General features: G+C 62.5%; 192 protein-coding genes and 3 tRNA genes (2 of these 195 only partly in view). 79 read left to right on the forward strand and 116 right to left on the reverse strand.

The features are described from left to right. The 11 genes from PIN31009_RS14780 to PIN31009_RS14830 all read right to left on the reverse strand — a co-directional run. Positions 1-720: the 5' portion of a FecR family protein gene (locus PIN31009_RS14780; RefSeq protein ID WP_174997179.1), read on the reverse strand. The gene continues 279 nt to the left of window position 1, outside the view; only the first 720 of its 999 coding nucleotides appear in the window; it begins with the start codon at positions 718-720; its stop codon lies beyond the left edge, outside the window. A 180-nt stretch (positions 721-900) separates the two neighbouring features. After that, complete coding sequence (locus PIN31009_RS14785) at positions 901-1,404, reverse strand: RNA polymerase sigma factor (RefSeq protein ID WP_150790724.1); 504 nt, start codon at positions 1,402-1,404, stop codon at positions 901-903. Continuing rightward, positions 1,394-2,110, reverse strand: coding sequence for a secretin and TonB N-terminal domain-containing protein (locus PIN31009_RS14790; RefSeq protein WP_174997181.1), 717 nt, complete (start codon positions 2,108-2,110; stop codon positions 1,394-1,396). The genes PIN31009_RS14785 and PIN31009_RS14790 overlap by 11 nt, the downstream gene beginning before the upstream one ends. A 164-nt stretch (positions 2,111-2,274) precedes the next feature. After that, positions 2,275-2,961, reverse strand: a complete 687-nt coding sequence (locus PIN31009_RS14795; RefSeq protein WP_246185700.1) for an RNA polymerase sigma factor — start codon at positions 2,959-2,961, stop codon at positions 2,275-2,277. Positions 2,962-3,165: 204 nt separating this feature from the next. After that, positions 3,166-3,933 (reverse strand): LamB/YcsF family protein, encoded by a 768-nt coding sequence (locus PIN31009_RS14800; RefSeq protein WP_150790727.1) that lies wholly within the window; start codon positions 3,931-3,933, stop codon positions 3,166-3,168. A gap of 8 nt (positions 3,934-3,941) precedes the next feature. Next, positions 3,942-5,300, reverse strand: a complete 1,359-nt coding sequence (locus tag PIN31009_RS14805; protein ID WP_150790728.1) for an MFS transporter — start codon at positions 5,298-5,300, stop codon at positions 3,942-3,944. Between the two features lie 98 nt (positions 5,301-5,398). After that, positions 5,399-5,812: a biotin/lipoyl-containing protein gene (locus tag PIN31009_RS14810; protein ID WP_150790729.1), complete on the reverse strand. Its 414-nt coding sequence runs from the start codon at positions 5,810-5,812 to the stop codon at positions 5,399-5,401. Continuing rightward, a complete protein-coding gene (gene accC, locus PIN31009_RS14815; protein ID WP_150790730.1) occupies positions 5,809-7,173 on the reverse strand; it encodes an acetyl-CoA carboxylase biotin carboxylase subunit in 1,365 nt (454 codons plus the stop codon). Before accC ends, PIN31009_RS14810 begins: the two co-directional genes overlap by 4 nt. Continuing rightward, positions 7,166-7,624 carry an acetyl-CoA carboxylase biotin carboxyl carrier protein gene (accB, locus tag PIN31009_RS14820; protein ID WP_246185679.1) on the reverse strand — a complete coding sequence of 153 codons (459 nt, stop codon included), beginning with the start codon at positions 7,622-7,624 and terminating at the stop codon, positions 7,166-7,168. Before accB ends, accC begins: the two co-directional genes overlap by 8 nt. Before the next feature lie 49 nt (positions 7,625-7,673). Continuing rightward, on the reverse strand, positions 7,674-8,663 hold the full coding sequence (locus PIN31009_RS14825) for a 5-oxoprolinase subunit C family protein (protein ID WP_150684396.1): 990 nt from the start codon (positions 8,661-8,663) through the stop codon (positions 7,674-7,676). Next, on the reverse strand, positions 8,660-9,559 hold the full coding sequence (locus tag PIN31009_RS14830; protein WP_150790731.1) for a 5-oxoprolinase subunit B family protein: 900 nt from the start codon (positions 9,557-9,559) through the stop codon (positions 8,660-8,662). The genes PIN31009_RS14825 and PIN31009_RS14830 overlap by 4 nt, the downstream gene beginning before the upstream one ends. A gap of 75 nt (positions 9,560-9,634) precedes the next feature. On the opposite strand from PIN31009_RS14830, the gene PIN31009_RS14835 reads away from it, so the two are divergent. From PIN31009_RS14835 to ppc, 4 genes are all read left to right on the forward strand, one after another. Then, positions 9,635-10,564, forward strand: coding sequence for a LysR family transcriptional regulator (locus PIN31009_RS14835; RefSeq protein WP_150790732.1), 930 nt, complete (start codon positions 9,635-9,637; stop codon positions 10,562-10,564). A gap of 97 nt (positions 10,565-10,661) precedes the next feature. Beyond that, complete coding sequence (locus tag PIN31009_RS14840) at positions 10,662-11,825, forward strand: glycerate kinase (RefSeq protein ID WP_150790907.1); 1,164 nt, start codon at positions 10,662-10,664, stop codon at positions 11,823-11,825. A gap of 19 nt (positions 11,826-11,844) precedes the next feature. Next, a complete protein-coding gene (locus tag PIN31009_RS14845) occupies positions 11,845-13,017 on the forward strand; it encodes a sugar diacid recognition domain-containing protein (RefSeq protein ID WP_150790733.1) in 1,173 nt (390 codons plus the stop codon). A gap of 71 nt (positions 13,018-13,088) precedes the next feature. Next, entirely contained in the window at positions 13,089-15,977 is a 2,889-nt protein-coding gene (ppc, locus tag PIN31009_RS14850; protein WP_150790734.1) for a phosphoenolpyruvate carboxylase, read from the forward strand. A 141-nt stretch (positions 15,978-16,118) separates the two neighbouring features. Here ppc and PIN31009_RS14855 read toward each other — a convergent pair whose 3' ends face one another. Genes PIN31009_RS14855 through PIN31009_RS14865 form a run of 3 tightly spaced genes read right to left on the reverse strand, consistent with a single transcriptional unit; the run spans position 16,119 to position 18,984 of the window. Next, on the reverse strand, positions 16,119-17,321 hold the full coding sequence (locus PIN31009_RS14855; RefSeq protein WP_150790735.1) for a pyridoxal phosphate-dependent aminotransferase: 1,203 nt from the start codon (positions 17,319-17,321) through the stop codon (positions 16,119-16,121). A 30-nt stretch (positions 17,322-17,351) separates the two neighbouring features. Next, a complete protein-coding gene (locus PIN31009_RS14860; protein ID WP_150684401.1) occupies positions 17,352-18,311 on the reverse strand; it encodes a D-2-hydroxyacid dehydrogenase in 960 nt (319 codons plus the stop codon). 4 nt (positions 18,312-18,315) lie between these two features. Continuing rightward, positions 18,316-18,984 carry an RraA family protein gene (locus PIN31009_RS14865; RefSeq protein WP_150790736.1) on the reverse strand — a complete coding sequence of 223 codons (669 nt, stop codon included), beginning with the start codon at positions 18,982-18,984 and terminating at the stop codon, positions 18,316-18,318. A gap of 210 nt (positions 18,985-19,194) precedes the next feature. Here PIN31009_RS14865 and PIN31009_RS14870 point away from each other — a divergent pair, with 210 nt between their 5' ends. Continuing rightward, entirely contained in the window at positions 19,195-20,091 is an 897-nt protein-coding gene (locus PIN31009_RS14870) for a LysR family transcriptional regulator (protein WP_174996086.1), read from the forward strand. A gap of 20 nt (positions 20,092-20,111) precedes the next feature. Here the strand turns inward: PIN31009_RS14870 and PIN31009_RS14875 are convergent, their stop codons facing one another. The 7 genes from PIN31009_RS14875 to PIN31009_RS14905 form a co-directional block, all read right to left on the reverse strand. Beyond that, on the reverse strand, positions 20,112-20,786 hold the full coding sequence (locus tag PIN31009_RS14875; RefSeq protein ID WP_150790738.1) for an HAD family hydrolase: 675 nt from the start codon (positions 20,784-20,786) through the stop codon (positions 20,112-20,114). A 70-nt stretch (positions 20,787-20,856) separates the two neighbouring features. After that, positions 20,857-22,182 carry an amidase family protein gene (locus tag PIN31009_RS14880; protein ID WP_150790739.1) on the reverse strand — a complete coding sequence of 442 codons (1,326 nt, stop codon included), beginning with the start codon at positions 22,180-22,182 and terminating at the stop codon, positions 20,857-20,859. 47 nt (positions 22,183-22,229) lie between these two features. Beyond that, a complete protein-coding gene (locus PIN31009_RS14885) occupies positions 22,230-23,630 on the reverse strand; it encodes an amidase (RefSeq protein WP_150790740.1) in 1,401 nt (466 codons plus the stop codon). 108 nt (positions 23,631-23,738) lie between these two features. After that, the gene (locus PIN31009_RS14890) at positions 23,739-24,467 is read right to left on the reverse strand and encodes an amino acid ABC transporter ATP-binding protein (protein ID WP_150790908.1); all 729 of its coding nucleotides are present in this window, start codon (positions 24,465-24,467) and stop codon (positions 23,739-23,741) included. Further along, the gene (locus tag PIN31009_RS14895) at positions 24,445-25,179 is read right to left on the reverse strand and encodes an amino acid ABC transporter permease (RefSeq protein WP_087687138.1); all 735 of its coding nucleotides are present in this window, start codon (positions 25,177-25,179) and stop codon (positions 24,445-24,447) included. The genes PIN31009_RS14890 and PIN31009_RS14895 overlap by 23 nt, the downstream gene beginning before the upstream one ends. 3 nt (positions 25,180-25,182) lie before the next feature. Then, positions 25,183-25,881: an amino acid ABC transporter permease gene (locus tag PIN31009_RS14900; RefSeq protein ID WP_150790741.1), complete on the reverse strand. Its 699-nt coding sequence runs from the start codon at positions 25,879-25,881 to the stop codon at positions 25,183-25,185. 37 nt (positions 25,882-25,918) lie between these two features. Continuing rightward, complete coding sequence (locus tag PIN31009_RS14905; RefSeq protein WP_150790742.1) at positions 25,919-26,746, reverse strand: ABC transporter substrate-binding protein; 828 nt, start codon at positions 26,744-26,746, stop codon at positions 25,919-25,921. A 993-nt stretch (positions 26,747-27,739) separates the two neighbouring features. Here PIN31009_RS14905 and PIN31009_RS14910 point away from each other — a divergent pair. Then, the gene (locus PIN31009_RS14910; protein ID WP_150790743.1) at positions 27,740-28,048 is read left to right on the forward strand and encodes a type II toxin-antitoxin system RelE/ParE family toxin; all 309 of its coding nucleotides are present in this window, start codon (positions 27,740-27,742) and stop codon (positions 28,046-28,048) included. Beyond that, positions 28,045-28,347, forward strand: coding sequence for an addiction module antidote protein (locus PIN31009_RS14915; protein WP_150790744.1), 303 nt, complete (start codon positions 28,045-28,047; stop codon positions 28,345-28,347). The genes PIN31009_RS14910 and PIN31009_RS14915 overlap by 4 nt, the downstream gene beginning before the upstream one ends. Before the next feature lie 228 nt (positions 28,348-28,575). Here PIN31009_RS14915 and PIN31009_RS14920 read toward each other — a convergent pair whose 3' ends face one another. Together PIN31009_RS14920 and dcm are read right to left on the reverse strand one after the other, a co-directional pair. Then, a complete protein-coding gene (locus PIN31009_RS14920; protein WP_150790745.1) occupies positions 28,576-29,073 on the reverse strand; it encodes a very short patch repair endonuclease in 498 nt (165 codons plus the stop codon). A gap of 4 nt (positions 29,074-29,077) precedes the next feature. Beyond that, positions 29,078-30,436: a DNA (cytosine-5-)-methyltransferase gene (gene dcm, locus PIN31009_RS14925; protein ID WP_150790746.1), complete on the reverse strand. Its 1,359-nt coding sequence runs from the start codon at positions 30,434-30,436 to the stop codon at positions 29,078-29,080. 238 nt (positions 30,437-30,674) lie between these two features. On the opposite strand from dcm, the gene PIN31009_RS14930 reads away from it, so the two are divergent. The 3 genes from PIN31009_RS14930 (at position 30,675) to PIN31009_RS14940 (ending at position 33,962) form a co-directional block, all read left to right on the forward strand. After that, positions 30,675-31,772: a hypothetical protein gene (locus tag PIN31009_RS14930; RefSeq protein WP_150790747.1), complete on the forward strand. Its 1,098-nt coding sequence runs from the start codon at positions 30,675-30,677 to the stop codon at positions 31,770-31,772. Positions 31,773-31,796: 24 nt separating this feature from the next. Beyond that, on the forward strand, positions 31,797-33,116 hold the full coding sequence (locus tag PIN31009_RS14935; RefSeq protein WP_150790748.1) for an MvaI/BcnI family restriction endonuclease: 1,320 nt from the start codon (positions 31,797-31,799) through the stop codon (positions 33,114-33,116). Positions 33,117-33,716: 600 nt separating this feature from the next. Then, positions 33,717-33,962, forward strand: coding sequence for a hypothetical protein (locus PIN31009_RS14940; protein ID WP_150790749.1), 246 nt, complete (start codon positions 33,717-33,719; stop codon positions 33,960-33,962). A gap of 111 nt (positions 33,963-34,073) precedes the next feature. Here the strand turns inward: PIN31009_RS14940 and PIN31009_RS14945 are convergent, their stop codons facing one another. After that, a complete protein-coding gene (locus PIN31009_RS14945) occupies positions 34,074-34,367 on the reverse strand; it encodes a hypothetical protein (protein ID WP_150790750.1) in 294 nt (97 codons plus the stop codon). Between the two features lie 98 nt (positions 34,368-34,465). Between PIN31009_RS14945 and PIN31009_RS14950 the strand changes: the two genes are divergently transcribed. From PIN31009_RS14950 to PIN31009_RS15020, 13 genes are all read left to right on the forward strand, one after another. Then, positions 34,466-34,771 carry a cellulose synthase gene (locus PIN31009_RS14950; RefSeq protein WP_425495487.1) on the forward strand — a complete coding sequence of 102 codons (306 nt, stop codon included), beginning with the start codon at positions 34,466-34,468 and terminating at the stop codon, positions 34,769-34,771. An 80-nt stretch (positions 34,772-34,851) separates the two neighbouring features. Further along, complete coding sequence (locus PIN31009_RS14955) at positions 34,852-35,157, forward strand: hypothetical protein (RefSeq protein ID WP_150790751.1); 306 nt, start codon at positions 34,852-34,854, stop codon at positions 35,155-35,157. A 331-nt stretch (positions 35,158-35,488) separates the two neighbouring features. Further along, entirely contained in the window at positions 35,489-35,734 is a 246-nt protein-coding gene (locus PIN31009_RS14965) for a hypothetical protein (RefSeq protein WP_150790753.1), read from the forward strand. A 348-nt stretch (positions 35,735-36,082) separates the two neighbouring features. Continuing rightward, entirely contained in the window at positions 36,083-37,585 is a 1,503-nt protein-coding gene (locus PIN31009_RS14970; protein WP_150790754.1) for a hypothetical protein, read from the forward strand. Between the two features lie 7 nt (positions 37,586-37,592). Next, a complete protein-coding gene (locus PIN31009_RS14975) occupies positions 37,593-37,892 on the forward strand; it encodes a DUF2523 family protein (protein ID WP_246185680.1) in 300 nt (99 codons plus the stop codon). A 5-nt stretch (positions 37,893-37,897) separates the two neighbouring features. Continuing rightward, the gene (locus tag PIN31009_RS14980) at positions 37,898-38,959 is read left to right on the forward strand and encodes a zonular occludens toxin domain-containing protein (RefSeq protein ID WP_150790755.1); all 1,062 of its coding nucleotides are present in this window, start codon (positions 37,898-37,900) and stop codon (positions 38,957-38,959) included. Then, a complete protein-coding gene (locus PIN31009_RS14985) occupies positions 38,956-40,638 on the forward strand; it encodes a type II secretion system protein GspD (RefSeq protein WP_174997183.1) in 1,683 nt (560 codons plus the stop codon). Before PIN31009_RS14980 ends, PIN31009_RS14985 begins: the two co-directional genes overlap by 4 nt. Before the next feature lie 125 nt (positions 40,639-40,763). Next, a complete protein-coding gene (locus tag PIN31009_RS14990; RefSeq protein ID WP_150790756.1) occupies positions 40,764-41,543 on the forward strand; it encodes a rolling circle replication-associated protein in 780 nt (259 codons plus the stop codon). A gap of 916 nt (positions 41,544-42,459) precedes the next feature. Continuing rightward, positions 42,460-43,146 carry a hypothetical protein gene (locus tag PIN31009_RS15000; RefSeq protein ID WP_150790757.1) on the forward strand — a complete coding sequence of 229 codons (687 nt, stop codon included), beginning with the start codon at positions 42,460-42,462 and terminating at the stop codon, positions 43,144-43,146. Positions 43,147-43,402: 256 nt separating this feature from the next. Further along, positions 43,403-44,017 (forward strand): DUF4145 domain-containing protein, encoded by a 615-nt coding sequence (locus PIN31009_RS15005; RefSeq protein ID WP_217426798.1) that lies wholly within the window; start codon positions 43,403-43,405, stop codon positions 44,015-44,017. A gap of 972 nt (positions 44,018-44,989) precedes the next feature. Next, positions 44,990-46,189 (forward strand): AAA family ATPase, encoded by a 1,200-nt coding sequence (locus PIN31009_RS15010; RefSeq protein ID WP_174997185.1) that lies wholly within the window; start codon positions 44,990-44,992, stop codon positions 46,187-46,189. Positions 46,190-46,197: 8 nt separating this feature from the next. Next, a complete protein-coding gene (locus PIN31009_RS15015) occupies positions 46,198-47,190 on the forward strand; it encodes a hypothetical protein (protein WP_150790759.1) in 993 nt (330 codons plus the stop codon). A 3-nt stretch (positions 47,191-47,193) separates the two neighbouring features. Further along, on the forward strand, positions 47,194-49,359 hold the full coding sequence (locus PIN31009_RS15020; RefSeq protein ID WP_150790760.1) for a GmrSD restriction endonuclease domain-containing protein: 2,166 nt from the start codon (positions 47,194-47,196) through the stop codon (positions 49,357-49,359). An 883-nt stretch (positions 49,360-50,242) separates the two neighbouring features. Here the strand turns inward: PIN31009_RS15020 and PIN31009_RS15025 are convergent. Both PIN31009_RS15025 and PIN31009_RS15030 read right to left on the reverse strand, forming a co-directional pair. Beyond that, a complete protein-coding gene (locus tag PIN31009_RS15025; RefSeq protein WP_150790761.1) occupies positions 50,243-51,247 on the reverse strand; it encodes a tyrosine-type recombinase/integrase in 1,005 nt (334 codons plus the stop codon). 189 nt (positions 51,248-51,436) lie between these two features. Then, positions 51,437-51,523 (reverse strand) — tRNA-Leu (locus PIN31009_RS15030). A gap of 270 nt (positions 51,524-51,793) precedes the next feature. On the opposite strand from PIN31009_RS15030, the gene PIN31009_RS15035 reads away from it, so the two are divergent. Next, positions 51,794-52,207: a DUF427 domain-containing protein gene (locus PIN31009_RS15035; RefSeq protein WP_150790762.1), complete on the forward strand. Its 414-nt coding sequence runs from the start codon at positions 51,794-51,796 to the stop codon at positions 52,205-52,207. Between the two features lie 31 nt (positions 52,208-52,238). Beyond that, positions 52,239-53,207, forward strand: coding sequence for a presqualene diphosphate synthase HpnD (hpnD, locus tag PIN31009_RS15040; RefSeq protein WP_174997187.1), 969 nt, complete (start codon positions 52,239-52,241; stop codon positions 53,205-53,207). 39 nt (positions 53,208-53,246) lie between these two features. Here hpnD and PIN31009_RS15045 read toward each other — a convergent pair whose 3' ends face one another. The 3 genes from PIN31009_RS15045 to PIN31009_RS15055 all read right to left on the reverse strand — a co-directional run bounded on the left by PIN31009_RS15045 (position 53,247) and on the right by PIN31009_RS15055 (position 56,571). After that, entirely contained in the window at positions 53,247-54,482 is a 1,236-nt protein-coding gene (locus PIN31009_RS15045; protein ID WP_150790763.1) for a DUF1501 domain-containing protein, read from the reverse strand. Positions 54,483-54,490: 8 nt separating this feature from the next. After that, on the reverse strand, positions 54,491-56,056 hold the full coding sequence (locus PIN31009_RS15050) for a DUF1800 domain-containing protein (protein WP_246185681.1): 1,566 nt from the start codon (positions 56,054-56,056) through the stop codon (positions 54,491-54,493). 200 nt (positions 56,057-56,256) lie between these two features. Beyond that, complete coding sequence (locus tag PIN31009_RS15055) at positions 56,257-56,571, reverse strand: hypothetical protein (RefSeq protein WP_150684416.1); 315 nt, start codon at positions 56,569-56,571, stop codon at positions 56,257-56,259. Positions 56,572-56,740: 169 nt separating this feature from the next. Between PIN31009_RS15055 and ompR the strand changes: the two genes are divergently transcribed. The 4 genes from ompR to PIN31009_RS15075 all read left to right on the forward strand — a co-directional run bounded on the left by ompR (position 56,741) and on the right by PIN31009_RS15075 (position 60,359). Next, entirely contained in the window at positions 56,741-57,466 is a 726-nt protein-coding gene (gene ompR / locus PIN31009_RS15060) for an osmolarity response regulator transcription factor OmpR (RefSeq protein WP_058378278.1), read from the forward strand. Between the two features lie 144 nt (positions 57,467-57,610). After that, positions 57,611-58,954 carry an ATP-binding protein gene (locus tag PIN31009_RS15065; RefSeq protein WP_150790765.1) on the forward strand — a complete coding sequence of 448 codons (1,344 nt, stop codon included), beginning with the start codon at positions 57,611-57,613 and terminating at the stop codon, positions 58,952-58,954. 269 nt (positions 58,955-59,223) lie between these two features. Then, entirely contained in the window at positions 59,224-59,772 is a 549-nt protein-coding gene (locus tag PIN31009_RS15070) for a peroxiredoxin (protein ID WP_058378276.1), read from the forward strand. Positions 59,773-59,831: 59 nt separating this feature from the next. Next, positions 59,832-60,359, forward strand: a complete 528-nt coding sequence (locus PIN31009_RS15075; protein ID WP_150790766.1) for a carboxymuconolactone decarboxylase family protein — start codon at positions 59,832-59,834, stop codon at positions 60,357-60,359. 127 nt (positions 60,360-60,486) lie between these two features. Here PIN31009_RS15075 and ispF read toward each other — a convergent pair whose 3' ends face one another. After that, positions 60,487-61,008 carry a 2-C-methyl-D-erythritol 2,4-cyclodiphosphate synthase gene (gene ispF, locus PIN31009_RS15080; RefSeq protein WP_058378274.1) on the reverse strand — a complete coding sequence of 174 codons (522 nt, stop codon included), beginning with the start codon at positions 61,006-61,008 and terminating at the stop codon, positions 60,487-60,489. A 30-nt stretch (positions 61,009-61,038) separates the two neighbouring features. Beyond that, positions 61,039-61,761, reverse strand: a complete 723-nt coding sequence (gene ispD, locus PIN31009_RS15085; RefSeq protein ID WP_150684418.1) for a 2-C-methyl-D-erythritol 4-phosphate cytidylyltransferase — start codon at positions 61,759-61,761, stop codon at positions 61,039-61,041. Positions 61,762-61,869: 108 nt separating this feature from the next. On the opposite strand from ispD, the gene mfd reads away from it, so the two are divergent. From mfd to PIN31009_RS15120, 7 genes are all read left to right on the forward strand, one after another. Continuing rightward, on the forward strand, positions 61,870-65,334 hold the full coding sequence (gene mfd / locus PIN31009_RS15090; protein ID WP_150790767.1) for a transcription-repair coupling factor: 3,465 nt from the start codon (positions 61,870-61,872) through the stop codon (positions 65,332-65,334). 202 nt (positions 65,335-65,536) lie between these two features. Next, positions 65,537-66,754, forward strand: a complete 1,218-nt coding sequence (argE, locus tag PIN31009_RS15095) for an acetylornithine deacetylase (RefSeq protein ID WP_087725135.1) — start codon at positions 65,537-65,539, stop codon at positions 66,752-66,754. Between the two features lie 261 nt (positions 66,755-67,015). Then, entirely contained in the window at positions 67,016-68,299 is a 1,284-nt protein-coding gene (locus PIN31009_RS15100; RefSeq protein WP_150790768.1) for an MFS transporter, read from the forward strand. A 37-nt stretch (positions 68,300-68,336) separates the two neighbouring features. Continuing rightward, a complete protein-coding gene (locus PIN31009_RS15105; protein ID WP_246185682.1) occupies positions 68,337-69,371 on the forward strand; it encodes a threonine/serine dehydratase family protein in 1,035 nt (344 codons plus the stop codon). A 6-nt stretch (positions 69,372-69,377) separates the two neighbouring features. Further along, positions 69,378-70,430 carry an ornithine cyclodeaminase family protein gene (locus tag PIN31009_RS15110; RefSeq protein WP_150790769.1) on the forward strand — a complete coding sequence of 351 codons (1,053 nt, stop codon included), beginning with the start codon at positions 69,378-69,380 and terminating at the stop codon, positions 70,428-70,430. A gap of 111 nt (positions 70,431-70,541) precedes the next feature. After that, positions 70,542-71,108, forward strand: coding sequence for a cysteine hydrolase family protein (locus tag PIN31009_RS15115; RefSeq protein ID WP_150790770.1), 567 nt, complete (start codon positions 70,542-70,544; stop codon positions 71,106-71,108). 45 nt (positions 71,109-71,153) lie between these two features. Beyond that, positions 71,154-72,188: a GlxA family transcriptional regulator gene (locus PIN31009_RS15120; RefSeq protein ID WP_150790771.1), complete on the forward strand. Its 1,035-nt coding sequence runs from the start codon at positions 71,154-71,156 to the stop codon at positions 72,186-72,188. A 50-nt stretch (positions 72,189-72,238) separates the two neighbouring features. Here the strand turns inward: PIN31009_RS15120 and PIN31009_RS15125 are convergent, their stop codons facing one another. Genes PIN31009_RS15125 through PIN31009_RS15135 form a run of 3 tightly spaced genes read right to left on the reverse strand, consistent with a single transcriptional unit; the run spans position 72,239 to position 90,137 of the window. After that, positions 72,239-78,268 (reverse strand): hypothetical protein, encoded by a 6,030-nt coding sequence (locus PIN31009_RS15125; RefSeq protein ID WP_150790772.1) that lies wholly within the window; start codon positions 78,266-78,268, stop codon positions 72,239-72,241. Positions 78,269-78,270: 2 nt separating this feature from the next. Then, positions 78,271-84,162 (reverse strand): hypothetical protein, encoded by a 5,892-nt coding sequence (locus PIN31009_RS15130; RefSeq protein WP_150790773.1) that lies wholly within the window; start codon positions 84,160-84,162, stop codon positions 78,271-78,273. Beyond that, positions 84,159-90,137, reverse strand: a complete 5,979-nt coding sequence (locus tag PIN31009_RS15135) for a hypothetical protein (RefSeq protein ID WP_150790774.1) — start codon at positions 90,135-90,137, stop codon at positions 84,159-84,161. Before PIN31009_RS15135 ends, PIN31009_RS15130 begins: the two co-directional genes overlap by 4 nt. A gap of 333 nt (positions 90,138-90,470) precedes the next feature. Between PIN31009_RS15135 and serB the strand changes: the two genes are divergently transcribed. Both serB and PIN31009_RS15145 read left to right on the forward strand, forming a co-directional pair. Further along, complete coding sequence (serB, locus tag PIN31009_RS15140; RefSeq protein WP_150790914.1) at positions 90,471-91,367, forward strand: phosphoserine phosphatase SerB; 897 nt, start codon at positions 90,471-90,473, stop codon at positions 91,365-91,367. 117 nt (positions 91,368-91,484) lie between these two features. Continuing rightward, complete coding sequence (locus PIN31009_RS15145; RefSeq protein WP_150790775.1) at positions 91,485-94,781, forward strand: cell envelope integrity TolA family protein; 3,297 nt, start codon at positions 91,485-91,487, stop codon at positions 94,779-94,781. Positions 94,782-94,904: 123 nt separating this feature from the next. Here the strand turns inward: PIN31009_RS15145 and PIN31009_RS15150 are convergent, their stop codons facing one another. The 8 genes from PIN31009_RS15150 to phaC all read right to left on the reverse strand — a co-directional run bounded on the left by PIN31009_RS15150 (position 94,905) and on the right by phaC (position 104,834). Beyond that, the gene (locus tag PIN31009_RS15150; RefSeq protein WP_246185684.1) at positions 94,905-96,131 is read right to left on the reverse strand and encodes a cystathionine beta-lyase; all 1,227 of its coding nucleotides are present in this window, start codon (positions 96,129-96,131) and stop codon (positions 94,905-94,907) included. A gap of 53 nt (positions 96,132-96,184) precedes the next feature. Beyond that, complete coding sequence (bktB, locus tag PIN31009_RS15155; protein WP_150790776.1) at positions 96,185-97,366, reverse strand: beta-ketothiolase BktB; 1,182 nt, start codon at positions 97,364-97,366, stop codon at positions 96,185-96,187. 97 nt (positions 97,367-97,463) lie between these two features. Beyond that, complete coding sequence (locus tag PIN31009_RS15160; RefSeq protein ID WP_150790777.1) at positions 97,464-98,387, reverse strand: sugar kinase; 924 nt, start codon at positions 98,385-98,387, stop codon at positions 97,464-97,466. A gap of 43 nt (positions 98,388-98,430) precedes the next feature. Beyond that, a complete protein-coding gene (gene rimO / locus PIN31009_RS15165; protein ID WP_150790778.1) occupies positions 98,431-99,798 on the reverse strand; it encodes a 30S ribosomal protein S12 methylthiotransferase RimO in 1,368 nt (455 codons plus the stop codon). A 254-nt stretch (positions 99,799-100,052) separates the two neighbouring features. Beyond that, positions 100,053-100,667 carry a polyhydroxyalkanoate synthesis repressor PhaR gene (gene phaR, locus PIN31009_RS15170; RefSeq protein WP_087687111.1) on the reverse strand — a complete coding sequence of 205 codons (615 nt, stop codon included), beginning with the start codon at positions 100,665-100,667 and terminating at the stop codon, positions 100,053-100,055. Positions 100,668-100,830: 163 nt separating this feature from the next. Further along, positions 100,831-101,571, reverse strand: coding sequence for a 3-ketoacyl-ACP reductase (locus PIN31009_RS15175; protein WP_150677603.1), 741 nt, complete (start codon positions 101,569-101,571; stop codon positions 100,831-100,833). Positions 101,572-101,760: 189 nt separating this feature from the next. Then, complete coding sequence (locus tag PIN31009_RS15180) at positions 101,761-102,942, reverse strand: acetyl-CoA C-acetyltransferase (protein WP_150684430.1); 1,182 nt, start codon at positions 102,940-102,942, stop codon at positions 101,761-101,763. Between the two features lie 50 nt (positions 102,943-102,992). Then, complete coding sequence (gene phaC / locus PIN31009_RS15185) at positions 102,993-104,834, reverse strand: class I poly(R)-hydroxyalkanoic acid synthase (RefSeq protein ID WP_425495488.1); 1,842 nt, start codon at positions 104,832-104,834, stop codon at positions 102,993-102,995. A 194-nt stretch (positions 104,835-105,028) separates the two neighbouring features. On the opposite strand from phaC, the gene PIN31009_RS15190 reads away from it, so the two are divergent. Beyond that, the gene (locus tag PIN31009_RS15190) at positions 105,029-105,415 is read left to right on the forward strand and encodes a hypothetical protein (protein WP_150790779.1); all 387 of its coding nucleotides are present in this window, start codon (positions 105,029-105,031) and stop codon (positions 105,413-105,415) included. Here the strand turns inward: PIN31009_RS15190 and pgeF are convergent. Both pgeF and PIN31009_RS15200 read right to left on the reverse strand, forming a co-directional pair. Continuing rightward, positions 105,333-106,178 (reverse strand): peptidoglycan editing factor PgeF, encoded by an 846-nt coding sequence (pgeF, locus tag PIN31009_RS15195; protein WP_150790780.1) that lies wholly within the window; start codon positions 106,176-106,178, stop codon positions 105,333-105,335. The genes PIN31009_RS15190 and pgeF overlap by 83 nt on opposite strands. Continuing rightward, positions 106,159-107,319, reverse strand: coding sequence for an RluA family pseudouridine synthase (locus PIN31009_RS15200; RefSeq protein WP_150790781.1), 1,161 nt, complete (start codon positions 107,317-107,319; stop codon positions 106,159-106,161). Before PIN31009_RS15200 ends, pgeF begins: the two co-directional genes overlap by 20 nt. 21 nt (positions 107,320-107,340) lie before the next feature. On the opposite strand from PIN31009_RS15200, the gene PIN31009_RS15205 reads away from it, so the two are divergent. Continuing rightward, positions 107,341-108,165, forward strand: coding sequence for an outer membrane protein assembly factor BamD (locus tag PIN31009_RS15205; protein ID WP_150684434.1), 825 nt, complete (start codon positions 107,341-107,343; stop codon positions 108,163-108,165). A 146-nt stretch (positions 108,166-108,311) separates the two neighbouring features. Continuing rightward, complete coding sequence (locus PIN31009_RS15210) at positions 108,312-109,040, forward strand: glutamine amidotransferase (RefSeq protein WP_246185685.1); 729 nt, start codon at positions 108,312-108,314, stop codon at positions 109,038-109,040. Between the two features lie 7 nt (positions 109,041-109,047). Here PIN31009_RS15210 and PIN31009_RS15215 read toward each other — a convergent pair whose 3' ends face one another. From PIN31009_RS15215 to PIN31009_RS15225, 3 genes are all read right to left on the reverse strand, one after another. Further along, complete coding sequence (locus tag PIN31009_RS15215) at positions 109,048-111,279, reverse strand: ATP-dependent DNA helicase (protein ID WP_174997215.1); 2,232 nt, start codon at positions 111,277-111,279, stop codon at positions 109,048-109,050. A 136-nt stretch (positions 111,280-111,415) separates the two neighbouring features. After that, a complete protein-coding gene (locus PIN31009_RS15220) occupies positions 111,416-111,619 on the reverse strand; it encodes a YdcH family protein (protein ID WP_058378251.1) in 204 nt (67 codons plus the stop codon). A 74-nt stretch (positions 111,620-111,693) separates the two neighbouring features. Then, on the reverse strand, positions 111,694-112,602 hold the full coding sequence (locus tag PIN31009_RS15225) for a hypothetical protein (RefSeq protein WP_150790783.1): 909 nt from the start codon (positions 112,600-112,602) through the stop codon (positions 111,694-111,696). Between the two features lie 105 nt (positions 112,603-112,707). Here PIN31009_RS15225 and PIN31009_RS15230 point away from each other — a divergent pair, with 105 nt between their 5' ends. Continuing rightward, on the forward strand, positions 112,708-115,068 hold the full coding sequence (locus PIN31009_RS15230; RefSeq protein WP_150790784.1) for a Tex family protein: 2,361 nt from the start codon (positions 112,708-112,710) through the stop codon (positions 115,066-115,068). Between the two features lie 81 nt (positions 115,069-115,149). Here PIN31009_RS15230 and PIN31009_RS15235 read toward each other — a convergent pair whose 3' ends face one another. From PIN31009_RS15235 to PIN31009_RS15310, 16 genes are all read right to left on the reverse strand, one after another. Next, positions 115,150-117,042: a potassium transporter Kup gene (locus PIN31009_RS15235; protein WP_170935863.1), complete on the reverse strand. Its 1,893-nt coding sequence runs from the start codon at positions 117,040-117,042 to the stop codon at positions 115,150-115,152. Positions 117,043-117,411: 369 nt separating this feature from the next. Then, the gene (locus tag PIN31009_RS15240) at positions 117,412-118,041 is read right to left on the reverse strand and encodes a DUF2968 domain-containing protein (RefSeq protein ID WP_174996088.1); all 630 of its coding nucleotides are present in this window, start codon (positions 118,039-118,041) and stop codon (positions 117,412-117,414) included. A gap of 596 nt (positions 118,042-118,637) precedes the next feature. Next, complete coding sequence (locus PIN31009_RS15245; RefSeq protein WP_150684439.1) at positions 118,638-120,035, reverse strand: sigma 54-interacting transcriptional regulator; 1,398 nt, start codon at positions 120,033-120,035, stop codon at positions 118,638-118,640. A gap of 112 nt (positions 120,036-120,147) precedes the next feature. Further along, positions 120,148-122,301, reverse strand: coding sequence for a pilus assembly protein TadG-related protein (locus PIN31009_RS15250; protein ID WP_150790785.1), 2,154 nt, complete (start codon positions 122,299-122,301; stop codon positions 120,148-120,150). A gap of 6 nt (positions 122,302-122,307) precedes the next feature. After that, positions 122,308-122,841, reverse strand: a complete 534-nt coding sequence (locus tag PIN31009_RS15255) for a DUF3613 domain-containing protein (protein ID WP_174997189.1) — start codon at positions 122,839-122,841, stop codon at positions 122,308-122,310. A gap of 166 nt (positions 122,842-123,007) precedes the next feature. Next, a complete protein-coding gene (locus PIN31009_RS15260; protein WP_150790787.1) occupies positions 123,008-124,081 on the reverse strand; it encodes a tetratricopeptide repeat protein in 1,074 nt (357 codons plus the stop codon). A gap of 2 nt (positions 124,082-124,083) precedes the next feature. Then, a complete protein-coding gene (locus PIN31009_RS15265; RefSeq protein ID WP_150684443.1) occupies positions 124,084-125,127 on the reverse strand; it encodes a type II secretion system F family protein in 1,044 nt (347 codons plus the stop codon). 16 nt (positions 125,128-125,143) lie between these two features. Further along, entirely contained in the window at positions 125,144-126,067 is a 924-nt protein-coding gene (locus PIN31009_RS15270) for a type II secretion system F family protein (RefSeq protein ID WP_150684444.1), read from the reverse strand. Next, the gene (locus tag PIN31009_RS15275) at positions 126,064-127,440 is read right to left on the reverse strand and encodes a TadA family conjugal transfer-associated ATPase (RefSeq protein WP_150684445.1); all 1,377 of its coding nucleotides are present in this window, start codon (positions 127,438-127,440) and stop codon (positions 126,064-126,066) included. Before PIN31009_RS15275 ends, PIN31009_RS15270 begins: the two co-directional genes overlap by 4 nt. A gap of 1 nt (position 127,441) precedes the next feature. After that, complete coding sequence (locus PIN31009_RS15280; RefSeq protein ID WP_150790788.1) at positions 127,442-128,773, reverse strand: hypothetical protein; 1,332 nt, start codon at positions 128,771-128,773, stop codon at positions 127,442-127,444. 28 nt (positions 128,774-128,801) lie between these two features. Next, the gene (locus tag PIN31009_RS15285) at positions 128,802-130,196 is read right to left on the reverse strand and encodes a type II and III secretion system protein family protein (RefSeq protein WP_150790789.1); all 1,395 of its coding nucleotides are present in this window, start codon (positions 130,194-130,196) and stop codon (positions 128,802-128,804) included. A gap of 121 nt (positions 130,197-130,317) precedes the next feature. After that, a complete protein-coding gene (gene cpaB, locus PIN31009_RS15290) occupies positions 130,318-131,337 on the reverse strand; it encodes a Flp pilus assembly protein CpaB (protein WP_150790790.1) in 1,020 nt (339 codons plus the stop codon). Between the two features lie 142 nt (positions 131,338-131,479). Further along, positions 131,480-132,010, reverse strand: a complete 531-nt coding sequence (locus PIN31009_RS15295; RefSeq protein WP_150684449.1) for a TadE/TadG family type IV pilus assembly protein — start codon at positions 132,008-132,010, stop codon at positions 131,480-131,482. Between the two features lie 124 nt (positions 132,011-132,134). Beyond that, a complete protein-coding gene (locus PIN31009_RS15300; RefSeq protein WP_150684450.1) occupies positions 132,135-132,614 on the reverse strand; it encodes an A24 family peptidase in 480 nt (159 codons plus the stop codon). A gap of 13 nt (positions 132,615-132,627) precedes the next feature. Further along, the gene (locus tag PIN31009_RS15305) at positions 132,628-132,825 is read right to left on the reverse strand and encodes a Flp family type IVb pilin (protein WP_150684451.1); all 198 of its coding nucleotides are present in this window, start codon (positions 132,823-132,825) and stop codon (positions 132,628-132,630) included. 24 nt (positions 132,826-132,849) lie between these two features. Continuing rightward, entirely contained in the window at positions 132,850-133,035 is a 186-nt protein-coding gene (locus PIN31009_RS15310) for a Flp family type IVb pilin (RefSeq protein ID WP_150684452.1), read from the reverse strand. 1,176 nt (positions 133,036-134,211) lie between these two features. Here PIN31009_RS15310 and PIN31009_RS15315 point away from each other — a divergent pair. From PIN31009_RS15315 to PIN31009_RS15335, 5 genes are all read left to right on the forward strand, one after another. Next, complete coding sequence (locus PIN31009_RS15315; RefSeq protein WP_150684453.1) at positions 134,212-134,523, forward strand: hypothetical protein; 312 nt, start codon at positions 134,212-134,214, stop codon at positions 134,521-134,523. Positions 134,524-134,550: 27 nt separating this feature from the next. After that, positions 134,551-136,203, forward strand: a complete 1,653-nt coding sequence (locus PIN31009_RS15320) for a collagen-like triple helix repeat-containing protein (protein WP_174997191.1) — start codon at positions 134,551-134,553, stop codon at positions 136,201-136,203. A gap of 322 nt (positions 136,204-136,525) precedes the next feature. Further along, positions 136,526-137,782 carry a collagen-like triple helix repeat-containing protein gene (locus PIN31009_RS15325; protein ID WP_246185686.1) on the forward strand — a complete coding sequence of 419 codons (1,257 nt, stop codon included), beginning with the start codon at positions 136,526-136,528 and terminating at the stop codon, positions 137,780-137,782. A gap of 85 nt (positions 137,783-137,867) precedes the next feature. Then, a complete protein-coding gene (locus PIN31009_RS15330; protein WP_150684455.1) occupies positions 137,868-138,599 on the forward strand; it encodes a MarR family winged helix-turn-helix transcriptional regulator in 732 nt (243 codons plus the stop codon). A 74-nt stretch (positions 138,600-138,673) separates the two neighbouring features. Next, positions 138,674-139,993, forward strand: coding sequence for a collagen-like triple helix repeat-containing protein (locus PIN31009_RS15335; RefSeq protein WP_150790792.1), 1,320 nt, complete (start codon positions 138,674-138,676; stop codon positions 139,991-139,993). 294 nt (positions 139,994-140,287) lie between these two features. Here PIN31009_RS15335 and PIN31009_RS15340 read toward each other — a convergent pair whose 3' ends face one another. The 3 genes from PIN31009_RS15340 to PIN31009_RS15350 form a co-directional block, all read right to left on the reverse strand. After that, positions 140,288-140,698 (reverse strand): DUF2147 domain-containing protein, encoded by a 411-nt coding sequence (locus PIN31009_RS15340; protein WP_246185702.1) that lies wholly within the window; start codon positions 140,696-140,698, stop codon positions 140,288-140,290. Positions 140,699-140,973: 275 nt separating this feature from the next. Further along, the gene (locus PIN31009_RS15345) at positions 140,974-141,450 is read right to left on the reverse strand and encodes a DUF2147 domain-containing protein (RefSeq protein ID WP_150790793.1); all 477 of its coding nucleotides are present in this window, start codon (positions 141,448-141,450) and stop codon (positions 140,974-140,976) included. A gap of 180 nt (positions 141,451-141,630) precedes the next feature. Beyond that, complete coding sequence (locus PIN31009_RS15350; protein ID WP_150790794.1) at positions 141,631-142,284, reverse strand: DUF2939 domain-containing protein; 654 nt, start codon at positions 142,282-142,284, stop codon at positions 141,631-141,633. A 293-nt stretch (positions 142,285-142,577) separates the two neighbouring features. Between PIN31009_RS15350 and PIN31009_RS15355 the strand changes: the two genes are divergently transcribed. Continuing rightward, positions 142,578-142,901 (forward strand): hypothetical protein, encoded by a 324-nt coding sequence (locus PIN31009_RS15355; RefSeq protein ID WP_150684460.1) that lies wholly within the window; start codon positions 142,578-142,580, stop codon positions 142,899-142,901. A 26-nt stretch (positions 142,902-142,927) separates the two neighbouring features. On the opposite strand, the gene zapE is transcribed toward PIN31009_RS15355, so the two are convergent. The 4 genes from zapE to PIN31009_RS15375 all read right to left on the reverse strand — a co-directional run bounded on the left by zapE (position 142,928) and on the right by PIN31009_RS15375 (position 149,868). Beyond that, a complete protein-coding gene (gene zapE, locus PIN31009_RS15360) occupies positions 142,928-144,025 on the reverse strand; it encodes a cell division protein ZapE (protein WP_058378226.1) in 1,098 nt (365 codons plus the stop codon). Between the two features lie 108 nt (positions 144,026-144,133). Further along, positions 144,134-145,564 (reverse strand): dihydrolipoyl dehydrogenase, encoded by a 1,431-nt coding sequence (gene lpdA / locus PIN31009_RS15365; protein ID WP_150684462.1) that lies wholly within the window; start codon positions 145,562-145,564, stop codon positions 144,134-144,136. Between the two features lie 93 nt (positions 145,565-145,657). Beyond that, positions 145,658-146,917 carry a 2-oxoglutarate dehydrogenase complex dihydrolipoyllysine-residue succinyltransferase gene (gene odhB / locus PIN31009_RS15370; protein WP_150790795.1) on the reverse strand — a complete coding sequence of 420 codons (1,260 nt, stop codon included), beginning with the start codon at positions 146,915-146,917 and terminating at the stop codon, positions 145,658-145,660. An 89-nt stretch (positions 146,918-147,006) separates the two neighbouring features. After that, on the reverse strand, positions 147,007-149,868 hold the full coding sequence (locus tag PIN31009_RS15375) for a 2-oxoglutarate dehydrogenase E1 component (protein WP_150684463.1): 2,862 nt from the start codon (positions 149,866-149,868) through the stop codon (positions 147,007-147,009). A gap of 585 nt (positions 149,869-150,453) precedes the next feature. Between PIN31009_RS15375 and PIN31009_RS15380 the strand changes: the two genes are divergently transcribed. Next, positions 150,454-152,283 (forward strand): assimilatory sulfite reductase (NADPH) flavoprotein subunit, encoded by a 1,830-nt coding sequence (locus PIN31009_RS15380; RefSeq protein ID WP_150790796.1) that lies wholly within the window; start codon positions 150,454-150,456, stop codon positions 152,281-152,283. Positions 152,284-152,336: 53 nt separating this feature from the next. Further along, entirely contained in the window at positions 152,337-154,061 is a 1,725-nt protein-coding gene (locus PIN31009_RS15385; RefSeq protein ID WP_150684465.1) for an NADPH-dependent assimilatory sulfite reductase hemoprotein subunit, read from the forward strand. Positions 154,062-154,170: 109 nt separating this feature from the next. Here PIN31009_RS15385 and PIN31009_RS15390 read toward each other — a convergent pair whose 3' ends face one another. Both PIN31009_RS15390 and PIN31009_RS28360 read right to left on the reverse strand, forming a co-directional pair. Further along, positions 154,171-154,566: a hypothetical protein gene (locus tag PIN31009_RS15390; RefSeq protein ID WP_150790797.1), complete on the reverse strand. Its 396-nt coding sequence runs from the start codon at positions 154,564-154,566 to the stop codon at positions 154,171-154,173. Between the two features lie 103 nt (positions 154,567-154,669). Next, on the reverse strand, positions 154,670-156,289 hold the full coding sequence (locus PIN31009_RS28360) for a methyl-accepting chemotaxis protein (protein WP_150790798.1): 1,620 nt from the start codon (positions 156,287-156,289) through the stop codon (positions 154,670-154,672). A 292-nt stretch (positions 156,290-156,581) separates the two neighbouring features. Between PIN31009_RS28360 and PIN31009_RS15400 the strand changes: the two genes are divergently transcribed. From PIN31009_RS15400 to PIN31009_RS15420, 5 genes are all read left to right on the forward strand, one after another. Further along, complete coding sequence (locus PIN31009_RS15400) at positions 156,582-156,884, forward strand: hypothetical protein (protein ID WP_150790799.1); 303 nt, start codon at positions 156,582-156,584, stop codon at positions 156,882-156,884. A 219-nt stretch (positions 156,885-157,103) separates the two neighbouring features. Further along, on the forward strand, positions 157,104-157,736 hold the full coding sequence (locus tag PIN31009_RS15405; protein WP_150790800.1) for a LysE family translocator: 633 nt from the start codon (positions 157,104-157,106) through the stop codon (positions 157,734-157,736). A gap of 131 nt (positions 157,737-157,867) precedes the next feature. Next, positions 157,868-160,384 carry a penicillin-binding protein 1A gene (locus PIN31009_RS15410; RefSeq protein ID WP_425495489.1) on the forward strand — a complete coding sequence of 839 codons (2,517 nt, stop codon included), beginning with the start codon at positions 157,868-157,870 and terminating at the stop codon, positions 160,382-160,384. 248 nt (positions 160,385-160,632) lie between these two features. Then, the gene (locus PIN31009_RS15415; protein WP_150790801.1) at positions 160,633-161,382 is read left to right on the forward strand and encodes an AzlC family ABC transporter permease; all 750 of its coding nucleotides are present in this window, start codon (positions 160,633-160,635) and stop codon (positions 161,380-161,382) included. Beyond that, a complete protein-coding gene (locus tag PIN31009_RS15420; protein WP_150790802.1) occupies positions 161,379-161,702 on the forward strand; it encodes an AzlD domain-containing protein in 324 nt (107 codons plus the stop codon). The genes PIN31009_RS15415 and PIN31009_RS15420 overlap by 4 nt, the downstream gene beginning before the upstream one ends. 116 nt (positions 161,703-161,818) lie before the next feature. On the opposite strand, the gene gshA is transcribed toward PIN31009_RS15420, so the two are convergent. Next, positions 161,819-163,471, reverse strand: coding sequence for a glutamate--cysteine ligase (gshA, locus tag PIN31009_RS15425; RefSeq protein ID WP_425495493.1), 1,653 nt, complete (start codon positions 163,469-163,471; stop codon positions 161,819-161,821). 471 nt (positions 163,472-163,942) lie between these two features. On the opposite strand from gshA, the gene PIN31009_RS15430 reads away from it, so the two are divergent. Next, the gene (locus tag PIN31009_RS15430) at positions 163,943-164,716 is read left to right on the forward strand and encodes a sulfite exporter TauE/SafE family protein (protein ID WP_150790803.1); all 774 of its coding nucleotides are present in this window, start codon (positions 163,943-163,945) and stop codon (positions 164,714-164,716) included. A 47-nt stretch (positions 164,717-164,763) separates the two neighbouring features. Here the strand turns inward: PIN31009_RS15430 and PIN31009_RS15435 are convergent, their stop codons facing one another. Beyond that, positions 164,764-166,452 (reverse strand): AMP-binding protein, encoded by a 1,689-nt coding sequence (locus PIN31009_RS15435; protein ID WP_150790804.1) that lies wholly within the window; start codon positions 166,450-166,452, stop codon positions 164,764-164,766. Positions 166,453-166,709: 257 nt separating this feature from the next. Between PIN31009_RS15435 and PIN31009_RS15440 the strand changes: the two genes are divergently transcribed. Continuing rightward, positions 166,710-166,786: transfer RNA gene (locus PIN31009_RS15440), tRNA-Pro, on the forward strand. Positions 166,787-166,837: 51 nt separating this feature from the next. Here PIN31009_RS15440 and PIN31009_RS15445 read toward each other — a convergent pair. The 4 genes from PIN31009_RS15445 to PIN31009_RS15460 all read right to left on the reverse strand — a co-directional run bounded on the left by PIN31009_RS15445 (position 166,838) and on the right by PIN31009_RS15460 (position 169,978). Further along, positions 166,838-167,209, reverse strand: coding sequence for a VOC family protein (locus PIN31009_RS15445; protein WP_150790805.1), 372 nt, complete (start codon positions 167,207-167,209; stop codon positions 166,838-166,840). 15 nt (positions 167,210-167,224) lie between these two features. Continuing rightward, positions 167,225-168,619 (reverse strand): DUF1254 domain-containing protein, encoded by a 1,395-nt coding sequence (locus PIN31009_RS15450; RefSeq protein WP_150790806.1) that lies wholly within the window; start codon positions 168,617-168,619, stop codon positions 167,225-167,227. A 152-nt stretch (positions 168,620-168,771) separates the two neighbouring features. Continuing rightward, positions 168,772-169,524 carry a YoaK family protein gene (locus PIN31009_RS15455; protein ID WP_150684475.1) on the reverse strand — a complete coding sequence of 251 codons (753 nt, stop codon included), beginning with the start codon at positions 169,522-169,524 and terminating at the stop codon, positions 168,772-168,774. A 124-nt stretch (positions 169,525-169,648) separates the two neighbouring features. Then, positions 169,649-169,978 carry a hypothetical protein gene (locus PIN31009_RS15460; RefSeq protein WP_150684476.1) on the reverse strand — a complete coding sequence of 110 codons (330 nt, stop codon included), beginning with the start codon at positions 169,976-169,978 and terminating at the stop codon, positions 169,649-169,651. Between the two features lie 532 nt (positions 169,979-170,510). Here PIN31009_RS15460 and PIN31009_RS15465 point away from each other — a divergent pair. From PIN31009_RS15465 to PIN31009_RS15475, 3 genes are all read left to right on the forward strand, one after another. Further along, positions 170,511-170,699 (forward strand): hypothetical protein, encoded by a 189-nt coding sequence (locus PIN31009_RS15465; protein ID WP_058378210.1) that lies wholly within the window; start codon positions 170,511-170,513, stop codon positions 170,697-170,699. 28 nt (positions 170,700-170,727) lie between these two features. Then, positions 170,728-171,534 carry a class I SAM-dependent methyltransferase gene (locus PIN31009_RS15470; protein WP_150790807.1) on the forward strand — a complete coding sequence of 269 codons (807 nt, stop codon included), beginning with the start codon at positions 170,728-170,730 and terminating at the stop codon, positions 171,532-171,534. Positions 171,535-171,667: 133 nt separating this feature from the next. Then, entirely contained in the window at positions 171,668-171,913 is a 246-nt protein-coding gene (locus PIN31009_RS15475; RefSeq protein WP_058378207.1) for a hypothetical protein, read from the forward strand. A 66-nt stretch (positions 171,914-171,979) separates the two neighbouring features. Here PIN31009_RS15475 and PIN31009_RS15480 read toward each other — a convergent pair whose 3' ends face one another. From PIN31009_RS15480 to PIN31009_RS15490, 3 genes are all read right to left on the reverse strand, one after another. Then, positions 171,980-173,578, reverse strand: a complete 1,599-nt coding sequence (locus PIN31009_RS15480) for an MDR family MFS transporter (RefSeq protein ID WP_150790808.1) — start codon at positions 173,576-173,578, stop codon at positions 171,980-171,982. After that, positions 173,575-174,729 (reverse strand): HlyD family secretion protein, encoded by a 1,155-nt coding sequence (locus PIN31009_RS15485; RefSeq protein WP_150790809.1) that lies wholly within the window; start codon positions 174,727-174,729, stop codon positions 173,575-173,577. The genes PIN31009_RS15480 and PIN31009_RS15485 overlap by 4 nt, the downstream gene beginning before the upstream one ends. A gap of 128 nt (positions 174,730-174,857) precedes the next feature. Then, positions 174,858-176,408: an efflux transporter outer membrane subunit gene (locus PIN31009_RS15490; protein WP_150790810.1), complete on the reverse strand. Its 1,551-nt coding sequence runs from the start codon at positions 176,406-176,408 to the stop codon at positions 174,858-174,860. Positions 176,409-176,502: 94 nt separating this feature from the next. On the opposite strand from PIN31009_RS15490, the gene PIN31009_RS15495 reads away from it, so the two are divergent. Continuing rightward, positions 176,503-177,282, forward strand: a complete 780-nt coding sequence (locus PIN31009_RS15495) for an AraC family transcriptional regulator (RefSeq protein ID WP_150790811.1) — start codon at positions 176,503-176,505, stop codon at positions 177,280-177,282. A 206-nt stretch (positions 177,283-177,488) separates the two neighbouring features. Next, positions 177,489-178,424 (forward strand): LysR family transcriptional regulator, encoded by a 936-nt coding sequence (locus tag PIN31009_RS15500; RefSeq protein WP_174997193.1) that lies wholly within the window; start codon positions 177,489-177,491, stop codon positions 178,422-178,424. A 53-nt stretch (positions 178,425-178,477) separates the two neighbouring features. On the opposite strand, the gene PIN31009_RS15505 is transcribed toward PIN31009_RS15500, so the two are convergent. Then, complete coding sequence (locus PIN31009_RS15505; protein ID WP_150790813.1) at positions 178,478-178,834, reverse strand: hypothetical protein; 357 nt, start codon at positions 178,832-178,834, stop codon at positions 178,478-178,480. Positions 178,835-179,079: 245 nt separating this feature from the next. Here PIN31009_RS15505 and PIN31009_RS15510 point away from each other — a divergent pair, with 245 nt between their 5' ends. Next, on the forward strand, positions 179,080-180,183 hold the full coding sequence (locus PIN31009_RS15510; RefSeq protein WP_150790814.1) for a helix-turn-helix transcriptional regulator: 1,104 nt from the start codon (positions 179,080-179,082) through the stop codon (positions 180,181-180,183). A gap of 66 nt (positions 180,184-180,249) precedes the next feature. Here PIN31009_RS15510 and PIN31009_RS15515 read toward each other — a convergent pair whose 3' ends face one another. Then, entirely contained in the window at positions 180,250-181,782 is a 1,533-nt protein-coding gene (locus PIN31009_RS15515) for a GGDEF domain-containing protein (RefSeq protein ID WP_150790815.1), read from the reverse strand. A gap of 92 nt (positions 181,783-181,874) precedes the next feature. Between PIN31009_RS15515 and PIN31009_RS15520 the strand changes: the two genes are divergently transcribed. Beyond that, positions 181,875-182,270 carry a BLUF domain-containing protein gene (locus tag PIN31009_RS15520; protein ID WP_174997195.1) on the forward strand — a complete coding sequence of 132 codons (396 nt, stop codon included), beginning with the start codon at positions 181,875-181,877 and terminating at the stop codon, positions 182,268-182,270. Between the two features lie 157 nt (positions 182,271-182,427). Here the strand turns inward: PIN31009_RS15520 and PIN31009_RS15525 are convergent, their stop codons facing one another. From PIN31009_RS15525 to PIN31009_RS15555, 7 genes are all read right to left on the reverse strand, one after another. Then, positions 182,428-183,474 carry an ABC transporter substrate-binding protein gene (locus tag PIN31009_RS15525; protein ID WP_150684486.1) on the reverse strand — a complete coding sequence of 349 codons (1,047 nt, stop codon included), beginning with the start codon at positions 183,472-183,474 and terminating at the stop codon, positions 182,428-182,430. Between the two features lie 112 nt (positions 183,475-183,586). After that, complete coding sequence (locus PIN31009_RS15530; protein WP_150790817.1) at positions 183,587-184,732, reverse strand: NAD(P)/FAD-dependent oxidoreductase; 1,146 nt, start codon at positions 184,730-184,732, stop codon at positions 183,587-183,589. Next, positions 184,725-186,200, reverse strand: coding sequence for an FAD/NAD(P)-dependent oxidoreductase (locus tag PIN31009_RS15535; protein ID WP_150790818.1), 1,476 nt, complete (start codon positions 186,198-186,200; stop codon positions 184,725-184,727). Before PIN31009_RS15535 ends, PIN31009_RS15530 begins: the two co-directional genes overlap by 8 nt. After that, positions 186,197-186,601: a (2Fe-2S)-binding protein gene (locus PIN31009_RS15540; protein ID WP_150684489.1), complete on the reverse strand. Its 405-nt coding sequence runs from the start codon at positions 186,599-186,601 to the stop codon at positions 186,197-186,199. Before PIN31009_RS15540 ends, PIN31009_RS15535 begins: the two co-directional genes overlap by 4 nt. 23 nt (positions 186,602-186,624) lie before the next feature. Then, positions 186,625-187,419 (reverse strand): ABC transporter permease, encoded by a 795-nt coding sequence (locus PIN31009_RS15545; protein ID WP_058378193.1) that lies wholly within the window; start codon positions 187,417-187,419, stop codon positions 186,625-186,627. 38 nt (positions 187,420-187,457) lie between these two features. Continuing rightward, positions 187,458-188,363: an ABC transporter permease gene (locus PIN31009_RS15550; RefSeq protein ID WP_150790819.1), complete on the reverse strand. Its 906-nt coding sequence runs from the start codon at positions 188,361-188,363 to the stop codon at positions 187,458-187,460. After that, positions 188,356-189,468 (reverse strand): ABC transporter ATP-binding protein, encoded by a 1,113-nt coding sequence (locus PIN31009_RS15555; RefSeq protein WP_150790820.1) that lies wholly within the window; start codon positions 189,466-189,468, stop codon positions 188,356-188,358. Before PIN31009_RS15555 ends, PIN31009_RS15550 begins: the two co-directional genes overlap by 8 nt. A gap of 298 nt (positions 189,469-189,766) precedes the next feature. Here PIN31009_RS15555 and PIN31009_RS15560 point away from each other — a divergent pair, with 298 nt between their 5' ends. Both PIN31009_RS15560 and PIN31009_RS15565 read left to right on the forward strand, forming a co-directional pair. Beyond that, positions 189,767-190,639 carry an IclR family transcriptional regulator gene (locus PIN31009_RS15560; RefSeq protein ID WP_150684491.1) on the forward strand — a complete coding sequence of 291 codons (873 nt, stop codon included), beginning with the start codon at positions 189,767-189,769 and terminating at the stop codon, positions 190,637-190,639. A gap of 159 nt (positions 190,640-190,798) precedes the next feature. Further along, entirely contained in the window at positions 190,799-191,275 is a 477-nt protein-coding gene (locus PIN31009_RS15565; RefSeq protein WP_150684492.1) for an OsmC family protein, read from the forward strand. Between the two features lie 24 nt (positions 191,276-191,299). Here the strand turns inward: PIN31009_RS15565 and PIN31009_RS15570 are convergent, their stop codons facing one another. From PIN31009_RS15570 to PIN31009_RS15580, 3 genes are all read right to left on the reverse strand, one after another. Continuing rightward, positions 191,300-191,947 (reverse strand): glutathione S-transferase family protein, encoded by a 648-nt coding sequence (locus PIN31009_RS15570; RefSeq protein ID WP_150790821.1) that lies wholly within the window; start codon positions 191,945-191,947, stop codon positions 191,300-191,302. A gap of 110 nt (positions 191,948-192,057) precedes the next feature. After that, a complete protein-coding gene (locus tag PIN31009_RS15575) occupies positions 192,058-192,669 on the reverse strand; it encodes an alpha/beta fold hydrolase (RefSeq protein ID WP_150790822.1) in 612 nt (203 codons plus the stop codon). A gap of 216 nt (positions 192,670-192,885) precedes the next feature. Further along, complete coding sequence (locus PIN31009_RS15580) at positions 192,886-193,848, reverse strand: DUF72 domain-containing protein (RefSeq protein WP_150790823.1); 963 nt, start codon at positions 193,846-193,848, stop codon at positions 192,886-192,888. A 386-nt stretch (positions 193,849-194,234) separates the two neighbouring features. Here PIN31009_RS15580 and PIN31009_RS15585 point away from each other — a divergent pair, with 386 nt between their 5' ends. The 5 genes from PIN31009_RS15585 (at position 194,235) to PIN31009_RS15605 (ending at position 199,935) form a co-directional block, all read left to right on the forward strand. Continuing rightward, positions 194,235-194,801 carry a flavin reductase family protein gene (locus tag PIN31009_RS15585; RefSeq protein ID WP_150685058.1) on the forward strand — a complete coding sequence of 189 codons (567 nt, stop codon included), beginning with the start codon at positions 194,235-194,237 and terminating at the stop codon, positions 194,799-194,801. Then, entirely contained in the window at positions 194,798-196,090 is a 1,293-nt protein-coding gene (locus tag PIN31009_RS15590) for a GGDEF domain-containing protein (RefSeq protein ID WP_217426799.1), read from the forward strand. The genes PIN31009_RS15585 and PIN31009_RS15590 overlap by 4 nt, the downstream gene beginning before the upstream one ends. A 103-nt stretch (positions 196,091-196,193) precedes the next feature. After that, entirely contained in the window at positions 196,194-196,775 is a 582-nt protein-coding gene (locus PIN31009_RS15595) for a TMEM175 family protein (RefSeq protein WP_150790824.1), read from the forward strand. 75 nt (positions 196,776-196,850) lie between these two features. Further along, positions 196,851-197,069 (forward strand): RNA-binding S4 domain-containing protein, encoded by a 219-nt coding sequence (locus tag PIN31009_RS15600; protein WP_058378184.1) that lies wholly within the window; start codon positions 196,851-196,853, stop codon positions 197,067-197,069. A 202-nt stretch (positions 197,070-197,271) separates the two neighbouring features. After that, positions 197,272-199,935 (forward strand): sensor domain-containing protein, encoded by a 2,664-nt coding sequence (locus tag PIN31009_RS15605; protein ID WP_150790825.1) that lies wholly within the window; start codon positions 197,272-197,274, stop codon positions 199,933-199,935. Positions 199,936-199,990: 55 nt separating this feature from the next. Here PIN31009_RS15605 and PIN31009_RS15610 read toward each other — a convergent pair whose 3' ends face one another. Further along, a complete protein-coding gene (locus PIN31009_RS15610) occupies positions 199,991-200,224 on the reverse strand; it encodes a DUF3717 domain-containing protein (protein WP_150684496.1) in 234 nt (77 codons plus the stop codon). 396 nt (positions 200,225-200,620) lie between these two features. Here PIN31009_RS15610 and PIN31009_RS15615 point away from each other — a divergent pair, with 396 nt between their 5' ends. The 4 genes from PIN31009_RS15615 to PIN31009_RS15630 all read left to right on the forward strand — a co-directional run bounded on the left by PIN31009_RS15615 (position 200,621) and on the right by PIN31009_RS15630 (position 202,547). Continuing rightward, positions 200,621-201,022 carry a hypothetical protein gene (locus PIN31009_RS15615; protein ID WP_150790826.1) on the forward strand — a complete coding sequence of 134 codons (402 nt, stop codon included), beginning with the start codon at positions 200,621-200,623 and terminating at the stop codon, positions 201,020-201,022. Positions 201,023-201,112: 90 nt separating this feature from the next. Beyond that, entirely contained in the window at positions 201,113-201,427 is a 315-nt protein-coding gene (locus tag PIN31009_RS15620; RefSeq protein ID WP_150684498.1) for a hypothetical protein, read from the forward strand. Positions 201,428-201,841: 414 nt separating this feature from the next. Then, positions 201,842-202,180: a hypothetical protein gene (locus tag PIN31009_RS15625; protein WP_150684499.1), complete on the forward strand. Its 339-nt coding sequence runs from the start codon at positions 201,842-201,844 to the stop codon at positions 202,178-202,180. Positions 202,181-202,352: 172 nt separating this feature from the next. Then, on the forward strand, positions 202,353-202,547 hold the full coding sequence (locus PIN31009_RS15630; protein WP_039397716.1) for a rubredoxin: 195 nt from the start codon (positions 202,353-202,355) through the stop codon (positions 202,545-202,547). Positions 202,548-202,556: 9 nt separating this feature from the next. On the opposite strand, the gene PIN31009_RS15635 is transcribed toward PIN31009_RS15630, so the two are convergent. The 15 genes from PIN31009_RS15635 to PIN31009_RS15705 form a co-directional block, all read right to left on the reverse strand. Continuing rightward, positions 202,557-202,820 (reverse strand): hypothetical protein, encoded by a 264-nt coding sequence (locus PIN31009_RS15635; protein ID WP_174996093.1) that lies wholly within the window; start codon positions 202,818-202,820, stop codon positions 202,557-202,559. A 164-nt stretch (positions 202,821-202,984) separates the two neighbouring features. Beyond that, positions 202,985-204,568 carry a sensor domain-containing diguanylate cyclase gene (locus PIN31009_RS15640; protein ID WP_150790827.1) on the reverse strand — a complete coding sequence of 528 codons (1,584 nt, stop codon included), beginning with the start codon at positions 204,566-204,568 and terminating at the stop codon, positions 202,985-202,987. Positions 204,569-205,030: 462 nt separating this feature from the next. Continuing rightward, positions 205,031-207,304, reverse strand: a complete 2,274-nt coding sequence (locus PIN31009_RS15645) for a bifunctional diguanylate cyclase/phosphodiesterase (protein ID WP_150790828.1) — start codon at positions 207,302-207,304, stop codon at positions 205,031-205,033. Positions 207,305-207,633: 329 nt separating this feature from the next. Then, positions 207,634-208,029, reverse strand: a complete 396-nt coding sequence (locus tag PIN31009_RS15650; RefSeq protein WP_150790829.1) for a MerR family transcriptional regulator — start codon at positions 208,027-208,029, stop codon at positions 207,634-207,636. 65 nt (positions 208,030-208,094) lie between these two features. Beyond that, positions 208,095-208,487: an integration host factor subunit alpha gene (locus PIN31009_RS15655; protein WP_058378175.1), complete on the reverse strand. Its 393-nt coding sequence runs from the start codon at positions 208,485-208,487 to the stop codon at positions 208,095-208,097. A gap of 61 nt (positions 208,488-208,548) precedes the next feature. Continuing rightward, positions 208,549-210,990, reverse strand: a complete 2,442-nt coding sequence (gene pheT / locus PIN31009_RS15660; protein WP_150790830.1) for a phenylalanine--tRNA ligase subunit beta — start codon at positions 210,988-210,990, stop codon at positions 208,549-208,551. 86 nt (positions 210,991-211,076) lie between these two features. Next, positions 211,077-212,090 carry a phenylalanine--tRNA ligase subunit alpha gene (gene pheS / locus PIN31009_RS15665; RefSeq protein ID WP_058378173.1) on the reverse strand — a complete coding sequence of 338 codons (1,014 nt, stop codon included), beginning with the start codon at positions 212,088-212,090 and terminating at the stop codon, positions 211,077-211,079. 138 nt (positions 212,091-212,228) lie between these two features. Beyond that, a complete protein-coding gene (rplT, locus tag PIN31009_RS15670) occupies positions 212,229-212,588 on the reverse strand; it encodes a 50S ribosomal protein L20 (RefSeq protein WP_058378172.1) in 360 nt (119 codons plus the stop codon). A gap of 25 nt (positions 212,589-212,613) precedes the next feature. After that, positions 212,614-212,811 (reverse strand): 50S ribosomal protein L35, encoded by a 198-nt coding sequence (gene rpmI, locus PIN31009_RS15675; protein WP_058378171.1) that lies wholly within the window; start codon positions 212,809-212,811, stop codon positions 212,614-212,616. A gap of 176 nt (positions 212,812-212,987) precedes the next feature. Next, positions 212,988-213,506 carry a translation initiation factor IF-3 gene (gene infC / locus PIN31009_RS15680; RefSeq protein WP_084656116.1) on the reverse strand — a complete coding sequence of 173 codons (519 nt, stop codon included), beginning with the start codon at positions 213,504-213,506 and terminating at the stop codon, positions 212,988-212,990. 52 nt (positions 213,507-213,558) lie between these two features. Beyond that, the gene (gene thrS, locus PIN31009_RS15685; RefSeq protein ID WP_058378169.1) at positions 213,559-215,466 is read right to left on the reverse strand and encodes a threonine--tRNA ligase; all 1,908 of its coding nucleotides are present in this window, start codon (positions 215,464-215,466) and stop codon (positions 213,559-213,561) included. A 240-nt stretch (positions 215,467-215,706) separates the two neighbouring features. Further along, positions 215,707-215,783 (reverse strand) — tRNA-Val (locus PIN31009_RS15690). Between the two features lie 186 nt (positions 215,784-215,969). Beyond that, a complete protein-coding gene (locus tag PIN31009_RS15695; protein ID WP_281355871.1) occupies positions 215,970-218,291 on the reverse strand; it encodes a RelA/SpoT family protein in 2,322 nt (773 codons plus the stop codon). A 47-nt stretch (positions 218,292-218,338) separates the two neighbouring features. Next, positions 218,339-218,695, reverse strand: coding sequence for a RidA family protein (locus tag PIN31009_RS15700; RefSeq protein WP_150790831.1), 357 nt, complete (start codon positions 218,693-218,695; stop codon positions 218,339-218,341). Between the two features lie 68 nt (positions 218,696-218,763). After that, positions 218,764-219,660 (reverse strand): alpha/beta fold hydrolase, encoded by an 897-nt coding sequence (locus PIN31009_RS15705; protein ID WP_150790832.1) that lies wholly within the window; start codon positions 219,658-219,660, stop codon positions 218,764-218,766. A 191-nt stretch (positions 219,661-219,851) separates the two neighbouring features. On the opposite strand from PIN31009_RS15705, the gene PIN31009_RS15710 reads away from it, so the two are divergent. Next, positions 219,852-220,643, forward strand: a complete 792-nt coding sequence (locus PIN31009_RS15710; protein ID WP_150684506.1) for a 3-hydroxybutyrate dehydrogenase — start codon at positions 219,852-219,854, stop codon at positions 220,641-220,643. Between the two features lie 203 nt (positions 220,644-220,846). Here the strand turns inward: PIN31009_RS15710 and PIN31009_RS15715 are convergent, their stop codons facing one another. Both PIN31009_RS15715 and PIN31009_RS15720 read right to left on the reverse strand, forming a co-directional pair. Beyond that, on the reverse strand, positions 220,847-221,485 hold the full coding sequence (locus PIN31009_RS15715) for a CoA transferase subunit B (protein ID WP_058378165.1): 639 nt from the start codon (positions 221,483-221,485) through the stop codon (positions 220,847-220,849). A gap of 23 nt (positions 221,486-221,508) precedes the next feature. Beyond that, positions 221,509-222,207 (reverse strand): CoA transferase subunit A, encoded by a 699-nt coding sequence (locus PIN31009_RS15720; protein WP_058378164.1) that lies wholly within the window; start codon positions 222,205-222,207, stop codon positions 221,509-221,511. Positions 222,208-222,445: 238 nt separating this feature from the next. On the opposite strand from PIN31009_RS15720, the gene PIN31009_RS15725 reads away from it, so the two are divergent. Next, positions 222,446-222,991: a PAS and helix-turn-helix domain-containing protein gene (locus PIN31009_RS15725; RefSeq protein ID WP_150684508.1), complete on the forward strand. Its 546-nt coding sequence runs from the start codon at positions 222,446-222,448 to the stop codon at positions 222,989-222,991. 49 nt (positions 222,992-223,040) lie between these two features. On the opposite strand, the gene PIN31009_RS15730 is transcribed toward PIN31009_RS15725, so the two are convergent. The 3 genes from PIN31009_RS15730 to PIN31009_RS15740 all read right to left on the reverse strand — a co-directional run bounded on the left by PIN31009_RS15730 (position 223,041) and on the right by PIN31009_RS15740 (position 225,583). Beyond that, complete coding sequence (locus PIN31009_RS15730; protein WP_150684509.1) at positions 223,041-223,454, reverse strand: acyl-CoA thioesterase; 414 nt, start codon at positions 223,452-223,454, stop codon at positions 223,041-223,043. A gap of 94 nt (positions 223,455-223,548) precedes the next feature. Beyond that, entirely contained in the window at positions 223,549-224,610 is a 1,062-nt protein-coding gene (locus PIN31009_RS15735; RefSeq protein ID WP_150684510.1) for a DctP family TRAP transporter solute-binding subunit, read from the reverse strand. Positions 224,611-224,806: 196 nt separating this feature from the next. Further along, positions 224,807-225,583 (reverse strand): SDR family oxidoreductase, encoded by a 777-nt coding sequence (locus tag PIN31009_RS15740; RefSeq protein ID WP_058378161.1) that lies wholly within the window; start codon positions 225,581-225,583, stop codon positions 224,807-224,809. A gap of 178 nt (positions 225,584-225,761) precedes the next feature. Here PIN31009_RS15740 and PIN31009_RS15745 point away from each other — a divergent pair, with 178 nt between their 5' ends. Together PIN31009_RS15745 and PIN31009_RS15750 are read left to right on the forward strand one after the other, a co-directional pair. Continuing rightward, positions 225,762-227,432 carry an electron transfer flavoprotein-ubiquinone oxidoreductase gene (locus PIN31009_RS15745; protein WP_150790833.1) on the forward strand — a complete coding sequence of 557 codons (1,671 nt, stop codon included), beginning with the start codon at positions 225,762-225,764 and terminating at the stop codon, positions 227,430-227,432. A 113-nt stretch (positions 227,433-227,545) separates the two neighbouring features. Beyond that, a complete protein-coding gene (locus PIN31009_RS15750) occupies positions 227,546-227,887 on the forward strand; it encodes an MliC family protein (RefSeq protein ID WP_150790834.1) in 342 nt (113 codons plus the stop codon). A gap of 121 nt (positions 227,888-228,008) precedes the next feature. On the opposite strand, the gene aroC is transcribed toward PIN31009_RS15750, so the two are convergent. Together aroC and PIN31009_RS15760 are read right to left on the reverse strand one after the other, a co-directional pair. Next, positions 228,009-229,112: a chorismate synthase gene (aroC, locus tag PIN31009_RS15755; RefSeq protein WP_150790835.1), complete on the reverse strand. Its 1,104-nt coding sequence runs from the start codon at positions 229,110-229,112 to the stop codon at positions 228,009-228,011. Between the two features lie 64 nt (positions 229,113-229,176). Further along, on the reverse strand, positions 229,177-230,686 hold the 3' portion of the coding sequence (locus PIN31009_RS15760) for an MFS transporter (protein ID WP_150790836.1). Its footprint extends 410 nt past the window's final position; the window shows 1,510 of its 1,920 coding nt (coding positions 411-1,920); the start codon falls outside the window, past its right edge — the gene reads right to left on this strand; it ends in the stop codon at positions 229,177-229,179.

Genomic DNA, 230,686 nt, shown 5'->3' on the forward strand with positions numbered 1-230,686 from the left:
TTCGTATGTCACCTGCTGCTGCGCGGCGAGCGCCACGCGCTGGCTGCCCAGCGACACACCGACATTGCCCGAGACGCAGGTCACGCAGACCTGCGAAGCCAGATGCCGAACTTCGAAATTCGCCCGGGTGCCCGTCACGCGTCCCTTACCGGCTTCGACCACGAACGCTGCCGCGTTGCCGGCGCTCCCGGTGTTATCCACGGCAATCTCGCCATCTAGCAGATCCACGCCTTGGTGCGGGCCCGCGCCGGTCAGCATGGCAATGCTCGTGCGCGTGTTCAGGTCGAGCGTCACCCCCTCGCCCATGGCAATCTGGCGCTGCTCTCCCGTGGCCGTGCGGTAGTCGGCACCGGCCATGGCGGTCATGCTGCCCCAGAAGCCCGCCGGCGCGACGACGGCCGCGCCCACCCCGGCGGCGGACGCCAGCGCTCCGCCCAAAAACCATCGGCGGCTCATGCGCGTCATGCGCGGCGAGTGCGTCGCGGCCGATGCCGCCCGCGCACGCACCATCTCTCCCGCTGGACCAAGGTCGCGCCACAGGCGTCGTGCTTCGGCAAACGCGCTCGCATGCGCGGGACTCGCCTCGCACCAGCGCTGAAGCGCCTGCGCGTCGGCAACGGTCGCCTCACCGGACGTGAGCCGTCGCACCCACGCGTGGGCGTCCTGCTGCAAGGCGCGCGGGGTGGCGGGCCGGGTAGAAGTGTCGGGTGCTGCCTTCATGTGCGATGTGTCTGCCAATCCTCTGCCAGCGGTCTGCCCTCGCTCTGCCGCCTCGGGGGCGACCGAATTACGGCGCGTCATAATGACATGACGGATAAAGCCGCGGAAAACCGCAAAATTTTTCAATATTTTTTTGCGCCGTCGCACGATTGTCATGTTTCCGTGCCGTGGCGCGCGTCGCTACCTGTCCATGTGTTCCAAGAAGAATTCCTGCGCCCGCTTGAGTTCGAGTTCCACGAGCCGAAGCGAGATGCCGAAGCGCTCCGCCACTTCGCGCTGCGCGAGTCCGTCGAGGCGAACCGCGAGCAGAATCTCGCGGCGGCGCGCAGGCATACACTCTAACAAGCGGGCCAGTTCGCCCAACTCGGATTGCGCCTCGGCAATCTGATCCGGCCCGGGTGCCGGACTCACAAGATCGAACATGGTTTCGATCTCACCGGTGCTAAGCCGCCGGTCTTCCGCACGCTGCTTGTCAATCGCCGCGTGGTACGCCATGCGATACAGATAGGCGCCGGGATTTCGCACCGAATCGATGTTCTCGTTGTTCTCCAGACGCAGCCAAGTGTCCTGTAGCGCATCGCCCGCCAGATCGGACGAGCCGAGCTTGCGCGAAAGCAACGTCTTCAATTGTCCGTAGCGCTGAACCAGCAATTCGCGGAGGGTAGCGCGGCTGCTATCGGCCATGCGATCTCCCCGGCCTCGGGACATCCGTCGCCGTGTCGCTGTCACAGCCCCAGTTACGCCCGGAGGCGCGGGGCTGCACCACGAACGTAAAGGGCTGCGCCAGCGCAGGCGGCGCAGGCTCGCCCACGCTCGCCCCCTGAAGTGCGCTCACGACCGCCGCGTCGGTGGCCGGATCGCCGCTGGACCCGAGCAGTGCCACCGGCCCGATCACACCACTCGTGCCGACCCATAGCCGGAAGGCGACGCGGCGCGCGCCCTGCGCCAGAAGCGGCTGCGCACAGAATGCGTCGTGCACGCGAGTTTGTATCAGTCCGAAGTAGCGGCGCGCGGCCGCCGGATCGAATGCGGCATCGCCATCGGTGTCGGGGCTGTTTGTGCGACCGGCGACCAGCGTCACCGACTTCGGTCCCGTGTAGCGGGCCACGAGACCGCTGCCGTCGAGCAATCGGGAGAGTGCTGCGCGTGCGCTCATGTCACCTTGCACCGGCGTGGAGACACGTCCCGCGGTGAGCGAGCTGTCGTAGAGCAGCGAGACGTCGGCGAAGGCGCCGTAGGATTCCAACGCGGATGGCAGCGACTGCGACGGGATGTCGAACCGCAGCAGCGCCTCACCCGATGCGTCGGTATCGACGTCGATACCGGCGACGATGCCGGCAACGGCAGTCGTCGCCCAGACACGGGCAGGGCAAGCGCTAATGCTGATCATCGCGAGACACAGTAGCAATATCGACCGCGGAACGCTTGTCGCTATGGTTCTGAGCATGTCCGCTTCGTTGGGCGCACAACGGGCCCGGGCCGATAGCGGCCGCTATGGGTAGCGTGCGGAATAGAAGTCATCGCGCAGGCTAGCAGTCCGATATGAATTATTTGTTACATCGGCTGGCTATCAACACAGGGCGGTATCGTGGCACGCCGTGCCGGGCGACGCTCGTTGCGAATACCGCCGTGCGCCGTACGTCCCGTGCGCATTGCGCAGTAGTCGAGTGTCTGGCGCAGGAGCGTGTCGACCTTTCGCAGCGAAAGCCCGTAGCGCGCCGCCACCTCCTCGCGCGTGAGGTCGTCGATGCGCAGCTCTACGAGCACACGCCGGTGGTGACCCGACATATCCTCCAGTGCGCGGGCCAGCGCCGCCAACTCGGAACGGGCATCGGCCACGGCTTCCGGCCCGGGACCGCGATCGGGCACGATGTCGAAGAAGTCGTTCTCGTCAGTGACGGAGGTCCACAGCCGCCGCCCGCGCATCTGGTCGACGGCGAGGTTGTAGGCCATGCGGTAAACGTAGGTCTCTGCGCTGCGAATGGCGTCGGGCAGCATGGCGCTGCCCAAACGCACCCAAGCTTCGTGCAGACTGTCGCTCGCGGTATCGGAGCAGCCGAGGCGCCGCGACAGACGGCTGAGCAGCCGGTCGTAGTTCGACGTCAGGCACTCGCGTAGCTGCGCACCGGCGGGATTCTCCCGGCCGGATTCACCGTTGTGGCGATGCTCTGCCGCCACATCCGTGACCGCCCCGACCTCCCCAGCCTCCCCGGGTTGACCTAATTCGTACCCGGTGCTCATTTCCACGGCAGCCGCTCCCGTAGACCGGCTTCTCCCCGCTTGCCTTGCGCGAACATTGTGTGCCCCCGTTACCGATGAACGTTTCGCTCTGCCATTGACTACGGCTTCAATGACAAGACGATTGGCGACGGGGAAAACCGCACACTATTTTGTAACGCGGGGGGACCGGCCGCGGGCGGAGCGCGACCGACCGCCTTTCAGGCCTTAGTGGGTGGCGGCGTACGGCGCAATCTTATAGCCCACACCTTCCAACGCCGTGCGTACCGCGCTGGCCATCCCGATGGCGTTGGGGCTGTCGCCATGAACGCACACGGTGTCAATCGCCACGTTAAGTCGCTTGCCGCTTTCCGCGATGATGCAACCCTCGGTCACCATGGCAAGCACATGCTTTGCCGATTGATCGGGGTCGTGAATCACGGCACCGGGTAATTTCCGCGACTTGAGTTTGAAGTCGTCGGTGTAAGCACGGTCGGCATAAATCTCGGAAATGACACGCAGGTCGCTCTGCATACCGACACGCCACAACGTGGTCGCAGCCATGGTCGACAGGATGAGTTCCGGATTCAGCTTGCGAATGGCGTTGATAAAAATCTCTGCCGCATCTTCATCGTCTGCCACCAGATGCCCCATCGCGCCATGCGCTTTCACGTGAGTCAGGCGATGCCCGGCCGCCTTGGCCATCGCATCGGCAGCGCCGATTTGATAAACAAAATACGCCTCGAGCTCTTTGGCGCTCATGTCCATATGGCGGCGGCCAAAGCCGACCAGATCGGGATAGCCCGGATGCGCGCCAACGGCAACGTTTCGCTCCTTTGCGGCAGCACACAGCGTTGCCATGATCAACGGGTCGCCGGCGTGAAAACCACACGCCATATTGGCCGTAGAGGCAATGGACAGCATCTCCAAGTCATCACCAATGGTGTACGACCCGAAGCCCTCCCCCATATCTGAATTGATGTCGATCGTCTTCATAGTGGACCTTAGTCTTCGAGGTTATCTTGCGCCGTCTCACGCATGGTAAAGAACACAATCAGTGCGCACACTGCGGTTGCCATGACGAAATAGGCGGGCGACGTCTTGTCACCGGTCTGCTGAACCAGCCATGTGGAAATGTAGGGCGTCGATGCGCCCCCCAAGATGGCCCCAAGGTTAAAGCCTACGGATACGCCGGTGTAACGCACATGCGTCGGGAACAACTCCCCATACAACGGATAGCCGACGGCCTGAACCATGGCAAAGGCAAAGAATTCGAGCAAGACGGCCGCAATTGCCAGATTGAAATCCCCTTGCGACGTCATCCACAGCGCCAGCGGTGTGAAAACAACGTAAGCCACATACCCGGCAATCAGCACCGGACGGCGCCCGACCGAATCAGACAGCCGGCCGAAGAATGGCATCAGAAGCGCGGACAAAATGGGGCCTGCCGCCATCAGCCAATACACCATCTGACTGGGGTAATTCATCACCTTGGTCAGGTGAATGTTGAAATACACGAGACCAAGGTAGGCGCAGGCGTTCTGCGCGGTTGCGATGACCACGACGCGGAACAACGACTTCCCGTGGTTCGAGATGACGTCGCTAAGCGGTGCCTTCTCCGGCGCGTGGCTTTTCTGGGCGCTCTTGAATTTCGGCGACTCTTCAAGATGCTGACGTGCCCACACGGTCAGCAGAATCAGCGGGAAGCAAAGCAGGAACGGAATACGCCAGCCCCACTCACGCATGTCGTCGGCGCCGAGAACGAGGCCGACAATACCGGCCACCAACGCTGCGCTGCCGGTACCGATACCGACGCCCGCCGGGTTGAATGAGCCGAACATACCGCGGCGGTTCGCCGGTGCCACTTCGGCAATATAGGTGACGGCACCGCTGACTTCACCGCCCGCGAAGAAGCCTTGGATCACACGGCACACGAGCAGCAGAATCGGTGCCCAGATACCCGCAGTGGCGTAGGTCGGCAGCAGACCAACGCAGGCGCTGGCTGCCCCCATCCCCAAAACGGTTGTCAGCAGCGTTTTTTTGCGGCCGAAGCGGTCACCCAGCCAGCCAAAAAAGACGCCACCCAGCGGTCGAACGAAAAACGCGCTGGCGAAGATGCCAAGCGTTCCCAGCAAGGCATCCAGTCCGTCCGTGGTCGGGAAAAAGTGACCGCTCATCATCACGGCCAGCACGCCATAAAGCGCGAAGTCGAAGTACTCGACCGCCGACCCCATGGACGCGATGATCGATACACGCCAGGGCGACAGCTTCTCGCCGCCGGTAACGGTAACGGTGCCAGCGCCGGCACCGGTGCTTGGCTGCGCCGGCAGTCCTTTTTGCGTTCCTACTGTAGACGTTTCCATTCTTTTCCCTTCATCTCCATATGCCTGCGCGGTCGCTTTTGAAAGCCACCGCCCTCCCCCTTATTGCCTGTCTACTGCCTGCCGCCGGTCATCAGGAATTACAGGGGCCTGTTGACGACGACGGACATCAACACATCGCCAAATCCGGTCAACGCGCCATCCGGTTTTTTGATTTCTGAAATTTGCCCGGCAAACGGTGCTTCAACCGCGCTCAGGACCTCACCGATTTGCAGAAAGCCGATGATTTCCCCGGTCTCGACCTGACGCCCCGCCACCGCCGATGGGTTGCTATCCAAGGGATGCTTGTGCACGAAGCGCCCCGTCGCCTGCGCCGTAAAGCCCGGCATCTGCGCTGCGCCGTCCGGTGTTAGTGCCGGGGCTGCCTCAACGCTCACGACTGGCGCGGCGTCTTTCTTCAGTACGAGACGAATGCTCTGGTCCTTGTAATCGAGTTCACTCTGATTGGAAGTCGAGAACCAGCGCATTAATTCGACGGCGAAATCAACGTTCATTGCTGCCCTCCTCGCTTGGCGCGGCTTCCCAACCACTTCTCAAGGAAGTGAATATTGAAACCGCCGTCGACCACATCCCCCAGCGCCAAGACTTCTTTGTGAAGGCCAATGTTCGTTTCGATGCCGTCAATCACCATCTCATCCAAGGCCAGACGCATACGGGAAATGGCTTGCTCGCGGTCTTTTCCATAAGCAATCAGCTTCGCAACCAGAGAGTCGTAGTTCGGCGGGACTGTGTAGCCGGAGAACAAGTGCGAATCGACGCGAATACCGGGGCCGCCGGGCGGCAGCCACGCTGTCACGGTGCCCGGCGAAGGGATGAAGTTCCATGAGTTCTCGGCGTTGATCCGGCATTCGATGGCATGGCCTGCAAAGACCACATCCTTCTGGTCGATCGACAACGGGAAGCCCATCGCAATCCGGATTTGCTCCGCCACGATATCCACCCCGGTGACCATCTCAGTGACCGGATGCTCGACCTGAACGCGGGTGTTCATCTCGATGAAGAAGAACGCCCCATCTTCGTAGAGAAATTCAAACGTGCCCGCACCGCGATAGCCGATCTGACGGCAGGCCTCGACGCAGCGCTCACCAATGGCGGCAATCGCACGCTCGTGAATCTTCGGTGCAGGCGATTCCTCCAGTACTTTTTGATGGCGTCGCTGCAAAGAACAGTCTCGTGCACCCAGCCAAATCGCGTTGCCGTAGTTATCCGCCAGCACCTGAATTTCGACGTGACGCGGGTGTTGCAGAAAGCGCTCCATGTAGACCGCGGCGTTATTGAACGACCGTTGCGCCTCTTGTTTGGTTAAGGCAACCGACTCGACCAGATCGGCTTCAGTCGTCACGACCCGCATTCCTTTGCCGCCACCGCCCCCCGCCGCCTTGACGATGAGCGGGTATCCCACCTGCGCACCGATGCCGATGATCTCGGCCGCAGCGTCAGGCAACTCGCCCTCAGAACCGGGAACACACGGGACGCCGGCCTTCAACATGGCCTGCTTAGCGCGCACCTTATCGCCCATGCAGCGAATGGCGCTGGACGTCGGACCAATGAACGTCAGTCCGTTTTTCTCAATGCTTTCGGCAAAATCCGCGTTCTCGGCCAGAAAGCCATATCCGGGATGGATTGCCTGCGCGCCGGTGAGCTTGGCTGCCATCAGAATCTCGTTGGGATTCAGATAGCTCGCTTGCGCAGCGGCCGGGCCGATGCAAATCGCCTCGTCAGCCATCGTCACGTGCGGCAACGTCTTGTCGGCCTCTGAAAAGACCGCAACGGTCTTGAGTCCGAGGTGCTTGGCGGCCCGCTGAATGCGCAACGCAATCTCGCCGCGATTCGCGATGAGCACAGTGTCAAACATTGCCGTTCACCTCGATGACGAATAGCGGCGTGCCAACGCTGACGACACCACCGTCTTCTGCAAGAATTTCTTTGACGGTGCCGGCCCAATCGCAGTCGACCTCGTTGAGCATCTTCATCGCCTCGATCAGGCAGAGCTTCTGGCCAACGTCGACCTCGTCGCCGGTCTTGACGAAGGGCGCGTCTCCCGGCGCCGACGCCCGGAAGAAAGTCCCGCTCATCCCGCTCTTTACAGTTCTTGTCGACGCGTCGGTGGCCGCAGGAACGATGGCGGCTGCGGGGGCGGCTGCTGTGGGGGCTGCGACTGTCGCCCCGGCACCCAACGCGTTCTTCTTCAGCCTCAGCGAAAAGTCCGCCGCCTCTATTTCCATTTCGACCAGATGCGTTTTGCTAAAGACCTCAGCAAGCTTCTGAACTTCTTCCAACCGCCGTGACATGCTGGTTTCGGACACGTTATTTCCCTTGATTCAGTCGGGTGCCGCTCAATCGTGGAACGACGCCTCAGACGCGCACCGAGATCAGTTCAATACTGTTCTTCAGTTGATTCATGACCCGGCTTTGCTCCGAGAGCGCCGCCACGGCATCGTCCAACGCCAAGAATTTGAAGCGCAGGCAAACGCCCGCCCGGGCCTGCGCCAAACGCCACAGATCCGACTCGATGACATTGGCGATTTTTGGATATCCACCGCAGGTATTGCCGTCTGCCAACTGGATAATCGGCTGCCCCGATGGCGGCACCTGAACGGTGCCGGGCACAACGCCGTAGGACAGTAGTTCCACCGGCGCTTTCAACTCGAGGCTTTGGCCGCGCAGCCGATAACCCATACGGTTTGATTCCGGCTGAATCGCATACTCAGTGCTGGTGAAAATATCCAGCGCGGATGCCTGAAATAACTCAACCTCGGCCGCCGGCACGCAACGCAACTCAATGACGTTGCTCGACAGACTCGCGAAGTAATCGGTAATCACGCGGGGAGCAACGCCAAAGCCACCGGCACGCTGCGGCTTGCGGCGCGCGCTCACCTGAGCATCGCCGATCGCCAGCTTGTCGCCCCGCTTGAGCCCTCGCCCGTCGACGCCACCGAAGCCAGCGCGGATATCCGTCGACCGTGAGCCCAGCACCTGCGGCGTGTCGATCCCCCCTGCGACAGCCACATAACTTCTGGCGCCGAACTGGGGCGGCTCGATCGTCAGCACTTCGCCGGCGCGGACCCACTGGCTCCAATACGGCGGAAGGCGTTTGTTCCCCACCAACGCTTTGGTGAAAGCCCCCGTTACAGCGACCAGACGATCCTGTTCGAACTTGAGCTTGAAGGGATAGATGGCGACTTCGATGCCCGCGCAGTCCTCTGCGTTACCAACCATCAGATTCGCAATACCCAACGCCAGCGTATCCATCGCGCCACCGACGCTGACGCCGAGTGGCACGGCGGCCTCACGGCCCTTATCGACGACGAGATTCAACGCGCCGTTACTCATGACCTCGATCATGCATTCACCTTTCCAACGTTAAAGCGCACAACGTCGCCGGGCGCGAGCAGACAAGGATGATTCGAATGCGGGTCGAACAACGTCGCCGCGGTATGGCCGAGCGCGTGCCAGCCGCACGGTCCCGCCATTGGGAAGACGGACGCCTGAACGCCGGCGATAACCACGGATCCCTTCGGGAGGCTGACGCGCGGAACGTCGCGGCGCTTCAGGGTCAGCTCAGGCGGAAGCCCGACCATGTAGGCATAGCCGGGCATCGACCCGATGGCCGCGACGATATAGTTGGCTTCGCTATGCAATCGCACCACGTCGGCAACGCTCATTCCCAATTGCTCTGCTACCGGTATCAGGTCGGGTCCCAGCGCGCCGCCGTAATCCACCTGAAACTCGACCGTTTTCCCCTTCACCCCTCTGGGCGAAGCCTGTTCCCAAAGCGCGAGCAACATGTCGCACGCCGCCTTCGGATGCAGTGTCAGCGGATCAAACTTCAACAAGAGGTTGTTCACGCCGAGAATGACTTGACGAACACCGGCGTCGGCATGCGCCTTGCCGCGAAGTGTCGTCGCGAGGTCTAAAAGGCGCTCCTGAATGACGAGGTCGAACGTTCCATTCGACGGGTTCAGCAGTAAGCCACCCGCCCCTGCCATCGAAACCGGCACAGCGCCGTTATCCAGACGACTTGTCCATAACGGTCTCGCCATTGCTCCTGTAGTGCTTTGAGGTAACGTCATAGCTTCCAATTTCGATTCACCGGATGCCTTGGCATCCCTTCTTTCTGCTGGCGATCCGCGAATCATAGGTCGCCGAAAATCACAAAAAAAGCGATATTTAACGATCCGTATATATCTAAAATTCGAATATTTCGTTGACGCTTTTTCGCGTATCTTCGGCACAAACATGCTTCATTCAGACGGTGCGCCAAGCGGCTCTGCGCCCCATTCCCGTAACTTCGAAACGGCAATCAAGGACGACGGATGTTCTCGTTCAAACAGCTTGAAGCGCTTTATTGGATTGGTACGCTTGGCGGCTTCTCACAAGCCGCTCGCAGGTTAAACACCACGCAGTCGGCAATCTCCAAACGCATTCAGGAATTGGAAGAGACCTTCGACACGCCGCTGTTCGACCGGGAGCTTCGACAGGCTCGCCTCAATGAAAAAGGCGAAGAGATGATGATGATTGCGCGGCGTCTGCTGGAGCAGCGAGACGACGCCGTGGAGCAATTCAGCAAGCCCGAAGTCATCGAGCGGCGGCTTCGCATCGGGGTCACCGAGCTCACGGCGATGACGTGGCTTCCGAAATTGGTGCAGTCGATCAACCAGCATTACCCACGTGTGGTGATCGAACCCGAGGTCGACGACAGCACGCACTTGATGGAGAAGCTGCTCAACGACGAGATGGATACCATCATCGTCCCCGATGCGTTCGCCGATCACGGCACGATGGCCATGCCGCTCGCCAGCGTGAAAAACGTCTGGGTTGCCAAACCGGGGCTGGTGACCGATCACAAGCGGCCGCTTCGCATCCACGAGCTGTCGCCGTACACCATCCTGACGCAGGGCAGCAAATCGGGGACAGGGATTATTTACGACCGCTGGATTCGCTCTCACTCCCAGTTCCCGAACCGTTCCATGAGTTGCACGAGCATGGTGGCACTCGTCGGCCTGACCGCCGCCGGCATGGGTATCAGTTACCTGCCTTATCTCCCGTTCAGCTCGCTCATCGATAACGGCGTACTCGAGATTGTTGAAACGACGCCCAAGCTGCCCGACGTCACCTACGTCGCGCTATATCGGGCAGAACGTAAAAGCAGTTTCATTTCCTCGGTATTGCGGCTTGTGCAGGAGTGCTGCGACTTCTCGAATGCCTTCCAAGGGCAGCTCACTACACAGAAAGTCCGCAGCTAACGCGAGAAAGGTGTGCATTTGCCCATAGGCCGGATAGCGGTGCGCGACTATTCTTGCTTTCCATCGAAATCGCATTCTTCAAGTGAAAGCTCAAGCCGTGAAAGTCGTCATTGCACCCGATTCCTTCAAGGAAAGCCTTAGCGCCACCGAAGCCGCCCACGCCATTCGCACCGGTTTCTCGGCAATCTTTCCTCATGCAGAGTTTGTCTTGGTGCCGATCGCGGATGGAGGAGAAGGCACCGTTGCCGCGCTGGTCCGGGCACTGGGCGGCGAATACCGGCTCGAACGCGCGTCCGATCCGCTGGGCCGTCCGGTCGATGCGCAGTACGGTGTCACGCCGGACGGCGTTGCCCTGATCGAAGTTGCGGCAGCCAGCGGCTTGGCGTGCTTGACGCCCGCCGAACGCAATCCGCTGACCGCCTCCAGCCGAGGGACGGGCGAACTGATGCTGGCCGCGCTCGATGCCGGCTTACGCCGCTTTGTCATCGGACTGGGCGGCAGTGCGACCAACGATGCCGGCCAAGGCATTCTCTGTGCGCTGGGCGCCCGTTTCCTCGATGAAAACGGCCATGACATCGCGCCGGGCGGTGCAAGTCTGCGCACCGTCACGCGCGTCGATGTTTCCCGATTGGATAAGCGCCTGCGCGAGTGCGTTATCGAACTGGCATGCGACGTGGACAACCCGCTTTGCGGCGAGACCGGCGCATCGGCCATCTTCGGCCCCCAAAAAGGGGCGACATCTGACCATGTCTCAGTGCTGGACGACGCGCTCAACCACTTTGCCGAGGTGCTCGAACGGGACCTTGGCGTGCCGCCCGGGCTAGCCGCAATCCCCGGTGGCGGCGCCGCCGGCGGCATTGGCGCAACACTGAACGCCGTATTGGGCGCACGTCTGCGGGCCGGGGCCGACATCATCGCTGAGGCCTCTCGTTTGGACGACGCCATCGATGGTGCGTCACTGGTCATTACCGGCGAGGGCCGCGTCGACAGTCAGACCGTTCGTGGCAAAGCCCCCGCCGCCGTAGCACGCATCGCCCGTCAAAAGGGCGTGCCGGTTATCGCGCTGGGCGGCTCAATCGGCGAAATCGGCGAGTCAGGCAGCGACGATGAACTGCTGTACGGCGCCGGCATCCATGCGGTATTCGGCGCGGTGCGCGCGCCCTGCACCATCGAGAACGCATTGCGCCACGCCCATCAAAACCTGCAAGCCAGCGCCCGGAATATCGCGGCGGCAATACGCATTGGCCAGACGTTGACCTGAGCCATAAGCCGAGCCCTTCATGAGACGTCGAATCGATAGCCGACTCGCAGAGCAAATTGTTGCCGAGGCCGCACGTGTGCTGCCGTTCGACGTCAACGTGATGGATGAAACCGGCTCCATTCTTGCGAGCTCCGACTTGAGTCGCATCGGCTCGCTGCACCGCGGGGCGCAAATTGCCCTGAGCAACGGCTGCGATTGGGAAGTCGACTCGGCGATGGCCGCGCGCACACCAAAAGTGAAACCCGGCGTCAATATGCCGCTTCTCGTGAATGGCGAGGTCTGGGGCGCCATTGGGCTGACAGGAGACCCTGACGAGGTTCGCCAGTACGGCAAGCTGATGCAGGTGCTTGCACAGATGATTCTCGAGCGGGAAACGCTAACCGTCGAACTCCGTCGAAACCACCGGCACCGCGAGGATCTGGTGCTTCAACTCATCAACGCTCAACAGACGTTCTCCTCGACGGAACTGGAGAACGCAGCGAATCGGTTCGGCGTCGATCCGACGGCATTCTGGTTTGTCATCGTCTGCGAATTCGCGACGCCGCAAGCGCCGCTGAACGACGTGATCGAAGCCGCAGCCAACGCGCAATCGATATTGAACCAACGCTTACCGCACTGTCTGTCGGCGCGGGTTTCACAGCGAGAGCTCGTCATTCTGGACAGCACAAGTGCCGCGGCAGTCGACCCACGTCATGTTGCGGAACTCGCCAAAGCGAGACTCTCCGCTATTGCAACCCTCCTCGACTCGGCCTGCAAACTGCCATTCAAAGTCGCGATCGGCGTTGGGCTCACAGGCATCTCAGCGTTCAATCATTCGTGGAAGAGCGCACGGGCGACGCTTAAGGCAGGCACGGCACGCGCAACCGATGCACGCGAACGGTGTTTCTCGTTTTACGACCACCGGCTGTTTTCCGCGTTGTCGTCGTGGGCGGACACGTGGCAGGCCAAGGAGCTTCTCAGACCGCTCGAGCAGCTCAAAGCGCGCGACCGAGCGGGCGGCGAACTGCTGGAAACGCTGAAAGTCTGGTATCGCAACGCGCGCCAGAACAACGAAACCGCTGCGGAACTGGGTATCCACAGGAATACGCTCGACAAGCGTCTGCGGCGCATCGAGGAACTGAGCGGCCTGACCCTTTCCGGCACGGAAGACGACATCCTGCTGTACATCGCCTTGCAGCTCGATTGCCTCTAGATCGTCCATCACGGCATCAAAGCGCTGTTGGGGCAGCGCTCTCACCAACCAACCTCCGGGCTTTTACTCTCATGGCAAACTCCACCTCCAGCAAACCTAACGTCCGCGCCTGCGCGCCCGAGGCCGTCGCGTCCGACCCAAAGACCATTCGCTCCAGTGAGAACGACGAACCGCTCAAGGAAGATATTCGGCTTCTGGGCAGGTTGCTGGGCGAGGTCGTCCTCGAACAAGAAGGTCAGCAGGTCTTCGACGTCGTCGAAACCATCCGCCAGACGGCCGTGCGATTCCGTCGGGAGTCGGACCCAATCGCCGGCGACGCGCTCGACAAGCTACTCAAGCAGTTGACCCGCGAGCAGACAAACGCCGTCGTGAGAGCCTTTTCGTATTTCTCTCATCTGGCCAATATCGCCGAGGACCAGCATCACAACCGCCAGCGCCGCGCTCACCTCCTCGAGAATCCCGATGCCCAGCCGGGCAGCGTGGCACACGCGTTGTCGCGCCTCGACGAGGCCGGCGTATCGGGCGCACAAGTCCGGAAATTCTTGCAAGCATCGCTGATTTCCCCCGTGCTGACCGCACACCCCACGGAAGTGCAGCGCAAGAGCATTCTGGATGCCGAGCGCGAAATCGCCCGCTTGGTCGCCGTGCGCGACATGCCGATGACGCCCGGCGAACTTCGCCGCAACACCGAGCGCCTGCGCGCTCGCATTGCAACGCTCTGGCAGACACGTATGCTTCGTTTCACGAAGCTGACGGTCGCGGACGAAATTGAAAATGCGCTTTCGTACTATCGCATTACCTTCCTGAGCGAGCTGCCCGCCCTCTACGACGACGTCGCGGCCGAAATCGAAATGCAGTTTCCGTCCGGCGGCGAAGCGCAGAATCTTGCGACGGACCCCGCTTCGTATTTGCAGATGGGTAGCTGGATTGGTGGGGACCGGGACGGCAATCCGAACGTCAACGCCGGCACCATGCGACATGCGCTGGCGCGTCAGTCGGCCACCCTCTTCGAGTATTACCTCGAGGAAATCCATGCGTTGGGTGCCGAGTTGCCCATTTCCAGCCTGATGGTCGACGCAAGTCCTGACCTGCTGGCGCTGGCGGCGCAATCGCCGGACCGCTCCGAGCACCGCGCCGATGAGCCCTATCGCCGTGCATTGATCGGCATCTACGCGCGATTGGCCGCCACGGCACGCTTGCTCGGTGCCCACGACATTCTTCGTCAGGAAGTCGGTGTGGCGGCGCCGTACGACACCTCGGAAGCCTTCAGCTGCGACCTGAACATTCTGGCGGCGTCGCTGCATGCCAATCACGGCGCCGCACTGGTTAAACCGCGTCTTGCTGCGCTGAAACGCGCATCCGAGATTTTTGGTTTTCACTTGGCGACGCTGGATATGCGCCAGAGCTCGGACGTTCACGAGCGGGTTCTGGGCGAGCTGTTATCCAAGGCCGAGGTCGAGAACGACTATGCCAGTCTGAGCGAAGTCGACAAGATCGATCTGCTGCTCGCGGAATTGGCCAAGCCGCGGCTGTTGTTCTCGCCTTTCGTGGAATACACGGAAGAAACCCATTCGGAGCTGGGCGTCCTGCATGCGGCCCGGGACATTCGCCAGCGCTATGGCAAGCGCGCCATCCGCAACTACATCATCTCGCATACGGAGACGCTGTCGGACCTCTTGGAAGTCCTTCTGCTTCAGAAAGAAACCGGTTTGCTTCACACCGATGGCCATCGGTTGCAGGAACTTGAGCTGATGGTCATTCCACTGTTCGAGACCATTCCGGACCTTCGATGCGCAGCAACGATCATGCGCCAGTGGCTGACGCTTGCGCAGGTGGCGCCGCTCATCGAAAAGCAAGGCAAGCTGCAAGAGGTGATGCTGGGCTACTCCGACTCGAACAAGGACGGTGGCTTCCTGACATCGAATTGGGAACTGTATAAGGCCGAAAACGAACTGGTTGTCTTGTTCAATGAGGTCGGCGTGACGCTTCGCCTCTTCCACGGTCGCGGCGGCACCGTGGGCCGTGGCGGCGGCCCCAGCTATCAGGCCATCCTTGCCCAGCCTTCGGGCACTGTGAACGGTCAGATTCGCGTGACGGAGCAAGGGGAAATCATCGCGTCCAAATTCTCCAACCCGGACATTGGCCGCCGGAATCTGGCGCTGTTGGTATCGGCCACGCTGGAAGCCAGCCTGATGCCGGCACTTCAGGACAGCCCCAAAGCACAAGCCGTCGCACGCTACGAAGCCGTAATGGATGAGCTCTCGCAGCGGGCCTATCGCACCTACCGGGACCTTGTCTACGAAACCCCGGGATTTACCGACTATTTCTTCGCTTCGACCCCGATCGCCGAAATCGCGCAGCTGAATATCGGCTCCCGGCCCGCTTCGCGAAAAGCGTCACGTCGTATCGAAGACCTGCGCGCCATTCCGTGGGGATTCTCGTGGGGGCAGTGCCGCCTGCTACTCCCCGGCTGGTATGGCTTCGGAAGCGCCGTCTCGGCATGGCTCGAGGATTCGACAGACGCCACGGATAAGCAGGCGCGTCTGGAGACGTTGCGCTCGATGAGCAAGGACTGGCCCTTCTTCGGCGCCCTGCTATCCAATATGGACATGGTGTTGGCAAAGACCGACCTCGCCGTCGCATCGCGCTATGCCGGTTTGGTGCCGGAGCAAGAACTCCGCAACGCGATCTTTGCGCGTTTCTCCGACGAACACGAGCGGACCTGCGAAATGCTGGCGGCCATCACGGGCAACGTGGAAAGGCTCGCGGCCAACCCCGCGCTTGCGCGGTCGATCAAGAACCGTTTTGCCTATCTGGACCCGCTGAATCACCTTCAGGTCGAGCTGCTCAAACGCCATCGGACTGCCATAGCTGCGGGAGAAACGTCGGAGGAACGTGTGCAACGCGGCATACACCTCACCATTAACGGGGTCGCTGCTGGCTTGCGTAATAGTGGATAAGCGGATGAGCGGATAAGTCCCGGGGTTGCTCTGCGGGACAAAAAAAGGGCCGCGACATAATCATGTCGCGGCCCTTTTTGCTATTGGTGAGCAGAGGTGCCTAAGCCCGCCCTGCTCACATAACGACGAACTGACAGTGGATTAGCGCAGGCTCGCGCAAAAACGTTGAACGCGGGTGCAAGCATCGCGCAGGCGTTCGGTGTCGTCGGCATACGAAAGCCGGAAGCTCGGTCCCAGACCGAATGCCGTGCCGTGCACCAGCGCCACCCCCTCGGACTGGAGCAACTCGGAGACGAAGTCCTCGTCGTTCTCGATGCGCTTACCGCTTTCGGTGCGCTTGCCAACCAGCCGGGCAAGCGAAGGGAAAACGTAGAACGCACCGTCAGGTGTCGGGCAGTCCAGCCCCTCGGCGTCATTCAGCATCGACACGACCATATTGCGACGCGCCTGAAAGACCTCCCGGCTGTGGTGAATGTAGTCTTGCGGACCATTCAACGCCTCGACGGCCGCCCACTGCGACACCGACGACGCACCGGAGGTGGTCTGCCCCTGAATTTTCTCCATGGCCTTGATGAGCGCAATCGGGCCGGCGGCATAGCCGATCCGCCATCCTGTCATGGCGTAGGCTTTGGACACCCCGTTCATCGTGAGCGTGCGCTCGTATAGCTCGGGGGCGACTTGCGCCGGTGTCGTGTACTTGAAGCCGTCGTAGACCAGATGCTCGTAGATGTCGTCGGTCAGAACCCAAACGTGCGGATGACGCTTCACAACTTCCATGAGCGCCTTCAACTCGTCCTCGGTGTAGGCCGCACCACTCGGGTTGGAAGGCGAGTTGAACAGCAGCCATTTCGTGCGCGGCGTAATGGCCTTCTCCAGATCTTCCGGTCGCAACTTGAAATTGCTTTCGAGAGACGCTGCCACAAACACAGGCGTGCCACCGCACAACGACACCAGTTCCGGGTAGGAGACCCAGTAAGGCGCCGGGATGATGACCTCATCCCCCGGATTGACAGTCGCCATCAGTGCATTGGCAATGACCTGTTTGCCGCCGCTGGAAACGATCGTTTGCGAAACTTTGTAGTCCAGATTGTTTTCACGATTGAACTTGGCAACGATCGCCTCGCGAAGCTCGGTGATACCCAGAACGGCCGTGTACTTGGTTTCGCCGCGGCGAATCGCGTCGTAGGCCGCCTGTTTGATGTTGTCCGGCGTGTCGAAGTCCGGCTGACCCGCGCTCAGGGCAATGACATTTCGGCCCTGCGCTGCCAAATCACGGGCTTTATCGGAAATCGCAATGGTGGCAGAAGGCTTGATACGAGACAGAGAGTCTGAGATGAATGCCATGATGGAAAAGGAATTTCTGGTGAATATTGATTAGCCCTGCCCGACAACGTTCCTCGGCTCGCCCCGGACGAACGCTTCGATGTTGTCGACCAGTTGGTCCGTCAAGCCCTGAACGGCTTCATCGCTCGCCCAGGCAACGTGGGGCGTCAGGATGAAGTTGCTACGGTTTACAAGCGCCATGAACGGATGGTCTTGCGGTGGCGGCTCGGCCATGACGACGTCGAAGCCCGCGCCCGAAATCTGACCGGCATCCAGTGCCGGCCCCACGGCAGCCTCATCGACCAAGCCGCCTCTCGCCGTGTTGATCAACAGCGGACGACGCTTCATCAGCGCGAATTCCGGCGCACCGATCATGTGGCGGGTCTCTGCCGTCAACGGGCAGTGCAAGGTCAGAATGTCGGCTTCCGCCAACGCCTTCTCGAACGGCACATACAGCGAGCCTTGATTCGAAAAGCCCTTGTAGCCAGCGTAGATAACCCGCATCCCCAGCGCGCGGCCCAAGTTCGCCACTGCCTGCCCGAGCACGCCGTCACCGATGACGCCGAGCGTCGAGCCCGCCAGGTCCTTGATGGGGAAATCGAAGAAGCAGAACTGACCTGACGCCTGCCAGCGACCGGCGCGCACAGCATCCTGATACGCACAGATGCTACGCCGCAGAGCAAAAATCAGCGCGAAGGTATGCTCGGGAACCGTATTGACGGCGTAGTTTCGGATGTTGCTGACGACGATGTCGTGCTCCTTACAGGCGGCAACATCCACGTTGTCGTAGCCCGTGGCGGCGATGGCCACCATGCGGAGCTTCTTGGCGCCGGCGACGACTTCCCGGGGCAGCTTCACCTTGTTCAGCACCACGATGTCGGCATCGGCAATACGCGACGCAACTTGCTCCGGCCCGGTCTGATCGTAGGTGATCAGTTCGTGCGGAAACGCCGGAGCTCGGAAGATCGTCTGCGGGGACAGCGTACCGCGGTCCAAAAACACAATCTTCATGCGGTTAGCCCTTGTAGCCCAGACGCGCGAGCGCTGCGTCGATCCAAGTGATGTCGAGCGTACCGTCATCGATTTCTTTAAAGGTCACCTTCTCCAGCGCCGACTTCTTACGCGCCGCCTCCAGAATTTCTTCGGCGGCTTCCACCGGAATACTCAGCAGGCCGTCGGCATCGCCCAGAATCAAATCGCCGGAATTCACCACCATGCCATTCAGAGAAATCGGCACGTTGATTTCGCCCGGGCCGTCTTTATACGGGCCACGGTGAGTGACGCCGGCGGCGTAGACCGGGAAACGCCCGGCTTTGATGGCATCGACATCGCGAATGGCGCCATTGATCACGAAGCCGGCGATACCGCGCTTGATCGCGGTCGTGACCATCAATTCGCCAATCAACGCGTTAGAGAGTTCGCCGCCACCGTCCACCACGATGACGTCGCCCGGCTTGGCGAGATGCAGCGCCTTGTGAATCATCAGGTTGTCACCCGGGCGAACTTTCACGGTGAATGCCGGACCGGCCAGTGCAGTGCCGTCGTGATACGGGCGCAGGCCGGCGCCGCCGGCGCTCATGCGCCACATGCAGTCGCTGATGTTCGCCACGGGAACCGAGCGAAAGCCTTCAACCAAGGACGGGGAAATTTGACGCTTACGCTCCAGAATCTGAAGACCAATCATTTTGTGCTTTCCTAAGATAGATAAACAAACGTGCCAGTTAATGCACTAAGACCGCATGGTCGAACCGGGGAGAACCGCGCCGCGCAGCCTGCTGACTGCGTGATTTCGATGCGGTCTCCTTTTGTGGTTTGTTGTCACTCTAGGACATGCGAAAATGTAGAAAAAGCGAAATTAATCGCTAATTTATGTTCACTGAATTCGATGAATAGAATGACCCTCAAACAGCTGGAGGCCTTCTACTGGGCAGCCACCTGTGAAAGCTTCGCGATTGCAGCCGACAAGCTGCATATTTCTCAATCCTCGCTCTCCAAGCGGCTGGTCGAGCTGGAGACTGGCATCGGGCAAACGTTGTTCAATCGGGATGCACGGCGGGCGTCTCTCACCGCCGATGGGCGGACACTGCTGCCCAAAGCCCGTGCGCTGCTCAGCCACGCGGAAGAGGTTGCGGCGTCTATCGGCGCGTCAGGCACCATTCGTGGCCGTTTTCGACTCGGTGTCGGTGAAATCACGGCCTCCTCGTGGATGCCGAAGTTGGTCTCGACGCTGAAGGAACGGCACCCGCAATTGAAGCTCGAGCCCTATGTGGGATTGGGGCTGGAGCTCGAGGCCAAGTTGCTGAGCGGGAAGCTCGATGCGGCCATCGTTGCCCGGCCATCGACCAGCCCCGCACTGGATTCCGTGCTGCTGGCGAAGGCCGAGTATGTGTGGGTCGCGGGACGAGAAACGATTCGCCCGGGTCAGACCGCAGAAGATATGGTCGCCGACATGCCGGTCATTACCATGTCGCAGCAAGCCGGCTCCACGCTCATTTTCGATGCATGGAGAAAGGAATCCGGCGCGACCGTCTGCGAGATTATCGAGTCGAACAGCATGGCGACGATGGCCGGTCTGGTCTCAGCGGGGATAGGCATCGGATATCTGCCTAGCGGCTGGTTACGCCCGATGCTTCGGCGCGGCACGCTCGTGGTCGTGCCGACAAAAACACCCCTTCAGCCGGTCGATTACCGCTTCTACTGGCGGGGGGACGACTCCCGCGCTGTCACCTCCACCCTCAGAGAAGTCGCATTGGAAGTCGTCGACTACGGCGAATCTCTGCTGATGCTTTGATGCGTTGATTCTTTAGTCGGCTACGCCGCGAGAAACGCGTCCAACGCGCGCTCCAGCTCGGTCAGGTTGTCAACGACAGGGGCAGCGCCGACGAAGGGAAAATCGTGCAGGAGCTCGCTTCTGATGACGATGCACTTCAGACCCGCAGCGCGGGCGGCCGCTAAGCCTCGCGGGGAGTCTTCGACCACGACGCACCTGTCGCTCGTCATTTGCAGCGCGTCCAGCGCCTTCAGATAGCAGTCGGGCGCCGGCTTCGGCTGGCCCGACGTCTCGCGCGTAAATATCGCCTCGAAGTGTTCGAAAAAGGCGGCTTGCCCGTGCGCCAACGCCAGATGGTCACGGAACGATGCCGTAACGATGGCCATGCGCGCCCGCCCTTTCATGCGCGTGAGCAACGGTACGAGGCCGGGCCGCGTGAGGCCATTGGCGGTGGACAGCGCAATGCTGTAGCGGCGGTTACGCTCGACGCGAAGCCTCGCTAACTCAGCCGCCGGATACCCCTTCTCGCTAAGCACATGCCATGCCCCGAGATTGGAAACCAGAAACCAGTCGATATAGCGCTCGCGCGTCAAATCCACACCGTGCTCGGCGAGGACATCGCGATTGGCTTCATAAAACAGACGCTCGGTGTCCGATAAGACACCGTCGTTGTCCCAGAGAATGGCTTTAGATAAAGGCTTTGGGGAAGATGGCATACACGCGTCCGGCGCAACCGAGGGAACCGTTCAGAGAGACCACCCACCGGCCGAATGAAGACGATGGACGCTACATGCCTCGTCCGGGAAGCATGCCCTCGACCGCTTCTGCGATCGTTAGCAGCGCCTCATCATACCCGCGGGGGCCCATCAACGTGACGCCGACGGGCAACCTGTCACGGCGATCGGCGGGCAGCGTGATGGCACAACGATCGAGGACGTTGGCCACCCGTGAATTGCGCATCAGAAGCATGTTGTAGCGGCGGTAACCTTCGTCATTGGCGACCGCGCTGATGAGTGGCGGCAGTATTGGACATGTGGGCATCAGCAGCGCATCCCAATCGCGCGTGCCCCGGTCGGCGCTGTCGACAAGCGCCCCCCGCAGCGAGAGCCTGTCGATCATGTCCGCGGCGGAAAGCACACCGCCCTGCTCGATTCGCGAGAAAGCACGCGGCGAAATCAGCGACCGCCTCAGTGATCCACGAGACCGCAACCACGCGTATATCTCGGCCATCGAGAACCCCCCGCCTTCATACACATCGGGAATCCGGTCAAGCGCAGGCAGCTCGATATCCTGCAAAATCGCGCCGTGCGCCGACAAGACACTCAGCGTCTTGTCGAAGGCAGCGGCTACCGCAGGGTCGAGGTCGGCTAAGACGTAGTTTTTCGGCACGGCAAACCTAAGCCCTTTGACCGGGCGAGGCTGCGCATTTGGCGGGCACATGGACGCGTTCTGCGCGACCGCCTCGTAGACCATTCGACATCGTCTGACGGACTTTGCCATCACGCCTACCGAGTCGAGATATTGCGAGAGCGGGAGAACCCCCTCACGAGAAATCTGCGACGCGGTGGGTTTAAAGCCGACGAGTCCGCAGAGTGCTGCGGGCAGTTGTACCGACCCACCGGTGTCGGTTCCGAGCGCCGCACAGGCCGCGCCGACGGCCACCGACACCGCCGCCCCGCATGAGGACCCGCCGGGCACACGGTCGGGATCGAGCGGATTGGGAAGCCGCTGCGTGCCCTCGATGAGCCCGACCGACGACAAGGCAAGTTCCGACATCGCCGTTTTGCCAACGATGATGGCGCCGGCCGCGCGCAAGCGCCCCACCGCGACCGCATCCGTCGCAGCGGGAGACGCCGTTGCCATCACGGCTGGAGACCCCGCCGCCGTGGGCTCGCCGGCCACGTCCATGTTGTCCTTGATCGTCACGGGTAGTCCGGCCAACGTCGGCGGCCATTCGGTGCCACCCGATGCGCAACGCGCATCCATGGCAGCCGCCTGCGCGATGGTCGCCTCGCGATAGATTTGCGTAAACGCTGCGCCATGCCTCGTCGCAGCATCCAGCGCCGAATCGACGAGCGCACTGAAACGAGCCCGCGTGTTTGTGCCGCTCATTGCATTTTCCCGAATTGCGAACGAAGGTTTTGTGTCATGCCATGACGCTACTGCGAGGCGCCATCACGGCCGCCCAACGGTAGGGACGGATGTCGCAAATGCCAGGCGGTCACGCGTTGATATGCCGCCGCCACTGCGAGTAGTTTTTCTTCTTCGAAGCGTCGCCCGATCAGCTGCGCACCGATTGGCAGACCACTGGACGAAAACCCGACACAGAACGCCAGCGCCGGATGTCCCGAGACGTTGAACGGCACACGCATTTGGTTGGCCGGTCGATTGACAGCATCCTCGTCGTCGAAACGCGCGGCGGTGTGCGCAGAAACGCCGGTGAGCAAGACCTCCGACGTCTCCAGCAGCCGGTCGATCCGGTCAGTGAGATCAAGCTGCTGTCGCTTGGCATCGACGTATTCCTGCGCAGAGATCAACGCGCCGCCCAAGAGCGTATCGCGGCAGCGTTCGCCGTAACGCTCCGGGGATCGGGCAAGAAGCTCACGATGGACCGCATAGGCTTCGACGCGCAGCAGCGTCGAGCCGCACCGCCGGAACGACTCAAGATCGCCGGCATCGACGTCGTCTAGCCGAGCGCCCAGCCGAGCGATCTCATCGGCGGCGGCACCGATGGCGATCTGTGTCTCGTCGTCGGCGACGATGTCCCGGCGATAAAAGTGGGAGAGCAGCCCCACTTTCAGACCGAGCAACGGTTCGCCTTCCGGTGCGCCGTTGACGATGGCCTTGCGTGACGGGTGCTTGAGCGCACCGAGCAAAAGCGCGCAGTCCTCGGCAGTCCGGGTCATCAGCCCCACGTGGTCCAGCGACGGTGCGAGCGGGAATACCCCGCGCCGGCTGAGCAGCTCATACGTTGGCTTGAGACCGATGACGCCGCACATGGCCGCCGGATTTCTGACAGAGCCTGCCGTATCGGAGCCGATCGCGAGTGGCACCTGACACGCGGCCAGCGCGACGCCGCACCCGCTCGATGAGCCTCCGGGTATGCGCTCGATGTCCCACGGATTGCGCGCCGGTGACCATGGCAACGTGTCCGACGGCGAGCCGATGCCGAACTCCTCCAGGCTCAACTTTCCTATCAGGATGGCACCCGCCGCGCGCAGTTGCCGGACCACGTCGGCATCTCGCTTTGCCACGGGATCGCGCAATACGTGCGACTGCGCCGTGGTCCGTTTGCCCTCGACGTCCATCAGATCCTTCACCGCAAACGGCAACCCGTGAAGCGGACCGGTGACTTCACCACGCGCCATGAGCACGTCTGCCTGATGGGCGGCGGCGAGCGCCTCCTCACGATAGATTTCGATAAAGGCGTTCAGCGTGTCGTTTTCTGCGGCGATGGCTTCCAGCAAGGCCGCTACGTATTCAAGCGCGCTCAGTTCCTTTCTGGCGATCCGTTTCTGAGCTTCCGTAGCACTCAGCAAGCGAAGTGGGTTACCCGTCATTTGATGCGATTACTCGATTGAAGAGATGACTGCCAAGCATGATCCGGCGAAAGATCGATTTCAATTGTTTTCCGACGCAGGTCCACCGGCCCTGCGCCGTTACCTCGGCTAACTTGCCCTGATATCGGACAGGAAAGCTTTTGCCCGCGCATGCTGCGGCGCGCGGAAGAACTCCGCGGGGGAGTTTTCTTCGAGGATGACACCGCGATCCATGAACCACACACGGTCGCTCACTTCACGGGCAAAGCCCATTTCGTGCGTCACACAGACCATCGTCATGCCGTCGCGCGCCAGTGAGCGCATGACGCTCAACACCTCCCCCACCATTTCGGGATCGAGTGCGCTGGTCGGCTCGTCGAACAACATGATCGGCGGTTCCATCGCAAGCGCCCGCGCGATGGCCACACGTTGTTGTTGACCACCGGACAATTGATGCGGATAGGCAGTCGCTTTGTTGGCAAGCCCCACGCGAGCGAGCAACGCCATCGCCTGCTCCTTCGCTTGTGCAGCGGGTTTCTTCGCGATCCGGACGGGTGCAAGGCACACGTTTTCGACTACCGAAAGATGCGGAAACAGGTTGAACGACTGAAACACAAAGCCAACGCCGCTGCGGAATTCATTAATACTCAGGTCCTTCGCGTGAATGTCCTGATTGTTGACGTGGATCGTGCCCGACTGGATTTCCTCGAGCCGGTTGACCGTGCGGATCAACGTGGACTTGCCCGAACCCGAGGGACCACAAACGACGACGACTTCTCCTTCCCGGACTTCCGCGCTTACGTCAGCCAGTGCGTGGTACTCGCCATACCACTTGTTAACCTTCGAAAATCGAATCACTTTCAATGCTCCTTTGCACTACCGCCTTCGGCGACCGCTTACGCGTTACATGGCTTTCCAGATAGTTTGCGCACTTCGTGAGCACGAAACAGACAACAAAATAGAGGGTGACGAGGATCGCAAACACCTCGAACGGCTTTGTCAGAAGGGCGTTATTCACCTGATTTGCCTCGAAGGTCAGTTCCTGCACGCTAATCACATAGCCAATCGAGGTTTCCTTGATCAGCGACACCAACTGACTGATGATGCTCGGCACCATGTTGTATAGCGCTTGCGGCAGAATCACCCAGAGGTGGGTTCTCCAGTACCCCAGCCCCAGCGCGCGCGACGCTTCCACCTGCCCTTTCGGCAACGCTTCGATTCCCGCGCGAATCACTTCCGACAAGTAGGCGGACTGATAAACAACCAGCGTACAAATCATTGCCGTGAAGGCAGTCACGCTGTGTCCGACCAGAATGGGAACGAGGAAGTATCCCCAGAAGACGAACATCACCAACGGAACACCACGCACCACATACACCAATACGGTCGATGCGACGTAGAGAGGCCTGATGGGCGACATTCGGCATAGCGCGATCGCGATACTGAGCGGGAAAGACAGCGCAAGTCCCATGACGGAAAGAATCAGGGTGAGCGCGAGTCCGCCAAGCGGCCCATTTGGAAATTGCCCGACGAGAAGCAGCAATCCATATTCGTTCAAAATTTCCGACATGCCTTACCTCGCCTTTATCTGGATGCGGTTGGCGACCATGGCACCCAGCCCCATCAACCCCAACGACACGGCAAGATAGAAGGCCGTTGCCACGGCATAGGCCTCAAACGTCCTGAACGTCTCGTTCTCGATCTGACGCACCACGTAAGTCATCTCCGCCGCGCCAACCGCCATCGCAAGACTCGTGTCTTTAAACATCATCACCGTGTGATTCACGAACGACGGAAGCGCACTTCGGAAAGCGAGTGGGAACGTCACAAAACGCACCGTGGCGAAGAAGCTCAAACCCAGCGATCTGGAGGCCTCGTATTGACCGTGAGGCACCGAGCGCAGGCCACTACGAATGTCCTCCGAAAAGAACGCCGACATGCATAGACCGATGGCGATCGACGCATAGATAACCTCGCCATCGTGCGCATTGACCCACGATTGAACGGCATCGGGCAACAGCGTCGGCACACCGAAGTACCAAAGGAAAATCTGCGCTAGCAGGGGGATGTTCTGATGGTATGAAACGAAAGCCTCAACCGCTTTACGCAGCGGGGTAACTCCCGACGCACGCAACACGGCCAGCACCGTTCCAAGCCCGATGGCAAGCAGCCAACTCGCCACCGTCAACTTGAACGTTGTTAGCACGGCGGAAAGCAAAAGATTAGCGAATGGCCCAGCGAAGACTGCACCGAATTCGAGGTGATGCAACACGTTCTACTCCTTAAGCGGGGAGACGCCACTCGATGGGTCAGTCCTGAATTGGCGCGGCGGTGAAGTCGCGTTTCATCTTGTACGACGATGCGGCGCCAAGCCACTTATCGAAGATCTGCTGCGACTGCCCCGACGACTCCATTGCACCGAGTGCTTGGTTGACCGCGGCGACTAGCGTGGGCTCACCCTTCTTCATCCCCAAGCCCCAGTATTGGCGGGCGATCGGCGGCGACAAGATCGCGATGGTTTTCGCGTTGGGGCCGAGCCGCTCGATAAAGCGGCGCATGATGCTCTCGGACATGACATAGCCATCGACCTTGCGCTGCGTCAGTGCCATGAAAGCCGACGGCGGGTCGTCGTAGCTCACCAGTTGCGCCGTCGGCAGCAATTGCTGAACGGCGGGAATATCACTGGAGCCCTTCACCGTGCTGATGCGTTTCCCCGCCAAATCGTTGACTGTGCGGTATGGCCCGCTGGCCGACGTCGCGATCACTTCGTTGCTGACGAAGTAGATATGCGAAAAATCGACTTGTTGTGCGCGCTGCGGGTTGTAGGTGAGTGACGCCGTCAGAATATCGATGCGTCCTTGCGTGAGCTCGGGAATACGTGCGTCGAGCGACAGCACTTTCAGCTCTGGTTCAACACCGAGTTGTTTTGCCACGCCTTTGCAGAAATCGACGTCGTATCCGACGATTTCCCGCGAATCCGGGTTTTGAAATCCAAACGGGGGGTTGTTGCTGACAATGCCGCACACCAAGGTCCGGCGCTTCTTAATGTCAGCAAGCTGGTCCGCGTGGGCGATGCTCGTTCCGATAAAAGACACGCCCAATACGGCCGCGCCAATGCAAGCAATGAGTCGCTTCATCTGACTATCTCCATGTTTTTTATAGATACGGCAGGCCCTGCGCGTCGAGCGAATACTGCGCAAGCCGATTACCGATGGCGCATTGTTTCACGCAGATGAAATGTCTAAAAACGATATTTTTTTATCTAACAAAATCGCTTTTACGCATGTTTCTGCGCGTGGTGATTTGTTATGAAATTTCTTATCAGGTCAATCTGGAGAGAATGGTTGCTCAGGCCGGACGAGGCGTCGGCATTGGAAAGCGTCGGTAGCGCGGGATGGGGGAGACAATCGGAATTCGCACAAGGCCCCCGCCCGGCCTTACCAGACGGTCTTTTGCGCGAATTTCAGGGGAGAAGTGAGACCTACAAAACCGATGCCAAAACGGGGAGTTGGTGCGAGGAAGGGGAAACGTATTCGCTTTGGAATCAATATGGTTGCGGAGTTTTGGGGAGTAGATGGGGGCGGGTAATAGGCCGCATTTTGCGGAGATTCGAGTCCGGCGGGGGACTCGAACCCCTTGCCCTATTTCCGAGCGAAATCACCCGATCAAACATGCCAGCCCCATCGCGTTTGACCTACCAGCGCTTGCGCCCCGATAGCTCCCCGTGTGTCGAAAGCTAGAACGCGAGGTCATTCGAAAATCTGATCGCGATACCCCGACTCAAGTGGCCTCGTCAGGGAAACTCGTAGCCCCCTCCTCCTCAGACGCACGCGATCGTCATCGCACGCCCCCCCCCCTGTAGTCCGGAAACAGCATCGACTACGAAGCTTACGGCCCGTCGACGCAAAGGAGGTTTTGTACTAGATTCTCGCCTCCGGCAAGACCATCACAAAGCACCGACGGGGCGCAGCGTTCTCGAACCTTAGACAGTCTGTTTTGCTATTGGCAACGGGCCGATCTCGCCGCGGTCGCGGAGGATACACCGGTAGCGACAAGTCCCAACAAAGGGGCAAGACCACTGAAAACGGGGCAACGCTTGACTTTTCGTATCCGATTGGATACATTCATCCATGTACGTTGTCAATCAAACCAAGGAGTTTCGAGCTTGGCTCGGTAAGCTGAAAGACATTACCGCGAGAGCTAAGATCTTGCTGCGTATTAAGCGCGCGGAGGTCGGAAACTTTGGAGACTCCAAGTCGCTCGGAGGTGGCCTCTGGGAAATGCGGGTCGATTATGGGCCCGGATACCGTGTGTATTACGGCAAAGATGGCGAAGTCACCTACCTGCTGGTTTGCGGAGGAAGTAAATCTACCCAGCGCGGGGACATCGAGCGTGCCCGAACGCTTTGGAGCAGATGGAATAAGGAGTCAACGAGATGAGTAAAGCCGACTTCACCCGATTCGATGCTTCCGAATATCTGGATAGCAATGAGATGATCGCTGAATACCTCAACGCAGCACTCGAGGAGAACGACCCGGCAATCTTCCTTTCCGCGATTGCCGATGTTGCAAAGGCGAAAGGTATGACGCAGGTGGCTGCAGCCTCTGGACTTGGGCGCGAGAGTCTATATAAAGCTCTCGCGCCTAATGCTCAGCCCCGGTTCTCCACGATTTTGCGAGTTATGCATGCACTAGGGGTCAGGCTTTCAACGACTCCAGATGGGGCTGCGCACGCCTGAAGCACTCAAGAGCGATTTAGCACGCCCGCCCTCAGGCCGCACCTCTTCGTAGCAGCCAACACTTCAACCCAAGATCCGCAGAATTTCGCAACGCGTCACAAGTTGCAACCTCCGGCACCGGTGGTGTATGCCCGGAGTACTCACCGTCCTGCACCGGCACAACTGCACTCATTAATCGAAGTCACCTTCGTGACGTAGAAGCTCGATGGATGGGGGCCGGCCCCGGTTTCACTCGCCATCGCTCACCGTTCCGGCAAAAGCTGAAGAGTCGGCTTGGCCTTGCAGTTCGAGCGCATCGGAAGTCCGAGCAAGAAGCCATCCGGACAACTCTTCGACAACGTCTACGGGCTTAAGCCGGTTGCGCCCCCTCAATGAGCACTCCCAGACAGTAGCTACTCTCCAGCCATCTTCCATCAAAGCCTTCCGGGATCTGAGATCCCGCTGGATATTGGCACTGATCTTGGCGTTCCAAAACTCAGTTCTTGTGGCCGGCAACTTAAACATTGGGCAGTGATGTCCGTGCCAAAAACACCCGTGCACGAACACCACCGCAGAGTATTTCGGAAGTACAAGATCCGGCGTTCCGGGCAACTTTCGGTTATGAAGCGTAAAGCGAAATCCCCGCGCATGAAGCGCCCGCCGAATTTGAAGTTCCGGCGCTGTATCCCTTTGACGGATCGCTCGCATGTTGCGCGAGCGAATCTCGGAACTGTGTACGTCTGCCACTGCGCTATGCAGCAATCCGGCTGGCCCGTGCTGCGCCTGTCTTTGCCGCAATGATTCTAGATTTCATCAGCTTTGCGACCGCGGCGAACACGGGGACCACCACAGAGTTGCCAAACTGCTTGTATGCCTGCGTGTCGGAAACCGGGATACGGAAGCCGGATTCACCGACTCCGTCATACCCCATGAGACGAGCGCACTCGCGCGGAGTCAGACGGCGCGGGCGGTTTTTGACGTTTGAGGGATGATGAAGGTCCTTCTCGGGATCAAATCCACGGTCAACGAGAATCTCCGACCCGTCTTTGTAATAGCGCGCAGACAATGTGCGCGTGACGTCCTCGCCTGTGACCAACCCGTATCCGAAGCCATTTCCCTTGGCTTTGTGCTTAAGGGAATAGTTAAACAGATACTCCCAGAGCTTAGGTGTCAGGATGTACTTATCCTCGACCTTTTCGTCCAGAATATCTGCCAGCTTCGGTTTGGTCGCAGGGAACGTCTTTTTGATGTCCCGCAGCGAAAATCCTTCATGGACATTCAGATCTTTGCGGAAGCCTACCAATACAATTCGCTCACGGTGCTGAGGTACAAAGTGCTGCCCATCGATGATTTTCGGGTCATCGGCGCCCCCGGAATCCGCGTCCGCAACCCAGTACCCAAGCTCGTCCAAGGTCTCCATGATGACGCTGAAAGTCTTGCCCTTATCATGACTCTTCAGATTCTTGACATTCTCAAGCAAAAACGCTGCGGGACGCTTTGCAGCGATGATACGGGCAACGTCAAAAAACAGCGTCCCTTGAGTCTTGCACTCGAAACCATGCGCACGTCCGAGCGCATTCTTCTTGGAAACTCCCGCGATGGAGAACGGCTGGCACGGGAAACCGGCGAGTAACACATCGTGGTCCGGCACATCCGCATCGATGAGACGGTACGCTTCCTCCTCAGAAACATCCTCCAGCTCACTTCTCGTGACCTTGCGGATGTCATCGTTGAACGTGTGGAATTCAGGGTCCGAGTGATAGTTGGCCTTGTAAGTACGAACTGCCGGAGCGTTCCACTCACTGGTGAAAACACAACGCCCACCGATCGCTTCGAATCCGCGACGAATCCCGCCAATGCCCGCAAAGAGATCGATAAAATCGAACTCATAGTCAGGATGGTTCTTTGGCGGTTCAGGCAGCAAGCTCTCAAGCGCTCGAAACTCAGCGTACGTGAGCGAAGGATCCGCTTTCCCGTTCACCCAGCGATTGATGGTCTCCCGACACCGACTCTTCGGCAGAACGCTGTTCAGATGCGTCGCAATTGACTTCTGATCGTAAATTTCCAGCAGGCGATTGATCAGATCAAGCTCTTCCTTGCGGGCGTCCATGGAGCAAATTCCGGGTGATTGTTTGTGACATCATATCACTCAATTTACCCAGAGAAAACAGGGCATGTGGCCACGATCATCCGGCATGGCAGCCGACCTCGCGTGGAACGTACGTAATTTCCAGAGGGCCCCACTGTACAAGCATCGTTATCCGAATGAAGCGCATTGCGCGGCAATTGCGATATCCTTCAGGTAACAAACAGGTGCCATAGGTTCGGGGATGACAATAAGGGAAACGTTGATCGACTGGATTCATCGGGTAGAACACGACCGGAGAACAGGGAAAATCTCAAAACGCCTCCCGTCCATTATCTCGGAGCTCTTCTTCGAAACTGTTCTTTGCAAGAGCCTCGAATTTCACCTTCCAAGAAATCTCAATTTCGGCTGGAATTTTAATCGAAACCCGAAAGATGGCAGCCGTACTTGGTTTAAATTTTCCGAAAATACAGACCACCCATCCACTTCAGAAAATTTCATCAAGTCAATTAAAACCATTAATATCAACGATGAGTTCTTTGTTGTACAACAAAGAGTTACCATTACAAACAACATTCCATCTATTGGTTGGAAAATTCGCGAAATCTCCATCCTTCCTGAAGGGTACGTTAAACGCTATGCGACGGATCGGGCAAAGGATTTTGAGAAGAAAATTACACAGCGAGTAACAGAAGCCCTTTTAACCTTGAGGGCGATCAACACCTCCCCAGGGAAATCAACGGTCGAGGACTGGCTCCGCACGTTACCCGACAACACGCTAGAAAGACTTCTTGCTACGCGGTGTTTCATGAATTTCGCCGGACTTTTTCTCTCAGACGTAGATGCCTTGGGAGTGGATCCAGACGGAAGATTGGTGTTACTGGAGTTCAAGCGCAAGACCCCGGCGATGGGAACCAGGTACCGCGCCCTACGACAGGCTGGTGAAGACGGTGGCCTTGATCTGTATCTTTCGCGCATCGCCGCACTCGGAAAAGACCGCGAGGCTTTGCAACGCGCATTGAAAGATGCCAATGCATGGTCTGCAATTGAATCCAACCCGGGGTTCGGCTTGGATACATCTCATGTCGGCACATTCGATCTGTGCTCACGGGCCGACATTAAATATCGATATGTTATTTGGAATTCAAGTGGCCAACATCCACGGGAATTATTAGCCCCCGACTGGAAGCCCATAGACGATATCGACCTCCGCACCGCAGACCTCACAGGCGACGCCTTCGATGGCCTCACTTACACTATCGGCGGTGACTCGGGCTCTTACACGAAAAATGTCCGCTACCAACTTGTAATTCCCGTCGACAGGTTCGCCATGCGCAGCATCGGCAGCCGTGAGTTCTGATGGAATATCCCATAGACACAGCCGATGTCCACACACTTTGAATCGCTCGACTCCCTGGTCAACTTCTATTCGTCTTGTGGCGTCCGGAAGGTCTTCATCAAGACCCTCGCACCGAACGACAATTCCAAGAACCAAGTCTATTTTGGCCCGGGATTCGGGGCGCTGACGTTATTTCCGTTGGGAGAGATTTCGGCTCTCAACGAGACGGCATCCCCTATATTCAAGGCACCCATGCCGCTCGACTGGATCAACGATGGTGGCACGTTGTCCGAAAGTCAAAACTCACAAGTCATCCTCTACCCTCAATACCCAGAAACTCGTCTTTCCGGTTTCCTCAAGGGAGTGGATCGCGGTCACCTCGGGTCGATCCGTGAGCTCATGACCAGCAGACTTCCTGGGCGAGTCTTGTTCCTTGGCGTGCACGAGAGCGGGCGAACTATCGCTAGTGTTTTCCACCCCGAAAGCGCAGTTGCTAATGCGTATCGAGCTGCCGAACAGAATCTCGATCAGGCAACACAGATCTTCAGGGAGTTAGTCGTTCCAGCTTTCCTCGGCGTAACAGAGACACCGAAACAGACACTACTGAGGGAACTCTCGCGCATTTCCGGACTTGGCTGGATCGACTCTAAACGCCTGAGCGCAAGTGGCAATGTTCTGCCGTGCACTGCCCCCCAATGCGGCGGCTACACCTTGGAGGCAGAACTTGGCATTACTCCAAACGGACGCTCCGAGCCAGACTTCTTGGGTTGGGAGATCAAGCAACACACTGGGAATGTGCTGACGCTCATGACGCCCGAGCCCACCGGCGGGTTTTATGTTGACGAGGGGGTCGATAGATTCGTGCGAACCTACGGCTATCCTGACAAACTCGGCAGACCCGACCGACTGAACTTTGGTGGCACGCACTTCTGCAACACGCGGCACGCTCTGACGCAACTCACTATGGTGATCGAGGGTTATGACGCCACAGCCAACAAGATTGTCGATCCTTCCGGCGGCATTGCACTTGTGAGCGACACAGGTGACCGCGCGGCCTTCTGGGCGTTTAAAGGCGTCTTGGAGCATTGGAATAGAAAACACCGGAACGCCGCATACATACCAGGTGAGCACCGGACTACCCCTCGAAATCAGTATCGATACGGCAGCACCGTCCTCCTCGGTGAGGGAACTGACCCTCTAAAGTTGATCAGCGCCGTGCATTCGGGCGAGATCTACTACGATCCCGCCATCAAGCTCGAAAATGCGAGCACAGCTCGCCCGTCAATCAAACGGCGGAGTCAGTTCCGGGTTAAGTTGAAAAATCTCACTAGCCTCTACGATCGCCTGACGGAGCACGAGGTGTAGCCTTGGCGCAGTCCAATCCCATCGTCGTGCACTGCTATTAGCCCGGGTGAGAGCTATATGTTGTGGGTGCGGACGACGACCATCGAAACCCTGGGCACGTGTGGCCCACTAGTTGCAAGTCGGCGTCCTTGCCAGGTGTTGCCGTGTTACGAACACCGCGCATCCCGCAATCTTTTTCAAAGGCAGTGAGCGTCTTGGTATGCGGCATCAAACGCAAATCCCCCGCTGACGGCTATCAAACCCAGGAGCTTTCCCTAAGCATTCATGGGGAACTTCCGAATCTCGCGCCAAGCCGTACTATCGAGGCGTCGCCTGCTTGCCATGGCCTTGTCAGACCAATAGTCTGTTAAGTGTCGCGCCCCAAGCGTGATCGGGTTTAGCAGCCCACTGACGAGTTTATGGGCACACGGCCGCAGGTATCGCGGTCTTAGTGTGCGACATCCTTTGTGCATCCACACTACGGGTGGGCTTGGATTGGGACACCTTCGGGTGTGCCGCTGATCCATATTCGTCGCGGTCTGCTAACCCAATTCAATGCCCGCCCACCCCTGCGCTGTGCAGTGGGTGCGGGATTCAATCGGCAAGCACGAGGAAATCCGCATGACGACGCCCCAACACCTCCCCATCCCTTCACGCGACACACTGGATCGTCTTAACGAGCTGTCAGAGCGGCTCGTTGCCCTCTCCATGGTCGGAGCCAATCAGCGGCACACTCCGATCCCCGAGCAATTCAACGAAGCGTATTTCGATCAGATGAGTGACCTTTCGAGCGAGGTCTACAACCTGTGCCATCGACTAGATGAAGATCTAAGTTTTCTAATCCCACAGAACGCCCTAGCGACGTAAGCACCGGTTCTCAATTGGCCCCCCGCACGCCAAATCTGTCCGAGTCATCCATCAAATAGCAGCCGGACTGCCTTCCTCTCGACGGCTCCCCCCCCCACTTCCTCGCAGCAATCACTTCAACCGAAACGCGACGGATGTTCGCAAGGTGTCGCGATCCCGGGCCGCGCGCTCCAGCACCGGCGAGGAATGACCGTGATCCTCATCCGTCATCCCGGTCCCCAACCAAAACGCGTACTGAGGCCAATGCTTGCACAGCGCAAGAAACGCCTCTTCCGTCGCACGTTGCCTCCCCTCATAAATGCTGCGCCAAGTCTGCGCACGCACCCCGCTCAGTTCCTCAAGCGCCTTAAATCTGCGGTGGGTCGGAACGACCGTATCGATGATCTCAATGATTCTTTCGCGCATTGTCGGAAACATCCCAATCCGCATGATTGGGATCGCCAATATGATTCGTACAGGTTGTACGAGTCAGTAGTTTTCTTACGCAGAGACGGAGACTTCACATGATCAGTAAGCAAAAGCTCACCATCGTAAATGTCGTCCGCCGTGAGGGCATTTCGTCCAAAACGGGACGCCCATACGACATGCGGACTGCGCAATGCGTCCTCTGGCAAATGACGAGCGAAGGCGAGAACACCGTTGTAGGCACGGTGACGCTGCCGGAGTCGCTCAAAGACACCGCAAATGGTGAGTACATCGCAGAGTTCGCACTGGCGCAGTCCATGGACGGCACGCTTGTCCCTCGAATTGTATCGCTCCTACCTTTCGCCACTTCCTCCAGGCCGATCACGCCTAAAGCACCTCAATAGCATCGAGAAGCTCACAGGCCCCACCTTAGAAACGGCCATCCGCTCTTCAATCTGCCCCCCGCATTCACTTCAAGGCAGCCATGAACAGACTGGATCAACGCGCTCAGCCCACACCTGGCGCGTGGCACTTCTCCGTCGCACCAGTTCCTCATCCGATGTCAGTCGAGTGCGTTACCGGGAAGGGTGTCGTTCAAATCTGCGAGTTGAAAGGCTCGTTCCAATACGCCATCGCAAACGGTCGTATCCTCGCCACCGCCAAGGATCTACTCGAATCCCTCGAGGTACTTCTCGATCGGTACGGCGGCGAAATCGAATTTGCCGGCGGCGAGTTTCACGTTCTTAGCGCGAAAGCCGTTGTCGATAAGGCCCGAGGAGTTGAGCAGTGACGTCGCCCGACGCCGCGCACAACGTTTTCGTTTGCTGCGCACAGACATCTAGTGACGGCCCGGCATCGGTAGACCAGAAGACTTGCCCCGTTGGTGTTGGCCAACCTTCCACGCTGGAGGCGGCTCGGGCATACGTTCTCCCTTCACCCGTCGCTCAGGTTCCATTTTCAATTGACTACGCCCAAACGGGCGCCTTCTGGACATTGGCATTCACGACCGTTGTCGGACTTTGGTTCGTGAGTACTCATGTGGGCGCACTTCTCGGCTTTGTTCGCCGAGGTTGAGCCAGCGCGTCGGGCGCTTCCCGGCATATCTACCGAGGGAAACAACCATGAACGATGCACTTCAACGACTCCGGTCGATCGGCACACAAGCGAGCATTGGTATCACGCTGGGTGCGGTGTCCTGCTTGGCCAAAGCAGCAGATGAGGGGGGTGGCGCCGACCTGTCCTCATTGACCGCCAACGTCAACATGGGCTCAACGACCACGGCAATCCTAGCCGTCGCGTTGTCGCTGGCTACTGTGTACGCAACGCTACGCGGCGCAAAGATCGTGCTCGCAGTCATCAAGGGGTAATCGCCGCGCGTGGCCGAGTGCCCTATCGCGCGTATCGATCACTCGGCCACAAAAAGCAGCATGCGGCATCACCCACAACCACTCGCTGGAGCACGCCGTGTCGACGCAAGAACTGTGGAATCTGTCTTTCTTCGCGTGGGGAATCGTGTGCGGTTGGGCTGTCGTCCAAGGCCTGAGGGGGTAGCGATGAAACGAACGATAGTGACTCTAGTGCTAATGACTGTATTGGTACACCAACCAGCCATACCGCAAGCGCTCCCGGTGGCGAAATTCGCCATAAATCGTGCCATAGCAGGCGTTCTTACGAGAGTTGCAACATCCCGTGGTTTTGCTGCTAACGATCCGAGAGTGATCGCAACGCTGGAAGCGATCTCATCGGTAAGCACGGAGCTCAACGTCGTCGCAACTGCCGCCGGAATCGGGTTGTCTCTCTTAGGGGCTCCTGTATGGCTGACGATCATCGCGGGACTTGGCCTCGCATCCGCAGATGTGCCATTCATCGTTGCAAAGCTGGGGGATGCTGAAGTCGAAATCGCGCAAACATACCTAGGTGAGGTGGCGCTTACGAGCACTATCCCTCCTGACAAGCCCATCACCCTACCGCGCTACCCTGAGTTTGAGCCCCCCACCGATTGGTTGGGCTTTTTTGAAGAGCCCAGGCGACTCGGAGCGCACATTTATAGAACGCCCGCTTGCTCATACAGCGCTCCTCAGGATGTATGCCGCGAATTTCCACTGCTGCCGCCAGTCTCCACTGGCATTGCCCTCAGGCATCCGGAGTACGCCCTTGAAATCCCGTTCATATCGATTTCCGAGCTTGAAGACCTGCGAACTCGCTGGATATTTGATCCGGGGGATCCAGATCCTCAACTAAAGATCATCTATAAGCTCGATGAAATTGGCGACGCGCGCTATTACGAACGGATGTGGACTAACAAGGCATGGCCTTGCATTAAGAGCGTTCCTTCATCCTGTCCTGCCAAGTATCAATGGGTGACGATGGAGCTAAATCTCGATTTGTTCGACATCACCCTCGACGGGTATCACGGACGCCCGCGAATCACGACGCGAACGGTGTATTCCAATCTGGATGATGTGCAGGTCGGCATGAATAGCAACTTCTCAAAGATGCCGCTCAGCCCCCAGACACTGGCAAACATCGTCGATGAAGTATGGCTGCGAGCGGCAGAGTTGCCCCACTACGTGGGCATGCCATATCGAGAGTCCGAACCCGTTACCGAAGAGGACGTGGAGATATGGGTAAAGGCGAACCCTCAGCAGATGCCGTATATCGGCGATGTGTTCGAACCGGCCAATGATCCGGACGAGGAGAGAGTCACGATTTCCCCACGCATTCGTCCAAGAGAGGACCCCGCGCCACAGACTGATCCTGAAATTAATCCACGCGCCGACCCGGTGGCGACGCCCGTGACGAATCCGAAACCTGCTCTCGATCCCGAAAATAAGACTGATCCTGATCCCAACCAAAACAAGAATCCCCAAGGCGCACAGGACGTCAATGTCATCAACCGTCCAACCGTTGATATCGGCAACCGCGTCAAGGTCGATATCGACGTAGGTGACACCCCGAAAGTGGGCGAGCCGAAACTAGAGAAAACGCCAACCGCGAAGATGATTGTCGAGCCAATTCTGGGCCTGACGTCCGACTTCAAGTCCTGGTCAATGCCTTCACACGGGGCAAGCTGCCCACGTACATCGCTCCACGTTTTCGATCACACCATCGCCATCGACGCGCATTGCGATATTGCCGAGCGCGTCGCGCCACAACTTCGTCAAGCCATGCTCGCTGCGTTCGCTGTCATGGCACTTTTGATAGTGCTTTCCGCTTGAGGTCTCCATGCCACTGTTTGCCATTCTCGCGAGTGTCCTGAATACCCTGCTGGGCTTCATGTTCCGTTCGGCGGTGATCAAGTGGGCGACCTTCTTCGCGCTCTGGTACGTCGTCACTGAGTTCATCGATGTTATCAAATCCGGAAACTTGATTCCGAAGGTGTCCGGGCTCAATGAAGCACTGTCGGGCATCCCTACCGGCGTCTGGTACTGGCTCGATCTATTCGCCGTCTCTCAGGGGGGCCCAATGATCATTAGTGCGATTGCAGCGCGCTTCCTGATCCGACGCCTGCCTCTAATCGGATAATCGCCATGGCTATCAATGCTTACACCGGCTTGATGGGTTCAGGAAAGAGCTATGAAGTCGTCAGCAGCGTCATCGTGCCCGCCGTACTGGCTGGCCGACGTGTGGTGACCAACATCGACGGCATCAACCCAGAAGCCATCTATGCCTACTGCACGGATGTTAAGAAAGCCAATGTAGCGACGCTCGGCCCGGTGATTCCGATCTCGAACACGGATGTCCTCAAGGACGGCTTCTTTCCCGACGAAACGAAGCCCGATGCTGAGTCACTCGTCAAAGCTGGCGACCTTGTGGCGATCGATGAAGCCTGGGAGTTTTGGTCTGTCTCGCATAAGATCAGCCCCGAGCACATGCGATTCTTTCGAATGCATCGCCACTACGTGGATCCGGAAACCGGATTGTCGTGTGACGTCGCGTTGATGATTCAATCGATCACCGATCTGCACCGGCAATTGCGCTCTGTGATCGAGGTCACCTTTGTGACGAAGAAGCTCAAAGAGTTGGGGCTAGGCAATCGGTATCGCGTCGAGATGTTCGGTGGCGGCAGAATCACCAAAGCCGCACGATTTGGGACCACGACAACGACGTACGACAAGGCGATATTTCCGCTCTATCAATCGTATGCGGGCGGAAGCGGAAAAGAGCGTGCCATTGATGCACGCCAGAACATGCTGCGAAACCCAAAGCTATGGATGACAGCCGTTCTCTTCCTTGCGTGCTGGATCGGCGTAGGCATGTTCCTCTGGCGGTTCTTCCATCCCCAATCGCCGGAGAAGCCCGCGGCAAACTCGGTTTCACTGGATCGCGCTCCATCTGCGCTAGTGAACGTCACATCGGAGCTCGCGCCACATCCGCAGATCTTCAGCGAAAAGTGGCGAATTGCAGGACGGTATTCGATCGCCGGGAGGCGATATGTGGCGCTGAGCGACAACTCAGGCCGGCTACGCATTGAACCCTCAACGATGTTCGGTAATACCGGCCTCGCGATCATTGGCGAAATCGATGGTCAACAGGTCAGCCCTTGGTCGGGCCAGAAGCCATCGTCCCGCGCCTTTGGAGCGGCACCGTGAAGCGCATTTGTGCCGGCGCGATTCTGATTGCTACCACTCAGGCGTTTGCGGACCATCCACATATCCTGCCCGCGTCCATCGATTACCGAGGCCCTGCCCTGCACGACGACGGGCCGTCCACGGGTGAAAACATTGAACGACGCCATGCGCTCGGTTGGAACGGAGATGATGTATCAATACCGCAATCGAACCGATCAAAGGCATCCGGAAAATTCGACTTTCAGTTCGTCAACGTCGCGCAGCTCGTTTCCTTGCTCTACGTCGAGGCGCTCAAGTCGCCGTATGTAATCTCTCCGGAAGTGCTGGATGACCAAAGAATGGTGTCGATACGGTTCGACACACGCCGAGGCGACCTACGCAAATTTCTGGAGGTATTTCTCGACTCTCTCGGGCTCAGCATCGAGAAGCGTCGGGGCGTCGACTTTGTATTCAAGCGGCCCCCCATTGGCACCGTCTCGACTCCTCAATCCACCTACGTCTATCGCTCCCAATACAGAGACACGTCCTATCTAGCGAATCTTGTCAGGCCGGTATTCCGAGGACAGTTCACCGTCAATCGTGAAGTATCGACGCCATCGCATGGTCGAGCCAGTGGAGACGTGCCTGACGGATCCGCTGCCACGCTCATTGATCAAAAGGGCGACACGCTTGTATTCCGTGGAACGGCAGCAGAGATTTTGACGCTCCAACAGCTATTGCCCCAGGTCGACACGCCCGTCGGAGAGGTTGCCGTGCGCGCAACGGCCTACGAGGTGACACAAGGTACCGAGCATGGCTCCGCGTTTCAACTTGCACTCGATCTGCTCTCCAAAGGGTTGGGACTATCTGTGCACGTGACAGGCGAGAGGTTAGGCAACGCTATTCATATCAAAGCAGGCGACCTCGACACGGTATTCTCCGCGCTGTCGAAAGACACCCGATTCCAGGTCATCAACAGCCCCAACTTGCGAATCCGATCCGGCGCGCGCGGAAAGCTGACGATTGGACAAAAGGTGCCCATATTGAAATCAGTGTCCTACCCTCGCGGTGGCGGTGAACCTGTGCAGTCGGTGGAGTACCACTCGTCCGGAGTCATCTTCGAGTTGAAGCCGACGGTAAAAGACTGCGTTATCGATCTGCACGTTTCGCAGCAAATCAGCGACTTCGTGAAAACGACGACGGGGGTCAACAAGTCTCCGACGCTTAATACCCGCGAAGTCAGCACGGAGATCAGCTTGCAGGAAAACGAGATCATCCTGATTGGCGGCCTGACAACCAACAAAGAAGCCGACAACGAGACAGGGTTGTCTTTCCTGCCCAAATTCTTCAGCAGCCGGTCAGATACAGCGTCAAATACGGAAATCCTGCTCGTGCTCCAAGTTGAACGCGTCGCGCCGTCTAGCGTCGGGAGTGTCGGCGCCGATATCGGAGCCAAGAGATCCCAGGAGAGCATCTGCGACGTCAGGGCCGTTGACGCGCGGCTCAGCGCGGCCCGCGCGACCGAGCAGCGGGTAGCACCACTAGCGCGGATCGAAGCAGCGCCGCCGGCTTCACAGCCCCTTGCTGGAAGCCGACTTTCCGACCTCGCTCGCGAAGCGGCAGAGATTGAGGAAGAAACGACGCTTCGCGCGACCGCCGCCGCCCGCAGGGGCGAGGACGGCGGGGGCGCGCGAAGCGCGTCCCTATACTTGTATCAGTAACACTTAACGTACAGGGATCCAGCAACAAAAACTCACAGCCTGAGCAAGCCCCCCCGGAATATCGACATTCCCAATCAATCAAGTTGGATTGAGGGCGATAGTGCAAACATCAACCGGGAGTTGCCATGCATGAACCGGGTCTTATGGATTTCTCACCCTTTCGACGTGAATGGGTGGTCAGAGGACGTAACTTTGGCGATGGTCAGGTCGAGGTCACGGCTATCCGCTTTGACCGTTACGTCGGTGCTCAGGGCTTGAGCACGATGCCAAAGGCAAAACGTGGAGAATCGCAGAACACGGAAGACAGTCGGATGTCCGCGGCGAAACGCGCCAAGCAGCAGGTCAGATTACGCTGCAAGGCGATAGGCGCGGATCGGATGATTACGCTGACCTACCGCGAGAACATGCTGGATAAGGATCGGCTGAAGCACGATTTCGACTCGCTTCGCCGTCGCTTGGGAAAGGTGATGGACTTTCGGTATGTGGCCGTAGCTGAGAGGCAGAAGCGCGGCGCGTGGCATCTACACATCGCAGTCCGAGGTCGACAGAATTACAGGATGCTACGCTCGATCTGGTTGACCATCGTTGGCGACGACAACGGCTTTGTCCAGGTACGAAATCCGTTCCGTGAGAAAGGCCTTCGTCACAAGCTCGCCTCCTACCTCAGCAAGTACATCACCAAAGACTTCGCCGAACACTCGCTTAACGAGAAGCGATATTGGACGAGCAAATGCGTTGAGATCCGTGAGCGCCACGCGATCGCACACTTGCTGTCTGACGATCCGACGAATGCCATCGTGACTGCATTCGAAGCAGCACAGCTAGCGGGCGCGCCCCTGGACAGGTGCCAAACATTTTGGAGCCAGGAACTTGGCTGCTTTTGGTTAGCAACTCGGGAGAACTGATATGGAAAACACATCCGATCCAAGGCAACTACCCTTTGACTCAGAAATCGAAATGGTTTGTCTAGTTGAACGCATAGCGCATGCTATAGCTGATCGCATGATTCCTCCCGTTCCGGTCTCAAGCCAACTTTGGAATGGGAGGCTAATTGGGGCCTATTTACAACGCTCACCGGCCGTCGTGCTTGAGCGTATCGTCACCCTTCCCGGCTTCCCTGCTCCCATTCGCCTTCCTTCAACACGGGCGAAACCGAAAGACGAAATTGAATCGCCAAAATTGACCACTGGGCAGCCGCTTTGGAAGGCGACCGAAGTCATCCGGTGGGCCGAGTCTCATCAACACAAGCACGTTGGTCGCCCACGAAAAAGCTAACCTAAATCCGCACGCCATGCCCACCTTTAGGCAGACACGTTTGCTCCGAGCAAGTGGCCCTTACGTTTGCTCTGGCTTCCCCAATGCGCGTGGAACAAACCCGCATCGACAATCCGCTCGACATTGTCCTCGCGCCCAATGTAGCGAGAAACAAAAGGCATCTCACGTTGGCTGCTATCTCGCTATTTCGATCGTTGAATGAACGTGATACATCATCGTCTGTGACGTTTTGGTAAGCGCACGCTCCGGGGGTGGGCGTGGGCCACTGACACGCCATGTTCGCGTCTTTTCCGATTACATTGGTGGCGGGTCGATGTTGACTCCGAATGCGAGTCCAAAAGCTGCTTGTAATCGGCGGTCATTCAGCTTGAGCTCAATTCGATACGAATAGATATTTGCTGCTCTGTCCTCTTTTCGCAACCAGATTTCGGACGAAATGCGCAATAATTTTTGCCCGCCCAAGGTTCGCGCCTTTTTTTTGGGCGCTCTCTAAAATATGCATAGATGGCCCCATGGGGCCGTCTATTAACTATTAGGCAATACAAGATGCAGATCAACCCTTCCGTCCATCGCATTCTCTCGCTTGCCTTGGCAGTCATCAGAGGCTTCTTTTGGCCAGTTGCGATTGCGCTTGCAATCGTGGCGTGGGGTGCGTTCGCACCTTGGCAGCCTTCGAATGACATAAAGGACAAGGTCAAGGCTTTTTTTGCAATCCTGTTCTTCATCATGTTCTTTTTCGGCCAATACAAGCGCGTCGAGAAGCAAACAGATGACAAGGACTCATTTAAAAGCGTGAACGAGAAACTGCTGTCGCTGCAAGAACTCGTACGCAAAATTCGACCTGCTGATCACCCGGAGACTCCCACACCGTCTCAAATTTCTGTTGGCGATGCTAGCTCCCTTCTAGTCGAATCAAGAGCCCTTTTGAAATCTGGGCATACGCTCGCCGCGCTACTTCAAGGTGGCGTAGCTTTCGAACACGCACTAAGGGCTTTTGCACGTCATCTCAAAGGCGACGAGTCTGCAGCACTCCCTCTACACCAACTAATTCGCCACGTGGTTCCACAAGAAATGATGGGCGAACTGCACGCGTTAAGGCAAATTCGAAATCGGTTGACGCACATTTCAGAAGCCGAGCTGTCAGACCTGCCAGATGCGAACAGAGTTTTGGATGGTTACGAGTGGGCTGTGGCGGAACTGGGGAATATGGTGAGGCGTGATGAAGCTGCCTAGAAGGTCGTTTGAAACGGACACGCACAAACAGAGCAACGCACTACCCTTGCATATCGGCAAACTTCAACGTTGGATGTTTTTCGAATCAATGCCTGATGCTGAAGACCCAATGAAGGAGCCCCCTTTCCTGATTGGCCAGAATGGAAATGGTTTGATTCCGTCGAAGAGCCTCTGAAAGGAGCGGTAGTCAAAGTCCAGGAAAATGAAGGCAATGAGGTCGGTGTCCTTCGCATCTCCTTCGGGACGAATTATGCTCATGTGCGAGTCTGTCACACAACAAGACAAAGGAAAAATGATAGCGGAACTGGTTGCCGATAGCCCTCGCTGCGGGGCTGGACTCATCACATTGGATTTAGCTGGCGAAAATTTTCTTCGAATCGAATACGGCTGGCAGACCTGGTATGAAGCGTTCTGCATTTGCCGGAAGTGCCACTACGACAGCATCATTATTTTGGCGCAAACCACAGACGCATCCCAGGTCGACGTTCGTAGGGTCGGTCTTGCGGGCATCCCCCGCTCCCTGAACGACTACTTTCGCGTTCAAGGATACCTAAGTCTTAAGGACGAAAAAGCCGAGCAGCCTCCAGAACACCTTCCGGCAGATATCGAAGCGGCGTTCAAGGAGGGCGGCACCTGCATGGCCGTGAAGTGCTACAACACTGCGGGCGCAATGTTCCGGTTGTGCCTCGACTTTGCAACGAAATCGATGATGCCTGCCGACGATGTCGATGGCCTTACCAAACCAACACGCGGGAGCCTCGGGTTTCGGCTTGCGTGGCTCTTTGACACTGGAAGGTTGCCAGAAGCGTTGCGCGAGCTTGCGGCCCGTGTCAAGGACCTGGCAACGATGGCGCCCACGATGGAACGCTGACGAAGGTGGATGCAGAGGACCTGCACGAATTTGCTTATGAGTTGCTCGAGCGTTTGTATACCGAGCCGAAGCGCCTTGATGCAGCCAAAGAGCGACGGGCGGCACCGCATAACGACATCGGGTAACGTGTATCTACCAGCCTCAGAGTTGCTTATGAGCTTTAAGGAGAAACAGCTTCAAGAGATTTAGGGCTTGGGCCTCACTCATTGCCCCCCAACTCGTTCCTTGCGCCGCGTTCTGAACGGTAAACCAGCCATTCTTCATCAGCCTTATCGAGGCAACACGCTTCACCCTTAGCGCTATAAAACGAATGTGAATCTGCGGGGATATTTATCTTGTTCAGAAACTCAACCAATTCTTGAGTAGTTCAGATCATTCCATTTCTCCAAGTTCAGGCTCCCAAGCGGTACGGGACGGAATTTGGCATCTTGTTCTGCATGCCAAGGCGATCGGCAAGCATTTGAAGCGGCGAGTGAGGTTAGTCGCTCGCTTCGGGTCGCAAGCAGTCCGTCGTGACCGGCGGAACGGCCACAAGCGGTTTCTTAAGCGAAGCGGCGCTGAGCCATTGGAACAACCGTTAAACCGCACAAGCGGTCGGTCAATGACCTCTCCAACGGCCGGATCCTGTCGCCAGTTGGGGGGCAACGGCAAAGCAAGGGACGTCGTCCGGTTCCGCATACACCGAGTTACAACGTCAGCTTTATGAGCGGCGGTGGCATTTGGAGGGCGAGCCGAATGTAGCCGGTCGAATTAGGATCTCCGTACTGAGCGTCATCAAGATGTGACGGACCATCTGCTTACGTCGCGCTTTGTGTTCCGGCGACGGACTTGAAAATGTTGGGCGACAGCCGTGCAGCCTCAACTGACAGCTTTCCACCCCCCTTAACGCTTTTACCAGCCGACGTCATCATCTTTGGCCGATAATTCCGGTTGGTTACAATGACGCACCACCCAGCGCTTCGAGGAGGCCGCTTGCTGACTTCATTTTCGGTAGAAAACTATCGCGCTTTCGCTCGTCCGCAGCAGATCGACGTGCGTCCCATTACCTTGTTCTTTGGCTGGAATAGCGGCGGAAAAAGCGCCCTCATACGCTTTCTGCCTTTGCTGGCGGAATCACTGGAGGCAGATGCGTCGCCCATCTGGTTAGCCGGTACCGTGGGTCGCCGTGCTACATGGCCCGAGCTGGTATGCGGCGCGACGAAAAGACTGTCGCTGAACTTCGGACTGACGTGGAACCTTGAAGGGCGCGAACGGAGTGCCAGTTGGGAAATCGGCGGTGACGCTGAAGGAACGTATCAGCAGATTAACCGTCTGGTAGCTAACGGCTTGTCGGGCGAAAGTACATTCGATGGCATGGAACCGCGTCTGCCACGCCATCCGTTGAATTCGTTGATCCCAGACTTCTCGGTGAATGACGCAGACAAGAACCTGTTACTCGGACTGAAAGCCGACCTAGATGATTTCCGCAAACAGGTTCAGTGGGTAAGTGGAGTGCGGGCAAGGCCCGCGCGTTTTGTCGCATATGGAGGAGGCCAGCCATCGCATTTGAGCCCCGATGGCATTGAATCCGTCGATTATCTTGTGGCTGATAGTCTGGAGCCAGGCGACGACATTCTCATGCAGTCAGTTGCAACCTTCTTCGCATCTCTCGGCCTGAAGCTCCACGTCATAAACGACGCGCCTGGAGTCTGGCACGTTGCATTGAACAGCAATGTAAGTACTTCCCCTCTAGTTAATATCTGTGACACAGGGGAGGGATTCGCGCAGGTTTTGCCAGTACTTGTTGCATTGGCACGGGCCCAGGCTCGGGGCCCTAAGATACTCTGCCTAGAGCAACCTGAGTTGCACTTGCACACGCGCGCACAAAAGGCATTAGCAGAACACATGGTTTCCGCCGTACGAGCTGGTGGAGGAACCAAGCTTCTGCTCGAGACGCACTCCGAGGTTTTGTTGACAAGTATACAGCTTGCTCTGGCCGAGGGACATCTTAAGCCCGAAGACGTCCGCGTGTATTGGGTCGAATCGGAGGCGGACGGGACGAGCGATGTCACACCAGTGGAATTTGACTCGGCCGGTCGGCCGTTGACATCCGCACTTGCGGTCGCATTTCAGGAGGCCGTAGAGATTGGCCATGCGCTATTACGGCTCCAATCCGGCAAAGGGGGTGTCTAGTGAGGGTAATGCTCACCGCAGACGCCGTTGCCGTGATTCTTGCTGACGAAGAAAAATCTTCAAAACTTCATACCCTGTTAGGCCACGCCCGAGACGGTCGACATACGGTCGTAGTCGATCCTGCGAATGCCTTGGACGGCTGGTTGTCGACCATCGATGATGCGTCCCGCAATCAGTATGGTATTGCGTTACAGTTGTGCGCGCGTGAAGCCTCGCTTCAGGGAAGAGATATTGCGACGATAAAAATAGCAGCGGGTCCTGTTGCGACTTGGGACGATCCACTCGCTGAGTTGCCGTTCGATCTCACTCTGGATGTGCTGGCGGAGCCGCTGGGCGTCTTGGTCGAGAATGCAGAGAACGATTTCGCGTTTATTTTGAGTCTAATGTCGCCAAGCCAGCGGGAGAGTTTTCTGCGCAAGATTGACCGACGATGGATTGAACCGTTACACGGCGGCGGAAGCGATGCCATAGCGCGGCTGCGAGCTAGGTCTGACAGGCCGGCTATGAAGCTCCGGACGTATTTCATGTTTGACAGTGACCGTCTGCATCCAGACGAATGCGCCCCGACCTGGGACGGCAGCAGCCCTGACGGCAGGCAGATTGAATGTCAGGCTTTCCGCTGGGAACCTGAGGTCATGAAGCATCTCTCGGGTCGATACTGGCGGCTCCATCGGAGATTCATTGAGTCCTACATGCCGATAGACGAACTGCAAGCAGAGAATTCCAACGCGGCGGAAGCTTGGGGACGCCTGAGCGAGGAGCAGCGATGGTTCTACAATATGAAGGATGGGTTTGCAAAAGATCGAAAGCGGCACGATAGCGCGCGCGCTCGCGACCTGTACGGCGACGTCGCGGACGAAGATCGCGCAGCGCTCGAACAGGGCTTCGGAAGCAAGCTCGCTGGTCGCTTCCAGAAGCACGCCAACCACTGCTTCAACTGGGATCGGGCAGCACTGACGGAAGCCCGGCACCAAATATATCAACTTCTCCGGTTGGCCTAGCAAATGATCGAAAGTCTGACTGCACTTGCATCCGAAAACTCGAACCCCAGCTTGCGGAGTCTCGTAGAGGATGTGCAACGAGGGCATATCCGGGTTCCGCGTTTTCAGCGCCCGTTTATCTGGACGGACGAGCAGCGCCTTGAACTGTTGGCGTCGGTGCGTGACGGGATGCCAATAGGTAGCCTGCTGGTGTGGCGCACGACAAAATTTGAACTTGCGACTTTTCCTACGGTTGGCCCCCATGCGATTCCGGCTTCTGCGCGGGTCGCGACGCTTGGTTGGCAATATCTGCTCGACGGCCATCAGCGAGTCTCTACGCTGCTAGGCCTTTTGTTGCCTGTACCTGAGCACGTCGCTGTTGAGCCGGACGATTCCCAGATTGATTGGGCGATTGAATACGATCTCGAAATTGAAGAATTCGTATTTCGTACCAAACGGTTGCGGGCGCGTCGGCACGCGCCGCTGCTACCCCTCTGGACGTTGTTTGATGGGCGTCTCGTTAATAAGCATATGCGCGCAATGCGCGGGCACCACAAGAACGCGTCGGAGCAAGAGTTAGACCAATGGGAGGCACGGGCAGATCAGTTGTCGTACCAGTTTCAACAGTTTCGGGTTCCTATCGTTGCAATGGTAACCGACGACCTAAACCTCGCGGCGAAAGCGTTCCAGCGCATTAATAGCCTTGGCACTCCGATGTCGGAGGCTCATCTCGTTGCGGCCTTGTCGTGGCGTCCCGACTTCGATTTGCGGGAACGTATCGAAAATATCCGGGAGACTCTGCGGCCGGAGTGGCGGGCAATTGAGGACAACCTGTATCTTCAGATATGCAAGGGTCTTTGTGGTCTGGATCTGACTCGTCCCGGACAGTCGGAGCTCGTGAAAGCGATTGAAACCAACTACGGACTGCTTGACGAAGCCGCTTTGGGACTGCGGGAGGCCATCAACCTGTTGCATGAAGCAGGCGTAACGAGAGCCGAACTTCTGCCATACGGGTACCAACTGACCTTGATTGCAATAGCGTTGGCTCACGCCGGCTTTGTAGATGAGCGAACGCGACAGTCCATCATCGACTGGTTCTGGCGGAGTAGCTGGTCAGAAGCATTCGCGTCATCCAGCTTCCGGCAAGTGCGCGCACAGCAGCAACTGTTACACGCCGCTATCTATGACGAGACCGCTATTTCCGACGAGTGGGAAATGCCTGAGAAGCTCCCTTCGCGATTTGATTTCAGGTCGGCGCGCTCGCGACTTCTGATGATGCGGATGGCCATTCGCATCGAAAAGGAAGGAAAGTGGCTGCTTTCCGAATACGGTCGCTTTGCGATGGTGCGATTTGTGCCCCCTCCATCAGATGCTTCCCCTAAGCTTAAGAGACTATGTCAAGGACCGGGAAACCGGTTTCTCGTCTCTCCGCTTGATCCGGACATTCTCCACCGTGAGCTGGTGCACGGGTCTGGAGTCAACGCGTTCCTCTATGGTCATCTCATCGACGAAGAGATGCTGAAGATGTATCAGAGAGGCGATCTGGAGGGCTTTCTCCAGCGCAGGACAGAAGAGATTGAACTTTGGGACTTCGCTGAATGGAGTTCTCTGGCCGGTTCTCGCGCCCAATTCGAGCAGACTTTGCCGCAATACGTTGACCTACTGCCGCCAACGGAAAAGAGGCTCGCGCGATTCGGCGTACGCATCATAGGGAGCGACGGGCAACCTGTCGTCGGTGCTAGGATTGCATTGATTGATAGCCAAGGGTGGATTCGTAGGAGCAGAACAGATCATCAGGGAAGGTGCTCGATGGATTTTCATCCAGCTCAACCCTATGAGTTTCTGGTCGCTGCCGCTAGCGTTTCGGGATTCCAGTACAGTGGGCTGTTGCCAGAGGAAGGTGGCGACTTGCGACTCGAGCCCCTGCAGCTCGGAGGCTCAATAATTTGCGACGGAAAAGTTAAGATTCCCGGATTAAGTGGCACATTTTCAGGACAGCCTGACGGCAACGTTCTGTTTCGAGTAGAGCTGCATGGGCTCTTGAATATTCGGGAGCCGAGCAACACGTATCTATACTCGCTAAATGAGCCGATCGAACTGGCGGATCCTATAACCGGGCGGTATGTGTCGGTAAAAGTGAAGTACATGACTGGTCAAGTCCTTCTTCTCGATTATCGCTACATTTCCTAGATTACCGCCGCTGCCAAGAAAAAACTGCGCCAGCCGCTGGAGCAGCAGCCCGTCGCACGCGCGTTCGCGTTCAATGCGTAGGTCGTCGGCGCCGCGAGGCAACGTCTGCTGTGCATGGCGTCTGACGTCAGGGGGCCGTCCCCCGTCGCTGGTCGACATTGCGTCTATAAGGGCGCCGGGGACAACTGGTCGTCGCTGTCGACCGTGTCATCGACTAGCTTGGGCATAAATGGCTCTTGGATAGCCCCCAATTCGATACTGCGCTTCGGCAATGTGACGGCACAGCCCCCACCCTAGCGGTCCGCAGAACGCGACGCCAGCAGTATTTGTTAACACCACTAGCACCTTTGTGTATACCGCTGGCATCGATTATGAGCGCTTACAGCAAGTGGCGAAGGTGGTTATGGATTCAGTCATTTCCCCGCTCTGTCCCGATTGATAGAGACTAGGTGTTCGGACGGGCATGGAATGCGCGAACACGTTCTCGATACTGCGGAGACGGACGTCCACGGTTCCTCGGAGAGTATGAGCTCACTAGTACACACCCGCTTGAGCGAACATTGACAGGCTCAGCTCCCAAAGCACGAATGTCAGCGGAGCAACTTGTACTCCCCTGCCAGCGCCGGTACCTGAATACCGGCAGAAGCCGATGGTCCTTCCCGCGAAGCGGGACAGGGACCGGCCGCCGTACTTCGGAAGCGGGCGTGGGATGGTACAAGTCCGAACGGCCGTTCGAGGGCGGAAGCGGGCATTGCGACCCCACACTCCAGAGAAATACACCCCGTTTCCTCATAGGCTAACGGGCACATGTCTCGATCAGTGTTTCGGCAAGAATGAAGTTTCCTTGAAGAAGTCCGTGACTGCTTGGGTTCAGCAATGGCTACTAGTCAAGGCGCCCCGCAATATCCGTTGCAGTCGCGTTGTAGTAGGTCATTAATTCTGAAATGTTTCTGTGACCAGTCATCCTAGCTAGGTCAAGAGGCTGCAACTTCTTAGCCAAACGAGTAATGGCTTCGTGTCGAGTGTCGTGAAACGTCACGTCCGGTATGAGGGCTCGATCCCGTGCTTTCCTAAACAGCGCATCGCGACTGGAAGTCGACAGAGCAAACAACGGTTCGCCTTTCTGAACTTGCGGCAGCATCCTCAACAGCTCTATCGCTCTCGACGACAGCGGCACATTCCGCGCCGTTCCGTTCTTCGTCATCGGAAGTCGTGCGAACTTGCCTTTGTAGTTCACAGTTTGTGAGGTCAGAGTGAGCATTTCGCTCGATCTCATTGCCGTCTCTATCGCAAAGAGAAACGCAACGGCTACGCGCTGCATTGGCTTCTCTACCCGCAATCCTTCTTCATATCCCATGCTCGCAAGCAGCGACTCGATTTCTTCCTGAGAAATCAACCGCTCCCGCCCGGGCGGATCCGGCGGCCGCTTCACTTCGATCATCGGGTCAGTCACCAGCCAGCCCCACTCCTTCCGGGCAACCTGAAACGCGTGCGACATCAGCGACATTTCTCGCGACGTCGAAGACCCAGATACTTCCCGCAACCGAACATCCCGCCAAGCCGCTACATGCGAAGGTCGAAGTTCCACCAACCTGACATCAGCAAACTTCCGCCCGTTGACCACTTTGCTGCCAATCAGCGGCAACCGAAGCTTCTCCCATCGAGCCCCACGTTTCGTCGGACTCACTTTCAACTCGTACTCTCTGAGTACGTCACCGACCGTCAGCGTCTTACTGCCACCACCGCAAGCAATCGACCGCATTTCCGTCTCTCGCTGCGCACACCACGCCTGCGCAGCTGCCTTTGTATCGAACGTTCCACTGTCTCGCTCGCCGTTGACCATCAACTGAGCGCGCCAGCCCTTCACCACCTTCTGAATGGATGCCATTTCGTGGGGAAATCTCGGGTAAAAATTGGGGAGGCCGCCCCGATTTTAGGTGCGAACAGGTGAGATTTAGGGTGACAGGGAGAACAATCGGAATCCGCACAAAGCCCCCGCCTGGCGTTACCAGACGGTCTTTTGCGCGAATTTCAGGGAAGAAGTGAGACCTACAAAACCGATGCCAAAACGGGGAGTTGGTGCGAGGAAGGGGACTCGAACCCCTACACCCTTTCGGGCGTCAGGACCTAAACCTGGTGCGTCTACCAATTTCGCCATCCTCGCAGCCCGTGGGTGTCGGTCACCTCGGTAAGGTGTCGACACCCCGGCATCGGGTCGACGGCATGCGGTCCGGTCGGACATGAAAAGGGGCGACTGGTCGCCGCCCCGCTGCATGCGTCAAAGCAGGCGAGCATTCTACACGAACTGAAAATCGTCGGCAATCGTTCAACGCTCGGGCATCCAATGCCCAAATCCCATCGCTACATGCCCGTGTTGATGCCCGTGAAGCGAGCGCCGATACTGATTTTGCACGGCTTCATAAGGAGCTCCCGAATGACCACACCCTCCAACACTTCAAAGACGGCCCGCGAGCATCTAGCGCCGTCCCCAGAACATCCGATCGTCATCACTCCCGCAACCACTCGCGTCGTCGTGCGCGCCAACGGCCGCACCATTGCCGATACGCGCAACGCCCTCACGCTTTGCGAAGCTTCGTATCCGCCAGTACAGTACATCCCTCGCAACGACGTCGACATGTCCCGCCTGACACCCACCACACATCACACCTATTGCCCCTACAAGGGGGACGCGTCTTACTACTCCATCACCGATTTGGGTAAGGCCGGCGAAAACGTGATCTGGACCTACAACTCGCCATTCGACGCCGTCAAACCCATCGCCACCTATCTCGCGTTCTACGCTGAGCGCGTCGACAGCATCGACACCAGCGAGCGCCTCGTCGACTGATCGCCCCTGTACGACTCGCCTCTGGGTAGCAATGCTAGAATTCGCCCCAATTCATGGCATTGCCCCGGCTGCGCGTCTGCGCGCCGACGTTCGGGCCAATGACCCGACCGATACCCCGAAGCGCATGCAACCCCACGAGACATCCGACGATAACGTCGGCACCCCCGCCGGCCCCACACAGGCCAACGAGTATTGCCGTCAGAAAGCGGGGCCACAAGGCTCGGCGCTCTACTACGCCCTGCTGCAATTGCCGCCGTCCAAACGCGATGCCGCCTACGCCGTGCACGCGTTCTGTCAGGAAATCGCCGACATTCACAGCGCCGTGCACGACCCCGGCGTCGCGCACGCGAAGCTCGACTGGTGGCGTCAGGAACTCACGAATCTCTTTGCAGGCAAGCCGGTGCATCCGGTCACGCGGGCGCTCGGGCCAGTGATCAAGGACGCGGGGCTGTCGCGCACCGCGTTCGATGCCGTGCTGCATGGCGCAGAGATGGATCTGTCGCAGATGCGCTATCTGGATTTCGCCGGTCTGAATCACTACTGCGACGCGGCCGGCGGTGCCCCCGCCGAACTCGCCTCGCATGTGTATGGCTTCGATGACGCGCAGACGCCCGCATACGCTCGCGCGCTCGGCCATGCCATCGCGCTGGCACGGCGCGTCACCGAGGCAGGCGTCGATGCCCGCGCCGGTTATGTCTATTTCCCGATCGATGAATTGCAGCGCTTTGGCGTGACCGCCGCCGATATTCAGAACGGCAAGTATTCGCCGGAATTTCTCGCGCTGATGAAATTTCAGGATGCGCGGGCGCGCAAAGCCCTCCGAGAGGCCATGGCGGCCATCCCCAAGCGCGACCGCCGCAAGCAGAAACCGCTGCTCGCACTCGCCGCCCTGCAACTCGCCCTGCTCGATGAAGTCGCCGCGAGCGACTATCAGGTGCTGCACCAACGCATCGATCTCACGCCGCTGCGCAAGTTCTGGCGCGCTTGGCGGGCACGGTAAGACATTGGCGGCATGTTGCCGCCAGCCGGCAACACCGCGCTACGCCCGCAAAATATCCAACGGACGGAACGGGCCGCCCAGCACCGATTGCGGGTTGAGCCCCCACCACCGCTGCAACACCGTCGCGTAGACATCGCGGAAGTCGACCGCAAACGGCAGATTGCCGTTGCCATCGAGCCGGTCCAGTCGCGGCACGTCGCCATACATGCCGCCACGCACTCGCCCACCCGCCACAAAGTGCGGTGCCACCGTGCCGTGGTCGGTGCCGCTGCTCTGATTCTCGCGCGGGCGCCGGCCAAACTCGGCGTACGTCACGATCATCGTCGACTGCCAGCGATTCAACTCGGTCAGCCCGGCGCGCAATGCCATCATCCCGTCCGCCAACTGACGCAGCAGATTGGCCTGCTGCCCCGGCTGGTTCTGGTGCGTATCGAATCCGTTCAGCGTCAGGCGAAGCACGGCCACGCCGCGCCCGGGTTGTGGCACCCCCGTCGGTGAATCGGCCGCGGCCACCACCTGCAAGGCGGTCTTCACCACGTTGCCGAATGCGCCTTGCGGCATCGGCGTCTTGAGCACGTATTGCCCCTGACGTGGGCGCAAGCCGTCGGCGGCCTTCACGATGTCGTTCTCAACGCGCAGCACATGCGCCAGCGCCGGATTGCTTACCTGCGCCGCATTGGCAGACGCGAGACTGGCGTCGCGCAGAAACTGCGCCGGGTTGGTCAGCGTAACCGCGCGCGCGCCACCGGCCAATGGCCCTAGCTCCGCGCTGCCGACGATCACGCCATCGGCATCGAAACCGGTCGGCACCGCGTGCTCGGCGAACGCCCGCGAGAGCCAGCCGTCGCGCAGATACTCGTCAGAGCGCGACGCGGTGTTCCAGATTTCGATCGAGCGGAAGTGCGACAGATTCGGCTGCGGATACCCCACGCCCTGCACGATCGCCAATTCCTTTGCCTGCCACATCGGCATGAGCGCCCGCAGCGACGGATGCAGCCCGCTACGGTCGTCGAGTTGCACGACCTGATCGCGCTTGATGCCAATAGTCGGGCGCAGCGTCGCATAGGCGGGATCGGCGTAAGGGATCACGGTATTCAAACCGTCATTGCCGCCCTTCAACTCGATCAGGATGAGCAGATTGCCGTAGTTGCTCGCCCCGGCAAGCCCCCCCGGGAACGCACCACCGAGCGATTGCGTGGCGGCGAGCAACGGTGCCGGGGTCAGCCACGCGGCCCCGAGGCCACCGGCGAAGGTCAGAAAATCGCGTCGATGCATGTCACACCTCACTTCAACTGATAAGCCGGGTCCATCAACAACGACTGCAAATACGCTGCGCTATTCTCGCTGGCCGTTTGCGGTGCGGCCGGCGCGAACGGCAGTACCGCCCGCTGCAAGGCGTCGCGCGTGCCCGCCTCGGGAATATCGACCGGCCCCAACGCATAGGGTTGCAGCCAGCGCGCCAGATCGAACCGAACGCCGGCGACCGTGCGCGGCATTGGCATCGGTTGCGGCGGCTGGAACGCCGTGCGCTGCACGCCCGGGCGCGCCGTCACCATCTGCGGCGCCATTGCCGGGCCGCCCGCGTTGGCGTTCTCCGTCGCACGGAACATGCGCTCGACGAATTGCTTGCGCGCCAGCAACGTCGTGCTGTCGATCCACGCGTCGCCGCCGGGCCAGCCCTTCACATTAGGCGGGCGGAACAAGTCCTGCCCGAGTACCCGCATCTGCTGCGCGAGCATCGCCGGATCGTCGTAGCCGATGTCGAACTCGCGCACGGTATCCGTCACGAACTCCGATGGAGATTTGACCAAGGTGCCGCGTGTTCGTGCGTCCCAGAATGCGGGGGTGAGCAGCAGCGCCTTCAACGCCGCGCGAATGTCGTAACCGCTCGAACGGAAGACGTCGGCCACGCGGGTGACTTGTGCGGTGTCGGGGGTCGGCGAGACGAACTCGCGCCACAGCTTGGTGGTGACGAACGTCGCCGTCTCGGGCCGGGCGAGCAGAATGTCGAGCATCTGGTCGCCATCGAAATTCCCGGTCTGGCCGAGCACCGTCTTAGTGTCGGTATCGTGGAAATTCGGCCGCCAGAGGTAAGTCATCGTCGGCCGGTCGATGCTCCAGCCGGTGTAGGCCCTTGCCGCTTCGCGCACGTCCAGTTCGGTGTAGTGCCCTTCGCCCAGCGTGAACAGTTCCATCACTTCGCGCGCGAAGTTCTCGTTCGGGTGTCCCTTACGGCTGCCTGCCCCATCGAGATAGATCAGCATCGCCGGGTCTTTCGACACGCTGTGCAGCAAGGTGCCGAAGTTGCCCAGTGCATTCGCACGCAGCAGTACGTTCTGGCGATAGAGCACGCCCGGCTCGCGCACCTTGTCGTCGCTCGAGACGAAGTGGTTGTGCCAGAACAGGGTCATGCGCTCAGTGAGCGGTGACGGCGTGGTGGCCATCTCCTGCGCCCACCAGCCGGCCAGTTGGTTCGCCATGAGATTGCGGCGCTGGTCGAGTGCGCGCCGCTGCTCGGGGGTCAGGTTCTTGACCGCTTCGCCGTAGAGCGGCGCCTCGTTGACCCACGCAGGCGCCGGTGTCACTGCCGTGCGGCGGGTTTCGGCGAGCAACCGGTCGATCGCCTCGGCACGCGTCAGGCCGACGAACGCGGCAAGCTCGCGCGCGTCGGGGGCGTAACCGGTGCGGGTGAGGAGATAGCGGGCGTCGCTTTCGCTCAACGGGCGTTGCGCCGGATCGGTGGCGGTGGGGGCGTGGGTTGCGCGGTGTGAGGCATGCTGCGTGGCCGTGGCTGGCTTGGCGCCGGCGTTCTGACCGGGTAGTGCTGTCAGCGCGAACACCGCCACCATCGCTGCGGCGAGAGATGACCGGGAAATTGCCGCGCTATCGGGCCGAACGAACCGTTCGGAAGCTATACGTCCCGGCCAGCGGCGGGCGCAAAAAAAGCCAGCGTCGATCGAGGCTGGCTGGATTCGGTTCGGCTTCATGAGGCGCTCGCATCACAGGGGGCAACGTTGGCGAACGGGGCTGGGCTTCGTCTATAAGCGGATCAGTGGCTATACAACTCGCGCACCGCATCCTGAATATGCTGACGAAGCAAGCGCCGGTCTTCCGGGGTCATGTGGCCGTTGGGACGGCGGCCCGCCGGCGGATTCGGCAGATCGTCGGCACGACGCTCGGCATTCGGATCGTTGGCGGGTGAGTTCTTTGGCGCGTTGCGTTGCTGCGGCGAAGCACGCTCGACCTTCGGTGCGGCGTGCGTCTGGGCGCTGAAATGCGGCACGGGACGGGCATACGTCACGCTCAGGTGTCCCCAGAGCATGATCCCCCCGAACAGTAGCGAAAACTCAGCAGCCCATCTCATCTTTTGCGTATGTCCTTCTTGCCACGCGGCAGGTTTTCGCCCTGGCAGGGGTGCAAGTGTACCCACTGCCTATGGTCAGCGCACAAGCCGTAGGGTAAATTATGTAACCCTTTGTAACCCGCTTTGGCGGCCTCCTCAGTTCGCGGCATTTCGAGCTAAGATACGTGGCATGGAAAATAAAAACGCTTCCAAAATTCTGGTTGTCGACGACGATCCGCGCTTGCGCGACTTGCTGCGTCGTTACCTCGGGGAACAGGGCTTCAATGTCTTCGTGGCCGAAAATGCCACGGCCATGAACAAGCTTTGGGTGCGCGAGCGTTTCGATCTGCTCGTGCTGGACCTGATGCTCCCCGGTGAAGACGGTCTCTCTATTTGCCGCCGTCTGCGTGGCGCTAACGACCGCACGCCGATCATCATGTTAACGGCCAAGGGCGAGGATGTCGACCGAATCGTCGGCCTCGAAATGGGTGCGGACGATTATCTGCCGAAACCCTTCAATCCGCGCGAACTCGTCGCCCGCATTCACGCCGTGCTGCGCCGTCAGGCCCCGCCTGAACTTCCCGGTGCGCCCAGTGAAACCATGGAGACGTTCGAGTTCGGTGATTTTGCCCTGAACCTCGCAACGCGCACGCTCACCAAGAACGGTCAGGAAATTGCACTGACCACCGGCGAGTTCTCCGTGCTCAAGGTGTTCGCCCGCCATCCGCGCCAGCCGCTCTCTCGCGAGAAGCTGATGGAGCTGGCACGCGGGCGTGAATACGAAGTCTTCGACCGCAGCCTCGACGTGCAGATCTCGCGTCTGCGCAAGTTGATCGAGCCGGACCCGGGCAGCCCGCGTTTCATCCAGACGGTCTGGGGCCTCGGCTACGTCTTCATCCCGGACGGCGGCGCGTGATCGCTCGGCTTCACGTCTCACGCATCAAAACGACGCCGGTCGCGACCTCTTCGCGCACCGGCGTCGTGTCTTATCCGAGCGGGCCACTAATGGCCGGCCGGGCAACCGTGCACGCACGCATTTCGCATTAGACGGAGCAACCCCATGCATCCGATCCGGATGGTACGCGGGCTGTTCGGCGGTCTGTTCTGGCGTACCTTCTTCCTGATTGCCCTGCTGATCGGCGTGAGTCTGGCCGCCTGGTATCAGAGCTTTCGCGTGATCGAGCGCGAACCGCGCGCCCAACGCGTGGCGCAGCAACTCGTCTCGATCGTCAAACTCACGCGCACCGCCCTGCTCTATTCCGAGCCCGACCTGCGCCGCGCCCTCTTGCAGGATCTCGAGAGCAACGAAGGCATTCGCGTGTACCCGCGCGAACCCGCCGACAAGATCGAGAAGCAGGCCAGCGGCGTGGTGACCGATCTGATCACCCGCGACGTGCAGCGCCGGCTCGGCACCGACACGGTCATCGCGTCGTCGGTGAATGAAATCTCCGCGATGTGGATCAGCTTCAAGATCGATGAAGACGACTACTGGGTCGCCATCGAACAAGACCGCATCGATACCGCCACCGGTTTGCAGTTGTTCAGTTGGGGCACGTTCGCGCTGGCGCTTTCGCTGATCGGGGCGGCCTTCATTACCGCGCTGGTGAACCGACCATTCGCGCGGCTCGCCCATGCGGCCCGCGCCATCGGCGGCGGCCACCGGCCCGACCCATTGCCAGAGCGCGGCATGGGCGAGGCCGCCGAGGCGAACCGCAGCTTCAATCAGATGGTGCAGGAGCTCGAGCGGCTGGAGGCCGACCGGGCCTTGATGCTCGCGGGCATCTCGCACGATCTGCGCACGCCGTTGGCGCGTCTGCGGCTGGAAACCGAGATGAGCCCGTCGGAGGAATCGGTCAAGCGCGACATGATCAGCGACATCGAACAGATGGACGAGATCATCGGCCGCTTCCTCGATTACGCCCGCCCGGCCTCGCGCACCGTGCTGCAAACCATCGATCTCTCGGAGACCGTGCGCGAAACGGTGCACGCCTTCGAGGGCCGCGAAGATCTGAACATCACGGTCGAACTGGGCGAAGAGGCCTTCGTGCTCGCCGAGCGCACCGACCTGAAGCGCCTGCTCAACAACCTGATCGAGAACGCCCGCAAGTACGGACGCGATGCCGAGAGCGACATCGCCAACGTCCACATCACGACGCGTGTCCTTGGCGAGCGCGTCGAGATGCGTGTGCGCGATACCGGCCCGGGCATTCCAGAGGAACAACTCGCGCTGGTGTTCCGGCCGTTCTATCGCGTGGACACCGCCCGCACCAAGGCCGACGGCACGGGCCTCGGCATGGCCATCGTGCAGCGCATTGCGTCGCGCTATAAAGGGCAGGCAACGCTGAGTAACGTGCGCCCCGGCTCCGGCCTTGAAATCATCGTGTCATTTCCGCTTGCTAAATAAGGCGTATCGTGCGGAAATTGGCCCTCGCGAATGGGGTTCCGAATGGGGTTCCGAATCGCTTCATGATGGCCCTCGCCCCGGGCCACTCACAAAATCCTATCGACGGGATTTGATTTAACTATCCCCGCCATAAACACAAACTATTGCTATCGATCGCTCGATAGCGTATAATCCGTTAGTTGCCCGGGATCGCGTGAACCCGGGTAGTTGCAGGTTGCGATGTATTTGAAGACATCCAACGTTAACCGCATCAATTAAGGAGTAAATCGATGAAAACTGTCGGCGACAAACTCGAAGCGTTCTCGGTAGAAGCGGCAAAGCCTGGTTTTAACAACCACGAAGAAAACGGCGTGTCGGCTTTCGAAACCATCACCGAAGCCTCGTTCCCGGGCAAGTGGAAGATCATTTACTTCTACCCGAAGGACTTCACCTTCGTGTGCCCGACCGAAATCGTCGAATTCGGCAAGCTGAACGGCGACTTCGCCGATCGCGACGCTGTGCTGCTCGGCGGTTCGAGCGACAACGAATTCGTGAAGCTGGCATGGCGCCGTGAGCACAAGGACCTGAACAAGCTGAACCACTACTCGTTCGGCGATGTGACCGGTTCGCTGATCGACCAGCTCGGCGTGCGTGACAAGGAAGCTGGCGTGGCCCTGCGTGCAACGTTCATCGTTGACCCGCACAACGTCATCCAGCACGTTTCGGTGAACAACCTGAACGTCGGCCGTAACCCGGAAGAAGTGCTGCGTATTCTGGACGGTCTGCAAACGGACGAACTCTGCCCGTGCAACCGTGCGGTCGGTGGCAACACGCTGTAAGTTTTGCCTCGAAGCCCGCGCGAGCGGGCTTTTTCAGCCCAACGCAATAGGAGAAATTTATGGAATTCCTGAACGCGATTAAGGCGCAGATTCCCGATTACGCCAAGGACATCCGCCTGAACCTCGACGGTACGATCGCTCGTTCCTCGCTGGAAGGCACCGATGCCGTGGGCGTGGCCCTTGCCGCTGCGTTTGCCGCGAAGAGCCAGCCGCTGATCAAGGCCATCCGTGAATCGGGTGTGCTGCCCCCGGAAGAGCTGGAAGGCGCGTTGACCGCTACCGCGCTCATGGGCATGAACAACACGTGGTACCCGTATCTCGAGATGGCGGACAACGCCGAGCTCAAGAACGAAAAGGCCCAACTGCGCATGAACGCCTACGCCACCCGTGGCGGCGTGGATCAGCGACGCTTCGAGATGTACGCGCTGGCCGCGTCCATCGTCGGCAAGTGCCACTTCTGCGTGAAGTCGCACTATCACCTGCTCGCCACCGAACAAGGCATGAGCACCGCGCAACTGCGTGACGTCGGCCGTATCGCCGCTGTCATCAACGCTGCCGCGCAAGTGATCGCTGCCGAAGCGGCATAAAGTCGGAGGTCATCGTCAGGCTTTCGTCAGACGACGCACCAAGCAAAACGGCGCTGCCGGGTTCAACCCCGCAGCGCCGTTTTCATTGGCAGCCGTTCGGGGGCATCGCCCCCTCACATCTCAAGTCTTACGCGCCCATCAGCAACGCGGCCGCCTGTGCCTCGATGCCTTCCTGACGGCCGAGATAGCCGAGCTTCTCGTTGGTCTTGGCCTTCACATTGACCTGACCCACGGTAATCCCCAGCGCATCGGCAATCGACTGCGTCATCGCGGCAATATGCGGTGCCAGCTTCGGCGCCTGTGCGATCACCGTGCAGTCGATGTTGACGATCTCGTAGCCCTGCGCACGCACGCGGCGCATGGCTTCTTGCAGCAGCACGACGCTGTTCGCGCCCTTGAACGTCGGGTCGGTGTCCGGGAAGTGACGGCCAATGTCGCCGAGCGCCGCCGCGCCGAGCACGGCATCGGTGATCGCGTGCAGCAGCACGTCGGCGTCCGAGTGGCCGAGCAGGCCGCGATCGAACGGAATGGTCACACCGCCCATCACCAGCGGGCGCCCCGGGACGAGCGCATGCACGTCGTAACCCTGACCGATGCGAAGTTTGGACAAGGCGGCGAGCGAAATAGAAGAAACAGCTTGTTCAGTCATGAAGGGATCGTCAAATGCAGGAGACCCAGCTTACGCCGGGCGAGCCGCGCCGAGAAAGGCCTCGGCCAGCGCGAAATCTTCGGGATACGTGACCTTGAAGTTACGCAGGCTGCCACGCACGAGCTTGGGGGCATGCCCCATGCGCTCGATGGCGCTGGCCTCATCGGTCACTTCGGCGCCGGCAGCGAGCGCGTCTTCGAGCGCCTGACGCAGCATGCCCAGACGGAACATCTGCGGCGTTTGTGCCTGCCAGAGACCGTCGCGCGATTCGGTCGCAGCCACAGCCGCCAGAGCGCCGGCACCCGCCGGTGCGTCTTCACGCTTGAGCGTATCGGCCACCGGCAGCGCCAGAATGCCGCCGACGGGGTCGTCGCGCAGGGCTTCGACCAGCGTGCGGATCAACGCCGGCGTGATGCCCGGGCGCGCGGCGTCGTGCACCAGCACCCAGTCGCTGTCCTGCGCGCCGAATTCGGTAAGCGCCTGAAGGCCACCGAGCACCGATGCGTGACGCGACGCCCCGCCGCAGCGGCGCACGGCAAAACGCAGGGGGCCGAAGCGGCGGCCATCGAAGTGATTGTCGTCCGGCGCCAGCACCAGCACGGTCTGAGCGAACTCGGAGCAGGCGTCAAACGCGGCGAGCGCATAGTGAAGCATGGCGCGTCCGCCCACGCTCCGGTACTGCTTGGGCACGTCGGCCCCGGCGCGAACACCGGCCCCGGCGCACGGGATGACAGCAAAAAGTCGGTCGCTCACGATAAAACGCAGGTAAGGGTAAAGCGGGGATTTTATAATAGACGCTGATCTTCACGGGGCCCCATCTTCATGCAGCCCCGTGCTTTGCCATTTCTGCAACGCTTTTCTATGTCATCCGCTAACGCCATATCCCGTAATACCGTGCCTGTGCCGCTCGTAAAAGCGGGACAGCGTTACGCCTTCGCCGGTGCCCACGCGTCGTCCGACGCCCTGCTCATCGCCCGCTACTTCGAAGCCAATCGCGAGCGCATGCCGCTGCTCGCGGTCGTTTGCGCGCAGGCGACCGACGCGCTGCGGCTCCAGCAGGAGCTCAAGTGGTACGCACCCGATGCACGCGTGCGCCTGCTGCCCGACTGGGAAACGCTGCCGTACGACACGTTCTCGCCGCATCAGGACCTGATTTCGGAACGGCTGGCCACCCTGCACGATCTCGGCGAAAAACGCTGCGACATCGTGCTGGTGCCCGCCACGACCGCGCTCTACCGCATGGCCCCGGCCAGCTTCATGGCGGCCTACACGTTCTACTTCCGGCAAGGCGAACGGCTGGACGAAGCGAAGCTGAAGTCGCAGTTCACGCTCGCCGGTTACGAGCACGTGTCGCAGGTGATGCGTCCCGGTGAATATTGCGTGCGCGGCGGTCTGATCGATCTGTTCCCGATGGGCTCGCCCCTGCCCTATCGTCTCGATCTGTTCGACGACACGGTCGACAGCATCCGCGCCTTCGACCCGGACACGCAGCGCAGCCTGTATCCGGTCAAGGAAGTGCGCCTGCTCCCGGGGCGCGAATTCCCGTTCGACGAACCCGCCCGCACGGCGTTTCGCGGGCGCTGGCGCGAGGTGTTCGAAGGTGACCCGAGCCGCAGCACGATCTACAAGGACATGGGCAGCGGCGTGCCCTCCGCGGGCATCGAGTACTACCTGCCGCTGTTCTTTGAAGAGACCGCCACGCTCTTCCACTATCTGCCGCCCGACGCCCAACTGGTGTTCGTCGGCGATCTGGAAGGCGCGATCCAGCGCTTCTGGAACGACACGCGTCAGCGCTACAACTTTCTCTCGCACGACCGCGAGCGCCCGGTGCTGCCGCCTGAGCAACTGTTTCTGCTCGATCAGGACTTCTTCACGTTCGCCAAGCCGTTCGCCCGCCTGACGCTGGCGAAGCCCGGTGACGGCAGTTGGGCGATCCCGCTGCCGACGATCTCGGTCAACCGCCGCGCCGACGATCCGCTGGCCGCCCTGCGCGCCTATCTCGCGCGTACGCCCGCACGTGTGCTGCTCTGCGCCGACTCTGCGGGCCGTCGCGAGACGCTGCTGCAACTGCTGCACGACAACGATCTGCGCCCGGTCTCGGTCGAATCGCTCGAAGATTTTCTGACCTCGGATGCACGCTTTGCCATTGGCGTAGCACCGCTCGCGTCAGGCTTTTTGCTGCCGGCGGAAGACCTCGCGTTCATCACCGAGAACGAGCTTTACGAAGGCTTGGCGCGCCGTGTCGGCAAACGCCGTCAGGAACAGGCGACGTCGGTCGACTCGATGGTCCGCGACCTCGCCGAACTCAAAGTCGGCGACCCGGTGGTGCATAGCCAGCACGGCATCGGCCGCTATCAGGGGCTGATCAGCATGGACCTCGGTGAAGGCGAGACCGAGTTCCTGCATCTCGACTATTCCGGCCAAAGCAAGCTCTACGTCCCCGTCTCGCAACTGCACCTGATCTCGCGCTACAGCGGTGCCGACCCAGATACCGCGCCGCTGCACTCGCTGGGTTCTGGCCAATGGGAGAAAGCCAGACGCAAGGCCGCGCAGCAGATTCGCGACACGGCGGCCGAGCTGCTCAATCTGTACGCGCGTCGCGCCGCACGCTCGGGCTATGCATTCGAACTCTCGCCGCGCGACTACGAAAAATTTGCCGACAGCTTCGGCTTCGAAGAGACCCCCGATCAGGCCGCTGCCATCAACGCCGTCATGGCCGACATGACGAGTGGCAAGCCCATGGACCGGCTGGTGTGCGGCGACGTGGGCTTCGGCAAGACTGAAGTGGCGTTGCGCGCGGCCTTCATCGCCGTGCTCGACGGCAAGCAGGTTGCCCTGCTCGCCCCCACGACGCTGCTCGCCGAACAGCATGCCCAGACCTTCTCCGACCGCTTCGCCGACTGGCCGGTGCGCATTGCCGAACTCTCGCGCTTCAAGACCACCAAGGAAGTGAACACGAGCGTGAAGGCCATCAACGAGGGTCAGGTCGACATCGTGATCGGCACGCACAAGCTGCTCTCGAACGATATTCAGTTCCAGCGTCTGGGGCTCGTCATCATCGACGAAGAACACCGCTTCGGTGTCCGTCAGAAGGAAGCCCTCAAGGCGTTGCGCGCCGAAGTCGACGTGCTCACGCTCACCGCCACGCCGATTCCGCGCACGCTGGGCATGGCGCTCGAAGGCCTGCGCGACTTCTCGGTGATCGCTACCGCGCCGCAAAAACGTCTGGCCATCAAGACGTTTGTGCGCCGTGAAGAAGACGGCGTGATTCGCGAAGCCATGCTGCGCGAACTCAAGCGCGGCGGTCAGGTGTACTTCCTGCACAACGAAGTCGAGACCATCGAGAACCGCAAGCTGGAACTGGAGGCACTGGTGCCCGAAGCGCGCATCGTCGTCGCCCACGGGCAGATGCACGAGCGCGATCTCGAGCGCGTGATGCGCGACTTTGTGACCCAGCGCGCCAACGTGCTGCTGTGCACGACGATTATCGAGACCGGCATCGACGTGCCGACCGCGAACACGATCCTGATGCACCGCGCCGACAAGTTCGGTCTTGCGCAGTTGCACCAGTTGCGTGGCCGCGTCGGCCGCTCGCACCATCAGGCCTACGCGTACTTGCTCGTGCACGATCCGAAATCGCTCACCAAACAGGCCCAGCGCCGTCTGGAAGCGATTCAGCAAATGGAAGAACTCGGCGCCGGTTTCTATCTGGCCATGCACGATCTGGAAATTCGCGGCGCGGGTGAAGTGCTCGGCGACAAGCAGTCGGGAGAAATCCACGAGATCGGCTTCCAGCTCTACACCGACATGCTCGCCGACGCCGTGAGCGCCCTCAAGGCCGGCCGCGAGCCGGACCTGAACGCCCCGCTGGCCGTCACCACCGAGATCAACCTGCACGTGCCGGCCATCTTGCCGAGCGACTACTGCGGCGACGTGCAGGAGCGTCTGTCGCTGTACAAGCGCTTGGCCAACGGCACGAACGCAGATGCCATCGACACGATTCAGGAAGAACTGGTCGACCGCTTCGGCAAGCTGCCGCAGCAGGCACAAGCGCTGATCGAGACGCACCGCATGCGCCTGCTCGCCAAGCCGCTGGGCATCACCAAGATCGATGCGAGCGAAGAAGCCATCGCCCTGCAATTCGAGCCCACGCCCGCCGTGGACCCGATGCGCATCATCGAACTGGTGCAGAAGCATCGCCACATCAAGCTGGCCGGTCAGGACAAACTGCGCATCGAAGCGAAGCACCCGCAACTGACCGATCGCGTGCGTGCGATCAAGGAAACCTTGCGCGCCATCAGTTCACCCGGCGCACGCGCGGCCTGAGATGAGCACCACACCCTGCGGCAATGCATCGGAAAACCAAGGGCAAACACGCATGAGCGTGCGTGGCATGCATGGTTTACCCGCGCAAATACCGGTGAATTCCCGCAATGCAAGAATGGTTGTGCAAGCAATCTTTTACCTCTAAATTATTTTTGAGTACCATTTCCCGGTACGTATGACTGGAAGATTCCCGGAGATTCGAATGACAAGCGCTTCCCCCCTGAGCTCTGCGACGCAAGCCGCCAACGACGCCCAACCCGCATCGCTCGACTGGATCAAGAAGCTGGTCAGCATCGACACGACGAGTCGCGAATCGAACCTCGGCCTGATCGAGACGGTGCGCGACAGCCTGAAGGACGCCGGCGTCGAACCGTGGCTGTCGTATGACGCCACCAAACGCAAGGCCAATCTGTTCGTCACGCTGCCCGCTGCCGACGGCAACACGCAAGGCGGCATCGTCCTGTCGGGCCACACCGACGTGGTGCCGGTCGACGGTCAGCCGTGGGACACCGATCCGTTCAAGCCCGAAGTTCGTGACGGCAATTTGTATGGCCGTGGCACCTGCGACATGAAGGGCTTCATCGGCTCGGTCATGACCCAGCTGCCGCAGATGCGCGACGCCAAGCTCAAGACGCCGTTCCACTTCGCGTTCTCTTACGACGAAGAAATCGGCTGCGTGGGTGCACCGGTGATGCTGGCCGAACTGCGCGAGCGCGGTATTCGCCCGGACGGCTGCATCGTCGGCGAGCCGACCAGCATGCGCGTGATCGTGGCGCATAAGGGCATCAACGCCTACCAGTGCTGCGTGCGTGGCCATGCCGCGCACTCGTCGCTCACGCCGAAGGGCTCGAACGCCATCGAATACGCTGCGCGCCTGATCTGCTACATCCGCGATCTGGCCGATCACTTCAAGCAAGTCGGCCCGTTCGACGAGTTGTTCGATGTGCCGTTCACCACGGCACAAACGGGCACGATCTCGGGCGGTATCGCGCTGAACACGATCCCGGCACTGTGCGAATTCGTTTTCGAATACCGCAACCTGCCGGGCGTGGACGCCGAAGGCATCTTCGCGCGCATTCAGCAATACGCGATCGAAGAGCTGGTGCCGAAAATGCAGAAGGAACACCCGAACGCTGGCATCGAGTTCAAGAAGATTGCCGCCGCCCCGGCGCTCGACGCATCGGAGCAGGACGCCATCACGCAACTCGTGCGCGCCCTCACCAAAGACACCGACAAGCGCAAGGTGGCCTATGGCACCGAAGCCGGTCAGTTCCAACTGGCAGGCGTGCCGTCGATCGTGTGCGGCCCGGGCAATATCGAACAGGCCCACAAGCCGAACGAATTCGTTTCGCTCGAACAGATCGCCCAGTGCGAATCGTTCCTGCAAAAGCTGATTCGCAGCAACACCGTCGGCGCCTGAGCCCCTGCCTGAGCCACTTTCGGCAACCGCACCGACTGACGTAATACCGGGCCGCATTCCGCTTCAGGATGCGGCCCGTTGCCATGGCGCTTCGCCCCCGAAGCACTTTGGCGTAAGACCGCAGTACCAGACGCCTGTCGAAAGCATCGCAACGCCAAGACTTTCGCAAGGGCGCACAGGACGTCCAAACGAGCAAGATAACGAGCACTCAACGCATACCGCACGATAGATAACGCACGACAGGATCTGGAGATCTCGCACATGAGCGCAGCAGCCCCCGACGCGACGGCCCCGGCCGCCCGTACTTCCCCGCACGCCTGGCGTGTGATCGTCTCGGCCTCGATCGGCAACGCCCTCGAATGGTTCGACCTCGTGGTGTACGGCTTCTTTGCCGTGACCATTGCCAAGCTGTTCTTCCCGACCGGCAACGACACGGTGTCGCTGCTGATCGCACTCGGCACGTTCGGTGTGTCGTTCTTCATGCGGCCGCTCGGCGCCATCGTGATCGGCGTGTATGCCGACCGCGCAGGCCGCAAGGCTGCCCTCACGCTCTCGATCCTGCTGATGATGGTGGGGACGCTGCTCATCGCGATCATGCCGACGTATTCGTCGATCGGCATTCTCGCGCCCATCGGCATCGTGCTCGCCCGCATGATTCAGGGCTTCTCCGCCGGTGGCGAGTTCGGCAGTGCGACGGCGTTTCTGGCCGAGCACGCGCCGCAACGCCGTGGCTTCTTCTCGAGTTGGCAAGTCGCGAGCCAAGGCCTCACCACGCTGCTCGCCGCCGGTTTCGGTGCATTGCTCACGGGCAACCTGACACCCGAAGCCATGGCCTCGTGGGGCTGGCGCGTGCCGTTCTTCTTCGGTCTGTTGATCGGCCCGGTCGCGTATTACATTCGCCGCCGTCTGGATGAGACGCCCGAATTCCTCGATGCCGAACCGACGCAAAACCCGCTGCGCGACACCTTCACGAGCCAGAAGGAACGCCTGCTGCTGGCCATCGGTGTGGTGGTCATGGCGACCGTTGCCACGTATCTCGTGCTTTACATGCCGACGTATGCCGTCAAGCAACTGGGCATGCCGTCGTCGGCCGCCTTCTCGGCCGTGCTGCTGACGGGCGTCGTGCAACTGATCGTCGCGCCGATCGTCGGCCACTGGTCGGACACGCACGGACGCACCAAGCCGATGCTCGCCGCCGCCGTCGCGCTGCTGGTACTCGTCTATCCGATGTTCCGCTTTCTGGATGCCAACCCGACGTTCGGTTCGCTGATGGTGTTCCAGATCGTGCTGGGCCTGCTGATGACGACGTACTTCGGCGCGCTGCCTGCCCTGCTCACCGAATTGTTCCCGGTGCAGGTGCGCACCACGGGCCTGTCGCTGGGCTATAACATTGCGGCAACCGTGTTCGGCGGCTTCGCACCGTTTATCATCACGTGGCTCATCGGCGCCACTGGCAACAAGCTTGCGCCGAGCTTCTATCTGATTTTTGCGGCCCTGATCAGCATTACCGCCCTGCTGCGCGTGCGCAGCATCGGTCTGCGCTAACGCTATCCACCGCGCTTTTTCTGGAGACAATGTCCAAGTGACTCATCCGAACGCCACCCCGGACCTGCACGCTGAAACCATCGACGGTCAGCCCGCGCCCACCAAAGAAGCGATTGCCGCGCTGCACGAGCAACTCAAGCCGTACGTGCGCCATACGCCGGTCTTCACGCGCCGCGACTTCCCCACGCTGGGCGACACGCAACTGACCTTCAAGTACGAACTGCTGCAAGCCTCGGGCACGTTCAAGGCCCGGGGGGCGTTCTCCAATCTGCTGGCGCTCAGCGACGCGCAGCGTCAGGCCGGTGTGACGTGCGTTTCCGCAGGCAATCACGCGGTGGCCGTGGCCTACGCTGCGCAGGCGATGGGCGTGAGCGCGAAGACGGTGATGCTCAAGACGGCCAGCCCCGCACGTTCGTCGCTGTGCCGTGAGTACGGTGCCGACCTCGTGCTGGCCGAGAACGTGCATGAGGCGTTCGACACGGTCAAGCGCGTGGAGCAGGAGGAAGGCCGCTTCTTCGTGCATCCGTTCAACGGCTATCGCACGGTGCTGGGCACGGCAACGCTCGGCTATGAGTGGGCGCAGCAAGCCCCCGATCTCGACGCCGTCATCGTGCCGATCGGCGGCGGCGGCCTGATCGCGGGTGTGGCCACGGCGTTCAAACTGTTCGCCCCGCACGTGAAGGTCTACGGCGTGGAACCGGCAGGTGCCGATGCCATGGCGCAGAGCTTTGCGACCAACGGTCCGGTCAAGATGGGCCCGATGACGGGCATTGCCGACAGCCTGATGGCGCCGCACACCGAGTTGTACAGCTACACCCTGTGCCGCCGCCATATCGACGAACTGGTGACGGTGACCGACGACCAGATGCGCGCGGGCATGCTCACCTTGTTCCGTCAGTTGAAGCTGGCCGTGGAACCGGCGTGCGCGGCTGCCACCGCCGCCCTGATGGGGCCGCTGCGCGAGAAGCTTGCCGGCAAGCGTGTGGGCGTGCTGTTGTGCGGCACGAACACCGACCCGGCCACGTTCCAGCGCCATATCGACGCCGCGCTCGCGGCAGAAGCCAACGCCTGACCGACGATGACCGCTACCTCGCCCTCGCCTGCCGTTTTGCTGCTCGACGCCGCGCAAGTCGCGGCGCTGATGCCTGTCGCCGACGCGATTCCCGTCATGTCGGAGATGTTCGCCGCGCTGGCGCGTGAGCAAGTTTATTTGCCCCTGCGTCAGATCATCCGGCCGCCGGAAGCGCTCGGCGCGAAAGGCATGCTGGGGATGATGCCGGCGTTTATTGCAGGGAGCGCGGGAAGCGGCGAAGGTGGAGACAACCCGCCGGTCTACGGGGCGAAGGTGGGCACGTTTTTCCCCGGCAACAGCACGCTGGGGAAAGACCCGCATCAAGGCTGCGTCGTGCTGATGAGCGGCGAGACGGGCGAGTTGCTGGCGATCATGAATGCCGCCGAGATCACCGGCATTCGCACCGCCGCCGTCACCGGGCTGGCGACCCGCCTGCTCGCGCGCCATGACGCAACACGTCTCGCGCTGATCGGCGCAGGCCATCAGGCGCACTGGCACCTTGCTGCTTTGGCGGCTGCGCGACCGTTGCAACACGTTCGCGTGGCGAGCCGTTCGCGCGCCAGTGCACAAGCGTTTGTCGACAAGGAACAACCGAACTACGGCTTCACGCTGGAGCCCGCCGACAGCGTCGAAGCCGCCGTGTGCGATGCCGATATCGTCGTGACCGTCACCAACACCACCGAGCCGGTGCTGCACTCGGCATGGCTGGCACCGGGCACGCACGTCAATCTGGTCGGCAGCAGCACGCCGCGCCATCGCGAAGCCGATACCGAGTTGATGGCGCGCGCCCGGCTGTTTGTCGACCGCCGCGAGTCGACCGTCAACGAATCGGGCGACTATCTCGCCGCCGCCGCCGAAGGCCGCATCGGTCCGGAGGATCTGCTGGCCGAACTCGGCGAACTGGTCATCGGCCGTCATCCGGGCCGGGCCAGCGCGGAGGACGTCACCCTGTTCAAATCGCTCGGCATGGGCGCGCAGGACGTGGCGCTGGCCGCCGCACTGTATCGGCGCGCGCAGACCCCGTCGGGTCAAAACATCGGGGTACGCGCCGCCATCTGAGCGCCGCAGGGCTGTCCGAATCCGTCCGATTCCCGTCCGCACAAGGTCTGTCGCCCGCGCGTGAACCTCCGTAATATGGGGCCATCGTCACCCCACCCCACGGAGTTCGTCATGTCGCAAGCTCAAACGTCACAAGCGTCCCGCACCGCCCTGCTCGTCATCGATGCCCAAGAATCGTTCCGCCAGCGTCCGTACTGGCGCGAAGACGATCTGGCCACGTACTTCTCGCGCCAGCAGGCGCTGGTCGACGGTGCCGTCGCGCGTGGCGTGCCGGTCGTGCAGGTCTTCCATATCGACTCGGGCGTGTTCTCGCGCGCCTCGGGCTTCGTGCGCACGCTCGAAGAACTCCGCATCGAGCCGGTCTTTACGGTAGATAAGGTCAAGCACAGCGCGCTGGCAGGCTCCACGCTCGGCCCGTGGCTGGTCGAGCATGGCATCACGCGTCTGATCGTCTCAGGTATCCGCACCGAGCAGTGCTGCGAGACGACCACGCGCGCCGCCTCCGATGCCGGTTATCAAGTCGATTTCGTCACCGAAGCCACGCTCACGTTCCCGATGAAGCACCCGCGCACGGGCCGCGAACTCTCGGTAGCCGACCTGAAAGAACGTACCGAAACGGTGCTCGTCGACCGCTTCGCTCGCATCGTCACGGTTGAGGAAGCGCTCGCGGCGGTGTAACGTCGGGGTCTGTCCGAATTTGTCCGCCGTCTGGGCGCTTACGTGATGCCGCGAATTCAACCTGTCTATCTGTTGGTCATGCCTGACGCGCTGCTGCTGGACATCGCCGCGCCGGCCGAAGCGTTGCGCATGGCCAATTTGCAGCAGGATACGGTTCGCTTCGTGTTGCATTACGTGGGCACCCGGGCGTCGGTCGACACGTCGATCGGCTTGCGGCTCTCGCCATTGACCGTGCTGCCCGATGGCGTCCCCGAGGATGCATGGATTGTCGTGACCGGCACGGTGGAAAAGCCGCTGCCGATCGCGGCGGCCCATGACGACGCGGCGGCATCGGTGGCATCGGTGGCATCGGTGGCATCGGTCATTTCGGACGACGACGCCGAATCGCTGGCCGTCGCGTGGCTGCGGCGTACGGTGCGCCCTACGCATCGACTAGCCTGCATCTGCACTGGCGCGTTGCTCGCCGCGCGGGCGGGGTTGCTCGACGGACGCTTCTGCACCACGCATCACGGCAGCTGCGATGCCCTGCGCGCGCTCGCCCCGGGCGCACGCGTGGCCGACAACCGGCTCTACGTGCAGGACGGCAACGTCTGGAGCAGCGCGGGCGTGACCACCGGCCTCGACCTGATGCTCACGCTCATTGCCGAGGTCACCAGTCCGTTGTGTGCTGCCGCGGTGGCCCGCCAGATGGTCGTCTACTCGCGCCGCGCCGGCGCCGACCCGCAGCTCTCGCCGTGGCTCGAAGGCCGCAATCACTTGCACCCCGCCTTGCATCGCATGCAAGACGCCATCGCGGCCGATCCCGCGCGCGACTGGACACTCGCCGCCATGGCAGAGATCGCCAGCACCAGCGAACGGCAGGTCACACGGCTCTTTCGCGAACACTCCGGCACCGCCCCGATCGACTACCTGCATCGCTTGCGCATTGCGCTGGTGCGCGAGATGCTCGGCAATAGCCAACTCGATCTTGAACGCATCGCCGAACGCGCGGGTTTCGCCTCGGCGCGCCATATGCGCCGCGTTTGGCACAAGTTCGAAGCGGTACCGCCGAGCCATGCACGCCGCCCCATGAACCACTAACCACTAGCCACTAACCACTAACCACTAAGCGCGGCTGACGCCCGCCGGTGTCATCGGAAGTTCTGCCGCGGGTGCCAACCCGGCTGCGGAAAATTCGGCCACGCCGGTGCGTGCAACAGCAACGCATTCTCCTGATAGTCGAACGGCAACACGCCCTGTGCATCGGCAAACGTCGGCGCGGCGTTCAGGGCGTCTTCAATGGTGTGGAAATCGACGTATTTGACGTGTCGGTTACCCGCCCGCGCAACATAGGCAGCCTGCCACTGCGCTTCGCTGGCGATGTACCCAAAGTACGGGGGATGCAGCGTATCGGGCAACGCGTGACTCGCGAAAATATCGACGACGACCCGGCAAGGCGTCTCACTTCGGCGGAACGGCTTCTCGGCATCGCCGACCAGCGCATAGGACCAATCGGGTTTGAATTGATTGGCGTGCGACCACGTCAGCACGACACGGCACCGAATGTTCGTCACGTTGAACCGTTGCATTGCCGCATGAATCGCCGCCAGCAGATTGGCGTCGGCGCCATCCGAGCGCCGCTCGATGGCCGTGAGCACCAGCGGCACCGCGACGATCTCCTGCTCCAGCAGCGTCCCGTCGACCGTCCCGTTGCTGGCAGGCGGGCAGCGGGGTTCGACATGAATTCCCGGTGTGAGCCCTTCTGCGCACATCGAGACAGGCGTCCCGTCCTTCAACACCACGCCGTCGCCGGTAAAGGCGAGCAACGTATTGTTTGCCAACAGATCGATGCGCTCCAGACGGGGCGGCAGGCGTCCATCTTCGAAGCGTCTCGTCCATCCCGCCACGACGCCCTGCCCCAGACTGAACATTTCGTACCACACCTGCACGTCGTAGTCGTTCCCCAGCGGGCTGGTCAGAAAGAGGCGATAGCCCGGCGGCACGGCGGCGAACGATGGCGCGTCATTGATGCGGATGAGTCCGCGCCCGGAGGTTCCGGACGTATAGCCATCCGCGCTGATCGGCATCGAATCCCAGATGGTGTCGATGACCGCCGCAAACCGGTCGGTCGCCTGCATATGGAAACTGGCGTTGAGCAGCGACCTGCCGAACGTGCTGCTGCCCACGCCCCACTCGACGAGGCCAGCCATCTCGCCACGTGCCACCCCCTTGGTGTAAGGCGTCAGATGCGCATCGACAAAGTTGATCGCCTGCATCACCGCCTCTTCCGGTGCCTTGCCGGCCAGTGGGTACGTGCCGTTCGCGGCCGCCGCTTCACGTGCCATCAGTCCGATGGAATGCGCCAGCGAGAGATCGGGTCCCGTCCATCGGGTATGGATCAATGCCGCGTCGGTGATTTCGCGGGGCGGTGCAAACGGCGTATCGGAAGTCCTCGGCCGCAGGAGCGCACGCACCGCACGGGTCAGCTTTTTCGCATCGTCCGGCGGCAACACGCTGGCGGCATAGGCCACCAGAAACAGCAGGTCGTGCGAGCGGTCGTCCTGCATGCAGATGTCGATCGCGCTGGCCCGGCAATGCAGGTCCCAGAAGATTCGACTGTGCAAGTCGTTCACCATGTCGCCATGCCCGCCCCGACGGGTCACGAAGGTCACGGCGGCCAGCGGATCGGGGCTCGCGTCGCTGGGCACGCCGGGCAGCGCTCTATCCTCGTTCAGCAAGCCCCGGTAGACCCACAGCCGGTGTTCGCTGAGATGGGGCCTGACGAACGCTTGCAAGGCTTGTCGTCCCTTGATCGTGAGGTTGCCGGTCCAACCTAGCGCGTCTCCGGTGATCAGCGACAGCAGCAGGTAGTTGCGCACACCGTCCGACACCCGCGCTTCATCCAAGCGGTCGACACCGCTCAATGCGACCACGCCGTACAACGTGGCGTCGTACAAGCGCGCCGTGCGCAGGGGCTCGACCCCTTGTAGCCGCCGCAACGCCAGCCCCTGATTCGCCGCGTCGAGAAACGGCAGGTGCCAGAGCAGCAGCCCCGTCTCGACACGGGCGAGCACGTCGGACAACGCTGCCTTGAATTCGGACACGTTCCAGCGCTGGAAAATCTGACTGCGAAACCCGGACACTTGATAGGCTGCAATCTGATCGATCGTGCGCAACCGCATGCCTAACCGATTGGCTCGCCACAGCGCCACGATATCGGACCACGACACCTTTTCTTCAAGCGTTTGCGATGCCGGCAGCAGTCTCGCCAGTGGGCTCAGCGGCGAACCCGGCAGCGGATTCAGGGGGGGATTCGGCAGTATCGTCTCGGGCGCTTCCGATGGCGCGGGCCGCACCGCCACGCGCCCCGCGTCGGGGTCGAATATCGGGATGGCGGGCACGCGCTGCCGAATCGTTTCGTCGATGAACATCGAGAACATGGCGCCGGAGACCTCCACGCTGCCGTTACCGTGAAACGTCAGAATGTCGGCATGCTTGCCGGCGAAATCGATGACCGCAAAATCCGTCGGCAACGTCACGATGGCGGGATCGGTGCCGCTGCCCACCACCTCGCCGTCACCACAAGTCATGCCGGCGAAGAACATCGTGCCGAACTCGTCGGCCAATGCGATGGCGTATCCCGGCGGCAAGCGCAACAGTTCATCACGCGTCGTAACCGGGGCGCGTCGCAGCCCGAGAAAGCCGTTGACGTTGCGGTTTCTGATGGCCACCGTCCTGCGGATATTGCTATCGCTCGTCCCACCATAGGCCGCGCGCACATGATCGATGACATCCCACGGGCGTTGCGGCGTTTCCATCGGCGATGCGTTATCAGGCAAACGCAGGTCGGCGAGACCGACAAGGCTTTGCACCATGGCGCGGCGTTCGTCGTGATTCGGGGACGGCATGGCGTCCATGGCCGCATGACTGCTGCGCAGCAAATGGCCCGACGCCGCCAGCGTGTAGCCGAACGCCGCCCTGAAGATCCGCCATTCGGCCGCGCCGATGGGCAAGAGATGCACAAACATCATCAGCGTGCCCAGCTTCATGTCGTGCTGCGCTTTGCGCAGGCCGGCCAGATCGGTGTCCTTGGCCTCCGCCGAAACCAGCATCAGGTTGGCGAAACTGGTCGCCACGCCGGCACCGAATGCGGCCGGCGACACCCAGACCGACAGCGGAAATGCGCCAAACAGCAGCGGAAAAAACACCCCAGAACCTTGCAGCATCGCGTGCTGTATGGCGAGCCGGTCGCGGCGATCGCGCCATGACTTGGTGGCAATACGTACGTCCATGTTCTCGCGCACGGTGCGGACTTCCGCCTTCCACAACTCGTCCCGGATCGCGTTGCTCGACTGGAACTCGAAGTCGGGTTGATACATCTCCCGCCGTGTCTCGGTATTGGCGAACCATAGGCCGACCGGCCCGCCGTCGCCCGGCCCCCAGCCGATGCCTGACCCCGGGCCTGTCTTCCTGCCGATGCGGAACTGAAGATCGCTGATGTGTACGGGGTTGTCGAGCTTGACGAGATCGCGCGCCGACAAGTGACCCGTCATGAACTCTCGGAAGAGCGCGCTTCGCTCGACCGTTCGATCCCACCAGAGCCAAGTGCCGCTCTTGAGCGAGACCAGCAATGCGTTTTCACCGTTGGTATGGCGCGCCGCCAGCAAGCCGGGCATGACCCTTTTGTGGAACGTCAACAGGCGCAACGTGTTGCCTCGCTCGCTTTCGGCAGCGGCCTGCTTCACGATGTCGGCAGCCCATGCGGGGCTGCCTTCGGACAATCTCGCCTGCAAGATCATGGCAAACGTGCGGGCATTGACGTAATGCCCAAACGCCGCGACCGCCTCCGGCGCACGTTCCAGTTGCGCCAGATGAGCGATGTCGGCGTCGTACAAGGCCTGCCGGAAGTCGTCGTTGTTGACCGCGTTCAACAAGCGGGTCACCTCGGGATTACCGTCGCTGACCGCTACCGACCGGACCTCCTTCGTCGCCCCCAGCTTCAGTAACTCTTTCTGGTAGTGATGCCCCAGTGCAACGTCTCGCAACCGGTACTTCTCGACGGTCGTCAACGTCATGGACGGCACGCCATGCGCGTTCCCCATGACGAGAAACGGGATCGAGCGATACGTCACGTTGACCCATTCGTCGAGCATCGCCGAAACGTTCGACGGCACGAGGCCCGCGCTGCGCTGCGTCAGCACGTCCTTGATCAACCATGCGGTGTGCGAGTCCGCCGCATCCCGGTAGGTGTGCGCGGCGTCGTCCCATGCCATCCAGTCGCCCAGTGTCAGCAACTTGCTCAGACTCAGGCCGTCTCGCAGATCGCGGACAGCCGGCGGTGGCAGCGGTGCCTCTGCGCGCCGGGCATCGCTGATGGGGGAACCCGAGGGCGATTCTGCGGGTGAATCCGCGGGCGAATCTGCTGATGAATCCACCCGCTGCGGATCGTCGCTCAGCCATGACGCGGCCCAGTGGTAGGCATATCGGGCCGCTGCGGCCACGCTCACCGCGCCAAGCGCAAGCCCGCCCACCTGCACCGTGCGCGACTTCAGTCCCACGCGCAATGCGCGGGTCATGGTCCAAGTGGCGATGGCACTTCCGGTGTTCAGTAGCGGATCCGTGGGATCGGTAGGATCGGTGGGATCGGCGGCATGGCTCGCCGCGCGCGCATCGTCCGGCTCGAATGGCGGTGCGGCATACACACCACCCGCGATCGCGGGTGATAAGGATTCAGGTGTGACACGCGCGGGCGGCGCGATGCGGATCGATGGCCACGATACGGCGGCGTGCCGTGGCCGCAACGTATCGTTCGCGAGCGGCAGTGGTTCGACACGTTCGACAGGTCCGAGAGGCCCGGCAAGTTCGACGCGGGCAGAGGGTCCGGCACTTTCCGCTCGCCCGGCCTGAGCGGATTGGCCGGATTGGCTGGTTCGGCTGTCAGGTCCCGGCAAGTACCGGATCGCAGCGGCCCGTTGCCACGCCGCACGATCCCACGCGTACAGCTCGTCTTGCCACGCCTCGGCGCGCCAGGACTGACGTGCCGACGCCACCTCATCGCCCCACGGACTCAACAGCCCGTGCTGGCTCGCCAGATCCAGCAACGTCTCCAGCGCCTGCTTGCCGCACGTGAGGTTTGGCGTGCGCCGCGTGTTCTCGCGCTCCGCCCGCTCGAAGTCGCGCACCGGCAATCGACGCACCACGTCGCCGGGGGTTTGTCCTGCCGTGCGCGTCGCCAGCCTGCGACGGATCGCCGACGTCAGATGAAAGAAGTCGAGCCGCGCGTCGGCCCCTTCGAGCCGCGCCATCAGCGCCTTGAGATCGGCGCATCCGAGTTCCGGCAAGCTGAGCGCCAGCGCAGCTTCGTATTTCGCACGTTCCGCCGGATCGGCATGGCTCGAGAGCGTCGAAACCGCCCTTCGTAACGCCCCCCCCAATACACCGATTTGCAGAGCCCCGGCGGTGATCGCACCGGCCAGCGGCAAACTCGTTCCGAGTGCGTACGCGGCGGTGCCTGCCACAGCCCACAGCGTGCCGCGTGCAAACAGCGCGCCCGCCGCGGCCGGCTCACTCACGTGCCCGCCGTCGGCGGGGCCGCCCATCAGGTCTTGCCACAACGCCTGCGCTACGTCGGGGGCTTCGCACACGATGTCCGGCAACGACGCGACCATCGCCTCGACGTCGTCATCGACAACATCGGCAATCTCGGCAAGCGTGCGCCGTGACGCCGAGGCGATCAACACATGACACAGGCCACCGTACGGCTGGCGTTCATCGGACCACTCGACGTCCCCCGCTCGCCAGAGGCCGAACCGGGCGCCGTCGCGGCAAATTTGCCAGTGCCGATCGGCGCCAGTCGTCTCTCGCCCACGCGGGACGCTCACGTCCAGACGTTCAATCGGTGCCCCACAGGCATCGACGATGTCCAACACGCCGCCCGCGCCGAGACGGCCGCACTGGGCAATCAACCGTGGCGCCAGCACTGCCCCTACCGCCCCCCATCGCTCGGGTTGCGCAAGCAGCCGGTACACGGTCTGCGCGCGCCAATCCATGTTGGCGACCTGCGTCGGCGTGGCGGCTTGTCTCTGTGCCTGCCAGCCGAGGCGCAGACGCGTCGCGGCATCGCAAGGCACCTGCGCGCCGCACAGTTGCCACGGGTTCCGCCCGCCCGATTCGATTCGCATCGTTATTGCCCCCGGCTCGGATGCCAGCCCGGCGGCGGATAGCGCCGCCAATCGGGCATGTGCAGGAGAATGGCGCCATGCCGGTAGTCGTATGGCCCCACGCCCGGCAAGGTGTCGTATTCATGCGCGGCGTCGAGCGCCTCGGCCGCATTGTTGAAGTCGATGTATTTGAGGCAGCGCTCCCCTGCACGGGCGCGATACACGTCCCGCCACTCTGATTCGCTTACCACGTACCCGACCGAGGGTTCGCCCTGCCCCAGCGTTCTTGCCGCGAACAAATCCACCACCACCCGGCAGGGTGCGCAGTCCGGCCGCAACTTGCCGTTGGCCTTCGCCTCGGCAATGACGATGAAGGACTTGTCGGGCTTGCACTGCCACGGCGCAGACCATGACAGCAGGACGCGCACCTGCGCATTGCGCACGTCATAGGCGCCAAGTTGCAGCCGGATCTGCTCGAGCAGGTCGGGATCGCCACCGTCGGCGTGCCGCTGAAATGCGCGATTGACGATCGGGAAATGAGCCAGTTCCTGAAGCAGTTGCCTGCCATCGAGCCCCCCTTCGCTCACCCACGCACAACGCGGCTCGGAAAAGACCCCCGGCACGTCGCCCTCTGTCCACAAACCGGCCGGCCCGCCGCCCACCCATGCAATGCCGTCGCGCGTGAAGCGGATCAATTCGTTCTCCCCCGCGAGATCGAGACGCTGCAACCGGAGCGCGGGCGCGGACTCATTGGCAGTACGATCCCACGCGGCCACCGTCCCGTTGCCCAGCGTGATCATCTCGTACAGGAGTTCAGGCCCCGTGTGGTACGCGCTCGATTCGCCGACGAACAGGCGATAACCCGGTGCAATGGCGCAAAGCGTCGCTTTGTCGGTGATCTTGGCAAATGCCCGCACCGAACCTGACGTTCGCCGCTCAGGCATGCCCCGGCGAATCTGTCCCAGCGTCGCGGAGATCGCGGCCGCGAATCGGCCGTTTCTTGCCGCGCGGCCGGCGACCGACATCGCGTACCCGAAGGCGTCGTCGTCGATACCGGATTCGACCAGTGCCCCGATGTCGCCGTGCGCCAGATGCCACGCGTAGTGCGGCAGTTGTTCTTCGGTAAACCGCCGCGCAAACGCCGCCGTCTGTGCCAGTGTCCTGCTGCCGGGAAGGCGGCGGAAGGCGTCGGCCGCGAAGCCTTCGATTCTCTGCCCGAGGAAGTGGGCAAACGGCAGATCGGGGCCGTTGTGGCCCCCGCGCACCTCGCGATCGAACGCGTAGATGTAGGGCGGCCGCTCGCCGCGTCGCGCCCCCGGCCCCCGCAGCATTTGCACCACATCGAGCAACGCGTCCCGGTCGGCCGGCGCCAGTACGATGGCTGCGTAAGCCACGAGATACAGCATGTCGTCCGCACTGTCGTCGCGCGCACATCCGCGGCGAACACCGGCCCGGCAGCGCAAATCGGATACCAGCCGGTCGCGCAGGTCCTGCGAGAGTCCGCTGTGCCGGTCGGCGCTGACCGGAAAGTTGATCTGCACGTCGTCATCCGTCACGTCACGGCCCTCGTCGACGTGCAGCAAATGCGAAAAACCAAAGCGGTCGTACTCACTCAAATGATGCGACACGAAATCCTGCAACTCGGGTTTCCCAACCGGGCGCCGGTCCCCCCGCCACGTCAGCACCTCACCCGTCGTGAGCGAGAGCAGCAGGTGCTCGCTCTCGCTGGTCAGTGCCACCACGCCATACAGCGGCGCCTCGCCGAGGCAAGCAGTTCGCGCGCTGTCGTTGCCCTGCACGTGCCGGCGGGCCATGTTCTGCTGCCCCCTCGATAACTGCGGCATATGCCAGAGCAGCAAGCCAGTTTCGACGCGCGCCAGCACCGCCGCCATTGCGATGGCAAACGCCGGCGTAAGCCACGCCTTGGTCACGGCATCGCTTTGCACCCACAATTGCTCGAGCGTGATCGAAGCCGGGGCATTGAAGATGACGGCCGGCACCCGCCGCGGCGCCGTCGTGGTGCTCGTAGTGTTGGGGGCATCGGTAGCGTTCGGGGCGCGGGTGGCACCGGTGGTGGTAGGGGTGGCGTTGGCGGTATCGATGACCGCGGTCGTGACAGTGGCCCCGCGATCGCCCCGCCACCGCGTGACGATCTCCGACCACTGGCGCACCGGGTCGGCAAACATGCGCTCCCATGGCCGTCTTTCCGGCGTAGTGGTCTCGCCAGTGCCGATAGCCGCCGGGGTCGAGCCATCGCCCGGCGCCACTTCGGTCGTCGCGTCGGACGGTGGCCGGCTGCCGGGTGAACCGGCCTGCAGTGATGTGTCGGTGGTCGATACCGGCGCCCGCCGGAGAACGGTCGTGTCGGGCATGGGAAGCGCCGGCACCAGTTCCCGGATCGACTCGTCGACGAAAATCTTCAGCGTCTCGCCGTCCGACTCCACCTGACCGTTGCGACCGAAGGTCAGAATGCCCGCATGCATCGCATCGTCGGCAAAGTCGAGCAGTGCGAATTCGGTGGGCAACAACGCGTTGTTGTCGTTGATGCTCTTCCCGACGATCTTGCCCCCGCCCAAGGTCACGCCCGCCAGAAACATCGTCTCGTCCCTGCCCACGAACGCGATCGGAAAACCCGGCGGCAATCGCAACAGCTCGCTGTAGGTCGTCACCTGAATCAACCGGCTGCCTAAAAATCCCCATGGCAAGCCGTCCATGACTGCGACCGCCCGCTGACTCGTCAGGTAGTCGATGCCGCCGCTCGCGGAGCGCAGCCGGGCAATCGTGTCCCACGGCAGCTCCGACACCCGGGATGGCCTGCCCCCGGGCACCGACGCTTCGCGCACGAACCGCTGGACACGTTCGTCCAGCAGCGAAAGCGGCCGCTTGCCGTCATTGGGCGGCGCATTCACGATGGCTTCGCCGCGCTTGATGATGTCGCGTGCCGCTGTGCCCGAGTACGAGAACGCCGCGCCGACGACGCGCGACACACGCGTATCGCTCGGGATGAAATTCATGACCAGCATCATCCCGCCGAATTTCAGATCGCTGTGGGCCTTGCGTAACTCACGCAGGTCGGCGTTTTCCGTGCTTTGCGCAATCGACATGAGCGACGCCACCCCCGAGCCGAGCGAGCCACCGAGCACAATCGGTGTGATCAGCGGCACGCCCGGAAAAGCACCGAACAGCAGCGGAAAGAATGCCCCCGAGGCCTGCAACATGGCCTGCTTCACCTGCTCCCAGTCGCGCTGTTCGCGCGCCGTCTTCGTGACGATCTTGACATCGAGGTTGTCGCGAAAGCACCGCATTTCTGCGGCCCACAGTTGCTCCTGTATCGCATCACCCGGGAGAAACTTGAAATCGGCGTCGAAATAGTTCAGCGACAACATGAACGAGCGCAGCCCGGGGTTCAGCGCAAGCGCGAGCGTTTTCGCCTCGTCGTCGGTCGATGCCGCAGCCCCGGGGCTCGTCCGGCATTGTTCTGCCTGCATGGGCGGCGGGCCGATGCGGAAATACAGATCGTCGATGCGCATGGGGTTTTCGAGACGCTCGCGCTCGATGATCGACAAATGGCTGCGCATGAAGTCCCGAAACGACGCGCTCGTCTCGATGCTGGCATCCCACCAGAACCAAGTCCCGTGTTTCACCGAAATCAATAACGCAGACGCGCCGTTGTCGTGCACCGCGGCCATCAAACCTGCCACCACGCACCGCTGAAACGTCACCAGTTGCAGGGTCTGCGTCGTATCGACCTCGGCCCCCCATTGCCTTGCGACGGGCCCGCTCCGGTCGTCGGTGATGGCCGCTTTCGCCTGCATGACCACATGAAACGCGCGCGCATTGACGTACTGCGAGAACGCTGCAATGGCGGCCGGGGAACCGCTCAGACGATTGAGATGCTCGTTGTCTTCGTCATACAGCGCCTGCCGGAAGGCATCGCTGTCGACGGCACGCAGCACCTCCGCAACGTCAGCATCATCGCCGGACACACTCACCGAGGTGACGCGGCGGCTGCCGCCGATTTTCAGAAACTCCTCCCGAAAATGCTGACCGAGCGCAACGTCGCGCAGCGAAAACGTCTTGTAGGTGTGCATGGCCCCGTACCCCACCCCATAGCCCACCCCGCCGACGGGAAACGAGTTCTCGACAAGGCTCACGGTGAGCGGCGCGTCCAGCAGCGCCGGGAGGTTTGCCGGTGCGCTCCCATTGCCCAGCCGGGCGAGCGCATTGCCCAACAGCAAGGCGGCATACGCTCGGGCTCTGGCGTCGTAGCCGGCATCTTCGTCGGCCCACGCCAGCCACTCGTAGAGGGTGAGTATCTGACCCAGCGTCAGCCTGTCTTGCAGGCCGTGCGAAGGTTCGGCGCGCCCGCGGCGATAGGCGTCGACCGAAAACCCGTTATCGATCGGAACATCACTGTCCAGCCACGACCGGATCTGTTCGCACGCGTATCGGGTGCCGACCAGCACCGTCGCGACGCTCAACCCGACAACGCCCGCCTTTACCGCGAGAAAGCGCGGGCCGCGCCTTAGCACGGCCCCCATGACCGCCGACGTGGTGGCGATCGTGGTATCGAGGAGTGGATCGCTGACGCCGGACGGCGATTCGGCATCGGCGTGTGTGTGGGCCGTGACGCCGAATGCCGGCACGGCGCGCGTCGCGTTACCGGTGACATGATCGATGCCCACACGCAACCGGTCCGACGCCTGCCGGTCCCACGCATCGAGTTGCGCGCGCCAAAGGGCGACTCGCTTGTCATAGGGCTCAGTCGATACTTCCTGCGCACCGCCCCACGGACACAACAAACCGATTTCATGCGCCAACGCCAGCACGGTTCTCAGTACCGGCTCACTACCGATGCGCTCGGGCGCATGCTGCCGCCGGTCATTCTCCCGTGCCGCCCGCTCGAGATCGCGCACGGGCAATCGAGCGATCACACCGGCGACCGTCTCGCCATCGCTGCGCGCGGCCAGCCGGCGACGGATCGTACTGGTCAGGTGGAAGAAGTCGAGCCGCGCGTCGGCGCCCTCGAGCCGCAGCATCAACGCCCGGATGTCGGTGCACCCCAACGCCGGCAACGTGAGGGCGAGCGCCGCCTCGAATCTGGCCCGCTCGGCCGGGTCGGCCTGACGGCGCGACAGTCGTGCAATGGCCTCGCCCGATACGGCGACTTCCAGCGCGCCGGCGCAAGTGGCGGCCAGTAGCGGCGCACCCGCCGCGCCAAGGGTGTACGCGGCCACGCCTCCCGCCGCCCATAGCGCCCCGCGCCGCACCATCCCGCCGATGCCTATCGGATCGCTCGGGTCGCCGCGACGGTCGTCCACGGTATCGGTGCCCATCATGTCGTGCCACATCAGCACGGCCATGTCCGGCGCGTCGCAAACGATCATCGGCAGCAACTCGATCATCGGCCGGACGTCGTCGTGCCTGACGTCGGCCACCCGGCCACCGCATGCCGATGCCATCAACGCATGACACAGAGCGCCGCCGGGCAAGCCGTCATCGCCCCAGTCGACACCGGCGGCATGCCATACGCCAAAGCGCGCCCCGTCGCGGCAGATCAGCAGATGCAGCCCACGGACGGCCACGGCGGCGCGCGGCGTGGCGATGTCCAGACGCTCAACCATGGCCCCCGATACGTCGACGATTTCGAGCACCCCGGCAACGCGCAACCGGCCGCTCCCGGCCAGCAGCCTCGGCGCAAGTTCAGCGGCGAGCACACCCCAGCGCGCCGGCTGCGCGAGTAACCAGTAGACGACCTGCGCGCGCCACGCCATGTTGTGCACGATGGGCGGTGCCGGCATTTGCGCGCGCGAGGCCCAGCACTGGCGCTGCCGTGTCGCGGCATCGGCGGGGGTGTCTGCGCCATGCAGTTGCCAGTGGGTGCTGCGTCCTGCCTCGACGATGACAGGACTCATCGCCGGTCCGGGTGCCAGCCCGGTGGCGGGTAGCGACGCCAGTCGGGCACGTTCAGGAGCACGCCGCCGTGCCGGTGGTCGTAAGGCCCCACGCCCGGCAAGGTGTCGTATTCGCTGGCCGCTTCGAGCGCCTCGGTGGCATTGTTGAAGTCGATGTATTTGATGCAGCGATCTCCCGCGTGCTGGGCGTACACCGCTTGCCAATCCGCCTCGCTGCTCACATAGCCGACGCGGGACACCCCCTGCCTGCGCCCCAGCACGCGTGACGCAAACAGATCGACCACGACGAGACAAGGCGAGCAACTCGGCTGAAGCTTGCCGTGCGCCTTCGCCTCGGCAATCACCACGAACGACTTATCGGGCCGGCATTGCCATGGCGCCGACCACGACACGAGCAGGCGAAACTGAACATTGCGCACGTCGTAGACGCCCAGTTGCAGTCTGATCTGTTCGAGCATCACCGGATCACCGGCATCCATGGGTTGTTGAAGCGCCCGGTTGACGATCGGAAAGCTCACCAGTTCTTTCAGCAGCGACTGCCCGTCGACCGCGCCGTGGCTCACCGGCGAGCAATGGGGCTCGACAAAGATACCCGGCGTACCTCCCTCGGCCCACAGACCGACCGCCCCGCCGCTGAGCCATGTCAGCCCCTCGCGGGTGAACCTGATCAGATCGTTCTCGCCCGCAAGATCGATGCGTTGCAACCGGCGAGGCGGCCCTCCGGTCGTGGGACTTCGATCCCATGCGGCCGCCGTCCCGTTGCCCAGGCTGATCATCTCGTACAACATCCCCGGCGGTTCGGCCAGTAATGCCGCTTCGCCGAGGAACAATCGATAGCCGGGAGGAATCGCGCGGAGCGTGCCGCTGTCGGCGATCTTCAGGAACGCCCCGCCGGGACCGTGCGAACGGCTCTCTGGCATGCCCTTCAGAATCTGTCCCAACGTGGCCGATATGGCCGCCGCGTATCGTCCGTTTCTCGCCGGACGGCTGGCTTCCGAGAGTGCGTAGCCGAAGGCATCGTCGCCGACCCCCGATTCGACGAGCGCCCCCACATCACCGTAGCCCACATGCCACGCGTAGCGCGCCAGTTGTTCTTCCGTAAAAATGCGGGCGAACGCGACGGTCTGTGCCAGCGTTTTGCTGCCGGGCACGCGCCTGAACGCATCGGCAGCAAAGCCCTCGATCGTCTGCCCGAGAAAGTGTGCAAAAGGCAGATCCAGCCCGTTGTCGCGGCTTGGCGCAAATTGGTCGAAGCTGTAGATGTGCGGCGGGTGCCGCCGTCGACGACCGGCCGCCCCATGCACTGCCTGCACCGCGCCTAGTAACGCGTCCCGGTCGCCCGGCGGTAGTGCTCTGGCAGCATATGCCACCAGATACTGCGTATCGTCGTCCATGCTTTCGTATCGTGCGCATCCCCCGCGGACGCCGGCCCGGCAACGCAAATTCGACGTCAGCCTGTCGCCAATATCGCGCGCGACGGCGGCGTGCTTGTCGAGCCGCGTGGCGAACGTGAGGTGCGGTGAATCCTCTCCCACGGTGCGCCCCTCCCGAATGTCCAGCGCATGCGAATAGCCGAAAAGGTTGAACTCGCTGAGGTGCCGCGCGATGAAGTCCTGCAATGCGGGCTTGCCAACGACCGCGCGATCGCCATGCCATAACAACACCTCGCCCGTCGTGAGCGACAGCAGCAGGTGGTCGTTGTCGTTGCTGAGCGCGACAACGCCATGCAACGGCGCGTCGTCGAGCTGCGCCGTCATGAGGCTGCCGTTGCCCTGCAAGTGCCGCCGCACCATGCGCTGATGCGCCACAGGCAATTGGCCCAAGCGCCAGAGCAGCACCCCCGTTTCGATGCTGGCCAGCACCCCCGCCATGGCGTCGGCAAAGTCCGGTGTCTGCCACTGTTTGGCAAAGGCTTCGCTCAGTGCCGACACGGCTTTACGCGCGATGGTCGCGGGCGGGTTGTAGGTGATGCCCAGCACTGGGGGCACCGGGGGCATCGGCGCGAGTACTGCGCCGGCGGTGTTGGCGGTGCGGGAGCTGTTGGCAGCCCCCGGCGCACGAGGCCCATCGGCAACCGGCGTGCCGGCACGCCAGCGGGCAACGACGTCTGTCCACAAGCGTACGGGGTCGGGAAACGGGCCATCCGAGGCTTCTCCCGAATTTCCGGAAGGTCCCGAATGTCCGGATGGGCGCGTGGCGTTCCCCGCTGCCCCCGTTCGATTGCCAGCGTCGTCCGGCGCGAGCGTCGGCCGGATGCCTGAGGGCCGGGGCCGGCCTGAAGGCCGCGACGGCCGCATGGGCCGTGGCGCGCGCGTCGTCGAGCGTGGCGCGAGCAGCGGAATCGTCATGTCCGGCATCGACAGCGGAGGCACCAGTTCCCGAATCGATTCATCGACGAAAATCCGAATCGTCTCGCCGTCGGAGTTGACACGCCCATTGCTGCCGAAGGTCAGCACGTCGGCGTGCATTGCCTTGTTGGCAAAGTCGAGCAGTGCGAACTCGGTAGGCAGCAACGCGTTGTTGTCATCGGCGCTTTTGCCCATGACCCTGCCCTCCCCCAGCGTCACGCCTGCGAGAAACATCTTGCCCTCACGGTCTGCGAAGGCGATCGGGTATCCCGGCGGCAATCGCAACAGTTCGCTGAATGTCTTCACCGGCAACAGACGGCTGCCCAGAAACCCCCAAGGCAATCCATCCATCACGGCCACGGCGCGCTGGCTCGACTGATAGTCGATCACACCGCGCTCGGAGCGCAGCCGGGTAATGGTGTCCCACGGCGACTCCAGCGCATGCGGCTTCAGTGCGCCCGGCATCGAAGCTTCGCGCACCAGCCGTTCGGCACCTTCGACCAGCAGCCGGCGCCGGCGCTGTCCGCCCGCAGGCGGCGCGTTCACGATGGCCTCGCCGCGCGTGATGATTTCGCGTGCTGCGGTGCCCGTGTAGGAAAACGCCGCCTTCACGGCGCGCGATACCTGCGTATCGACCGGCATGAAATTCGTGATCATCATCAGGCCGCCGAACTGCAACTCGCTGTGTGCCTTGCGCAAGTCCCGAATGTCCGCCTTCTCCGTGCTTTGTGCGATCGACAACATCGACGCGACGCCCGCACCGACCGAGGTACCGAAGACAATCGGCGCGACCAGCGGCGAGCCCGGGAATGCACCGAACAGCAACGGGAAAAACGCACTCGATGCCTGAAACATGGCCTGCTTCACTTGCTCCCAGTCGCGCTCGTCACGGGCCTGCCCGGTCACGATCTTGACGTCGAGGTTATCCCGGAAGGCCCGAATTTCCGCCTGCCACAGCTGTTCGTGAATCGCATCGCTCGGGAGGAATTTGAAATCGGGATCGAAGTAGGTCAACGACAGCAGGAACGTGCGCACGCCGGGGCTGAGCGCAAGCGCCTGCGCCTGTGCCTCGTCGGGTTGCGGCTGCGGCTCGGCCACGCTGACACGGCACAATTCCGGCACCTCCGGGGGCGGGCCGATCCGGAAATACAGATCGTCGATACGCAGCGGGTTTTCGAGTCGTTCCCGCTCGATGACCGACAGATGGCTGCGCATGAAATCGCGAAACGCGTCGGTTGTCTCGACGCTGGCATCCCACCAGAGCGAGGTGCCGTGCTTGAGCGAAATCAACAACGCAGAGGCGCCGTTGCTGTGCACTGCCGCCAGCAGCCCCGCCACGACACACTTCTGGAACGTCACCAGTTGCAGTGTCTGCATCGTCTCGAGCTCGGCCGCCGACTGTGTGGCGATCGGCTCGCTTTGATTGTGAGATGCCGTCGACATCGCCTGCATGACCGTGTGGAAGGCCCGTGCGTTGATGTACTGCGAGAAGGCACCGATGGCGGCCGGGGAGCGGCTCAGATCGTTGATGTGCGCGATGTCCTGATCGTATAGCGCCTGCCGGAAGGCATCAGTGTCGACTTCACGTAACACGCTGGCGACGTCGGTGGCATTACCGATCGCGTTCACCGAATTGACGCGGCGGCCACCGGCGATCTTCAAAAACTCTTCGCGGAAGTGCTGACCGAGCGCGATGTCCTGAAGCGTAAAGGTCTTGTAGGTCAGGAGGGTTCCGTGAGGCACGCCGTAACCCGCCCCGCCCACCGGAAACGGAATCTCCCGATAGCGCACGACGACCGGCGCCGACAGCAACGTCGAGAGGTTCGCAGGTACGCTGCCGTTGGCATGCCGGGCCAGCACGTTGCCGAACAATTCCGCGGTGTAGGCCGCCGTCATGTCCGCTTGGTCGGCCTCGCTCGCTTTCCACAGCAGCCATTGGCTGAGCGCCAGCAGCTGATCGAGATTCAGACTGTCCTGCAAGCCGCGCGACGCCTCGGCGCGCCCATGCCGGTAGGCTTCGTCAGGCGGCAGATCGTCGATGGGAACATCGCTTTCACGCTGTAGCCACGCCCGGGTGCCTTCGTACGCGTATCGGCCGACGGCAAGGGCGGTCGTCCCCCCGAGCGCCACGCCAGCCCACCGCACTGCGCGCGATTGCGCCCCCTGCCGCAACGCCGCGCCGATCCCGGACGACGTGATGGCGACCGCCGCATCGAGCAGTGGATCGGTGGCGTCGCTGGGGGTGTCGCCGAGGGTGTCGCTGGGGGTGTCGCTGGTACCGCAGCCGTTCGGCAAGTCGACCGCCTCGTGCACACTCGCCATCACACCGAATGCCGGTGCGTGTGCGGTCGCGTTGCACGCCACGTGCACGACGGCGGCGCGCCGTTGCGTCGACGCTTGCCGGTCCCAGACGTCGAGCTGGTGGTTCCAGTGCGCGACGCGTCTGGCATAGGGCTCGGTGGAAACTTCCTGCGCGTTTGACCATGCGCGCAGAAGCCCGCTCTCGTGTGCCAGCTCCAGCAGCGTTCGCAATAGCTGCTCACCGCCCGGGCGGCTGACCGGCGCGCACGCTCTCGCGCGCCACGCATTCTCCCGTGCAGCCCGTTCGATATCGCGCACAGAAAATCGGGCGATCACGTCGCCTGCCGTCTGGCCGGGCATGCGGGCCGCCAGTCTGCGGCGCAGCGCGCCGGTCAGATGGAAGAAATCCACGTCCGCGCCGGCGCCTTCGAGCCGCGCCATCAGCCCCTTGATGTCGGCGCGATCCAGCGGCGGCAAGGCGAGCGCCAGTGCCGCTTCGTATTTCGCCCGCTCCGCAGGGTCGGCGCCGGTGCATGACAGGCGTACTACGGCCTCGGTCAATGCGATGGCCTCCAGCGCGCCCGCCGATATCGCGGAAACTGCCGATATCGCCGTCAGCCCCGGCGCACCGCCAGCCCCCAACGCGTAGGCCGCCACGCCGCCTGCCGCCCAAAACAAGCCGCGCTGGAGCATCGCGCCGGCCGGCATCGGCACGCTGTCGCAACGCGCCAGCGTGGGCTCGCTGCCCATGAGTTCCTGCCACAAGGCGACGGCCGTGTCGGGGGCATCGCAAACGATCGCGGGCAGCGACTCGATCATCGGCCTGACGTCGTCGTCGGTCACGCCGGCGACATCGCCCCCGGTCACCGTGGCCACCAGCGCATGACACAGGCCGCCGTAACGCTTGCCGGCGTCGGGCCAATCGACGACACCGTTGCGCCAGACACCGAAGCGATCGCCGTCGCGGCAGAGTTGCAAGCCTGCCCCGGCTTCGACGACGGCCCCCTGAGGCGACACGGCGAGCTCGATTCGTTCGACGCTCGCGCCCGATGTGTCCAACATCTCCAAGATGCCGGCGATACCGGTCCGGCCGCTGCCGGCGAGCAGCCGAGGCGCCAGTACGGCGCCCAGCACGCCCCAGCATTCCGGCTGTGCCAGTAGCCAGAACACCGTCTGTGCACGCCAATCCATGCTGCGCACGGACGGTGGCAACGGCAGGCGCGCCTGCGCTTGCCAAAGGTGGCGCAGGCGCGCTGCCGCATCGGCCGCGACCTCGGCCCCCTGCAATTGCCACGCAGGACAGCCACGCGTCGTATCTATCCGCATATGAGCTCCTAACAAATGGGTCAGGCAGGCCCCTCCCAAGCGTGCCCACATCACGCCATCGGTGTCCGCAATTCGATAATTCGAGGCCAATCTTCTGGCGGGTGCCGGCTTGGGCGCTGTCACGTTTCGCTCATCGCCGCAGCCCGGCGTCTGCCGGAACGTGGTTTGCGGCAAAGCCCCAAGTGCCCTTTGCACGCACCGTTGGCGCCGGAGTCCGCCCCGCCCAGCGGCAACCCGGTAGAATGTCGGTCGCGCCTGCGGTGTCCGCGCCGGAAACCGGCCGCGACATGACACACGCCAGTGGCTGCACCTTTGCCGAACTTTTCCTTCAAGATGGCCAACGATCTCGTCATTCTGGGTGCCACCCCGCCCCAAGCCGCCCACGCGGGCAACCCGTCCGACACCGTGAACCTTTCGGCCCTGACCGACGGCATCCGGGCGCTCGTGCCCGGCGCCACCACGACGTTCGCACCGGGCGTGGCACGCGTGGCCGATGTCACCGATACCCCGGCGCTGCGCTCCGCCATGGCGGCTTTCGCGCAGGCGCATGGTGTCGACGCCGTGCTGGTCGATAGCGCGCGCCGCCTGTCGGATTTCAAGCTGGTGGCGATGGACATGGACTCGACGTTGATCACGATCGAGTGCATCGACGAGATCGCCGATTACTGCGGCCTGAAGGCCGAAGTCTCGGCGATCACCGAAGCCGCCATGCGCGGCGAGATCAAGGACTTCAACGAAAGCCTCACGCGCCGCGTCGCCCTGCTCAAAGGTCTGGATGCCGGCGCGCTGGAAAAGGTCTACGAGGAACGCCTGCAACTGTCACCGGGTGCCGAAAACATGCTGCACGGCGTGCAAGCGCTTGGCATCAAGACGCTGCTCGTCTCGGGCGGCTTCACGTTCTTCACCGATCGGCTGAAAGCCCGGCTGAATCTCGACGTCACCCGCGCCAACACGCTGGAGATCGTCGACGGCAAGCTGACCGGCCGCGTGATCGGTGAGATCGTCAACGCCGAGGTGAAGGCGCGTACGGTCGCCGAAGTCGCCGCACAGTTCGGTGCGACGCCCGCGCAAGCCATCGTCATGGGCGACGGGTCGAACGATTTGCAGATGATGGCCATCGCCGGGCTGTCGGTCGCGTTCCGCGCCAAACCGGTCGTGCGCGAGCGCGCCTCGGTCGCGTTCAATCACGTGGGGCTCGACGCTCTGCTGTCGCTGTTTCGCCGGGACTGACGCCGGGCGCCGGGCGCATTCCCACACTCGGGATCGCTGAGCGAATCATGAAAGTTTCAGTGCGGACAACTTGCCACGCTTGCTCGATATTCATTCGATGCGAGCTTGTGCAAGTCCATGAATCCTTCGTCCATTGTCCGTGCGGCGACGCCACCGGCACGCCCGGTGGCGCTCGCGACACCGGGCGCCAGTCCTGAGGCATCGCACGCAAGCACTCGCGGCCGCGTGCAATTGCGTGCGGCGGGCCCGGCAGTCACCACTTCGTTCTGTGCACCGGCAAGGCCGCCCGAGTCACGGGATTCGTGGCCTCAACTTCGCGCAAGCACCTCGCGCGCAGCACTCAAGGACTTTCTCCCCGCCGAGGCAGCGCACGTGCCGGGCGATGTGTCGACCCTGTCGACTTGGTCGACCGTGTTGGGCAGTGCGGTGGGTCGCGTGTCTCAGGTCACCGTGACACCCGGCACCGTCTTCGCGGCAGAGGCGTCGGGCATCCCGCCGCCCCCGCAAGGCCTTTTTGTCCACGACGGCAAATACGCAACAGTCGTCGGCAAGCAGGCCAAAAAACGCTACTTGGGTAACGAAGACACCCAGCATCTGGCGCTTCCCGCCAAGCCGGTCTATCGCCAGTCGATCATGGGCACGCCCACGAGCCCGTTACCGGCGCGCCGCGCGTCCACCGATGTCGATACCTTCGCCGCGCAGTACACATCACCGCTCGACTTTGAAGTCACGCAGGTCGAGCTCGATCACATTGTCGATGGTGTGCCGTTCAAGAAGACCGTGAACGGCTTTCGCATCGGTGGCATCTCGCCCCACGTTGTCGTCGAAGCGGCCCCGGGCAAGTTCTACGTCGCGGGCACGATGCGCGCGAGCGATCTCCCGCGAGATCTGCGACGTCTGGACCCGACGGTGCCGATGGACAAGCACTGCATCGATCTGTACACCGAATACAAAGGCCGGTTGAACGTACTGCCGGCTTTGCTAACGCCTAAGACCACCTTCGACAACCTCTCGCAGCACGTCTCGCAACACCCTTCGCCGAAGGCCCGGGACGAGGCTATTGCCTTCAAGATACTCACCTCCGAACCGGCGCAGAATCGTTACGTCGAAATATGCAAGCGCAGCATCGACAGCCGTGAGCGATTCGATAGTGCACGGCACGCCGGCGACGCGCTCACCTATCAGACGATCCTCGGCCCGGACCACGTTTTCACGGTCGACGGTCAATGGAACATCGCCGATGCCGCGGGCATCACCGATCTCAAGACGCACTTGCAGGGGGGCAACATCGCGTTCGCCTCACTCGGCAGCGAGGATGGCCGCGTCGTGTACTTCTCGACATCCGGTGGCAAGCGCTTCGATGCGCTGACACTGCACATTCACGACGCGATGGGCGATGCCGACAAGATAACGATCGGCGAGACCACCTATGTCGACGCGAGACGACGTGTGATGCGAACGCTGCTAAGCGAATCCGGCATGCCGCCCGTCGGTCTGGTCGACTTGCCGGTGCTTGGCGACGACAGGGACAGCGGCCCCTCCCGCCTGAAGGATTCCGAACAGACGATCGCCGCGGCTATCGTGCACGACATGCGCAACTGCGCCATCGTCACCAGCATTCACGTCAATAGCCTGCTCGACACGTGCGACTCGTGTGCGAGTGCGCTCTCGATGCTTCAGACATTGACGGGCCACTCGGTCGATTTCGTCTATCACCGCGATTACGGTGCGTCCGCGGAAAACAGCGCGCACAAGACCGTGCGAACGTTGCAAACGCTTCTCGCCACGGCGAGTGCGCTGCGAGCCGATAGCATGGTGAACGACACCACCGCGAAATGCATGACGGCGCGGCGATTGCTGACGCCCGAACTCTTGCAGGAGTTGGCCATCGGTCTGCGTTTTGCCAACGGCGACAAGGCCGATCAGCTCGCGTTTCGTGTGAACGTCGACTACTTGCGGCTGCTCGCCGGACTGGTCGCCGACGACACGCTGCCCGCGCGTGCCGTCCTCAAGGCGCTATCGAGCGAAGCCGGACTCGTCTACGTCTCGCTGCTCGGCCATCGTGCGCCTTCCCTCGAAACGCTGGCGCATGCATGGGCGGATTTGCTGCATGAGATAGTGGACAAACGCGTCACCCGCGAGGATGTCTTACGCTTGCTGCTCGGCAGAAGCGACCCGTGCCAAACCTGTTTCCTGATCGAGCTTCTGAACGCACCGCGCGAGCCCGGCGATTGCCGGCGCGCGCTGCTGACCCGCTTGCGGGCCGAGCATCTGATACCGTCATTTCGTGATCTGCTCGCCTCTCAGGGACGACTTAGGGCCGCGATCATTGTCTTCCGGCTGCGCTCCCGCTGGCAGCAGGTGCCGGAAATGGCGCTCGAACATCACGACGTGCCAACAGTCATCGACGGCATTCGGCGCGTGATTTCTGAAAAGGTTCTGCTCCGGCTGGAAGCGGATCGCCTGAAAACGCGCCTGCGCGAGATCATGCCGACGATCACGATCCGCGAACAACAAGCCATGCGCGAAATGGTCGACGGTGTCGTGCAGCGCGCGTGGCAGAAGGCACTGCCCGGCGAGCACCCTCCCTCGGAAATTGCCCGTCAGGTACTCGACGACATCGGCCCTGCCTACGGTCGCGACCTCGCCCTATCGCGCAAGAAAGCGCGCGACGCGGTGATCCGCGAAGAAGTGTCGGCCTATGTCAAATTTCTTCGGTCGAACCCCGATGCCGAGGCAGAGGCGGTGAAAGCGGCGTTCCAGACACATGTCGCCAACGCAAAGGCCGCCCATGGTCAGATGATCTCGCCGGCGGCGGATCACCCGTTGCCCACGGCCGACGCCGCAGATCAGGCCGGGCTACGGGTCGCGCCCGAGGTCCTGAGCGTGACGACAACGCGTGAGGCTAGCGAAAAACGTGAGGCCGCGGCGTCTGAAGCGGTGCAAGTTGCCACGACATCGAAGGCCGTAGCGGCCTCGGTTACCCAACGCACGACGCAGAAGATAAAGGAAACGGCCAAGAAAAAGACGTTCCTGTCGCGCCAGACGGGAGGCTATGCGGCATTCGTTGCGGCCAACGAAGCATCAAAAACGAAAGCGGCGAAACAAGCGACGGACGACGCCGAAGCCAAAACCCAAAGAGAGGCCGACGCGCAGAGCAATGCCGCGACGTGGCGTATTGCGCATCGACTGCGGACCTTGCAAGGCACCACGTGGTCCCAGCTTCAAGATCGGAAGGACGCACTTAGCAGCAAGTACACAACAGAAGAACTTGTCGAGCGGCACGCGAATCTGAACAAACCGTCAACGTCTGCGAGCGCGCGCGCCACCGAAGCGGCGAGTCGTATTCCGAGTGCGCAGTGGCAAGCGCCCGACGGGTCGATCCGGACGAGCAACAAGGAACACAAAAGCTAAGTTCGGTCGAAAGTCGAGGGCCGGACACGTGTGGTGCCCGGCCATCGACACGTCATGTGTGGGATTCGCCGTCTGCTGTCGGTACATCGGCACGCGGCCCATCCACACTGGACGCTGAGGGGCTTACCCGACCAGATGCGCGCTCAGACTGGTTTCGATATCGGCTTGCAGATCGCGCACGTCTTCCAGACCGATGTAGAAGCGCACGAGCGCGCCCTTGTGCGGCCACGGCATGGCCGTGCGCATTGAGGGCACGCGATACGGCACCACCAGACTGTGGGCACCGCCCCAGCTGAAACCGATCTTGAAGAGGCGCAGCGCTTCGATGAAGGCATCGATTTGCGCCTGCGAATAGCGCTCGTCGAACACTACCGAAAACAGGCCGCCCGCGCCAGTGAAGTCGCGACGGAAATTCTGATAGCCCGGGCAATCTTCGAAGGCCGGATGCAGCACGGCGACGATTTCAGGGCGAGTCTTGAGCCATGTGGCCAGCGTCATCGCGGCACGGTCATGGGCTTCGAAGCGCAGTTGCATGTTCGGCAGGCTGCGCAGCAAGAGACTGCAATCGTCCACCGACACGCCCACGCCCATCCGCATACGTGCCTGTTTCAGGCGATGGTGCACGTCGTCATCGATGGTCACGACGGAGCCCATCAGCACGTCGCTGCCGCCCGATTGGTACTTGGTGAGCGCCTGTACGGAGATGTCCACACCGTGATCGAACGGGCGGAAGGCGATGCCTGCCGAGTAGGTATTGTCGATGGCCGTGAGCACACCGCGCTCGCGTGCCACGCGGGCAATCGCCGGGATGTCCGGCACTTCCATCGTCACCGAGCCCGGCGCTTCCAGCCAGATCAGTTTGGTGTTCGGCTGGATCAGCGCGCCGATGCCGTCGCCGATCAGCGGGTCGTAATAGCGCACGGTGATGCCGAACGATGCTTGCAGCCAGTCGCCGTGCTCACGGTTCGGGCTGTAGGCGTTGTCGGGAATCAGCACGTCGTCGCCCGACTGGATCAGGCCGAAATAGACGTTGGAGATAGCACCTAGCCCAGACGGGAACAGCAGGCAGTGCTTTCCACCTTCGAGCGCCGCCAGACGCCGCATCAGTTCCATCGAAGTGGGCGTGGCATGCAGGCCGTAGCGCCACTGGCTGTCGTTCTTCCAGTCCAGCGAACGCATGGCAGCCAGATCGGGGAAGATCACCGTCGAGGCGCGCGCCACGGGCACGGGCATCGCGGCAAAACCGGCAGGCAACTGGGTGTCGGCGTGGAGGATATTGGTTTGCCAGTGCCAGCCGTTGGCGTCCGGCTTGTCGAGCGCCCCAGAGGGCTTGCGGTTGTCTTGCGTCATCACAGCTCCGGAATCACACGGGCCGGCAACAACGCCGGCCCCCGGGGTGTAACTTACACGCGCTCGAACACGGCGGCAATGCCCTGCCCGCCGCCAATGCACATCGTCACGAGCGCATAGCGGCCGCCGATGCGCTGCAATTCATGCAAAGCCTTCACGGTAATCAGCGCACCGGTGGCGCCGATCGGGTGGCCCAGCGAAATGCCCGAACCGTTCGGGTTGACCTTGGCCGGATCGAAACCGAGGTCGCGCGTGACGGCGCACGCTTGCGCGGCGAACGCCTCGTTGGCTTCGACCACATCGATGTCGCTCACCTTCAGGCCCGCACGCTCCAGTGCCTTGCGCGAGGCCGGCACCGGGCCGATGCCCATGTAGTTCGGATCGACACCGGCATGCGCGTAGCTGACGAGACGCGCAAGCGGCTTGGCGCCACGGCGTTCCGCTTCGGCACGTTCCATCAGGATGAGGGCAGCAGCAGCGTCGTTCAGGCCCGAGGCGTTGCCTGCGGTGACCGTGCCGTCTTTCTGGAACACGGGGCGCAGCTTGGCCATGTCTTCCATGGTGACGTCGGCACGCACGTGCTCATCGGTCGTGAAGGCCACGTCGCCCTTCTTCGACTTGATGATGATCGGCACGATCTGGTCGTTGAAGTAGCCGGCGGCCATGGCGCGTGCCGCGCGTTGGTGAGACTCCACGGCGAGACGGTCCTGATCTTCGCGCGTGATGTCCCACTTCTTCGCGATGTTCTCGGCCGTCACCCCCATGTGGATGTTGGCAAACGGATCGTGCAGCGCGCCGAGCATCATGTCGACCAGACGCGATTCGCCCATGCGCGTGCCCCAGCGCGCACCCGGCATCACGTACGGGGCGCGGCTCATGCTCTCGGCACCGCCGGCCATCGCAATGTCGGTATCGCCCAGCAGGATCGACTGCGCAGCGGAAACCACGGCTTGCAGACCCGAGCCGCACAAGCGGTTCACGGTCATGGCCGGGGCGTGCTGGCTCACGCCGGCCTCGATCGAGGCCACGCGCGCCAGATACATGTCTTTGGGTTCGGAATGGATGACGTTGCCGAAGACGACTTGACCGACGTCTTCACCGCCAACACCCGCGCGCGCCATGGCTTCGCGGGCAACGATCGCGCCGAGCTGCGTCGGCGCGAAATCCTTCAGGCTGCCACCAAAATCACCGATGGCCGTACGTACACCACTGACGATCACGACGTCTCGTTGCATGTCTCTTCTCCGTGTGGATATAAGTTTGCAAACGAGTATACCGCCGCCCGGGTTACCGCGATGGGGGGCTCAGTGGAGGGAAACGTCAGTTGTTTTGTCAGGCGCCCATCAAGGCCAGCACTTGCTCGGTACGCGGCACCGGGGCGACTGCACCGTAGCCGGTCGTCGAGAGCGCCGCGCAGATGTTGGCGTAACGGGCAGCCGTGAACGGATCGTCGCCCAGCGCCAGACGCGCCACGAACGCACCGCCGAAGCAATCGCCTGCGCCGGTGGCGTCGAGCGCCTGCACCGGGTATGGCGCGACGATGCGGCGCTCGGTCGGCGTCGCGACGTAACAACCTTCGCGGCCCAGCTTGAGCGCCACGACCTTCACACCGTGGGAGAGAAGTTCGTCGAGAATCGCATCGCGGTCTTCCAGACCGGTGACGGCGGTGACGTCGTCCCAGCTCGGCAGGCACACGTCGGTCAGGCTGAACGCTTCACGCATGGTCGCGCGGGCACGGGCCAGTGGCCACAGTTTGAGGCGCAGATTGGTGTCGAACGACACCTGACCGCCGGCCGCACGAATCTTCGACATGGCGTCGAAGGCCGCGTCGCAGGCGTTCACGCTAATGGCCAGACTGATGCCCGACAGATGCAGAAACTGGGCGCTGGCCAGTGCGTCGCGCGGCAGGTCCTGCGCGTGATACCGGCTGGCGGCCGAACCGGCACGCAGATAGTCGAAATGGTGGCCGTTCTCGTCGTGCGACACGAAGTACACGCCCGTGGGGGCCTGCGTGTCGACGCGCACGGTCGTCGTATCGACGCCCTCGTCGCGCCACAGGTCGAGCAGCATGCGGCCGAACAGGTCGTCGCCAACCGCGCTCACGAAACCCGTGCTCACGCCCTGACGGCGCGCGGCGATGGCGAAGTTGGACGTGTCGCCACCGAAGCCCTGAAGGTACTGACGGGCGTCGCCGGGCGACTGATTGAATTCGACCATGGCTTCACCCATGGCCAGCACTTGCGGCGTTTGTGACATTTGCTGAGTTTTCGATTGGGCTTGTGTCATCGATTCCATCCCCTCAGACCACTTCGCCCCACAGGTCGTGGCCGTCGGCGCCGGTGACCGTCACGTTGACGAACTCGCCCACCTTCAGGCGCTTGGCGGCCTTGGTGGTCGGTTCGATGTACACGAGGCCGTCGATTTCCGGGGCGTCGGCGGCCGAGCGGGCAACGCCGCCGTCCTGATTGATCTCGTCGACGATCACCTGAATCGTCTTGCCGACCTTGCGCAGCTGGCGCTCGGCCGAAATTTCTTCGGCCACTTCCATGAAGCGCGCGCGGCGCTCTTCACGGACTTCGTCGGGCAGTGCGCCCGGCAGTTCGTTGGCCTTGGCGCCTTCGACCGGCGAATACGCGAAGCAACCCACGCGGTCGAGTTCGGCTTCTTTCAGGAAGTCCAGCAGGTATTCGAATTCGGCTTCGGTCTCGCCCGGGAAACCGGCGATGAACGTGCTGCGGATCGTCAAATCCGGGCATGCCTTGCGCCACGCCTGAATGCGCTCCAGATTCTTCTCGCCCGACGCCGGACGCTTCATGCGCTTGAGCACATCCGGATGCGCGTGCTGCAACGGCACGTCGAGATACGGCAGGATGTGGCCCTCAGCCATCAGCGGAATGATTTCGTCCACGTGCGGATACGGATACACGTAGTGCAGACGCACCCACGCGCCGTACTGCTTGGCCAACTCGCCCAGCGCCGTGACCAGTTCGGTCATGCGCGTGCGCAGCGGGCGGCCGTTCCAGAAGCCGGTGCGATATTTCACGTCGACGCCATACGCGCTGGTGTCCTGCGAAATCACGAGCAGTTCTTTGACGCCGGCCTTGAACAGGTTCTCGGCTTCGAGCATGACTTCGGCCACCGGGCGCGAGTCGAGATCGCCGCGCATCGACGGGATGATGCAGAACGTGCAGCGGTGATTGCAGCCTTCGGAAATCTTCAGATACGCGTAGTGGCGCGGCGTGAGCTTGATGCCGGCGGCCGGCACGAGATCGCTGAACGGATCGTGCGGCTTGGGCAGGTGCGTGTGCACCGCCGTCATGACTTCGCCCAGCGCATGCGGGCCGGTCACGGCGAGCACCTTCGGGTGGACGGTGGTCACGATGTCTTGCCCGGCGGCGTCCTTCTTGGCGCCCAAACAACCGGTCACGATGACTTTGCCGTTCTCGGCCAGCGCTTCGCCGATGGCATCCAGACTTTCCTGAACGGCGGCGTCGATGAAGCCGCAGGTGTTGACCACCACGAGATCGGCACCGTCGTAGGTGCCGGAAATCGCATAGCCTTCAGCGCGCAGTTGGGTCAGGATTTGCTCGGAGTCAACCAGAGCCTTGGGGCAGCCGAGCGAAACGAAGCCGACTTTGGGAGTGCCGGCGGGCAATGGGCGGGACATGGGGCGAAATCCTGATCTAGTAATGACGGTGTAACGACCGGACAGCGAGCCACTGGGGCCCTGACGAGGCGATTTCGCCGCCGTCAACGCCCTGCCCGCCTGCCGATACTCGCGCCACGGGCACAACCCGCGGCGAAGAACCGCGCATTTTACCTTGTTCGCCCGTTGTGCGTTCCAACTATCGTTGCGGTGTGCGCCCCGAGCCACACCGCAACGTCATACCGGCGCGAAACACTCGCGCCCGTATCCCTGCGTCAGGGTTTCTTGTTGGGATCTTTGCCCGGCGTACCCGGCGTACCCGGCATGCCCGGCATTCCCGGTCCGCCCGGCCCACCCGGGAACGGGAAGGTGCTGAACATGTTCTTGGCCTGACTCTGCATCTGCTCCTGCATCTGCACGAACAGGTTCTTCGACTGCTCGATGTAGTTGGTCATCATGCCCTGCATCATCGGCGCCTGCATGTTCATGAACTGCGCCCAGACATCCGGGTTGAAGGCCGCGCCTTCGTAGATGCCCTTCGACTGATCGGACAGCTTGTTCTGAATCTCGATGAAGGTCTGGATGTTCTTCTCGAGGTACGTGCCCATCATCCCTTGCAGCGCATGGCCGTAGAAGCGGATGATCTGGGACAGCATGGCGCTCGAGAACATCGGCACGCCGCCGGTCTCTTCTTCCAGAATGATTTGCAGCAGAATGCTGCGGGTCAGGTCCTCGCCCGTCTTGGCGTCAACGACCTTAAACTCCTCGGTCTCGAGCACCAACTGCTTCACATCGGCAAGGGTGATGTACGTACTGGTCTGCGTATCGTACAAACGCCGGTTCGGATACTTTTTGATCAGGCGCTCGTCAGTCTTCTTGCTCGCGGTCATGCGGTGGGTTTCCTGCTTTTATGAAGGACTTCCCCGACCGACGGTCGGGGTTAGTCACATATTATCGATTTTAGGGCGTTTGCTGCTATGCGGCAAAGCCCTAACCCGCGGCGGAAAAGGTGCATACCGTTGGCCCGCACCCGCGCTTCCGCCCTGCCACCGCTCAGCCCATGTGCAAGCCGCCGTTGAGCGAGAAGTCCGCTCCGGTCGAAAAGCCCGATTCTTCCGATGCGAGCCACGCCACGATGGAACCGATTTCGCTCGGCTCGCCCAGACGCTTGACCGGAATCGTCGCCACGATCTTGTCTAGCACGTCCTGACGGATCGAGCGCACCATGTCCGTGCCGATATAGCCCGGCGACACCGTGTTGACGGTCACACCCTTGGTCGCGACTTCCTGCGCCAGCGCCATCGTGAAGCCGTGGATACCGGCCTTGGCCGTCGAGTAGTTCGTCTGACCGAACTGACCCTTCTGACCGTTGACCGACGAGATGTTGATGATGCGGCCCCAGCCACGCTCGCACATGCCCTCGATCACCTGCTTGGTGACGTTGAACAAGCTCGTGAGGTTGGTCGCGATCACCGCATCCCAGTCCTCGTGCGTCATCTTACGGAACACGACGTCGCGCGTGATACCGGCGTTGTTCACCAGCACCTCGATCTCGCCCACTTCCGCCTTCACCTTATCGAAAGCAGCCTTGGTCGAATCCCAATCACCGACGTTACCTTCGGAAGCGACAAAATCGAAACCCAGCGCCTTTTGATCCTCCAGCCACTTCACGCGGCGCGGCGAATTCGGGCCGCAGCCCGCCACGACCTTGAAGCCGTCTTTGTACAGCCGCTGGCAAATGGACGTACCGATACCGCCCATCCCGCCTGTCACGTATGCAATGCGTTGAGTCATGGAACGCTTCCCCCTAAATAACGGCAAACCTGCCGCCTGTTGCGACTGCCAATTGACCGACGCGCAGGCCGCGCGTTCCCACGCGAACCTTCCGTCTCCTGACTGCCTCCGGCAACAAGCCCGCGCGCGTTGCACGCACGGGCGTCACCGGTTTGATTCGTTGTGGGTTACTGCACGCAACGAGTGCGCTCAAACACGTTCTACTGCCAGCGCAACGCCCATGCCGCCGCCGATGCACAGCGAGGCCAGACCGCGACGTGCGTCGCGACGCGCCATTTCATGCAACAGCGTGACGAGAATACGGCAGCCCGACGCGCCGATCGGGTGACCGATGGCAATCGCGCCACCGTTCACGTTGATCTTGGACGTATCCCAGCCCATCTGCTTGTTCACCGCCAAGGCCTGCGCGGCAAACGCTTCATTGATTTCCATCAGGTCAAGGTCTTTCACGTCCCAGCCCGCACGCGCCAGACAGCGCTGCGATGCCGGCACCGGGCCGATACCCATCACCGACGGATCGACACCCGCGTTTGCGTACGCGACGATGCGAGCGAGCGGCTTGAGACCGAGTTGCTCGGCGCGCTTAGCAGACATCACCACGACCGCGGCGGCGCCGTCGTTCAGGCCCGAGGCGTTGGCGGCGGTGACCGTGCCGTCTTTCGAGAAGGCGGGCTTGAGACCGGCCAGCGATTCGGCCGTCACGCCATGGCGCACGAATTCATCGGTGTTGAACAGGAGCGGATCGCCCTTGCGTTGCGGAATCGAGACCGGCACGATTTCAGCGTCGAAACGGCCAGCCTTCTGTGCGGCTTCCGCCTTGTTCTGCGAAGCGGCGGCAAACGCATCCTGCATTTCGCGCGTGATGCCGTATTCCTTCGCAACGTTCTCGGCCGTGATACCCATGTGGTACTGGTTGTACACATCCCACAGGCCGTCGACGATCATGGTGTCGACCAGCTTGGCATCGCCCATGCGGAAACCATCGCGCGAACCCGGCAGCACGTGCGGCGCTGCGCTCATGTTCTCCTGACCGCCGGCGACCACGATGTCGGCATCGCCCGCAGCGATAGCGTTGGCTGCCAGCATCACGGCCTTCAGACCCGAACCGCACACCTTGTTGATCGTCATGGCCGGCACCATCGTCGGCAGACCTGCCTTGATGGCTGCCTGACGCGCGACGTTCTGCCCCGAACCGGCCGTGAGCACCTGACCCAGAATCACTTCGCTCACATCTTCGCCCTTGAGCTTGGCGCGCTTGAGGACCTCGTCGATCACGATTGCGCCCAGATCCGGCGCAGCCACCTTGGCGAGCGAGCCGCCAAACTTACCGACTGCGGTGCGCGCAGCCGACACAATCACGATATCCGTCATGTCTCTTTCCTCGTTTTCAAAATAAGTCGAACCAAAGGGCTAGGGCCTGCTCAGGCTTTCGCCTTGACGTAGCGGCCGGGCGCCGGCTCGATGGGGGCATAAGCAACATTACCATACGACTTTGGCGCTTTGACGCGTTTTCCGGCGTAGCCGGCGAGCCAGTCGCTCCAGTCCGTCCACCAGCTTCCCGGGTGCTCCGTGGCACCTGCGAGCCAGTCGGCGGACTCGACGCCCACGTCGTCATTGCGCCAATAACTGCGCTTCTTCTTAACCGGCGGATTGACCACCCCGGCGATGTGGCCCGACGCGCCGAGCACAAAGCGGCGCTCGCCGCCAAGCAACGGCAGCGAACGGAATGCCGAGGTCCACGGCACGATGTGATCTTCCCGGGATCCGAACACATAGGCCGGGGCATCGATCGTTCCCAGATCGACCGGCACGCCGCAGGTCTGCACGACACCGGGCTGCTTCAGTTCGTTCTGCAAATAAAGATGGCGCAGATACCAGCAGAACATCGGGCCCGGCAAATTGGTGCCGTCGCCGTTCCAGTAAAGCAGATCGAACGGCTGCGGCGCGTTGCCCTTCAGATAGCTGTCGACCACGTAATTCCAGACCAGATCGTTCGGACGCAGGAACGAGAACGTATTGGCCAGCTCCACCCCGCGCATCAGACCCGGCGGCTGGCCGAGCGCCCCGCCGATCGTCTGCTCGCGGAATTGCACGTGCGGCTCGTCGACGAACACGTCGAGCACGCCAGTATCGGAAAAATCCAATAGCGTGGTCAGCAACGTCACACTCGCGACCGGCGACTTGCGGCCGTTTTGGCCCTTGGCGGCGAACACGGCAAGCGCGGCGGCCAGCAACGTGCCGCCGACGCAGAAGCCCAGCGCGTTGATCTGCGGCTGTCCGGCGATCTCACGCACGACGTCGATAGCCGCGATCGGGCCTTCGCCGACGTAGTCGTCCCACGTCTTGTGTGCGAGCGATGCGTCGGGGTTGCGCCACGACACCACGAACACCGTGTGCCCCTGCTCCACGGCGTAGCGCACGAGCGAGTTTTCGGGTTGCAGGTCGAGGATGTAGTACTTGTTGATGCAAGGCGGCACCACCAGCAGCGGCCGTTGATGCACGGTCGGCGTGAGCGGCTTGTACTGGATGAGCTGAATGAGGTCGTTCTCGAACACGACCGCCCCTTCCGTGGTGGCAACGTTGCGCCCCACTTCGAATGCGGCCTCGTCGGTCTGCGACACCTTGCCCTTGCCCATATCGACGAGCAGGTGCTGCATCCCGGCGAGCAGGCTGTCGCCGTGCGTCTGCACGAGGCGCTGCTGCGCGTCGGGGTTGGTCGCGATGAAGTTGGCGGGCGAGCTCGCGGCCACCCACTGTTCGACGGCAAAACGAATGCGCTCGCGCGTCTTCGCGTCTGCGTCGACCAGCTCGGCCATGCGCATCAGAAAACGGCCGTTGAGCAGATAGAGTGCGGCGGGCAGCGCGTAGAACGGGTTACGCCAGCCTTCGCCGGCAAAACGACGGTCGCCCAGCGGCGGCGCGTTATCGAGCCCCGGCTGATTGAAACTGGCCACGAGTTCGGAGAATTCACGCCCGTATTCCGTCTGAAGGGCATTCAGACGCGCGGGGTCGACATGCAAGGCAGACGGCTGCGGCAATTTGCCGGCGCTGCCGAACATTTCGAAGAGATGGCTGAAGGGATTCGCAGCACCATGAGCACTCGCGGTGGTCGGGCCCGCAACGCCCGGCAATGCGCCGAACATTTGTTGGGCGGCACTGAACCACTGCGACATGTCCTGAGCGGAGAGCGAAGCGGAGGGAAACTGCTGAGCAAACGAGGCGGCAAACGAGGCCGGATCGAAGTTGGCACTGGCGCGATTCATGATAGCCTGAGCGTCACGTCCGTTGCGTTCACGGGCCAGTGCCCGAAACGCGGCGGCGTGCTACGCCTCGCGAGCGTTGCGCCCCGCCTGAAATGCATTCTTGCGTGCGAGCGCAGGCGTGTCAATGCTTGCGGCGTACGTCCGGTGGGAATTGTCCTGCCGCCCCGCCAATTTTTGAATGCGCGTTTGTCCCGATGCTGATCGTCGCTCTCGGCTGGCTCTATGTTCTGGCGATGGTCGCCATCACCGCCCCGTCGGTCTGGCTCGGCCTGTTTATCTTCATTGGCGGCGGGGTCGCGCCCGTACTGCTCTTGCTCTATATCGCCGGGGGCCGCATCCGGCGGGCCAGACGACTTCACCTTGAACGGCAATCCGAACTGCGGCCTGATGACGCAGCGACTGGCGAGGCCAATGCCGGCGTGACGCACGTCATCGACCGTGACACGAATCCCACAGTCAGCCGCGCCGTCACACCCGCGTCATCAAGCGCACACCCTGTTACACCACCCGCCACACCAGTGCCGCCATCCGGCCTGTCGTCCGATCGCGGCGATACGAGTAAAACCGCGCCGAATCGCTGACCGTACACCACTGACCGCCCGACACGCTCGTCACGCCCTCACGCGCTAACCGCAAGCGCGCCAGTGCGCAAAGATCCGCGAGCGACTTTCCCACCGCAGGGTCGCCATGGGCGACAAAAGCCGCAAGCGTCGCGTCGCGCTCGGCAGGCGTTGCCGCGTCAAGGAATGCCTCGCGCACTTCCGGCCCGACCTCGAAGGTCTGCGGTCCGATGCACGGCCCGAGCCATGCGATGACCTCGGCGCGCGTGCCCGTTTGCGGCAAACGCGCCCGCAATGCCTGCACGGTCTGCTCGATCACACCGGCACAAAGCCCGCGCCAGCCAGCATGTGCGGCTGCCACGGCCTGCCCCTGCGCATCGCACAGCAAGACAGGCATGCAATCGGCCACCATCACCGTGCTCGCCAGCCCGATCGCATTCGTCGCGCTTGCATCGGCCTGCAACGGATCGCCGGCGCGAACGGCATCGAGTGCGTCCTGCGCATCGACCACACGCGGACCGTGCACTTGCGCCACCCACGCGGAAGGCACGCCCGTGCGCGAGGCCAGCAACGCGCGATTCGTGGTGACCGCCGCGGGATCGTCGTCCGCCTTGAAGCCGAGATTGAAAGTGGCTTGCGGCCCTTCGCTCACCCCGCCCGCACGCGTCGTGAACACGGCACGCACATTTGACGGCGCGGGCCAGTCGGGCACGATCCAGTCATCGGGAAAAGTGTCCTGCTCAAGTTCTCGCGCATGGCCAAGGTTATGCAGGGAAGAAGTCATCGAGCGAATCGGGGAGGGTTGAGAAGTCGAATTCGAGGCCGAGCGCGGCCATGAGTTCACGCATGTCGTCCGGCAACGGTGCCTGCCAATGCATCGCGTTGCCGTCGACCGGATGAATCAGCCCCAGCCGCCATGCATGCAGCGCCTGACGCGAGAAATCGCCCGGCAGTGCCGGACGGCGATGGCGCGGCTTATATAGCGGATCGCCAAGCAGCGAATGCCCGAGGTGCGCCAGATGCACGCGAATCTGGTGGGTCCGGCCGGTATCGAGTGAGCACAGCACCAACGAGACCGGCGAGCTCTCCCACTCGGCGCTCGCCACCGTCACCACCCGCGTGCGGGCCGGCTTGCCGCCATGCCCGTGCACTACCGCCATGCGGGTGCGCTCGCGCGGGTCGCGTCCGATCGGGGCATCGACGACGGTGCGCAGCGGGGGACGGCCCCACACGAGCGCCGCGTAGTGACGCTTGACGGTTCGCGCCTGCAATTGCCGCACCAGATCGGTTTGCGCAATCAAAGTCCGCGCCACGACCATCAGGCCGGACGTGTCTTTATCCAGACGATGCACGATCCCGGCGCGCGGCAGATCGGCCGCCGCTTGTCCGTATCGATGAAGCAAGCCGTTGAGCAAGGTGCCCGACCAGTTACCCGCCGCCGGATGCACGACGAGCCCTGCCGGTTTGTTGAATACGGCGAGTGCCGCGTCTTCGTGAACGACATCGAGCGGCACCGGTTCCGGTGTAAACGCCTGTTGCTCAGGCAACGCTGCCGGCGTAATCGTCACCGCCTCGCCGCCCGCGACTTTCTGGCGGACCTTGGCCGTCACGCCGTCGAGCATCACGCGGCCGTCTTCGACCCACGCCTGTAAACGGCTGCGGGAATACTCGGGAAAACATTGCGCGAGCGCCTTGTCGAGGCGTTCGCCGGCGAGGGCATCGGGGAGTGTGGCGACGAGCGGTGCGGCATCGTTAGCCCCTGCCAGCGTGGCAGAGGTAGAATCGCTGTCGGAATTGGGGGTGCCACCGTGGGCACCTGGGAAAGCTGCGGGAAGCGAATCGAGGTCGTCGTCAGACGAGTCCTCCGCATTTTCCGTGGCAAATGAGGCGGTTACGCTATAATCCGGCACTATTGAACGGGTCATCGAGAAGTGAAGCCAACGAGCATGCAAGCCCTGAAACTTGTCAAACATCTTACGCTGGCCGTTATTCTGGTCGGCGGCGTGGCCGCCTGCGGCATTCTGCCGGAGAAAGTCGACGAAACGGCCAGCTGGTCGACGAACAAATTATACTCGGAAGCCAAGGACGCCTTCGACGGTGGCGATTACTCCAAAGCCGCCAAGTATTATGAGTTGCTCGAAGGGCGCGACCCGTTCGGCCCGCATGCACAACAAGCGCAGATCAACACGGCCTACGCTTATTACAAAGACAATGAGCAGGCGCAGGCGCTTACCGCCATCGACCGCTTCATCCGTCTGCATCCGGACAGCCCGTCGATCGATTACGCCTATTACCTCAAGGGCCTGATCAACTTCAACGACGATCTGGGTCTGTTCGGCCGCTTCTCGGGTCAGGATCTGAGCGAGCGCGATCCGAAGGCACTCCGTTCGGCGTACGACAGCTTCAAGTATCTGGTCGAGCACTATCCGAACAGCAAGTACGCGAACGACGCCGCCCTGCGCATGCGCTACGCCGTCAACGCAATGGCCGCCCACGAAGTGCACGCCGCCGAGTACTACTATCGTCGTGGTGCCTATCTGGCCGCTGTGAATCGTGCCCAGAGCGCTCTGCAAGACTTCGACAAGGCACCGGCGCTCGAAGACGCGCTGGGCATCATGATCAAGTCGTACGACAAACTCGGCATGACCGAGCTGCGTGACGACACCCGTCGCGTGATGGAAAAGACGTATCCGAACAGCGGCTACCTGACGGTGGGTCATCGTATCGACGATGGCACCGGCAAGAAGTCGTGGTGGCAACTCTGGCGTTAATGCAACATTAAAGCGCCATTGATTCGGCACTGATCGCGTATCAGACCGAACTTGCCAGCATCATCGAAAAGCCCTCGCCTGCGAGGGCTTTTTGTTTTCCGCTTACATTGTGACTTTCGCTCGCCACTGCCTGAGGAGTCTGTCTCGTGAGTTCGCCCGCTTCTGCCGCCCTGCCCGCTAAGACCTTGCTCGCGCTGCGTCACGTGCATTTCGAAGATCTCGGCACGCTCGCGCCGTACTTCAAACAACGTGGCTATGCCATCGAGTATGTGGATGCGCCCATTTTCGATTTGCGCACCCTCGATGCGCTGTCGCCCGATCTGATGGTCGTGCTCGGCGGCCCGATCGGCGCCTTCGACGAGGCCATCTATCCGTTCGTCGCCGATGAACTCGCGTTGGTGAAAGCGCGTCTCGATGCAAACGCCCCCATTCTCGGTATTTGTCTGGGCGCGCAATTGATGGCGCGTGCACTGGGCGCGAAGGTGGCGCCGCTAGACGTTAAGGAGATCGGCTACGCACCCGTCGCACTGACCGCCGCCGGGCAAGCGTCGCCGTTGGCCGCATTGGGTGATGTGCCGGTGCTGCACTGGCATGGCGATCAGTTCGACATTCCGCCCGGTGCCGCGCATCTGGCGCGAACGCCCGTCGGGGAGCATCAGGCGTTCTCGCTCGGCAAGCATGCGCTCGGCCTGCAATTTCATCTGGAAGCCGATGCTGCGGGTATCGAGTCGTGGCTCGTGGGGCATGCCTGCGAATTGGGGGCCGCCGGCGTGAACCCGGTGACGCTGCGTGCGGATGCGCACGCCTATCAGGCACGCCTTGCCGAGGTCGCGCCGGCCGTCGTGGGGCGTTGGCTCGACGCGCTGGCAACCTGAGGGCCGCTCAGGCCTCTGCGTCCGCCGCCATCTCGTCGAAGAAGCCACGCACGATCGGCAGTTCGCGCGTGCGCTTGAACGGCGGCAGGCTTTGCCAGATGCGCCGGCCATAAGGCTTGTCGACCAGACGCGGATCACAAATCATCAGCACACCGCGATCACGCTCGGAGCGGATCAGGCGCCCCGCCCCCTGCTTGAGCGTGATAACCGCCTGCGGCAACTGGTGCACGGCAAACGGGCTCAAGCCCTTCTTGGTCAGTGCATCGAGCCGGGCGGCCAGTACCGGATCGTCAGGCGGCGCGAACGGCAGCTTGTCGATGATGACGAGCGAAAGCGCTTCACCGCGCACGTCAACGCCTTCCCAGAAACTCTGGCTGCCGATGAGGACCGCATTCCCGAGCGCGCGAAAACGGTCCAGCAACTCGGTACGGCTCGCCTCCCCCTGCACGAGCAGCGGATACGGCCAGCCGCGCCGGTCGAATTCCTCACGCAGGCGCTCCGCCGAGCGATTGACCGCGCGCAGCGTCGTACACAGCACGAACGCCCGGCCACCGCTCACCTCCAGCACCGGCAATGCGGCGTCCAGCACGGCGTCAGTGAAGCCCGGTGCAGACGGCTGCGGCAAGCCGCGCGGCACATACAGCAGACTCTGATTCGGATAGTCGAACGGACTCGCCAGCGTCAGCGACTTGCCCGCATCGAGCCCGAGCTGCGCAGCGTAGTGATTGAAGTTGCCCTTCACCGAGAGCGTCGCCGACGTGAAGATCCATGCGCGCGGCGCGCCCGCCCGTTGCTTCGCAAAAATCGGGGCAATCGACAGCGGCGTCTGATGCAACTGCACCGCCTGCGAGAAAACTTCAATCCAGCGCACCGTCTCGGGCGGCGTATAGGTTTTCTGCTTGCTGCCCTCGCCGTTCTGCGCGTCCGCCGACGCTTCGGCTTCGGCCGCAGCGCGCGCCGCTTCTGCCTCACGCGCGATAGCGGCTTTCGCCGCCTTCTCGCGTTTGCCATCGGTCACACGCGGCGCATCCGGGTCGAGCAGCGGCAAGGGTTCCTCGCCCGGCGTGGGCGGCGCCGCGCCCGTCTGCCAGCGCTCAAGCTGCTGATGCAACTCGAGCGAGCGACGCAGACAAGCACCGAGGGCTTCGGCACGTTCCGCCTGATGTTGCAGCGTCTCGATCAGGTCCTGCAACGCGACGTCCACGCCATCGAGCGCGCCGAACAATTCATGATCCTCGGCGAGCTGCGCCACCGACATGCGCGTGTTATCCGGCCCGAACGTCAAACGCACATCACGCGCCGCTCGTTCGAGATTCGCACCCAACTTCACCCAGTCGGCCGCATCACGTGCATGAATCAGCCCCTCGGCCACGCAATCGCGCGCGAGTTCGAGAATCTGACCGGTGGACACCGTTTCGCCGAAGAACAGCGTCGCCGTCTCGGGCAACTGATGCGCTTCGTCGAAGATCACGGTATTCGCGCTGGGCAGCAACTCGGCCATGCCCGTATCGCGCAACATCACATCGGCAAAGAACAGATGGTGATTGACCACCACGAGGTCGGCCTGCTGCGCCTCTTTGCGGGCCAGCATCACGAAGCAGTCTTTGTAGCGCGGACACTCCTGCCCAAGGCAGTTATCGCGGGTCGATGTCACCTGCGCCCAGATGGGTGCGTTTTCAGGCACGGAAGCCAATTCGGCCTTGTCGCCACTTTTCGTGATCTGCGCGAACGTCACGATCTCGCGCAATTGCGCAGCCTCGTGGCGCGACGCAAAACGCGCTTCCTGCTGTGCGCGTTCGAGGTAGTAGTGGCAGAGGTAATTCGAGCGGCCCTTGAGCATGGCGACGCTCACCGGCACGGCAAGGGCGCGGCGTACCGTCGGAATATCGCGCGCGAAAATCTGGTCCTGCAAGTGCTTGGTGCCGGTCGAAATGATCGTCTTGCCGCCCCAGAGCATCGCAGGCACGAGGTACGCGTACGTTTTGCCCGTGCCCGTACCGGCTTCGGCAATCAGCGAGTCGTGCGTGTCCATCGCCGACGCCACTGCGCGGGCCATTTCGGTCTGCGGCTCACGCGAGCGATAGCCGTCGATGGCGCGCGCCAGCATCCCGCCGTCGCCAAAAATCTCCTCCAGCTCGCGCTCGCGCCGGGGCGCAAGCGGTTTGAGTCCATGGAAGGTGGGCGTATCGGCGGAAGTGGCGTCGTCGGGGGAATCGCTGGCAGTGGCGGCAGAATCGATCAAAACGGCAAATAAAACTCAAAGGCGCCGCGAATCGATAACTGACGATTCGCGGCGCCGGCAATGAAAAAAGTGTCGCGCAGACGGGTTTGATTCACGTCACGCGGAGAAGGCGCGATGGCTGGTCCAGCCAGCCTCAGGCCGGCAGATCCGGCGTCTGCTGCACTTGCAGCAGGGTAATGGTGTCCTTGATTTTCAGACGGCGCTTCTTCAGGCGCGTGACTTGCAGTTCGTCGTACGTCGGCTCCGTCAGCAACTTGTCGATCAGGAAGTCGAGATCGCGGTGTTCGATCTGCAACTCGATGATGCGGCGTCCAATGGAGTGAAGATCGTGCTGCATCGTGGCAACTCTCCTGCAACTCTCAAGTGATCCCGGCGCCGGTCACCTTGACCGGCCCGGTGGCCCGGACTTGCTTACTGTCCGGGCAGCGCCTTTTGCGCCGGCGTGCTCCCCGACTGCGACTGATTTTTGCGCTCGTCGGACTTCTTCTGGCGCTCGATGGCTTCCGCCTGCTTCTCGCCGTACTTCCGCACGTTTTCGGCACGCTCGGCAGCCTTCTGATCCGCCGTCGCCTTGGCTTCGTCGAGCTTCTTCTGCTGCTCGGCCTGCTTGGCATTGTACTGCTCGGAATTGGCCGCGCGTTGCGGTGCCTGCCCAGTGCGCTCGGTCACACGCTGCTGATATTCGGCCTGCTTGGCCTGATAGTCCGACACATTCTGCGCACGCTCGGCGGCCCGTTGCGGTGCTTCGGCGGCGGTCTGGGCGCGTTTGGCTTCCAGTCGCTCGTCGCGGTCTGCCGCGCGCGCCTTGCGCTCGGCATCTTCCAGCACCAGCCGCTGGCTGCGCACGGCCTTGAGGGCTTCGCGCTGCTGATCACGCGCCTTCTCGACGCAGTAGTTCACGAAGAATTTCGACGCGCATTCGTACTTCGCTTCCTGGAAGCGATAGTCGATCCACGCGCGCTGGCGGTCGAGCACGGCGCGCCGGCCCGCGAAGTCGTCGTCAGCCGGATGCATATCAAGCTTGTCGTCGTACGCGACCGGCTTGTCGTCCTCGGCGGCCGCCGCGGCAGACGCAGTGCTGGCCGCCGACGGCGTGCGATCGGCCGTGGCGTCGAACGGCACATGGGGCACGCGAATCTGATCGGTCGTGCGGCCCGCGGCTTCGACAGCCGAGAGTCCCTGCGCGAACGACGCGGAAGGCAAACCAACAATGGCTGCGATGGATGCGAGCGCGGCGGCCGCCACGGCCGTCATCGCGCCAAAGCCAGCGAATGACGTACCAGCGCGACGGCGCGAAAACAATTTTGCGAAGGAAATCATGAGGTTGGGCAGAGTGATGCCAAATTTTAGCATTGCCTGCCCGGACGCGCCCGCGGTTTATGGCAAAATGCCCCGCTCCTGGCACTTGGGTAATTCGCAACACTCATGACGCAAAACGTAGCCCTTCAGATCGTTCAACGCATCGCCGCCGAACTCAGCGTGCAGCCACGCCAGGTCGCCGCCGCCGTGCAATTGCTGGACGAAGGCGCCACCGTGCCCTTCATCGCGCGCTACCGCAAGGAAGTGACCGACAACCTCGACGACACGCAACTGCGCACGCTCGAAGAGCGCCTGCTGTACTTGCGCGAGCTCGAAGACCGCCGCGCGGCGATTCTCACGAGCATCGAGGAACAAGGCAAGCTCACCGACGAGCTGCGCACGGCCATCGTGGCCGCCGAGACGAAACAGACGCTCGAAGACCTGTATCTCCCGTACAAGCAAAAGCGCCGCACCCGCGCGCAGATCGCCCGCGAAGCCGGCCTCGAGCCGCTCGCCCACGCGCTGCTCGCCGACCCGACGCTCGACCCGCAAACCGAAGCCGCCAAATTTGTCGACGCCGAAAAGGGCGTGGCCGATGTGAAGGCTGCCCTCGACGGCGCGCGCGACATTCTTTCCGAACAGTTTGGCGAAACGGCCGAGCTGCTCGGCAAGCTGCGCGACTACCTGTGGAATCAGGGCGTGGTGTCGTCGAAGGTAATCGAAGGCAAGGAAAACGAGGAAGGCGAGAAATTCCGCGATTACTACGACTACGCCGAGCCGATCGCTTCGGTGCCGTCGCACCGCGCCCTCGCCCTCTTCCGCGGCCGTAATCTCGGCGTCCTGATGGTCAAGCTCGGTCTTGGCGAAGAACTCGACGTGCAGGTGCCGCACCCGTGCGAAGGCGTTATCGCCGGCCATTTCGGCATTCGCAATCAGAGCCGTGCCGCCGACAAGTGGCTGGGCGATGTGTGCCGCTGGTGCTGGCGCGTGAAGGTGCAGCCGCATCTGGAATCCGAATTGCTCACGCAAATGCGCGAGAGCGCCGAAAGCGAAGCCATTCGCGTGTTCGCGCGTAACCTCAAGGCGCTGCTGCTCGCCGCACCGGCCGGCCCGAAGAGCGTGATCGGTCTGGACCCGGGTCTGCGTACCGGCGTGAAGGTGGCCGTTGTGGACCGCACGGGCAAGCTGCTCGGCACGGACACGATTTATCCGCACGAGCCGCGTCGCGACTGGGACGGCTCGCTCGCCCGTCTGGCCAAGGTGGTTGCCGCGACCGGCGCCGAACTGGTCAGCATCGGCAACGGCACGGCCTCGCGGGAAACCGACAAGCTCGCCCTCGAACTGATCAAGCGTCACCCGGAACTGAAGTTGCAGAAGATCGTGGTGTCGGAAGCCGGCGCCTCGGTCTATTCGGCTTCGGAATTCGCGGCCAAGGAATTCCCGGAACTCGACGTTTCGCTGCGTGGCGCGGTGTCGATTGCCCGCCGTCTGCAAGATCCGCTGGCCGAGCTGGTGAAGATCGAGCCGAAGGCGATTGGCGTCGGTCAGTATCAACACGACGTGAATCAGCGCGAACTGGCCCGCATGCTGGACGCCGTGGTCGAAGATTGCGTGAACTTCGTCGGTGTCGACGTGAACACGGCCTCGGCCCCGCTGCTCGCCCGCGTGTCGGGGCTGAACAGCACGCTCGCGAAGAACATCGTGGACTTCCGCGACAGCAATGGTCCGTTCGCCAGCCGCGAGGCGCTCAAGAAGGTGCCACGTCTGGGCGACAAGACGTTCGAACAGGCGGCCGGCTTCCTGCGCGTGAATGGCGGCGACAACCCGCTGGACCGCTCGTCGGTGCACCCGGAAGCCTACCCGGTGGTCGAGCGCATTCTGGCGAAGATCAAGAAGAGCATCGGCGACGTGATGGGCAACGGTTCGGTGGTGCGCAGCGTCTCCGCGACCGAGTTCGTCGACGAGCGCTTCGGTCTGCCGACGGTGAAGGACATCCTGACCGAACTGGAAAAGCCGGGCCGCGATCCGCGTCCTGAGTTCAAGACGGCGACGTTCCAGGAAGGCGTGGAAAAGATCACCGATCTGAAGCCGGGCATGCAGCTCGAAGGCGTGGTCACGAACGTGGCGGCATTCGGCGCGTTCATCGACATCGGTGTGCATCAGGACGGTCTGGTGCACGTCTCGGCCATGTCGACCAAGTTCATCAAAGACCCGCACGAAGTCGTGAAGGCCGGCGATATCGTGAAGGTGAAGGTGCTTGAGGTCGACCCGCGACGCCAGCGCATCTCGCTGACGATGCGCCTGAACGACGACCTGCCGGTGGCCGGCGAGAACGATCGTCCGGGCGCGGGTGGTGGCGGCGGTGGCGGCCATCGCGGCGGTGGTAATGGCGGCAATGGCGGCAACCGCAGCGGCGGTGGCGGGCGTCAGCGTGAACCGGAAACGGTGAACGCGATGGCAGCCGCTTTCGCCAAGCTCAAGCGCTAAGTCAGGCCAGCATAAGAAAAAGCCCGCGATCTTCGGATTCGCGGGCTTTTTTCATGACACTCAGATCGCGTCTTTGATCGATCAAATCTCGATCTTCGTCCCCAACTCGACCACACGGTTGGCCGGAATGCTGAAGAAGTCGGTCGGCTTGGCCGCGTTCTGATGCATCCATGCGAACAGACGTTCGCGCCAGATCGACATCCCCGGCAGCTTGGTCGGCACCACGGTTTCGCGGGCGAGGAAGAACGACGTATCCATCAGCTCGAAATGCATGTCCGTCTTCTCTTCGAGCAGATGCAGCACTTCCTTCACGTCCGGCGTTTCGTTGAAGCCGAAGGTCGACACCACGCTATACAAGCCGCCCGTGTGGTCCTTCACTTCCATACGCTTGTCGTCTTCGACGTAAGGCACATCGACCGTGCGGAACGTCAGGAAGATGGTGCGCTCGTGCAAGATACGGTTGTGCTTGAGGTTGTGCAGCAAGCTCACCGGCACCAGCGTGTTGCCGCCCGTCAGATAGATCGCCGTGCCCGCCACGCGATGCGGCGGATGGGCCAGCAACCCTTGCAGAAACGGCCCCAGCGGAATACCGTCGGCAGCCGTGCGCTCACGCAGCAACTGGCGTCCCTTGTGCCACGTCATCAGCATGAAGAACAGGAACGCGCCGAGCGCCAGCGGCAGCCAGCCGCCCTCCTCGACCTTGATCAGGTTCGCGCCAAAGAACGCGAAGTCGACCACGAGGAAGCCGGTAATGATCAGCGCCACGAGGAACTTGTTCCAGTTCCAGACCTTGACCATCACCACGCACGCCAGAATCGTCGTAATCACCATCGTCGTCGTGACGGCAATACCGTACGCCGCAGCAAGATTGCTCGACGACTTGAACGCCAGCACGATCCAGATGATCACCAACAGCAGCGACCAGTTGATCACCGGCATGTAGATCTGGCCGATTTCGCGATCGGACGTGTGCAGAATCTTCATGCGCGGCACGTAGCCCAGTTGAATCGCCTGACTGGTCAACGAGAACGCGCCCGAGATCACGGCCTGCGATGCGATCACGGTCGCCGCCGTGGCGACCACCACCAGCGGCAGCAGCGCCCAGTCCGGTGCCATCAGGAAGAACGGGTTCTCGATCGCCTTCGGGTTGCTCAGCAGCAGCGCGCCTTGGCCGAAGTAATTCAGTACCAGCGCCGGGAACACCAGCGCCGTCCATGCGAAGCGAATGGGACGGATACCGAAGTGCCCCATGTCGGCATACAGCGCCTCGGCACCGGTCAGCACCAGAAACACCGAGCCCAGCACGATGTAGGCCTGAAGTGCGTGAGTATGAATGAAATGGATGCCGTAGTACGGGTTGATCGCCTTGATGATCTCGGGCGCCGCGAACATGTTGTACACGCCCAGCACGCCGAGAATCACGAACCACACGACCATCACCGGGCCGAACAGGCGGCCCACTTTGGCCGTGCCCGACTTCTGCATCGAAAACAGAATAATCAGGATGACGATGGTGATCGGCAGCACGAACCGCGTCAGCGATGGCGCCGCGATTTCGAGCCCCTCGACCGCCGACATCACGGAGATGGCTGGTGTGATCACCGCATCCCCGTAGAACATGCACGCCCCGAACATCCCCAGCATCATGAGCACCGACGCCCACTTGCTGCCCGCGCGCACGCTGCGAAGGCTCAGCGCCATGAGCGCGAGCACGCCGCCCTCGCCCCGGTTGTCGGCGCGCATCACGAACAGCACGTACTTCAGGGAGACGACGATGACCAGCGCCCAGAACAGCAGCGAGATGATGCCGAACACGGCTTGCTGGTTAAACGGAATGCCGTGCTGCGGATCGAAACATTCCTTGAGCGCATAGAGCGGGCTGGTGCCGATATCGCCGAAGACGACGCCAATGGCTGCGACCATCAGCGCAGGCATGGGCTGAGGGCGATGCCCCTGTCGTATGGTTTGCGTCATAAGGTTTGGGTAATCGCTTTATTGCGCTGCACAAAATGGGCGCTATTCTAACTGGCTGCCGAGTCCCTAGCTAGTCGGGACGGCCCCCGAGTGCCGGACGCCACACACGACACGTTTGCTTAGGATAATTGCAGCCGCGCCCCGTGACCAGCGCGCCGCCACGTGGTTTTCCCGGGCCTTCACGCCACCCCGACCCCACCGGGGTAACGCGCTTTTCACGGCAATTCGAGTTGCAAATGCGAGACATGCGCGATTCGCCGGTCGACAGTCCCGACAATTGCGTGTAGCGAAAGGGGCATCCCTCTCGATTCCCCATGAAAAAAGCCGCCCGAAGGCGGCTTTCTCATAACCTCACGGCATGCAATCGACTTAGTGGCGCTTGGTCGTCTTGCGGTTGCCGGTGCTCTTGACCGAGCGGACCAGATCGGAGTCGGCGCTGTTCTGCTCGGCTTCCAGCGAACGGATCTGACCCTGAAGGTCCGTCAGGCGAATACGCGCTGCGGAGCGTTCGGTTTCGAGTGCCGAAGCCTGCTCACGCACGGCCTGCTGGTTCTGCGCCAGCGCTTGTTCCTGCTGACGCTGGATTGCCAGATCGCTCTGCACCGCGTTCAGGCGGGCTTCGCTCTCGGCCAACTGACGCTCCATCAGCGACTTCTGCGCTTCGAGCTTGATGCGGCGAATCTCCACATCGGCCAGCACCTGCGTCTGACGGACGAAGTCACCGTACAGGGCTTCGGCCTTCTTCTCGTTGTTCAGCTTGACCACACGCCAGAACTGCCCTTCATGGAACAGTGCGACGTAATACCCCATGGTCTGCGGATAGAACAACAGGCTGGCGCCGTAGCGGCCGTTGTACGTCGTGCGAAGTTCGGTCACTTCCTTGTTCTGGATGCGATCGCGCAGTTCCTGAATCGTGCCCGAGGCCGAAGCCGGGGCCGAGACACCTTGCGCTGGCACTGCCGGTGCGGCGAATTGACCGGGCGTCGTCGAACCGGTCACATCCTTGACCGCATCCGCGGCCCCCGCTGACGTCCCCCAGGCTGCCAGGCATGCCACCCCCACGCCCAACCAAAACCGCCCCCGGCAATCACTGATTTTCATCTGATCTGTTTTCCTGTTATCGACCGGATCGTTTAACGACCCTTATGCGTCGCCTTCATTCGCCCCCCCGGACTCCGCCCCGAGGATCTGAGACCTGCGTATTTTAGCCACGACAGTGTAACGGACATCATGTCCCGCCGCCGTCCTGCCTCTCTCGCCGATACGCTGGTTTGCCCTCGTCCGGATATCTCTGTGTCCCCGGCAGGTGCCCGCGCTGCCGGCAGATAATAACCGCACGCTCACAATAGCCGCCAATTCTATCCATTGCGCGGCGCTCTTCCAAGCGCGGAATGCAATATTGAGGCGGTAGGATTTCAACTGTTGACACCACGCAACCCTGCAGCCAAAGGTTTTCCCTCAAACCGAAGTTGTGTGTCAGACAAATCCCTGCATTGAAGGGTTTTAAAAGGCTATGGCCTACGCAATGCGCGGAAGTGTGCCCGAGACGCTTTTGCGAAGATGACCTGCGCAGTGCACGACACGCAGGCATCGCGTCAGCTTTCGTACTCGCTGGCCAGTTCCGAATCGTTGCCCAGAATCTGGTACTTGCGCATTTTTTCCCACAAGACCTTGCGGCTGATGCCCAGCGCATTGGCCGTGTCCTGCCGGCGCCAGCCGTTGGCATCGAGCGCGGCGACGATGCGGGTACGCTCGGTGGCGTCCCAGCGCGCCCGGTCGGTGAGGGCCCCCGCGCGGGCCGGGTCGTCCGGGCGCACGATCACGCCGGTCGCCAGCGCCTCGAAGATCGCCCGGATGCGGCGTTCGTCCCACGTCCCCAACTGCCGGTAGATGATGCCCACCCGCTCGGCGATGTTGCGCATTTCGCGCACGTTGCCGGGAAACACACCGCCTTCGACCAGTTCGCGCAACCAAGGCGGCACCTTGCCGCCGATGTCCGGATCGGACGCGACCTTGCCGAGATACGTGCTGAACACTGCCAGCTTGTCGATCGGCCCGCGCTCTTCAAGACTGGGAATGTGCAACTCGATCACCGCCAGCCGATAGAACAGGTCGGCACGGAACAGTTCGTCGCGCACCATCGACTTCAGGTTCTTGTTGGTGGCCGCCACCAGCCGGAAATCCAGCTTCACGGGCTGCACCGAGCCCAGACGCGTGACCGCGCTGTCTTCCAGCACGCGCAGCAGTTTCACCTGTTGATAAAGCGGCAGGTCGCCGATTTCATCAAGGAACAGCGTGCCGTCGTTGGCTTGCTCGAAATAGCCCTTGTGCGAATACAGCGCCCCTGTGAACGCGCCCTTGGCGTGCCCGAAGAAATGCGATTCGAACAGGCCGTCGGGAATCGCGCCGCAGTTCACGGCGACGAACGGCCCCTGTCCGTAGTGGGTCTGTTTGTCGTGCAGCAGACGGGCGATGCGCTCCTTGCCGACACCGGTTTCGCCGTGAATCATCACGTTGGAATCGCAATCGGCGAACGCGTCGACTTCGGCCAGCAGGTTGAGCATGGCACTCGATTGCGCCACGAGCGGATCGGCCGGCGCCGGCGCGCGGTCGGCCTCGGCAATCGCGCCCGACAGTTTGAAGATGAGCGTGCGCAGTTCGGCGCCGGAAAAGTCGAGCGTGAGGATGTTGCTGTATTCGGGCGGATACGTGCGCGGATCGTTCTCGCGCGGCGCGGTCGCGACCCAGATCACCGGCATGCCGTGACCGAGTTGCCACTCGTGCGCGTTGGTGGCCGCCCCTTCGATCACCGAGACACTCACCACCGCGATTGACGCCCGCGTCTTGGTGCGCTCGCGCGACAGGTCGGCACCGTCGGCGCGAATCACTTCCATGTCGAAACTGGCGAGGCAATGCGCCACCCGGTCGGCAATGTCGGACTTGCCTTCCCACACATACACGTCGAGGTCTTCACGTACTGGCTTGCTTTTCATGCTTTTCCGCTGGTCGCCGGACGCCCCCGGGCGTCCGTCATGGTGAAGTTTTGTCGTCGGGTTATCGCGTTATCGGGTTATCGCGTTATCGGGTGATGTCTTATGAACTCCGCTAATACACCAGTTGCACCAGCCCGTTCTGGCAGTTGATGCTGTCCACCGTCACCGTCGTCATGCCGAGCGTGATACCGAGCGCGTTGAGCAGCGTGTTGAGCAACGTGCTGATCGGCGTGAGAAGCGGGTTGAGCAGCGTGTAGAGAATGCTGCCGAGCACGGGGGAGATGTTACTGGTGCTGAGTCCGCTCTTCACGTTGTCGATCCGGCACTGATTCGCCCCGCTGCCCGACAGATTGCAAAGCAGATCGGAGAGACCGCCCAGCAGCCCGTTCACGATGCCGCCGAGGGTGTTCACCAACCCGGTGACAAGCCCCCCAACGCCGCCCAGCACTTGCGGCAGATTCAGCGTCAGCACACCACCCAGCGTTGTGCCCAGCGCATTCACCGTGGATTGAAGGCCGTTTGCGGCGTTGCTCAGGAACCCGTTGACCGTCGAAATCGTCGACCCGACCGCCGCACTCGGCACGTTGCCCACCAGCCCGCCGGCGACCGTATCCGACGAAGACGAGCCCGACGCGCTCACATCCAGCGACAACCCTGTCAGCAGTGCCGACACGATCTGGCTGAGATTCACGCTCGAGCCGATCGGCCCGACCTTCTGCGGGAACGGTCCGCTGAACGTAATCGGCGCGGGCGAATTCGTCACCAGCGACAGATTCACGTTGCCCGAAACGCTGATCAGGTTGAGCAACTTGGCGATGGTCACGCGGTTGGTCATCAGCGTGGTGCAACTGGCCGGATTGGTCTTCACGTTCACACCGCTGGCCGCCGCACCGACGCAAACATTGACCAGCCCCGAGTTCACCTGAATCGTCGTCGACGGCGTCGCGCCGCACTGCACCGACGTGACCGTCCCGGTCGACTGCGCGACTTCGATCACCAAGGGCAGATTCAGCGTCGTACCCAGCGAGTTGAGCAACGCGCCCGCGACCGAGCCCAATGACCCGGAAGCGGCTGCCGTGTTGATCGTGAGGAACAACCGCACCTGTGCCGTCGTGGCCTTGGCCCCTACGCCGCCGACACCTACCTGCGGCGGCGAGATGACGTTCGCGCTGGCCGTCACGGCATTGCCGAGAATACTGAGCCCATTGATCGCAATCGCGTTATTCCCGTTCGCACCGACGATAGCCGCCGTAATCAGATCGGCGACGCCGATGTTGGCAGTGAGTGCGTTGGCGGCCGTCACACCGGCGGCATCGATATTCGCGATGATGCCGGGGCTCGTCGCGGTACCCAGCAACTGAATCGGCAGACTCAATACCGGGCTGTTGCCGAACACATTGATCAGGTTACCCAGTGCGGTCACCGACGCCGACAACGCACCGTTCTGCGTCGCGAGTGCGGTGTTCGTTGCACTGAGCAGGGCCCCCAGCGTCAGGTTCTTCACCGCCGCCACGCCGGAGAGCGACGCCACCGTCACGTCGCCTGTCACCGGCACACCCAGCGCCTGCAACAGCCCTTGCGGCGTGATGTTCACCCCGACGAGCTGCTGTGCCGCGCCGACATAAAGCGTTGGCGAAATCCCGATCGATTGCAGCAACGGCGCGAGCACCGAATTATTGGCATTCAGTGCCAGCAGGCCCGAGTCGACGGTGAACGTCACTACGGCCGGCGCCTTGCGGGCGATCGCCGTCGCCGTGATGTTGCGCGTGCCCGTGAGTTGGAAGAACGAGACCACCGGCAGGGTGAGCGTCACCTGCACGGCATTACCGCTGGCCGCGCCGCCCGAGCCGACCGGCGCAAACGTGCCGGGCGTCGTGGCGCTCGCGGTCGGATTCGTCCAGATGCCGCACGCCGTCGCCACCGTCGTATTGGCCGCGTCTGCGCCCAGATTCGCCGTCACGTTCGCGCGGGCCACCGTGTCGTACGAGGTGGCGTTGGCGCAGCCCGGCAGCGTCTGCGCCCCTGCGAGCGCCGCCATGTCGGCGGTGCGTTGCAGGTCGCGCCGCTTCATGAAGGCATAGCCCGCGTCGATGGCCAACGCGAGAATCAGCACCACGATGACGAAGGAAAACGCCACGATCGGCACCGAGCCACGCTGACGCCCGCCCGGCCGGCGCAGATTGCCCAGCCATGTTGCAGGGTTGCCACGAGGCGCGGCGGATGCCGCGGGGCGAGCCGTTTTGCGCGTGCGCGCACGGGGTGTCATGAGGAATTACTGGCTCGCGCCAGCCCCTCCACCGGAAACCGCCCCGCCACCGCCACCGCCCCCTCCGCCCGCGCTATCGCTTTGCACCATCGTCGGGTAGAACGCGGGAATGGCGTAGTTGAAGCTGTCGAGATAACGCCTATAAGCCCGCGACGCCGTGGCACCGAGCATCGGCAAGCCGCGCCCTGCCGCCAGATTGCTCGCCTGCAACGTGAGCAACGCTTCGGTCTCGTCGCCCAGCATGCCGTCTGCGGCGTGCTCGCCCACGCGTAACGGTGTCGTGCGGCGCACGGAGTTCGGTGGCACACGGCTGACCTGCGCAGCCTGCGCCGGTTGGGCTGCGGGTGCCGTCTGCGTGGCTTGCCCGACCGTCGCATCCGGCGATGGAATTTGCTGGACCGTAGCGGTATTCGCGGGTGCAGCGGTGGCCTGCGCCACCGTGCGCGCATCGGCACCGCCCATCTGTCCGGTCAGGGGGGCCGTTTGCGCGCCAGCCCAGTTTGCGTACAGCGCGAGTGCGATACCCGCAAGGCATGGCACGCCGAGACCGCGCCGGCCCGGCACGTCCCGATCTGCCGCCCGGGGCTGCGGGGAGAGTCTCTCCCTTCGTTGCATTTGGCCTGCCATCATCACGTCTCCCTGAAGTTGCGTGACTACTTATGCGTGACTGGTGCTGTGGGCGTCGTTGTGAATGCGATGCCTGCGCTTATTGTGAGTTGGACGAATTGGCAAACCGGTCGAGCATCGACGTCGGCATGTCGCTGCGCGCCACATCGCTTGCCCGCGCGAGCTTGGCATCGGCCGCGTTTGCCGCCGTACGATTCGGCGCAGCGTCGACCGTCGCCGCCACGGCGCGCGCGCCGGGCTCTGGCAGACGCACGACCACGTTGCTGGCCTTGGCAGACGGCGCCGCGACCGGCGGTGTCGGCTGCGCAGAGGCCGCCGTCACCGCAACCGTCGCTACCGTCGCTACCGCCGCCACTGGCGGCACCGGCGGCACAATCGCCGCAGCCGCCTGCGCCGCCGCCCGGGCGGCCGCAGCATCTGCGGCAGCGCGCGCCGCCTGCGTGTGCGTGCGGATATCGGTTGCCAGTTTGTCGATGGCTTCGCGCGTGGCGGGTGGCATCTTGGCCTGCGTCATCATCTGGTCGGCGCGCGCGCGCTCGCCCGTCACCAGCAGATACACGGCCAGATTGCTCAGCACCTTGCGACTGTCGGGCTTCAGCTCCGCGGCCTGCGCGAGCGGCACCCGTGCACCGGCTGCATCGCCGTTGCATAGCTGCGCAAAGCCAAGATCGCTCAGATAGAACGGCTCCGTCGGCGCACGGCTCACGGCCTCGCGCAGCGCCTGCGTCGCGCCCGCATAGTCCTTGCGCTGCGCGGCCACCAGACCGAGCCCGTGCCACGCCGCAGCGGCGACCGGGCTGGCGAGCAGCGTCCGATAGGTTGCCTCGGCAGCGTCCGGCTGACCGGTTTCGCGCAACGCATCGGCGCGCAGAATGTCGACGTCGGGCGAGTTGCCGTACTGAATCCGGAACTGATCGATGTGCGCCAGCGAGGCGAAATAGGCGCCCCGCTCCTGCATCTCGCGAATCATCGACAGGTACAACTCTTTCGTATCGGGTGCGGCCGTCTTGGCCTTCGCCTCATCGTCCTGCTGTGCACGCATGAGCGCGGCGGCCGACGGCGCACCATAGCCGCCGCCCTTCGACGCGCACCCGGCAAGCATCACCACGCACAGCGCCCCGAGGCACACCTGCGTCATTTGGGATCGTGTCATGGCTACAAGCCCTCCAGAGTTTTCGCCAGCGACAGAATCGCTGGGCCTGCGACCACCAGCATCAGGGCGGGCAGCAACGTGAGCATCATCGCCAGCGTCATCTTGACCGTGAGCTTGCCGATTCGCTCTTTCATCGTCTGCCGCCGTTGCTCACGCAACCGGTCGCTGAACTGCTGCAACGGCTCCTGCACCGCGCCGCCATGTTGTTCCACCTGCGCAATCAGGCGCACCAGCGCGCGCAGGTCGTCGTTGTCGTACACCTCACGCAACCGCACCATCGACGCTTCACGTCCCCGCCCGGAGGCGTACTGACGATTGGCGTTCTCGAATTCCTTAGAGAGGATGGGCAGCACTTCGCGAAAATCCGACACCACCACGTACAAGCTCTGATCCATCGACAGCCCCACGCCTTGCAGCAGGCGCAGCAAGTCGATGAGCAACGGCAGTTCTTCCACGATCTCGCGACGCCGCTGCGCAGCCTGACGCTGCACGTAGAACTTCGGCAGCAGCAGGCCCACGCCAACAGCACCGAGCAGGCGCAGGATCGTGCTCAAGCCGCCACCGCCGGGGAACCAGATCCACACGAAGAGCAGCAGCACCACCGCCAGCGCCACGCGCGAAAACAGGAACAGCGATTTCGCCCGCACGCTGTCCCAGCCGCATTGCGCGAGCAGCAGACGATCTTCGGCGGCGATCAGGTACTGCCCGAAGCGCGTCTCCGACCACTGCTTACCGAGCGCCGCCGCGCGGTCGAACAACGAACGCCAGCCTTTCGCGCCAGTGCTGGTGCCTTCGTCCTCGTCACCCGGCGCACCCGGCGAAAGCGAGCTGCCGATCGGCGCCGTCGCTGCGCGCATGGCCGCCAGCGTCTGCTGCTGGCGATTTGCGAGCATCTGGTCGATCACGCGCCCGCTGCGGTCCTGACGCATGCCGCGCAGCAGGATCGCCGACGCTGCCAGCAACAGGCCGGCCGCGACCAGCAGCAGGCCGAACATCAGCCAAGTGTGCGAGTCGGAAGCCAGCGACGTGAAGGACGAAAAGTTCATCAGGGGCGCCTCTCGCTCAGATGGACTTAGCCAGCCGGTACAGGATGAAGCCGCCCGCGACTTCCAGTCCGAGACCGACCGCGAGAATCTTCTGACCCGACGTTTGCTGGAACATAGGTTCGAAGAACGCCGGGTTGAACAGCATCAGGAACGCGCTCACCACAATCGGCAATGCGGCCAGCACCCACGCCGACATCCGCGTCTCGGACGACAGCGCGTGCAGCTCCGCCTGCGCCTGTTCGCGATCGCGCATGAAGCCCGACATGCGCGACAGAATCTGATCGGCGCGCCCGCCGAAACGCGTCGACAGATCGACCACCGACGCAAACAGATAGATCTCTTCCACGCGGTACACGCGGGCAATCTGCTTGAGTGCGACATCGAGATCGACGCCGGCCTGCACCTGCCGCACAGCACTGTCGAGCAATTCGCGCAACGGCATGTCGGCATTGCCGGATGCTGTCTGGAATGCCGCCGGCAAACTGTTGCCGACCGTCAGCATGCGCACCATGCCATCGAGAAACACCGGCAACTGACGCACGATCTCGGCGTGCCGGCGAACCCCCTTGAACCAGTAGCGCAACACGACGCCGAGCAGGTAGAGAATCAGCACGATCAGCGCCGAGAACGGCCCGTGCCACACCCAGAAAATCAATGCGAGCCCGAGCCCACCGCCCACCAATGTGGCGTAGAACCCCGGCGTGGGATACACGCCTGCGCGCTCGAAGAAGAACTCCCACGGCAGCGCTTTGCGGCGTGCCACGCGGGCAATGGCGCCTTCAGCCGCAGCGAATTGCGGCGCGTTGTGGGCCAGTTGGCGCTCGAGAAACGCGCTCGTCGCCTGCTCGCGGGCGCGTTGATAAGTGCGTCGCCAAAGCTCCAGCCCGCCGGCCACCAACAGCAGCGCGATGCAGGCGAGCCACAGCACGAGGGGGTTCATCGACGCCGCCCGAAGAAGCCGCCGCCACCGGAATCGGGGGGCGTATTGCCCGGCTGCTGCGCGGCAGCGGCAGCGGCATTCGCGTTGCGCGTCTGGTCCTTGTAGCGCTGCAATTTGGGCGAGTGCGGTTGAATGCCCAACGACACCCAACGGTCTTTTTCTTCACCGTCAGGCCCGACGAAGCTTTCGTGACGGTAAAGCTCCTGCGTCGAAATCACGGTGTCCGAGACGCCCGTGACTTCGGTAATCGACAGAATGCGCCGGCGTCCGCTGGAGAGCCGGCCAATCTGCACGATGAAGTCGAGTGCGCTCGTAATCTGCCGGCGCAGGCTGCTTTCGCTGCCTTGGAAACCCGCGAAGCCCGCCAGCATTTCGAGACGATAAAGACATTCGCGCGGTGAGTTGGCGTGAATCGTCGCCATCGAGCCTTCGTGGCCCGTGTTCATCGCCTGCATCATTTCCAGCACTTCCGAGCCGCGCACTTCGCCCACGATGATGCGGTCGGGGCGCATCCGCAAGCTGTTGCGGATCAAGTCGCGGATGGTCACTTCACCCGAGCCGTCGAAGCCGCCTTGACGCGACTCCAGACGCACCACGTGGGGGTGGTTGAGCGAGAGTTCTGCCGTGTCTTCCACCGTCACCACGCGCTCGGTGGCGGGGATGAAGCTGGCCAGCGCATTGAGCAGCGAGGTCTTGCCCGAGCTGGTCCCGCCCGACACGAGAATGTTGCAGCGTGAGCGCACGGCCGCTTCGAGCAAGCCGTAGATCTCTTCGTTGAAGCTGCCGAGCGCGAGCAGGTCGGACGGCTTGAGCGGGTCTTTGCGGAACTTCCGGATCGACACCACCGGCCCGTCGACGGCCAGCGGCTCGATCACCACGTTCAGGCGGCCGCCGTCGGGCAAGCGCGCATCGACCATCGGATTCGATTCGTCGAGCCGGCGGCCGATCGGCGCCAGAATCCGCCGCACGATCCGCAGCAAGTGCGCGTTATCGGAGAAGCGCAGCGCCTCGCGCGCCAGCACCCCCTTGCGCGACACGTACACGTCGTTGTAGCCGTTGATCAGAATGTCTTCGACCTCGGCGTCGCCCAGCAGGTCTTCGATCGGCCCGAAACCGGCCAGCTCTTTCGTGAGCGCGTCGGAGATCTGACGCAACTCGGCCTCGTTGATCGGAATGCGGCGAAGCCGGACGAAGCCGTCCATCTCCAGGTCGACAAACTGCTGGATGGCACCCCGGCTCCAGCGGCCGAATTCGGCACCGAGTTCCTCGATCCGCGCGAGCAGATGCTCGTGCGCTGCGGTCTTGATGTCCTGAAATTGCTGCGAGTTGGCAAAAGCGCGCCTGTCGTCCGCAAATTCGATCGAGTCGGTCATATCAGTGCTTTCCAATGAAGCGGCCAAGCCAGCCCGAGGCCTGACGATGTGCCGCAGCACCTGCATGCTGCGCGGCAAGCAGTCGTTCGGCGAGCGGTTGCAACGCCCGCACGTACGGATCGCTGCGTGCCGTATCGAGAATCAACTTGCCTTGATTGGTTGCCGAGAGCATCGCCAGCGGCCGGTCGGGCAGCGTGGCGAGCAGCGGCACGTCGAAGCGTTTGGCGATCTGGTCGGCCGCCATGCCGTAACGCGGGTCGTAGCGATTGAGCACCAGATGCAGATGACTGCGCTCCACGCTCTTCTCTTCGAGATCGCGCAGCAGAGAAGCCAGCGAGACGATCGCGCCCACGCTCTGATCGACCACGAGCCACACCTCGTCGGCCGCGCGCACCAGACTCGACACGAACGACGGATTCGAGAACCCGCCCAAATCGGCCACGATCAGGTCGAAGAACGAGCGCAGGCGGTCGGTGAGCGCCAGCGCGTCGGCGGCGGCCACACTGCGCATGTCGCCCAGATCGAGCGGCAGCGGCAGCACTGCGAGCCCGCTCGACGCGTGCGAGACGGCGGTGTGTACCAGCGTCTCGTCGAAGCGTCGCAGGTTCTGCACAGCCTCAGCGAAGCTGAACTGGCTTTGCGTATTCAGATACAGCAGGCCATCGCCCGACGGCAGCCCGAGATCGAGCAGCGCAACGTGGCCGAGCAGCGACGCGTCGAACTTATCGTCTTTGCCCGCCGGTGCTTTCACCGGTTTGTTCGAAGGTGTGCCGACGGCAAGTTCCTGCGAGAGTTGCGACAGGTGCGCGGCCAGCGTGCTACAGCCCACTCCGATGCGCGCGCCGAGCAGCACCACGAAACGGCCGTGGCGGGTCGGTGCCGAGGCGCTTGGCGGCGGCGTCTGATCGATCACGCGGCGAATGACGTCGAGCGCCTCTTCGTGCGTGGAGTGCATGTCGATAAAGTCGTGCACGCCCGCGCGAATGGCGGCCTTCATGCCGTCGGCGCGCACCATCGAGCCCACCGCCACGAGCGGCAGCTTGGGTGCGACGCGCTTGAGCATCTGCGCGAGTTCGGCGGCCTGAGCGATGCCGCCGTCGGCTGGCTCATCGGCGTGGCCGGTCGGTTCGCCCGAAAAATCGAGCAACACAACCTGCGGATCGAGATCGCCGATGCGCTGCTGCAACTGCGCAGGGCGTCCCGCTTCCTGTAGCAAGACGCCCTCTTCGCGCAGCGCTGCCGAGAGCCACTGACCGTGGCCGGCATGCGCGCTGCAAAAGAGGAAGCGATGCAACTCAGTCATGGTGTCCAGTATTCGCGTCGGTGCGTTCATGTTTGCACTCCTTACTGCTCTGCCAGCGTTATTTCGAGAACCCCGGCAGTTCGCTGTCACTTGCCACGCCCATCAGGTAAGCGCCCCACACCTGACCGGGACGCTGCTCGCGCGTGTCGCCCGGTAACGGCATGGCCACGCCGGCGGCGACCGGCTTGACCAGATGCGGCGTTACGATGATGACCAACTCTTTTTCTGCACTCGAGTACTTCAAATCCCGGAAAAATGCGCCGATGAGCGGCAGGTCGCCGAGCAACGGAATTTTGTCGACCGAAGCGGTCGTCGTACGTGAAATCAGCCCGCCGATGACGAAGCTCTCGCCGTCACCCAACTCGACCGTGGTGTCGGCGCGCCGGGTAGTAATCGCCGGAATCTGCACCGAGTCGGTCACGATGGCGTTGGTGTAATCGATGTCCGAGGCTTCCGGCGCCACCTTCAAAGCAATGCGGTTGGGCGAAAGAATCGTCGGCGTCACCGTCAACCCCACGCCGAACGGCTTGTACGTCACCGTGGTGGTGCCGAGGCCGCCCGATTGCGGCACCGGAATCTCGCCGCCCGCAAGGAAACTCGCGCTCTGCCCCGACAGTGCCACCAGCGTGGGCGCCGCCAGAATGCGGCCCAGCCCGTTGGTCTGCACGAGATCGATGGCCGCCGAGAGCGTGAAGGCACCGCGCGTGATCGACCCGAAGAACGAGCCGAAGCTGGACACCTGACCGCTGCCGGTCCCGCCCGAGCCGCCGAATGCCGACGCCAGTTGCGAGACCACGCCGAAACTGCCCGACCCGGTTTTCTTCGACGCCGAGAAACTCGCGCCAATCTGATTCAGGATGTTGCGGTTGATTTCGACGATTTTCACGTCGACCTGCACCACCCCCGTCTCGCCGACCGTCGAACGATCGACCACCACACCGCCCTTGCCCGTCGCGTCGACCGCCGCCGATTGCAGGCCGCTGTGCTCGATCATCGTGTTCGCGTGGCCCTGAATCAGCGCAGCATTGCCACGCGCATCCACGCTCGCCGTGCCGGTGTCGCCCAGCGCGCTTTGCAGATCACCCGTCACATGCACTTGCCAGCGCACGGCGTCACCACCGCGCGGCCATGCCGACACTTGTGTCGTGCCCGCCTTCTTGCCGACCACGAGCACCGAACCGCGACGCCCGCCGGTACCGCGCAGCACTACGACGTCGGCAACGGCCGGGTCGGCCACGGCCACCCGTTCAAGCGTGCCGGGCAGCGGCAGCTCGCGCTGCTCGTGCACACCCAGCGTCAGCGAACGCATGCTGGCGCTCTGAGAGGGGTCAGCCGCTTCGGCCAGACGCACCGACACTGTGGCTGCGCACGCGACCAGCGCGGCAAAGCACAACAGCGTCCCCGTGACACGTCTGACGTCTCGTCTGGCAGTGCGAACCTGGCTTCTGATCATGGCGTGGCTATATCGGTCACTGTTTCGATTGAACTTGAAAGCCTTGGGTCAAGCGTTCCTGTACGTGGTTTTCTCTGTGTCTGAGTCTGTTTCTCTAAGTGGTCTTCCGATGCCCGGTGGTTCAGAATGACGCCGTCGAACGCTCGGCACCGCGCACGACCTCGATCGTGGCGCCACCGCCCTGCCCGCCACCCGCCGGTCGCGGTGCCGCGGCCGCCTTGACGGGAGCGCCGGCCAGCCCGGTGGTCGCGATACCGGCATAGGCCTGATTCTCCGGGGTATCGAGCGAAGCCTTGTCGTCGCCCTTCAGGCCGGCCTTGCCCGCCAGCACCGGCGGCGGCGACGGGAACAGCGACGTATCGGGTCTGGCGTCGTCGGCCGGGTTGCGCAGCGCGAGCGTGATCTTCCCTTGCTGCGTGCCGAGCACCACACGGTTGACGTCGGCCACCGGCACGGCCACTACGGCGGCAGTCGCCGGCATCGGCGGCTGCACGTTCACATTAGGCGGCGGAGGCGGCGGCGCGGTAGTGGCGGCCGCTTGGACCGTGGAAGCGACGCCCGGCGTGACGGGCGGTGGCGTCACGTCGTCGAGCGACGCATTGCCGTAACTCAACACACGCACCCGCGAGGCGAGCAGGCGTGCCTGCGTGTCGTCGGCCAGCCCCACGGCCGGACCCGGGGCCTGATTGGTCTTCATCGTGAAGAACACGTCGACGTAGTCGCCCGGACGGATGCGGTTGGCCACGCCCACGGCTTCGGTGACCGGCAGCGCGACGGCGCGCTCGCCCGGCGCCAGTTGCATGGCAAGACCACGCGCGAGGGTGTTTTGGGTCACCGGCACCCCGGCGGCGAGGGCCACCAGCGGCACGCGGCCCACGACGTCGGCGGGGTTGGTAAAACCGCCCGGCGTCTGGGCGTCGAATTGCACGAGCTTAACGGCGTCGGCAGCAATCACCTGCCCGGGCGCCAAAGCCTTGGCCGCCACCACGGCCGGGTAGCGCTGCGTGAGCGTCTGCGTCACCGGCGAGGGCGTTGCCGTCGGCGCCGGCGCGCTGGTCGTTCCCAATCGCAGCGCAAAGAGTGCCAGCAGCACCCCGATAACAACCAGCAGCGTCGCGAGAATCTTGGTGGCTTTGTTCATGGCTTGGGGCCTTGCGGCCGTTCAGTCACAAATTTCGGGCGCCGGGTAACGTGTAACGTAACGTGTAACCGGCGGCATGACATCGACTGCCAACGCAACTGCCAACTCAATGTTCGACTCAATGACCCACTCAACTGCCTGCTCAACTGCCACCGAGCGTCGACGTGTCGAGCGTTACCGCGGTGGTGCCGTTGATGGTCGACGGCACCAGACTCCCCAACCCGGGCCAGTTGACGGTCATCGTCTGGTTCAGGCTGAGGTTGACGTGAACGATGCACTGCGACGCGCTGCTCGATGCCCCGGACGCCGGGCACGGATAGGTGGTGTCGGGCACAAAAGTCGTCGACACCGCGCTCGAGGCAGGCCACGCGAGCGTATTGCCGATCGCCTGTGTGGCGAAACTCTGGCGCTGTGCCAGCGTGCCGGCGCGCAGCATGGCACGCCCCCCTTCGGCAGCCGCCTGCGTGAGCATTTGTCGGGCAAGAATGGTGATCGAGAATGCGACGGCGACGTAGAACGCGGGCAACAGGATCATCAGAATGAGCATGAATTCAAGAGCGGCAACCCCACGCGAACGCGCCGGTCGCAACCCTGATCCTGCCTGTGTCCTGTACCGCTTCATGACGACACTCCCCGTCGCGCACGGCGCTTGAGGCCGTGTTTGGCGACGCATTGGTCCCACTCATTCGCGCGGCGTCGCCCGCGCCTCCCATTATTGCGGTGCCGCTTTCTGCGGCACTCGACACGCTCTTCTAAACCGCTTCTCAACTGCTTCTCAAACGCTACTCACGCTGCCGCTATCGCACCACCAGTGCCGCCACCGCCAGATACGCCCCGTAGGGCAACCCGATGCGTCCGGCCCGCCACCGCTCGATCTGCTGCCACGTCGCCGTGGCCTTCGTCCGCTCCCGCCAGCGCGTCAACCACGCAAGACGCCCAGCCAGCAAGACCAGCGCATGCACCCCCGCTGCGACGCTTGCCAGACACCACACCGGCAGCAACACCGGGTAGCCGGCAATCAGGCCAATCAGCGCGAACAACTTGACGTCGCCCGCCCCCATCACGCCTCGCCACCAAAAAGGTAGCAGTACGATTAATCCCAGTAACGCGCCCAGCCCGTGAACCCACAACACACGGGGTTCGCCGTGCCACGCCTGCCACCCGATCCAGCCCAGCGCAAGCGCCCCAACCCACAACAACCACATGTTAGGAATGCGGCGTGCAATCAGATCGGTGACCACGATCGGCACGCAGAGCAACCACAACAAGGTGAGCACGGTGGCCCTCGTGTCAGTGCGAAATCACCGAGATGGCGGCTGACGACATCGTGCTGAATATCGATGAGATCGCGCTGCCCAGCTGGGTGTAGACGGTAGTCCCAATGATCAGTGCCACGATGGCGGCGAGAATGCCGTACTCCAGCGCCGTAACACCCTGCTGACGCCGCAGTCCCCGCCGCCCGTAACGCTTACGCCGCGCGATTCGCATAGTCCGCACCCCGCGCAAGCGCCGTCAGGCACCCGCAGACGTCACGACCGACTGAACCTTCGAGAAGACCGATGTGAAGACACCCTGCAATGCCGGGGAGACGCTGACGCCAATAATCACGGCGACAACAGCAGCCAGAATGCCGTACTCCAGCGCGGTCACACCACGCTCGTCGCGCGCAAACAGTCGAATACGATTGCCGAGTTTCATCTCACCCTCCCTCACTATTAAGGCGCTTTGCGCCCGTTGGCATACATGGCAAGTCACTCTCAGGCTTCGCCTGAATGACGAGAACTCGCCATATCGCTTATCAGTTCTGGACTTCGGCCTCGGGTTCGTTGCGCTGCAAGGCTTACGAACCTCTTTTACTTTGTACGCCATTATTTCCCGCCATGCTGTAACAACCTTCGGGATCGCGTACTATTTTTTTTCGATGCTAATTTAAACTAAAACGCAAAAACTAGAGCCTTCCTACCAATCACCCCGGAGAATGTAAGAAAACGTTACACGGGTTGATCAAACAATACTCCAAAACTAAGCAATGCAACACGCGCGAGGGAAAACCATGATTCGCCGCGTGTGAGCGAAACAACGCATCGAATGCAGCGGACATTTAAATAACTATTCATCCATCGCGCATTCAGCGTCCATTCAGCGTCCATTCACCGTCCATTCAACGTGTTTAGCGGCCGCCACGGCCGCCGGGTCCGCGTCTGAATTCGTCAATCGCTTCGCAACCCTTGCCAATCGCGGCACCGTGAGGAATCTCACACGCCGGCGACCGTGTGCGCAACCGGTGAATCTTTCGAAATCTTTCGCCATCCGTGGTATTTCCACATCGTCTGTATTAGCCCGGCGGATGCCGATCGTATTCCTTCTCATTTACTTCTTACGCGCTCCCTTTTCCGCAGGGGCAATCATCTTTGCCGCAGCGCATTCGGCACGCCTTCTCCGGCAGCAGTTGTAACGCGATTTCCAAAAATTACGCGACAACGGCGACGCCGTCGATCCTCCCTTTCGTGAATCTCTCGCAATCGCCGGCACCGATGCCGGCATTCGGGTTTTGACGCACGTATTTACCCGCCCCCACGGGAATCACGTTACGTAACGTTCCCCGTAACGCCCCCCGTAACGGGAACGGCAATTCGCTGGAATTACCGCCGTTTTCACCTTTTCCCGATCTCGTTAACCCTGACTTTTGATCAGGCGTGCCAGCGGTCGATCTCTCGATCCAAAAGATTCTTGTTTTGCGAAACGCAAATAAATACAGGCTTTCAGGGCAATCGCCGGGAAATCTAGAGCGATTACTCAACCCCGGATTTAGAGGTTGGCACACCTCTTGCGGATATCCCTGCATCGCAACGCTAAAGATCACCGGGGGACACCATGATCATTGGCATTACCAAACAAACGACGCTCGGCACCGCAGGCATCAACGCCTCGCAGCAGCGCGTCAGGGCCATGCAGCGCAGCGCTGCCGCCCAAGACGATCGTAGAGGCGCAAGCCCAGGGAGGAGCGGTGAGGACGGCGGTGGCGTACACGCCACCGCCACACCGTTCGGCACGGCAGGCACTCAACGTACGAATCAGGCCCTGGCGATGACGGGCCCCACCAGCGCAGCCGTCGAGGCGCTCCTGTTCGCACTCATCGCACAACGCATGAACACCCGACTGGCAGCGCAAGACGCGCTCGCCTGATCACATAAACGACCAGAGGACACCATCATGAACAGCATCCAACGCAACCTTATCGCTTCGGCCTGCCTTCTCGCCATCGTCACCATGACCGGCTGCGCCAGCTCCGGCTCGGGCGGCACCAGCGGCTCACTCGGCGGCGGCACCAGCGCCGGCTCGAGCGGCGGTGACGGCAGCGGCGGCGGATCGGGTACCGGCACGGGCACCGACGGCGGCAGCAGCAGTGGCGGTAGCAGCAGCGGCGGCAGCAGCAGCGGTGGTAGCAGCAGCGGTGGTAGCAGCAGTGGCGGTAGCAGCAGCGGCGGTAGCAGCAGCGGCGGTAGCAGCAGCGGTGGTAGCAGCAGCGGCGGCAGCAGCAGCGGTGGCGCTTCCACCAACCCGATCGGCACGGTCGCCGGCACCGCCAGCACCGGCGTCGTCACGCAAGTGGGCAAGACGGTCAGCGACCTCGGCACCACACTTGCCGGCACGCAACTGCCGCTGGTCAGCTCGCAAACGCAAAGCGGCCTCTCAGGTGCCGTCGTCTCCACCGGCAATGCCGTGCAAACGCTGGGCAACGGCCTGACGAACGGTCTGGGCAAGCTGGGTTCGGTCTCCGACCCGCTCAACCCGACGCTCGCCAGCGTGGGGGGTGTGGTCTCGAACCTGGGCACCGCCGGCACGCAACTGGGTAGCGCCGTCGCCGGTCTCGGTCAAACGGGCCCGCTGGCCAACACGCCGATCAACGGTGTCACGACGCTGCTCGGCGGTGTCGTCACGGCTGTCGGCAACGGCGGCGTCGCCATCGGCAACACCCTGACGAGCACGATCACCAGCGCCCCGGTGCAACAACTCACTACGGGCCTGTCGTCGGCCATCACGCCGATCACGAACGTCGTCACCAACACCACGCAAACGGTCGGCAACGTCACGGGCCTCGGTACGCCGGTGGCTGGCCTGCTGGCCCAAGTCGGCGGCGGTCTGGCCGGTGTCGGCACCAAGGTGGCATCGCAACTCAACAACCCGATCGCCACGGACGTCGGCGGTCTGGTGGCCGGCGTGGGCAACACGGTGGCCAGCCTCGGCGGCCTCGTGCATGGCACGCCCACCAGCACCAACCCGCTCGCCCCGCTCACGTCGGCCCTCGGCGGTCTCGGTGGCCTTGGCGGCACGGGCACGGGCAGCGGCCCGCTCGCACCGGTCACGAATCTGCTCACCGGCTTGACCGGCTCGCTCGGCGGCGCCGCTGGCGGGACGTCGGGCAACAACCCGCTGGCCCCGGTCACGAACCTGCTCTCCGGTCTGACGGGTGGCCTCGGCGGTGCCGCTGGCGGCACGTCGGGCAGCAACCCGCTCGCCCCGGTGACCAATCTGGTTGCCGGCCTGACGGGTGGCCTCGGCGGTGTGACGGGTGGCACGTCCGGTAGCAACCCGCTGGCCCCGGTGACCAACCTCGTGGCCGGCCTGACGGGCGCACTGGGCGGTTCGGTCTCGGCAGGTGCCGGCGGCTCGGCTGGCTCGGGCGGTGCTTCGGCAGGTGCCGGCGGCTCGGCCTCCACTGGCGCACTGGCGCCGGTCACCAACCTCCTTGGCGCAGTGACGGGTGCCGCAGGCGGTGCCACGGGTTCGGCAGGCGCCAACGGCGGTCTGCTGGCCCCGGTGACCGGCTTGCTCGGCGGCCTGCTCGGCGGCGGCAAGAAGTAAGTCGCCCGGCCTAACCACCTAACCATCGTCCGGCAGACGCGAGAACAGGAGTCACGACCATGACCCGAGCGATTCCCCCACCCGCCTGTGATCGCCGCGATCCGGCCCTCCTCCCGATGTCCGCACATCGGGTCGAGAAGGTCCGGGTCCGGTCCACCCCGAGCGCCGCCCGCCCTCGCCGCCTCACCAGACTTCAGCGGCTACAGAGCGACCGGCCCAGGTTTCTGAAATGGAAGTAACCCGGCAATCGAAGACATAACCACAGACGACTCCGCGCGGCACGCCGCCGGGACACAGTAAAACGATCAGGGAGATGAACATCATGTCGAACGCACTGCAACGTACCCTTCTGGCCTCTGCCGCTATCGGCATGATCGCTCTCACCGGCTGCTCCAGCGGCGGCGGCGGAAGCGGCGCCACGGCCACCGGCACCACGGGCACCCCGAATGCCGTCGGCACCACCGCAACCGGCGCAGGCGGCGTCGTCAGCTCCGCCGGCAACGTCGTGAGCGCACTGGGCAATCAGGTCGCCAGCACCAATCTGCCGCTGGTCTCGCCGCAAGCCACGCAAGGCATGGGTAACGCCCTCGTGCAGACCGGCAACGCCGTCACCGATCTCGGCAACGGCGTGAGCAACGGTCTCGGCCAGATCGGCGCATCGAAAGACCCCGTCGGCACCACGCTCGCCAGCACCGGCAACGTCGTGACCGATCTGGGTAACGCAGGCGTCTCGCTGGGTAGCGGCGTCGCAGGCATCGGCAAGAGCGGCCCGCTCGCCGGTACGCCGGTCGACACGCTGACCGGTGCGCTCGGCAACGTCGTGGCCACGGTCGGTCAGGGCGGCATTGCCGGCGGCGCGATCCTCAAGCAGGCCTTCTCCGGCGGCCCGCTCGTGACGGCGACCACCGCCCTCTCGTCGGCCATCACCCCGATCACCAATGTGGTCTCGGACACCACCCGCACCGTGGGTAACACCACGGGCTTGGGCGGACCGGTGCAGAACCTGCTCACCACGTTGGGCAACACCGTCGGCACCGTCGGTACGACGCTGCGCGGCACCTCTTCGAATCAGGTTGTTTATGCCCTCGGCGGCACGGTCCTTGCCACCGGCAACACCGTGGCAGGCCTCGGCAGCTTCGTGAACGGCCAGACCTCCACCGGCTCGTCGAACCCGTTCGGCTCGCTGCTCGGCAATCTGGGCAACACGGCGGCAGGTGGCGGCACGGGGACGGCGAGCAACCCGCTCGGCTCGATCACGGGCCTGCTGGGCGGCCTCGGTGGATCGAGCGGCGGCAGCAGCCCGCTGGCCCCGGTGACCAACTTGCTCTCGGGCTTGTCGGGTGCTGCAGGCGGCTCGGGTGGCAGCAACCCGCTCGCCCCGGTGACCAGCCTGCTCGTGGTGGTATCGGGTGGCGGCTCGGGCGGCAGCAGCAGCCCGCTCGCTCCGGTGACGAATCTGCTCTCCGGCGTGACCGGCGCAGCAGGCGGCAGCACGGGTTCGGGCGCAGCAGGCGGCCTCGGCGGTCTGCTGGCACCGGTCACCAGCTTGCTCGGCAGTCTCGGAACGGTGGCGAAGTAACCCGCGGCGCGTTCTAGCGAAATACCCATCGCGCAACGGTCAACAACTGACTGGTTGATGCGCACTTGATCGATAAGGAGATGCCATGGCCCGCTTCATTCCCGACACCGGCCTTTTGATGCGCGGCCATGGCGAATCTGCCACGCAAATGACCGAACCGGCAGCCATTCGCGACACCGGCAACGGCGCATTTTCGAACCACTTGCACAACACCTCCGGCACCGACCACGGTGCCGCTTACGGGGCAGCGTCTTCCGCCTCTCAGCTCAACGGAGCGCACAGCACCATGAGCGATCGACACACGAACCGCAACGATCTGGTCTCTGGCATCGTCCGCTCGCTCGGACGCCGGCTCGCCGTGTACACCGCGCTCTACCACGCCGCCCTCGCCGAACAACTCGGCCTGAACGTCACCGATCTGAACGCGCTCGATCTGATTCTCGAACTCGAATCGATTACTGCCGGGCAACTCGCCGAACTCATGGGCGTGAGCTCCGGCGGCATCACTACCGTCATCGACCGGCTGGAGCGTGCAGGTTTCGTCGAGCGCGAGAAGAACCCGCACGATCGCCGCATGGTGATGATTCACCCCATCGAAGAACGCTGCGCGCAAATCGAACAGTTTCTGTCGTCGGTGTCGCGCGAACTCACCGCCGTGAGTGCTGCATACGACCAGAACGAACTGGCCGCCATTCACGACTTTCTGGTGCAGAGCATTCGCACGCTCAAGAGCGAGACCTTCCGTCTGCGCTTCGAAGCGGATCAGGACATCGCCGGACTGGTTTCGACCGGCCGGCCGGCCCCGGCGCGCTCGTGAACGCGCGCGGCGCATCTGCCGCCGGGTCGGCCCTCGGGTTGGCCACCGGGTTTGCCACATCATGGAGACACGTCATGTCGAAGCACTTGCGTCCTACCCTGCTCGCCGCGCTGGTGGCAGGTGTCGTGGGAGTTACGGGTTGCTCGAGTTCGGGCAGCGGCAGCGGTGCGACGGGCAACACGCCCACCAACCCGACGAATCCCACCAATCCGACGAACCCGACAAACCCCACCAACCCGACCACGCCCACCAGCAGCAATGGCGTTGTCAGTTCAGTGGGCTCGGTGGTGAGCGCGGTCGGTAATCAGGTGTCCGGCACGACGATTCCGGGCGTCTCGCCGCAAGTCAATCAAGGCCTTGGCGGCGCGCTCACGCAAACCGGCAACGCCGTCACCGACTTGGGGACGGGTGTCGGCAACGGTCTCGGACAACTCGGTAAATCCGGCACCGACCCCGTCGGCACCACGCTCGCCAGCACCGGCAACGTCGTGACCGATCTGGGCAATGCCGGTGTCTCTCTCGGCAGCGGCATCGCCGGCATCGGCAAGAGCGGTCCGCTGGCCGGCACGCCTGTCGACACGCTGACGGGTGTGCTTGGGAATGTGGTCTCGACCGTCGGTCAGGGTGGCGTGAAAGGTGGCGCGGCGCTCACGCAGGTGCTGACGAGTGCACCGGTCGTGCAGGCCACGACAGCACTCTCGTCGGCCGTCACGCCGATCACGAATACCGTGGTGAACACCACGCAAACGGTAGGCAACACCACCGGGTTGGGCGCGCCGCTTTCCGGCCTGCTCGGCACCGTGGGTGGCGCCTTGAATTCCGCCGGCGCACAGGTCAAGGGCGCTGCGCCGAATGCGGTGGTCGCAAGTCTCGCGAACCCGCTCATGGCACTCGGCAACACCGTGACCAGTGCGGGGGGCTTGTTGACCGGCAGTACCAGCGGCACGAGCGCCAATGCGCTCGGCACGGTACTCGCCAACGTCGGCAATACGACCGTCACACCGACGTCGGCCAGCGGCACGAATCCGCTGGGTGCATTAACCGGCTTGTTGGGTGGTCTCGGTGGTCTGGGTGGAGCGACGGGTTCGTCGGGCGGGACAGGCAGCAATCCGCTTGGGGCCGTTACCGGTTTGTTGGGTGGACTCTCGGGTGCCACCGGATCGGGGTCATCGGCCAGCAATCCGCTCGGTGCTGTCACGGGCTTGTTAGGCGGTGTGACCAACACGGCGGGCGGCTCCGGCAGTGCCAGTAATCCGCTTGCGCCGGTGACCACATTGCTGAGCTCGGTGACTGCACCGCTCACGTCGATTGCAGGCAACACGTCGGGCGGCTCTGGCGGCGCAGGCGGTTTGCTCGCGCCAGTGACGGGCCTGCTGGGCGGGCTAGGGAAATAAGCAACGAATCGAATGCAGGGCCGGTAGTTTGCAGTTCGCAGTTCGCGAGAGGGAGCAGTGCTGGGGGTGGAAGGTGGCGTCGTACAGATAGCCTGAAGACGGTGTCTTGAAATAGGTGTCTGAAGGGCGAGGGAGGGTGACAAGCCCGGACAGTGTGGCGACACTGCCCGGGCTTTGTCGCGTGTATCGTGAGTGTGGTGCGTGTCGTGAGTGTTACGTCTGCGACCGGCGCATCAAACAAAAAAACACCCGCCGTAGCGGGTGTTTTTGTTTCGTGTCTGGTACGCGGGTGACTTACTGTTCGCGAATCCACGTTTGCGTGCGGCCCAGCAGCGAGACGCCGATGTAGCCACGCACCTCCAGCTTCTTGCCGCCGTCGATCAGCGTCATCTTGCAGCGATATTCCTTGCCGTTTTCCGGGTCGAGAATCTTGCCGCCGTCGAAGCCGTCGCCGTCGCGGCGAATGCCGTTGATGATCTGAAGGCCAAGCATCTTCTGTCCCTTGCGGGCGTCGGTGCAAGCCGTGCAAATGCGCTCGGGATCGTCGCTCTCGCCAAGGCCCTTGGTAATCGTGCCGATATATTCACCGTCTTTTTCGGTGATCGTCACGAGCGCCTTCGGCTTGCCGGTGTTGTCGTCGATCGTCTTCCACACACCGGCCGGTGTCATCGCGTCGGCGGCCATCGCCAACGTCGCACCGCCCATCAGTGCCACGGCCACCAGTGCACGTGCACCCAGACGTCGCCACGACGTCGCATTGGAAATCTGCATCATGATTGTCTTCCTCCCAGATACGGAATTGATTCTCGTAGGACTCACTCGCCGGCAAGTCTCGTGCTGCCGCGCGCGTCAGCCGTTTTGAAGATTACGCCAAAGGCGTGGCGCCGTGCTGAGGAAGTCCTCTAGCGCAGCGCCGCTTCAACGCATCGATTCCGGTGGTGTTCTGCTATGTCCTGCGATCTCCGGGAGGAGACCCGCCACTACTCTTCGCGCACCCACGTCTGGGTTCGCCCCAGCAAGGTCACACCGAGATAGCCGCGCACTTCGAGCTTCTTACCGCCGTCGACCACCCGCACCTTGCAGCCATATTCGCTGCCGCTGTCCGGATCGAGTATTTTGCCGCCGGTGTATTCGTCGCCCTCTTTGTGCAGGCCACGAATGATCTCGAGCCCTTGGAGCTTCTTTCCTTTGCGCCAGTCGGTGCACGCGGTGCACACGCGCTCGAGGGCATCGTGACGGCCAAGGCTTCGCGTGAGCGCACCGACGTATTCCCCGTTCTTCTCGGTGATGGTGATGAGCGCCTTGGGCTCGCCCGACTTGTCGTCGATGATTCGCCACACGCCGGCAGGCGTCGTCTCATCGGCAAATGCGGCTTGCGCCGCGCCGCCCATCAGTGACATGGCCAGCAGCGCAGAGGCGCCCAGCCGCCGCCATGGCATCGTATTCAAAATCTGCATCAGACTTACCTTCGTCCCGTTGAAGGGATGTTCCTTGTGCTATCCCCGACTCGTGCGCCAGACGGAATTCCGTTGGCCGAAACCGGGCATTGTCACCGCATTTTGCGTCGTTTTTATTTCCGGTGCTTACCAGGATGGCGAGGATGGCGCCATCGGCGTGATCCGACGGCGCGGGAACGATTACAGCGGGGGCACGGCAATGGCCGTCAGTCGCCATTGCACAAGGTTTCGTCGGGTGAGTGTGAACGTCACCACACGCTCGGGACGGTCGCTGCGCGAGACGTGCACGAGGAAGTGGTTGAAGTCCTGAAACTCGGTGCGCGTGAGCGTGCGTGCGCTCTCGTTGGCCGGTGCCGCGCCGGATGGTGCGGAATTACCGCTGCTGTCCGATGGCGTGGCAGGCGTAGCCGGGGCCTGTGGCGCGGCAGGAGCCGAGGGTCCGCCCTCGTTCACGCCGCTCGGTGGCGTGACATCCCGCGGCGCAGGGGCACCCGGGGCGGGCGGCAGGCCGGTGCTGTCGCCACGCAGCATGGCGGCCACCGCCTCTGGCGTAAGCAGCGCTTCAACCACACGGTCCGACACCCAGCCGCCGAACGCCAGCGCCAGCGCGCCCAAGGCATTGCCGCGCTGTTTGTCCATTTGGCGCGAGAGTTCGTCATGCAGGCTCGATTTCAGGCTCTCACGCACGGCCGGATAGTCGACATACGTCGACAACGTATCGGCGTCACGCGCATTTGCCGCGTCGCGTGCGCGCCACAACGTGTAATACGGCGTGCCGAACAGCAAGCCCAGCACAACTACCAACGCCACCAGGGCGATCCACAACTTACGCATTGGGCAGACTCCGACGGAAACTCCGAAACTCCGAAGATAAACACCGCATGGTACGTATCACACGACGTCAAACGCGTACCGACTTACATTGCTTTACAAATCTTTACAGCAAGTGGGACCCAGCCCTCTTACTCTCGAAGCGTAGCCGCACGATCCGTACACGCGCGAGCGTCGGTTTCCCCATTCGGGACGCTGATAGCGCATGCGCCGCCACTGGCCAAACGATTGGCCGGCTGGCAGACCGAATTTCAGGCTGAACGGCGCGGCAACTTAACCGACAAGGAGGTGGCAGCATGCGTCACACCCGACTTGTCCCGATACTCTGTTTCGTCATGCTGACCGGCGCCTCGATGGGTGCGATGGCACAGACAACGTCGCATGGCCGGTTCTTCGCCGGCTGGTTCGCGCAGGGAAGCGAGCGCCCGGACGGGCGCGGCAATGGCAACAACGGCGGTAACAACGGCGCGCGCGGTGGCCCTAATGGCCCGTCACGCCCGCCGCAAGAGGTGCGCCCGCAAGGTGACTTGCGGGGCGATATCTATAACCACATTCGCGAGCAACGTCAGGCCCCGCCGCCCCCGCCGCCGCGTGAACGCAACAACAATCGCGGCCGCTGATCAGCGCAGCATCAGGTCAACGGACATCAGGTCAGCGACGTATCCACCACGCGGCGCGGTGTTTCGAGATATTCCAGCGACTGCATCTCGACCAGACGCGACACCGTGCGCGTGAATTCGTTGGCGAGCGTGCCCTCGGTGTACAGCTGCTCGGGCGGCACCGCCGCCGACATCAGCAGCTTCACCTTGTGGTCGTAGAACACGTCCACCAGCCACGTGAAGCGACGCGCTTCCGACGCCATACGCGGCGTCATCTGCGGCACATCCGACAGCACCACGGTATGGAAACGGTTCGCTAGTTCGAGGTAATCGTTCTGTGAGCGCGGGCCGCCGCAAAGCGTGTGGAAGTCGAACCACACCACGCCGCCTGCGCGACGCAGCGCTTTCAACTCCCGTTGTTCGATATGCAGCAGCGGGCTTTCGTCCGGCACCCCGGCAATCTCGGCAAACGCGGCGCGCAGCGCGCGGTTGGCTTCATTACCCAGCGGGTAGTGATACACCTGCACCTGCGCCAGCGTGCGGCGGCGATAGTCGATACCGGCATCGACGTTGAGCACGTCGAGCTTCTCTTCGAGCAGCTTGATGGCAGGCAGCACGCGATCGCGGTGCAGGCCGTCCGGGTACAACGTGTCGGGACGATAGTTCGACGTCATCACGAACTGCACGCCGTTCTTGAACAGCTCCGAGAGCAGGCGGTGCAGAATCATCGCGTCGGCCACGTCGGACACGTGGAATTCGTCGAAGCAGATCAGGCGATACCGCTTGGCGATGCGCTTGGCCAACTCGTCCAGCGGATCAGGCAGGCCCTTGAGCGCCTGCAACTGGTGGTGCACTTCGCGCATGAACTCGTGGAAGTGCAGGCGCGTCTTGCGCTGCAACGGCACCACCGAGTAGAAGCTGTCCATCAGGAAGCTCTTGCCGCGCCCTACCCCGCCCCACAGGTACACGCCCTTGGGCAGATCGGGGTGCACGAGCCACTTCTTGAGCGTGTTCGAGCGCTTGGCCTTGTAGGCCGCCCATTCGTCGTAGCACTGTTGCAGTCGATCGACGGCACGCTCCTGCGCTTCGTCGGGCTGGTAGCCGCGCGCGGCCAGTTCTTGTAGGTAGTATTCGCGAACGTTCATGCGGACAGCGCGCCGGAAGACGGGCAAAAAGAGCAACGTGGATCAGGAGTCGGGAAAAAACAAAGGCGAGTTGCCTCGCCTTTGTTCGTACTTCTCAGTGCAACCCGCTTACTTGTTCAGCGCGCGCTTCTCGACATCGAGGGCGGCTTCGCGCATCACTTCGGACAGCGACGGGTGCGGATGGCAGATACGGCCGATGTCTTCCGACGCCGCCTTGAACTCCATCGCCACCACGGCTTCGGCAATCAGGTCCGAAGCGTTCAGACCGATCACGTGCACGCCGAGGATTTCGTCGGTCTTGGCATCGGCCAGCACCTTCACGAAACCATCCGACGAGCCCATGCCCAGTGCACGGCCGTTGGCCGCGAACGGGAACTGACCCGGCTTGAACTCACGGCCTTCGGCCTTCAGTTGCTGCTCGGTCTTACCGACCCATGCGATTTCCGGCGAGGTGTAGATCACCCACGGAATGCAGTTGTAGTCGATGTGCGGCTTCTGACCGGCGATGACTTCGGCGACCAGCACGCCTTCGTCTTCGGCCTTGTGGGCCAGCATCGGGCCACGCACCACGTCACCGATCGCGTACACGTTCGGCAGCTTGGTGGCGCAGTGGTCGTCCACCGGGATGAAGCCGCGCTCGTCGGTCGCCAGACCGATGTTGCCCAGACCCAGATCGTCGGTGTTCGGCACGCGGCCGACCGACACGATCAGACGGTCGACGACGAGCGTCTTGGCGTTGCCCGCGTTGTCCGTGTACTCGACCGTGACGTTGTCCTTACCGGTCTTGACTTCGCCGACCTTCACGCCGACGTTGATGTCCAGACCCTGCTTCTTGAACTGCTTGGCGGCTTCCTTGGCGACGCCGGCGTCGGCGGCAGCCAGGAACTCCGGCATGGCTTCGAGCACGGTGACTTCGGCACCCAGACGGCGCCACACCGAACCCAGTTCCAGACCGATCACGCCAGCGCCGATCACGCCCAGCTTCTTCGGCACGGTGTCGAACGAGAGCGCACCTTCGTTATCCGAGATGAGCTTGTTGTCGACCGGCATGCCCGGCAGGTGGCGGGCCTTCGAACCCGTGGCGATGATGATGTTCTTGGCGTTGACCGATTCGTTCTCGGCGCCCGTCACATCGATCTGATAGCCAGCGTCGTTCTTGGCGATGATCTTGCCGTGACCCTTGAGCCACGTGATCTTGTTCTTCTTGAACAGATACTCGATACCGCCCGTCATCTTGTCGACGATGCCTTGCTTGCGCGTGAGCATCTTGGCGATGTCGATCTTCACGTCCGACGTCGTAATGCCGTGGTCGGCGAGGTGGTGACCGACCTTTTCGAACTCTTCCGACGACGCGAGCAGCGCCTTCGACGGAATGCAGCCCACGTTCAGGCACGTACCGCCCAGCACCATCTTGCCGGCCGGGTTGGTCCACTTCTCGACGCAAGCGACCGAGAAACCGAGTTGGGCAGCGCGGATCGCGGCGATATAACCGCCGGGGCCGGCGCCGATAACGACGACATCAAATTCTTTGTTTGCCATTTTGAGACTCAGTGAGGTTGACGGCAGGGGGAGGCGCGGTGCGCCGGCCGCGCGAACACGGCCGGGCAGACACCGCGCAGTGCGCGCTAACGCTTACAGGTCGAGCAGCAGGCGCGCCGGATCTTCCAGCGCTTCCTTCATGGCGACGAGGCTCAGCACGGCTTCGCGGCCGTCGATGATGCGGTGGTCGTAGCTCATGGCCAGATAGTTCATCGGACGGATGACGATCTCGCCGTTCACCACAACAGCGCGTTCCTTCGTGGCGTGCACGCCAAGAATGGCCGACTGGGGCGGGTTGATAATCGGGGTCGACAGCATCGAGCCGAACACACCGCCGTTCGAGATCGAGAACGTACCGCCGGTCATTTCTTCGATCGACAGCTTGCCGTCGGCAGCCTTCTTGCCGTACTCGGCGATCTTCTTCTCGATGTCGGCCAGGCTCATCTGGTCGGCATTGCGCAGAATCGGCACCACCAGACCACGCGGCGAGCCGACAGCGATACCGATGTCGAAGTAGCCGTGGTAGACGATGTCGTTACCGTCGATCGAGGCGTTCACGGCCGGGTACTTCTTGAGCGCGTGCACAGCAGCCTTGACGAAGAACGACATGAAACCCAGCTTCACGCCGTGTTCCTTCTCGAACTTGTCCTTGTACTTGTTGCGCAGGTCCATCACCGGCTTCATGTCCACTTCGTTGAACGTGGTCAGAATGGCGTTGGTCTGTTGCGATTGCAGCAGGCGCTCGGCGATACGGGCGCGCAGACGCGACATCGGCACGCGCTGTTCCGGACGGCCTTCCAGCGACGTGTCGCGGCCAACGGCAGCAGCCACCGACGGCAGCGAGGCGCGTTGCGCCGGTGCCGGGATCGAAGCAGCAGCGGTCGGCTTGGCGGCGCCAGCGGCCAGGGCGTCGCCCTTGGTCACGCGGCCGTCGCGGCCCGAGCCGGCAACGTCGGTTGCCGACAGGTTCTTCTCGGCCAGCACCTTGGCAGCGGCCGGGCTGGCGATGCCACCCGAAGCACCACCCGTGGCAGCAGCGGCTGCGGGGGCAGCGGCCGGTGCAGCGGCTTCCGCCGGCTTGGCGGCGACCGGCGCAGCAGCGCCTGCCTTGGCTTCGGTGTCGATCTTGGCGATGATTTGTTCCGACGTTACCGTGTCGCCAGCGCTGGCCGTCACTTCGACGAGCACGCCTGCGGCCGGGGCCGGCACTTCGAGCACGACCTTGTCGGTCTCGACTTCGATCACGGTTTCATCTTGGGCGATGGCTTCGCCGACTTTTTTCTTCCAGTCGAGCAGGGTGCCTTCGGAAACCGACTCGGAAAACTGGGGGACTTTGACTTCAACAATGGCCATTTCTGGATCCTGGATTCGATAAACGTTCAATTCGGAAATACGGCAGCGGCCGTCCCTGGGGGAGGACGACCGCTGTAAGACCTAACCGGTTACTGCACCACGGTCGCGCCCTTCAGGCGACCGAAAGCCGTATCGAGCAGCTGCTTGAGCTGTTCGTAATGCTTGGCGTAGTAGCCCACCGCAGGCGAGGCCGAGGCCGGACGACCGGCGTAAGCCAGCTTCTGACCGGCGCTCATGCTCTCTGCCAGATGGTGTTCGATGTAGAACCACGGACCCTGATTTTGCGGCTCGTCCTGGGCCCACACCACTTCGGCGAGGTTTTCGTACTTCTTCAGCTCGTTCTCGAACGCCTTGTGCGGGAACGGGTAGAGCTGTTCCACGCGGACGATCGCGACGTCGGTCGACTTGTCTTCGCGACGGCGGGCAATCAGGTCGTAGTACAGGCGGCCCGAGCAGGCAACCACGCGCTTGACCTTCTTGGCGTCGATCGAAGCATCGGTCTCGCCGATGACCGTCTGGAAACCGCCCTTGGCGAGTTCCGACAGGTCGCTCACGGCTTCCTTGTGACGCAGCAGCGACTTCGGCGTGAACACGATCAGCGGCTTGCGCAGCTGGCGGATCATCTGACGGCGCAGCAGGTGGAAGATCTGTGCCGGCGTGGTCGGCTGAACCACTTGCATGTTCGTATCGGCGCACAGTTGCAGGTAGCGTTCGATACGGGCCGACGAGTGCTCCGGACCCTGACCTTCATAGCCGTGCGGCAGCAGCATCGTCAGGCCCGACACGCGGCCCCACTTCACTTCACCGCTCGAGATGAACTGGTCGATCACGACTTGGGCGCCGTTGGCGAAGTCGCCGAACTGGCCTTCCCACAGCACCATCGTGTTCGGCTCAGCCGTCGAGTAACCGTATTCGAAGCCCAGCACGGCTTCTTCGGACAGCACCGAGTCGATCACCGTGAAGTTGGCCTGACCTTCGGCCACGTGTTGCAGCGGCACGTACGTACCGTCGTTCCAACGCTCGCGGTTTTGATCGTGCAGCACCGAGTGGCGGTGCGTGAACGTGCCACGGCCCGAATCCTGACCGGTCAGGCGCACTGCGAAGCCCGACGAGACCAGCGATGCGAAGGCCAGGTGTTCGCCCATACCCCAGTCGAGCGGCTGCTCGCCCAGACCCATCTTGCGACGGTCGTTGATGACCTTCTCGACGAGCGGGTGAACCTTGAAGTTCGCCGGGATCGTGGTGATGCGCTCAGCCAGACGCTTGAGTTCGGCCAGCGGCACGGCCGTGTCGGCCTTGTCGGTCCACTGCTTGTTCAGGAACGGCACCCAGTCCACCGAGTACTTGCTCTTGTAGTTCGAGAGCACCGGATCGATGGTGTGATGACCGTCGTCCATGGCCTTGCGGTAGGCCTTGACGAAGCCGTCGCCTTCTTCGGCGGTGATCACGCCTTGCGTGACCAGCTTCTCGACGTACAGTGCGCGCGTGCCCGGGTGCTGGGCAATCTTCTTGTACATCAGCGGCTGCGTGACCGCCGGGGTGTCTTGCTCGTTGTGACCCAGCTTGCGGTAGCAAACGATGTCGACCACGGCGTCCTTCTTGAATTCCTGACGGAATTCGAGGGCCAGTTGCATGGCCAGCACGACCGCTTCCGGATCGTCGCCGTTCACGTGCAGCACCGGCGCTTCGATCATCTTGACCACGTCCGAGCAGTACGTCGTCGAACGGGCGTCACGCGGGTCCGACGTGGTGAAGCCGATCTGGTTGTTGATGACGATGTGCACCGTGCCGTGCGTGCCGTAACCGCGCGTTTGTGCGAGGTTCAGCGTTTCCATCACGACGCCCTGACCTGCGAAGGCCGCGTCGCCGTGCACTTGCACCGGCAGCACGCTGGCGGCATCGGCTTCGCCACGGCGGTCCATACGGGCCTTGGCCGAACCTTCGACCACCGGGTTCACGATTTCCAGGTGCGACGGGTTGAACGCCAGCGACAGGTGGACCGGGCCACCGCTCGTCGAGACGTCGCTCGAGAAGCCCTTGTGGTACTTCACGTCACCGGCCGGCAGGTCGTCGACGTGCTTGCCTTCGAATTCGGCGAACAGGTCCGACGGCATCTTGCCGAGGGTGTTGACCAGCACGTTCAGACGGCCGCGGTGGGCCATGCCGATCACGATTTCTTGCACGCCCTTGGCACCGGCGTGGTGAACCAGTTCGTCCATCGCCACGATGAACGATTCGCCGCCTTCGAGCGAGAAGCGCTTCTGGCCGACGAACTTGGTATGCAGGAAGCGCTCGAGGCCTTCAGCGGCCGTCAGGCGTTCCAGAATGTGCTTTTTCTTTTCAGCGGTGAAGTTGGGCGTTGCACGCGCCTTCTCCAGACGCTCTTGCCACCAGCGCTTCTGCACCGGGTCGCTGATGTACATGTACTCGGCGCCGATCGAGCCGCAGTACGTGTCGCGCAGCGACTTCAGGAGGTCACGCAGGCTGGCTTGCTCGAAACCGAAGTACGTGTTCTCAGCGGAGTACACGCCATCCATGTCGGCTTCGGTCAGGTCGTAGAAGGCCGGTTCCAGTTCCGGAATGGCCGGGCGTTCCTGACGCTTGAGCGGATCCAGGTTGGCCCAGCGGGCACCCAGGAAGCGGTAAGCGGCAACGAGCGACTGCACGTGAACCTGCTTGCGGGCCACGGCCATGTCGGACGCACCGGTACGCGGCAGGAAGGCGTTGGCCTTCGCGCGTTGGGCGAACGACTCCACGATCGGGGCGTGAGCCACGTCGTTGGCGTTGGAACCATCAACAGCGGGAACGTTTTGCAGCGCGTCGAAATACTGGCGCCAGTTGTCCGGCACAGAAGCCGGATTATCAAGATACGACTCGTACAACTCTTCAACGTAGGGGGCATTGCCGCCGAAGAGATACGAGTTCGCTTGGAATTGTTCCATCAAACTCATTTTGCGCTCACCTTTTCTACGAGTAGCTCGAGAAATAGCGGGTTACGAAACCTTCCGCGACACGGCCTGACCGGATAGCGGATTGCGTGAATCAAGTGGTGCTTGGAAGGACCTGATCAATCACGGCGAGGAGCATAGCACGTTTTCCCCGCACCCACCGGGCCGGAAAGCCGTCACACGGGGCTGACCGGCGTTACCGTCCGTTACGCACCGTTACGCGCCGGGACGGCCTTCACAGCCCCGCAAACGGGCGTTTGACACGTTGACGCCCCAAAACCGGCTGCCGCTATCCTGCCGCTAACCTGCCGCTATTCGACCCCGATTTTGCGGCACCGCCCCCTGAATGCGCCGTCAACACGCCGTCATCACGCATCGTGCGGTAACGCCAGACGTCATCGGCAAGCGGTTTCCGCTTTATGCTTATATGGAAATTGGATATATAGGAATTAAATTTTATTATTTTAATTTCTAATCAGTGACCGATATCGTGTCGACTATCCCCTTGCCGGTCCATCTGGGGGTGGCTTGACGGGTCAGACCCGCCCGGGCTTCCGCGCTGGTCCGGCCCCTGGAGCCAACAAAGACATGCAAGAGACGACGCCTCTCACTGCCCAGCAGGCCCAGTTGCTCAGCCAACTGGTCCAAGGCCTTTCTACCGAACAGCTCGCGTGGGTGCGCGGCTTTCTCGCCGGTATCAATCACTCGGTCAAGCAGGCAGGCACGCAAGCCCCGGCCGCGACGGCCAGCGCCGCCGCCCCGCAGTTGACCATTCTGTATGGTTCGCAGACGGGCCACGCGCAGGAAGTCGCCGAACATGCGAAGGCACGTGCCGTCGCCGCCGGCTTCAAGGTCGACCTGTTCGCGATGGGTGACTATAAAGCGTCGCGCCTGAAGAACGACAAGCTGCTGCTCGTGGCAGTCTCCACGCAGGGCGAGGGCGAACCGCCCGACGATGCCCGTGATTTCTATGAATTCCTGCACGGCGAGAAAGCCCCGAAGCTTCAGGGCACGCGCTTTGCCGTGCTGGGCCTCGGCGATTCGAGCTATGAGAAGTTCTGCCAGGCCGGCAAGGACTTCGATACGCGCCTCGCCGCGCTGGGCGCCGAGCGTCTGGTGAACCGTGTCGACAGCGACGTCGACTACGACGCCCCCGCCGAGCGCTGGATCGAAGAAGCCGTTGAAGCCCTCAAGCGCGTGGCCGCACCGGCCACGGCAGGCGCCGGCAACGCGACCGGTGACGGGTTCAGCCTCGCAGCCCTCGCCAGCGGCGTAGCCCCGGCCGCCGCCGCGAGCCAATACAGCCGCAAGCATCCGTTCGAAGCGACCGTCCTCGAGAACATCAAACTCTCGGGCCGTGGCTCCTCGAAGGAAGTGCATCACGTCGAGCTCTCGCTCGAAAGCTCGGGCCTCACGTACGAGCCGGGCGACGCGCTGGGTGTGGTCGTGAAGAACGACGACACGCTGGTCGACGACCTGATCGATACGCTCGCCCTCGATCCGCAGGCCACCACGACCACACAAGACAGCACCCTGACCCTGCGCGACGCATTCCTGCGCGCCTACGACATCACCACCCTCTCGCGCGCCTTCCTCGAGAAGTACGCCGCGCTGGCCGAGTCGACCGAACTCAAGGCGCTGCTCGCCGTGGGTAACGAAGCTGCCCTGCGCGATTATCTGTATGGCCGCGACGTGCTCGACGTCGTACGCCAGTTCCCGGCCCGCAAGGTAAAGGCCGCCGAATTCGTCGGCACGCTGCGCACGCTTCAGCCGCGCCTGTACTCGATCGCATCGAGCCTCGCCGCGAACCCGGAAGCCGTGCACATCACCGTGGGCGCCGTGCGCTACGACAGCCATGGCCGCGCGCGTCGCGGTGTGGCATCGACGTATCTGGCCGACATCGCCCGCGAAGGCGAAACGGTGCCGGTCTATATTGAAGCGAACCGCAACTTCAAGTTGCCGGGCGACACCAACGCCCCGGTCATCATGATCGGCCCGGGCACCGGCATCGCCCCGTTCCGCGCCTTCGTCGAAGAGCGTCAGGCACTGGACGCGCCGGGCAAGAACTGGTTGTTCTTCGGCGATCGCAACTTCCGCACCGACTTCCTGTATCAGCGCGAATGGCAGCGCTACGTGAAAGACGGCGCGCTCAACAAGATCGATCTGGCGTTCTCGCGCGACACCGAAGACAAGGTCTACGTGCAGCACCGCATGCGCGAGCAAGGCAAGGAACTGTACGCATGGCTGCAAGAAGGCGCGCACCTCTACGTGTGCGGCGACGCCGACCAGATGGCACGTGACGTGAATACCGCACTCGTGGACATCGTGGCCGAGCACGGCGGTCTGGCCGCCGACGCCGCCGCCGAGTACGTGAAGACGCTGCAACGCGAGAAGCGCTATCAGCGCGACGTGTACTGAGCGAAGAACGATTCAGCCTGAACCGATAACAGCAGTCGATAACAGCAGCCCACATGACGCAAACAACGCAAGCCAACGCCGCGCCCGCGGCAGCGCGCTCCGAGGTCGAGAAGATCAAGGACGTCAGCAACTACCTGCGCGGCACCATTGCCGAAGGCCTCGCCGACCCGCTCACGGGCGCGATCTTCGAGCGTGACGCCCAGTTGCTCAAGTTCCACGGCTCGTACATGCAGGACGATCGCGACCTGCGCGCCGAACGTCAGAAGCAGAAACTCGAACCGGCCTACCAGTTCATGATCCGGCTGCGCATGCCGGGCGGCGTGTGCACGCCCGAGCAATGGCTCAAGCTCGACGATCTGGCGCAGAAATACGGCGGCAACACCATTCGTCTGACCACGCGCCAGACCGTGCAGTATCACAACGTGCTCAAGCACCAGTTGCGCCCGCTCATTCGCGGCATGGACGAAGTGGCCATGACCAGCATCGCCGCCTGCGGCGACGTGAACCGCAACACGCTGGTGTCGAACAACCCGCATCTGTCGCCGGCCCACGCGGCCGCGCTCGACTGGTGCCTGAAGATCGACCAGCACCTGCTGCCGCAAACCACCGCGTACCGTGAAATCTGGCTGGGCGACAAGCGTCTGGGTGCGGGCAAGGAAGATCACGAGCCGATCTACGGCAAGCACTATCTGCCGCGCAAGTTCAAGATCGCCATCGCGATTCCGCCGAACAACGACGTCGATATCTACGCCAACGATCTGGGCTTCATCGCGATCGTGAACGCCGACGGCCAGCTCGAAGGCTTCAACGTAACGGTCGGCGGCGGCATGGGCATGACGCACGGCGACGCCGCGACGTATCCGCGCGCAGGCACCGTTATCGGCTACACGCCGGCGGACCGCATCGTCGACGTGGCCGAGAAGGTGCTGCTCGTGCAGCGCGACTTCGGCGACCGCACGAACCGCAAGCATGCACGCCTGAAGTACACCATTGACGACCGTGGCGTGGAGTGGTTCAAGGAAGAACTCAATCGCTATCTGGGCTGGAATCTCGAGCCGGTGCGCGCATTCAAGTTCACCACCAACGGCGATCAGTACGGCTGGCTCAAGGGCGCCGACGATCTCTGGCACCTGACGCTGTTCATCCAGAATGGCCGCGTGAAAGACTGGGACGACTACCGCCTGATGACCGGCCTGCGCGAAGTCGCCAAGGTGCACGACGGCGACATCCGCATCACCGGCAATCAGAACCTGATCATCGGCCGCGTGAGCGAAGCGAACAAGCCGCAGATCGAAGCGCTGGTGAAGGAGTACGGGCTGCTCGACGGCAAGCATCAAGGGGCCCTGCGCCTGAACTCGATGGCCTGCGTGGGCTTTCCCACCTGCGGTCTGGCGCTGGCAGAAAGCGAACGCGCGCTGCCCGAGTTGGTGACGCGTCTGGAAAAGGTCTTGGACGACACCGGTCTTGCCGGTGAGCCGATCACCATTCGCACGACCGGCTGCCCGAATGGCTGCGCACGCCCGTATCTGGCGGAAATCGGTCTGGTCGGCAAGTCGACGGGCAAGTACAACTTGTATCTGGGTGCCGGCTTCCACGGCCAGCGTCTGAACAAGCTCTACAAGGAGTCGGTCAACGACGACCAGATCGTGGCGGAGCTCACTCCCCTCTTCCAGCAATATGCCAAGACGCGCGAAGCCGGCGAGAAGTTCGGTGACTTCCTCGTGCGACAAGGCATCGTGAAGGAAGTGGTCGAAGCCCGTGAGGACTTCCACGGCTGATCGGCACGGCGTGAGCAGAAAACAAAAACGCGACGGTTGCCCGTCGCGTTTTTGTTGATGGCTTACCGTACGAGTGCGGCACCGAAGTCCCGCATCGCCACCTCATACGTCAGTCGTTACTGCCCGCGTACGGCACCATGCAGCGCCTGACGGTGGCCTGAAAATCAGGCGACAGCTTGCTGCCCGGCGTCTCGTAGTACTGCACACGGGCGCCGAAGCCACCCTGCATGATGTCCACGTACGGGTTGTAGGTGGCTTTACCTTCGGCATCCGGTCCGCGATAGACGCGCACGCGGTCAGCGCCTTGACGGGCATAGCCGGTCGAATCGACGTTCGGCGACAGTTCGCTCCAGCCGTGATAGATGCAGTTGAGCACCATGAAGCGGTCGGCTTCGGTCCCCTGGTCGAGCAGTCGCCCCGTTGCCGGATCGGGCCGGCTCATCTGGTTGATCGGACCGCAACCTGCCAGGATCGCTACTGCCGCCAACAGCGCCATTCGCTTCATACCTCGACACCCTCAACTGAACAAAAGATGCCGAATGTTACCCGGTTCGGCGCGCCGCCGCCATGAACGCGCCCAAAGCGGCCGCTGGCGACGGCTGCCAATGTCATGCCGCCAACGTCAACGGCGGCGTCGCCACGGCATGCAGCGCGGCACGCCGTTGGCCGCCAGCGTGACTTTCATCGCCTAACCGGAAACGGGCCATCTCGGCACGCAAGGCACTCGTCTGGTCTTCGAGCGAGGCCGCCGCAGCGGCGGCCTGCTCGACCAGCGCTGCGTTCTGTTGCGTGACCGTATCCATTTGCGTGACGGCCTGATTCACCTGTTCGATGCCGCCGCTCTGCTCGTCGGACGCGGCGGAGATTTCGCCCATGATGTCGGTTACGCGCTGCACCGCTTGCACGATGTCGTTCATCGTGCGGCCAGCTTCGGCCACCAGCGACGATCCGTCAGACACCTTTTGCGCCGAGGCCTCGATCAACGCCTTGATCTCGCGCGCAGCCGTGGCGCTGCGTTGCGCGAGCGTGCGCACTTCCCCGGCCACCACCGCGAAGCCCCGTCCCTGCTCGCCCGCACGCGCCGCTTCCACCGCCGCATTGAGCGCCAGAATATTCGTCTGGAAAGCGATGCCGTCGATCACGCTGATGATCTCCACCACCTGCGACGAGCTGCTGGAAATACCGTGCATCGTATCGACCACGCGCGCGACCACCTGTCCGCCGCGCGAGGCAATGTCCGACGCGTTGACGGCAAGCTGGCTCGCCTGACGTGCGTTGTCGGCATTCTGCTTAACGGTCGCGGTCAATTCTTCCATCGACGAGGCGGTTTCTTCGAGCGATGCCGCCTGCTGCTCCGTGCGGGCCGACAGATCCGTGTTGCCTGCCGCAATCTCAGCTGTCGCCGTGGCCATCGCATCGCAACTGCGGCGCACCCCGCGAATCGTGCCTGCCAGCCGCGACTGCATGGCGTCGACGCCGCGCATGAGCAGCGACATCTCGTCCTTGCCGCGCACTTCGATCTGGTTATCGAGTTGACCGGCAGAGATCGCTTCGAAATGCGTAAGCGCATCGTGCAGCGGCCGCATGATCGCGCCGCGCAACGAGAAATAGCAGGCAATCGAGAGCAGCACGCCCAGCACCGTGGCCGCCACGCTCACCCAGCGGAATATGGCGAGCTCCGCCATCGAGGCCTCATAGGTCTCGCGACCGAGCTTCATCTTGTAGGCGGCCAGCGCGTCGCTCACCGTCGTCAGTGCCGCATAGTTCTTCGGCAGCGAATTCATGGTGATGTCGTCCATGGCCGCGCGATCGCCGGCGTTGATGGCAGCGATCATCGGGTTCATGCCCTTCTCGAAGAACGTCGCACGGCGCGCGGCAACCTCGTCGGCCATGCGTTGCTCCTCAGCGCCACGGGGCAGTGCCAGATAGGCGGCCCACGCCGCGTCGGCGTCCTTGAGCATGCCCTGCGCGCGGCTGACGACCTTAGGGACGTCGGGAGAATCGGGGTGAAGCACCACCCGGTCGAGGATGGCGCGCGTGCGGGCCAATGTGGCGTTGTCCTTACCCAGTGCCACCGTCGCCGCAAGATGACTGGCATACGTCTCACGCAGTGCATCGCCCGTGCGCGTCATACCGGCGATACCCAACGCGCCCATCAGAATCAACAATGCCGCCAACAACGCCATGGTCAAACCCAGGCGCGCCTTAATCGAAAAGCTCCGCAACATGCTGTCGTCTCCGTCTCTATCATGGGTGGCTCACCCCCTGTCCGGCCTCTGACGGGCCGGTCATACTTGTGACATCGGCGCGGCGCGCGCCAGACTTGAGCATCCTGCGGGTTTACGTGCCCACCCGCCAAGCCTTTGACACACGCTCGTCTTGACGCAAATCAAGCGAGCGATGCACGCCTCACCGCCGCGCAGCCGTCTTGTGCAGCAAAACCAGAGATGTACTCGACGGACTGGGGAGCCGGTCCGATGATATGTCATATTTTATATATCTAAACAACTTATTCGAATTATGATCGAAGGTCTCGAGAAGCTATTGGCCGCAGGCAAAGACAATGCGTTACTGCGATTCGGGCTGGGAAAAGCCTATCTGGACGCCCAGAACTTCGCGGTGGCGGCCGACCACCTCACCCATTGCGTAGCGTTCGATCCGGCGTACACCGCCGCGTGGAAGTTGCTGGGCAAGGCGCGGCAGGGGGCCGCCGACATCGACGGCGCCCGCGATGCGTGGACACGCGGCATTGCAGCGGCCCAATCGCACGGCGACCGTCAGGCGGAGAAGGAAATGACGATTTTTCTGAAACGGCTGGGCTGACCCCGCTGAAATGGCGGGGAAGCCCGCCGGATAAGGGCTCGAGACCTCCAATGGCACCGAACCGGCGTGCACGCCATTGACGTGGTATCTTGCAGCTTACGTTTTTTGACCCGCTGGTATACCCGAGATCGTGGTGACGGCTGTAATGATTGCGATGACTGCAATCGCCGCCGCTGCGCCGGGTCATCCATCAGTTTCCACTCGACTGCCCCGCCCAACATGCCTTCAATTGCAACCTGGCTGGCCTTCGCGCTTGTCGCCATCGGCATGGCCCTCACCCCCGGGCCGAACATGATGTATCTGATCTCGCGCTCCCTGTGTCAGGGGCCTGCGGCCGGATTGGTCTCGCTGGGCGGCGTCGCGCTCGGCTTTGTGGTCTACATGATCAGCGCCGCCTTCGGCATTACCGCCCTGCTCTTCGCGGTGCCGTTCGCGTACGACGTGCTGCGCTTCGGCGGTGCGGTCTATCTGCTCTGGCTCGCGTGGCAGGCACTCAAACCGGGCGGCCGTTCGCCGTTCGAAGTGCGCTCGCTGCCGCGCGACAGCAATCGCCGTCTGTTCCTGATGGGCCTGTTCACGAGCGTGCTCAACCCCAAGATCGCCATGCTGTATCTGGCGCTGCTGCCGCAGTTCGTACACCCGGAACATGGCAGCGTGCTCACGCAGTCGCTGGTGCTGGGGACCACGCAGATCGTATGCAGCGTGCTGGTGAATGCCAGCGTGGCGCTGTCGGCGGGTGCCATCGCGACGTTCTTCGCACAACGCCCGGCGTGGCTGCGCATTCAGCGCTGGCTGATGGGCGGTGTGCTGGGTGCGCTGGCCCTGCGCATGGCTACCGAGGCACGCCGTTGAGTTTTTGGAGGTGGCCCGCCCCGGCGTGGCATACTTCTGCGATTTTCCGATTTGCCAAATTCGCCGCGCGGCGGGGATCCACGCAGCGCTAGGCCGGCCGGCCTGTTCCCATCCTGCAATTTTCGTTGGGTATGTCCTTGAAGCATTATTTGCCGCCTCGTGCGCCGTCTGATCCGGTGCCCAGTACTACCGCTACCTCCACCCCCGCCCCCACATCCGGCACCCGCCGCGGCAGGCTCGCCCTGCGCGCCACCGGCCGCCAGCGCGGTTTCGGCACCCTCGGCGTCATCATTACCGCGTTTGCCGGGCTGGCCGTCATCGGCGCCCTGATCGTCGGCTACGCGCTGATCGTCATGCGCCCGAACCTCCCGCCGCTCGACGTCATCACCGACTACCGGCCCAAGGTGCCGCTGCGCGTGTACACGTCGGATAACGTGCTGATCGGCGAGTTTGGCGAAGAGCGCCGCAGTCTGGTCACCATCGACCAGATTCCCGATGTGATGAAAAAGGCCGTGCTCGCCATCGAGGACTACCGCTTCTACGATCACGGCGGCGTTGACTTCATCGGCATTTTGCGAGCGGGCGTCTCCGACGTTATTCACCGCGGCGCAGCGCAGGGCGCCAGTACGATCACGATGCAGGTGGCCCGCAACTTCTTCCTCTCGCGCGAGAAGACGGCCACGCGCAAGATCTACGAAATGCTGCTCGCCTACAAGATCGAGTCGGCCCTCTCCAAAGACCAGATTCTCGAGCTGTACATGAACCAGATCTATCTGGGTCAGCGTGCTTACGGCTTCGCGAGCGCCGCGCGTATCTACTTCGGCAAAGATCTGAAGGACATTTCGCTGGGTGAAGCGGCCATGCTGGCCGGGCTGCCCAAGGCACCGTCGGCGTACAACCCGATCGTCAATCCGAAGCGCGCCAAGATTCGTCAGGAATACATCCTCAAGCGCATGCTCGATCTGGGCTACATCACGCGCAATCAGTATGAAGATGCCCTGCACGAGCCAATCCGTACGCGCACGGCCGGCAACGAGTACAACGTGCACGCCGAGTACGTGGCCGAAATGGTGCGTCAGGCGGTGTACGACCAGTACAAGGACGAGACGTACACGCGCGGCCTGACGGTCATCACGACCCTCGATTCGAAGAAGCAGCAGGCGGCGTATGAAGCGGTGCGCATGGGCGTGCTCGATTACGAGCGGCGCCACTCGTATCGTGGCCCGGAGGGCTTTGTCGAACTGCCCGCCCCGATGCCCGACCGTCAGCAGTCGATCGAAGATGCCCTGCTCGAACACCCTGACAACGGCGATCTGGTGGCCGCTGTCGTGGTGGCCGTCAGCACGTCGCAGATCACGGCGATTCCGCTCTCGGGCGATGCCGTGACCATCAGCGGCGACGGTATCGGCTTTGCTTCTCCGGCCCTGTCGGCGAAGGCTGCCGAGAAAGTGCGTATTCGTCCGGGCTCGATCATTCGCATCATGAAGGACGCGCGCGGCAAGTGGCGCGTGACTCAATTGCCCGAGGTGCAGGGCTCGCTCGTGTCGCTCTCGCCTGACGACGGCGCGATTCGTGCGCTGGTCGGCGGTTTCGACTTCAATCAGAGCAAGTTCAATCGTGCGACGCAGGCATGGCGTCAGCCGGGCTCGACGTTCAAGCCGGTGGTGTACTCGGCCGCCATCGAGAAGGGCGTGAGCCCCGCGACGATGGTCATGGACGGCCCGCTCAACCTGCCGCCCGCGCAGACCGGCGGACAGGCGTGGGACCCGCACGACGACGACGCCTTCAGCGGCCCGATGACGGTGCGCGAAGGGTTGCAACGCTCGAAGAATCTGGTGGCCATCCGCTTGCTGCAATTCGCAGGCACGCAGTTCACGCAGGACTTCGCGACCCGCTTCGGCTTCGACGCCGACAAGGTGCCGCCGTATCTGCCGATGGCCCTCGGTGCCGGTCAGACGACGCCGTTGCAATTGGCCGGTGCGTACGCTGTCTTCGCGAATGGCGGTTACCGCGTCGCGCCGTACTTGATCAGTGAAATTCGCGATGCGCGCGGCAATGTGCTGAACAAGGCCACGCCGGTCATCGCGGGCGTCAATGCCGCGCGTGCGATCTCGGCCCCCAACGCGTTCATCATGAACAGCCTGCTGCAAAGCGTGGCGCAGCGCGGCACCGGCTCGGGCACAAACGTGCTCAAGCGCAACGATCTGGCGGGCAAGACCGGGACGACCAACGACGCGCTCGATGGCTGGTTTGCCGGCTATCAGCACTCGCTGGTGGCGGTGGCGTGGCTCGGCTTCGACCAGCCCAAGACGCTGGGCAGCCGCGAGTTCGGTGCACAACTGGCGTTGCCGGTGTGGACGAAGTACATGGGCGTCGCCCTCAACGGCGTGCCGCAGCAGCAGATGGCCATGCCCGAAGGCGTGAGCGTGGTGAACGGCGAGCTTTACGAGTCCGACAAGATGCCGGGCAACGGCTTCGTGGCGAGCATCGGGATCGACGACAACAGCGGCGGTTTCTCGCTGCCGTTCTTCGGCAACAACGCGAACGCACCGGTCGCACCGCCGCCGGCTGCCGGTCAGCCGCCGTCGCCGGGTGGCGTGGATGCGAGCGAAAAAGCCCGTATTCTCGACATGTTCAAACATCCCTGATGATTGACCGGGCTTGACCGGTCAAAGCCGCCGCAGGCTTTGGCTGGAATGCAGGACTGAAACGGCCGCCTTCATGGCGGCCGTTTGCTTTTGATGCCGGACGCACACGCTGCCGGGTCACGGCCATACGCCGCCCTTCAGGACCGACTCAGGGCTTACCCGCCGTTCGCAAGAACGTACAAGTCAGCACCGGGGCGGCGCGATATGCTCACAGCCATTCGCAACCGCTTTTTGAGGTCAGCATCGTCATGTCCGTCCCGTCTCGCGCGGCCAGCTTTACCGCAGGCATCCGCGACACCTTCCCGATGATCGTCGGCGCCGCGCCGTTCGGGCTGATCTTCGGGGCGTTGGTCGCCACCACGCCAATGGCCACGTGGCACGGCCAGCTCATGTCGCTGACCGTATTTGCCGGCTCCAGCCAATTCATCGCCGCCGGACTATTCGCCACGGGCGTGGGTTACGCCGTGCTCTGGGCAACGACGTTCATCGTCAATCTGCGGCACATGCTGTACGCGGCCAACCTGCTGCCGCACGTGCGCCACCTGAATCTGCGCTGGCGCTGCCTGCTCGGCTTCACGTTGACGGATGAGACATTTGCCGTGACGAGCAGCCATTTCCACAAGCATCCCGACGACCCGATGGGGCATTGGTACTTCCTCGGCTCCGGCTTGTCGATGTATGTGAACTGGCAGTTCTGGACGCTCGTGGGCTTGATCTTCGGGGCGGCTTTCCCGCGCTTGCAAACGCTCGGGCTCGATTTCGCGATGGTGGCAACGTTCATCGCGATCATCGTGCCGCAGATGGCGCGCATGCCATGGGCCGTGGCCACGGTGGTGGCGGGCGCCGCCGCGTATCTCTGTCAGGGGCTGCCCTACAAGCTGGGACTGCTTGTGGCGGTAACGGCCGGCATCGTGGCCGGCATGGTGACGCTGCATGCCCGCCGGCGCGGCGACACACTGACGCGCAAATCTACGCCGGGCCCGGGAGGTGCGCAATGAACTACGTCCTCGCGATTCTCGGCATGGCCGTGGTGACCTTCGCGGTGAAGGCCGGCATCTTCGTGCTCGGCGACCGGGTGCGCTTCCCCGAATGGCTGCGCGAGGCGCTGTCGTTCGTCCCCGTGACCGTACTCACGGCGATCATCGTGCCCATGACGCTCGCGCCGCATGGGCACGGACTCGAGCTGACGTGGCGCAATCCGCAACTGGTCGCCGCGCTCGCCGCGATTACGGTATGCGCCGCAACGCGGCATCAGTTGCTCACCATCGGCCTCGGGTTGGCCGTGTTCTTCGGCTGGCAGTTCGGTGTGTTGGGTTGATGCCGCGCGGCCGGCGATCGACTCACCGGCTTAGCCATTAGAAAAAAGCGCCCTTGCGAGGCGCTTTTTTCATTTGAACGACGTGCGGCGGTCGCTCAGTGCCGAGGGTGACAACGTCAGACCGACACCGTCCCGAGCGTGCCTGCGCGATACGCTGCGACGAAGGCGTCGAAGTCGCCGACTTGCGTGCGCTCCAACTCGGCTTGCGTCTCCAGCGACTTGTGGGCCAGCGTTTCGAAGTGCTCGACGATCTTGTCATCGAGCGGCATGGCGCGAAGCGTCTGCGCATGCAGCTTGCTCTGCGCCAGCGAGAACGCCTGAAACGCGCCACCCTCGACGCCGCGCAGCGGTTCGAGCGCCGCCATCACGCGGGCCGACGGCGTGAGCGTCACGTCCTGCACCTTGGCGCGTTGCACGGCCATCGTGTGGGCGTAATGCGCACCGCCACGCTGGGCGTCGAACGCGGCCGCCGTGCGGTCGATACGATCGAGCAGTTGCTCGGCCCAGTCGAACAGCGTGATGGCTTCACCGGCGCGATGCAGCACGAGGCCGGGCTTACGGCCTTCCTTGACCACGTGCGCGAAGTTGTCGCGGTTCTCCATGTTCTCGGCGTTCGAGCACGACGGGCTGTCTTCGAACGCGCAGAACAGCATGAAGGCGTCGATGAAGCGTGCCGTATCCACGTCGATACCGACCGGCTGGAACGGGTCGATGTCGACGCAACGCACTTCCACATACTGCACACCACGACGCGCGAGTGCTTGCACCGGGCGCTCGCCGCTGTACGTCACGCGCTTCGGGCGAATCGTGGCGTAGAACTCGTTTTCGATTTGCAGCAGGTTGGTCGAGAGCTGAATCCACTCGCCATTACGCTTCGTGCCCAGCGCCTCGTACGGCGGATGCGGCTGGCTGACGGCTTGCGTGAGCGCGTCGATATAGCTCGGCAGGCAGTCGTAGCAAGGCGAGACTTCCGATTGCGCGCTGTTCTGATAGCCCAGATCGCTCATGCGCAGGCTGGTCGCGTACGGCAGACCGAGCGTGCCGGCGTCGAACGAATCGAGCCCGTGTTCGCGTCCGCGCAGGAACTCGGCATGCAGCACCGGCGATGCACCGAACAGATACATCAGCAGCCAGCTATAGCGGCGGAAGTTGCGAATCAGCGCGACATAACGCGCGGACTGATAGTCGCGAGCGGACGCCGTCGCGTCGGTGACACCCTCTTGTTCGCGCAGCAATTCCCAGACGGGTTCCGCGAGCGAGAAGTTGTAGTGAATGCCGGCGATGCATTGCATCGGCTTGCCGTAGCGCAGCGCCAGACCGCGACGGTACACGTGCTTGAGCAGGCCGATATGCGACGTGCCGTAATCGGCGATCGGAATGATCTCTTCCGGGGGCAAAGCGGGCGGCATCGAGTCGCTCCAGAGCAGTTCGGTGCCGAGCTTGCGGTAGGCGAACTGATGGATTTCGTCGAGGCGGGCGATGACTTCGGCGGCGTCGTGCTGGGGCGGCGTGATGAACTCGAGCAGCGATTCCGAATAGTCGGTCGTGATCTCTTCGTTGGTCAGGGCCGAGCCCAAGGCACGCGGATGCGGCGTGAGCGCGAGGGCGCCGTTGTCTTCGACGCGCAGCGTTTCGCGTTCGATGCCGGACAAGCCCTGTCCGAGCAGCGCGCGATGGGCGGGCTGCATGATGAGTGCGAGGCGCCGGTCGAGCACGTCACCGGCGGTCGACGCGTCGCGTCGTTCGTTCTGGCAATTCTTGTTTTCCAACTTCCATCCCTCTGGTGAGGCGCGATGCTGTACGGCATGGCTGTCGCCGCCGGTGCCTGCCACGGCAAAGCCATGATCTGTCGAGGGCACGGTGGCGTACGGTGGTCTACGGGGTGCCGATGGCCTGACGCGGCGCTCGCCGGGGCATGGCTCCGGGGGGCACTTCAGGCGCGGCACGGCGCGAATTTGGCCTGAGCATAACTGAAAACGCCAAAGCGCGTCGGACGCCGCCGAAAACGCCATTATCACGCGCCAACGCCTGCCGATCGCGAGGGCGTTGACCGTAAGCTGGTCGCGTGAGAGCGCTTCCCGGGCGGCCCGGCGGGCGCCAGCGCGACGGCCTTTTCAACGACTTTTCCCGACGACCGGTCAGGGCCGGTCAGCGTGAAATGAGAGCCTCAGTGTCAGCCTGAGTCCCCCTGCGCGAATGCCACATTGGCGATGGGGTCATGCGCACCGATACTGGGCAGCATGATGAATACACAACACCTTACCGACCTCATCCCCCTGCTCTCGCTGGGGCTCGTTACCTTTTTGCTCGCCGGCTTTGTCAAAGGCGTGATCGGGCTCGGTTTGCCGACGGTTGCCGTCGGGCTGCTCGGGCTGGCAATGCCGACGGCCGAAGCTGCCGCCCTGCTGATCGTGCCTTCGTTGGTCACCAACGTCTGGCAGTTGCTCGCCGGCCCGCGTTTCATAGCGCTGGCGAAACGGCTGTGGCCGATGCTGGTGGGTATCTGCATCGGCACGTGGGCCGGTGGCGGGTGGCTGGCAGACGGCGGAAATACGCCCGGCATTGCACTGGGCGTGGCGTTGCTGGCTTACGCGGCGCTGGGGCTCGCGGCGGTGCGTATGCGTATTCCGCAGACATGGACGAGCGGGCGCGTGAGCGCGTTGGGCGGCGGGATTGGCGTGATCACGGGGCTGGTCACGGCAGCCACCGGGGTGTTCGTGATTCCGGCGGTGCCTTTCCTGCAAGCACTCGAACTCGACAAGGACGATCTGGTGCAGGCGCTGGGTTTGTCGTTCACCGTGTCGACGGTGGCGCTCGCCGCCGGGCTGGCGCGCGACGGCATCTTTCATGGGCATGCCATCGGCGTGTCGCTGCTGGCGCTGGCACCGGCGCTCGGCGGGATGTTCTTCGGCCAATGGGTGCGTGGCCGGGTAAGCGCACCAGTGTTCCGCCGGTGCTTCTTTGTCGGTCTCGCGATGCTGGGTGCCGAGCTTGTGATTCAGCACATGCGCTGAAGCCGGTAGGCAAGTCGCAGGCGGCGTGGGGCGAGCGCCCCACCGCATCACTTCAAGTCGGCGAAATCGACATCCCAGAATTCAAGTTCGCGCCGGGCGTCGAGACTTCGCCCCTCTTCCGTACGGCGCAGTTCGACGCGTCGAATCTTGCCCGAAATGGTCTTCGGCAATTCACAGAACTCCAGACGGCGAATGCGCTTGTACGGTGCCAGATGATCGCGGCAGAAGCGGAGGATATCGAGTGCAAGCTTATCGTCCGCGACGAAACCGGTGCGAAGCGACACGAACGCCTTGGGTACGGCGAGCCGCACGGGGTCGGGGCTGGGCACGACACCCGCCTCTGCCACGGCCGGGTGCTTGATCAGTTCGCTTTCGAGCTCGAATGGGCTGATTCGATAATCCGAGGCTTTGAACACATCGTCGGCGCGCCCGACGTAGGTGTAGTAACCGTGGTCGTCGCGCATGGCGACGTCGCCCGTGCGGTAGTAGCCATCGCGCATGACGTCGGCGGTTTTCTCCGGATCGTCTTCGTAGCCTTGCATGAGTCCGGTCGGGCGCTGCGAGATGACGAGTGCGATCTCCCCTTCGTCGGCCGGCACGCCATCGTGGTCGAGCAAGACGACACGATAGCCGGGCATCGGCCGCCCCATCGCCCCGGCCTTGACGGGTTGTCCCGGCGAGTTGCCGATCTGGCAGCACGTTTCGGTTTGTCCGTAGCCGTCGCGAATCGTGATGTTCCACGCCCGTTTGACCTGATCGATCACTTCGGGATTGAGCGGCTCGCCTGCGCCGATCAGTTCGCGGAATTTCACCGGGTGCCGGGCAAGGTCTTCCTGAATCATCATCCGCCACACGGTGGGCGGCGCGCAGAGGGTTGTGACGCCACAGCGCGCGGCGGTCTCGAGTGCGGCGCGCGCGTCGAAGCGTGAGAAGTTGTAGATAAAGATCGTCGCGCCCGCGTTCCAAGGGGCGAAGAAGCAGCTCCACGCGTGCTTGGCCCAGCCGGGTGAGCTGATGTTCCAGTGCACGTCGCCCGGTTGCAGGCCGAGCCAGTACATGGTGGCGAGGTGCCCGACCGGATAACTTTGATGCGTGTGCAGCACGAGCTTCGGACGCGACGTAGTGCCCGACGTGAAGTACAGCAGCAGCGGATCGGTGGCGAGCGTGGTGCCCTCGGGCGTGAACGTATCGGGTTCGTCGTAGGCGGGCGCGAGAGAAGTCCAGCCATCGGGCGGATGTTCGCCGACGGCAATGCGTTGGTAGTTGCCGGGCAGGTTGTCGAACTTGGGCGCGTCGCGTGTGGTGGTGACGACATGGCGCACGCGGCCGCGTTCGATGCGATCGACGAGATCGCCGGCGGCGAGCAACGTGGTGGCGGGAATCATGACGGCGCCGAGTTTCATGCAGGCGAGCATGAGGTCCCAGAGTTCGACCTGATTAGGCAGCATCAACAGCACGCAGTCGCCACGCGCGACGCCTTGGGCGCGCAGGAAGTTAGCGACCTGATTTGAACGGGCGGACATCTGAGCGAAAGAGAGGCGCGTTTCGCTGCCGTCTTCTTCGACGACCCAGAGGGCGGGTTGGGCGTTGTTCTGTGCTTGCGGATCGAAGAAGTCGAGGGCCCAGTTGAAGCGGGTAAGCACGGGCCAGCGGAAGTCACGGTACGCCACGTCGTAGTGGGCGCGCTGCGCGAGCAAGAGGTCACGTGCGGCGTCGAATCCCTGGATATGCGGCATCGCTTGTCTCCAAGCCTCGATAGGCAGGATTCCATTATGAGGAGGCCCCCTGAATGCGACATTCGGGATAACCATCATGGGGTTCAGGTGTGCGCTGGCGACGGATGCGAGAGCGATGCAGGAGGAGGACGCCTCGGGCGTGTGATGTAGGAGGAAGAAAAAATATGCGGAGAATGCGCACAGACGCTTTCATTCCTGCAAAAAGCTCTGCTATAATCGCCTGCTTTCGAGCGATACATTTAACGATGTGTCTCTCACGGGGCGTAGCGCAGCCTGGTAGCGTACCTGCATGGGGTGCAGGTGGTCGGAGGTTCAAATCCTCTCGCCCCGACCAGAATAGAAAAACCCGCACAGTCTTTGGCTGTGCGGTTTTTTTCGTTTCAAATCAGTCAAGCTGCGCGAGCTGGAACACATTGCCTTCCGGGTCTTCGCCGTCGCACATCAATAAGGGAAAGCCGTCAAATCGCTTGAGCTCGCGCATGCGCACGCCATCGTGGATCAGGCGCTCACGCAACTCGGGCAGTCCTGAGGGCACGGTGAACACCAATTTGGCGTTCGACTGAGTTCCCGTCGGCAACTGGCCCCGAAATGGCTCGCCAACCAGATGCAGCGCAAGTTCGACAGCGCCGGCACGAAGGACAACCCACTCGCCCACGATTTCCTCGACCACAGGAAGATCGAAGTGCTTTTGATAGAACGCGCTAAGCAAGCTGACGTTGCGAACGTAAAGAATCACCCTCGACATGTGCAATGACATGTTGGCACCTCAGTATTAATTGACCTTCACAAGATCCGGTAGCACCCACGTCTTGTCGAAGAGCGGCTGCGTGGGTCCGTATAAACGGAACAGCAACTCAAACTTCTCTCCGCGCTTCGTTGGCACCCAGTTCTTCTCATGGCCCGATGGCGCTTCCGGACCAAAGTAAATCGTCACCGAACCGTCGGGCCCCTTCTCCATGTCGGGGACTTGCGATGAACGGCTCGCGCCCGGCACGTCTTTGATAAGCGCATGCGTGGCGCGGCTATATGCCGTCACCGACCAATACTGGCGCACCGGCGCGTCGCGTGGCACCGTCAGCCGATATTGCTGCCCGCCATCGAGGGCCGCCCCGTCCTTGTCTTGCCACGACAGCAGATAAAACTGCCCCGCGCCCAAACGCTTGATACCCACATACCCCATCGAATAGACAATCGCGCGCGCATCGACTGGATAGATGTCGGGCTCCGTGTACCCCTTCGACGCATCCTGAACCAACGCCGATGCCGCGGGAACCACCCAACGCGTGTTAGGAAAATACGGTTCGTAGGCCCGCTCCGACTGATAGGCAATCCAATCGTGCGCGTTGCGCGCGCCCTCGTTGAGCGTGGCAACTCTCCTGTCGTCAGGAGCGAACGGTTTTCCTTTCTCAATGCCAATGGATCGGAGCAAATCGATCATGACCTTGTCCCGTTCGAGCCAAGGTTCGTTCTGGACGATACGATCTAACGACTGGAAGTAGCGAATGTCGTAAGGGATCGTCGAATCGAAGAGCGCATTGTTGGCGTCGACGAACCGCGTCGGCGGCGGCTTCGCGGCATTCGCCAGTGCATACAGCTTGACCCGCTTGCCATAAGCGACAGCTTCGGCAACGTCGGCATCGCTGTGGCTGCGCAACGTGGAGCGGATCAATGCATAGCCGCTGTACGTCGGGGAACGCAGCACGATGTAGCCCTTCGGAATCTGACCGCGATAGTTCGGCGGAAGTATCAAGTACTTGCCACCGGCCCCCTTGTCCGCCCCTGAAGGACCAGCATCCTCGAGCGGCATCTGCCACACATCGTCAATGTTGCCGGTGATCGAGCCATTCGGACCCGCCGGCGGAATCTCGAGCACCATCGGCCCTTGCTTCGTATTGAAGAACGGCATCAGGTAGATCGCATCCGGATTGGGCGTGAGCGTCTGGTTGCGCCAGTCCACCGGACGCGACCAATAGACGATCTGGTTCTCCCCGGCACCTGCCTTGATGGCGGCTTGCCGCATCAGATCGGTATTGACGGCCGGCATCGCCCAGATGACCGCTTGCTCAGCGCGGCTGACCTCGGTTCGATTCAGCGCTGGCGATGTTTCGGCGCTGGCCAACATCGCTTGGGAGGACAGCAACAGTGCAACGAGAATCGCATTCTTCATTCATGCTCTCCTGGTGTCGGAACATCGCGGTGCGTTCAAGCGACGGCGAATCCGTTGTGCTCCGCCGCAGTCAATCCGTGACTTCTGTTTGCCATGCCAAAACAGCAGACCTGACCATACTCGATTAAAGCGTCGGTGTCCTGTTGAATTCATCACCGCATCGGTCGATGCGAAATATCATCCAGCAACGGCACGATCGCCAGCATGATAAGAATCAGTGCCAGCGGCACCGTCGACACGAAGCCAAGATGTTTAAAACCGAGGGCACCCGCGACGCCGCCGAGAAAGAACATGCCGAGCAGCGATGCCAGCAGGCGAAGCTTGCCTTGATCGGCCGCGACCCGTTGCGGTTCTGCCATCAGACCCGGTCGATTCCAGTACAGCATTTTTCCCAGCTCGATGCCGATGTCGGTCACTAAACCGGTGACATGCGTCGTCCGAATTTCTGCCTTCGATATCTTCGTGATGATCGCGTTCTGAAGCCCCATTACGTAGCACAACAGTGCGACCGTCGCGGATGCAAACAGCCATCGATGATGTTCGAGACTCGCCCCCAGCAGGCCGAAACCAATGAGTAGCGCCGCCTCCAGCAACAAAGGCGCGGCATAGGCGCTGTGGGTCTGATGACGGCGTCCCCAGTTGATGAGAATGGAGGAAGTGGCTGCACCGAAGAGAAACGCGAGAAGTGCGCTGACGCCGGTGAGCACGTACACCAACTGTCCCAGCACCAGATCATCTGAGAGCGATGCCACGATGCCGGACATGTGCGATGTGTACTGCCCGACCGCGAGAAAGCCGCCCGCGTTCGCGGCACCGGCAACGAACGCCAGCGAGCACCCCAGCCGTCGATTGGCCGCCTCTGTGCGCACGGGTTGGGTGAATCCTCGCAGGTAATTGATCGGCATGACGCAACTCACTCACGGCAAAGGCGCACAGGAACAGGCATGAAAGCCGATTCTAACGCGTGGCGTTGCGGCGCCGTTCAAGACATGTTCGTCGACCTCACTACCGTCACTTCCGCCACTGCCCTCACTCTCGGGTCATGGCGCAAACGGCGCAGCCACCGTCTTTGTTGCACCAGCGATCGGTCAGCGTCTGTTCATCCGGCGACAGCGACATTTCGTGTGTGCTGCCGACACTGCTGCTCACCCGTGCGCTCCCAGATGCGAGCGTCCCGGTCAGCGATGCCGAATACGAGTACGCCGGGCTGTGCTCGCTCAGCGTGCCGGAGACTGTCCCGCCATTCGCGCTCAACGTCACGGTCACGTCACGCGGCGGACCGCCGCCGCCCCACCATCCCGGCGCGCCCGGACACGCCGATGCGTGCCATCGCCCGCCCACACCCAGCGCGCGCTTCACTTCGTTATCCGATGGTTTTGCAACGTTGCCGCCAACTTGCCGGCAAACCTTGCAGCTCACATCGGAAACATTCTTTCGCGTTATCGGCTGGGTTCCGAAGACGCGATCGTCGCCTTGATTTCCCTGACTGAGAATCGTGAAGTAGGGTGTCCCGTCGACGTAGTAATCGACCTTGGCACACATCGGGCTGGTCGACGTGATCTTGATATCCGCCCCATAACTCCCCTTTGTGGATTCCGTCGGAACCACCACGATCGAGGCAGCACATGCCCCGACGATCTGCTGGCAATCGCAGTTGTTCCCCTGTGCAGACACCCCTATCGAGACGCCCGCTAACAACGCTCCGAGTATGCTTCGCATCGCTGCCCCCTTCCGTTTTCATGCGATTGTATGAGCCGCCGACCACGTGGGCATCCTCCATCTGACGGAGTCGCAACGAGACGTGTCCGGCTGCGCGCCGTCGCAGCTGCCACGGGCTTATTCAACCGCTATGGCACAATCGCGGCTCTTGTCACAACATCGGAGTCACAACATGGCCCTCTACGAACTGCCGGAAGCCCGGCAAATTGCACGTACCTTCGTCCAGGAGCTCATCAAGGCTCAAGGCATTCCCCTGACAGGATCGAAGGGCGTCACCGACCCGGCAGCTTCTGGTGAGCGCGATGCAGCGTACCTGCACAGCCTTCTCGAAAACCTGACCAAGAAACTCGCCGGCGGCTGAAACACACCCCACCCGCGCAATACCGCTGATGTCCACGACACCCACTCCCACGCCCCCGCTCGACTTTCTCTCGCACAATCGCGCCGCATGGGACAAACAAGCGACTGAGGTGCGTGAGTGGTCACGTCCCGTGAGCCCGGAAACGGTGGCGTCGGCCAAACTTGGCAACTGGAACGTGCATCTCACGCCGCGTCCGTTGCCAAAGGATTGGCTGGGTGATGTTGCCGGGAAACGCATCCTCTGTCTCGCCTCCGCAGGCGGGCAACAAGCCCCCGTGCTTGCCGCAGCCGGCGCGCTCGTCACCGTCTTCGACATCTCGGACGCGCAGCTTGAACAGGATCGCAAAGTCGCTGAGCGCGACGGCCTCACGCTAAACACCTGCCAAGGCGACATGCGAGATTTAAGCGCGTTCGATAACGCATCGTTCGACATCGTCTTTCACCCGATCTCGAATCTTTATGTGCCCGATGTGCGCCCGGTCTGGCGCGAATGCCATCGCGTATTAAAAGCCGGTGGCACATTGCTCTCAAGTTTCTACAACCCGGTCGTGTTCATCGGCGACCGTGATCCCGACTTTGCGAAACAAGGCCTGATCCGTCCGCAATACAAACTGCCCTACGCCGATCTGAATGATCTGCCGCCCGACCAGCTTCAAAAGAAGCGCGACGCCGGTGAAGCGTTGGTCTTCGGTCATTCACTCGGCGACTTGATCGGCGGACAACTCGACGCCGGCTTCGTTATCGAAGGTTTTTACGAAGACGAGCAGCCCAACCCGCGCTTCGTTGTCGATCGCTTTTTGCCCACGTTTCTCGCAACGCGCGCGCGCAAGCAATGACGCGATCCCGGTCAACGCGGATGTGACGTCATCGATCACTCTCAAAAAACACTGTACATTTAAACATTACTGTTTTTTTGTACAGTATCTTGTGCTACATTCCCTTCACCAATGTTCCTTGGGGAGTTGCATCGTGAGTGATCCGAAATCCGTCAAATTCATCGTCGTGCCCTATCGCAAGAACAAGGACGGCGCCCTGCAACCCGGCGAGCTTCGCCAAGCCAGTACCGAATTCGGTGCCGTGCGTATCGCGCAAGCCATGGCCTCGGGTTTTGCCGGCATCGCCGCCTACGAAGTACTGGTCGATGACGAGTCCGGCACGATGGATTCGCCGCGAGTTCTGTTTCAGGAGGGTGCGATTCCGGCACTTGCCGAATAAGCTGACCGAGCAAACTAAGCAAACTTTCGTTTCTCCAGTCAGTGGCGCACCGCCACCGGCCCATGACTATTTAGCCGTCGCGGCGGCTTGCGGTTTTTTAGTCTTGAGCAGAAACGCTGCCCCGGTACACGCGATCATTGCGATGCCGGCAAGTAGAAACGTGTCGCTATACGCCATGAAAAGCGCCTCGCGCATCACGCGCTGTTGCATCAGCGACAGCGCTGCTTCGCGCACATTGCCGGGCGCACCGTGGCCGTGCGCCAGCCATCCGCTCAGCACCTGCATGCGCTCGCGAAACGCCTCCGCATAGAGCGTGACCGACTCGCCAATGCGCATCGCGTGCAGTTTCTGACGCTCCACGACAATCTGACTCGCCACCGCAATACCGATCGCCCCACCGACGTTGCGCACCATGTTGAAGACGCCCGATGCCGAGCCGACCTGCGCCCGCTCGATGCCGGCCACCGCCATCACCGACAACGCAATCACCACCAACGACTGTCCGATCCCTCGCACGATCAGCGACGGCACAATGACGTTGGTGCCCGCGTTGGCGTCGAGGTGGATGTTCATCAGGCAACCCGCCGCCACCAGCGCAAAGCCCAGAATGATGGTCGGTCGGGCACCGATCCGTCGCATGAGCGGTGGCGTCAGAAACGACATCACAAACTGCACGACGCCATACGGAATCATCGTCAGACCGATATCGCGTGCGCTGAAACCATGCAATTCGGCAAAGTAGTTCGGCACCAGAAACACCACCCCAAACACCACCGCACCGAACAAGAACTGCATCAGACTGGCCACACCGAAGTTGTATCGTCCCAGCAACCGCAGATTGATGAACGGCGTCTTGCGATGCCACTGCGTCCACACGAACACGCCCAACCCCACGACCGCAACGATCGCCAGTTGCGTGATTTCGTGCGACGCAAACCAGTCCTTGCGACCGCCCTCCTCCAGCACGATCTGTAACGCACTCAAACCGACAGCCATCGCTCCGATGCCGAACCAGTCGGCTCGTTTGAGCTGATCGAGATGCACGGGCGCTGGCTTGATCGCCCAACCGATGGCGGCAAGCAACGCCAGGCCCGGTGGTATCTGCAAATAGAAAATCCAGCGCCATGAGTACATGTCGGTGAGCCACCCGCCCAACGACGGCCCCGCCGCCTGCGCCACATTGTTGGCAACGGCGAAAAGCGCCATACCCAACGGATGTCGCGACACCGGCAACTCGGACACGATCAACTGAAACGACATCGGAATCAGCACCCCGCCGAAGGCGCCCTGTAACGCCCGCGCCGCGATCATCGTATTGATATCGGGCGCAAGCGAACACGCCAGCGAGAAGACCAGAAAGCCGCTGGTGCCAACCACCAGCACGCGCCTTGCCGAGAACACCGACACCAGCCATCCAGTCAGCGGAATCACGATGATTTCCGCCACGAGATATGCTGTGGTGATCCACGAGCCCTCTTCAAAACTGGCACCGAGCGAGCCACGAATATCCGGTAACGAGGCGTTCGTCACATGCACGTTCATGCCCGCCATGAAGCAACCGAACACGCCCCCCAGCACCGCAACCCAAGCCCGCAGCGACACATGCTCGGAAGATTTTTCCGATGCGTCATCACCCGCGCCCGGCGTGGACGATGCCGTACTCATTGCGCCGCCCCATTGTCCGACTGCTGATCAGGACGCAAGTCAGAACGTGTATCGACGCGAGCGATCACTGACATCCCGGGGCGAAGTGCGGGCACGCCTCGCCCGCCGTTCTGCGTTCGATCCAATCGAATCTTCACGGGAATACGCTGCACGATCTTGGTGAAGTTACCCGTCGCGTTGTCGGGCGGCAGTAACGCGAATTCCGCCCCCGAGCCCGGCGCGAAGCCAGTCACGCGGCCATGCAGCGCGTGCTCGGGAAATGCGTCGATATCGATATCGACGGGCTGCCCCGGCTGCATGCGCGTGATCTGCGTTTCCTTGAAGTTGGCGACCACATACACGTCATCGAGTGGCACCAGCGCGAGCAACGGCGTGCCGGTCTCGACGTATTGCCCTGCCCGTACCGTGCGCTGACCGACGGTGCCGTCGCGGCTTGCGCGCACCGTCGTGTGCACAAGATCGTTCTCCGCCAACACGAGCGCTGCCTGTGCTGCGGTGAGCTGCGCCTGCGCTTGTGCAATTGCCGCCTTGCTTTGCTCGCGACGCCGTGCAAGCACGGTCTGCTGCGCCACTTGTGTATCACCGGCCGCCCGCGTCCGCGCCAGTGCCGCCTGCGCCTTGCTCGCTTCGGCAGCGGCTTGTTCCCAGCGCTGCTGGCTGGCGGCCCCATCGCCAAGCAGATCGCGATAGCGTGCGGCATCGGCAGTCTGTCGCCGCGCTTCGGCGCTCGCGCCTGCGACTTCCGCCTGTGCCTGTGCGATGACACTGCGTTGGCGCATCAACTCTGCATCGAGCGTCGCCGCCGCATCGGTCTGCGCCTGCACGTCGGCCGTCGCCGCCTGCACTGCCGCCTGCGCCCGCGTCACGCGTGCGCGGTAGTCGCGATCGTCAAGCTGCACCAGCACATCGCCGTGCTTCACGCGCTGGTTATCGTCCACCACAACCCGACTGACGTAACCGGCCACGCGCGGACTGACGGTGACGGTATCGGCGCGCACGTAGGCATCGTCGGTCGACTGGAAGAAGCGGCCGGTCAGCCACCAATGTGCGCCACCTGCGATGGCGGCAACGCTCAGGGCCGCACCGGCGGCAAGCATCCACGTCTTCCGGCGCACACGCAGTGGCTGACCGGGCAAGGCTACAGAACTCATGACAAGACTCTCGAAGAAAGGTCGGGCAAAGAAAGGGAAGCCGTGCACGTCGCGTCGGTGGCATCGGTTTCAGGGCGAGCGCAGTCAGTCAGGCGGCGTCGCCTTTTCAGGGGGAGATCCGGGCAGCGTCAGCGCGCTGCCGTTTTGTGAGGAACCGGCTGGGGTAGCGCCTCTGCATCGGGCTGCCATCCGCCACCCAAGGCGCGGAAAACGGCCACCTGATCGTCGGCAACGCGCAGCGTGCTTTGCGCCAGCGCCGCATCGGCAACGGCGAGCGAGCGTTGCGCGTCAAGCAGTTCGAGGAAGTCGATGGCACCCGCCCGATAACTGCGCTCGGCCAGCATCAACGCCTGTGCGTGTTGCGCGCGGGATGCCCGCAACGCATCACGGCGAGCCCATTGCGCGCCGTAGTGCGTAAGCGCTTGCTCGGTTTCCTTGAGTGCGACAAGCACGCGCGCGTCGAATGCCGCAAGCGAGGCGATGTCATCTGCCCGAGCGGCGGCCAGACGCGCGCGGCTGGCCGTCATGTTCGGGATCTGCCAGCGGATGAGCGGGCCTACGCCCCAGCTCACGCTATAACGATTGCCCAGCGACGCGAGACTGCCCGATGTCGACAACCACTCCACGCCGCCACCCAGCGAAATACCCGGATAGAGGTCTGCTGTTGCCACCCCGACACGCGCGGTCGCCGCCGCGAGCCGTCGCTCCATCGCGCGCAGATCGGGCCGCCGCTGCAACAAGCTCGCACCGTCGCCCACGGGAAATGGCTGTGCAAGCGCAGGCACTCGCTGACACTGCTCGGCTGGCGCGGGCAGCGTCGCCGGGGGCCGCCCGGTGAGCACGGCAAGCTCATAGAGCGCGGCACGCCGGTTACCCTCAAGCACCGGCAAGCTCGCGCGGGTGTCGTCGACAAACGCCTGAGCGCGAATGACTTCGAGCGTCGAGACCAACCCACGCACCTGCTGTGTGCGTGTCAGGTCGGCAATATGCGTGGCGATATCGAGCGTGCGCTGCGCCACGTCGCGCTGCTGCGCAAAGCCGCAGGCCTGCGCGTAAGCCGCCACCGTCTGCGCCGCAACCACCACTTGCATCGCCTGCGCGTCGGCAAGCGAGGCGTCCGCTTCCGCCTCGGCAGCATCGATCGCATGCCCCACGCGGCCCCAGAGATCGACTTCCCAAGACAACGCAAACGACGGTGCCCAGGCCCATCGGGTGTTGGCCTGCGTGCCACGACTGGCGGCGACGGTCTGATCGGCGGCCGGTTTGCCGTACTGCACGCCAAACGATGCGTCGGTCTGTGGCAGCCGCATGGCGCCGGTTTCGTCAAAGACTGCCCGCGCCTGCTGCACGCGCGCTGCTGCGACCGCGAGATCGCGGTTCTGCGTGAGCGCGTCGCGCACAAGTGCGTCGAGTACCGGGTCTTGATACAGGCGCCACCAGTGCGTTGGCACGTCGCCGGTCGTGACCGGGGCTGGCGGGGCTGGCGGGGCTGGAAGGAGTTGGGAGGCTTGCGATAGCGAAGCAAATGCCCCCTGCGTCCCGATCGTCGGCACGGGGGCGTGATAATTCGGTCCTACGCTACATCCGGCAAGACCGGTGAGCGCAATAGCCAGTGATGAAACAAGTGATGACAAACGAGGCACAACAGCCCCGGAGACAGCAGAAGCGACGAGAACCATGGCAGGCAGCAGCGAGCAGACAAATCAGGAGATCCGATGGTATGGTGAACACCGCGCGGCAATCGCGCGAAGACTGCACATTCATCGTCGCAAAATGGACATCCTGATTGACATTCACACGGGCAGCGCCCCGCCCCCCGTCGCCATCGTGGCGACCGATCCGCCCTCCCGCGCAGCCTATCCCATGCACTCGCATCGCCACGGCCAACTGATTCACGCCATCGCCGGCGTGATGATCGTGCGCACGAACGAAGGCAGTTGGGTCGTGCCGACGGGACGCGCCGTCTGGGTGCCCGGTGACACTGAACACGCCATCGAAATGGCCGGTGAAGTGCAGATGCGCACCGTGTTCGTTGCCCCCGGCGTGCGCACCGCGTTGCCGGCCAAATGCCGCGTGATTACCGTCACCCCGCTGCTGCGAGAGTTGATTCTCGCCGCCGGGACACTGACGCCCGCGGCAGTGACGTCCGACGTGCACTGCCGCGACGGACGCGTCGTGGCCCTCATGCTCGACGAGATTGAACAGGCGCCCGCACTTTCGCTGCATGTGCCAATGCCACAACACCCCGCGCTTGCTGCGTTATGCATGGCGCTGATTCACGATCCGTCGCAACCGGTCACGCTGGCCGGCTGGGCACAGACTGCGCATATGAACGAGCGCACCCTCGCGCGCACCTTCAAGCGCGAGACGGGTATGACCCACGGTGCTTGGTGCCGCCATGCGCGGCTGCTGCTCAGTCTGCCGAGGCTGGCCACCGGCACGCCGATCCTGACGCTGGCGCTCGAACACGGCTACGACAGCCCTAGCGCTTTCGCTGCCATGTTTCGCAAAACCCTCGGCGTGCCGCCCAGTGAATACTTCCGCGAACGTTGACGGTAGCGGGTGACAGCGCTGATCGCCGTTGCGGCAGTTGTAGCGATGGCAGAAGCTGGCGGCGTCGAAGTCGTTGAAGTTGTCCGGATCGCGACGACGACAGGCCGCATTGCGAGCGCACTCAGCGGTGCCGCGTCGATAGAGTGATGTTGATCCGATATCCTCTTCACCGACGCTGGCCGGCACTGCCGGCAGGCCTTTATCCGATGGATCTTCTTCACTGCATGCGGACGTTCGTCATTCTGGCGGACGCCGGAAGTTTTTCGCGCACCGCGCAACGCCTCGATCAAACCCCGTCGCAAGTCACGCGCGCCATTTCCGCCCTCGAAGCGCATCTGGGCATCCGGCTCCTGCATCGCACGACGCGCTCGATGGCACTCACGGAAGCCGGCCAGCGTTATCTGTCGCGAACGCGGGCCGTGCTCGACGCGGTCGAACTCAGCGAGCGCGAAGCGCAAGGGGCAGCGCACCACCCAAGGGGGCGCCTGCGCGTGCATTGCAGCGCGAGCATCGCCAACTGCTTTTTGATTCCGCTGGCCGAGCCGTTTCAACGGGCCTACCCCGACGTACGCGTCGACCTGACCATCGCACCGCGGCTGCCGGATCTGGTACGAGACCAGTACGACGTCGCGCTCGTGGTGAGCGCTGCGTTACCGCCCTCGGATCTGGTCGGTATCGATCTCGGCCCGATTCGCAGCGTGTTCTGCGCCTCGCCCGAGTATGTGGCGACGTACGGTCTGCCGCGCTCGCCGCAGGATCTGGTGACCCATCGGTGTCTGCAATTGGTCGCGCCATCGTACGACGACCGGCTCTGGCGATTTTCCGGTGAGGATGACGATCCCCTCGCCATCGACCCGGTGCTCACGGTGGATACCGCCGCGTCGCTGGTGATCGCAGCGCGCGAAGGCGTGGGTATCGCACTGCTGCCCTCGTTCGTCGTGGCCGACGATTTACGCGAGGGCCGTCTTGTGCCGCTGCTACCGCAATGCGCGTCGGCCAGCGTCAATCTGTACCTGCTCTACGCCTCGCGCCAGCATCTCGACGCGAAGATCCGCGTTTGGGTCGACTTTATGCGCGACCCGATACGCCGGCAGCTGCACGCGTCGGCCGGGCATAGCAGTAACGGTGCGCCCAACGGCTAATGCTTACGGCTTGCTGGCTTGCGGCTCGCTGCATTACTCAGAATTACTCAGGATTACTCAGGCCGCGACGGACGGGCAATCGCATCGAACGTGCGGGTCTGACGCGGATGCTGCAAGTCGCGCGTATCCAGCGCCCGCTGCGTTGCGGCGACGTCCTGAGCGCTCGGGCCCGGCTGCGCGCCGTTGCGCTCGCTTGCAACACGGTTGATGGCTTCACTGGCCGATTGCGCGTCGGCAACAGGTGCCGAGGCACGGAGCCCGGTCGACGGATGCAGCGCGGGCGCCGCCTGATTTACCTGACGAATGCTGCCGAGATCACCCGTCCCCAGATATGACTGGGCACTGGCGTTGCCGCCGAACAATGCAACCGCCAGACACAGGCAGACAGCGATAAGGTTGGTGCGGATCATATTGGCCCCCGTTTGGCTTGATGGATGACCTGAGGTCATCTGTTGTGGGTCTTTCGACATGACTGAATTGTCTCAGCCGAAAAGCCATTTGTCGCCCGCACAAATCACAGTTGCATGGCGATTGAATCTCCGTTGCATCACCGTTCACCCCGCCTCCGAGGGGTATCCCCAACCCTGTCATTTTCGGTAGTTTCTTCTGCTACACTGCGCAAAAAATGGGTCTCAGGCCCACGGGATAGCAGGTGATGACGGGGGATCCCATGTCGGACGACATCAGTTTTCGGCGAGCGTCGGACGCCGTTCAGGCAGTCGGTGCCGGACAGGCAGACTGGCTCGACGTTGTACAGACCGCGCGCGATTTTCTCGGGGCGGAAGCGGCCACGTTTCTGTGCCACGACAAACAAAGCCGCTCGGTACGGTTCATCGAGCATGCGGGGCATGAAGACAGCCTGATTCAGGAATACGCGCAGCATTACTACCAGTACGACGACTCGACCCGCCGCTTCTGGGACGCCCCGGCCGGCACTTGGTACGACTCGTCCATCGCGCTCAAGCACGAATCGCCGAACGACCGCGTGTTCTGGAACGAATTCATGCGCCCGTACCAGCTTCAGCAACTGGTCGGCGTCGTCATTTGCAACGACAGCGACGTGCTCACCGCCCTGAGCATCCAGCGCATGCATGTGGTCGAACCGAACTTCGCCCACGCCGCCCGCATCGCCGAATACGAACGCCTGCTCGCCGCTGCGTTCGCCGCGCGGCGCGCCGCCACCCGCATGAGCCTCGACGCGCTTGGCCAGATGCTCGACCCCACACGCGAAGGTTTCCTCATTGCGTCGCCCGATGGCTGGACGCTCGATGCCGCCGCAGGTCTCGACGTGCTGCTCGGCAGCCCCGATTGTCAACTCGTGCTCAAACAACGGCGCCTCACGCACCGTCAGTCCGACTGGCAGGCACGGCTGTCGGCGACGCTCGCCGAAGTGAGTACTTCCGGGGTGGCCGCCTCGCTGGTGGTCCCCGACTCATGGGGCCATGCGTTCCGGCTGACGTTGCGCCCGCTCGGCAACAACATGAATCACGGCCTGCGCTCGGCAGTGGGTATTCGCGTGGAGCGGCGCAGCATCTTCAATGTGCCGACCGAAGCCGCGCTGCGCGAACATTTCGCCCTCACACGGGCCGAGGCACGCCTGTTTCATCACCTCGTGGCGGGTCTTACGATCGGCGAATGCAGCGATGTGCTGCAACTGGGCACGAGTACGCTGCGCACCCAGTTGTCGGCCATTCTGCGTAAAACCGGGTGCCATCGTCAGGGGGAATTGCTGCGTCTCGCCGCCATGCTCAGTCCGTGATCCCAGCCTGAGCACCGACTAAGCGTGGCTTAGTTGCGGCTCAGTTGCCGTTCGATAGCGGCGTGATCAGGCCTTAAGTATCGTGCTGCGCGTGCAGTTGCGACCCGCTTGCTTCGCCAAATAGAGCTGCTCGTCGGCCGCGCGCAGAATGGCCTCGCCACTCTCGCTTTCGGCGGCCAGTCCGGTGGCCGCGCCCACACTCACAGTCACCGTGCCCATTGCGCTGCCCGTATGCGCAATTTGCAATCGCTCAATGGCGTGCCGGATCTGCTCGGCCATCTTCGCGGCCCCCGCCGCCGGCGTGTCGGGCATGACCACGGCAAATTCTTCACCACCGAAGCGCGCGGCCATATCGGCGTCGCGGCGCATGTGCCCGGCGATGTTGTGCGCCACCGCACGCAAGACGTCATCCCCCACGGCGTGGCCGTATTCGTCGTTGAAGTGCTTGAAATAGTCGACATCGATGAACAGCACCGAGAGCGACGTGCCCGAGCGCTGCGCCCGCCGCCACTCCAGCGCGAGCTTGCTGTCGAGCGCACGGCGATTGCTCAGCCCCGTGAGACCGTCGGTCACCGACAGACTCGCGAGCCGTGTCATGGCCGTGGCGCGCATGCGAATCGCGGCGACCAACAGCCACGACCCGGCAATCAGGGTGGCCGCGCAGGCCAGTGCGATCGAGCCGAAGGTCGCCACGCTCCAGCGCCATTCGCGCATCGTGCCCGTGGTCAACGGCGTAATCACCACATATAACGATGCCCCGGGCACGCGCACCGACCGGTAGTCGCGGGCGCGCGCGCCTGCGGGAAACGACAAGGCCGTGAGCAGATCACCATCGCGTGTGGCATTGCCGGGCAACCTCACGACAGTCCCGGGCCGTACGTCGCCACACGGCGCACACGCCAGCACGGTGCCCTTGTCTTCCACGATCTGAATGGTCTTGATGTCGATCGACTCGACCTCCGTCACCAGATTCTGGAAGTGGTCGAGACGCAGGGCAATGACCGCCACCCCCGCAAACGAATGGTCCGGTGCATTCACACGGCGCGTGAGCGCAACCGACAGCAGGCCGCCGTGCACGCGTGACGCATACGGCTGCGAGATGTACAGGCCAAGCGAGGGGTTGCCCAGATGCGAGCGGAAGTAGTCGCGATCGGAGACGTCGATCAACGTGTCGGAATCGGGGTGCAGCGGTGCCGCGATCTTGCCCGTCTTGTCGACCACGTAAGCGTCGTCGAGAAAATCGCGGCTCAGCATCTGGCCGAAACGCACCCGGTCGCGCACCCGGTCGGTAAAGAGTGGCGTGGCGGGGTTTTCCGCATCGCGCACCATGTCTTTGAGCAAGGTGTCGTAGACGGCGATGTTGCCGCCCAGACTGGTCGCGACCACGGTCGCCGCGCTCTGGGCGCGGTCCAGCGTGGACTCGATCCGCCCCTCGCGATTGTTCTCGAGCGAGGCGGCCACGCCGATCAGGATCGCCAGCGCGATGACGGTGCCGACGATGCCGATCATGACCGGCCGACGGTCGAACTTGTCGACCACCCGCCGCAGGCGTTTGCCTGCCCATATCTGAAGACGGTGAGGGCCTGAAGGTGTCGACATGCCCGTCCTTTCCTCGCGAGAAGATGAGGTATTCTAATGCGCGTCACCCCGATCCATCATCGTATTTCATTGCCGCCTTCCGGACCCCTCCCATGACCGAGTGTTACGCGTACCTGAGCCGTGCCCTGCCCGACCTGGATCCGCTCATGCTCTCGAAGATCATCGTCCATTCACGCGGCTTCAATGCGACCTACGGCATCACGGGCGTACTGCTCTACGACGGCGTCACGTTCTATCAATACATCGAAGGTCCGAGCGAGCCGCTTGCCGACGCACGCCAGCGCATCGAGGCCTCACAGCATCACGACGACATTCAGGTGCTGCTCGACGGCACCCCCCATACGCCCGGCGCTTTCCCGACATGGAGTCTGGGCTATCTGATGCTCGACACCCCGGCGCAGGCCCTGCGTGCCTTCGTCATGCCCGCCGATCATGCCGCTCTGGTGGCCGCGTTTGCCAGTCTCGCCGAAAAATCGGACGCGATGTAATCCTATCCGGCGCAAGCCAATAACAAAACGCCGGGCAGCCCCCCAGAGGTGCCCGGCGTTTGTCGTTACATCAGAGGCGTTTGTCAGCCGCTGGATCAGGCAGCCATATTGTCATGCCGTCCCGATCCGAAGCTGCGCCCGGTCGTAGCGTTTAGTCTTAGCGCTCGATCTGACGGTTCCAGCGCTGGTCCCACTGGGCACGGCGTTGGTTGATCGCATCCCAGTCCACGGTCTTGATGTCTTTGACCAGATCGTCGATCTTGCCCAGACGCTTTTGCATCGATGCCGGCACGGTGGCCTGCGGATTGGTCGGGATGTAAGCCCCCGCCGCTGCGGCCAGCGTTTGACCGCGTGCCGACAGCAGGTACTGGGCAAGCTTCTGCGCCTGCGCATTGTCCGGGCTGTTCTTCACCACGCACAGGTCGACCAGCAACTGCACTGCACCTTCCTTCGGCGCCACGTAAGCCACCGGGATGTTCTTGTCCTGAAGGTCGCTGACGGCCGTCGGCGTGAGCGGGAAGATGGCAGCCTCGCCCGTCTGGATCATTTCCGAGAGCTTGGCCGAATTCGGGATGTACTCGACCACGTTCGGGCCGACGGTCGTCGCCCACTTGGTGAAGCCCGGCTCGACGTTGGTCTCGCTGCCGCCCCAGATACGGTTGAGCGCGAGGAAACCATGCAGACCGAACGTGCTGCTCGAGGCCGACTGGAACACCACCTTGCCCTTGAACTTCGGATCGGCAAAGTCGGTCCACGAGGTCGGTGCCGCCCAGCCCTTTTCCTTGAAGATCTTGGTGTTGTAGCCGATGCCGGTCATGCCCAGTTGCACGCCTGCGCCCATGTCGTCTTTCACGCGTGCGAACGGGTACAGCTCTTTGAGCACGGGCGAGTCGTCGAGCTTCTGGCACACGCCCATGCTGATGGCACGCGCCATCACGCCGTCGTCGAGAAACACGACGTGCATCTGCGGGCTGTTACGGTTGGCGAGCAGCTTGGCCAGCACGTCCGACGACGTACCCGGCACCACCACTACCTTCACGTTGTTGGCCTTCTCGAACTCGGGAAAGACCTGGCTCGTGTAAGCCTTTTCCATCGGGCCGCCGTTCATGCCGATGTAGAGCGTTTTGGTCTGCGACCAGGCTGCGCTGCTCGTGCCCAGTGCCAGCGCCGCAGCGCACATGACGACCTTCTTGGATAGCTTCATCGTGGTTCTCCTTGCGTTTCGAGAGGTAAGGAACGTGTGAGTGACGTTTTTTGACGTTGAGTGATTGCGTAACTTATGAAATAGCGAGTGACTGCGTGATGCTTCAGGCGCCTCAGGCAAGCGCGGCATTCGACGCCACCTGAGTGAAACGGTCAATACCGAAAGCATCGATTGGCGTGACGGTCTCGCCTTGCGTCACGAGATCGGCCAGCACTTCGCCGACGCCTGGTGCCAGCAGGAAGCCGCCGCCCGAGAAGCCGAACGCGTGCAGCAGGCGCGGCGTGGTGCGGCTCGCGCCGATGATCGGATTGTTGTCGGGCGTCTCGCCCTCCACCCCGCTCCATGTACGAATGAGCAACGCGTTGCGCAGGGCGGGCACCAGTGCACAGGCTTCGCGCATTACCGCGCGCGTGGTGTCGGCGGAAGGCTGGGCGTACTCGCCGTTGCCGGTGCCGCGTCCGCCGCCGATCACGCAATTGCCGCGCTCGACCTGACGCGCGTACACACCGCCGCCATACACGCCGAGGTTGTGGCCGATGCATTTCGGCAGCGGCTCGGTGACCCACATGTTTGGATAGATGGGGTGCATCGGCACCCGCTCGCCAAATGTGCCGGCGATGTGATTCGCCCACGCGCCCGACGTGTTGAGTAGCCAGTCGGCGCTCACACGCAACGTGTCCCCCTCGGCCGGTTGCGCCGTCAACTGGAAGCGCACGCCGTCGTGAGCAATGGCGGTAATCGGCGTGCGTTCGCGCACGTCGGCACCGAGTGCGCGTGCTGCGCGCGCGAAGGCGGGCGACACGAGACGCGGGTTGGCATGGCCATCGCTCAGGCAAAGCGAGCCGCCGACCGCGCCCTCCCCCAGCCACGGAAAGCGTTGCCGGAACGCCGCGCCACGAAACACTTCCGTTTCCAGACCGTGCGTGCGAGCCATCGCCGACCACGCATCGAGTGGTTCGAGATCGGCCTCGCGACGGGCCAGCCGAAGGTGACCCGAACGCACGAACTCGCCATCGATACCGACCAGTTCGGGCAAGCGGTCCCACAGACGGCGAGCGCGCATGGCCAGCGGCAATTGTTCTTCCGGGCGGCCCTGACAGCGCACGCCGCCGTAGTTCACACCGCTCGCTTGCGCGCCGCAGTAACGTCGCTCGAACAGCGCCACGCGCAGGCCGCGTTCGGCCAGTGCACGGGCCGCCGAGGCGCCGACGAGGCCACCACCAGCCACCACGACGTCGTAATGCAAGGGCTCACTCATCGCGCGCCTCCTCGGGAATGGCGGCGACGTTTTCGTCAAAAAGCATCGGGGCAATCGGAATCGGTTTGATGGGGGCTTGGGCACGCAGGCGTCCGACCTGCGAGAGCGTTTGACCCGTTGCTTCGGCCAACAGATGGCAGGCCGCTTCGCCGCACATGCGGCCCTGACAACGGCCCATGCCCACGCGGGTCAACGCCTTCAGCCGGTTGATCTCGGTCACGCCGTCGTGGCGCACGCACTCGCGCAGCGTGCGCGCGTCGATCTCTTCGCAGCGGCACACCAGCATGTCGTCGGGCCATTGCGCCGACGGGTCGGCGGGCAACGCAAACGCCTGCTCGATGCCGACGCGAAAACGCCGGATGCTCGCGAGGCGTCGCTCAAGCGTGAGCGCGTCCGGTGCGTCGGGGAGCGACGGTGCAGCGATGCCAAGGTCTTCGAGCATTGCGAGCGCCACACGGCGGCCGGCCATCTCCGCGGCATCGGCACCGGCGATACCCGCGCCATCGCCCGCGAGATACACGCCCGCTTGCGAACTACGGCCTGCCGCATCACGCGCCGGCAGCCAGCACTGATTCAGATCGTCGAAGACAAAGCGGCAGCCCGCGAGGTCGGCCAGTTGCGTCTCGGGACGCAGCCCGAAACCCAGACCGAGTGCGGTGCACCCCAGTGTGTGCTCACGTCCGTCGCGCTGCCAGCGAACCGCGCGCACCCCAGCGGTTCCATCGATACCGTTCAGCGTCACGCCATGTTCGATGCGAACGCCATGTGCGCGCAGCCAGCCGACGTAGTAAAGGCCCTTCGCCAACGTGCCCGGCTGGTTGAGCAGACGCGGCGTCGCTTTCACCTGCGCGGCGAATTCGCTGGTGTCGAGTACGGCAACGACGTTAGCGCCCGCTTTCACGTATTGATACGCCACGAGGTACAGCAACGGCCCGGTGCCCGCAAAGACCACGCGCTCGCCGATGGCGCAGCCTTGGGCTTTGAGCGCCACTTGCGCGCCGCCCAGCGTGTACACGCCCGGCAGCGTCCAGCCGGGGACCGGCAAGACGCGATCGGTTGCGCCGCTGGCGATCAGCAGATGCGTGAACGGCACCGCGATCTCGCGGCCCGCATGCATCGTGTGAAGCCGTTGCCCGTGGCTCGCGCCGTCCACTGCATTCAGCGCGTTCGCTGATGGGTCCGCCGGATCGCACGCCCAGACCAGCGTGTCGGGGCGATAGTCGATTTGCGGCAGCAGTGCCGCCATGGTGGTGTGGACGGCATCCGCTTTCGCCGCCTCGAAACCGTAGAGCGTCCGCTTACTTCGGGCAAAGCCTGCGTCGACCGGTGGCTGACGGTAGATCTGGCCGCCCCAGCGGGCATTTTCATCGAGCACGATCGGGCGAATGCCCGCTGCGACGAGTGTCTGCGCCGCGCGAATGCCTGCCGGGCCGGCGCCGACGATCACCACCTCGGGGCGGGCGCTCATGCCTGACCTCCGGGCGCGGCATTGCCGGCATCACCGGCATTCGTCACGATCCGCATGCCCGGACGCACAAGCGTCGAGCACGCGCGCAGACGCGTCAGCGGTTGTTGCACAGCGTGACCACGCGCGGTATCGGTCACGCCGGCAGCTTCCGCTGAATCGGACTCGCAACGCACCCAGCAGTCCTGACAGGCACCGATCAGGCAGAAGCCTGCACGCGGCGCACCGCTGAATTCGCTGATGCGCACGTGGCGTTGATGCATGAGGATGGCCGTGAGCACCGTGTCGCCGGTGAGGGCTTGCACGGGGGCGCCATCGAGATAAAACGTGACTGGCGCGCGCGAGGTCTCGGCCAGACGCGCCAGTTGCGGGGAATGTTGCAGATCTTGCATGAGGCGGGACATGAGAAGTCTCTGTGAGCGCTCGCTCAGTGCTGACCGATCAGAATGCGGTTCAGGCCGTAGACGCGGTCGAGCAACAACATCGCGCCCAGCGTGATGACGATCACCAGTGCCGACACCGACGCCATCATCGGGTCGATCGATTCGGTCGCGTACATGTACATGCGCACGGGCAGCGTGATGGTCTGCGGCGACGTGATGAACACCGACATCGTCAGTTCATCGAAGCTGTTGATGAACGCGAGCAGCCAGCCGCCCGTGATACCCGGCAGGATCATCGGCATGGTGACGCGGCGAAACGTCGTCCACGACCCGGCGCCCAGCGACGCGGCCGCATGTTCCACGCTGCGATCGAGCCCGCTGATCGATGCGAGCACGAGCCGCATGATGAACGGCGTGATCACGATCATGTGGGCAAACGTCAACGCGGCGAACGACCCTGTCACACCGAGCATCGCGAAAAAGCGCAGCAGGGCGATGCCGAGCACCAGTCCGGGAATGACCAGCGGCGAGAGCAGCAGACCGTTGAGGAAATTGCGCCCCGGAAACCGTGCCCGGCCGATAGCCAGCGCCGCCGGCAGCGAGATCAGCAGCGACAGCGTGGCCGACAGGAACGCGAGCTTCAGGCTCGTGAAGAACGAGGCAATGAAATCCGGATAGTCGAGAATCGCGCGGAACCAGCGCAGCGAGAAGCCGTGCGTGGGCAGCGAGAGCGTTTCTTCCGGCGTGAAGGCAACCAGCGTCACGATGATCAGCGGCGCGAGCACGAAGAGAATGACGAGCGTGTGGAACGCGAGCGCCAGAGGACTGTTTTTACGCATGGTGGTGGCAGTAGAGTTCGGTTCTGCGGGCGCCGCGCTCAACCCATGCTGCGCGCGTAACGGCGCTCGAGCACGCGGTAGTAGGTCAGCATCACGATCAGGTTTGCCACGAGCAGCAGCACGGCGATGGTGGCGCCCAGCGGCCAGTTGAGCGAACTGAGAAACTGGTCGTACACGGCCGTTGCCGCCACTTTCAGGCGTCGTCCACCCAACAGGCTCGGAATCGCAAACGCGCTGGCCGACAAGCCGAACACTATCAGGCTGCCCGACAGAATGCCCGGCACCAGTTGCGGCAGCACGATGCGGCGCAGCGTCGTGGCGGGCGAGGCCATCAGCGACAGCGCCGCGTTCTCCGTTTGCGGATCGAGGCGTTGCAGCGACGTCCATACCGGAATCACCATGAACGGCAGCATCACGTGCACCAGCGCCACGACGATGGCGAAGTTCGTGTACTCCATCTTGTACGGGCCCATGCCGACGAACGCGAACGCCTGATTGATCAGGCCGCCCGAGCTGAGCAGCATGCTCCAGCCGAATGCGCGCACCACGATCGAGACCAGCAGCGGCGAGAGAATCACCAGCAGGAAGATCGAGCGCCACGGGTCGCCCATGCGCGAAAGCACATAGGCTTCGAACGTGCCCACGACGGCACAGACCGCCGTGACCGTCAGCGAGATGCCGAACGTGCGCAGAAAGATCGTGTGGAAGTACGAGTCGAACAGGACTTCGGCGTAGTTATCGAACTGGAACGCCGCAATCGGGCCGCTGGCCGGATCGAACTGATAGAACGTGAGCGCAAGCGTCATCAACAACGGAATGAGCACCAAGGCCGTGAACAACAGCATGGCCGGGGCACTCATCACCCACATCGGCAGATAGGCATGCCACGGCGCGCGCGCCTTGGGTGCCGGTGCCGCCCGCGTCACTTGCAGTGTCTCAGCCATGAGCCCGGTCTCCCGCTGCCGGTGCGATGAAGCGCACCGCTTCCGCATGCCAGTCGAGGCCGACCGATGCACCTTCCGTCAGCGGCTCGCCGCCTTCGTTCTGACAACACACCAGCACTTCGCCCAGCGCGCTGTCGACGCGGTACAGCCACTGGCTGCCAAGGAAGAAACGGCTCGTCACCGTCGCCGAGACGCGGCCCGCATTTGGGGCGCACAGGCGCACTTTTTCCGGACGCAGGCACAACGTAATGGCGTCGCCCACGGCGACACTGCGCTCACGTGGCGAGAGGTCGGCGAGCGGTGCGCGCTGCATGATCTTGCCAGTGAGTTCGCCGTCGAGTTCCACATGCAAATGGTCACCGTCGCGTGCCGACACACGGCCCGCCAGCATATTGGCCTTGCCGATGAACTGCGAGACGAACTGGTTTTCCGGGCGCTCGTAGGCGCGGTACGGCGTGTCGACCTGCGTGATGCGGCCCGCTTCCATCACGACCACACGGTCGCTGATCGAGAGCGCTTCCGACTGATCGTGCGTGACCATGATCGTGGTCGTGCCGATCTTGCGCTGGATCGAGCGGAGTTCGAACTGCATGTCCTCGCGCAGCTTGGCGTCGAGGTTCGACATCGGCTCGTCGAGCAGCAGCACCGGCGGTGCAATGACCACGGCGCGGGCAATCGCCACGCGCTGACGCTGGCCGCCCGACAACTCGCGCGGAAAACGATGACCCAGCGCGTCGAGGCGCACGAGGGCGAGCGCTTCGCGAATCCGATCCTGACGTTCGGTCTTGTCGATGCCGCGCATCTCCAGACCGAAGCCGACGTTGTCCGCCACCGTCATGTGCGGGAACAGCGCGTAGCTCTGGAACACGATGCCCAGACCGCGCTTGTTGGGGCGCATGTTCGTGATGTCGCGTCCGTCGAGCGTAATGCGCCCGGTCGTGGCTTCCACAAAGCCCGCGATCATCTGGAGCGTGGTCGTCTTGCCACAGCCCGAGGGGCCGAGCAGCGAGACGAACTCACCCTTCTCCACCGAGAGATTGACGTTCGAGACGGCATTCAATTCGCCGAACGTTTTGGAGACATCCGTCAGAGTCAGAAAAGACATGGTCACTACCTTCGGGCGCGTAAGCACCGCAGTTGATGCAATTGCATCGAACAGTAGCGAGCCAAATTCCTTGCTGCAAGATAACGATTCCATGAAACGAGATAAATTTTATGATTATTTCGTTTGACGGAATATATCGACGAATACGCCGGGCATTCGTTTCGCGTCAGCGACTCGGGATAATCCCTAAGTTATGATGATTATTCACTGTTTTCACGGTCTCCGGCCCATCTCGCCTGTTTTCAAGCCGCAGTCGATTGCGATAGTATTTCGTTTGACGGAATAATTCGAGACCCTAATGCGCACTTCCGATTCACCCCGCGAGGCCAATGCGCCCGCAGCGCCCGACGCCGCTGGCGCGGGGATTCTGCAACGCACCTTCGCCGTCATCCGCGCACTCGGCGTTGCCAAGCCCGAAGGCGAGCGCGTCACGCATATCGCCAAGGCGGTCGGGCTCAGTCAGGCCACCGTCCACCGCATCTTGCATGCCTTGATTGCCGAGCAAGTCGTCGAGCAGGACGAGACCTCCAAGCTGTACCGGCTGAGTGTCGACTTCTTTGCCATGGCGGCGCAGGCCGGCAACCCGAGCGGCATGCGCACGCTCTGCCGCCCGTCGCTGCTGCGCCTGTGTGCCAGCCTTGGCGACACCATCTTTCTGCTGGTGCGCAGCAGCTTCGACGCGGTGTGTCTCGACATGTGCGAGGGCCCGTTCCCGATCCGGTCGTTCACCGGCGACATTGGCGGACGGGTGGCGCTGGGCGTCGGTCAGGGCAGTCTCGCGATCCTCGCCTTCCTGCCGGAAGCCGAGCGTGAAGAGATCATTCGGTTCAACGTGCCGCGCCTGCGGGGCTACGGCGTGCTTGACGAAGTGTATCTGCGCACCGAGATCGAGCGCGTGCGGCAACTGGGCTATGCGGGCAGCAATAGTGGCGTGCTCGAAGGCATGGCCGGTGTGGCCGTGCCGATCTTCGACCGCACCGGACATGCCGTGGCCGCGTTGAGTATCGGCACACTGGCGGCGCGTCTCTCACAAGACCGTTTGCCGATGGTGGTGGAACTGCTGCGGCGTCAGGCCGAACTGATCGGCCCGCAGACCAATCCGTTCGACGTCGCTATGCGCCGCCCCATGCATGGCCTCACCCGTGCGTTGACGACAGAGCCGATTGCCTGAGCGGCATGGTGTGATGCGGCGGGAGAAGCACAAGAATTTGATAGCCGAAAATGGCTAGCGGTGATCGCGCGCGCCTGCAAGAATGGCGCGTTGCACGTCGCCCCTCCCATTTTGGGCTCGCGACCTTCCGACTTCTTGACCTTCGCAAAGAGACACGTCATGGCATCAGGAGAACACCAGTACCGGGTTCGCATCGAGTGGATCGGTAATCAGGGCACCGGCACCTCGGGGTATCGCGAGTACGGTCGCAATCATGTGATCGAGGCCGACGGCAAGCCCGAGATTCCGGGCTCTGCCGATCCGGCCTTCCGGGGCGACGCCACGCGCTGGAACCCCGAAGAATTGCTGGTGGCCTCCGCGAGCGCCTGCCACAAACTCTGGTACTTGCACCTGTGTTCCGACGCGGGTATCCGTGTCGAGCAATATCGTGACGATGCCCTCGGCACGATGATCGATACGCCGCAAGAGGGTCGCTTCACGCGCATCCTGCTGCGCCCGCACGTGACCTTACGCGCGGGCAGCGATGCCAAGCTTGCGGCCGAGTTGCACCACGAAGCCCACGCCAAGTGCTACGTCGCCAATTCCGTCAATTTCCCCATCGATTGCGAGCCGCACATCGACGTGCTGCCCGACTGACGAAAGCTCACGCAGCGAGTGGCGTCACGCGCCACTCGCCGCAAGACTCTTGGCCAGTTCGGCGTCCTGCGCATGTCCGCGCTTGACCGAATCACGCGCGCGAAAGTGTTCCACGTACGCTGCGATGGCGGGCGTGGCCGGCACCATCTTGAACTGCGTGAGAAAGTGCAACGCGTTGCCCCACAGCGCATCGGCGGCGGTGAACGACTCGCCCAGCCACCAAGGGCCCGGGTTCTGTGTCAGGTGCCGCTCGATCGTCCACATCACTTCGTCGTAATCGCCATAGGGCGAGCGAGAGTGCTCCATTACCGGACGCGCCAGCGCCTTGTCGGTCACCGCAGGTTCGACACACGAACCGTAGAACACCATCCAACGCAGGTACGCGCCACGGCGGGGGTCTCCCGGCGGCGGCGACAGACCTTTTTCCGGATACAACTCCGCGACGTACATGTACACCGCCGCCTGTTCCGTGACCACGGCATCGCCGTGGCGAATGGCCGGCACCTTGCCCATCGGGTTGATATCGAGAAAATCGGCGCTGCGCTGTTCGCCGGTGGCGAAGCGCAGCAGATGCAGGTCGTAATCTGCCTGCAATTCGTCGAGCAGCACCAGCACGCCGGTCGAGCGCGTGTTGGGTGCGTGAAAAAACGTGATTCGCCGGTCGGTCGTCATGTTCGTCTGCCTCCAGAGGTGAACACAGGTGCGGCTATCAAAACATGTTACTGCGTCAAAAACCGTCAGCACGACAATCGCGCCCTCCCCTTCGACACGACCGGCCCGAATCAGACCCGTGCGAGATGTGCGTCGACGAGTGGCACCACTTCAGCCGCATGGGCATTGGCGAGATCGTGCGCGCCGCCGTCCACCACGTGAAGGCGCGCGTTTGGCAGCAGCGTGTGCAAACGCTCACCGACGGCAACCGGGCTGAGGGGATCGGCGTTGCCCCAGAGGAGCAGCGTGGGTTGTGTGATTCGCGAGATATCGGGCGAGAGATCGGCGTGGTAGGTCAGAAACCAATCGGGCAATGTGGGGTTCGCGTCGGCAAATCCGTCGCGCCAGTCCTTGGCGCCGAGGTCGTGCATGTCGACGCCGCCTGAGGTCACCGACAGCACGAGGTGCGTGACCATTTCCGGACGTGCGAGGGCGGCACGAATGGCGAGTATGCCGCCCATCGACTGGGCGATGATGGCCGTGGGTTGGTCGAGATGCGCGATGACAGTTTGGGTCAACGCATCGATGTCGTTCACGGCGGGGTCGGCCGGGGTGGCGCCGAAGCCGGGATAGCCGAGGAGGACACGGGTTGCCGGATGCGGGAGTTGATCGGCCACGGGATGCCAGAAGGCGGTGTTGCCCGAGGCACCGGGCAGAAAGAGCAATTGCGAAGGCGTTGGCACGCGCGAATCTCCGAGGGGGTAGAGAGAGAAACGAAGCACAGGTAAGTCCCGAAGAAACCGATGGTTTCGCGAGAAGTACTGGGGAGGAAGAGAGGATAGACCGAAGCCCCTTTCCGAGGCGAGTTGAACTTGTCTGAGCAGCGGAAAGGGGCTTCGGTCTGTCCTGGAGGAGGGAGAATGAAGCGGGGGGGTACGGCGGGAGAAAATCAGAAGCGCTCAGAAAAGCAAAGCCGCGTCATCCGGCGGGAGTTGCGTCGCATCGGTGGTTGGCAGGATGGCACTATCGCCAAGCAGATTCATGAGCGCAAGCGCGTTACGTTGCCCCTGATCTTCGTAGTTGTTATTGAACACCACATACACGCGGGCGACTTCCTTGGCGATGATGCGAATCGGGTCGATGAGCGCGGCGAGTTCTGCTTCGCGATAGTCGTAATTGAAGCGATCGGAGGCGGCCGTGCTGTCGCGCACGTTCCAAGTTTCGTGATTGCGTCCGTGCAGTCGCAGGACGGCGGCGCGTGACGAGGTGGTTGCCCAAACCGTCGGAATGCTGTTCGTGAAGCCTTGCGGTTCGTCGACGACGGTGTTGACCCAGCCCAGTTCGCGCAGCCATGCGAGCGTGGCGTCGCGATGGGCGTCGTCGAACCAGTGGTGGTGTCGAAACTCCGCAGCCACGCCGTAGCCTGCCATGCGCCCGGCACACATTTCGATGTGCGCGCGACTCGCTTTGTCGCCGGTGAGCCAAGGGGGAAACTGGAAGTGAACCAACCCGAGTTTGCCCGCCAGTGCGAGCGGTGCCAGCGCTTCGAGATAGCGCCGCCAGATCTCCTCTTGCACAGACGCGGGCACGTCCTTGTAATAGACATTCGCACGCGGACCCGCTGGCAGTTCTGCCTGCAAATCCTTGGGGAAGGCGACGCGTGGCGTCTGGTGCCCCGTGAGCAGGCGGAATGCCTTGATGTTGAAAACGAACGGCGGCGGCGTGCGTTCCGCCCAGAGTTGCGCATTGGATCCCGACGGCATCGCGTAATAGCTGCTGTCGACTTCGACCATCGGAAAGCGGCTCGCGTAATAGCGCAGACGCGCTTCGGCCGACGCATGTCCCGGTGGATAAAACCGCTTGCAGGCGATGAGCGACTTATCCGTCCACGATGCCGTGCCCACGTATACGTTGCCGCTCATACGCCCTCCTTCCCTTTCGGGAATTTTGGAAACTCGCCTCACGCCTCACGCCTCACCATCGCAATGCCGCAATGCTGCAATGACGCAATGCCGACCGGGTGTCGCGTTTTGCATCGGTGCAGCGGGCGCTATCGCCCCGTCTCGTGGGGACCGGACTGGGACGATGCCATTGCATACTAGCTTCACATCTGATCCGGCACGAGCTCCCCGCATCGTGCCGTTTGCCGGCCCGCAGCTCACCCTGCGGGCCGTTTTTTCAGATTGCTGGGCATGGCGCCGTCTGACACCCGCTATACCCGCTATTGCATGCGTCGTCGCCGCGCGAGCCGCGCTATCATGACCCGCTCTACCGAAGCCAAGCTTGTCGAGTGCCCGCCATGACCGAAATGACCGAACGCCTGCCCGTCGAATTGCCTAAAGCCTACCGGCTGCTCAACCACGGCCCGACCGTGCTCGTCGGCAGTGCCCATGCGGGGCGTCGCAACGTCATGGCGGCGGCGTGGAACATGCCGCTCGACTTCTCGCCGCCCAAAGTCGCCGTCGTCATCGATCGCAATACCCTGACCCGCGAACTGGTCGAAGCCTCGGGCGAGTTTTCGTTAAACGTGCCGGCGCGCATCATCGCCCGCGAGACCCTCGCCGTCGGCAGCGCCTCCGGGCGCGACACCGATAAATTCGCCGATGGCACCGGCGTTCACGCGTTTGAAGGCAGTCACATTCAGGCACCGCTCATTGGCGGCTGCGTCGCCTGGCTCGAGTGCCGCGTCATCCCCGAGCCGCACAATCAGGATCGCTACGATCTGTTTCTCGGCGAGGTCGTTGCGGCCTGGGCCGATCCGCGCGCGTTTCGCGATGGGCACTGGCAGTTTGCGCCCGGCGCGTCGCGCAGTATTCACTATATCGCCGGCGGCAACTTCTTCGAGACCGGTGAAGCCTTCGAAGTCAAATCATGACCCACAGCGCTCCGACACCGGTGCACGGCGATAACACACGTGCCGCCCATGAACTCTGGCACGGCGAGTTGCTGTCGCCCGCCAATTTGCCAAGCGACGACATGCGCGGCAGAATGGGCGCCACACCCTTCGCGCAGTCGCCGTCGTCAATGCTGCCCGTGACGGAGCTGCTGTCATCCACTCGCTACGCAATGCCTGCCCGTCGCGACATGACTACACCCGGAGCGCATTCACCGCAGCCGCAACCGCTAACGCAAGATTCTCTGCATAGCCTGCTGCCCACGTCATACGCCGCCAACCGCGGCGCGACCGTCGACGAGGCGGCACGTCTGGCCGCCCTGCGCCGCTACGACATTCTCGATTCTTCGCCGGAACCCGCGTTCGATCGCATCGTGCGAATCGCCTCGTACGTGCTCGGCACGCCGATCTCGCTCGTGTCGCTCATCGACGAGACGCGCCAGTGGTTCAAGGCCAAACAAGGCATCGACGCCACCCAGACGCCCCGCTCCATGGCGTTCTGCGCGCACGCCATCCTGAGCGACGACGTGCTCGTGGTGCCCGATGCCCACGCCGACCGGCGCTTCGCCGATAACCCGCTCGTCACCGGCGACCCGCACATTCGCTTCTACGCCGGCGCGCCGTTGCGCACGCCCGAAGGACACCGGCTCGGCACCCTCTGCGTGATCGATCGCCGCCCGCGCACACTCGACGCCGAAATGCGCGGCCTGCTCGCTGATCTGTCGGCGCTCGTGGTCGACGAACTCGAACTGCGCCGCGTCAATCAAGTACTCGGCGACATGGCCATGCGCGACGGCCTGACCGGTGCGCTCAACCGGCGCGCCTTTCTCATGCAGGCCGAACAAGCGTTTGCCAACGCCCGCGCCCAGCGCCGCCGGCTCGCCGTGCTGATGATCGACATCGATCACTTCAAGGCCATCAACGACACTTGGGGACACGCCATCGGCGACCGCGTCATCGTCGAGCTGACGCTGGTGGCGCGCGCCACCCTGCGCAAAGGCACCGTCATGGGACGGCTCGGCGGGGAAGAATTTGCCGTGCTGCTGCCCGAAGCCGACGCGCATCGCGCCATGCAGGCCGCCGACCGGTTACTCTCCGCCATCAGCAACACCAGCGTGCCGGGCGCGACCGGGCCCGTGCGCTTTACCGCGAGTATCGGGGTGGGGAGTCTTAGCCCCGACGACGCCGATTTTGGCGCGGTGCTGCAACGGGCCGACCGCGCGATGTACGCCGCCAAACAGGCCGGCCGCAATCGCGTCGCCATCGTCTGATGCCGGCGGCGCGTGGCGAGCCGCCGCGCCAGCCGCGTCGGCCGCGCCGCCGCAAATTATTGCTTCCTACCTTCCCAATTTCGCTGGAATACGAACCGACACCATGGGCAAAAGCCGACTGGAAGCCTTCAGCGATGGCGTGATCGCCATCATCATCACGATCATGGTGCTCGAGATGAAAGCGCCGCACGGCACCGATCTCGACGAGTTGCTGCCCGTCCTGCCGACTTTTCTGACGTACATCATGAGTTATATCTACGTCGGCATTTACTGGAACAACCACCATCACCTGTTTCATGTGGTGCAGCGCGTCTCCGGCGGCGTGCTGTGGGCCAACCTGCATTTGCTGTTCTGGCTGTCGCTGATTCCGTTCGTCACCCACTGGCTGGGCGAGAACCACCTTACCGCGTGGCCGACGGCGCTCTACGGCGCGGTGCTCTTCATGGCCGCCGTGGCTTATTACATTCTCACGCGCGCCCTGCTGGCCGTGCACGGGGAAGGCGCCAACCTCAAGCTGGCCGCCGCCATTGGCCGGGACGCCAAGGGCAAGCTCTCCGTGCTCGGCTATGCGCTGGCCATCGGCCTCGCGTTCGTGGTACCGGCCGTCTCGCTCGGCCTGTACGCGCTGGTCGCCATCGTCTGGCTCATTCCGGACCGCCGCATCGAGCATGTGATCGAGAGCTGACAAGCTGACTAGCGGACGACCCGAAACTTCCGACAGTCGACGCGCATCGGGTTTTTACGTAGTATCCGGTCCATCATGCAAAACGTTACTTTTGAACTCACTGGCGAATTCATCGCCCTGAACGACCTGCTCAAAGTCGCCGGCGTGGCCGACTCCGGAGGCGCCGGCAAGGCGCTCGTCGCGAGTGGCCTCGTGCGCGTCGATGGCAAGCCCGAATCCCGCAAGACGTGCAAAATCCGCGCCGGGCAGATCGTTTCGCTCGACGGCGTCCGGATCAAGGTGGTCGGCGCCTGAACGGTTGCCGCCTGCCCCCTGAGCCCACGTCCAGCCCAAGCCGCCTCGCACCCAGCCCCCAGCGCGCACGCAAACCGTGCGCTCTCCCGGTTTCTCCCATGTCGGCCTGCCCGCGCAGGTCGCTATACTTGAAAGCGTTTTTGGTGTGCCAGCCCCTGTAACACCCGACAATGTCCGCAGGTCGTCTGAGGAGGCCCTTGCGATGGCCGTGCCCGGTTCACCGTCGTCCACCGCCGGCGCAACACCGACGCCCGGGCGCGATGCGCTGCTCGCAGCGCTCGACCGCTCGCTCGGCATGCTCACCCTCACCCCCGAGGGCAAGATCGTCGACGTCAACGACAAGTTGCTCGGCGTGGTCGGCTACACCCGCGACGAACTGATCGGCCAGCCGCACGCCACGCTGTGCGATGCGGGCGACCCCACCTGCGGCGCCGCGCTGGAGCGTGTGGTCAGCACCGGCCGGGCCCACACCGATCAAGTGCGCCGCCGCCGTCGCGATGGCGGCACCGTCTGGTTCGAAGCCACCTACAACCCCGTGTTCGATCGGGACGGCAAACTCGCCTTCGTGATCAAGCTCGCCGCCGACGTGACCGATCGCGTCGAACGCGAAGCCCAAGACAACGCCCGCCTCCACCTGCTCTCGCTTGGCGTGGACGAGACCGATAACGCCGTACTCATCACCGATGCGCAAGGCGTGGTCTGCTATGTGAATGCGGGCTTCACCCGCATGCTCGGCTACCGTGCCGACGAGGTGGTCGGCAAATCGGGGCATAGCCCGTTCGGCGACGCCCCGGTGGACGAATTCGCCAGCGGTGCGGCCGCCGTCGACGTGCAGCAGGCCCTGACGGGCTGCCTCGTATCGGCCCGCGACGGGCGTAGTTGCCATTGCGAAGTGCTCGTGCGCACGGCGCAAGGCCAGCCGCTCTGGGCGTCGATCGTCACCAACCCGATTCTCGACGCGAACGGCAAGCTCGTGAACGCCGTGGCGCTGTTCACGGACATCACCCAGTCGAAGATTCAGGAAGTGTTGCAGCACAAGGCGCTGGCCGCGATGGTGCGTGACGCGCCACTCGCAGAAGTGCTCATGCTGATTTGCCGCGAGCTGGAGCAGATTGCGCCGGAAGTCATGGCCTCGGTCGTGCGCGTGGACGCCGAAGGCCGGTTGCGGCCGCAAGCTGGCCCGAGCCTGCCCGCGCAGTATCACCAGTTCATCGACGGCATTGCCATCGGCCCGAATGTGGGCACTTGCGGCACGGCCGCCTTTCAGGCGCGGCGCGTCATCGTGACCGACATCGCCCACGACCCGCGCTGGGCCGATTTCCGCGACATGGCGGCGACCTACGGGCTGGCCGCCTCATGGGCCATGCCGATCATCGCCAACGACGGCCGGGTGCTCGGCGTGCTCGCGTTCTATTACCGTACGCCGCGCGGCCCCGATGCCTTGCACGAGCGGCTGGTCGACGTGTGCGTGCATCTGTGCAAACTGGCGTTCGAGCGCGACGAATCGCGCACACGCATTCGTCAGTTGGCGTTCTCCGACAGCCTCACCGGCCTGCCGAATCGCAGCATGCTCGGCGTGCTGGCCGCGCAGGCCATCGCCAGCGCGCACGAGCTGAACACGCGCATGGCGGTGATTTTCCTCGATCTGGATCGCTTCAAGCAGGTCAACGATTCGCTCGGCCATCAGGCCGGCGACGTGCTGCTGCGCACGATTGCGCAGCGCCTGCGCCGGTCGCTGCGCGGTGCGGACATCGTCGCCCGCCTCTCGGGTGACGAGTTCGTGGCCGTGCTCACCGAGTGCGACCCCGAACGGCTCGACGCCGCCATCGAACGCATGCGCAACGCGCTCACCGCGCCCTGTCAGGTCGATGGCGTGACGCTCACCCCGTCGGGCAGCTTCGGTATCAGCCTGTATCCGAATCACGGGCAGGAGTTCGACATCCTGCTCCAGCGCGCGGATATGGCGATGTATCAGGCGAAGATGGCGAGCCCGGGCAGCGTGCGGTTCTATCACGAGGACATGAACATCCATGCGCAGGAGCGCCTTGAGCTGGAAACGGCGATGCGCGATGCGCTGCGGCGCGACACCCTGCGGCTGCATTACCAGCCACAGATCAATCTGCTCGACGAGTCGGTATGCGGCGTGGAAGCGCTCACCCGGTGGGTGCATCCGCAGTACGGCGACGTCTCGCCGACGCGCTTTATCGCGCTGGCCGAGGAATGCGGATTGATTGGCGAGCTGGGCGCGTGGACGCTACGCGAGTCGTGCCGGCAACTGGCGGACTGGCGCCGGCGCGGGGTGGCGATCGGCAACATGTCGGTCAACCTGTCGCCGACCAACTTCCACGATCACGACCTGCCGCGCATGATCGCCGATACGCTCGCCGCCAATGGCCTGCCGCCGACGTGTCTGGCCATCGAAATCACCGAGAACGTGCTGATGGATCACAATCCGAGCACGCGCCGCATCATCGAAGAGGTGCACGCCATGGGCGTGCGGCTGTCGATGGACGATTTCGGCACCGGCTATTCGAGTCTCGGCTATCTGCGCCGCCTGCCGGTCTCGGAACTCAAGCTCGACCGCAGCTTCGTGCACGACGTGACGCGCGACGAAACGGTGCGGGCGCTCACCAATGCCATCATCAGCATCGGCCGTAGTCTGCATCTGACGGTTGTCGCGGAGGGCGTTGAAGACGAAGCCCAGCGCGATCTGCTGATCGCACAGGGCTATCGGGTAGCGCAGGGTTTCTTGTTCTCCCCCGCACTCAGCGCGGAGGACCTCGAGCAGTGGCTGGAACGCTGGGATGCCCGGCGTCGCTCGACCACGGTCACCTCAACCACCGTGACGACCATCGTGCGGCCCTGAGGGCGTTGCGGCAGGCAATCGAAATCAGGGGCTGAAGGCTGCCGGCTTGGGTGAATCAGGGAGCGAGCCCCAATTCCATCTGATGCAGGGCGGTCTCGATTGCCTGACTCTGACGCTCGTTGAGCGAATCGGCCGCAATGCTGGTGTCGTGGCGGTAAATCATCTCTCCGTAGATATCGGCCAGCACACGCGCCGACGGACACAGCGCCCAATGGCTGTCGGCCGCCTGACGGCGGGTCCAGTAGTTGATCGCCTGCTCGATTTCGGCGATGGAATAGTTGGATTTCATCGGAGTTTCGGTCTCGCCGTTGAATGGAATACTGTGATTATATACAGTAATCGCAAGATCAGAGAATCGCCTGAATCGCCTTTTGCAGAGTCCGATTCTCAGGCCCACGTTTCGGAACTGCAACACTTGATGTGCGTTCCGGCGCCGGCGCCTTCTGCCCGGCACTAAAAACTCTATAAAAATCATTGGACTACCACTTCCGGCACGATATTGGCTTATGCCAGACGTGAAGTGCCGGTATTGCATCGTCCGGCACCGCCGATGTTCGTCGATCCAACGCTCGTCCCGACGGAGCCCGCCATGCCGCCGAGCCCTGCCAGACCCCGCCAGACCCGCGCAAGCTGCGGCGCGGTGAATGCTTTTGGGGTCCTTTGCACCCTATGCGCCCTGTGCGTCTTGACTGCCCTGAATGCGCCGCGCGCCCATGCGCAGAGCATCCCGCCGGTCACTGGCGCGCCGGCCGACCCGTTTCACCAACCCTGCGTCGAGATACGCGTGACGCCCAACGGCGGCGGCGCGGCATTGCCGTCAGGTCCGCCACGGGGGCAACGCAAGGCGATCGATCCGTTCAAGCCACGCCAGTCCTTCCAGCCATTCAAGCGCTACGTCGATCTCGATGACCGCTGCGCTAACCTGCCAGAGTTCGCGCCAACACGCGATACCGACACGACCGGCGTTTGGTACGTCAGCATGCCGGTCCACGCGGTCCACGAGGTGCATAAAGCGCACGAACCTCACACCGCGCGTGTTACGGCCACGGCGTCACCCGGCGCTGCCTTGCACACTGTCGTCTCCTGAGCGTCGACCGCCGACGTTTGCTATGCTGCGGCTTTCGCGCGCGAGGCTGATCCGACGCCCGCGCGAGTCCCCGCATTCTCCGGAGCCTCGATGCCCAACGAAACGCCAGATACGCCCCGTCAGACGCAACGCGCACCTGCGGCCACCACTGCGGCCGTCAAGCCGCCGCCGCCCGGCGCCACGCCGCTGGCTTGGATCGGCCTGCTGGCCGCCGCCGCATGGGTGCTGAAGAACCCCAACCCGACGTGGGGCGTCGGCGTGCTGTGCCTGTGCGCGGGCCTGATCTCGTCATTCGGCGCACGCCGCAAGGGCCGCGCCCCATGGCCGGCGTTCTTCACCGGTCTCCTGCCCGTCGGCGTGGCGCTGTTTTTCGCGCTGCTCATGCTGCGTCCGCTCTTCCGTTGATCGACCGACCCCGGGTAAACATGTCGTCGCGAGCCGGCGAATATCGAAAAGTTACCCACAGCTTCTGTGGATAACCCACTGGATAACCCGGCACCACCCACTGAAAAGGCCCGCCGTTCCACGCTGTCAAGAGGATTGCCCGTTTCGGCGTCAGCCTTGAGCAAATTTTTTGCGCTTGACGATTTGCCCCGCATCTGGGCGTCGCTGTCATGGCTTTGACATGCGCTAAACGTGTGTCATACAGGCGTTAGTCTGCCGCGAAAAACCTCGCACCCGCCCCTGTTTTACCCATCATGGGAGGGTTCGCAGCGCCCGCGAATCGGCCTATGATGGAGACAAGCCGCCGCACTTCGCGCTACCTTTGCGGCACGATGGCGGCATGGCTCTTCAGTGACTTCCGGGAGAACGTCTGGTATGACCCAATCCGACAAGCCGTCTGCTGCACCGTCGTCCGCTGCACCATCGTCCCCCTCCCCGGCTACGGCCAATACCGACACGATCAGCGAGGCCGAACGCGTCCATCTGGACGAATTGCTCGCGCACCACTCGGTGACCGAAACGGTCGACCGTGCCTCCGTCATCGATCTCATCAAGGAATTGCGTTCGCCCGACGTGAAAACGCCCGAAGACCGGCAACGGATCGTCGAGCGAAGCCGGTTGTGGCGGGAAGTGTCGAATCGGGACACCGCCATGTCGCTGCTGAATTCGTTGGCGCAAATGGCCCCGATTCTGCTCAATTCGATCCACTGGTAAATTCCAACCGGACCGGCAACGCTACCGACAACGCCCGCCGCATCCCTGCGCGCGGGCGTTTTTGCATTTGATCTGGATTAACTTTCCCACCGGCTGACTTAGGGTGGACAGGAATTCGGCGGGCGCCTGTTTTACAATGCGGGTCGCGTCAGTTCCCTGTTACCTAAACGTCATGACCACCACGCTGGATACCCCGACCGAATTCAAGAGCTGGATCTGCCTGATCTGCGGCTGGATTTACAACGAAGCCGAGGGCGCGCCCGACGACGGCCTCGCCCCCGGCACGCGCTGGGCCGACGTGCCCGCCGACTGGCGCTGCCCGGAGTGCGACGTCTCGAAGGAAGACTTCGCCCTCTCGGAGTTCTGAGCGCTCAGCTTAGTGGTGCCAGCCCCAGCCGCCACGGCCGCCCCAGCCTCGGCCACGCCAGCCGCGGTAGTAACCGCCGCCGTAGTAGCCGCCCACGCCGAGGGTCACCACCGGCGCAGGCGCGACGGCGTATCCCGGCGCGTAGCCGTAATAGTTGTAGTAGTCGGAACCGTAGGCCGTGCCGTACGCCGGGCCGCCATAAGGCACAGCGACGCACCCCGCCATAAGCGTCGCGATTGCCGCGCCGCCAGCCAGCATGAGTAAGCGTTTCACGATGATGTCTCCCGCATGAGCCACTCGGGTCGCGCCGCCGAAATGCGGCGCAACTCTTACTCGTTAGACATGCGGGTTCCCGCAAGATGCACGAGGCGTGCACCCTCTTTGGTTACCAAACGTGACATTGGTAACGGCGCCGGAATACTGAGCTACTCAGCGACTCAGAACACCCAGCAGCGATCGCGTCCGGCGCGCTTAGCGCGATAGAGCGCCATGTCGGCGCGCTCGACCATGTTCATCGGCGAATCGTCATCCTGCCACTCCGTGATACCGAAACTCGCCGAGAAGCGCAGCGGCGGTTCGCTGCCTTCGAGCGACTCGCGCTTGCAACGCTCCCGGATACGATCGGCCACACGCAGCGCATCGCGCTCGCTCGCCCCCGGCAGCAGAATCGCAAACTCCTCGCCGCCGATACGCCCGATCAGATCGTCGCCGCGCAGCGTCGACGAACAGACCAGCACAAAGCGGCACAGCACCTGATCGCCGATGGCGTGCCCGTAGGTATCGTTGATCGACTTGAAGTGATCGAGATCGGCCACGATCAGGCTCATCGGCTCATTCTTGCGCTGCGCCGCCTCCAGCAACTGATCGAAACGGTGGAAGAAATAACGGCGCGTGAGACTGCCGGTCAGTTCGTCGTAGCTCGCCTCGAAGGCCAACTGATTATTCGCGGCCCGCAATTCCTCGTTCGACTGACGCGTCTGCCGGTGCAATGTGCGCTCACGCCAATAAATACGGCCAGCCATCATCAGGATGATCACGCCGCCCAGATACAGCAGAAAGCACAACGCGAAATCCTTCGCGTGCTGGCGGGTCAGACTCTCCCACGCACCGACGTTTTCCACCGCGTAGACGGTCAGGTCGTTGCTCGAACTCGCGCGCGTGGTAATGACGAACGGCTTATGAAACTCGTCGAATTCCGACATCTGGTCCAGCAGTTCCTGCGGTACCCACGCGTTGGCACGGCCCGGGGCGCGCTTGAACGGAAAGATGGGCATGCGCGAGAAATCGTTGCGCTGGTAAAGCGCCTGCCGCTCGGGCTCGGACAACCCGCCGAGTTTGCCATCGAGCATGAAGCGATTTTCGAAGCGCGGATCGTTGGCCATGATGACCACGCCGTTGCCGTCGGTGATGAAGGATTCGCCGTTGGCGACCCAGTGACGCAGGCGCGCAAGCCCGATCTTGGTCATCACCACACCGATGAGGATGCCTTCGCGATACACCGGCGCACTGAAATAGAGGCCGGGCGCCTGATGCTCCCAACCTGCCGCATAGCTTTCGAAACGTGCGCCCAGAATGGCGTTCGTGAAGTACGGCATGCCCGCCGCCGTTTGCCCGACGGGCGACGGTGAATCGCGAAAATTGCTCGCTGCCACGCAGACGCCCCGCGTGTCGATGACCCACACGCGGTCGACGCCGAAATAGCCTTGCGCCGATTGCAGAAAGTCGTTGGCACGCGCCACGACTTCCGGTGCGCTCGTCGGCCCGTTGGCGGGACTCAGCACGTCGCGCAGCAGATCGACTTCAGCCAGTGTCGACGGAATCGCCCGCACCATGGACAGATCCGTGTTGATGGCGTGAATCATGCCGTCGGCCACACGATCGGCCACCGTTTGCTCGGCCGCCACGCTCTGCGCGAGCTTGTCGCCAACCAACGAGGTAGCGGTCCGGTCCGCCGCGACCCAGCAGGCGACCAGCACGCCAACCGCAACGCAGGCGGCATAAAGCCAATGCCGTATCCTCATCCGAAAATCAAACGCTCGTTCTAATATTTATCACTTGTTACGTTGGCAAAGCGGTTCGCCTTAATTGATCGCGCTTCTGTCTTTTCCCCGGACAGAAGTTCTGGTCGCGACCGGCATCCGTTGTGCCGGCAAATACCTGCCAATTCTGGTCTGCGCGTCTAACTCTTTTCCCCGTTCCCGATCCTCGGCTTGTCGCGCCCCGTGCCTCCGGATCCTTGCTGCAAACTATTCTCCACCCCGACAATTGCAGGCTGTTGACAGTCTGCCGTGATGATTCTTGTGGCCTGATTACGGTGGTCTTCTTGCGTCCTGCTTGCGCTCTCTTTATCTGGCGAAGTCCCGCTAATTCTATAGCACTCCGACGGTCTACCAGAACCAAAGACTACCAAAACACCGACTTATTACGAATCCCTATTTAATCTATTAACTAGAAAGCTTCGGCCTTTATCATTTGCGCTTCCTTTATCCGCAAATGCCGAAACGCGCAATTACCGATTCCATCTGTTCGATTTCCACCGGCCGGGAAAACCAGTAGCCCTGAGCCGCCAGCGGGACAAAGTGGCGCAACCATGCCAGTTGCCGTTCGTTCTCCACCCCTTCGACGATCAACTCGATACCCAGCGAGCGCGCGATGTTCACGATGTTCGAAATCATCAGGCACGAGCGCGACGAGTCGGGAATCGATTCGACAAAGGAGCGGTCGACCTTGAGGGTGTCGACAGCAAAGCGTGTCAGATAGGATAACGACGAATACCCGGTGCCGAAGTCGTCAAGCGCAATACGCACGCCGGTACGCTTGAGCTGGTTGATCTTCGACTCGACCAGCGCCGGGTTCTTGACCATCACCGACTCGGTAATCTCCAGCTCCAGACGGTTGGGCCCGATGGCGTATTCGCGCACGTAACGCTCGACCAACTCGCAGATATCGCCGCGCCAGAACTGCACCGACGAAACATTGACCGCAAGGCGCAACGACGCCATCGGCGTGTCGCGCCACGCGGCCAGTTGCCGGCAGGCCTGCGCCAGCGCAAATTCACCGATGGCGACAATCTGCCCCGTCGTCTCCGCCAGCGGGATGAACTCGCCTGCGGCAATCACCCCGCGCTCGGGGTGACGCCACCGAATCAACGCCTCCATGCCGCAAATGCAATCCGACTCGAGCGCGACGATCGGCTGATACGCGAGGAAGAACTCACCGTTGGCGAGCGCTTGCTCCATCTGACGCTCCCACACCACTAACTGGTGCGCCTGATACGTCATCTGCTGTGAGTACACCCTCACGACGCTCTTGCCGGCCTCTTTCGCTGAATACATGGCGAGGTCGGCCTTCTTGATCAGGTCGGCCTCGGTTTCTTCCGGCTTGGACCAGAAGGTCACACCGATACTCGCGTGCAACGCAAACGACGTGCTATCGGCCACCATCGGTGCCTTCAAGGCCGCGAGCAGCAACTCGGCGAGCGGTTCCGCGTGGGTCACCGCGTCGTCGCCCCGCAGCACCACCATGAACTCGTCGCCGGCGAAGCGCGCGAGCAACGCTTCAGGCGGCACGCGCGCGATGAAGCGCTCTGCCACCTGCCGGATGATCTCGTCACCCTGCGCGTGTCCGAGCGTGTCGTTCACGCTCTTAAAGTTATCCAGATCGATATGCAGCAGGGCCACTTTGCCGACGTTGCCAGCGTCGGACAGGTCGTTTCGCAACGACTCCATCAAGGCATAGCGATTGGGCAAACCGGTCAGCGCGTCGTAGGAGATCAAGCGTGTGAGTTGCTGATCGCGGCCGATCAGGCGTTGCATCAGGTAGGCAATAAGCGCGAAAAACACCACCAACGCCACCGAGACAAACGTCGCCATCGTGAGATAGACGCGCTCCACGTGACGATACTCGGCCAGTTCCTCGTCCATCGACAAACCGACCTGCACGGCCAGCGGATAGTCGCCGAGGTGGCGGTAAGCCACCACACGTTCGACGCCGTCGATCGGATCGCGCTGTACACCCGAGTTACGTTGCGCGGCCGGAAATGGTGGCAACTCACCCGTCCCGGTCACCGCCACCCCTGCGCCGGTGCTGCGCGCGAGCAGCGTGCCGTCGTCGGCGATCACGGCGATTTGACCGTACTGTCCGAGCACGGCGTTAGTGTAGAAGTCTGCGGTGAAGTAACTTGGCTCTTGCGAAACGACGACGACCCCGGCGAAGCTGCCATCGGGATTATTCAGACGACGCGTGAATTGCAGCACCCACTTGCGTGACAAGCGGCCAAATACGGGGTGACTGATGAAGAGGTTCTCGCTCGCATTGTCGAGATGCACGCGAAAGTGCTCGCGGTCGGCAATGCTCACGCCGTTGCTGCGACCGGGGATGGTGGCCGCCGTGATGTTGCCTTGGGCATCGGCCAGACTCACGAGCACCATGTGACGGTCGGCAACGATCCCCGCGTCCAGCGTTCCGTTCAGACTGAACTCGCTGCGATGATGTTCGAACTCGTACTTGACGAAACGGGTGATCTGATCGACCTGACGGATCGCACGCAGAGTTTGCTGTTCCAGCGCGTTGGCGACGGTCGACGCCGATGCCGCCGCGTCGCGCAGAATGGCCTTGTGTTCGATGGAGATGCGCCACAGCACCGCTGTCCAAACGAGGACAAGGATCAGGAAACCGAAAATCAGAATCGCGACGATAGAACGATAGGACGTCGTCCAGCGCCCGCGCCTCGCTCCCGTCGTGCTCGGTTCCACCATAGGTCGAGATCCTTTCAGCCATCGCGCCCCCGCCCGATGGTCGATGTTGGCCCGGAATGTTCAGAGGATCCAACGAGCGGTGACTGATATCGCCGCCATGTTTTCCGGCAAGTGTAAGACAATCGGCCCGGCCCTGAAAGCCGTTCCACGTCACTCAATCGGGGGATGTTTATCGCGCACCCGGACACTTGCCATGTCGATTTTGCCACCGGCGCGCGCAACCCCGCCGTAACGGCGTCTCTTATCTCGGATTACGGAGTTTTCGGCGTTTGCCGCATCGGGAGAATCCCGGAGACAGACACGCTGCGGCGAACGCGCAGACGTGGAATTCAGGTCTTGAGCAGATCGATGACCGCTTCGAGCTTGCGGCGCAGATCGTCGACGTCGAGGCCGTTCTCGGCGTCGTCCGTCCCCGCTTCGGAGGCAGCGCGTGCCGCAGCCGCGACCGCATTGCGGGCACCACGCGGCGTATCGGCCTCAAGCCGGTTGCGGGCACCGTTGATGGTGAAACCCTGCTCATAGAGCAGTTCCCGGATACGCCGGATCAGCAGGACTTCATGATGTTGGTAGTACCGTCGATTGCCGCGGCGTTTGACCGGGCGCAGTTGCGTGAACTCCTGCTCCCAGTAGCGCAGCACGTGCGGCTTGACGCCACACAACTCGCTCACTTCACCGATGGTGAAGTAACGCTTGGCGGGAATCGGCGGCAAGGCAACGTGATCCATCGCGGCGTCAGCGTGTTTGAACGACAGTTAGGATACGGCCGCCACAGAAAGCGGCGGCCGGGGACTTACTTGCTCAGTACGCCAGACTCCACCATCGACTTGAGCTTCTGACTGGCGTGGAAGGTCACGACACGACGGGCAGCGATCGGAATCGCTTCGCCCGTCTTCGGGTTGCGGCCCGGACGTTGCGGCTTGTCGCGCAACTGGAAGTTGCCGAAGCCGGAGAGCTTGACGCTGTCACCCGATTCGAGCGCATCGCGGATCGATTCGAAAAACGCTTCGACCATATCCTTGGCCTCGCGCTTGTTCAGACCCACGTGCTCGAACAACAACTCGGCCAGTTCGGCCTTGGTCAGCGTCGGCGCTTCGGTGCCGACTTCGTTCACTTCGCTACGACCCAGCGCGATTCGCTGCGCCGCGAGCATGGCTTCAAATTCACCAGGATTCATTTCGTTCATACGTCCCACGCGATGGCGATGACAGTGCGATAAACCACTCGCAACCAGACTCTACAATGCTTTACGCGCGCAAACGTGCGCCGAACGCGTCTCCAACCCGTTGTACCAACGCAGCGACGGCGCGCTCGACGGTCTCGTCCTGGAGGGTACCCGAGGGGTCTTGCAGAGTAACACGAAACGCCAGGCTTTTGTCTTGCGCGCCAAGCGATCCCGACGCTGCGCCGGCCTTCGGACGGAACTCGTCGAACAGGCGCACAGCCTGCACCACGCTGCACGCCGGGTCGTCCTGACGTGCCGCCAGCATCGCGTCGATCAGCGGCTGCACCGCCTGCGACTGCGACACCACGAGTGCGAGATCTCGCGTGACCGGCGGGAACTTCGAGATCTCCTCGTAGCTCGCCACATCGCGCGCGAACAGGGCGTCCGCTTCGATCTCGAACAGCACCGGTGCGTGCGGCAGGTCGTACTTCTGCTGCCAACGCGGATGCAATTCACCCACAAAGCCGACGCGTTTGCCGTCCACTTCGATGGCGGCGCTACGTCCCGGATGCAACGCCGGATGCTCGGCCTTCACGAAGCGTGCCGTGCGCGGTGCAAGCAGCGCTTCGAGGTCGCCCTTCACGTCGAAGAAGTCGACCTGACGTGATGCGGCGCCCCATTGTTCGTCGAACACCGGACCGTACGCGAGTGCTGCCACGGTCACCGGCTGGCGATAGCCGCCCACCGTCAGTTCGCCCGACGCCACCGTGTTGTCGCGGTGGTACGTGCGGCCGATTTCGAACACGCGAACGCGCGAGGCCTTGCGGTTCAGGTTGTAGCGCGTGGTGGCGATCAGGCTGCCGATGAGCGTGGAACGCATCACGGCGAGGTGGCTCGCGATCGGGTTGAGCAGCTTGATCGGGTTGTCGTTGCCGGCAAAGTCGGCTTCCCACTCCACGTCGACGAAGCTGAAGCCCACCGTCTCGTGATAGTCGCGTGCCGCAATGGCGTGACGCACCGCGTGTTGCGAGCGGCGGCCTTCCTGCGTCGGACGCATGGCGCTTGCCGCGACCGGCGGGTTGGCCGGAATGCGGTCGAAGCCGTAGATGCGTGCGATTTCTTCGATCAGGTCTTCTTCGATTTCGATGTCGAAGCGATACGACGGCGGCGTGACTTCAAAGAGGCCGTCCTTCAGTGCGAACGGCAGACCGAGGCGCGTGAAGATGTCACCCATCTCCTGCTCGCTCACGGGCACGCCCAGAATCTTGACGGCACGGGCCACACGCATCGTCACCGGCTTACGCTCGGGCAGACGGGCGACCTGATCTTCCAACGGGCCAGCCTGACCACCGCAAATCTCGAGCACGAGTTGCGTGGCGCGTTCCAGCGCACGCACGTTGCCGGCGAAGTCGACGCCACGCTCGAAACGGTGCGACGCGTCGCTCGTGAAGTTGTACTTGCGGGCGCGGCCCTGAATGGCTTGCGGGAAGAAGAAGGCACCTTCAAGGAAGATGTTCTGCGTTTCCAGACCGGCCTTGGTCGAGTCGCCACCCATGATGCCGGCCAGCCCGATCGGGCCGCTGGCGTCAGTAATGGCGAGCACGCTCTCGTCGAGCGTGACGGTTTGTTCGTTGAGCAGCTTGAGCGTTTCACCCGCGCGGCCGAAGCGCACGTCGATGCCGCCTTGCAGACGGTTCAGGTCGTACACGTGCAGCGGCTGGCCCAGTTCGAGCATCACGTAGTTGGTGATATCGACCAGTGCCGAGATGCTGCGCTGACCGGCGCGCTCGAGGCGCTCGACCATCCAGCGCGGCGACGGTGCAGCAGCGTTCACGTTGCGGATGATACGGCCGCCGAAACGACCGCAGCCTTCCGGCGAACTGATCTTCACGGGGAACGTGTCGGTGATCGTCGACGGCTGCGCGCCTTGGCCCGGCAGATCCTTCAGCGGGGCCCCGGTGATCGCGGCCACTTCGCGCGCGACGCCGAGCAACGACAGGCAGTCCGCCTTGTTCGGGGTGAGCTTCACGACGAAGACGGTGTCGTCCAGATCGAGATACTCGCGGATGTTCATGCCCACCGGCGCATCTTCCGGCAGGATCATCAGACCGCCATGGTCTTCCGAGAGCTTGAGCTCACGGGCAGAACACAGCATGCCGAAGCTTTGCACGCCGCGCAGCTTGCCGATCTTGATCTGGAACGGGGCCGCGCCGGGTTCTGCCGGCGGCAGTGCCGCACCAACCGTGGCGCACGGCACTTTGATGCCCGGGGCAACGTTGGGCGCGCCGCACACGATGGTGAGCGTCTCGCCGGTGCCGGCATCCACCTGACACACATTCAGGCGGTCGGCATCCGGGTGACGGGCCACTTCGAGCACCTTGGCCACCACGACGCCGGTAAACGGCGGCGCGACAGGGTCGGCTTCCTCGACTTCGAGCCCGGACATCGTCAGGGCGTGCGCCAACGCGTCGGTCGACAGATCTGGGTCGACCAGGGTACGCAGCCACGATTCAGAGAATTGCATGGATCAGTTCGCTCGCAGTTAAGTCTTCACATCCGAGAGCCCGGCGGCAGCGGCTTGGCGCGCCAGCACAGGGCCGTCGACATCAATTACATGAATTGGCGCAGGAAGCGCAGGTCGTTCTCGTAGAACAGACGCAGGTCCTGCACGCCATAGCGCAGCATCGTCAGACGCTCGAGGCCCGAGCCAAATGCGAAACCGATGTAGCGCTCCGGGTCGAGCCCCATGTTGCGCACCACGCTCGGATGCACTTGCCCCGAACCCGAAATCTCCAGCCACTTGCCGGCGTTCTTGCCGGTTTCGAACTGCATGTCGATCTCGGCAGACGGTTCCGTGAACGGGAAGTACGACGGGCGGAAGCGCACCTGAATGTCGTCGCGCTCGAAGAATTTGCGCAGAAAATCGGTGTACACGCCCTTCAGATCGGCAAAGCTGATGTCTTCGGCAATCCACAGGCCTTCGACCTGATGGAACATCGGCGAGTGCGTGGCATCGGAGTCGACGCGATAGGTACGCCCCGGGGCGATGACCTTGATCGGTGGCTTGTTCATGCGCGCGTAACGCACCTGCATCGGGCTGGTGTGCGTGCGCAGCAGCAACGGCTTGCCGGCGTCGTCGTTACCTTCGACATAGAAGGTGTCCTGCATCGAACGGGCCGGGTGGTTCTCCGGGCTGTTCAGGGCAGTGAAGTTGAACCAGTCGGTTTCGATCTCGGGGCCGTCGGCCACGTCGAACCCGATGGAACGGAAAATCTGTTCAACGCGCTCCCAGGTATTGAGCACGGGGTGCAGGCTACCGGCACCCAGACCACGCCCGGGCAGCGTCACGTCGATGGCCTCGGCGGACAAGCGCGCATCGAGCAGCGCATCGGCCATGGCCTGACGGCGCGCCTGCAAGGCGCCTTCGATCTGTTGCTTGGCCGCGTTGATCCGTGCGCCTTCGCTCTTGCGGGCTTCGGGATCGAGCTTGCCGAGGCCTTTGAGCAACTCGGTCAATTGGCCGGTCTTGCCAAGAAAGCGGGCTTTCTCGTTTTCCAGCGCGGCGGCGTCGGGAGCGGCGGCGAACGCACGCTGCGCTTCGCTGACGATAAGTTCCAGATCCATATGCTACAGGCTCAAGTTAGGCGGACGAATGGCCGCATGTACATGCAAAAAAGCAGTCGAAAAACAAAAGGGGGCTCCGATGAGAGCCCCCTCCTGGCGAATGGCGCGCGGTAAAACGCGCTATACGCTAACTACAGCTTAGGCTGCGACGGCGGCTTTCACCTGGGCGACAACCGCGGCAAATGCCGGCTTGTCGTTGATGGCCATGTCGGACAGCACCTTACGGTCGAGTTCGATCGAGGCCTTCTTCAGACCAGCGATAAACACGCTGTAGGTCATACCGTGCTGACGCACACCTGCATTGATACGCGCAATCCACAAGGCGCGGAACACGCGCTTCTTGTTACGGCGATCGCGATAGGCGTATTGCCCAGCGCGCATGACCGCTTGCTTAGCGATGCGGAAGACGTTATTGCGGCGGCCGCGGAAACCCTTGGCTGCTGCGATGACTTTCTTATGGCGGGCCCGTGCAGTGACCCCACGTTTGACTCGAGGCATATTTCTCTCCTATCTAAGTCGGGGTTTAAGCGAAGGGCAGCATTGCGCGTACGGAGTTCATATCGGAATCATGAACGCCGACGGCACCGCGCAGGTGACGCTTATTCTTGGTGGACTTCTTCGTCAAAATGTGACGCTTGAAAGCCTGACCACGCTTAACGGTACCGCCCGGACGCACGCGAAAGCGCTTCTTGGCACCGCTCTTGGTTTTCATCTTAGGCATGAAAAACTCCGAGGTTTTTAACATGATCACAGGTGTGACGCCAAAATCGCGCCCCTTGTAGAACCCGGGATCACTTGTGTTCAGGGCCTGACTGCACCCTGTATCGCTACTGCGGCCCTCTCGGGTCGCAGTGCAATTCTTTACTGCCCGGCAGTGTCAATCGACACCGCCACGGCTTATTTCTTCTTCGGCGCGATGACCATGATCATCTGACGGCCTTCCATCTTCGGCATCTGTTCCGGCTGACCGAACTCTTCGAGGTCGGACTTCAGACGTTCCAGCATACGAGCGCCGATTTCCTGGTGAGCCATCTCACGGCCGCGGAAACGCAGCGTGATCTTGGTCTTATCGCCGTCTTCGAGGAACCGCTTCAGATTGCGCAACTTGACGTTGTAGTCGCCGTCGTCAGTGCCAGGCCGGAATTTGACTTCCTTGATCTGGACAATCTTCTGCTTCAGCTTGTTCTCGTGCGCCTTCTTCTGTTCCGAATACTTGAACTTGCCGTAGTCCATCAGACGGCACACCGGCGGCTGCGCCGTCGGTGCGATTTCCACCAGATCGACATCAGCCTCTTCGGACAGACGGAAAGCTTCGGCCAGTTTCATGATGCCGAGAGCCTCGCCATCAACGCCAGTTAGACGCACTTCAGGCGCGGTGATTTCGCCATTAATGCGATGCGACTTATCGGTAGCGATGTTGCTATTCCTCGAAAAAAGTCAAAAATTTAGCCGCGCTGTCCGACAGGCGTTATTGGAACGATGCGCATTCTTGCGCAAGACGTTCGATGAGCGCGTCAACGGGCATCACACCCAGATCCACGCCGCCACGGGCACGCACGGCTACCGTATTCGCCTCTTGCTCTTTGTCCCCCACTACCACGAGATAGGGAACTTTCTGCAACGAGTGCTCGCGTATTTTATAGCTAATTTTCTCGTTGCGCAAATCGGCCCGGGCCCTAAGCCCTTGTTCTTGCAACTTTTTCGTCACTTCGAGTGCGTAATCGGCCGTTTTTTCGGACACATTCATCACGATCAGCTGCTCCGGCGCCAGCCAGGCGGGCATTGCACCAGCATGGTGCTCGATCAAAATACCGATGAAACGCTCTAACGAACCCAAAATGGCACGGTGAAGCATAACCGGGCGTTTGCGGCTGTTGTCTTCCGCCACGTACTCGGCATCCAGACGCTCCGGCATCGAGAAATCGACCTGCATCGTGCCGCACTGCCACTGACGGCCGAGCGCATCCTTGAGCGTGTACTCGATCTTCGGACCGTAGAACGCGCCATCGCCCTCGGCGATCACGAATTCGCAGCCCGAACGGCGCAGCGATTCCATCAGCGCGAATTCGGCCTTGTCCCAGTTTTCGTCGGAACCGACACGATGCTCAGGGCGCGTTGCGACCTTGTAGATCATGTCCGAGAAGCCAAAATCCTTGTACACGGCGTGCAGCAAGGCCGTGTAGTTCACGCACTCGTCGAGAATCTGGTCTTCCGTACAGAAGATGTGACCGTCGTCCTGCGTGAAGCCGCGCACGCGCATCAGGCCGTGCAAGCCGCCCGACGGCTCGTTGCGGTGGCACTGACCGAATTCACCGTAGCGCAGCGGCAGATCGCGATAGCTGTGCAGCGACGAGTTGAAAATCAGCACATGGCCCGGACAGTTCATCGGCTTGAGCGCGTAAGAGCGGTTCTCCGATTCCGTCGTGAACATGTTGTCTTTGTAGTTCTGCCAGTGGCCCGACTTCTCCCACAGTGAACGGTCGAGAATCTGCGGACCCTTCACTTCCTGGTAACCGTTGTTACGGTAGACGCGGCGCATGTACTGCTCGATCTGCTGCCAGAGCGTCCAGCCCTTCGGGTGCCAGAAGACGAGGCCCGGCGCCTCTTCCTGCATGTGGTAGAGGTCCAGCGCCTTGCCGAGCTTGCGGTGATCGCGCTTTTCGGCCTCTTCGAGCATGTGCAGGTACGCTTCCTGATCTTCCTTCTTCGTCCAGGCCGTACCGTAGATGCGCTGCAACTGCTCGTTCTTCGCGTCGCCGCGCCAGTAGGCGCCGGCCACCTTCATCAGCTTGAAGACTTTGAGCTTGCCCGTGGACGGCACGTGCGGGCCGCGGCAAAGATCGACGAACTTGCCTTCGCGGTACAGACCGATTTCGTCCGTCGCGGGGATCGATTCGATGATCTCGGCCTTGTACTTCTCGCCCATCGACAGGAACAGACGCACGGCGTCGTCACGCGAGAGCACTTCGCGCGTGACCGGCTCGTCCTTCTTGGCGAGCTCGTGCATCTTCTTCTCGATGGCTTCGAGGTCTTCCGGCGTGAACGGGCGGTGGAAGGCGAAGTCGTAGTAGAAGCCGTTCTCGATGACCGGGCCGATCGTGACCTGCGCCTCGGGGAACAACTCCTTGACGGCGTATGCCAGCAAGTGAGCCGTCGAGTGACGAATGACGTCGAGACCGTCGGCGTCCTTGTCCGTGACGATTGCCAGATTTACGTCGCGATCGATCAGATAGGACGTATCGACGAGCTTACCGTCGACGCGACCGGCGAGAGCCGCCTTGGCCAGACCCGTGCCGATCGAGCCGGCGACCTGGGCCACCGTCAGCGGGGCTTCGTACTGGCGTTGCGAACCGTCAGGCAAACGTACCGAAATCATGTCGCACTCCCATGCGCTAAAACGTCACGCGCGGCCCACGCCACGCGGCAAAACCACGAAAAAAAACGGCCTCGACTGTCGTCGAGGCCGTCTCTTCATTCCTTGCATCCAGACGAAAAACACCCTCGACTAACGTCGTACCTTCACCACTGTGAAAGTTCGGGCCGTTTTCAACATGAGTGTTTTCTTCCAGCGTCTGTGTCTGCGGGGTCTCGCGGACTGTAATGCTTCAAAATTCGTTGGTAGGCTCGATTGGACTCGAACCAACGACCCCCACCATGTCAAGGTGGTGCTCTAACCAGCTGAGCTACGAGCCTATTGCAAGAGAACGAGATTCTAGCAAGATTTCCGCACATCGCCAAGCGATTATTGTGCCTGATCACCAAAAACCGCGTCGGGCGGGGCTTTCCGGCAGCTTCCTTGCGCAGAAACCGCGCCACCGTTCAGCCCTCCCCGCCCGGTTTTGTCCCGCTTTTGCCGTGCGTGCGTCTGGCGTTGCCCGCCTATCGGCGCCGGGACGACACGACGCCCGTCACCCCGGTGAGTTGCGCCAGCGCCCGCTGCAACTGGCCGCCATCGCGCACTTCGACGGTGAATTGCATGAACGCCTGCGCCCCCTTCGACTGGGTGCTCACGCCCGTGACATTGAGCTTCTCGCGAGAAAACACTTCCGAGATGTCGCGCAGCAGCCCTTGACGGTCGGTCGCCTCGATCTGAATATCGACCGGATATGCCGCTACGCCACGGCCCTCAAGCACGTCGCCCGACCAAGCAGTCTGAATCACGCGCTCCGGCGCACGCGCCTTCATCGCCTGAAAACTCGTGCAGTCCTGCCGGTGGATCGATACGCCCTTGCCGCGTGTGACGAACCCCACGATCGGATCGGGCGGCGCCGGACGGCAGCATTTGGCCAGTTGCGTGAGCAAGGCGCCCACACCGACCACCAGCACGCCGCTCTTCGCGCCCTGCGCAACGCTCGTATCCAGACTCTTCTTGGCAACGAGCGTATCTTCATCACGCGGATCCGGCCCGGGCAGGTTGCCCGACAGCGCCTGCTCGACGTGACGCAGACTGAACTCGTCTTTCGCCACCGACGCGTACAGGTCGTCCGGCGTCTTGAAGCCCAGCCGCGCCGCCAGTTCTTCCAGATTGACCGACGTCTTGCCTTCGCGCTGCAAGGTCTTGTCGATCAGCGCTCGTCCGTGCGAAATCGTCTCTTCGAGATCGATCGTGTTGAACCACTGGCGCACCTTCTGCCGCGCCCGATGGCTCTGCAAATACCCCAACTGCGGATTGAGCCAGTCGCGCGACGGCCCACCCTGCTTGACCGTCACGATCTCGACCGTCTGGCCGTTTTGCAGTCCGGTGTTGAGCGGCACCATCGCGCCGTCGACCCGCGCGCCACGGCAGCGATGCCCCAGCTCCGAATGCAGGTGATACGCGAAGTCGATCGGTGTGGCGCCCTGCGGCAACGAAATCACGCGCGCCTGCGGCGTCAGCACATAAATGTGGTCGTCGATGGTCGCGCGCTTGAGCTGCTCCCACGGCTGCGCAGCCCCTTCGGCGCCCACCGTGTCTGCAACATCGTCTTTCCACGCCAGCAACTGCCGCAGCCACGCAATCTTCTCGTCGTAAGCGTCGCCCGCCGAAAACGCGCCGCCATACCCGCGCTGCCCCGCTTCCTTGTAACGCCAGTGCGCGGCGATGCCGTACTCGGCAAAGTGGTGCATCTCGTGCGTGCGGATCTGCACCTCGAACGCCCGGCCGTCGTCGCCGATGACCACGGTATGCAGCGACTTGTAGCCATTGGGCTTGGGCCGCGAGATGTAATCGTCGAACTCTTTCGGAATGGGCTGCCACAGGTTATGGACAATGCCCAGCACCGTGTAGCAATCCTTGATGTCGTCCACGATCACACGAAACGCGCGCACGTCGTAAAGCTCAGCGAAGTCGACGGCTTTGCCGCGCATCTTCTTCCAGATACTGAAGATGTGCTTCGGCCGGCCGGACACTTCGGCCTTGACACCAGCGCGTGCCAGTTCGTCCTGCAACCGCTCGATCGCCCCTTCGATGAAGGTCTGCCGCTCGACACGCTTCTCTTCGAGCAACTTGGCGATCTGCTTGTACGTCACCGGCTCGAGAAAGCGGAACGCCAGGTCTTCCAGCTCCCACTTCAGTTGCCAGATCCCGAGACGGTTTGCCAGCGGCGCGTAGATTTCGAGGACTTCGTGGGGCATGTCCTCCGGCGGCGCCTTCTTCTGCGCGGCATACCAGCGCAGCGATTGCAACCGCGACGCCAGCCGGATCATCACGACGCGAATGTCCTGCGCGAACGCGAGCAGCATCTTACGCAAGGCTTCCACCTGCGACTTGCGTTCATCGGAGGCATCGCGGTCGCGTCCGTCCGACGGCATGGCGTGTGCCGCCAGCGAGCCTGCGCCCGAGAGACGCTGCAACTTACGGACGTCGATGACCAGCGCGCAGACTTCGGCACCGAACTTCTGCGTCAGCGTCGTTTGGGTATCGGAGAGAAATTCGCCCGCGCAGAAAAGCGCTGCGGCCTGATGTGTCGCCTCGTCCACGCGCAACGTGTCGAGAATGGCGAGCATGCCGCGCGCATGCGCCATGACCGGCTCGCCGGACGAGAGGACGTTCTCGCCGCACAGCACGCCGGCAAACGCGAGGGCGTCGTCGAGCGTCGCGGGCAATGCAGCAGGCAATGACGCGGGCGGCGATGCGTCGCCCACGCCCGCCGTGGCACTCGTCGGATTCTTGGAATTCGTCGAGTTCGTGGCAGCGGGCGTCGGCGCTTGATGTTGGGTCATGTCGTTACGCGGGGCAGCGAGTGCCCCTCAGGGTACGGATCGTGCACTCAGCTTTCGCGCTGCGCGGCCACGACCACAATTTCAACGAGCATTGCGGGGTCGGCCAAGGCCGCCTCGACCGTCGCGCGCGGCGGCGCATTGCCGGCCGGCACCCAGTCGTCCCACACCTGATTCATTTCACCGAAGTGCTTCATGTCGGAGATAAAAATCTGACACGAGAGAATCAGGGTCTTGTCGCTGTTAGCCTCGGCGAGCAGGCGATCAATGTGGGCGAGTACCTGACGCGTCTGACCCGCCATGTCCTGCGTGCGGTCGTCGGGCGTCTGACCAGCCAGATAGACGGTGCCGTTATGCACAGCCATATCCGACCAGCGCTTTTCGACGTAGAAACGTTGTACTGCCATGATGTAAGACTCCTCGTGTTCTTCTAAGACTTCGGACCCACCACCGTCTGGCGCGCATCGGCGCCAATTCAGTCGGCGTATCCGTCAAAAAACCGGCGTGCGATCTGAATCTGATCGTCATGCACGAAAGTGGGCGCGTGACCCACGCCGGGAATTTCTACGGCACGCGCATGTTGTGCGTGTGCCAGCATTTGTTCAAGCGTTGTACGCGAGAGCAGATCGGACTGCTCGCCGCGCACGATCAACGTGCGGCCCGGGAACGCCGCGAGCGACGCCCAGAGCATCGCCTCACCAGCGGCAATCGCCTCAGCCGGGATCGCCGAAAACGCGGCACCGATCGCCGGGTCGTAGCGAAGCACGTAGCCGTCGCCGTCCGCCTTGAGCAATGGCTCGCTCAGCGCGCGCCACTCCTCTCGCGTGTGCGGCCCAAACGACGACGAGATCGACCAGAGATAATCGACCGCTTCGTCGATCGACGCGAATCGTTTCGGGATACCGACGTACTGACCGATGCGCACCAGCGACGATGCATCGATATGCGGGCCCACATCGTTGAGCACCATATTGCGAATGGGCGAGTCGGGCAAACCCGCCAGCCCCATCCCGATCAGTCCGCCCATCGACGTGCCGAACCAGTCGACCGTCGCAACGCCAAGACGCGCAATCAGCGTGACCATGTCGGAGGCGTACTGCGGCACGACGTAGCCTGCCGCGTTGCGCAACCAGTCTGATTGACCGCGCCCGACGACGTCGGGACATACGACACGATAGTCGTCGGCAAACGCACGCGCCATCGCGTCAAAATCGCGGCCGCAACGCGTCAGTCCATGCACGCACACCAACACGCGCGGGTTCTCGGGGTCGCCCCACTCGGCATACGCCATGCGGTGCAGACCGGAAGGGCTCAGACACTGAACGCTCGACAGACGTGGCACGTGGTTCGCGTGGTTCGCGTGGTTCGACATGGCAGACTCGTCGGATCGATGTGGATCGGTAGGGATCGTATAGATCGGTATTCAGCCCGAATTCTACCGCGCTTGCAGCGAACCGTAAGCTAGAATGGGTCGACTCATGGGCCGCACACAGGCCGCATATGGCTTCAGTCGCGGCGGCTCGCGGCAACTTTCACACGCAATATGCCAACGGAGACGACGTAATGCTGAAAGGAAAGATCGCCCTCGTGACCGGCTCGACCAGCGGTATTGGACTGGGGATGGCACAGGCGCTCGCGGCACAAGGGGCCACGCTGATCGCGAACGGATTCGGTGATGCCGACGCTGCCCGCAAGGCCATTGCCGAGGCCGCCGCCAAGGCCGGCCACGGTGATGTGAAAGTCGGTTACCACGGTGCCGACATGAGCCGCGCCAGCGAGATCGAAGCGATGATGCAATACGCCGAAGCCGAATTCGGCGGCGTCGACATTCTCGTGAACAATGCAGGCATTCAGCACGTGGCCGAAGTTCAGGATTTTCCGACGGACAAATGGGACGCGATCATCGCGATCAATCTGACGTCGGCCTTCCACACCACGCGCCTCGCGCTGCCGAAGATGCGTGCGCGCAACTGGGGCCGCATCATTAACATCGCCTCGGTGCACGGTCTGGTCGGCTCGGCCGGTAAGTCGGCCTACGTTGCCGCCAAGCACGGCATCGTCGGCCTGACGAAAGTCACGGCACTCGAAAACGCGCAAAGCGGCGTGACGGCCAACGCGATTTGCCCGGGGTTCGTGCTCACACCCCTCGTGCAGAAGCAGATCGACGATCGCGCGGCGCGCGAACACCTGTCGAGCGACGACGCCAAACGCTCGCTGTTGGGCGAGAAGCAACCGTCGGGCGAATTCGTCACGCCCGATCAGCTCGGCGCGCTCGCCGTGTTTCTTTGCAGCGATGCCGGTGCGCAAGTGCGCGGTGTCGCGTGGAATATGGATGGCGGCTGGGTCGCGCAGTAATCGCGATCTGAGCGGCGCCGGGCAGCGCCGGGCAGCGCCGGGCACTTTCGAGCAGCACCGGCAGCGGTGCGACAAAACAAAACGGGCGGGGATATCCCCGCCCGTTTTGCCTTCCATCGACAACCGGGTTCAACGGCCCGGCTGCCCTCAGCGCATTAACTTTTCAGTAACGTTTCAGCAACGTTTCAGTAACGCTTCAGCCCTCAGACAGCGCTCGTATCGAGCGGTGCGCCGGTCTTCTGCGAAATTTCTTCCTTCGTCACGCCCGTTGCCAGCTCGACGACCTTGAGGCCGTCCGGCGTCACGTCGATCACACCGAGATCGGTGATGATGCGATTGACCACGCCCACGCCTGTGAGCGGCAGATCGCACGCCTTCAGAATCTTGTGCGCATCGCCCTTGGCCACGTGCTCCATGAGCACGATCACGCGGCCGACACCGGCCACGAGATCCATCGCGCCGCCCATGCCCTTGATCATCTTGCCCGGGATCATCCAGTTCGCCAGATCGCCCTTCTCGCTGACCTGCATCGCCCCGAGGATCGCCAGATTGATGTGACCGCCGCGAATCATTGCAAACGAGTCGGCCGACGAGAAGATCGACGAACCCGCAAGCGTCGTCACCGTCTGCTTGCCGGCGTTGATCATGTCGGCGTCGACTTCGTCTTCGGTCGGGAACGGGCCGATGCCCAGCAGGCCGTTTTCCGATTGCAGCCAGACTTCCATGCCGTCCGGCACATGGTTGGCCACCAACGTCGGCAAGCCGATGCCGAGGTTTACGTAAAAGCCGTCTTCAAGCTCACGCGCAGCGCGCGCCGCCATTTCATCACGATTCCATGCCATGGTTATCTCCTTGATCTCGGCGCTTACTTGGCACGTACCGTGCGCTGTTCGATGCGTTTTTCCGGCGTCTTGTTCAGCACGATGCGCTGAACGAAGATGCCTGCCAGGTGCACGTCATCCGGATCGATGGCGCCGGTCTCGACCAGCTCTTCGACTTCCACAATCGTGACTTTTCCGGCCATGGCGGCCATCGGGTTGAAGTTGCGCGCCGTGCGATGGAACACGAGGTTACCGGCGCGGTCGGCCTTAGCGGCCTTGATGAGCGCGACGTCGGCGCGCAGCGAGCGCTCCATGACGTAGGTTTCGCCGTCGAATTCGCGCGTTTCCTTGCCTTCGGCGACGACCGTGCCCACACCGGTCTTGGTGAAGAATGCCGGGATACCGGCACCGCCGGCACGCAGCTTTTCGGCGAGCGTGCCTTGCGGCGTGAATTCAAGTTCGAGTTCGCCGGCCAGATACTGGCGCTCGAACTCCTTGTTCTCACCGACGTACGACGAGATCATTTTCTTGATCTGACGCGTCTCGAGCAGCAGGCCGAGGCCGAAACCGTCGACGCCCGCGTTGTTGCTGATACAGGTGAGCCCCTTCGTACCCGAGTCGCGCAGCGCAGCGATCAGGGCCTCCGGAATGCCACACAGGCCGAAGCCGCCGACGGCGAGCGTTTGCCCGTCTGCGACGACACCGGCGAGCGCCTCCTTGGCGCTGGCGAATACCTTGTTCATCGTTTGTCCCTTTCCCTCGGTTGAGAATTGAAATTATGCCGCGCGCTTGCGCGTTGCGTGGCTCGCGCTGCCCGAACCCACCTTGCGGCCACGCGTCTCATGCAATCATAGAGCTTACGGTGCCGTGCAAATGGGGCACAATACGTGAAATTACATATCTTCCCGCGTGCCGGGCCGCTGCACACGGCGCGCCGGCGCACGGACCGCCCCGATCAGCCCCCTGCTCCGCCCAGCCCCCATGCCGACGTTCGACTACCAGACAGCCTTTCATATTGCCCCGGTGGGTCTGGTCATCTCGCGCCAGCGGATCATCGAAGACTGCAATCGCCAGCTTGGCAAAATCTTCGGTTATGCGCACGAAGCGCTGATCGGCCAGTCGTTTCAGGTGCTGTACCCCTCCCCGAAAGAGTTCGAACGCATTGGCGAGCGCATTCCGCCGATCATGAGTTCGCAGGGCGTATATTCCGACGAGCGCATCATGCGCCGGGGGAACGGCGAACTGTTCTGGTGCCACGTGACGGGGCGCTCGCTCGATGTGAACGATCCCCATGCGGCCGGCCTCTGGACCTTCGAGGACATGTCGGCCACGCGCCGCGTCGCCGTCGCCCTCACCGCACGCGAGCGAGAAATTGCCGCACAGCTGGTGCAAGGCAAGACCAGCAAGCAGATCGGCAAGATTCTCGAAATCAGCCCGCGCACGGTCGATATCTACCGCGCGCGCCTGATGCAGAAATACGGCGCGGGCACCGCCACCGAACTGGTTCAACGGCTGCTCGGTGATTGAGCTGCTGAGCGACTGAACCTCCCAGCCACGCCCGCGCCCCTGCGCGGGCTTACGCCACCAATGCGCGAATCGATGCCGGCAGCGGCACCGACTTCTCTTCCAGATAGTTCACCCACACGATCTTTGCGCCGCCTTCAGCCGCGATCACGTCGGGCGCATCGGCGCGGCGAAGTTCGAAGCGGGTGTCCACGCTCGTGCGTCCCGGCTCGCCGATGAACATCCGGCAATCGATGTCGCCCGGGTAACGCAGTTGCTTCAGGAACGTCATGTGCGCATTGATGATGACCGGGCCCTCGCCCGCCGAGCGCTCTTCCGCGGCGATGTCGAGCGTCTCCAGCCAACTGATCCGCACCTGCTCCATATAGCGGAAATAGACGGTGTTGTTGACGTGACCGAACGCATCCATATCGCCCCAGCGAATCGGCATGCTCATGCGAAAGACTTCCTTGTATTGCGACGACACTGCGAATTCTCCATGGTGAAAAGACAACGCCCCGCCGACGGTCGGCAGGGCGTCATGGAGACAAAGTGTAGCGCGTTGGCCCAGTGGCCGTGCACTAGCGGCGTAGGGGTTCTGCTCGGTTGGTCGCAACCTCGTCGCCTTTCACCGCAGCTTCGGCCCGCTCCACCAGATCGCGCCCGACGAGCACCTTCCACTTCGTGTAGACGGGGCGCGTCGCGTCGATGAACCGCTGGCGTTGGTCGGGCGTGAGCCGTGTCACCTTCACGCCGCGCGTCTCCAGGTCTTCCCACATCGCGCGCCCGGAGCTGAGCAGGTCTTCCCGCGCGAGGGTGATTTCGAAGCGAGCGGCTTCCATGGCGGCGTCGCGTACGATGTCGCGGTCCTGCGCCGACCAGCTATCCCACACCTGCCGGTTGACCACGAAGACAATTGGGTCGGCCACGTAATCCCACACCGTGACGTAACGCTGTCCGACCGTGTCGAGGCGGACATTGTTATAGATCGTCATCGGATTTTCCTGCCCGTCGATCTTGCGCGAGCGCAGCGCACGAATTGCGTCATTCCACGTCATCTGAGTGGGATACGCCCCGAGCGCCGTGAAAATATCGTTGAACAGCAACGAGCCGACCACGCGAAAACGCAAGCCGCGCATGTCGTCGGGCGAGCGAATCGGGCGGCGCGAATTGGTCAGTTGCCGGAAGCCGTTTTCGCCCCACGCCAGCGGCACGACGCCCTGCTCCTCGACGCGGCGGAACAGTTCGCGGCCCACGTCGCCATGCGTGAGGGCATCGAGCGAGCGATATCCCTTGAGCAGGAACGGCAGCGAAAACACATTGAATTCGGGAATGGCCGACGACCAGTTGATCGTCGACCCGACGGCCATGTCGATCACGCCCTGCCGCAGCGCCGAGAATTCACGCGTCTGGTCGCCACCGACCAGCGCCGCCCCGGGGTGCAGTTTGATATTGATGCGCCCGTGCGTGCGCTCCCGGACCATATCGGCCCAGAGTTGCGTGCCTTTGCCCCAAGGCGTGCCCGCATCGGGCACGATCGACAGCGTGTATTCGGGCTTGTAGGTTTGAGCGGCAACGGGCAATGCCGTTGCGGCGAGGGCAAGCGCGACTCCGATGAGCCCCCGCCAGCCTGGATTACGCATGGTGTCCTCGAGACGATTCGGGTTCCGACGTCTGGCGCACCCTGAAGCGCGACGTCCTTCACAACCCCGTGTGCATCGACGAATTATGCGCCCGCCCCCCGCACACTGACTGCTTCGGACAATCCCCGATTGCCGCATTGCAGCGAGCCTGCGCAATCGGGGACCCACCTTGCAGCATGCGGCCAATTCACGTCATTCAGCCCACGGCCAGACCATCGTCGATGGTCATGATCGAGCCGTTGATGAAACGAGAATCGTCCGATGCCAGCAGCAGAATCAGCCCGTCGAGATCGCTCGGCTCGCCGACGCGCTGGCGCGGCAACATCTGAATGAGCTTGCGCCCGGCTTCGGTCTGCCAGTGGTCGTGATTGATTTCGGTGTCGATATAACCCGGGCACAGCGCGTTCACATTGATATTGAAACGGCCCCATTCGAGTGCCATCGCACGCGTCATGTGGATGACGGCGGCCTTGCTCACGCAATACACACCGAGCATCGGGATCGCGCGCTGCCCGGCGACCGACGCCACATTAATGATCCGATGCTGGCGCTGCGGGTCGCCCTTGGCGCGTCGAAGCATCCGTTTCGCCACTTCCTGCGCCACGAAGAACGCGCCGCGCGTGTTGGTGTCGAGCACGTAGTCGTATTCCTGCGGCGTGACGTCGACCAGCTTCTGCTGTGTGGAAACCCCGGAATTGTTGATGAGAATGTCGATGGCGCCCGCTTCGGTCTCGGCATGCGCCACGCCCGCGCGGATGCTGTCGTAATCGGTCACATCGAGCGGTACCACGTGGGCCGCCCCGCCCAGCGCCTCGATTTCAGCGCGCAACTCCTTGAGCCGTTCCACCCGGCGGCTGGCCAGCACGACCTTTGCCCCGGCCTGCGCGAGCACCTTGGCAAACTGCATGCCGAGCCCGCTCGACGCGCCAGTGACCAAGGCCACCTTCCCTTCCAGATTCAGCGAACGCCCCATCCTGATCTCCCTCGCGCCCGGACGCGCATTGAATAACGACAGTGCCGCATAGCCCGCCGCTAGAGCTTCTTACCTAGCAAACCGAACGATCGTGCTATTAATATGCGGTTGCGAGGTGTTCCCCATTCCCGGAAAATGGCCGCACCCACGAATTCTAACGTTTATAACAGGAGCATCAATGGATCCCAAGCTGCTCGAGCAGTACGGCCCGAGGGAATCGATGGAGTATGACGTCGTCATTGTTGGCGGCGGTCCGGCCGGTCTGTCCACGGCCATCCGTCTGAAGCAGCGCGCACAGGAAGCCGGCAAGGAAATTTCCGTTTGTGTGTTGGAAAAAGGCTCGGAAATCGGCGCTCACATCCTGTCCGGTGCCGTCATGGATCCGCAGGCGCTCACCGAACTCATCCCCGACTGGAAGGAACGCGGCGCGCCGCTCGACACCCCCGTCAGCGAAGACCGTTTCCTGTTTCTGACGGAAACGGGCGCGACCTCCACGCCGTCGTGGCTGCTGCCGGCCTGCTTCCAGAACCATGGCAACTACGTCATCAGCCTCGGCAATGTCGTGCGCTGGCTGGGCCAGCAGGCCGAAGCGCTGGGCGTCGAAATTTTCCCGGGCTTTGCCGCCGCCGAAGTGCTCTACGACGAGAACGGCGCCGTGATGGGCGTTGCCACCGGCAACATGGGCGTGGGCAAGGACGGCGAGCCGACCGAGAACTTCCAGCTCGGCATGGAATTGCACGCCAAGTACACGATCTTCTCGGAAGGCGCGCGCGGCAGCCTCGGCCGCCAGTTGATGCGCAAGTTCAATCTGGACGACGGCCGCGATCCGCAGGCCTATGGTCTGGGTATTAAAGAACTGTGGGAAATCGATCCGGCTAAGCACAAGGAAGGTCTGGTCGTGCACACGGCCGGCTGGCCGCTCAATTCGCACACCTACGGCGGCTCGTTCCTGTACCACCTGCCGAACAATCAGGTCGCCGTCGGCTTTATCGTCGGTCTCGATTACAGCAACCCGTATCTGTCGCCGTTCGAAGAATTCCAGCGCTACAAGACGCACCCGTCGATTCGCCACTTCCTCGAAGGCGGCAAGCGCGTGTCGTATGGCGCGCGCGCGATCACGGCCGGCGGCCTGCTCTCGCTGCCCAAGCTCGTCTTCAAGGGCGGTGCACTGGTCGGCTGCGAAGCCGGCTTCCTGAACGCCAGCCGCATCAAGGGCAGCCACGCCGCCATCAAGACCGGCATGATGGCCGCCGATGCGGCCTTCGACGCACTCACGGCTGAGCGTCAGCGCGATGAGCTGAGCGCCTATCCGGTGGCGTTCGAACAATCGTGGCTGTTCGAGGAGCTGAACAAGGCGCGCAACTTCAAGCAGTGGTTCAAGAAGGGCCTGACGGTCGCGACGCTGATGACCGGCATCGAGCAGAAACTGCTGGGCGGCAAGATGCCGTGGACGATCCATCGCAAGAAGGCCGACCACGAATGTCTGCTGCCGGCCGCGCAGTGCCAGCCGATCGTCTATCCGAAGCCGGACGGCAAGCTCACGTTCGATCGCCTGTCGTCGGTGTTCATCTCCAACACCAATCACGAAGAGAACCAGCCGGCTCACCTCACGCTCAAGGATCCGAGCGTGCCGGTCGGCATCAACCTCTCGGAATACGCCGGACCGGAGCAGCGTTATTGCCCGGCCGGGGTGTATGAGTTCGTGAAGAACGACGACGATTCGGAACGTCTGCAAATCAACGCGCAGAACTGCGTGCATTGCAAGACGTGCGACATCAAGGACCCGACGCAGAACATCGTGTGGGTCACGCCGGAAGGTGGCGGCGGGCCGAACTATCCGAACATGTAATTCCCGACAGCCGCCGGTTCGCCCGGCGGTTTGTCATTTCGCGGGGCACTTCGCGAACGCTCGCTGAATGTCGCGGACCCTCGCTCGATTCACGCCAAAGGCAAGGAGGCTTCATGCCACGAACTTCCCCAACTTCGCTGTTTTCCCGTCGTTCGGTTGCGATCTCAGGCGCCGCGCTTGCGGGTGCATTGTTGATTGCCAGCCCGGCGGTGCAGGCAAAGACCGTGAGCTATCTCTGCGAGAACGGCCACGTCGCTGTCGTGGTCTACGACGATCACAATCTCGGCGGTGACGTCACGCTGTACTGGTCAGGCAAACGCGAAGTGCTCAAACCTGCGCGCGCCGCGAGCGGTGAGAAGCATGTCGGGCGAACACTGATCTGGTGGAGCAAGGGGCCGGAAGGCACGCTCTACACGGCGAAGGGCGAGCAGCCGATCACGCAGTGCAAGGAATAGGCCGGTAACGGTCGGTAGCGGTCGGTAGAAATGAAAAACGCCAGACAGATTTGTCTGGCGTTTTTTTATGCAGCCTGCAAGCTTTGCGAACGGTCAGCGCCGCCGCAAACGTGCCGCAAATTTACTCCGGTGCGTGCGAAGCAATCACCGGCGTGCCGACATGAACGTCGCCACATTGCGCACGATGACGCAGTGCGTGGTCGATCAGCACCAAGGCCAGCAGCGCTTCTGCAATCGGCGTGGCGCGAATGCCAACGCAAGGGTCGTGGCGTCCGAACGTTTCGACCGTCGCCGCATCGCCGGCCTTGTCGATCGAACGACGCGGTGTGCGAATGCTCGAGGTCGGCTTGATGGCGATAGAAACGTCGACATCCTGTCCGGTGGAGATACCGCCCAGAATCCCGCCGGCGTTGTTGCCGACGAAGCCTTCCGGCGTCAGTTCGTCGCCGTGCTCCGAGCCCTTCTGCGTCACGCTGCGGAAACCCGCACCGATCTCGACGCCCTTCACGGCGTTGAGGCCCATCATCGCGTGTGCGATGTCGGCATCGAGGCGATCGAACAGCGGCTCGCCCAAGCCCACCGGCACCCCCGTCGCGACCACTCGCAGCTTCGCGCCAACGGAGTCCCCTGCTTTACGCAGGTCGTCCATATACGCTTCGAGTTGCGGCACGACCTCGGCATTCGCGGCGAAGAACGGGTTTTGCGACACTTGCGACCAATCGGTCTGCGGCACTTCAATGTCGCCGAGTTGCGTCATGCAGCCGTGAATTTGCACACCATAGCGCTCGGTCAGCCACTTCTTGGCGACGGCGCCCGCCGCCACCACCGGTGCCGTCAGACGCGCTGACGACCGGCCGCCGCCGCGATAATCGCGCACGCCATATTTCTGCCAGTAGGTGTAGTCGGCGTGGCCGGGACGGAAGGTCTCGACGATGTTGCCGTAGTCCTTGCTGCGTTGATCCGTATTACGGATGAGCAAGGCAATGGGGGTGCCCGTCGTCACGCCCTCGAAGACGCCGGAGAGAATCTCGACGGCATCGGGTTCGTTGCGCTGTGTGACGTGGCGCGACGTGCCGGGGCGGCGGCGATCCAGTTCGACCTGAATGTCGGCTTCCGTGAGCGCCATTCCCGGCGGGCAGCCGTCGATGACGCAGCCGATGGCCGGGCCATGCGATTCGCCGAAAGTGGTGACGGTAAACAGGGTTCCAAGCGTATTGCCAGACATACGGGGATCAGGTTCGGGTGAGACGGGAAGGCCCTATTATGCCAGCGATCCCGCCCCGCCGCGCTCAGACTGGCCAAGGGCCTCGCAATTCAAGGACACGCTCGCGCAGTACCTCAGGGGTCGCCTGCACGGCCGTCACCGGTTCGCCGATCACCAGTTCCAGCCGGTTGAGGATGCCGCGCTTGAACGGACGCGTCATTGCCGCGCCGCCATGCTTCGAGAAGAAGCTGCCCCACAGCCCGCGAAGCGCCATGGGCACGACCGGCACCGGCGAACGATCGAGAATACGCCGCACCCCTTGCCGGAACGCCTGCAACTCGCCGGACGCGGTGAGTTTGCCCTCCGGGAAAATACAGACCACTTCCCCCGCATCGAGCGCCTGCGCAATAGCTTCGTAAGCGCGCGTCAGACCTTGCGCATCTTCGTGCGCAGGCGCAATCGGAATCGCCTTGACCGTCCGGAAGAACCACGACAGCACCGGGATGCGGAAAATCCGGTGATCCATCACGAAGCGCACCGGCCGCCGAATGGAAGCCCCGATCACCACGGCATCAGCGAAGCTCACGTGATTGCACACCAGCACGCACGGCCCCTCGTCGGGAATACGCTCGGCGCCTTTGACGTCGATGCGATACACCGTGTGCAGCAGCAGCCACATCACAAACCGGATCAGAAACTCCGGCAACAGTGCGTAGAGATACACGGCCACCAACGCGTTAAGAATCCCGGTCACGAGATACAACTGGTCGATGGTGAACCCGGCGCGCGTCAGCGCCATGGCCATCAGCGACGACACGACCATGAACAGTGCATTGAGGATGTTGTTGGCGGCGATGATCCGTGCACGGTGCGACGGCGCGCTACGGCTCTGAATCAAGGCGTAGAGCGGCACGCTGTAGAAGCCGCCGAACATCGCGAGCAGGAACAGATCGGCCAGAATGCGCCAGTGACCCGGCTGGGCGAGAAACTGTCCGACGGTCTGCAAGGTCGCGCCCGGCACACCGCCGCGACTCGCAAAGTACAGATCCACGGCGAAGACGGTCATGCCGATCGAGCCGAACGGCACAAGCCCGATTTCCACCTTGCCGCCCGACAAGCGCTCGCACAACATCGAGCCGACCCCGATACCCACCGAGAACATCGCGAGCAACAGCGTCACGACATTCGGGTTGGCCCCCAGCACGTCGCGCGAGAAATTGAAGAACGACGCGAGAAACGTCGCCCCCAGAAACCACAGCCACGAAATGCCCAGCAGGCTCAGGAACACCGCACGATCGCTGCGGGCGATGCGCAGGTTGCGCCACGTTTCCGTGATCGGATTCCAGTTGATGCGCAGATCCGGCTGCGCCGCCGGCGTCGACGGCACCCAAGTGGAAACGAGCCGCCCGAGCAGCGCCAGCGTGACGCACACGCCACCGAGCCACGGCAACGCCGACGCCCCGACACCGGCAATCTCACCGCCGATGATCGTGCCGATCAAGATCGCCACGAACGTGCCCATCTCGACCAGCCCGTTGCCCCCCACCAGTTCGTGGTTACCGAGATGCTGCGGCAGATAGGCGTACTTCACCGGC

This window comes from Pandoraea iniqua (assembly GCF_902459685.1).
Classification (GTDB): Bacteria; Pseudomonadota; Gammaproteobacteria; order Burkholderiales; family Burkholderiaceae; genus Pandoraea; species Pandoraea iniqua.

Bases quoted from the DNA above. Each gene is read 5' to 3' on its own strand.
- PIN31009_RS15070 (WP_058378276.1), top strand. From the start codon at position 59,224: ATGAAAACTGTCGGCGACAAACTCGAAGCGTTCTCGGTAGAAGCGGCA.
- PIN31009_RS15515 (WP_150790815.1), bottom strand. From the start codon at position 181,782: ATGTCGACACCTTCAGGCCCTCACCGTCTTCAGATATGGGCAGGCAAA.
- PIN31009_RS15355 (WP_150684460.1), top strand. From the start codon at position 142,578: ATGCGTCACACCCGACTTGTCCCGATACTCTGTTTCGTCATGCTGACC.
- zapE (WP_058378226.1), bottom strand. From the start codon at position 144,025: ATGAACGTTCGCGAATACTACCTACAAGAACTGGCCGCGCGCGGCTAC.
- PIN31009_RS14825 (WP_150684396.1), bottom strand. From the start codon at position 8,663: ATGATCGAGGTCATGAGTAACGGCGCGTTGAATCTCGTCGTCGATAAG.
- phaC (WP_425495488.1), bottom strand. From the start codon at position 104,834: ATGAATCGCGCCAGTGCCAACTTCGATCCGGCCTCGTTTGCCGCCTCG.
- PIN31009_RS15565 (WP_150684492.1), top strand. From the start codon at position 190,799: ATGGCATCAGGAGAACACCAGTACCGGGTTCGCATCGAGTGGATCGGT.
- ompR (WP_058378278.1), top strand. From the start codon at position 56,741: ATGGAAAATAAAAACGCTTCCAAAATTCTGGTTGTCGACGACGATCCG.
- PIN31009_RS14905 (WP_150790742.1), bottom strand. From the start codon at position 26,746: ATGAAGCGACTCATTGCTTGCATTGGCGCGGCCGTATTGGGCGTGTCT.
- pgeF (WP_150790780.1), bottom strand. From the start codon at position 106,178: ATGACTTCTTCCCTGCATAACCTTGGCCATGCGCGAGAACTTGAGCAG.
- bktB (WP_150790776.1), bottom strand. From the start codon at position 97,366: ATGCAACGAGACGTCGTGATCGTCAGTGGTGTACGTACGGCCATCGGT.
- PIN31009_RS15465 (WP_058378210.1), top strand. From the start codon at position 170,511: ATGGCCCTCTACGAACTGCCGGAAGCCCGGCAAATTGCACGTACCTTC.
- PIN31009_RS15650 (WP_150790829.1), bottom strand. From the start codon at position 208,029: ATGGATCACGTTGCCTTGCCGCCGATTCCCGCCAAGCGTTACTTCACC.
- hpnD (WP_174997187.1), top strand. From the start codon at position 52,239: ATGCTAGAATTCGCCCCAATTCATGGCATTGCCCCGGCTGCGCGTCTG.
- PIN31009_RS14975 (WP_246185680.1), top strand. From the start codon at position 37,593: ATGCCACTGTTTGCCATTCTCGCGAGTGTCCTGAATACCCTGCTGGGC.
- PIN31009_RS15120 (WP_150790771.1), top strand. From the start codon at position 71,154: ATGCCGCGAATTCAACCTGTCTATCTGTTGGTCATGCCTGACGCGCTG.
- PIN31009_RS15625 (WP_150684499.1), top strand. From the start codon at position 201,842: ATGACCCAATCCGACAAGCCGTCTGCTGCACCGTCGTCCGCTGCACCA.
- PIN31009_RS15135 (WP_150790774.1), bottom strand. From the start codon at position 90,137: ATGCGGATAGATACGACGCGTGGCTGTCCTGCGTGGCAATTGCAGGGG.
- PIN31009_RS15610 (WP_150684496.1), bottom strand. From the start codon at position 200,224: ATGAAATCCAACTATTCCATCGCCGAAATCGAGCAGGCGATCAACTAC.
- PIN31009_RS14950 (WP_425495487.1), top strand. From the start codon at position 34,466: ATGATCAGTAAGCAAAAGCTCACCATCGTAAATGTCGTCCGCCGTGAG.
- PIN31009_RS15380 (WP_150790796.1), top strand. From the start codon at position 150,454: ATGCAAGAGACGACGCCTCTCACTGCCCAGCAGGCCCAGTTGCTCAGC.
- PIN31009_RS15025 (WP_150790761.1), bottom strand. From the start codon at position 51,247: ATGGCATCCATTCAGAAGGTGGTGAAGGGCTGGCGCGCTCAGTTGATG.
- PIN31009_RS15750 (WP_150790834.1), top strand. From the start codon at position 227,546: ATGCCACGAACTTCCCCAACTTCGCTGTTTTCCCGTCGTTCGGTTGCG.
- PIN31009_RS15385 (WP_150684465.1), top strand. From the start codon at position 152,337: ATGACGCAAACAACGCAAGCCAACGCCGCGCCCGCGGCAGCGCGCTCC.
- PIN31009_RS15245 (WP_150684439.1), bottom strand. From the start codon at position 120,035: ATGAAAAGCAAGCCAGTACGTGAAGACCTCGACGTGTATGTGTGGGAA.
- PIN31009_RS14965 (WP_150790753.1), top strand. From the start codon at position 35,489: ATGAACGATGCACTTCAACGACTCCGGTCGATCGGCACACAAGCGAGC.
- PIN31009_RS15450 (WP_150790806.1), bottom strand. From the start codon at position 168,619: ATGAAGAATGCGATTCTCGTTGCACTGTTGCTGTCCTCCCAAGCGATG.
- PIN31009_RS15630 (WP_039397716.1), top strand. From the start codon at position 202,353: ATGACCACCACGCTGGATACCCCGACCGAATTCAAGAGCTGGATCTGC.
- pheS (WP_058378173.1), bottom strand. From the start codon at position 212,090: ATGGATCTGGAACTTATCGTCAGCGAAGCGCAGCGTGCGTTCGCCGCC.
- PIN31009_RS14845 (WP_150790733.1), top strand. From the start codon at position 11,845: ATGAGACGTCGAATCGATAGCCGACTCGCAGAGCAAATTGTTGCCGAG.
- PIN31009_RS15435 (WP_150790804.1), bottom strand. From the start codon at position 166,452: ATGCCGCATATCCAGGGATTCGACGCCGCACGTGACCTCTTGCTCGCG.
- PIN31009_RS15415 (WP_150790801.1), top strand. From the start codon at position 160,633: ATGTCCGTCCCGTCTCGCGCGGCCAGCTTTACCGCAGGCATCCGCGAC.
- PIN31009_RS15500 (WP_174997193.1), top strand. From the start codon at position 177,489: ATGGATCTTCTTCACTGCATGCGGACGTTCGTCATTCTGGCGGACGCC.
- PIN31009_RS15055 (WP_150684416.1), bottom strand. From the start codon at position 56,571: ATGAGATGGGCTGCTGAGTTTTCGCTACTGTTCGGGGGGATCATGCTC.
- PIN31009_RS14945 (WP_150790750.1), bottom strand. From the start codon at position 34,367: ATGCGCGAAAGAATCATTGAGATCATCGATACGGTCGTTCCGACCCAC.
- PIN31009_RS15745 (WP_150790833.1), top strand. From the start codon at position 225,762: ATGGATCCCAAGCTGCTCGAGCAGTACGGCCCGAGGGAATCGATGGAG.
- PIN31009_RS14910 (WP_150790743.1), top strand. From the start codon at position 27,740: ATGTACGTTGTCAATCAAACCAAGGAGTTTCGAGCTTGGCTCGGTAAG.
- PIN31009_RS15410 (WP_425495489.1), top strand. From the start codon at position 157,868: ATGTCCTTGAAGCATTATTTGCCGCCTCGTGCGCCGTCTGATCCGGTG.
- PIN31009_RS15350 (WP_150790794.1), bottom strand. From the start codon at position 142,284: ATGCGTAAGTTGTGGATCGCCCTGGTGGCGTTGGTAGTTGTGCTGGGC.
- PIN31009_RS15555 (WP_150790820.1), bottom strand. From the start codon at position 189,468: ATGTCTTTTCTGACTCTGACGGATGTCTCCAAAACGTTCGGCGAATTG.
- PIN31009_RS15470 (WP_150790807.1), top strand. From the start codon at position 170,728: ATGTCCACGACACCCACTCCCACGCCCCCGCTCGACTTTCTCTCGCAC.
- PIN31009_RS15000 (WP_150790757.1), top strand. From the start codon at position 42,460: ATGCAGATCAACCCTTCCGTCCATCGCATTCTCTCGCTTGCCTTGGCA.
- PIN31009_RS15235 (WP_170935863.1), bottom strand. From the start codon at position 117,042: ATGACGCAAACCATACGACAGGGGCATCGCCCTCAGCCCATGCCTGCG.
- PIN31009_RS15005 (WP_217426798.1), top strand. From the start codon at position 43,403: ATGTGCGAGTCTGTCACACAACAAGACAAAGGAAAAATGATAGCGGAA.
- PIN31009_RS15285 (WP_150790789.1), bottom strand. From the start codon at position 130,196: ATGATCAGAAGCCAGGTTCGCACTGCCAGACGAGACGTCAGACGTGTC.
- PIN31009_RS15220 (WP_058378251.1), bottom strand. From the start codon at position 111,619: ATGCAGCACGATCTTCACTCCATTGGACGCCGCATCATCGAGTTGCAG.
- PIN31009_RS14935 (WP_150790748.1), top strand. From the start codon at position 31,797: ATGTCCACACACTTTGAATCGCTCGACTCCCTGGTCAACTTCTATTCG.
- PIN31009_RS15570 (WP_150790821.1), bottom strand. From the start codon at position 191,947: ATGACGACCGACCGGCGAATCACGTTTTTTCACGCACCCAACACGCGC.
- PIN31009_RS15275 (WP_150684445.1), bottom strand. From the start codon at position 127,440: ATGACCGACTCGATCGAATTTGCGGACGACAGGCGCGCTTTTGCCAAC.
- argE (WP_087725135.1), top strand. From the start codon at position 65,537: ATGACAAGCGCTTCCCCCCTGAGCTCTGCGACGCAAGCCGCCAACGAC.
- mfd (WP_150790767.1), top strand. From the start codon at position 61,870: ATGTCATCCGCTAACGCCATATCCCGTAATACCGTGCCTGTGCCGCTC.
- PIN31009_RS15050 (WP_246185681.1), bottom strand. From the start codon at position 56,056: ATGGTGGCGGTGTTCGCGCTGACAGCACTACCCGGTCAGAACGCCGGC.
- PIN31009_RS15605 (WP_150790825.1), top strand. From the start codon at position 197,272: ATGGCCGTGCCCGGTTCACCGTCGTCCACCGCCGGCGCAACACCGACG.
- accC (WP_150790730.1), bottom strand. From the start codon at position 7,173: ATGTTTGACACTGTGCTCATCGCGAATCGCGGCGAGATTGCGTTGCGC.
- PIN31009_RS15145 (WP_150790775.1), top strand. From the start codon at position 91,485: ATGAATCCTTCGTCCATTGTCCGTGCGGCGACGCCACCGGCACGCCCG.
- PIN31009_RS15100 (WP_150790768.1), top strand. From the start codon at position 67,016: ATGAGCGCAGCAGCCCCCGACGCGACGGCCCCGGCCGCCCGTACTTCC.
- PIN31009_RS15335 (WP_150790792.1), top strand. From the start codon at position 138,674: ATGTCGAAGCACTTGCGTCCTACCCTGCTCGCCGCGCTGGTGGCAGGT.
- pheT (WP_150790830.1), bottom strand. From the start codon at position 210,990: ATGCAATTCTCTGAATCGTGGCTGCGTACCCTGGTCGACCCAGATCTG.
- PIN31009_RS15720 (WP_058378164.1), bottom strand. From the start codon at position 222,207: ATGAACAAGGTATTCGCCAGCGCCAAGGAGGCGCTCGCCGGTGTCGTC.
- phaR (WP_087687111.1), bottom strand. From the start codon at position 100,667: ATGACCGCGAGCAAGAAGACTGACGAGCGCCTGATCAAAAAGTATCCG.
- PIN31009_RS15310 (WP_150684452.1), bottom strand. From the start codon at position 133,035: ATGAAACTCGGCAATCGTATTCGACTGTTTGCGCGCGACGAGCGTGGT.
- PIN31009_RS15225 (WP_150790783.1), bottom strand. From the start codon at position 112,602: ATGATTTCCTTCGCAAAATTGTTTTCGCGCCGTCGCGCTGGTACGTCA.
- PIN31009_RS15740 (WP_058378161.1), bottom strand. From the start codon at position 225,583: ATGGGGCGTTCGCTGAATCTGGAAGGGAAGGTGGCCTTGGTCACTGGC.
- PIN31009_RS14955 (WP_150790751.1), top strand. From the start codon at position 34,852: ATGAACAGACTGGATCAACGCGCTCAGCCCACACCTGGCGCGTGGCAC.
- PIN31009_RS15545 (WP_058378193.1), bottom strand. From the start codon at position 187,419: ATGCGTAAAAACAGTCCTCTGGCGCTCGCGTTCCACACGCTCGTCATT.
- PIN31009_RS15270 (WP_150684444.1), bottom strand. From the start codon at position 126,067: ATGAACCCCCTCGTGCTGTGGCTCGCCTGCATCGCGCTGCTGTTGGTG.
- PIN31009_RS15530 (WP_150790817.1), bottom strand. From the start codon at position 184,732: ATGAGTGAGCCCTTGCATTACGACGTCGTGGTGGCTGGTGGTGGCCTC.
- PIN31009_RS15505 (WP_150790813.1), bottom strand. From the start codon at position 178,834: ATGATCCGCACCAACCTTATCGCTGTCTGCCTGTGTCTGGCGGTTGCA.
- PIN31009_RS15560 (WP_150684491.1), top strand. From the start codon at position 189,767: ATGCGCACTTCCGATTCACCCCGCGAGGCCAATGCGCCCGCAGCGCCC.
- lpdA (WP_150684462.1), bottom strand. From the start codon at position 145,564: ATGGCAAACAAAGAATTTGATGTCGTCGTTATCGGCGCCGGCCCCGGC.
- PIN31009_RS15075 (WP_150790766.1), top strand. From the start codon at position 59,832: ATGGAATTCCTGAACGCGATTAAGGCGCAGATTCCCGATTACGCCAAG.
- cpaB (WP_150790790.1), bottom strand. From the start codon at position 131,337: ATGAACAAAGCCACCAAGATTCTCGCGACGCTGCTGGTTGTTATCGGG.
- PIN31009_RS15705 (WP_150790832.1), bottom strand. From the start codon at position 219,660: ATGTCGAACCACGCGAACCACGCGAACCACGTGCCACGTCTGTCGAGC.
- PIN31009_RS14790 (WP_174997181.1), bottom strand. From the start codon at position 2,110: ATGATCAGCATTAGCGCTTGCCCTGCCCGTGTCTGGGCGACGACTGCC.
- PIN31009_RS14855 (WP_150790735.1), bottom strand. From the start codon at position 17,321: ATGGCATTCATCTCAGACTCTCTGTCTCGTATCAAGCCTTCTGCCACC.
- PIN31009_RS15325 (WP_246185686.1), top strand. From the start codon at position 136,526: ATGTCGAACGCACTGCAACGTACCCTTCTGGCCTCTGCCGCTATCGGC.
- PIN31009_RS15400 (WP_150790799.1), top strand. From the start codon at position 156,582: ATGATCGAAGGTCTCGAGAAGCTATTGGCCGCAGGCAAAGACAATGCG.
- PIN31009_RS15700 (WP_150790831.1), bottom strand. From the start codon at position 218,695: ATGGCAGTACAACGTTTCTACGTCGAAAAGCGCTGGTCGGATATGGCT.
- PIN31009_RS15550 (WP_150790819.1), bottom strand. From the start codon at position 188,363: ATGGCTGAGACACTGCAAGTGACGCGGGCGGCACCGGCACCCAAGGCG.
- PIN31009_RS15710 (WP_150684506.1), top strand. From the start codon at position 219,852: ATGCTGAAAGGAAAGATCGCCCTCGTGACCGGCTCGACCAGCGGTATT.
- rplT (WP_058378172.1), bottom strand. From the start codon at position 212,588: ATGCCTCGAGTCAAACGTGGGGTCACTGCACGGGCCCGCCATAAGAAA.
- PIN31009_RS15280 (WP_150790788.1), bottom strand. From the start codon at position 128,773: ATGAACGCACCGACGCGAATACTGGACACCATGACTGAGTTGCATCGC.
- PIN31009_RS15490 (WP_150790810.1), bottom strand. From the start codon at position 176,408: ATGGTTCTCGTCGCTTCTGCTGTCTCCGGGGCTGTTGTGCCTCGTTTG.
- PIN31009_RS15420 (WP_150790802.1), top strand. From the start codon at position 161,379: ATGAACTACGTCCTCGCGATTCTCGGCATGGCCGTGGTGACCTTCGCG.
- PIN31009_RS14915 (WP_150790744.1), top strand. From the start codon at position 28,045: ATGAGTAAAGCCGACTTCACCCGATTCGATGCTTCCGAATATCTGGAT.
- PIN31009_RS15260 (WP_150790787.1), bottom strand. From the start codon at position 124,081: ATGACACGATCCCAAATGACGCAGGTGTGCCTCGGGGCGCTGTGCGTG.
- PIN31009_RS14830 (WP_150790731.1), bottom strand. From the start codon at position 9,559: ATGTTTGTGCCGAAGATACGCGAAAAAGCGTCAACGAAATATTCGAAT.
- PIN31009_RS15535 (WP_150790818.1), bottom strand. From the start codon at position 186,200: ATGAGCGCCCGCCCCGAGGTGGTGATCGTCGGCGCCGGCCCGGCAGGC.
- PIN31009_RS15190 (WP_150790779.1), top strand. From the start codon at position 105,029: ATGCTGATCGTCGCTCTCGGCTGGCTCTATGTTCTGGCGATGGTCGCC.
- PIN31009_RS15525 (WP_150684486.1), bottom strand. From the start codon at position 183,474: ATGAAGCTATCCAAGAAGGTCGTCATGTGCGCTGCGGCGCTGGCACTG.
- dcm (WP_150790746.1), bottom strand. From the start codon at position 30,436: ATGGACGCCCGCAAGGAAGAGCTTGATCTGATCAATCGCCTGCTGGAA.
- PIN31009_RS15180 (WP_150684430.1), bottom strand. From the start codon at position 102,942: ATGACGGATATCGTGATTGTGTCGGCTGCGCGCACCGCAGTCGGTAAG.
- PIN31009_RS15375 (WP_150684463.1), bottom strand. From the start codon at position 149,868: ATGAGTTTGATGGAACAATTCCAAGCGAACTCGTATCTCTTCGGCGGC.
- PIN31009_RS15620 (WP_150684498.1), top strand. From the start codon at position 201,113: ATGCCCAACGAAACGCCAGATACGCCCCGTCAGACGCAACGCGCACCT.
- PIN31009_RS14895 (WP_087687138.1), bottom strand. From the start codon at position 25,179: ATGTCGGAAATTTTGAACGAATATGGATTGCTGCTTCTCGTCGGGCAA.
- PIN31009_RS15455 (WP_150684475.1), bottom strand. From the start codon at position 169,524: ATGCCGATCAATTACCTGCGAGGATTCACCCAACCCGTGCGCACAGAG.
- PIN31009_RS15640 (WP_150790827.1), bottom strand. From the start codon at position 204,568: ATGAGGATACGGCATTGGCTTTATGCCGCCTGCGTTGCGGTTGGCGTG.
- PIN31009_RS15175 (WP_150677603.1), bottom strand. From the start codon at position 101,571: ATGACTCAACGCATTGCATACGTGACAGGCGGGATGGGCGGTATCGGT.
- PIN31009_RS15345 (WP_150790793.1), bottom strand. From the start codon at position 141,450: ATGCAGATTTTGAATACGATGCCATGGCGGCGGCTGGGCGCCTCTGCG.
- aroC (WP_150790835.1), bottom strand. From the start codon at position 229,112: ATGTCTGGCAATACGCTTGGAACCCTGTTTACCGTCACCACTTTCGGC.
- PIN31009_RS15430 (WP_150790803.1), top strand. From the start codon at position 163,943: ATGATGAATACACAACACCTTACCGACCTCATCCCCCTGCTCTCGCTG.
- PIN31009_RS15250 (WP_150790785.1), bottom strand. From the start codon at position 122,301: ATGACACCCCGTGCGCGCACGCGCAAAACGGCTCGCCCCGCGGCATCC.
- PIN31009_RS15110 (WP_150790769.1), top strand. From the start codon at position 69,378: ATGACCGCTACCTCGCCCTCGCCTGCCGTTTTGCTGCTCGACGCCGCG.
- PIN31009_RS15600 (WP_058378184.1), top strand. From the start codon at position 196,851: ATGCAAAACGTTACTTTTGAACTCACTGGCGAATTCATCGCCCTGAAC.
- PIN31009_RS14835 (WP_150790732.1), top strand. From the start codon at position 9,635: ATGTTCTCGTTCAAACAGCTTGAAGCGCTTTATTGGATTGGTACGCTT.
- PIN31009_RS15585 (WP_150685058.1), top strand. From the start codon at position 194,235: ATGACCGAACGCCTGCCCGTCGAATTGCCTAAAGCCTACCGGCTGCTC.
- PIN31009_RS14795 (WP_246185700.1), bottom strand. From the start codon at position 2,961: ATGAGCACCGGGTACGAATTAGGTCAACCCGGGGAGGCTGGGGAGGTC.
- ispF (WP_058378274.1), bottom strand. From the start codon at position 61,008: ATGACTGAACAAGCTGTTTCTTCTATTTCGCTCGCCGCCTTGTCCAAA.
- PIN31009_RS14880 (WP_150790739.1), bottom strand. From the start codon at position 22,182: ATGAGCGGCACAAACACGCGGGCTCGTTTCAGTGCGCTCGTCGATTCG.
- PIN31009_RS15265 (WP_150684443.1), bottom strand. From the start codon at position 125,127: ATGAACTTTTCGTCCTTCACGTCGCTGGCTTCCGACTCGCACACTTGG.
- PIN31009_RS15115 (WP_150790770.1), top strand. From the start codon at position 70,542: ATGTCGCAAGCTCAAACGTCACAAGCGTCCCGCACCGCCCTGCTCGTC.
- PIN31009_RS14865 (WP_150790736.1), bottom strand. From the start codon at position 18,984: ATGATTGGTCTTCAGATTCTGGAGCGTAAGCGTCAAATTTCCCCGTCC.
- PIN31009_RS15065 (WP_150790765.1), top strand. From the start codon at position 57,611: ATGCATCCGATCCGGATGGTACGCGGGCTGTTCGGCGGTCTGTTCTGG.
- PIN31009_RS15595 (WP_150790824.1), top strand. From the start codon at position 196,194: ATGGGCAAAAGCCGACTGGAAGCCTTCAGCGATGGCGTGATCGCCATC.
- PIN31009_RS15150 (WP_246185684.1), bottom strand. From the start codon at position 96,131: ATGACGCAAGACAACCGCAAGCCCTCTGGGGCGCTCGACAAGCCGGAC.
- PIN31009_RS15320 (WP_174997191.1), top strand. From the start codon at position 134,551: ATGAACAGCATCCAACGCAACCTTATCGCTTCGGCCTGCCTTCTCGCC.
- PIN31009_RS14940 (WP_150790749.1), top strand. From the start codon at position 33,717: ATGACGACGCCCCAACACCTCCCCATCCCTTCACGCGACACACTGGAT.
- PIN31009_RS15735 (WP_150684510.1), bottom strand. From the start codon at position 224,610: ATGCGTAATCCAGGCTGGCGGGGGCTCATCGGAGTCGCGCTTGCCCTC.
- PIN31009_RS14805 (WP_150790728.1), bottom strand. From the start codon at position 5,300: ATGGAAACGTCTACAGTAGGAACGCAAAAAGGACTGCCGGCGCAGCCA.
- PIN31009_RS14870 (WP_174996086.1), top strand. From the start codon at position 19,195: ATGACCCTCAAACAGCTGGAGGCCTTCTACTGGGCAGCCACCTGTGAA.
- PIN31009_RS15045 (WP_150790763.1), bottom strand. From the start codon at position 54,482: ATGCATCGACGCGATTTTCTGACCTTCGCCGGTGGCCTCGGGGCCGCG.
- PIN31009_RS15035 (WP_150790762.1), top strand. From the start codon at position 51,794: ATGACCACACCCTCCAACACTTCAAAGACGGCCCGCGAGCATCTAGCG.
- PIN31009_RS15020 (WP_150790760.1), top strand. From the start codon at position 47,194: ATGATCGAAAGTCTGACTGCACTTGCATCCGAAAACTCGAACCCCAGC.
- PIN31009_RS15480 (WP_150790808.1), bottom strand. From the start codon at position 173,578: ATGAGTACGGCATCGTCCACGCCGGGCGCGGGTGATGACGCATCGGAA.
- PIN31009_RS15015 (WP_150790759.1), top strand. From the start codon at position 46,198: ATGCTCACCGCAGACGCCGTTGCCGTGATTCTTGCTGACGAAGAAAAA.
- odhB (WP_150790795.1), bottom strand. From the start codon at position 146,917: ATGGCCATTGTTGAAGTCAAAGTCCCCCAGTTTTCCGAGTCGGTTTCC.
- PIN31009_RS28360 (WP_150790798.1), bottom strand. From the start codon at position 156,289: ATGTTGCGGAGCTTTTCGATTAAGGCGCGCCTGGGTTTGACCATGGCG.
- PIN31009_RS15715 (WP_058378165.1), bottom strand. From the start codon at position 221,485: ATGGCATGGAATCGTGATGAAATGGCGGCGCGCGCTGCGCGTGAGCTT.
- rimO (WP_150790778.1), bottom strand. From the start codon at position 99,798: ATGTCCCGCCCATTGCCCGCCGGCACTCCCAAAGTCGGCTTCGTTTCG.
- PIN31009_RS15295 (WP_150684449.1), bottom strand. From the start codon at position 132,010: ATGCGTCGCCAAACACGGCCTCAAGCGCCGTGCGCGACGGGGAGTGTC.
- PIN31009_RS14980 (WP_150790755.1), top strand. From the start codon at position 37,898: ATGGCTATCAATGCTTACACCGGCTTGATGGGTTCAGGAAAGAGCTAT.
- PIN31009_RS14810 (WP_150790729.1), bottom strand. From the start codon at position 5,812: ATGAACGTTGATTTCGCCGTCGAATTAATGCGCTGGTTCTCGACTTCC.
- PIN31009_RS15340 (WP_246185702.1), bottom strand. From the start codon at position 140,698: ATGGGCGGTGCGACGTTGGCGATGGCCGCCGACGCGATGACACCGGCC.
- PIN31009_RS15645 (WP_150790828.1), bottom strand. From the start codon at position 207,304: ATGGTGGAACCGAGCACGACGGGAGCGAGGCGCGGGCGCTGGACGACG.
- PIN31009_RS15520 (WP_174997195.1), top strand. From the start codon at position 181,875: ATGACCGAGTGTTACGCGTACCTGAGCCGTGCCCTGCCCGACCTGGAT.
- PIN31009_RS15655 (WP_058378175.1), bottom strand. From the start codon at position 208,487: ATGAACGAAATGAATCCTGGTGAATTTGAAGCCATGCTCGCGGCGCAG.
- PIN31009_RS15230 (WP_150790784.1), top strand. From the start codon at position 112,708: ATGACGCAAAACGTAGCCCTTCAGATCGTTCAACGCATCGCCGCCGAA.
- PIN31009_RS15390 (WP_150790797.1), bottom strand. From the start codon at position 154,566: ATGAAGCGAATGGCGCTGTTGGCGGCAGTAGCGATCCTGGCAGGTTGC.
- ppc (WP_150790734.1), top strand. From the start codon at position 13,089: ATGGCAAACTCCACCTCCAGCAAACCTAACGTCCGCGCCTGCGCGCCC.
- PIN31009_RS15580 (WP_150790823.1), bottom strand. From the start codon at position 193,848: ATGAGCGGCAACGTATACGTGGGCACGGCATCGTGGACGGATAAGTCG.
- PIN31009_RS15445 (WP_150790805.1), bottom strand. From the start codon at position 167,209: ATGTCATTGCACATGTCGAGGGTGATTCTTTACGTTCGCAACGTCAGC.
- PIN31009_RS15725 (WP_150684508.1), top strand. From the start codon at position 222,446: ATGCCGACGTTCGACTACCAGACAGCCTTTCATATTGCCCCGGTGGGT.
- PIN31009_RS15330 (WP_150684455.1), top strand. From the start codon at position 137,868: ATGGCCCGCTTCATTCCCGACACCGGCCTTTTGATGCGCGGCCATGGC.
- PIN31009_RS15315 (WP_150684453.1), top strand. From the start codon at position 134,212: ATGATCATTGGCATTACCAAACAAACGACGCTCGGCACCGCAGGCATC.
- PIN31009_RS15590 (WP_217426799.1), top strand. From the start codon at position 194,798: ATGACCCACAGCGCTCCGACACCGGTGCACGGCGATAACACACGTGCC.
- PIN31009_RS14860 (WP_150684401.1), bottom strand. From the start codon at position 18,311: ATGAAGATTGTGTTTTTGGACCGCGGTACGCTGTCCCCGCAGACGATC.
- PIN31009_RS15160 (WP_150790777.1), bottom strand. From the start codon at position 98,387: ATGTCACAAACGCCGCAAGTGCTGGCCATGGGTGAAGCCATGGTCGAA.
- PIN31009_RS15510 (WP_150790814.1), top strand. From the start codon at position 179,080: ATGACGGGGGATCCCATGTCGGACGACATCAGTTTTCGGCGAGCGTCG.
- PIN31009_RS15485 (WP_150790809.1), bottom strand. From the start codon at position 174,729: ATGAGTTCTGTAGCCTTGCCCGGTCAGCCACTGCGTGTGCGCCGGAAG.
- PIN31009_RS14885 (WP_150790740.1), bottom strand. From the start codon at position 23,630: ATGACGGGTAACCCACTTCGCTTGCTGAGTGCTACGGAAGCTCAGAAA.
- PIN31009_RS14875 (WP_150790738.1), bottom strand. From the start codon at position 20,786: ATGCCATCTTCCCCAAAGCCTTTATCTAAAGCCATTCTCTGGGACAAC.
- serB (WP_150790914.1), top strand. From the start codon at position 90,471: ATGGCCAACGATCTCGTCATTCTGGGTGCCACCCCGCCCCAAGCCGCC.
- PIN31009_RS14990 (WP_150790756.1), top strand. From the start codon at position 40,764: ATGCATGAACCGGGTCTTATGGATTTCTCACCCTTTCGACGTGAATGG.
- PIN31009_RS15305 (WP_150684451.1), bottom strand. From the start codon at position 132,825: ATGCGAATCGCGCGGCGTAAGCGTTACGGGCGGCGGGGACTGCGGCGT.
- PIN31009_RS15405 (WP_150790800.1), top strand. From the start codon at position 157,104: ATGCCTTCAATTGCAACCTGGCTGGCCTTCGCGCTTGTCGCCATCGGC.
- PIN31009_RS15130 (WP_150790773.1), bottom strand. From the start codon at position 84,162: ATGAGTCCTGTCATCGTCGAGGCAGGACGCAGCACCCACTGGCAACTG.
- PIN31009_RS14785 (WP_150790724.1), bottom strand. From the start codon at position 1,404: ATGGCCGATAGCAGCCGCGCTACCCTCCGCGAATTGCTGGTTCAGCGC.
- PIN31009_RS14800 (WP_150790727.1), bottom strand. From the start codon at position 3,933: ATGAAGACGATCGACATCAATTCAGATATGGGGGAGGGCTTCGGGTCG.
- PIN31009_RS15200 (WP_150790781.1), bottom strand. From the start codon at position 107,319: ATGACCCGTTCAATAGTGCCGGATTATAGCGTAACCGCCTCATTTGCC.
- PIN31009_RS15495 (WP_150790811.1), top strand. From the start codon at position 176,503: ATGGACATCCTGATTGACATTCACACGGGCAGCGCCCCGCCCCCCGTC.
- PIN31009_RS15205 (WP_150684434.1), top strand. From the start codon at position 107,341: ATGCAAGCCCTGAAACTTGTCAAACATCTTACGCTGGCCGTTATTCTG.
- rpmI (WP_058378171.1), bottom strand. From the start codon at position 212,811: ATGCCTAAGATGAAAACCAAGAGCGGTGCCAAGAAGCGCTTTCGCGTG.
- PIN31009_RS15540 (WP_150684489.1), bottom strand. From the start codon at position 186,601: ATGTCCCGCCTCATGCAAGATCTGCAACATTCCCCGCAACTGGCGCGT.
- PIN31009_RS15125 (WP_150790772.1), bottom strand. From the start codon at position 78,268: ATGCGAATCGAATCGGGCGGGCGGAACCCGTGGCAACTGTGCGGCGCG.
- thrS (WP_058378169.1), bottom strand. From the start codon at position 215,466: ATGATTTCGGTACGTTTGCCTGACGGTTCGCAACGCCAGTACGAAGCC.
- PIN31009_RS15695 (WP_281355871.1), bottom strand. From the start codon at position 218,291: ATGACCCAACATCAAGCGCCGACGCCCGCTGCCACGAACTCGACGAAT.